At 45.7% G+C, this 229274-nt stretch carries 246 protein-coding genes, 8 tRNA genes, 8 pseudogenes and 1 riboswitch (2 of these 263 cut by a window edge); of the genes and pseudogenes, 88 read left to right on the top strand and 174 right to left on the bottom strand.

From position 1 onward, the window contains the following. The 3 genes from K7I13_RS12965 to K7I13_RS12955 all read right to left on the bottom strand — a co-directional run. Positions 1-311 carry the start of a cytidylate kinase family protein gene (locus K7I13_RS12965; protein WP_255946354.1) on the bottom strand. Its footprint begins 511 nt before the window's first position, so only the first 311 of its 822 coding nucleotides appear in the window; the start codon lies at positions 309-311; the stop codon falls past the left edge of the window. A gap of 431 nt (positions 312-742) precedes the next feature. Next, on the bottom strand, positions 743-1507 hold the full coding sequence (locus K7I13_RS12960; protein WP_255946353.1) for a LysM peptidoglycan-binding domain-containing protein: 765 nt from the start codon (positions 1505-1507) through the stop codon (positions 743-745). Between the two features lie 2 nt (positions 1508-1509). Beyond that, complete coding sequence (locus K7I13_RS12955; RefSeq protein WP_255946352.1) at positions 1510-2907, bottom strand: hypothetical protein; 1398 nt, start codon at positions 2905-2907, stop codon at positions 1510-1512. 105 nt (positions 2908-3012) lie between these two features. Between K7I13_RS12955 and K7I13_RS12950 the strand changes: the two genes are divergently transcribed. Further along, the gene (locus K7I13_RS12950) at positions 3013-3237 is read left to right on the top strand and encodes a YdbC family protein (RefSeq protein WP_255946351.1); all 225 of its coding nucleotides are present in this window, start codon (positions 3013-3015) and stop codon (positions 3235-3237) included. Positions 3238-3265: 28 nt separating this feature from the next. Here the strand turns inward: K7I13_RS12950 and rnhA are convergent, their stop codons facing one another. Continuing rightward, positions 3266-3766 (bottom strand): ribonuclease HI, encoded by a 501-nt coding sequence (gene rnhA, locus K7I13_RS12945; RefSeq protein ID WP_255946350.1) that lies wholly within the window; start codon positions 3764-3766, stop codon positions 3266-3268. 253 nt (positions 3767-4019) lie between these two features. On the opposite strand from rnhA, the gene groL reads away from it, so the two are divergent. From groL to K7I13_RS12920, 6 genes are all read left to right on the top strand, one after another. Further along, a complete protein-coding gene (gene groL / locus K7I13_RS12940) occupies positions 4020-5660 on the top strand; it encodes a chaperonin GroEL (protein ID WP_255946349.1) in 1641 nt (546 codons plus the stop codon). Positions 5661-5832: 172 nt separating this feature from the next. Next, positions 5833-8361 (top strand): tetratricopeptide repeat protein, encoded by a 2529-nt coding sequence (locus tag K7I13_RS12935; RefSeq protein WP_255946348.1) that lies wholly within the window; start codon positions 5833-5835, stop codon positions 8359-8361. 121 nt (positions 8362-8482) lie between these two features. After that, positions 8483-9148: a hypothetical protein gene (locus tag K7I13_RS12930; protein WP_255946347.1), complete on the top strand. Its 666-nt coding sequence runs from the start codon at positions 8483-8485 to the stop codon at positions 9146-9148. Positions 9149-9369: 221 nt separating this feature from the next. Next, positions 9370-10065, top strand: a complete 696-nt coding sequence (locus K7I13_RS12925) for a sensor histidine kinase (protein WP_255946345.1) — start codon at positions 9370-9372, stop codon at positions 10063-10065. Then, on the top strand, positions 10047-10196 hold the full coding sequence (locus K7I13_RS15750; protein WP_369413758.1) for an ATP-binding protein: 150 nt from the start codon (positions 10047-10049) through the stop codon (positions 10194-10196). Before K7I13_RS12925 ends, K7I13_RS15750 begins: the two co-directional genes overlap by 19 nt. Further along, entirely contained in the window at positions 10186-10881 is a 696-nt protein-coding gene (locus tag K7I13_RS12920; protein ID WP_255946343.1) for a response regulator transcription factor, read from the top strand. Before K7I13_RS15750 ends, K7I13_RS12920 begins: the two co-directional genes overlap by 11 nt. Before the next feature lie 3 nt (positions 10882-10884). Here K7I13_RS12920 and aat read toward each other — a convergent pair whose 3' ends face one another. The 3 genes and pseudogenes from aat to K7I13_RS12905 all read right to left on the bottom strand — a co-directional run bounded on the left by aat (position 10885) and on the right by K7I13_RS12905 (position 14519). Beyond that, entirely contained in the window at positions 10885-11655 is a 771-nt protein-coding gene (aat, locus tag K7I13_RS12915; RefSeq protein ID WP_255946341.1) for a leucyl/phenylalanyl-tRNA--protein transferase, read from the bottom strand. Between the two features lie 22 nt (positions 11656-11677). Then, positions 11678-14217 (bottom strand): annotated as a pseudogene (clpA, locus tag K7I13_RS12910) (ATP-dependent Clp protease ATP-binding subunit ClpA). Next, the gene (locus K7I13_RS12905) at positions 14214-14519 is read right to left on the bottom strand and encodes an ATP-dependent Clp protease adaptor ClpS (protein ID WP_255946339.1); all 306 of its coding nucleotides are present in this window, start codon (positions 14517-14519) and stop codon (positions 14214-14216) included. Before K7I13_RS12905 ends, clpA begins: the two are co-directional and overlap by 4 nt. Positions 14520-14602: 83 nt before the next feature. On the opposite strand from K7I13_RS12905, the gene K7I13_RS12900 reads away from it, so the two are divergent. From K7I13_RS12900 to K7I13_RS12875, 6 genes are all read left to right on the top strand, one after another. Continuing rightward, entirely contained in the window at positions 14603-15382 is a 780-nt protein-coding gene (locus K7I13_RS12900; RefSeq protein WP_255946337.1) for an exodeoxyribonuclease III, read from the top strand. Further along, complete coding sequence (locus tag K7I13_RS12895; protein ID WP_369413675.1) at positions 15372-16052, top strand: rhomboid family intramembrane serine protease; 681 nt, start codon at positions 15372-15374, stop codon at positions 16050-16052. Before K7I13_RS12900 ends, K7I13_RS12895 begins: the two co-directional genes overlap by 11 nt. 80 nt (positions 16053-16132) lie before the next feature. Next, positions 16133-16951, top strand: coding sequence for a phosphohydrolase (locus tag K7I13_RS12890; protein ID WP_255946335.1), 819 nt, complete (start codon positions 16133-16135; stop codon positions 16949-16951). A 66-nt stretch (positions 16952-17017) separates the two neighbouring features. Next, the gene (gene prfA / locus K7I13_RS12885; RefSeq protein WP_255946333.1) at positions 17018-18091 is read left to right on the top strand and encodes a peptide chain release factor 1; all 1074 of its coding nucleotides are present in this window, start codon (positions 17018-17020) and stop codon (positions 18089-18091) included. 42 nt (positions 18092-18133) lie between these two features. Beyond that, positions 18134-19051 (top strand): peptide chain release factor N(5)-glutamine methyltransferase, encoded by a 918-nt coding sequence (prmC, locus tag K7I13_RS12880; RefSeq protein ID WP_255946331.1) that lies wholly within the window; start codon positions 18134-18136, stop codon positions 19049-19051. Then, a complete protein-coding gene (locus K7I13_RS12875) occupies positions 19048-20832 on the top strand; it encodes a RelA/SpoT family protein (protein WP_255946329.1) in 1785 nt (594 codons plus the stop codon). The genes prmC and K7I13_RS12875 overlap by 4 nt, the downstream gene beginning before the upstream one ends. A gap of 182 nt (positions 20833-21014) precedes the next feature. Here K7I13_RS12875 and K7I13_RS12870 read toward each other — a convergent pair. Then, positions 21015-21086: transfer RNA gene (locus K7I13_RS12870), tRNA-Val, on the bottom strand. Positions 21087-21332: 246 nt separating this feature from the next. Then, entirely contained in the window at positions 21333-24755 is a 3423-nt protein-coding gene (gene flcA / locus K7I13_RS12865; RefSeq protein ID WP_255946327.1) for a periplasmic flagellar collar protein FlcA, read from the bottom strand. Between the two features lie 143 nt (positions 24756-24898). Between flcA and K7I13_RS12860 the strand changes: the two genes are divergently transcribed. Together K7I13_RS12860 and K7I13_RS12855 are read left to right on the top strand one after the other, a co-directional pair. Beyond that, a complete protein-coding gene (locus K7I13_RS12860) occupies positions 24899-25633 on the top strand; it encodes an early set domain-containing protein (RefSeq protein ID WP_255946325.1) in 735 nt (244 codons plus the stop codon). Between the two features lie 134 nt (positions 25634-25767). Continuing rightward, on the top strand, positions 25768-26367 hold the full coding sequence (locus tag K7I13_RS12855; RefSeq protein ID WP_255946323.1) for a nitroreductase family protein: 600 nt from the start codon (positions 25768-25770) through the stop codon (positions 26365-26367). A gap of 185 nt (positions 26368-26552) precedes the next feature. Here K7I13_RS12855 and K7I13_RS12850 read toward each other — a convergent pair whose 3' ends face one another. The 54 genes and pseudogenes from K7I13_RS12850 to K7I13_RS12590 form a co-directional block, all read right to left on the bottom strand. Further along, a complete protein-coding gene (locus K7I13_RS12850; RefSeq protein ID WP_255946321.1) occupies positions 26553-27191 on the bottom strand; it encodes a CBS and ACT domain-containing protein in 639 nt (212 codons plus the stop codon). Between the two features lie 167 nt (positions 27192-27358). Then, positions 27359-28063 carry an ABC transporter ATP-binding protein gene (locus tag K7I13_RS12845; RefSeq protein WP_255946319.1) on the bottom strand — a complete coding sequence of 235 codons (705 nt, stop codon included), beginning with the start codon at positions 28061-28063 and terminating at the stop codon, positions 27359-27361. After that, a complete protein-coding gene (locus K7I13_RS12840) occupies positions 28056-28892 on the bottom strand; it encodes an ABC transporter ATP-binding protein (RefSeq protein ID WP_255949332.1) in 837 nt (278 codons plus the stop codon). Before K7I13_RS12840 ends, K7I13_RS12845 begins: the two co-directional genes overlap by 8 nt. Then, positions 28885-29121, bottom strand: coding sequence for a hypothetical protein (locus K7I13_RS15745; RefSeq protein WP_369413674.1), 237 nt, complete (start codon positions 29119-29121; stop codon positions 28885-28887). The genes K7I13_RS12840 and K7I13_RS15745 overlap by 8 nt, the downstream gene beginning before the upstream one ends. After that, on the bottom strand, positions 29109-29885 hold the full coding sequence (locus K7I13_RS12835; protein ID WP_369413673.1) for a branched-chain amino acid ABC transporter permease: 777 nt from the start codon (positions 29883-29885) through the stop codon (positions 29109-29111). Before K7I13_RS12835 ends, K7I13_RS15745 begins: the two co-directional genes overlap by 13 nt. Next, positions 29882-30781, bottom strand: a complete 900-nt coding sequence (locus K7I13_RS12830; protein ID WP_255946318.1) for a branched-chain amino acid ABC transporter permease — start codon at positions 30779-30781, stop codon at positions 29882-29884. Before K7I13_RS12830 ends, K7I13_RS12835 begins: the two co-directional genes overlap by 4 nt. Positions 30782-30965: 184 nt before the next feature. Next, positions 30966-32111, bottom strand: coding sequence for an ABC transporter substrate-binding protein (locus K7I13_RS12825; RefSeq protein ID WP_255946316.1), 1146 nt, complete (start codon positions 32109-32111; stop codon positions 30966-30968). A gap of 272 nt (positions 32112-32383) precedes the next feature. Next, entirely contained in the window at positions 32384-32560 is a 177-nt protein-coding gene (locus tag K7I13_RS12820) for a hypothetical protein (RefSeq protein ID WP_255946314.1), read from the bottom strand. A 3-nt stretch (positions 32561-32563) separates the two neighbouring features. After that, a pseudogene (gene rplQ, locus K7I13_RS12815) lies at positions 32564-33066 on the bottom strand (50S ribosomal protein L17). Continuing rightward, complete coding sequence (locus K7I13_RS12810) at positions 33056-34111, bottom strand: DNA-directed RNA polymerase subunit alpha (protein WP_255946312.1); 1056 nt, start codon at positions 34109-34111, stop codon at positions 33056-33058. Before K7I13_RS12810 ends, rplQ begins: the two are co-directional and overlap by 11 nt. 11 nt (positions 34112-34122) lie before the next feature. Further along, positions 34123-34758: a 30S ribosomal protein S4 gene (rpsD, locus tag K7I13_RS12805; RefSeq protein ID WP_255946310.1), complete on the bottom strand. Its 636-nt coding sequence runs from the start codon at positions 34756-34758 to the stop codon at positions 34123-34125. 14 nt (positions 34759-34772) lie between these two features. Next, positions 34773-35096, bottom strand: a complete 324-nt coding sequence (gene rpsK / locus K7I13_RS12800) for a 30S ribosomal protein S11 (RefSeq protein WP_439647490.1) — start codon at positions 35094-35096, stop codon at positions 34773-34775. A gap of 81 nt (positions 35097-35177) precedes the next feature. Then, positions 35178-35543, bottom strand: coding sequence for a 30S ribosomal protein S13 (gene rpsM / locus K7I13_RS12795; protein ID WP_255946299.1), 366 nt, complete (start codon positions 35541-35543; stop codon positions 35178-35180). 14 nt (positions 35544-35557) lie between these two features. Continuing rightward, positions 35558-35671: a 50S ribosomal protein L36 gene (gene rpmJ / locus K7I13_RS12790; RefSeq protein WP_255946296.1), complete on the bottom strand. Its 114-nt coding sequence runs from the start codon at positions 35669-35671 to the stop codon at positions 35558-35560. Between the two features lie 128 nt (positions 35672-35799). Continuing rightward, positions 35800-37131 carry a preprotein translocase subunit SecY gene (gene secY / locus K7I13_RS12785; protein ID WP_255946294.1) on the bottom strand — a complete coding sequence of 444 codons (1332 nt, stop codon included), beginning with the start codon at positions 37129-37131 and terminating at the stop codon, positions 35800-35802. Between the two features lie 20 nt (positions 37132-37151). Beyond that, positions 37152-37598: a 50S ribosomal protein L15 gene (rplO, locus tag K7I13_RS12780; protein ID WP_255946292.1), complete on the bottom strand. Its 447-nt coding sequence runs from the start codon at positions 37596-37598 to the stop codon at positions 37152-37154. Continuing rightward, the gene (gene rpmD, locus K7I13_RS12775; protein ID WP_255946290.1) at positions 37598-37783 is read right to left on the bottom strand and encodes a 50S ribosomal protein L30; all 186 of its coding nucleotides are present in this window, start codon (positions 37781-37783) and stop codon (positions 37598-37600) included. The genes rplO and rpmD overlap by 1 nt, the downstream gene beginning before the upstream one ends. Positions 37784-37785: 2 nt before the next feature. After that, positions 37786-38301, bottom strand: a complete 516-nt coding sequence (rpsE, locus tag K7I13_RS12770) for a 30S ribosomal protein S5 (protein WP_255946288.1) — start codon at positions 38299-38301, stop codon at positions 37786-37788. 8 nt (positions 38302-38309) lie between these two features. Next, positions 38310-38672, bottom strand: coding sequence for a 50S ribosomal protein L18 (gene rplR / locus K7I13_RS12765; RefSeq protein ID WP_255946286.1), 363 nt, complete (start codon positions 38670-38672; stop codon positions 38310-38312). Between the two features lie 12 nt (positions 38673-38684). Next, positions 38685-39223: pseudogene (gene rplF / locus K7I13_RS12760) on the bottom strand (50S ribosomal protein L6). 12 nt (positions 39224-39235) lie between these two features. Next, positions 39236-39634 (bottom strand): 30S ribosomal protein S8, encoded by a 399-nt coding sequence (rpsH, locus tag K7I13_RS12755; protein WP_255946284.1) that lies wholly within the window; start codon positions 39632-39634, stop codon positions 39236-39238. Between the two features lie 14 nt (positions 39635-39648). Beyond that, positions 39649-39834 (bottom strand): type Z 30S ribosomal protein S14, encoded by a 186-nt coding sequence (locus tag K7I13_RS12750; protein ID WP_255946282.1) that lies wholly within the window; start codon positions 39832-39834, stop codon positions 39649-39651. 11 nt (positions 39835-39845) lie between these two features. Beyond that, positions 39846-40397, bottom strand: a complete 552-nt coding sequence (gene rplE, locus K7I13_RS12745) for a 50S ribosomal protein L5 (protein ID WP_255946280.1) — start codon at positions 40395-40397, stop codon at positions 39846-39848. After that, on the bottom strand, positions 40397-40711 hold the full coding sequence (gene rplX / locus K7I13_RS12740) for a 50S ribosomal protein L24 (RefSeq protein WP_255946278.1): 315 nt from the start codon (positions 40709-40711) through the stop codon (positions 40397-40399). Before rplX ends, rplE begins: the two co-directional genes overlap by 1 nt. A 12-nt stretch (positions 40712-40723) precedes the next feature. Continuing rightward, complete coding sequence (gene rplN, locus K7I13_RS12735) at positions 40724-41092, bottom strand: 50S ribosomal protein L14 (RefSeq protein WP_255946276.1); 369 nt, start codon at positions 41090-41092, stop codon at positions 40724-40726. A 16-nt stretch (positions 41093-41108) separates the two neighbouring features. Further along, complete coding sequence (rpsQ, locus tag K7I13_RS12730; protein WP_255946274.1) at positions 41109-41420, bottom strand: 30S ribosomal protein S17; 312 nt, start codon at positions 41418-41420, stop codon at positions 41109-41111. Then, the gene (rpmC, locus tag K7I13_RS12725) at positions 41392-41598 is read right to left on the bottom strand and encodes a 50S ribosomal protein L29 (RefSeq protein ID WP_255946272.1); all 207 of its coding nucleotides are present in this window, start codon (positions 41596-41598) and stop codon (positions 41392-41394) included. The genes rpsQ and rpmC overlap by 29 nt, the downstream gene beginning before the upstream one ends. Positions 41599-41610: 12 nt before the next feature. Beyond that, positions 41611-42030, bottom strand: a complete 420-nt coding sequence (rplP, locus tag K7I13_RS12720) for a 50S ribosomal protein L16 (protein ID WP_255946270.1) — start codon at positions 42028-42030, stop codon at positions 41611-41613. Positions 42031-42033: 3 nt separating this feature from the next. After that, positions 42034-42795 carry a 30S ribosomal protein S3 gene (gene rpsC / locus K7I13_RS12715; protein WP_255946268.1) on the bottom strand — a complete coding sequence of 254 codons (762 nt, stop codon included), beginning with the start codon at positions 42793-42795 and terminating at the stop codon, positions 42034-42036. A 2-nt stretch (positions 42796-42797) separates the two neighbouring features. Continuing rightward, positions 42798-43154: a 50S ribosomal protein L22 gene (rplV, locus tag K7I13_RS12710; protein ID WP_255946266.1), complete on the bottom strand. Its 357-nt coding sequence runs from the start codon at positions 43152-43154 to the stop codon at positions 42798-42800. A 13-nt stretch (positions 43155-43167) separates the two neighbouring features. After that, the gene (rpsS, locus tag K7I13_RS12705; RefSeq protein WP_255946264.1) at positions 43168-43446 is read right to left on the bottom strand and encodes a 30S ribosomal protein S19; all 279 of its coding nucleotides are present in this window, start codon (positions 43444-43446) and stop codon (positions 43168-43170) included. Between the two features lie 11 nt (positions 43447-43457). Beyond that, complete coding sequence (rplB, locus tag K7I13_RS12700; RefSeq protein WP_255946262.1) at positions 43458-44279, bottom strand: 50S ribosomal protein L2; 822 nt, start codon at positions 44277-44279, stop codon at positions 43458-43460. Positions 44280-44313: 34 nt separating this feature from the next. After that, positions 44314-44598: a 50S ribosomal protein L23 gene (locus tag K7I13_RS12695; RefSeq protein ID WP_255946260.1), complete on the bottom strand. Its 285-nt coding sequence runs from the start codon at positions 44596-44598 to the stop codon at positions 44314-44316. Next, positions 44598-45236 carry a 50S ribosomal protein L4 gene (rplD, locus tag K7I13_RS12690; protein WP_255946258.1) on the bottom strand — a complete coding sequence of 213 codons (639 nt, stop codon included), beginning with the start codon at positions 45234-45236 and terminating at the stop codon, positions 44598-44600. Before rplD ends, K7I13_RS12695 begins: the two co-directional genes overlap by 1 nt. Positions 45237-45251: 15 nt before the next feature. Beyond that, positions 45252-45878, bottom strand: a complete 627-nt coding sequence (gene rplC / locus K7I13_RS12685) for a 50S ribosomal protein L3 (protein ID WP_255946256.1) — start codon at positions 45876-45878, stop codon at positions 45252-45254. 92 nt (positions 45879-45970) lie between these two features. Continuing rightward, on the bottom strand, positions 45971-46279 hold the full coding sequence (gene rpsJ, locus K7I13_RS12680) for a 30S ribosomal protein S10 (protein ID WP_255949330.1): 309 nt from the start codon (positions 46277-46279) through the stop codon (positions 45971-45973). 82 nt (positions 46280-46361) lie between these two features. Beyond that, positions 46362-47552 (bottom strand): elongation factor Tu, encoded by a 1191-nt coding sequence (tuf, locus tag K7I13_RS12675; RefSeq protein WP_255946254.1) that lies wholly within the window; start codon positions 47550-47552, stop codon positions 46362-46364. 531 nt (positions 47553-48083) lie between these two features. Next, a complete protein-coding gene (rpsG, locus tag K7I13_RS12670) occupies positions 48084-48554 on the bottom strand; it encodes a 30S ribosomal protein S7 (RefSeq protein ID WP_255946252.1) in 471 nt (156 codons plus the stop codon). 11 nt (positions 48555-48565) lie between these two features. Further along, positions 48566-48940: a 30S ribosomal protein S12 gene (gene rpsL / locus K7I13_RS12665; protein ID WP_255946250.1), complete on the bottom strand. Its 375-nt coding sequence runs from the start codon at positions 48938-48940 to the stop codon at positions 48566-48568. A 208-nt stretch (positions 48941-49148) separates the two neighbouring features. Further along, entirely contained in the window at positions 49149-53378 is a 4230-nt protein-coding gene (rpoC, locus tag K7I13_RS12660; RefSeq protein ID WP_255946239.1) for a DNA-directed RNA polymerase subunit beta', read from the bottom strand. Between the two features lie 98 nt (positions 53379-53476). Beyond that, positions 53477-56974 (bottom strand): DNA-directed RNA polymerase subunit beta, encoded by a 3498-nt coding sequence (gene rpoB / locus K7I13_RS12655; protein ID WP_255946237.1) that lies wholly within the window; start codon positions 56972-56974, stop codon positions 53477-53479. Positions 56975-57108: 134 nt separating this feature from the next. Next, positions 57109-57492, bottom strand: coding sequence for a 50S ribosomal protein L7/L12 (rplL, locus tag K7I13_RS12650; RefSeq protein ID WP_255946235.1), 384 nt, complete (start codon positions 57490-57492; stop codon positions 57109-57111). A 144-nt stretch (positions 57493-57636) separates the two neighbouring features. Beyond that, positions 57637-58437 (bottom strand): 50S ribosomal protein L10, encoded by an 801-nt coding sequence (rplJ, locus tag K7I13_RS12645; RefSeq protein WP_255946234.1) that lies wholly within the window; start codon positions 58435-58437, stop codon positions 57637-57639. Positions 58438-58439: 2 nt separating this feature from the next. Continuing rightward, positions 58440-59120 (bottom strand): 50S ribosomal protein L1, encoded by a 681-nt coding sequence (gene rplA, locus K7I13_RS12640; protein WP_255946233.1) that lies wholly within the window; start codon positions 59118-59120, stop codon positions 58440-58442. Between the two features lies 1 nt (position 59121). After that, positions 59122-59553: a 50S ribosomal protein L11 gene (rplK, locus tag K7I13_RS12635; protein ID WP_255946232.1), complete on the bottom strand. Its 432-nt coding sequence runs from the start codon at positions 59551-59553 to the stop codon at positions 59122-59124. 124 nt (positions 59554-59677) lie between these two features. Beyond that, the gene (gene nusG / locus K7I13_RS12630; protein ID WP_255946230.1) at positions 59678-60235 is read right to left on the bottom strand and encodes a transcription termination/antitermination protein NusG; all 558 of its coding nucleotides are present in this window, start codon (positions 60233-60235) and stop codon (positions 59678-59680) included. A 9-nt stretch (positions 60236-60244) separates the two neighbouring features. Further along, positions 60245-60424 carry a preprotein translocase subunit SecE gene (gene secE / locus K7I13_RS12625; protein WP_255946228.1) on the bottom strand — a complete coding sequence of 60 codons (180 nt, stop codon included), beginning with the start codon at positions 60422-60424 and terminating at the stop codon, positions 60245-60247. A gap of 79 nt (positions 60425-60503) precedes the next feature. Further along, positions 60504-60576 (bottom strand) — tRNA-Trp (locus tag K7I13_RS12620). Between the two features lie 100 nt (positions 60577-60676). Beyond that, entirely contained in the window at positions 60677-60847 is a 171-nt protein-coding gene (gene rpmG / locus K7I13_RS12615) for a 50S ribosomal protein L33 (protein ID WP_255946206.1), read from the bottom strand. A 32-nt stretch (positions 60848-60879) separates the two neighbouring features. Continuing rightward, positions 60880-60952: transfer RNA gene (locus K7I13_RS12610), tRNA-Thr, on the bottom strand. 221 nt (positions 60953-61173) lie between these two features. Next, the gene (locus K7I13_RS12605) at positions 61174-62118 is read right to left on the bottom strand and encodes a helix-turn-helix transcriptional regulator (RefSeq protein WP_255946204.1); all 945 of its coding nucleotides are present in this window, start codon (positions 62116-62118) and stop codon (positions 61174-61176) included. 269 nt (positions 62119-62387) lie between these two features. Beyond that, a complete protein-coding gene (locus K7I13_RS15950) occupies positions 62388-62597 on the bottom strand; it encodes a methylated-DNA--[protein]-cysteine S-methyltransferase (protein ID WP_255946202.1) in 210 nt (69 codons plus the stop codon). After that, on the bottom strand, positions 62594-62926 hold the full coding sequence (locus K7I13_RS15945) for a methylated-DNA--[protein]-cysteine S-methyltransferase (RefSeq protein ID WP_255946200.1): 333 nt from the start codon (positions 62924-62926) through the stop codon (positions 62594-62596). Before K7I13_RS15945 ends, K7I13_RS15950 begins: the two co-directional genes overlap by 4 nt. A 30-nt stretch (positions 62927-62956) precedes the next feature. Beyond that, positions 62957-64417, bottom strand: coding sequence for an AlkA N-terminal domain-containing protein (locus K7I13_RS12590; RefSeq protein ID WP_255946198.1), 1461 nt, complete (start codon positions 64415-64417; stop codon positions 62957-62959). Positions 64418-64630: 213 nt separating this feature from the next. Between K7I13_RS12590 and K7I13_RS12585 the strand changes: the two genes are divergently transcribed. Beyond that, positions 64631-65017, top strand: a complete 387-nt coding sequence (locus K7I13_RS12585) for a VOC family protein (protein WP_255946196.1) — start codon at positions 64631-64633, stop codon at positions 65015-65017. A gap of 59 nt (positions 65018-65076) precedes the next feature. Here the strand turns inward: K7I13_RS12585 and K7I13_RS12580 are convergent, their stop codons facing one another. Both K7I13_RS12580 and K7I13_RS12575 read right to left on the bottom strand, forming a co-directional pair. After that, positions 65077-65859 carry a hypothetical protein gene (locus K7I13_RS12580; RefSeq protein ID WP_255946194.1) on the bottom strand — a complete coding sequence of 261 codons (783 nt, stop codon included), beginning with the start codon at positions 65857-65859 and terminating at the stop codon, positions 65077-65079. 154 nt (positions 65860-66013) lie between these two features. After that, positions 66014-66502, bottom strand: coding sequence for a hypothetical protein (locus K7I13_RS12575; RefSeq protein ID WP_255946192.1), 489 nt, complete (start codon positions 66500-66502; stop codon positions 66014-66016). A 163-nt stretch (positions 66503-66665) separates the two neighbouring features. Here K7I13_RS12575 and K7I13_RS12570 point away from each other — a divergent pair, with 163 nt between their 5' ends. The 10 genes from K7I13_RS12570 to K7I13_RS12525 all read left to right on the top strand — a co-directional run bounded on the left by K7I13_RS12570 (position 66666) and on the right by K7I13_RS12525 (position 74699). Further along, positions 66666-67205: a winged helix DNA-binding protein gene (locus K7I13_RS12570; RefSeq protein WP_255946190.1), complete on the top strand. Its 540-nt coding sequence runs from the start codon at positions 66666-66668 to the stop codon at positions 67203-67205. A 62-nt stretch (positions 67206-67267) separates the two neighbouring features. Further along, positions 67268-67885: a MarR family winged helix-turn-helix transcriptional regulator gene (locus K7I13_RS12565; RefSeq protein WP_255946188.1), complete on the top strand. Its 618-nt coding sequence runs from the start codon at positions 67268-67270 to the stop codon at positions 67883-67885. A 173-nt stretch (positions 67886-68058) separates the two neighbouring features. Further along, the gene (gene epsC, locus K7I13_RS12560; RefSeq protein ID WP_255946186.1) at positions 68059-68913 is read left to right on the top strand and encodes a serine O-acetyltransferase EpsC; all 855 of its coding nucleotides are present in this window, start codon (positions 68059-68061) and stop codon (positions 68911-68913) included. Next, entirely contained in the window at positions 68913-69293 is a 381-nt protein-coding gene (locus K7I13_RS12555) for a NusG domain II-containing protein (RefSeq protein WP_255946184.1), read from the top strand. The genes epsC and K7I13_RS12555 overlap by 1 nt, the downstream gene beginning before the upstream one ends. 64 nt (positions 69294-69357) lie before the next feature. Further along, on the top strand, positions 69358-69723 hold the full coding sequence (locus tag K7I13_RS12550) for a PilZ domain-containing protein (RefSeq protein WP_255946182.1): 366 nt from the start codon (positions 69358-69360) through the stop codon (positions 69721-69723). Continuing rightward, positions 69720-70673, top strand: a complete 954-nt coding sequence (locus K7I13_RS12545; RefSeq protein ID WP_255946180.1) for an SAM-dependent methyltransferase — start codon at positions 69720-69722, stop codon at positions 70671-70673. The genes K7I13_RS12550 and K7I13_RS12545 overlap by 4 nt, the downstream gene beginning before the upstream one ends. Positions 70674-70704: 31 nt before the next feature. Next, positions 70705-71298, top strand: coding sequence for an orotate phosphoribosyltransferase (gene pyrE / locus K7I13_RS12540; protein ID WP_255946178.1), 594 nt, complete (start codon positions 70705-70707; stop codon positions 71296-71298). A 55-nt stretch (positions 71299-71353) separates the two neighbouring features. Next, a complete protein-coding gene (locus K7I13_RS12535; protein WP_255946176.1) occupies positions 71354-72238 on the top strand; it encodes an alpha/beta hydrolase in 885 nt (294 codons plus the stop codon). Positions 72239-72293: 55 nt separating this feature from the next. After that, positions 72294-73538, top strand: coding sequence for a peptidase U32 family protein (locus K7I13_RS12530; RefSeq protein WP_255946174.1), 1245 nt, complete (start codon positions 72294-72296; stop codon positions 73536-73538). A 246-nt stretch (positions 73539-73784) separates the two neighbouring features. Next, positions 73785-74699 (top strand): HD-GYP domain-containing protein, encoded by a 915-nt coding sequence (locus K7I13_RS12525; protein ID WP_255946172.1) that lies wholly within the window; start codon positions 73785-73787, stop codon positions 74697-74699. Positions 74700-74770: 71 nt separating this feature from the next. Here K7I13_RS12525 and K7I13_RS12520 read toward each other — a convergent pair whose 3' ends face one another. Next, complete coding sequence (locus K7I13_RS12520; protein WP_255946170.1) at positions 74771-75742, bottom strand: hypothetical protein; 972 nt, start codon at positions 75740-75742, stop codon at positions 74771-74773. Between the two features lie 240 nt (positions 75743-75982). After that, a pseudogene (locus K7I13_RS12515) lies at positions 75983-76773 on the bottom strand (class I SAM-dependent methyltransferase). Positions 76774-77019: 246 nt separating this feature from the next. Here K7I13_RS12515 and K7I13_RS12510 point away from each other — a divergent pair. Continuing rightward, positions 77020-78378 carry an acetate kinase gene (locus K7I13_RS12510; RefSeq protein ID WP_255946168.1) on the top strand — a complete coding sequence of 453 codons (1359 nt, stop codon included), beginning with the start codon at positions 77020-77022 and terminating at the stop codon, positions 78376-78378. A gap of 15 nt (positions 78379-78393) precedes the next feature. After that, entirely contained in the window at positions 78394-79440 is a 1047-nt protein-coding gene (locus tag K7I13_RS12505; RefSeq protein ID WP_255946166.1) for a carbohydrate kinase family protein, read from the top strand. Position 79441: 1 nt separating this feature from the next. Here K7I13_RS12505 and K7I13_RS12500 read toward each other — a convergent pair whose 3' ends face one another. Next, positions 79442-79999, bottom strand: a complete 558-nt coding sequence (locus K7I13_RS12500) for a DJ-1 family glyoxalase III (protein ID WP_255946164.1) — start codon at positions 79997-79999, stop codon at positions 79442-79444. 66 nt (positions 80000-80065) lie between these two features. On the opposite strand from K7I13_RS12500, the gene K7I13_RS12495 reads away from it, so the two are divergent. The 5 genes from K7I13_RS12495 to K7I13_RS12475 all read left to right on the top strand — a co-directional run bounded on the left by K7I13_RS12495 (position 80066) and on the right by K7I13_RS12475 (position 85983). After that, complete coding sequence (locus K7I13_RS12495; protein WP_255946162.1) at positions 80066-80425, top strand: hypothetical protein; 360 nt, start codon at positions 80066-80068, stop codon at positions 80423-80425. Then, positions 80422-81273, top strand: a complete 852-nt coding sequence (locus K7I13_RS12490) for a histidinol-phosphatase (RefSeq protein WP_255946160.1) — start codon at positions 80422-80424, stop codon at positions 81271-81273. Before K7I13_RS12495 ends, K7I13_RS12490 begins: the two co-directional genes overlap by 4 nt. 358 nt (positions 81274-81631) lie before the next feature. Further along, on the top strand, positions 81632-82729 hold the full coding sequence (locus tag K7I13_RS12485; protein WP_255946158.1) for a hypothetical protein: 1098 nt from the start codon (positions 81632-81634) through the stop codon (positions 82727-82729). A 127-nt stretch (positions 82730-82856) separates the two neighbouring features. Further along, complete coding sequence (locus tag K7I13_RS12480; RefSeq protein ID WP_255946156.1) at positions 82857-83519, top strand: YkgJ family cysteine cluster protein; 663 nt, start codon at positions 82857-82859, stop codon at positions 83517-83519. 355 nt (positions 83520-83874) lie between these two features. Then, on the top strand, positions 83875-85983 hold the full coding sequence (locus K7I13_RS12475; protein WP_255946154.1) for a heavy metal translocating P-type ATPase: 2109 nt from the start codon (positions 83875-83877) through the stop codon (positions 85981-85983). Between the two features lie 54 nt (positions 85984-86037). Here the strand turns inward: K7I13_RS12475 and K7I13_RS12470 are convergent, their stop codons facing one another. Continuing rightward, positions 86038-86646: a TetR/AcrR family transcriptional regulator gene (locus K7I13_RS12470; protein WP_255946153.1), complete on the bottom strand. Its 609-nt coding sequence runs from the start codon at positions 86644-86646 to the stop codon at positions 86038-86040. Positions 86647-86841: 195 nt separating this feature from the next. Here K7I13_RS12470 and K7I13_RS12465 point away from each other — a divergent pair, with 195 nt between their 5' ends. From K7I13_RS12465 to K7I13_RS12450, 4 genes are all read left to right on the top strand, one after another. Continuing rightward, positions 86842-87894, top strand: coding sequence for a zinc-dependent alcohol dehydrogenase (locus tag K7I13_RS12465; RefSeq protein ID WP_255946152.1), 1053 nt, complete (start codon positions 86842-86844; stop codon positions 87892-87894). A 538-nt stretch (positions 87895-88432) separates the two neighbouring features. Beyond that, positions 88433-89620 carry an efflux RND transporter periplasmic adaptor subunit gene (locus tag K7I13_RS12460; protein ID WP_255946151.1) on the top strand — a complete coding sequence of 396 codons (1188 nt, stop codon included), beginning with the start codon at positions 88433-88435 and terminating at the stop codon, positions 89618-89620. A gap of 1 nt (position 89621) precedes the next feature. Next, positions 89622-91562, top strand: coding sequence for a MacB family efflux pump subunit (locus K7I13_RS12455; RefSeq protein WP_255946150.1), 1941 nt, complete (start codon positions 89622-89624; stop codon positions 91560-91562). A 1-nt stretch (position 91563) separates the two neighbouring features. Continuing rightward, entirely contained in the window at positions 91564-92970 is a 1407-nt protein-coding gene (locus tag K7I13_RS12450; protein ID WP_255946149.1) for an efflux transporter outer membrane subunit, read from the top strand. 52 nt (positions 92971-93022) lie between these two features. On the opposite strand, the gene K7I13_RS12445 is transcribed toward K7I13_RS12450, so the two are convergent. Next, complete coding sequence (locus tag K7I13_RS12445) at positions 93023-93610, bottom strand: hypothetical protein (protein ID WP_255946148.1); 588 nt, start codon at positions 93608-93610, stop codon at positions 93023-93025. A gap of 284 nt (positions 93611-93894) precedes the next feature. Here K7I13_RS12445 and K7I13_RS12440 point away from each other — a divergent pair, with 284 nt between their 5' ends. Next, a complete protein-coding gene (locus tag K7I13_RS12440; protein ID WP_255946147.1) occupies positions 93895-94608 on the top strand; it encodes a DUF2238 domain-containing protein in 714 nt (237 codons plus the stop codon). Between the two features lie 50 nt (positions 94609-94658). Here K7I13_RS12440 and K7I13_RS12435 read toward each other — a convergent pair whose 3' ends face one another. From K7I13_RS12435 to K7I13_RS12410, 6 genes are all read right to left on the bottom strand, one after another. Continuing rightward, a complete protein-coding gene (locus K7I13_RS12435) occupies positions 94659-95213 on the bottom strand; it encodes a flavodoxin (RefSeq protein ID WP_255946146.1) in 555 nt (184 codons plus the stop codon). A gap of 123 nt (positions 95214-95336) precedes the next feature. Beyond that, on the bottom strand, positions 95337-95981 hold the full coding sequence (locus K7I13_RS12430; RefSeq protein ID WP_255946145.1) for a DUF6064 family protein: 645 nt from the start codon (positions 95979-95981) through the stop codon (positions 95337-95339). A 32-nt stretch (positions 95982-96013) separates the two neighbouring features. After that, complete coding sequence (locus K7I13_RS12425) at positions 96014-96736, bottom strand: MBL fold metallo-hydrolase (RefSeq protein ID WP_255946144.1); 723 nt, start codon at positions 96734-96736, stop codon at positions 96014-96016. Between the two features lie 408 nt (positions 96737-97144). Beyond that, positions 97145-97705, bottom strand: coding sequence for a GNAT family N-acetyltransferase (locus K7I13_RS12420; RefSeq protein ID WP_255946142.1), 561 nt, complete (start codon positions 97703-97705; stop codon positions 97145-97147). Positions 97706-97797: 92 nt separating this feature from the next. After that, positions 97798-98724: a hypothetical protein gene (locus tag K7I13_RS12415; RefSeq protein WP_255946140.1), complete on the bottom strand. Its 927-nt coding sequence runs from the start codon at positions 98722-98724 to the stop codon at positions 97798-97800. Positions 98725-98895: 171 nt separating this feature from the next. Then, a complete protein-coding gene (locus K7I13_RS12410) occupies positions 98896-99666 on the bottom strand; it encodes a DNA alkylation repair protein (protein WP_255946137.1) in 771 nt (256 codons plus the stop codon). Between the two features lie 359 nt (positions 99667-100025). Between K7I13_RS12410 and K7I13_RS15940 the strand changes: the two genes are divergently transcribed. From K7I13_RS15940 to K7I13_RS12390, 3 genes are all read left to right on the top strand, one after another. Continuing rightward, a complete protein-coding gene (locus K7I13_RS15940; protein WP_439647442.1) occupies positions 100026-100889 on the top strand; it encodes a cytidine deaminase in 864 nt (287 codons plus the stop codon). 340 nt (positions 100890-101229) lie between these two features. Further along, positions 101230-102678 carry a YihY/virulence factor BrkB family protein gene (locus K7I13_RS12395; protein ID WP_255946135.1) on the top strand — a complete coding sequence of 483 codons (1449 nt, stop codon included), beginning with the start codon at positions 101230-101232 and terminating at the stop codon, positions 102676-102678. A gap of 65 nt (positions 102679-102743) precedes the next feature. After that, positions 102744-103772, top strand: coding sequence for a CsgG/HfaB family protein (locus K7I13_RS12390; RefSeq protein ID WP_255946132.1), 1029 nt, complete (start codon positions 102744-102746; stop codon positions 103770-103772). An 835-nt stretch (positions 103773-104607) separates the two neighbouring features. Here the strand turns inward: K7I13_RS12390 and K7I13_RS12385 are convergent. From K7I13_RS12385 to K7I13_RS12375, 3 genes are all read right to left on the bottom strand, one after another. Continuing rightward, entirely contained in the window at positions 104608-105426 is an 819-nt protein-coding gene (locus tag K7I13_RS12385) for a response regulator (protein ID WP_255946130.1), read from the bottom strand. A 1-nt stretch (position 105427) separates the two neighbouring features. Next, the gene (locus K7I13_RS12380; protein ID WP_255946128.1) at positions 105428-106750 is read right to left on the bottom strand and encodes a sensor histidine kinase; all 1323 of its coding nucleotides are present in this window, start codon (positions 106748-106750) and stop codon (positions 105428-105430) included. Between the two features lie 1016 nt (positions 106751-107766). Further along, positions 107767-107840 (bottom strand) — tRNA-Ile (locus tag K7I13_RS12375). 146 nt (positions 107841-107986) lie between these two features. Between K7I13_RS12375 and K7I13_RS12370 the strand changes: the two genes are divergently transcribed. From K7I13_RS12370 to K7I13_RS12350, 4 genes and pseudogenes are all read left to right on the top strand, one after another. Continuing rightward, entirely contained in the window at positions 107987-108445 is a 459-nt protein-coding gene (locus tag K7I13_RS12370; protein ID WP_255946126.1) for a peroxiredoxin, read from the top strand. Between the two features lie 167 nt (positions 108446-108612). Then, a complete protein-coding gene (rbr, locus tag K7I13_RS12365; protein ID WP_255946124.1) occupies positions 108613-109191 on the top strand; it encodes a rubrerythrin in 579 nt (192 codons plus the stop codon). Between the two features lie 130 nt (positions 109192-109321). After that, positions 109322-110004, top strand: a pseudogene (locus tag K7I13_RS15735) (DUF2461 domain-containing protein). A 42-nt stretch (positions 110005-110046) separates the two neighbouring features. Beyond that, positions 110047-110736 (top strand): aspartate/glutamate racemase family protein, encoded by a 690-nt coding sequence (locus K7I13_RS12350; RefSeq protein WP_255946118.1) that lies wholly within the window; start codon positions 110047-110049, stop codon positions 110734-110736. A gap of 159 nt (positions 110737-110895) precedes the next feature. Here the strand turns inward: K7I13_RS12350 and K7I13_RS12345 are convergent, their stop codons facing one another. Continuing rightward, entirely contained in the window at positions 110896-111750 is an 855-nt protein-coding gene (locus K7I13_RS12345; protein ID WP_255946116.1) for a mechanosensitive ion channel family protein, read from the bottom strand. A gap of 183 nt (positions 111751-111933) precedes the next feature. Here K7I13_RS12345 and K7I13_RS12340 point away from each other — a divergent pair, with 183 nt between their 5' ends. Further along, complete coding sequence (locus tag K7I13_RS12340) at positions 111934-112527, top strand: NAD(P)H-dependent oxidoreductase (protein WP_255946114.1); 594 nt, start codon at positions 111934-111936, stop codon at positions 112525-112527. Between the two features lie 206 nt (positions 112528-112733). On the opposite strand, the gene K7I13_RS12335 is transcribed toward K7I13_RS12340, so the two are convergent. The 3 genes from K7I13_RS12335 to K7I13_RS12325 are packed head-to-tail and all read right to left on the bottom strand — an operon-like array spanning position 112734 to position 115005. Beyond that, positions 112734-112946 (bottom strand): hypothetical protein, encoded by a 213-nt coding sequence (locus K7I13_RS12335; protein ID WP_255946113.1) that lies wholly within the window; start codon positions 112944-112946, stop codon positions 112734-112736. Continuing rightward, complete coding sequence (gene glgB, locus K7I13_RS12330) at positions 112913-114529, bottom strand: 1,4-alpha-glucan branching protein GlgB (RefSeq protein WP_255946111.1); 1617 nt, start codon at positions 114527-114529, stop codon at positions 112913-112915. The genes K7I13_RS12335 and glgB overlap by 34 nt, the downstream gene beginning before the upstream one ends. Beyond that, positions 114526-115005, bottom strand: a complete 480-nt coding sequence (locus K7I13_RS12325) for a MarR family winged helix-turn-helix transcriptional regulator (RefSeq protein ID WP_255946109.1) — start codon at positions 115003-115005, stop codon at positions 114526-114528. Before K7I13_RS12325 ends, glgB begins: the two co-directional genes overlap by 4 nt. Positions 115006-115073: 68 nt before the next feature. Between K7I13_RS12325 and K7I13_RS12320 the strand changes: the two genes are divergently transcribed. Continuing rightward, on the top strand, positions 115074-115766 hold the full coding sequence (locus tag K7I13_RS12320; RefSeq protein ID WP_255946107.1) for a hypothetical protein: 693 nt from the start codon (positions 115074-115076) through the stop codon (positions 115764-115766). 348 nt (positions 115767-116114) lie between these two features. Here the strand turns inward: K7I13_RS12320 and K7I13_RS12315 are convergent, their stop codons facing one another. Together K7I13_RS12315 and K7I13_RS12310 are read right to left on the bottom strand one after the other, a co-directional pair. After that, positions 116115-116564 carry a hypothetical protein gene (locus tag K7I13_RS12315; RefSeq protein ID WP_255946105.1) on the bottom strand — a complete coding sequence of 150 codons (450 nt, stop codon included), beginning with the start codon at positions 116562-116564 and terminating at the stop codon, positions 116115-116117. After that, positions 116561-117064, bottom strand: a complete 504-nt coding sequence (locus K7I13_RS12310) for a phage holin family protein (RefSeq protein WP_255946103.1) — start codon at positions 117062-117064, stop codon at positions 116561-116563. The genes K7I13_RS12315 and K7I13_RS12310 overlap by 4 nt, the downstream gene beginning before the upstream one ends. 178 nt (positions 117065-117242) lie before the next feature. Here K7I13_RS12310 and K7I13_RS12305 point away from each other — a divergent pair, with 178 nt between their 5' ends. Together K7I13_RS12305 and K7I13_RS12300 are read left to right on the top strand one after the other, a co-directional pair. Then, entirely contained in the window at positions 117243-117473 is a 231-nt protein-coding gene (locus K7I13_RS12305) for a hypothetical protein (RefSeq protein ID WP_255946101.1), read from the top strand. Between the two features lie 91 nt (positions 117474-117564). After that, positions 117565-117741 carry a hypothetical protein gene (locus K7I13_RS12300; protein ID WP_255946099.1) on the top strand — a complete coding sequence of 59 codons (177 nt, stop codon included), beginning with the start codon at positions 117565-117567 and terminating at the stop codon, positions 117739-117741. Positions 117742-117852: 111 nt separating this feature from the next. Here K7I13_RS12300 and K7I13_RS12295 read toward each other — a convergent pair whose 3' ends face one another. Next, entirely contained in the window at positions 117853-118176 is a 324-nt protein-coding gene (locus tag K7I13_RS12295) for a hypothetical protein (RefSeq protein ID WP_255946097.1), read from the bottom strand. 284 nt (positions 118177-118460) lie between these two features. Here K7I13_RS12295 and K7I13_RS12290 point away from each other — a divergent pair, with 284 nt between their 5' ends. Further along, positions 118461-119057, top strand: coding sequence for a hypothetical protein (locus K7I13_RS12290; protein WP_255946095.1), 597 nt, complete (start codon positions 118461-118463; stop codon positions 119055-119057). Beyond that, positions 119047-119487 (top strand): helix-turn-helix domain-containing protein, encoded by a 441-nt coding sequence (locus K7I13_RS12285; protein ID WP_255946093.1) that lies wholly within the window; start codon positions 119047-119049, stop codon positions 119485-119487. The genes K7I13_RS12290 and K7I13_RS12285 overlap by 11 nt, the downstream gene beginning before the upstream one ends. 93 nt (positions 119488-119580) lie before the next feature. On the opposite strand, the gene K7I13_RS12280 is transcribed toward K7I13_RS12285, so the two are convergent. From K7I13_RS12280 to K7I13_RS12125, 33 genes and pseudogenes are all read right to left on the bottom strand, one after another. Then, positions 119581-122040 (bottom strand): beta propeller repeat protein, encoded by a 2460-nt coding sequence (locus tag K7I13_RS12280; RefSeq protein WP_255946091.1) that lies wholly within the window; start codon positions 122038-122040, stop codon positions 119581-119583. 374 nt (positions 122041-122414) lie between these two features. Then, positions 122415-122678 (bottom strand): hypothetical protein, encoded by a 264-nt coding sequence (locus tag K7I13_RS12275; protein ID WP_255946089.1) that lies wholly within the window; start codon positions 122676-122678, stop codon positions 122415-122417. Positions 122679-122689: 11 nt separating this feature from the next. Further along, complete coding sequence (locus tag K7I13_RS12270) at positions 122690-124222, bottom strand: hypothetical protein (RefSeq protein ID WP_255946087.1); 1533 nt, start codon at positions 124220-124222, stop codon at positions 122690-122692. Beyond that, the gene (locus K7I13_RS12265; RefSeq protein WP_255946085.1) at positions 124222-125148 is read right to left on the bottom strand and encodes a phage tail family protein; all 927 of its coding nucleotides are present in this window, start codon (positions 125146-125148) and stop codon (positions 124222-124224) included. Before K7I13_RS12265 ends, K7I13_RS12270 begins: the two co-directional genes overlap by 1 nt. Before the next feature lie 299 nt (positions 125149-125447). Beyond that, a complete protein-coding gene (locus K7I13_RS12260; RefSeq protein WP_255946083.1) occupies positions 125448-126521 on the bottom strand; it encodes a phage tail tape measure protein in 1074 nt (357 codons plus the stop codon). Positions 126522-126756: 235 nt separating this feature from the next. After that, positions 126757-127122: a transposase gene (locus K7I13_RS12255; RefSeq protein ID WP_255946081.1), complete on the bottom strand. Its 366-nt coding sequence runs from the start codon at positions 127120-127122 to the stop codon at positions 126757-126759. Between the two features lie 54 nt (positions 127123-127176). Next, positions 127177-128118, bottom strand: a complete 942-nt coding sequence (locus K7I13_RS12250) for a phage tail tube protein (RefSeq protein ID WP_255946079.1) — start codon at positions 128116-128118, stop codon at positions 127177-127179. A gap of 26 nt (positions 128119-128144) precedes the next feature. Then, positions 128145-128582 carry a hypothetical protein gene (locus tag K7I13_RS12245; RefSeq protein ID WP_255946077.1) on the bottom strand — a complete coding sequence of 146 codons (438 nt, stop codon included), beginning with the start codon at positions 128580-128582 and terminating at the stop codon, positions 128145-128147. Next, entirely contained in the window at positions 128579-129064 is a 486-nt protein-coding gene (locus K7I13_RS12240) for a helix-turn-helix domain-containing protein (RefSeq protein ID WP_255946075.1), read from the bottom strand. Before K7I13_RS12240 ends, K7I13_RS12245 begins: the two co-directional genes overlap by 4 nt. After that, positions 129065-129592: a head-tail connector protein gene (locus K7I13_RS12235; protein WP_255946073.1), complete on the bottom strand. Its 528-nt coding sequence runs from the start codon at positions 129590-129592 to the stop codon at positions 129065-129067. Beyond that, a complete protein-coding gene (locus K7I13_RS12230) occupies positions 129582-129803 on the bottom strand; it encodes a hypothetical protein (RefSeq protein WP_255946071.1) in 222 nt (73 codons plus the stop codon). The genes K7I13_RS12235 and K7I13_RS12230 overlap by 11 nt, the downstream gene beginning before the upstream one ends. A gap of 61 nt (positions 129804-129864) precedes the next feature. Next, complete coding sequence (locus K7I13_RS12225) at positions 129865-130929, bottom strand: phage major capsid protein (RefSeq protein WP_255946069.1); 1065 nt, start codon at positions 130927-130929, stop codon at positions 129865-129867. 146 nt (positions 130930-131075) lie between these two features. After that, positions 131076-131678 carry an HK97 family phage prohead protease gene (locus K7I13_RS12220; protein ID WP_255946067.1) on the bottom strand — a complete coding sequence of 201 codons (603 nt, stop codon included), beginning with the start codon at positions 131676-131678 and terminating at the stop codon, positions 131076-131078. Beyond that, a pseudogene (locus K7I13_RS12215) lies at positions 131675-132690 on the bottom strand (phage portal protein). The gene K7I13_RS12220 and the pseudogene K7I13_RS12215 overlap by 4 nt, the downstream one beginning before the upstream one ends. 332 nt (positions 132691-133022) lie before the next feature. Next, positions 133023-134639 (bottom strand): terminase large subunit, encoded by a 1617-nt coding sequence (locus K7I13_RS12210; RefSeq protein ID WP_255946065.1) that lies wholly within the window; start codon positions 134637-134639, stop codon positions 133023-133025. Continuing rightward, positions 134640-135146, bottom strand: a complete 507-nt coding sequence (locus tag K7I13_RS12205; RefSeq protein WP_255946063.1) for a hypothetical protein — start codon at positions 135144-135146, stop codon at positions 134640-134642. It abuts the gene before it with no gap. 99 nt (positions 135147-135245) lie between these two features. Further along, positions 135246-135527 (bottom strand): HNH endonuclease, encoded by a 282-nt coding sequence (locus tag K7I13_RS15730; RefSeq protein WP_369413757.1) that lies wholly within the window; start codon positions 135525-135527, stop codon positions 135246-135248. A gap of 396 nt (positions 135528-135923) precedes the next feature. Beyond that, the gene (locus K7I13_RS12200) at positions 135924-136421 is read right to left on the bottom strand and encodes a DUF261 domain-containing protein (RefSeq protein ID WP_255946061.1); all 498 of its coding nucleotides are present in this window, start codon (positions 136419-136421) and stop codon (positions 135924-135926) included. Then, complete coding sequence (locus tag K7I13_RS12195) at positions 136418-136756, bottom strand: hypothetical protein (protein WP_255946059.1); 339 nt, start codon at positions 136754-136756, stop codon at positions 136418-136420. Before K7I13_RS12195 ends, K7I13_RS12200 begins: the two co-directional genes overlap by 4 nt. 1 nt (position 136757) lies before the next feature. Further along, positions 136758-137216, bottom strand: coding sequence for a hypothetical protein (locus K7I13_RS12190; protein ID WP_255946057.1), 459 nt, complete (start codon positions 137214-137216; stop codon positions 136758-136760). Further along, on the bottom strand, positions 137206-138252 hold the full coding sequence (locus tag K7I13_RS12185) for a hypothetical protein (protein ID WP_255946055.1): 1047 nt from the start codon (positions 138250-138252) through the stop codon (positions 137206-137208). The genes K7I13_RS12190 and K7I13_RS12185 overlap by 11 nt, the downstream gene beginning before the upstream one ends. A 20-nt stretch (positions 138253-138272) precedes the next feature. After that, positions 138273-138989, bottom strand: coding sequence for a hypothetical protein (locus K7I13_RS12180; protein WP_255946053.1), 717 nt, complete (start codon positions 138987-138989; stop codon positions 138273-138275). A 2-nt stretch (positions 138990-138991) separates the two neighbouring features. After that, on the bottom strand, positions 138992-139276 hold the full coding sequence (locus K7I13_RS12175) for a hypothetical protein (protein WP_255946051.1): 285 nt from the start codon (positions 139274-139276) through the stop codon (positions 138992-138994). A 48-nt stretch (positions 139277-139324) separates the two neighbouring features. Continuing rightward, positions 139325-139570 carry a hypothetical protein gene (locus tag K7I13_RS12170; RefSeq protein ID WP_255946049.1) on the bottom strand — a complete coding sequence of 82 codons (246 nt, stop codon included), beginning with the start codon at positions 139568-139570 and terminating at the stop codon, positions 139325-139327. Further along, complete coding sequence (locus K7I13_RS12165) at positions 139557-139994, bottom strand: recombination protein NinG (protein ID WP_255946047.1); 438 nt, start codon at positions 139992-139994, stop codon at positions 139557-139559. The genes K7I13_RS12170 and K7I13_RS12165 overlap by 14 nt, the downstream gene beginning before the upstream one ends. Then, entirely contained in the window at positions 139991-140185 is a 195-nt protein-coding gene (locus tag K7I13_RS12160) for a hypothetical protein (RefSeq protein WP_255946045.1), read from the bottom strand. Before K7I13_RS12160 ends, K7I13_RS12165 begins: the two co-directional genes overlap by 4 nt. Before the next feature lie 2 nt (positions 140186-140187). Beyond that, the gene (locus tag K7I13_RS12155) at positions 140188-140709 is read right to left on the bottom strand and encodes a phage replication initiation protein, NGO0469 family (protein WP_255946043.1); all 522 of its coding nucleotides are present in this window, start codon (positions 140707-140709) and stop codon (positions 140188-140190) included. Further along, on the bottom strand, positions 140706-141029 hold the full coding sequence (locus K7I13_RS12150) for a DUF4406 domain-containing protein (RefSeq protein WP_255946042.1): 324 nt from the start codon (positions 141027-141029) through the stop codon (positions 140706-140708). Before K7I13_RS12150 ends, K7I13_RS12155 begins: the two co-directional genes overlap by 4 nt. Before the next feature lie 361 nt (positions 141030-141390). Further along, positions 141391-142131: a hypothetical protein gene (locus tag K7I13_RS12145; protein ID WP_255946040.1), complete on the bottom strand. Its 741-nt coding sequence runs from the start codon at positions 142129-142131 to the stop codon at positions 141391-141393. Positions 142132-142140: 9 nt separating this feature from the next. Next, positions 142141-142482 carry a hypothetical protein gene (locus tag K7I13_RS12140; protein WP_255946038.1) on the bottom strand — a complete coding sequence of 114 codons (342 nt, stop codon included), beginning with the start codon at positions 142480-142482 and terminating at the stop codon, positions 142141-142143. Positions 142483-142571: 89 nt separating this feature from the next. Beyond that, positions 142572-142660 (bottom strand) — tRNA-OTHER (locus K7I13_RS12135). Between the two features lie 6 nt (positions 142661-142666). Next, the gene (locus K7I13_RS12130) at positions 142667-142897 is read right to left on the bottom strand and encodes a helix-turn-helix domain-containing protein (RefSeq protein WP_255946036.1); all 231 of its coding nucleotides are present in this window, start codon (positions 142895-142897) and stop codon (positions 142667-142669) included. Positions 142898-142953: 56 nt separating this feature from the next. Continuing rightward, positions 142954-143325, bottom strand: coding sequence for a hypothetical protein (locus K7I13_RS12125; RefSeq protein WP_255946034.1), 372 nt, complete (start codon positions 143323-143325; stop codon positions 142954-142956). A 211-nt stretch (positions 143326-143536) separates the two neighbouring features. Between K7I13_RS12125 and K7I13_RS12120 the strand changes: the two genes are divergently transcribed. Together K7I13_RS12120 and K7I13_RS12115 are read left to right on the top strand one after the other, a co-directional pair. Then, entirely contained in the window at positions 143537-143926 is a 390-nt protein-coding gene (locus K7I13_RS12120; RefSeq protein WP_255946032.1) for a helix-turn-helix domain-containing protein, read from the top strand. A 120-nt stretch (positions 143927-144046) separates the two neighbouring features. Then, complete coding sequence (locus K7I13_RS12115; RefSeq protein WP_255946030.1) at positions 144047-144433, top strand: hypothetical protein; 387 nt, start codon at positions 144047-144049, stop codon at positions 144431-144433. Here K7I13_RS12115 and K7I13_RS12110 read toward each other — a convergent pair. From K7I13_RS12110 to K7I13_RS12085, 6 genes are all read right to left on the bottom strand, one after another. Next, positions 144430-145554, bottom strand: a complete 1125-nt coding sequence (locus K7I13_RS12110) for a tyrosine-type recombinase/integrase (protein ID WP_255946028.1) — start codon at positions 145552-145554, stop codon at positions 144430-144432. The genes K7I13_RS12115 and K7I13_RS12110 overlap by 4 nt on opposite strands. A 258-nt stretch (positions 145555-145812) precedes the next feature. Then, positions 145813-145886, bottom strand: a tRNA-Arg gene (locus tag K7I13_RS12105). Positions 145887-145930: 44 nt separating this feature from the next. Next, positions 145931-147418, bottom strand: a complete 1488-nt coding sequence (locus tag K7I13_RS12100; protein ID WP_255946026.1) for an HAAS signaling domain-containing protein — start codon at positions 147416-147418, stop codon at positions 145931-145933. Further along, on the bottom strand, positions 147405-147731 hold the full coding sequence (locus tag K7I13_RS12095; protein ID WP_255946024.1) for a PadR family transcriptional regulator: 327 nt from the start codon (positions 147729-147731) through the stop codon (positions 147405-147407). Before K7I13_RS12095 ends, K7I13_RS12100 begins: the two co-directional genes overlap by 14 nt. 74 nt (positions 147732-147805) lie before the next feature. Then, on the bottom strand, positions 147806-148513 hold the full coding sequence (locus tag K7I13_RS12090; protein ID WP_255946022.1) for an energy transducer TonB: 708 nt from the start codon (positions 148511-148513) through the stop codon (positions 147806-147808). Continuing rightward, positions 148494-150497, bottom strand: coding sequence for a TonB-dependent receptor (locus K7I13_RS12085; protein WP_255946020.1), 2004 nt, complete (start codon positions 150495-150497; stop codon positions 148494-148496). Before K7I13_RS12085 ends, K7I13_RS12090 begins: the two co-directional genes overlap by 20 nt. 20 nt (positions 150498-150517) lie before the next feature. Further along, positions 150518-150827, bottom strand: a riboswitch (cobalamin riboswitch). 87 nt (positions 150828-150914) lie between these two features. Here K7I13_RS12085 and K7I13_RS12080 point away from each other — a divergent pair. Then, a complete protein-coding gene (locus K7I13_RS12080; protein ID WP_255946018.1) occupies positions 150915-152531 on the top strand; it encodes a Na+/H+ antiporter NhaC family protein in 1617 nt (538 codons plus the stop codon). 199 nt (positions 152532-152730) lie between these two features. Here the strand turns inward: K7I13_RS12080 and K7I13_RS12075 are convergent, their stop codons facing one another. From K7I13_RS12075 to K7I13_RS12060, 4 genes are all read right to left on the bottom strand, one after another. Then, positions 152731-153771, bottom strand: coding sequence for a PASTA domain-containing protein (locus K7I13_RS12075; RefSeq protein WP_255946017.1), 1041 nt, complete (start codon positions 153769-153771; stop codon positions 152731-152733). Positions 153772-154055: 284 nt separating this feature from the next. Then, positions 154056-155036: a methionyl-tRNA formyltransferase gene (fmt, locus tag K7I13_RS12070; RefSeq protein WP_255946016.1), complete on the bottom strand. Its 981-nt coding sequence runs from the start codon at positions 155034-155036 to the stop codon at positions 154056-154058. A 4-nt stretch (positions 155037-155040) separates the two neighbouring features. After that, on the bottom strand, positions 155041-155520 hold the full coding sequence (gene def / locus K7I13_RS12065) for a peptide deformylase (RefSeq protein ID WP_439647441.1): 480 nt from the start codon (positions 155518-155520) through the stop codon (positions 155041-155043). Positions 155521-155728: 208 nt separating this feature from the next. Continuing rightward, positions 155729-157015, bottom strand: a complete 1287-nt coding sequence (locus K7I13_RS12060) for an alpha/beta hydrolase (RefSeq protein ID WP_255946014.1) — start codon at positions 157013-157015, stop codon at positions 155729-155731. Positions 157016-157372: 357 nt separating this feature from the next. Here K7I13_RS12060 and K7I13_RS12055 point away from each other — a divergent pair, with 357 nt between their 5' ends. The 4 genes from K7I13_RS12055 (at position 157373) to proC (ending at position 161021) form a co-directional block, all read left to right on the top strand. Continuing rightward, the gene (locus tag K7I13_RS12055; protein WP_255946013.1) at positions 157373-157942 is read left to right on the top strand and encodes a hypothetical protein; all 570 of its coding nucleotides are present in this window, start codon (positions 157373-157375) and stop codon (positions 157940-157942) included. Between the two features lie 9 nt (positions 157943-157951). Continuing rightward, positions 157952-159268 carry a glutamate-5-semialdehyde dehydrogenase gene (locus K7I13_RS12050; protein ID WP_255946012.1) on the top strand — a complete coding sequence of 439 codons (1317 nt, stop codon included), beginning with the start codon at positions 157952-157954 and terminating at the stop codon, positions 159266-159268. Next, positions 159265-160056 carry a glutamate 5-kinase gene (gene proB, locus K7I13_RS12045; protein ID WP_255946011.1) on the top strand — a complete coding sequence of 264 codons (792 nt, stop codon included), beginning with the start codon at positions 159265-159267 and terminating at the stop codon, positions 160054-160056. Before K7I13_RS12050 ends, proB begins: the two co-directional genes overlap by 4 nt. Positions 160057-160211: 155 nt before the next feature. Then, the gene (gene proC / locus K7I13_RS12040) at positions 160212-161021 is read left to right on the top strand and encodes a pyrroline-5-carboxylate reductase (RefSeq protein ID WP_255946010.1); all 810 of its coding nucleotides are present in this window, start codon (positions 160212-160214) and stop codon (positions 161019-161021) included. A 33-nt stretch (positions 161022-161054) separates the two neighbouring features. Here proC and K7I13_RS12035 read toward each other — a convergent pair whose 3' ends face one another. Both K7I13_RS12035 and K7I13_RS12030 read right to left on the bottom strand, forming a co-directional pair. Continuing rightward, complete coding sequence (locus K7I13_RS12035; RefSeq protein WP_255946007.1) at positions 161055-161402, bottom strand: GNAT family N-acetyltransferase; 348 nt, start codon at positions 161400-161402, stop codon at positions 161055-161057. Next, complete coding sequence (locus tag K7I13_RS12030) at positions 161378-161947, bottom strand: hypothetical protein (protein ID WP_255946005.1); 570 nt, start codon at positions 161945-161947, stop codon at positions 161378-161380. The genes K7I13_RS12035 and K7I13_RS12030 overlap by 25 nt, the downstream gene beginning before the upstream one ends. Positions 161948-162324: 377 nt before the next feature. On the opposite strand from K7I13_RS12030, the gene K7I13_RS12025 reads away from it, so the two are divergent. Continuing rightward, on the top strand, positions 162325-162924 hold the full coding sequence (locus tag K7I13_RS12025; protein WP_255946003.1) for a heavy metal-binding domain-containing protein: 600 nt from the start codon (positions 162325-162327) through the stop codon (positions 162922-162924). Positions 162925-163110: 186 nt separating this feature from the next. On the opposite strand, the gene K7I13_RS12020 is transcribed toward K7I13_RS12025, so the two are convergent. From K7I13_RS12020 to K7I13_RS11995, 6 genes are all read right to left on the bottom strand, one after another. Then, a complete protein-coding gene (locus K7I13_RS12020; RefSeq protein WP_255946001.1) occupies positions 163111-164652 on the bottom strand; it encodes a glycoside hydrolase family 3 protein in 1542 nt (513 codons plus the stop codon). Between the two features lie 115 nt (positions 164653-164767). Beyond that, positions 164768-165730: a thioredoxin-disulfide reductase gene (gene trxB / locus K7I13_RS12015; protein WP_255945999.1), complete on the bottom strand. Its 963-nt coding sequence runs from the start codon at positions 165728-165730 to the stop codon at positions 164768-164770. A 29-nt stretch (positions 165731-165759) separates the two neighbouring features. Next, positions 165760-166212 (bottom strand): hypothetical protein, encoded by a 453-nt coding sequence (locus K7I13_RS12010; protein ID WP_255945997.1) that lies wholly within the window; start codon positions 166210-166212, stop codon positions 165760-165762. Positions 166213-166279: 67 nt separating this feature from the next. Next, on the bottom strand, positions 166280-168037 hold the full coding sequence (locus K7I13_RS12005; RefSeq protein ID WP_255945995.1) for a methyl-accepting chemotaxis protein: 1758 nt from the start codon (positions 168035-168037) through the stop codon (positions 166280-166282). Between the two features lie 347 nt (positions 168038-168384). Beyond that, positions 168385-168909: a hypothetical protein gene (locus K7I13_RS12000; protein ID WP_255945993.1), complete on the bottom strand. Its 525-nt coding sequence runs from the start codon at positions 168907-168909 to the stop codon at positions 168385-168387. Positions 168910-169203: 294 nt separating this feature from the next. Continuing rightward, the gene (locus tag K7I13_RS11995; protein WP_255945991.1) at positions 169204-169719 is read right to left on the bottom strand and encodes a hypothetical protein; all 516 of its coding nucleotides are present in this window, start codon (positions 169717-169719) and stop codon (positions 169204-169206) included. Between the two features lie 232 nt (positions 169720-169951). On the opposite strand from K7I13_RS11995, the gene K7I13_RS11990 reads away from it, so the two are divergent. The 7 genes from K7I13_RS11990 to K7I13_RS11960 all read left to right on the top strand — a co-directional run bounded on the left by K7I13_RS11990 (position 169952) and on the right by K7I13_RS11960 (position 177063). Beyond that, positions 169952-170023 (top strand) — tRNA-Cys (locus K7I13_RS11990). 307 nt (positions 170024-170330) lie between these two features. Then, on the top strand, positions 170331-172166 hold the full coding sequence (pyk, locus tag K7I13_RS11985; protein WP_255945989.1) for a pyruvate kinase: 1836 nt from the start codon (positions 170331-170333) through the stop codon (positions 172164-172166). A 205-nt stretch (positions 172167-172371) separates the two neighbouring features. Beyond that, a complete protein-coding gene (locus K7I13_RS11980) occupies positions 172372-173505 on the top strand; it encodes an aldo/keto reductase (RefSeq protein WP_255945986.1) in 1134 nt (377 codons plus the stop codon). 260 nt (positions 173506-173765) lie between these two features. After that, the gene (locus K7I13_RS11975; protein ID WP_255945984.1) at positions 173766-175061 is read left to right on the top strand and encodes an SPFH domain-containing protein; all 1296 of its coding nucleotides are present in this window, start codon (positions 173766-173768) and stop codon (positions 175059-175061) included. Between the two features lie 21 nt (positions 175062-175082). Beyond that, the gene (locus K7I13_RS11970; protein WP_255945982.1) at positions 175083-175796 is read left to right on the top strand and encodes a hypothetical protein; all 714 of its coding nucleotides are present in this window, start codon (positions 175083-175085) and stop codon (positions 175794-175796) included. Beyond that, positions 175786-176265: a PCI domain-containing protein gene (locus K7I13_RS11965; protein ID WP_255945980.1), complete on the top strand. Its 480-nt coding sequence runs from the start codon at positions 175786-175788 to the stop codon at positions 176263-176265. The genes K7I13_RS11970 and K7I13_RS11965 overlap by 11 nt, the downstream gene beginning before the upstream one ends. A 108-nt stretch (positions 176266-176373) precedes the next feature. Further along, positions 176374-177063 (top strand): C45 family peptidase, encoded by a 690-nt coding sequence (locus tag K7I13_RS11960; protein WP_255945978.1) that lies wholly within the window; start codon positions 176374-176376, stop codon positions 177061-177063. A 526-nt stretch (positions 177064-177589) separates the two neighbouring features. Here K7I13_RS11960 and K7I13_RS11955 read toward each other — a convergent pair. The 3 genes from K7I13_RS11955 to K7I13_RS11945 form a co-directional block, all read right to left on the bottom strand. Beyond that, positions 177590-178084, bottom strand: coding sequence for a hypothetical protein (locus K7I13_RS11955; RefSeq protein ID WP_255945976.1), 495 nt, complete (start codon positions 178082-178084; stop codon positions 177590-177592). A gap of 260 nt (positions 178085-178344) precedes the next feature. Continuing rightward, positions 178345-178953, bottom strand: a complete 609-nt coding sequence (locus K7I13_RS11950; RefSeq protein ID WP_255945974.1) for a P13 family porin — start codon at positions 178951-178953, stop codon at positions 178345-178347. Between the two features lie 56 nt (positions 178954-179009). Beyond that, the gene (locus K7I13_RS11945) at positions 179010-179411 is read right to left on the bottom strand and encodes a hypothetical protein (RefSeq protein ID WP_255945972.1); all 402 of its coding nucleotides are present in this window, start codon (positions 179409-179411) and stop codon (positions 179010-179012) included. A 105-nt stretch (positions 179412-179516) separates the two neighbouring features. On the opposite strand from K7I13_RS11945, the gene K7I13_RS11940 reads away from it, so the two are divergent. After that, positions 179517-179792 (top strand): helix-turn-helix domain-containing protein, encoded by a 276-nt coding sequence (locus K7I13_RS11940; RefSeq protein WP_255945970.1) that lies wholly within the window; start codon positions 179517-179519, stop codon positions 179790-179792. Positions 179793-179826: 34 nt separating this feature from the next. Here K7I13_RS11940 and K7I13_RS11935 read toward each other — a convergent pair whose 3' ends face one another. From K7I13_RS11935 to K7I13_RS11890, 10 genes are all read right to left on the bottom strand, one after another. Next, positions 179827-180729, bottom strand: coding sequence for a hypothetical protein (locus K7I13_RS11935; protein ID WP_255945968.1), 903 nt, complete (start codon positions 180727-180729; stop codon positions 179827-179829). Next, the gene (locus tag K7I13_RS11930; RefSeq protein WP_255945966.1) at positions 180722-181252 is read right to left on the bottom strand and encodes a hypothetical protein; all 531 of its coding nucleotides are present in this window, start codon (positions 181250-181252) and stop codon (positions 180722-180724) included. Before K7I13_RS11930 ends, K7I13_RS11935 begins: the two co-directional genes overlap by 8 nt. After that, positions 181245-181409: a hypothetical protein gene (locus tag K7I13_RS11925; protein ID WP_255945964.1), complete on the bottom strand. Its 165-nt coding sequence runs from the start codon at positions 181407-181409 to the stop codon at positions 181245-181247. Before K7I13_RS11925 ends, K7I13_RS11930 begins: the two co-directional genes overlap by 8 nt. Then, positions 181406-181615, bottom strand: a complete 210-nt coding sequence (locus K7I13_RS11920; RefSeq protein WP_255945962.1) for a helix-turn-helix transcriptional regulator — start codon at positions 181613-181615, stop codon at positions 181406-181408. The genes K7I13_RS11925 and K7I13_RS11920 overlap by 4 nt, the downstream gene beginning before the upstream one ends. Before the next feature lie 178 nt (positions 181616-181793). Next, positions 181794-182306 (bottom strand): hypothetical protein, encoded by a 513-nt coding sequence (locus K7I13_RS11915; RefSeq protein ID WP_255945960.1) that lies wholly within the window; start codon positions 182304-182306, stop codon positions 181794-181796. A gap of 1 nt (position 182307) precedes the next feature. Continuing rightward, positions 182308-182814 carry a hypothetical protein gene (locus tag K7I13_RS11910; RefSeq protein WP_255945958.1) on the bottom strand — a complete coding sequence of 169 codons (507 nt, stop codon included), beginning with the start codon at positions 182812-182814 and terminating at the stop codon, positions 182308-182310. 96 nt (positions 182815-182910) lie between these two features. Continuing rightward, on the bottom strand, positions 182911-184281 hold the full coding sequence (locus tag K7I13_RS11905) for a tyrosine-type recombinase/integrase (RefSeq protein ID WP_255945956.1): 1371 nt from the start codon (positions 184279-184281) through the stop codon (positions 182911-182913). A gap of 140 nt (positions 184282-184421) precedes the next feature. After that, positions 184422-184494: transfer RNA gene (locus K7I13_RS11900), tRNA-Thr, on the bottom strand. A gap of 58 nt (positions 184495-184552) precedes the next feature. Beyond that, positions 184553-185197: a Crp/Fnr family transcriptional regulator gene (locus K7I13_RS11895; protein ID WP_255945954.1), complete on the bottom strand. Its 645-nt coding sequence runs from the start codon at positions 185195-185197 to the stop codon at positions 184553-184555. A gap of 2 nt (positions 185198-185199) precedes the next feature. Further along, positions 185200-186159 (bottom strand): cyclic nucleotide-binding domain-containing protein, encoded by a 960-nt coding sequence (locus K7I13_RS11890; protein ID WP_255945952.1) that lies wholly within the window; start codon positions 186157-186159, stop codon positions 185200-185202. Between the two features lie 82 nt (positions 186160-186241). Between K7I13_RS11890 and K7I13_RS11885 the strand changes: the two genes are divergently transcribed. Continuing rightward, the gene (locus K7I13_RS11885; RefSeq protein WP_255945950.1) at positions 186242-187120 is read left to right on the top strand and encodes a PHP domain-containing protein; all 879 of its coding nucleotides are present in this window, start codon (positions 186242-186244) and stop codon (positions 187118-187120) included. 45 nt (positions 187121-187165) lie between these two features. On the opposite strand, the gene K7I13_RS11880 is transcribed toward K7I13_RS11885, so the two are convergent. From K7I13_RS11880 to K7I13_RS11860, 5 genes are all read right to left on the bottom strand, one after another. Then, positions 187166-188722, bottom strand: coding sequence for a YifB family Mg chelatase-like AAA ATPase (locus K7I13_RS11880; RefSeq protein WP_255945948.1), 1557 nt, complete (start codon positions 188720-188722; stop codon positions 187166-187168). 172 nt (positions 188723-188894) lie between these two features. Next, positions 188895-189245: a hypothetical protein gene (locus tag K7I13_RS11875; RefSeq protein ID WP_255945946.1), complete on the bottom strand. Its 351-nt coding sequence runs from the start codon at positions 189243-189245 to the stop codon at positions 188895-188897. A gap of 292 nt (positions 189246-189537) precedes the next feature. After that, the gene (locus tag K7I13_RS11870) at positions 189538-191421 is read right to left on the bottom strand and encodes an alpha-amylase family glycosyl hydrolase (RefSeq protein ID WP_255945944.1); all 1884 of its coding nucleotides are present in this window, start codon (positions 191419-191421) and stop codon (positions 189538-189540) included. 141 nt (positions 191422-191562) lie between these two features. Beyond that, positions 191563-191772 carry a hypothetical protein gene (locus K7I13_RS11865; RefSeq protein WP_255945942.1) on the bottom strand — a complete coding sequence of 70 codons (210 nt, stop codon included), beginning with the start codon at positions 191770-191772 and terminating at the stop codon, positions 191563-191565. Between the two features lie 444 nt (positions 191773-192216). Continuing rightward, entirely contained in the window at positions 192217-193287 is a 1071-nt protein-coding gene (locus tag K7I13_RS11860; protein WP_255945940.1) for a nucleotidyltransferase domain-containing protein, read from the bottom strand. A 237-nt stretch (positions 193288-193524) separates the two neighbouring features. Here K7I13_RS11860 and K7I13_RS11855 point away from each other — a divergent pair, with 237 nt between their 5' ends. The 3 genes from K7I13_RS11855 (at position 193525) to K7I13_RS11845 (ending at position 195199) form a co-directional block, all read left to right on the top strand. Beyond that, the gene (locus K7I13_RS11855) at positions 193525-194070 is read left to right on the top strand and encodes a GNAT family N-acetyltransferase (RefSeq protein WP_255945938.1); all 546 of its coding nucleotides are present in this window, start codon (positions 193525-193527) and stop codon (positions 194068-194070) included. A gap of 148 nt (positions 194071-194218) precedes the next feature. Next, positions 194219-194575 carry a cytochrome b5 domain-containing protein gene (locus K7I13_RS11850; protein WP_255945928.1) on the top strand — a complete coding sequence of 119 codons (357 nt, stop codon included), beginning with the start codon at positions 194219-194221 and terminating at the stop codon, positions 194573-194575. A 21-nt stretch (positions 194576-194596) separates the two neighbouring features. Next, positions 194597-195199, top strand: a complete 603-nt coding sequence (locus K7I13_RS11845; RefSeq protein ID WP_255945927.1) for a nitroreductase family protein — start codon at positions 194597-194599, stop codon at positions 195197-195199. 434 nt (positions 195200-195633) lie between these two features. Here K7I13_RS11845 and K7I13_RS11840 read toward each other — a convergent pair whose 3' ends face one another. After that, positions 195634-196254 (bottom strand): flavodoxin family protein, encoded by a 621-nt coding sequence (locus tag K7I13_RS11840; RefSeq protein WP_255945926.1) that lies wholly within the window; start codon positions 196252-196254, stop codon positions 195634-195636. Positions 196255-196622: 368 nt separating this feature from the next. Next, a complete protein-coding gene (locus tag K7I13_RS11835; protein ID WP_255945925.1) occupies positions 196623-197147 on the bottom strand; it encodes a nitroreductase family protein in 525 nt (174 codons plus the stop codon). Positions 197148-197461: 314 nt separating this feature from the next. On the opposite strand from K7I13_RS11835, the gene K7I13_RS11830 reads away from it, so the two are divergent. Both K7I13_RS11830 and K7I13_RS11825 read left to right on the top strand, forming a co-directional pair. After that, entirely contained in the window at positions 197462-198061 is a 600-nt protein-coding gene (locus K7I13_RS11830) for a sugar O-acetyltransferase (RefSeq protein WP_255945916.1), read from the top strand. Further along, the gene (locus tag K7I13_RS11825; RefSeq protein ID WP_255945914.1) at positions 198051-199064 is read left to right on the top strand and encodes a carbohydrate kinase family protein; all 1014 of its coding nucleotides are present in this window, start codon (positions 198051-198053) and stop codon (positions 199062-199064) included. The genes K7I13_RS11830 and K7I13_RS11825 overlap by 11 nt, the downstream gene beginning before the upstream one ends. Before the next feature lie 81 nt (positions 199065-199145). Here K7I13_RS11825 and K7I13_RS11820 read toward each other — a convergent pair whose 3' ends face one another. From K7I13_RS11820 to purE, 9 genes are all read right to left on the bottom strand, one after another. After that, positions 199146-199472, bottom strand: coding sequence for an alpha/beta hydrolase (locus K7I13_RS11820; RefSeq protein WP_255945912.1), 327 nt, complete (start codon positions 199470-199472; stop codon positions 199146-199148). Between the two features lie 451 nt (positions 199473-199923). After that, on the bottom strand, positions 199924-200760 hold the full coding sequence (locus K7I13_RS11815) for a DUF368 domain-containing protein (RefSeq protein WP_255945910.1): 837 nt from the start codon (positions 200758-200760) through the stop codon (positions 199924-199926). After that, the gene (purN, locus tag K7I13_RS11810; RefSeq protein ID WP_255945908.1) at positions 200757-201365 is read right to left on the bottom strand and encodes a phosphoribosylglycinamide formyltransferase; all 609 of its coding nucleotides are present in this window, start codon (positions 201363-201365) and stop codon (positions 200757-200759) included. Before purN ends, K7I13_RS11815 begins: the two co-directional genes overlap by 4 nt. Positions 201366-201435: 70 nt before the next feature. Then, positions 201436-201570, bottom strand: a complete 135-nt coding sequence (locus tag K7I13_RS16005) for a hypothetical protein (RefSeq protein ID WP_500789615.1) — start codon at positions 201568-201570, stop codon at positions 201436-201438. Next, positions 201516-202448 (bottom strand): phosphoribosylformylglycinamidine cyclo-ligase, encoded by a 933-nt coding sequence (gene purM, locus K7I13_RS11805; protein ID WP_500789614.1) that lies wholly within the window; start codon positions 202446-202448, stop codon positions 201516-201518. Before purM ends, K7I13_RS16005 begins: the two co-directional genes overlap by 55 nt. 84 nt (positions 202449-202532) lie before the next feature. Further along, on the bottom strand, positions 202533-203234 hold the full coding sequence (locus tag K7I13_RS16000) for an amidophosphoribosyltransferase (protein WP_369413672.1): 702 nt from the start codon (positions 203232-203234) through the stop codon (positions 202533-202535). A 119-nt stretch (positions 203235-203353) separates the two neighbouring features. Further along, positions 203354-203839, bottom strand: coding sequence for a hypothetical protein (locus K7I13_RS15995; protein ID WP_369413671.1), 486 nt, complete (start codon positions 203837-203839; stop codon positions 203354-203356). Between the two features lie 420 nt (positions 203840-204259). Then, positions 204260-205000: a phosphoribosylaminoimidazolesuccinocarboxamide synthase gene (gene purC / locus K7I13_RS11795; protein WP_369413670.1), complete on the bottom strand. Its 741-nt coding sequence runs from the start codon at positions 204998-205000 to the stop codon at positions 204260-204262. Positions 205001-205235: 235 nt separating this feature from the next. Next, positions 205236-205673, bottom strand: coding sequence for a 5-(carboxyamino)imidazole ribonucleotide mutase (gene purE / locus K7I13_RS11790; protein WP_500789613.1), 438 nt, complete (start codon positions 205671-205673; stop codon positions 205236-205238). Positions 205674-205962: 289 nt separating this feature from the next. Here purE and K7I13_RS11785 point away from each other — a divergent pair, with 289 nt between their 5' ends. From K7I13_RS11785 to K7I13_RS11775, 3 genes are all read left to right on the top strand, one after another. Continuing rightward, positions 205963-206613, top strand: a complete 651-nt coding sequence (locus tag K7I13_RS11785; protein ID WP_255945904.1) for a hypothetical protein — start codon at positions 205963-205965, stop codon at positions 206611-206613. A 169-nt stretch (positions 206614-206782) separates the two neighbouring features. Further along, entirely contained in the window at positions 206783-208054 is a 1272-nt protein-coding gene (locus K7I13_RS11780; protein WP_255945902.1) for a [Fe-Fe] hydrogenase large subunit C-terminal domain-containing protein, read from the top strand. Further along, positions 208027-208905: a methyl-accepting chemotaxis protein gene (locus tag K7I13_RS11775; protein ID WP_255945900.1), complete on the top strand. Its 879-nt coding sequence runs from the start codon at positions 208027-208029 to the stop codon at positions 208903-208905. The genes K7I13_RS11780 and K7I13_RS11775 overlap by 28 nt, the downstream gene beginning before the upstream one ends. A gap of 148 nt (positions 208906-209053) precedes the next feature. Here K7I13_RS11775 and K7I13_RS11770 read toward each other — a convergent pair whose 3' ends face one another. From K7I13_RS11770 to K7I13_RS11745, 6 genes are all read right to left on the bottom strand, one after another. Then, the gene (locus tag K7I13_RS11770) at positions 209054-210415 is read right to left on the bottom strand and encodes an MATE family efflux transporter (RefSeq protein WP_255945898.1); all 1362 of its coding nucleotides are present in this window, start codon (positions 210413-210415) and stop codon (positions 209054-209056) included. Between the two features lie 416 nt (positions 210416-210831). Beyond that, entirely contained in the window at positions 210832-211374 is a 543-nt protein-coding gene (locus tag K7I13_RS11765) for a GrpB family protein (RefSeq protein ID WP_255945896.1), read from the bottom strand. A gap of 13 nt (positions 211375-211387) precedes the next feature. Next, on the bottom strand, positions 211388-212206 hold the full coding sequence (locus K7I13_RS11760) for a GGDEF domain-containing protein (RefSeq protein WP_255945894.1): 819 nt from the start codon (positions 212204-212206) through the stop codon (positions 211388-211390). A 178-nt stretch (positions 212207-212384) separates the two neighbouring features. Next, the gene (locus K7I13_RS11755; RefSeq protein ID WP_255945892.1) at positions 212385-212588 is read right to left on the bottom strand and encodes a heavy-metal-associated domain-containing protein; all 204 of its coding nucleotides are present in this window, start codon (positions 212586-212588) and stop codon (positions 212385-212387) included. Further along, on the bottom strand, positions 212585-214909 hold the full coding sequence (locus K7I13_RS11750; protein ID WP_255945890.1) for a heavy metal translocating P-type ATPase: 2325 nt from the start codon (positions 214907-214909) through the stop codon (positions 212585-212587). Before K7I13_RS11750 ends, K7I13_RS11755 begins: the two co-directional genes overlap by 4 nt. 139 nt (positions 214910-215048) lie before the next feature. After that, a complete protein-coding gene (locus tag K7I13_RS11745) occupies positions 215049-215477 on the bottom strand; it encodes a GNAT family N-acetyltransferase (protein WP_439647440.1) in 429 nt (142 codons plus the stop codon). Between the two features lie 533 nt (positions 215478-216010). Between K7I13_RS11745 and K7I13_RS11740 the strand changes: the two genes are divergently transcribed. From K7I13_RS11740 to K7I13_RS15715, 5 genes and pseudogenes are all read left to right on the top strand, one after another. Next, complete coding sequence (locus K7I13_RS11740; RefSeq protein ID WP_255945888.1) at positions 216011-216688, top strand: PLDc N-terminal domain-containing protein; 678 nt, start codon at positions 216011-216013, stop codon at positions 216686-216688. Further along, on the top strand, positions 216616-217524 hold the full coding sequence (locus tag K7I13_RS11735; RefSeq protein WP_255945886.1) for a phospholipase D-like domain-containing protein: 909 nt from the start codon (positions 216616-216618) through the stop codon (positions 217522-217524). Before K7I13_RS11740 ends, K7I13_RS11735 begins: the two co-directional genes overlap by 73 nt. 113 nt (positions 217525-217637) lie before the next feature. Further along, the gene (locus tag K7I13_RS11730; protein WP_255945884.1) at positions 217638-219428 is read left to right on the top strand and encodes a diphosphate--fructose-6-phosphate 1-phosphotransferase; all 1791 of its coding nucleotides are present in this window, start codon (positions 217638-217640) and stop codon (positions 219426-219428) included. A 206-nt stretch (positions 219429-219634) separates the two neighbouring features. Beyond that, the gene (locus K7I13_RS11725) at positions 219635-220018 is read left to right on the top strand and encodes a bacteriohemerythrin (protein ID WP_439647439.1); all 384 of its coding nucleotides are present in this window, start codon (positions 219635-219637) and stop codon (positions 220016-220018) included. A 302-nt stretch (positions 220019-220320) separates the two neighbouring features. Continuing rightward, positions 220321-221987, top strand: a pseudogene (locus K7I13_RS15715) (amidohydrolase). A gap of 90 nt (positions 221988-222077) precedes the next feature. Here K7I13_RS15715 and K7I13_RS11710 read toward each other — a convergent pair. Both K7I13_RS11710 and K7I13_RS11705 read right to left on the bottom strand, forming a co-directional pair. Further along, positions 222078-222398, bottom strand: coding sequence for a PIN domain-containing protein (locus tag K7I13_RS11710; protein WP_255945878.1), 321 nt, complete (start codon positions 222396-222398; stop codon positions 222078-222080). A gap of 76 nt (positions 222399-222474) precedes the next feature. After that, entirely contained in the window at positions 222475-222669 is a 195-nt protein-coding gene (locus K7I13_RS11705) for a type II toxin-antitoxin system VapB family antitoxin (RefSeq protein ID WP_255945876.1), read from the bottom strand. A 391-nt stretch (positions 222670-223060) separates the two neighbouring features. Here K7I13_RS11705 and K7I13_RS11700 point away from each other — a divergent pair, with 391 nt between their 5' ends. From K7I13_RS11700 to K7I13_RS11675, 7 genes and pseudogenes are all read left to right on the top strand, one after another. Beyond that, complete coding sequence (locus K7I13_RS11700) at positions 223061-224176, top strand: DUF362 domain-containing protein (protein WP_255945874.1); 1116 nt, start codon at positions 223061-223063, stop codon at positions 224174-224176. Between the two features lie 76 nt (positions 224177-224252). Then, entirely contained in the window at positions 224253-224792 is a 540-nt protein-coding gene (locus K7I13_RS11695; protein ID WP_255945872.1) for a hypothetical protein, read from the top strand. Positions 224793-225045: 253 nt separating this feature from the next. After that, a complete protein-coding gene (locus K7I13_RS11690) occupies positions 225046-226719 on the top strand; it encodes an AMP-binding protein (RefSeq protein WP_439647438.1) in 1674 nt (557 codons plus the stop codon). Positions 226720-226983: 264 nt separating this feature from the next. Next, a complete protein-coding gene (locus K7I13_RS11685) occupies positions 226984-228129 on the top strand; it encodes a THUMP domain-containing class I SAM-dependent RNA methyltransferase (RefSeq protein ID WP_369413669.1) in 1146 nt (381 codons plus the stop codon). An 88-nt stretch (positions 228130-228217) separates the two neighbouring features. After that, positions 228218-228289: pseudogene (locus tag K7I13_RS15710) on the top strand (TetR/AcrR family transcriptional regulator); the annotation flags it as partial. Between the two features lie 24 nt (positions 228290-228313). Then, positions 228314-228775: a TetR/AcrR family transcriptional regulator gene (locus K7I13_RS11680; RefSeq protein WP_369413668.1), complete on the top strand. Its 462-nt coding sequence runs from the start codon at positions 228314-228316 to the stop codon at positions 228773-228775. Positions 228776-228905: 130 nt separating this feature from the next. Beyond that, positions 228906-229274, top strand: the beginning of a protein-coding gene (locus tag K7I13_RS11675; protein WP_255945870.1) for a methyl-accepting chemotaxis protein. 1725 nt of this gene lie beyond the right edge of the window; 369 of the gene's 2094 nt are visible here — the first part of the coding sequence; it begins with the start codon at positions 228906-228908; the stop codon falls past the right edge of the window.

Below are 229274 nucleotides of genomic sequence, written 5' to 3'. Positions count from 1 at the left end.
CAGCCCGGAATATCGCTCAGGATGGCATAACTGCCGCGGCCTATGCAGACACAGTTACCGTCTTTTACCCGTTCATAAATTGTTTCCCTGAGATAGTCAAAGTATTCATCTCTGTCACGCGCAAGGGACGCCCAGAAACCAGGCTTTCTTTCATCATATTTGCGGAGCTTTTCTTCCGTGATGCCGAATTTCAGCAAATCGGCTTCTATCATTTTCCGGTTAATAAAGGTATAGCCCATTTGCCGGGCCAGCTCGGACGCGGTTTCGTCGCCTAGAGCAGCTATCTGCCTTGAAATAGTAATTATTGCCATATATCATTCCTCCTGTTGAACAGCATTTCCTGACAGAAACATGCCGGGCCGGAGCATTTCAAAACCCGGACCGGTTTAAAAAATGTTCCGGATTGGAATATTATCCCTATATATAAGGATAAATCCTTATTCGGATTCTGTCAAAGCTGGTTTAAAATAAAATACCCCGCCGCAGAGCAGCGGAGTATTTTTCTCTCCCGTGGAATTGGTCTCGGGTTTAATACCATGAAATCTACAAAAACTAACGTTTTTATAGGTTGTTAAAAAACCACCGCAGAGCAGGGCCGCCCTTCGCTCTGGGGGATTCGCAGGTCGCGCAAGCGGCCGTTAAATCCATTACCTTACAGAACCAACCGCAGGCTGATTAAACCCTCGCCTCGAATAAAATACCCGGATCCTTTTCCGGGGTATTTTATCTGATCCTGCAGCTTTTATTGTTTCTGTTCGGGCAGGTTCTTTATCTGTTCTTTGAAAGGTTCATACTTTATGGAAGGATCATACAGGCCTTCGCGAATTTCACCGGCAATGCTCGGTATTGTTACGATCATTCCGGGCATTATAAGATTGGGATTTGAAGGACGTTTGAGGGAACTCCTGTTCGCCTTGTACAGCTCCTCCCACTTCATGGGATCGCCGTATACCGCCGGATTTGCCGCGATATTCCAGAAACAGTCCTTTGATTCATCCCAGGGGTCAACTTCGTATGTGGCGGGCAGCGGAATTATTTCCCGTACGACGGAAAGCGCAGCGACGGCGTTTTGGGCAGCCAGTTTCGCGGCGGCAAATTTCTCCATTGAATGGGAAAAGTCCCTGGCGGTCAGGTTCTGTTCGCCTTCGCTGAAGGACTGCTGGGCTGAAATAATGTATCCTTCGGCGGATTCAAGCGCGGAAGGAAAATAGGTTTCGGCCTTTTTGTCTTTTGCCCAGGTACGGCGTGTCCCCGCGCGGTATAGTTCTGTCTGCGCTTCAGCCCTGCTGAGCATGCTTTCAATGTACAGGGCCGAGAGTTCCGCATTTCTTTCAGCTTCATTTGCATATGCAACGGCCGCATCATAATCGCCGTCATCATAGGCAATTTGAGCCTGGCGGGTCAGGGCCCGGCTCCGGCGCTGGTATTCATTATTATCATATGATACTGCAAAAAGGACGGCCGCTCCAAGCAAACCAAAAATTAATATAGAAAAGATCTTTTTCATTTTCATTCCTCCACCGAAGCAGTATTTTCAGCAGAAATATCTGCACCTTCATATTGATACCAGTCATCGTCGTAATCTTCTACTTCATAATCGTCAAAATAAAACGCGTCATCATCTTCCAGTTCGGTTGATTCAACATAACCGTCCCCGTCTGATGCTTCTGAATCATCATATTCGTCTCCAGCCCAGAAATCCTGGTCATCGTCCCCGGAATAGACGGAATACTCATCCGGATCATCTTCTATTGTTATGATAATAACGGTTTCTTCTTCAGGATCGGCAGGAATATCTTCATCATCCGAGAAGCCTTCAGCGTCATCCGGAAGCGGGGCAATTTCATCGGCGTGATGGGCAAGTTCTGAAGTCTCTTCCTGGCGGGTCCGGGCGGCTTCAATCGCCATATCAGCCTGGTTCCGTTTCAGGATAACTTCCTCATACAGTTCGCTGAACGCGACCATTGAAGCAGAATAGGAAGCGTACGCGGATTCCCAGTCACCTGCCGCTGCATAAGAATCAGCCTGCTGGTACAGCCACAGGGCAGTATCATAGGCGTCAGGCATGGCCCGGTGGGCCCTGATTGAGTCGCACAGCGCGCGGATTTCATTTGTTTTTTCTATAACATCCTCTGACAGAATCTGGAAACCGCCGTTCAGGACCTGGCGGTACAGCTTTACGCTTTCACCAACCGAGGCGAGGGCAACATCATCAGAAATACCGTAGTTCAAAAATACTTCATCGTATTTTTCTCCGGCGAGCTGGAAGGTGTCAGGATCATAAATGTCGAAACCGTTCTGCACTATTTTTTGCTTCAGATTTATTATTTCAATGCCGTCAAGGAGGATCTGATAGCGCATAATTGCAGTATTTCCTGCTGCAGCTGCAGCTGCAGTATCTTCACTTTCCAGAAGCGCCGCAAATTCAGCGGCGGCATCTTCGGCGGCGGCAAACTGTTCAGGATAGTAACTGTTTGCCCCGGCCGCGAGGGCTTTTTCACGGAGGGTCTGGAGTTTTGCGTCAAGGGCGGCAAGATTATCCGCATAGGCCAATTCTTTTATCTGTTTGTACAGTCCGATTGCGTTTATAAAGGAAGCCTGGGCCACATCATAATCGGTTCCATAGGCGTCCATACCGTCATTAAAAGACTGTTCAGCCTGATCCCATAAATCGGGACGGTATGAATCCACTCCCATTTCAATACATTCAGCCCGGAGAGCCTCGGCCTGCTCCTTCAGAGCGGTCAGGTCTTCATCAATGGCGGGAGGTACTTCTTCCTCAACAACGATCTCTTCAACAGGCTGGGGTTCTTCCTCAACCGCAGCAGGGGTGCTTTTACAGGCAGCAAACATGAAAATAAAAACTATACTGCAAAGGATTACAATCTTTCTTTTTTTCGCTTTCATCAGGAACCTCCCCAATTATATGTAATATACTACACGCAATCGCTTTTTGTTACAAGTTTTTTTCTGATTTATGGTATAATTTCTTTATTCAGCAGGAGGAAGTATATGTCTGATGAATTCAGTTATGAAATAGTCAAAAATTTCGGCAGTTTGTCGGAGTCAAAAAGCGGATGGAAAATGGAAGTCAATTCCGTTTCATGGGGAGGCCGTCCCGCAAAATATGACATACGGAGCTGGTCTCCGGATCATAAAAAGATGGGCAAGGGACTCACCCTGACGCAGGAGGAACTGATCATGCTCAGAAACCTTCTTAACGAAATGGAAATCTGAAAATCAGCTGACCGGGCCGGAAAACGGTTCAGTTTTCTGAGAATTTCTTTATTTCTTTTTGAGTTAGTTCGTCACACAATTCATTATAATATATGCCGGCATGGCCTTTTACCCATTCCCAGGACAGGTCAAGTTTTGACGAAAGTGCGTCAAGGATTTCCCACAGGTCTCTGTTCTTTACGGGCTGTTTGGCCGCTGTTTTCCAGCTGTTTTTTTTCCAGGTGCGGATCCATTCGGTTATGCCTTTCTGGACATACTGGGAATCCGTGTAAACGGTTATTTTCCGGCCGGCAAAGCCGGCTGAATCCGATACTGTTTCGAGGGCTTTGATAACCGCATTCAATTCCATCCGGTTATTTGTTGTCAGTTTTTCTCCGCCCGAACAGATGACTTCCTTTTTTTCACCAGCTTCCGTTTCGTCCACGATAACAAAGCCCCAGCCGCCGGGTCCAGGATTGCCGGAACAGCCGCCGTCAGTATATATTCTGATATGCCGTTGAACAGATCCGTTGGTTTTAGTATCATTCATATTGTTTCCTTGTTCCTGCCGCGGCAGGTATGCTGAAAAGAAGCCCGGCACTGTCAGACAGTATAGCGGTTTTGAAACAGATGAATCAAGAAACAGGGCAGGAATAAAAATGCCTGAACAGAATGCAGATACTTGCCGTTTCCTGTCATTTTCGATATTTTATTACATAAACATAAAAATTTTGCAGCTTGTATATGTGCTGCGAGTTATTGTATTACAATACCATAACAGGTAGAAAATAAGGAGAATTAAAATGGCGAAACAGTTAATGTTTAACGAAGATGCACGCAAAAAGCTGCTTTCCGGTGTTGAACAGATTTCACAGGCAGTGAAAGTAACGCTTGGGCCAAAGGGCCGGAATGTTCTTATCGACAAGAAATTCGGCGCACCGATTGTGACAAAAGACGGTGTTTCCGTTGCAAAAGAAATTGAACTTGAAGATCCCTATGAAAATATGGGAGCCCAGCTTCTTAAGGAAGTTGCAACAAAAACAAATGATGTTGCCGGTGACGGTACTACAACAGCAACCGTTCTTGCCTATGCAATGGTAAAAGAAGGCTTAAAAGCAGTCGCAGCAGGAATGACTCCTATCGAACTGAAAAGGGGTATTGATAAGGCTGTGGTTATTGCTGTCGATGAAATCAAGAAGGTTTCAAAAGAAATCAAGGGTTCCGATGAAGTCGCTCATGTCGCTTCAGTTTCGGCAAACAATGACGAAGAAATCGGAAAAATCATTGCGGACGCAATTGAAAAAGTCGGTAAAGACGGTGTTATCACTGTGGAAGAAGCTAAAACCATGGATACTACAACCGACTATGTTGAAGGTATGCAGTTCGACCGCGGTTATATTTCGTCCTATTTTGTGACGGACAGGGACCGGATGGAGACCGTATTTGAGAATCCCTATCTTCTCATTCACGATAAAAAAATATCCAATATGAAAGATATGCTTCCTCTCCTTGAAAAAATCGCCCAGTCGGGCCGTCCTCTTCTTATTATTTCGGAAGATGTTGACGGAGAAGCCCTCGCGACTCTGGTTGTAAACAGTCTCCGGGGTACGCTTAAAACCTGTGCGGTCAAGGCGCCCGGGTTCGGCGATAGAAGAAAGGCCATGCTTGAAGATATCGCAATTCTTACCGGCGGCGAGGTTATTTCCGAAGAACTCGGTCTCAAGCTGGAAAATACCGATATTTCCCAGCTGGGCCAGGCAAAAAGCGTCAAGATTGATAAGGACAATACGACTATCATTGACGGCGCCGGAAAATCAAAGGAAATCAAAGACCGCGTGGCACAGATCAAGGCGCAGATCGATGAATCTTCCTCTGATTATGACAAGGAAAAACTGAAAGAACGTCTGGCAAAACTCGCGGGCGGCGTCGCGGTTATCAATATCGGCGCGGTTACCGAAGTTGAAATGAAAGAAAAGAAACACAGAGTTGAAGACGCCCTGTCCGCGACCCGCGCAGGTCTGGAAGAAGGGATTGTTCCCGGAGGCGGGGTGGCGCTGATTCAGGCTTCCGCCGCCCTTGATAAGGCGGACACATCCGCTCTTACGGAAAGCGAAGTGTTCGGTTTCAAGATCGTTAAACGGGCCCTTGAAGAGCCAATCCGCCAGATTGCGGAAAACGCAGATATAGACGGAGCGGTTATTGCCGAGCGCGCAAAAAATGAAAAGAAAGGCATCGGATTTGACGCCGCGAAACAGGAATGGGTGGATATGATGAAGGTTGGGATCAGTGATCCGGCAAAGGTTACCCGTTCCGCGCTGCAGAACGCGGCCTCTGTTGCGAGCCTGCTTCTTACGACGGAATGCGCCATTACCGATATACCTGAAAAGAACCCGCCTGCGGCTCCTGCCGGCGGCGACATGGGCGGTATGGGCGGAATGTATTAATTCCCCTCCGGTATCTGCCGCAGAAAATGCGGCGGTATACAGATGAGTAAAACTGAAAGGCTGTCCGGAAAAACCGGACAGCCTTTTTATTTATATATTCCGGCTTACAGAAGCGGCGTTATTTTCCTTACTTCCGTAGACATACATTTTTTTTTGAGGTATTTTTTTATATATGTTTTCATTTCTGAAACGGCTTTTCAATACAAAAAAAACAGAGAATACTGACCCCGACGCGCTTGCCGAAGAACTGTGGCAGACGGATTTTCAAAAAGAAGGCCAGATACGGTTTAATACGGAATTTCATGAATCTTACAGTTCAGAAATAACCGGGCAGGGACTTTCTCTCTCCATGAAGAAAAAAAACCTGTTTGCCTGGACAATGAATCCTGTATACCGTTACCGGGATTTTGTACTGGAAGCGCTGCTGCAATTTCCCGACGGCACCGGGACAAATACGGAAAGCGGCGAAAAAAATAAGGCGGGAAGTTCCGCGGCGGGATTTCTTTTCAGATATCTGAATGGAGGCACTTTTTACAGCGTGCTTGTTTCGGATACCGGACTTCTCCGGTTTGATGCGGTAATAAACAGCACTCCCTTTCCTGTTCTCGGCTGGACGGAAATGATCCCGCAAAACGCCCCGGAAACTGCTGACGAGCAGAACGCGGCGGCCCTGCCCTATACACAAAAGAATGTTTTTTCACTCCGGATAATCGCGCAGGGAACCAGTTTTACCTTTATTCTTAATGACAACTGGCTTGCCGAGTGTATGGACGATACTATCCAGGCCCCGGGCAATATTGCATTTGCGGGTCAGAACTGGAATGAGGATGACTCAAAAACGGTTATTCTGAATGCCATAGCCATTGAATCGCGGCCAATAGAAGTGGAAACCCAGTATACCCGCTGGAACCAGTTTTTGAGGATTCCTGATGAGGCCCGTATAAATCTGGCGCAGACGTGGTATGCAATGGGCAGATATGTTCCGGCTATTCTGGAATTAAAAAAAACAAATATAAACGGCTCCGCTAATCCTGAACTATTTTTACTGCTTGGCCAGATTTACCTCGCCCAGAGACTCTATCCCGAAGCGGAAAATGCTGTAAAAAAAGCCCTGGAACTCGAACCGGCGAATATCCAGGCCGCCGCCGAACTCGGCGGGATTTATTATATGCAGCACCGGATTAAAGACCTCGAAACCCTGATGGGGACACTTTCTTCTGAAGATAAAAACGGCAATATTTTTCTTTCCAATCTGCAGGGACACCTATACTCGGAAAACGGAGATCATGAAAAGGCCGCGAATGCCTACAATACAGCATCCTTGCTTAACCCTGATCAGGGGCTTTTTTCCTACAATGCAGGAAGAGAATTGATGGCTGACGGGTTTCCTGAAAAGGCGAAGCAGCCGCTTTTAAATGCGGCCCGTATTTTCCTGAAAAATGAAGAATATACTGATCTTGAAGAAACCGTCAGGCTTCTTGATGAAATGTACCCGGATGATGCGGAGATTTCAGGGATACATGGAAAATACCTGTATGCAGTGGGAAAAACGGAAGAAGCCCTGCGTTATCTGAAAACGGCGATAGACGGAAACACGGCCGATTCCGCGGTATGGTATTTATACGGAATGGTTTTGTCAGGGCAAAAAAAAAAGAAAGAAGCTATAGAGTCCCTGGAAAAAGCGGCGGAACTCGAACCTGACTGCGGCTTGTATTACTTCCGTCTGGCGGAAACCCTTTTCTCCGACGGTCAGGACTGCACGGATGCATTAACCCGGGCGCTGGAAACAGATTCCGGCAACGGCTGGGTATTTAACCTCGCCGCGCAAAAATCCCTTACAGCAGGGGATTTCGCGAAAGCTGAAGAGCACATTCTCAAAGCAAGGGATCTGCTTCCGGAAGAAAATCCTGTTCTCATTAATTATGCGGAAATCAGGCGGAAAATGGGAAAACTGGAAGAAATTCTGCATTTTCTTGATACTGATGATGCGGAATTGCTTCACGCGGGGGCCAATTTGCTTGTTGCGGACGGCAGATATGAAGAAGCGCACAGTTGGTATCAGAGAGCATTAAAGCTCAATCCTTCCGATACAGAACTTGTAACTGATTATGCGGCGAATTGTATAGAACAGGACCTTTTTAATGAGGCTGATGATATGCTGGGAAAAGCCTTTGAGATAGAACGGACGCCCCGTTTATATAAACTTATCAGCTATCTTGCCGGGCGAAAAGGAGAATTTACCCGATCCGAGGTTTCCCTGATTCAGGGGCTGAATGAATTTCCGGACAATCCGGAGCTGTTTTATGAATTGAGCGGCGTATATCTCGCAACGGGACGAACCGAAAAAGCCGCGGAAATTCCCGGAAAGCTCAGAAAGCTTCAGGCAGGAGATTTGGCGGATAAACTTGAAAAGGAAATACGCGAACAGACAGTAAATACAATCCGCTGCTCGGAATGCGGTCGGAGCTGGGATACGCCGAAAAATATTCCTCCTCAGGGAATTCTGCATATCACTGCACAGCCGCCGGACGATTTACCGGCAGGGACCTGCCCGAAGTGCGGAAAAAATTACTGTATCGGATGCGCAAAGGAAAATCTGGGTGAAGATGGCCGGTTTTACTGCAGAAAATGCAATAAACCGCTCAAACTCATAAGCCAGGATATTATCTGGCTGCTTAACCAGTGGCAACAGAAAAAATAGCGTTTTTCATGTTTTTTTTCAAAAAATTGTATTCAGTCTTTATTATTACACAGATGTAAAATTCCGCTTCCACAAAAAAACCAAGTTTCATTTATCTTCAATTTGGGATAGAATATAAGGTATGAAACATAAGAGATTCTTATTTTCATGGATACTCATCCTCAGCATGATACCCTTACTGGCCATTCTTGCATGGAACCAGTTTAACTGGCTGCAGGAACTGAATAACAGGGAAAAATACAGAATTCAGGAAAGCATGTATGATTCCGCAAGAAATCTGTCAAAGCGGGTACGGAATGAAATAATGATTTTTCCTTCACTTGTGCATACCAAAATAAACGAGAATATAACACTGACAAATATCCTGTTTGAACGTTACCAATTCTGGAAATATTACGCCATTAATCCCCAAATGATAAAAAACATTTATATCATTGAAAATGAGGGACAGGTGGTGCATGAATGGAATGATGACAGCCTTGATATAGTCACGGACAGTCAAATACTGAAAGAAATAAACCGTTCCCATACAACACAGGAATTCCTGGAATCTTTTCCGGACTCCTGCAATACGGAAATCAGAATTTACATTCCGCTTGACTATAAACAAAGTAATATTTCAGTATTGTATGTTATAGACCGTTCCATCGTTTTACAGGATGTTATCCCGACGCTGGCCCAGGAAAATCTCGAGTCCGTTGATTTATATGATTACAGGATCATAAACAACCAGGATAACTCGCTGATTTATACAACAATGACAAATTACCGGGAAGATTATTTTTAATCCCCGATGTCGAGATATGCCTCGCCAGTCAAAATATATATGCGGAAACAGCCCCTTCGCCGGTCCGCGCAAGCAGCGGATACAGGTCCGCGTATTATTCCAGCGCGGATGAATATAATGATATTCTGCCCTTCTTTTCAGAGGAAATTCAGACCCATATTTTCGGAAATATATCAATCCAGATCATCCACAAAAATCGTTCGCTGGCGGATATGTCAAGTATGGCCACAGTCCGCAATGCCGTAATAAGCTTCAGTATTCTGATTATATTAATAATCGGGATGGTAACTCTGGTTGAGGTTACCCGCCGTTCGCGCCAGCTTGTAACAAGCCAGATGGAATTCATTGCAACAATAACCCATGAGCTGAAGACACCGCTTGCCGTAATTTCGAGCGCAGCGCAGAATTTAACGGACGGACTTGTCAAGGATAAACTGAAAGCCGAGCAGTACGGTCAAATGATAAAAAAAGAAGCGACCAGACTGAGTATCACCATTGAACACTATTTATTGTATTCAAACACAAATACCGCGTCCAGAATCCGGCCTGAAGTCTGCAGTATTGCGGAATTAATCCAGGCAGCGCTTAAATTCACCGAAGAAGAGCGCGAAGAACTTGAATTTTCAACGGAAATTATCCTGCCGAAGGACCCGGTTTTTGTCTATGGCGACAAAATAGCCCTTGAATCCGTTTTTCAGAATATTGCACAAAACGCTGTCCGGCATGCCGCGCAGGGAAAGTATTTAGGAATTTTTGTTTCTGTAGAATTTGCCGGAAAAAGAAAAAAATCAAACCATGTGGTAATAAAATTCCGGGACAGGGGTTCCGGAATTTCCCCGCAGGAGCAGAAAAGCATCTTTGAACCCTTTGTACGCGGGAAAAAGCGGTTTTCAATCAAATCCCCGGTAATGGAATAGGATTAAACCTGGTAAAACGAATTGTTGCCCTGCATAATGGATCTATAAGACTTGAAAGCAAAATCGACACCGGAAGCACTTTTATTATTATATTACCATTATATAGGGGAGAAGAATTGTATGGCGACTAAGATATTAATGATAGAAGATGAACCCGGATTGATAGTGACTGTTGGGGACCGGCTGGAAGCGGAAGGATATATATTTGAATCAAGCACAAATGGAATAGACGGCGAGGAGAAAGCCCTCACGGGAAACTATGATCTCATAATACTTGATGTTATGCTTCCGGGAAAGGATGGTTTTTATATTTGCAAATCCATCCGTTCGTCGGGACTTTTAGTTCCGATTCTCATGCTTACGGCGCTTGGTCAGGTCGCAGACAAGGTTCTCGGGCTTAAAATGGGGGCCGACGATTATCTGGCGAAACCTTTTGACATGTCGGAGCTTCTGGCCCGTATCGAGGCCCTCCTGCGCAGAGCGGAGGCCTCGGCCCAGGCTATAGACACCTACCAGAAAAAACCGGGCAGCAATTTATCCATTGATCTAAAGAGAGGATTCATAATAACGGATGATAAAGAATATTCCCTTTCCGCCCAGGAAATCAAGCTGCTCGATTACTTTTACCGGCATGAAGATACTATTATTTCACGGGAAGAACTTTTGAATACTGTCTGGGGCTATGATTCGGATATAACAACAAGGACCATTGACGTTCATGTTGCCAGGCTCAGACAGAAAATGGGAGATGTAAAGGATGTGTCAAAGTATATACATACTATTCGAGGAATCGGATATAAATTTACCAGACCGTAACCGTTATGCGTTCTGCAGCATACCGGATGGCCAGAGTCCGCGCTTTTCCAAAATATTACCGGGATTAATTTCTGTCCTGTCAGGGGAAAAACCCAGCGCTTCGTTCAGTTTTCGGAGATACGCATAACGGGAAATATTTACCCCGCCGAACCGCGCTATATGGTCCGTATAAACCTGTGAATCAATAAATTTTCCCTGCATGTGTGAAAAAAAATAACCGGCAAAAATCGCGAATGCGGCTTTTGAGGCTCCGTCTATGCGGGTAAACATTGATTCCCCGAAAAAAGCCTGTCCGATATGTACACCGAAAAAACCGCCCGCGAGTTCATTGCCTTTCCAGGCTTCCACAGAATGCGCAAGGCCTTCTCTGTGCAGCCGTATATATGCCTCGATTATATCATCTGTTATCCAGGTGCTGTCCTGGTCCGGCCGCGAAATCGATGAACAGAAGGTTATCACCCGCTCGAAAGCGGTATCAACCCGTATTTCGAACGGATACCGCTTGATTTCGCGGGCAAGCCGCGAGGGTATATGAAACGTTTCCGGTAAAATTACAAAACGGGGATCAGGGGAGTGCCAGAGCAATGGATCATCGTCATTAAACCACGGGAAAATTCCCTGTGTGTATGCGGAAACCAGCATGCCCGGCGAAAGATTCCCACCGACAGCAACAACAGTACTGTCGGTATCCTCCGGTTCGGGAAAGCGGAAAAAGGTATCAATTTCAAGAAAAGGAAAATCCGGCGTCTGCCGTTTTTTTTCCCCGTCAGTCATAATGGAATATCCGTCCCTGTAATTATACGGCGGCAGGTTCTGCAACCAGAAGAATATTATTCTGTGCCTGCTCATCATACCGGACATGGACCGTTCCGCCTTCAGACAAACTGCCGAAAAGGACCATATCAACAAGGGCTGTGGTTATTGTTTCCTCGATTATCCGCGAAGAATTTCTTGCTCCGAATTCCGGGGAATAGCCCGCTTCAGCCAAATGGGAAACTACTTTGTCGTCCACATCAAGGATGACCTTTTTTTCTGCCAGTTGGATCCGGACAGCGTCAAGCTCTTTTCGTACAATGGATTCCATTATCTGCTTTGAAAGATGCTCAAAACGGACAACGGCATCAAGCCTGTTGCGGAATTCGGGAGTAAAAATTCTTTCAATTGCCTCATGTATGGCGGCCCCCGTTACTTCCTGTTCGCCGAATCCGATCATTGGTTTTCCTATATCTCTGGCTCCGGCATTGCTGGTCATAATTAAAATGATATTCCTGAAATCAGCCTTTCTGCCCTGATTATCAGTAAGTGTCGCGTAATCCATAATCTGGAGAAGAATGTTGAATATATCAGGATGGGCCTTTTCAATTTCATCGAGCAGAAGAACAGCATGGGGCTGCTTCCGCACTGCGTCTGTAAGAAGTCCTCCTTCGTCAAATCCGACATAGCCCGGGGGAGAACCGATAAGTCTGCTTACCGTGTGCTTTTCCTGATATTCACTCATATCAAAACGGAACAAGGTGACGCCGAGCTCTTCCGCCAGTTTGCGGGCAAGTTCCGTCTTTCCGACACCGGTAGGACCGACAAAGAGAAAATTCGCGACGGGTTTTCCCGGTGAACGGAACCCGGCCCGGGACCGTTTAACAGCTTTGACAACAGCCGCAACAGCTTCATCCTGTCCAAAAATGGAAGCATGGAGGTCTGGCTCCAGCATTCTCAGCCGGTCTGTTTCCCCTGTTGTTATTGTCCGCTCCGGTATATGCGCAATTTTTGCCACAACAGATTCAATAAGGGCCCTGTCCACTATAAGGGGCAGCTGCTCAGGACTGACCGAAGCAGGTGTCTCGGTTTTCTGCCCATCCTCCGGGGTTTTTTCCTGTAAACCTCCGGAATTCCGAATAGCCGCAGAGGAAGAGGCCATTCTTGCCCGGGCGCCGGCTTCGTCAATAATATCAATAGCCTTATCCGGTAACCGCCGTTCGGTTATATACAATGCGGAAAGTTTGACAGCAAGATTGATTGCCTCGTCAGTATATGTCACGCCATGAAATTCTTCATACCGTTTTTTCAGGCCCTGCAGGATTTCGACTGATTCCGGCTCCGAGGGTTCTTCAATATCAATTTTCTGGAAACGCCTGGACAGGGCGTGGTCTTTTTCAAAATATTTATTGTATTCCTCATAGGTTGTGGAACCGATACAGCGGATTTTTCCTGAAGTTAATATAGGCTTCAGTAAATTTGAGGCGTCAAGGGCGCCTTCATTGGAAGCTCCGGCTCCTATTATCGTATGGATTTCATCAATAAAAAGAATTGTTTTATCTTTTTGAGCAATTCATCGATTATTCGGCGGATCCGCTCCTCAAAATCACCGCGGAATTTTGTCCCTGCAACCAGAGACCCCATATCGAGGCTGAAAATTTCATAATCATATAAGAGCGGGGGGACGGTCCTGGAAACAATCATTTGCGCCAGTCCTTCAGTTATTGCAGTTTTACCTACACCAGCATCGCCGACATGGACAGGGTTATTTTTCATTCTCCTGCACAAAACCTGAATTGTCCGCTCCAGTTCATCTTTCCGTCCGACCAGAGGTTCCAGCTTACCCTCGCGCGCAAGTTCCGTCAGATTAACAGCATAACGGCCGAGCATGCTTTTCCGGCTTTTCTGGGGGTCATTGCCGGAAAAAGACTCCGACTCGTCCCTTTTTTTCCGGTTCTTACTGTCAGAGGCTTTTTCCCGGTCCGTCTCTGAAAAGATGCGGGATATTTCCGAGATAGGATCAGCCATCTCGGAGTAGAGTTCCTGTTCATAACTTTCTGCCCCGAGATCATCAGAAAACATATTCTCATCGAGAAAGTATTCAATACTTTCTTCAGAAAGTTCTTCATATGGTTTATCGGGATCGTCATCCGGAATTTTACCGTGACTTATAATTTCCAGAAGCATAAGCCTGTCGAGGCCGCTTTTGCGCATATAATATGAACAATAGTTATAATGCTGGTCCAGCAGGCTTACCAGAATATCCGAAATTTCCAGAACAGGCTTTTCAGCGCTTTCACAGTGGATTATTGCCTGCTGGAATATATTCTGGAACCCCACGGTCTGAACCGGTTCGCGTGCCTCTGCCAGCACAGGGACTCTTTTCTTGAGATAATCATTTATGTTGTCGTAAATATATGCAATATCAGCGCCGCACATTGATAAAATCTTAAGCACGGGAGGGTGGTTCAGCGCAGCAAGCAGGATATGTTCAGGAGTCACATATCTGTGGTTTCTGTGTTTAGCGTCATCCCATGCCTGGTCAAGCACTTCTTTGACTATATTGCTTATTTCAATTTTCATATTTGCTCCATAATGCACCTGAGCGGGAAGCCGTTCTGCCGTGAAATATCGTGAACTTCCAGACAGCAGGTTGCTGCAATATCATAGGTATATACTCCTACAATGCCGCGGCCCTTATTGTGAACATTTTCCATAATTTTATGCGCATCATCACTGGTTTTATGAAAAACAGATATAAGAACCGATACTACGAAATCTTTGGTTGTATAATCATCGTTTAAGAGAATCACACGAAATTGGGGAGGTTCCTGGATTTCTTCCGAGACAACTGATTTACTTCCAATTTCATTTTTAAACTCCATACATATATATTAATAACGCAAAATTGATAAGGAAACAACTATTTTGTCTTGAAATACATTGTTCTGCGTGTCATTATAATCTCATGAAAACAATAGTCTCCTGGAATGTAAATGGCGTCCGGGCAATTGAAAAAAAGGGCTTTCTTGACTGGCTTGCTGCCGAAAATCCCGACATACTCTGCCTCCAGGAAACAAAAGCACACAAGGGACAATTGAATCTTCTGCTGACCGAACCGGTTTTTCCGGACGGCACCGGATATTTTTCATGGTGGAATTCCGCAAAAAAACCGGGATATTCCGGAACGGCCCTGTACAGCAAAACAGAACCGCTCAATATTATTGATTTCGGCTACCCGGAATTTGATGATGAAGGCAGGACCGTGATCGCTGAATTTCCCGATGCAACGGTTATTTCAGCCTATTTTCCGAATTCCCAGGAAGCCGGGGCCCGGCTCGGCTATAAACTTGATTTCTGCGCGGCGATACTGGAAACATGCAACAGACTGACCAAAGCCGGTAAAAATATCATTCTCTGCGGGGACTATAATATCGCCCACAAACCAATAGACCTTGCCAACCCGAAAAGCAATGAAAAGAACCCCGGGTATCTCCCGGAAGAACGCGCCTGGATGGATACTTTCATAAACTCGGGATATACGGATACTTTCCGGCATTTTTGCCCTGACGCCGGTCATTACAGCTGGTGGAGCTACCGTTTTAACGCAAGAGAGAAAAATATCGGGTGGCGTATTGATTATATATCTGTAAACAACTCTTTTATTTCCAAAGTTACAGAATCAAGCATCCTGAAAGATGTATACGGTTCCGACCATTGTCCGGTAAAACTGATATATGAAAATTAAATATAATGCTCCGACATCCCTCACCTATGCCTTCGTCTGCGTACTGGTTTTACTGATTAATCAGTATTTTTACAGGGACCTTATCCGTATCTTTTTTACTGCGCCGACAACCCTGACCTTCGATATAACCAATCCGCTGTTCTATCTGCGCCTTTTTACCCATATCGCGGGTCACGCCGACTGGAACCACCTTGTCGGGAATATGGCTTATATTCTCCTGCTGGGCCCGATGCTGGAAGAAACATACGGCTCCTTTACTATGCTGTTAATGATTATCGTCACAGGTTTTGTCACCGGGGTCCTGAATGCCTGTTTTTTCATTCAACCCCTTCTGGGCGCCTCCGGAGTTGTGTTTATGATGATTCTTCTGGCTTCATTCACCAATCACGGAAAAGATGAAATCCCCCTCACCTTTATCCTGATAGTAGCCCTCTATCTGGGGCGGGAAATCATCTCAATAGTAAAAGACGATAATATTTCACAATTCGCGCATATTGCCGGCGGTTTTTGCGGCAGCCTGTTCGGATTTTTCAGTCCCGAAAGAGCTTCATCCGCAAAAAAGAACCCGCCAAGAAAAAAGCCTCCGATCAAAAGCGAAACAGCCCGGAAAAACACGCTCCCGCCGGGAAAAACTGCCGCGGCGCCCCAGAAGAAAAATGAATCAGGCTGAACACCGGGAGAAAGTTTTTTTCACACTTTTCTCGACAGAGTGTGTACCAAAATATATCTATTTGTCATATATTAATAGATATGAAACATTCAGTAAAATCACCAAAAGAACTTTCTCTCGAAAAAAAGATTCTTGCCCATATTGAAAACGAAAAAACAGCGCACCGCGCCGCGGAACTGCTTATACATGACAGCGAGGTTAATGCCCTCCAGGACTATGCAAATACGGTCAGTATTGTGCGGCTGGGATATAATGATCACGGCCCTGTCCATATGAGGACGGTGGCGCTTAACGCAATCCATATGATGTTTCTCCTGAGGGAAGCGGGAATAGAGGCCTCTCTGGAACACGAAAACGCGGGTACTTTTGAAGACAGCCTTACCGCTGTAATTTTTGCGTCGTTTCTGCATGACGTCGGCATGACTGTCGGGAGGCAGGATCATGAATTTTTCAGTTCAATTCTCGCCTTTCCCATAATTGACCGCCTGCTCGGGCAGGTATATCCCGACAATATATCCCAGCGGTGCGTTGTACGTTCTCTCACCCTGGAAGGCATTATCGGACATATGGGGGGGCATAAAATACATTCACTTGAAGCGGGGATCATTCTCGTAGCCGACGGCTGCGATATGAAAAAAGGCAGGGCAAGGATACCAATGACTTTGAGTACGGAACCGAAGGTTGGGGATATCCACAAGTATTCCGCGAATTCCATAGAGGCCGTTACAATCATGAAGGGAGCTGAAAAACCGCTCCGCATAGAAATACTGATGAGCAGTGATGTCGGCTTTTTTCAGATTGAAGAAGTCCTGATACCCAAAATAGACGCGAGTCCCGCCAGGAAATATATTGAACTGCTCGCCGGGACCCAGACCGCGGAACTGAAACAATATCTTTGACCTGCGCCAATACATCGCACCGATATGATTGAAGAGGGCGGCCAAATCTGATATTATATTCTTATTATGCAACAACGTCTTGAAAGTCTGAAAACCCGCTTTGCCGAAGTTGAAACGGAAATACAAAACCCTGAACTCATACGCAACGCAAAACAATATAAAGATGTTATGCGTGAACACTCCTATCTTTCAGACCTTATGGAAGAATACGCAGTGTATCTGCAGATTGAAAAAGAAATAACCGAAACGCAGCAGCTTGTCCGCGAAGCCGATGACCCTGAAATACGGGAAATGGCAAAGGAAGAACTGCGCGAGCTTGAAAACAGATTTGAGTCAAGCAGAGACAAATTGAAACTTCTTCTTATTCCCCCTGACCCGCTTGAAGAAAAAAATATTATTATGGAAATCAGGGGCGGGACCGGAGGTGAAGAAGCCGCCCTCTTTGCCGCTGATTTATTCAGAATGTATACCCGCTATGCGGAAACAAAAGGATGGAAATATGAAATTCTCTCTTCAAGTGAAACCGGGCTGGGCGGCTTGAAAGAAATAACATTTTCCATTTCCGGAAAATACGTGTACGGCAGCCTGCGGTATGAATCAGGAGTTCACCGCGTGCAGCGGGTTCCCGAAACGGAAGGATCCGGACGCATCCATACCAGCGCGGTAACCGTCGCGGTACTCCCCGAAGCTGAAGAAACGGAAATAAATATCCAGCAGGAAGATCTCCGCATTGATGTAATGAGGGCAGGCGGTCCCGGCGGACAATGCGTTAATACAACCGATTCAGCAGTCCGTATCACTCACCTTCCTACCGGCCTTGTAGTTATCTGTCAGGACGAAAAAAGCCAGATAAAAAACAAGGCAAAGGCTATGCGTGTTTTACGGACCCGGCTTTTTGAGCTTGAAGATAACAAAAAGAATGCCGAACGCGCGGCAGACAGAAAAAACCAGGTCGGATCAGGAGACCGTTCCGAGCGGATCAGAACCTATAACTTTCCCCAAAACCGCCTGACCGATCACCGCATCAATCTTACATTATATAAGCTTGATCTGATCATGCAGGGAGATCTGGATGAGGTAATAGAGGCCCTTTGTATTTCTGCAAGAGAAGCGCAGCTGAAAGGGCAAAAGGAAATATAATAACGGTTTACCCGGCATAGGGCATTCCGGATAAAGTTGATTATGAAAAGGGATTCAGAAACAACTATCGGCGGCCTGATAAAAAAAGGCTCACATATAATAGGGAAAACAAAACCGGAAACGGCCTTGCTGGATGCATGCCTGCTGCTCGGAACGCTACTTTCCCGTGACAAAGCCTATCTTCTGTCACACCGGGAGGAAACCGTTCCGGTGGATGCTATAGAGCTGTTTTATTCCGCCGTCAGACGGCGACAAAACGGCGAACCTGTCGCTTATATCACAGGCAAAAAGGATTTCTGGAGGTATTCCTTCCGTGTTACTCCCGCGGTTTTAATTCCCAAACCCGACACCGAAATTCTGCTGGAACGGGCCCTGTGCATTATAAATGAACAAAAAGCAAAAATTGAAAACAATAACCCAGGATTCAAAAACGGATTTCAGGTCCTTGATGTATGTACCGGCTCCGGCTGCATAGCGGTTTCTCTGAAAGCTGAATTACCGGATATCAGAGTCACCGCAACCGATATTTCCGGTGAGGCCCTTTTAATAGCGGCGCAGAATGCGGAAGAAATACTCGGTTCAGGTCATACAGTCAGATTTATCCAGGGAGACCTCCGGCCCGGACTTCCTGCCGCAGAGGGAAAATCCGGGGAAAAATATATGCTGGTTGTTTCAAACCCGCCGTATGTGCCAACCGAAACCGCGGCAAGCCTTTTAGCAGACGGACGGAATGAACCGCTTCTTGCGCTTGACGGCGGAGCGGAAGGGCTTGACCTCATCCGCCCGCTTATTGACAATGCAATATCCGTTCTCGAAAAAAAAGGACGAATTCTTGTTGAAACAGGAGAATATAACGCTGATGCCGCCGCAGACTATTTGCAGGCAAAAGGATTTATTGAAATAGCTATTCATAAGGATTTAAGCGGCCAAAACCGCGTTATAGAAGGACTGCTATTGTGAGTGACAGACTGGAGCAATTCCTTTCAGAATATATGTATTTCTCGGAAGAAGAAGCCGGAAGAATCCGCTCCGTATGGAATTATGTGTCACAGCTTAAAAAAAATGTTGCAAGGGCCTGCGGGGAAGACTTTATGGACCACCCGCTCAGGGTCGCACGAATCCTTGCCGATCTCAGCCTTGACGGTGACAGCATTGCCTGCGCCCTTCTGCACGGGTCTACAGACAGCCTCAATCTTACTGCTGCAATAGTTGAGGAAAAATTCGGGAAAAATATTGCCCGGCTGGCGGAGGGGACTTCACGGATATCGGCAATGAAGCTGCAGAATAAAACACTTCATCAGGCTGAAATAATCAGAAAAATGTTTTTCGCAATGATCGGAGACATTCGGGTAATGCTTATCAGACTTGCTGACCGGCTGGATAAAATGAGGAATCTGAAAAATTTTCCAGAAGATCAGCAGAAAATTATCGCCCTTGAAACTATTGATATATGGGCCCCGCTTGCAAACCGGCTGGGAACACGCTCAATAAAAGAAGAGATGGAAGATCTGTGTCTTAAGTATTTGTATCCTGATGCCTATACCCAGATTAAATCTTTTGTTGCGGCAAAAAAAGATGAACGGGAAATTTTTCTCGGAAAGGCGGAAAAAGCCATTTACAGCGCCGCATATAAAGCAAACATTGACATAACTATTTCTTCCCGGGCAAAACATTTCTGGTCTATTTACCAGAAAATGAAAAAGAGAAATAAATCCATTGATGAAATTTTTGATTCCCTTGCCATCCGGATTCTCTGCCCATCCGTTAACGATTGTTATACCATGCTCGGCCTGGTGCATACTATCTGGAAACCGCTTGAGGGCCGTTTTAAGGATTATATTGCAATGCCGAAAACGAATGGCTATCAGAGTCTTCATACAACCGTAATGTGCTATGAAGGGAATCCCCTGGAAATACAAATCCGTACCAGAGAAATGCACCAGATAGCGGAAAATGGTATTGCCAGTCACTGGCTTTATAAAAAGGCTCCGAACAATACAATAAAGGTTGATGAACATCTTTCAATAATCAGCAAATTCAAAGAGCTGTCCGAAAAGAATTTTAATGACGATGAATTTCTTGCTGAAATAAAATCGGATATTCTTGGTGAATCGATTTATGTTTTTACACCGAAAGGTGATATAAAAGAAATGCCCGCGGGTTCAACCGCTATCGATTTTGCCTATAGTATACACTCCGCAATCGGAGAAAAAATTGTCGCGGCAAAAGCGGACGGCTCTATCATCCCTCTTTCCCAACCGCTTAAAAATACACAGGTTGTGGAAATTATAACACATCCGAATGCGCGTCCAACCAGAAATCAATATGCTATCGTAAAAACGGCAAAAGCAAGACAAAAAATACGGGCCTGGCTTCAGGAAAATGATCCGGACAGTGAATTTGAAAAAAAGGAATCTGCGCCTCCCGTACAAACAGGAAAGCAGCAGACAAAGGAAATACAGGAAACCCCTGAACCGGGAAAAGAATTGCCTGTAACTGATACGGCTGTTCTTAAAATCCGCATAGGCGATACAACCAATTTTATGATAAAATTCGCAAAATGCTGCAACCCTCTTCCGCCAAAACCAATCACCGGCTATGTTTCACGCGGGAGGGGAATAATTATTCATAGCACGGACTGCCGTAATCTTGAAAATATTCCTGATATTGCACACCGCCATATTTCAGTGGAATGGGAAATACCTCCGGCGGAAGTAAAGCAGCATAAAAGAAAAACATAAAACAGGATTTGAACTTGTGACTTCTGCCGTGTGAAGCGCGATCGGACGTTATATCAAAAACATTTGCTAATTAAAAAAAACTGCTTATTGGACGATACAAGATTTGAACTTGTGACTTCTACCGTGTGAAGTGCGATCGGACGTTATATCAAAACATTTGCTAATTAAAAAAAACTGCTTACTGGACGATACAAGATTTGAACTTGTGACTTCTACCGTGTGAAGGTAGCACTCTACCACTGAGTTAATCGTCCAATAAGCAGACTTATTCTGTTAACTTCCGATCGCCGCACTCTACCACTGAGTTAATCGTCCGACAGACAATCCTAACATGTTGCATAGAGACCAGTTTTTTGCCTCTTATCATTCTGTATCCAAGAGAGTGAACCGACCGTATATAACCATTTCAATATTAGATTATACAATACAGTCGCAAGCGGTTCAATATTTTTTTTCTCTTTTTATAAAAATATATGCCGGTGCAAATACTCAGTCAGAAATTATTCATCCTCACGTTGCTGCAAAACAGGTTCATTCTCCATCACCTTTGGTATATTCGCATCTATCTCAGGAACAAACTGGGGTGTCGGTTTCAGCATATATTCCATATTGACATAGGCAGGGGATACCCTTTCGGCCCGGACAAGAGTGTCAGGATTACGTGAAAGAGCATCAGAGGCCCGGATGGCATCGGATAGGAGAGCAAAGGATCTTGCATTTTTAACAGAATCGCCTGTTCTCAAAGCCTGCAGGTGGAGAGTAACACCAAGGTTGTTGGCCGTATCCCTATACATCTGAACAAATTCATTATGGTCTGGCCGGACCTGCGGAAAAACAATTCCCTTGCGGAGACGTTCCGCTTCGAGCATTTCCATCAGACGTTCATAATATCCCTGGGCCGCATACAGATCCCCACGCTTAAAAAGCGTATTGCCCAAAGAGTATAAAAGGTTTTTATCCCCAGGTTCCCTGGCATATGCGCGCATAAAAGATGTCAGGGCCTTTTCATAATCCATTTTCTGATACTGTATGTATCCAATCCTGTATCGGATCGATGGGGTATCTTCAAGCTCCGCAATTGCCTTTTCATAACTTTGCAGGGCATTATCCAGATTGTTCGAGATAAAATAGTCGGTGTCACCAAAGTCAGCATACAAACGCCCGACCAGAGGGTCCTGTTTTACCGTTCTGTTAGCCCGGGCATTTTCATACAGCGTGATTCCCTGTGCATACAAATCCCGGGCGACATTGTAATTTTTTTCCTGGGCCCGCAATTCCCCAAGCAGACGGTATGCATTAATGCGTGTCAGCATGCGCTTCGGCGACATTCCGCGGGCATCTTCAAAAAGCTGAAGCGCTGTCGTAAGAGAGGAAGCTGCGAGATTATTCCGGTAATTATAAATCCAGAACAGGGCCATATTATAATGGGCTTCGGGAATTGTCCGTCCCTGCTGCAATGCGCGTTCCAGCAGTGTTCTCAGGTCTGTAATCTGTGTTCGAAGGGTTTCGGAATCTCCGGCCTTCGGCATATATCTTTTTTCAACGAGATATCCGCTTAATTCAACAAGATCTTCAGCGCCGAGTTTTGCCCGCTTACCCATAAAATGGTCTTTGAGAGGAAGAACTTCCGCGAGATTATCGGTCCGGATAAAATACCTCATCATGCGGGCAAGATAAACATCCCTTGAACCGTATAATTCGACAAGAGACGCGTAAGCCCGGCGGGCATCCTCATATTTTTCAGGGACTTCTTCCGCCCAGTCAAGATAGACATCACCCAACAGAAGAAGGCCGTCTTTGTCATTGACATGATTATCAAGGACCCGCCGTTTCAAGACCAGTTCGGCCTTTTCAAAATTGCGCAAATCAGTCCGCAGCATTTCCGCATATTCCAGGCCTGCCGCTTTATCATTTTTAAAACGGTTTAAAAGACGTTCATACATTAACTCTGCCGAAATATACTGTTTTTTATCCCTGAAAGCCCGGGCATACCGGAAATACCAGCGTTTTTTGTCCCACCGCTGTACGCCCTTATCAAAAAGTGTAAAGGCCTGCGTATAGCGTCCGTCTTCGATTGCCGCATAGCCCTGCTTGTAATAATTTTCAGCAACAATAGGATTATAAATGAATTTCCAGGAAAGATAAAAAACACAGCCTGATAAGACCGCAATTATTGTAAACAGAATGCTGATCGGAAGAATCTTATTCAGGAAAATATACTTGAATGAACTTTTCTCAAGCTCATATTCTTCCACGCTCTTCTTTTCAAAATCTTTCGGAATCGGGATGGAACGCTCAAGAATGTTTTCAAGCTTGCGGGCTATTTTCCGTATGGGAGTTCCATTCAGAATTTCATGGACGAGTTCCATTTTCTGAATTTCCGTACCCAAATCGCCGGTTATAAATTCCTCAACCGCAATACGGAGATTAAGGGGATAGGAGTTCTGTATTTCAAGGAACCGGTCAAAATCTTCTTCCGAAATTTTGAGCGGGATTTCCTTTTTCTGGCTTTTCCTTCCGCCCAATATACTGGACGTCAAATCGGAAATGCCCGATTTTTTACCGCCGTCGGATTTTGACTGGCCTTCTTCTATACTTGCCCTGATAAAATCATCATCAAGGCTGAAACCGTCAAAGCCGTCAAAGTCGCCTGAAGGGGAACCGGCGGGTGCGTCTGAAACGGAGAAATCGCCAAAATCATCGAGGTCGGGAATCTCCGTTCCTGAAGAAGGGGCGGCGGGAATATCAATATCATCGACGCTGCCGAGCGTATCAAACCCACTCAGGAGGTCTGACGCATCCATACCGGGAGGACTGTCTGAAGCAAAATCCGATGTTGGCAAAAAATCATCTGAAGCCGGTTGATCCGGAGACGAAGAAAAATCAAAATCAGGCATGTCATCTTCAATCTCAAGATTGGGAAAATCGTCCCCGAATGACAGGCCTTCATCGGCGGGAGCAGCATCGCCTGACGGCGTTACGCCGGTATCTTCTTCTGTCCGGAAAAAATCATCAGGAAGATCGCCGAATTCTTCGCTGGAAAAACCGGAGGAAGCATCAGGTACATCAGGTATTTCAAATGAAAAATCACTGTCAGTGCCGGAATCAACCTGAATGGCATCAGATTCTCCCCCTTCCCGGCTGCTTTCTATGTCATCCGCAAAGCCGGAGAGTAAATCATCGGGAACAGAAAAACTGTCGGAAGTATCAGGACCGGCGTCCTCATCTGCGGGAATCTCATCCGGAGAATCCCCCGCAATCTCCGGAGAAAAGCCGGAATCATCAAAATCAAAAGGAACGCCAAAATCATCATCATTTGCCGCCGGAGTCTGAACAGTTTCGCCCGGTGTTTCCGCAGGGGATGATACATCATCACCCGGAACCCCATCCAGAGGAAGTGAATCAAGTATGGAATCTATGCCTGAAAGATCCGGAGAAGCAGGGTCTTCTTCCGGGAGCATCGGTCCGGCATCCGCATCGGAAATCGCATCGAGATCTATTGAATCAAAATCAGAAAACCCTGAGTCATTAGCGACGGCAGGCTCCTTCTTGGCTCCGGCTTCCGGAGAGCTCTCTTCCGGAATTGCCGTATCAGAGGGAACGGCAGATTCTTCATCAGTATCGGGAAAGGGGTCTATATCAAAATGAAAATCAATATCTTCAGGAAAGCCGGACTTTTCATCATCCGGAAGGTCCTGTTCGGAAGCCTCTGAATCAGCCTCCGGTTCGTCCTGGACGGACGGCGGTTCCGAAGCATCAAGAGAGGCAAGCAAATCATCAACATTAAGGCTGGATACTGCGTCAGTATCCGAGGGCAAAGGATATTCTTCAAAGTGTTCTTTTCGTTCAGCCGTAATTCTGCGTTCATCACCGAGAGTTGTGAGTTCTGTCCGCAAATGTTCAAGCTCTTTTCTTCCTGGCATGATTACTGTTAATCCCCACCCCGCCTATTATATAGTAGATAATCGGATACAAAAACACTTCACTTTAGCATAGCTTTTAATACAAAATTATAACCCTTATATTAAGATTTTGAAGGATTTTCCGACAATTGTAAAGGAGTATTATGAAGCGAAAACTGTTATTTTTATTTGTCTTTACCTGTATTTTTCTCATTCAGGCAGCCGGAGCCGAAATAAACGCGATAACATATCAGGAGCTTGTTGCCTCAATTTCCAGAGTACAGGAACCGTTAATATCTGATAAACATGTCATTTTTACGGCAAGAGGCGATGCCAGATATGTAGGAATTGCCTTTGAACATGAGGATTACCGGTTTATCCATTCCTTTCAGCGGATAATACGGAGGGATTTATACGGAAAGCCCCAGGTCGACGACCAGGGCAGGCCGCTGGAAACCGTTCTTTTTTATATTGCGGAGATTCCTCCTGAAATGAAAGAACTGACATACCGGATGGTTGTAGACGGCTTGTGGACAACCGACCCCCAGAATCCGCATACAAAATATGATTACATTAACGGAATGAATGTATCGATTTTACCCGTGGAATATTATGAAATTTTTCAGACATCCCAGAGGGACAGTAATCTGGTAAAATTTACCTACGAAGGAAATCCGGGTGCGGTAATCAGGCTGGCCGGAACATTCAATAACTGGGATCCTTTTATGTATGAGTTAACGGAAATATCACCGGGGCGATATGAAATCTCCCTGCCGCTGCCTAAAGGGACCTGGTATTATGCGTATTTTGAAGGAACAACCCAGCGTCCCGATTCGACAAATTCGAATCATGTATATACCAAAGACGGCCGCGTAGCGTCTGTTCTCGTCGTTAAATGACGGCTGTTGCCGCGTTCAGATTAAAGGCTATCCGCACAGAATAACATTGCTTCCAGTGAAATTTGTCTGTATCTTTAAACTCTGGGACTATATCAGAGTTCGGAAGAATAAAGAAATTTCAGGAGGCTGTTTCCATGTCAGACGCATTAATCGGACCGATAAAAAAAAGGCGCAGTATATACACTATCGGCAAGCGCAAGGTCATATCCGAAGAAAAAATCGAAAAAATTGTTTCAACGCTGATCCAGTACGTGCCTTCAGCTTACAATTCCCAGAGCAGCAGAGTCGTTCTGCTTTTTGGCGGGGAAAGTTCCAAATTCTGGAATATTACAAAAGAAACCCTGCGTAAAATTGTTCCCGCGGATTCCTTTGAAAAGACAGAAAAAAAACTCGCCGGTTTTGACAGCGGGTACGGCACAATTCTTTTTTTTGAAGACCAGAAAACGGTAAATGATTTAATGACCAACTTTCCCCTTTTCAAGGACAACTTTCCGCTCTGGTCCTGTCAATCGGTAGGAATGCTCCAGTTTGCTGTCTGGACAGCGCTTGAAGCGGAAGGGTTAGGCGCATCCCTGCAGCATTACAATCCGCTGGTAGATGACGCGGTAAAAAAGGAATGGAAGCTGCCTGAGGACTGGAGACTGTTTGCGGAAATGCCGTTCGGCTCCGTTGAAGGACCGGCCGGCCCGAAAGACTTCCTGCCGATCGAAACCAGATTCAAGGTATTCCGGTAAGGGAGCCTCCGCGAAGGTTCATTCGCAAGGAAATGTATTATACTGTCCGGTTTCAGCAGCCTGCGGCCGGGCCTGTAATGGATTGATTTACTGGCCGCTTGCGCGGGCTGCGAATACCAAGCGTTTAAATGTTATTCGTTATCCGGGCTGCGGCAAGCCGCGGGGTATGAAACCGGACCCTTGAATCAGCGGATATCTTCTATTTCCAGGGCAAGAGGCTGGACTGCGGCAAGCAGCGCTTCCTTTGACATATTGGCGACCTTTACTATGCACATCTTATTGGTCACATCCTTTCCGTCAAAGGCCACAATAGCTACTATATTCCCTCCCCTGGACGCAATGGCCTGGGTTATTTTCTGGAGTTCCCCGGGCCGTTCTTTCAGCAAAACGGTAAGGCGAACACCTTCCTGACGCGCCCCGAAAAGATTGATAAAGAGTTTATATAAATCGCCGTCAGTAACAATACCGACGAGAGCGTCCCCTCTCATCACAGGAAGGGCGCTTATGTTATTGTCAACCATAATGCGCGCAGCCTCTTCAATAACAACATCCTCATTAATGGTTATGACTTTGCGCTGCATCACTTTTTCAACTTTGAGTTTTGAAAGGAGATAACTCATTTCATACATATCAAGCGTTGTCGCAACTGAAGGGCTTGCGTTTACCAGGTCCCGCTCAGTGACAATACCGACCAGGCGGTTGTTTTTATCGAGTACGGGGAACCGGCCCAGTTTTTCCTTTTTCATCAGGGCCCGGGCATCCTGAACCGACATATCAGGATGAATATACAGAGGATTTTTTGTCATTACATATGAAACATCCATTTGCTCCTCCTTCCGTCTTTACTTTATAGTATAACATACAAGCCGGGAACTGCAAATAAAAACCGGCTGAAAATAATTCTTCTGCGAAAAAACGGACAACCGGTTTATCCCGCCGGAAGTCAGTCTGTTTGCTAAAGCTGTCTAGCGGCTTTACCTTTCATATGAAATTATCCGCCAAGATAGGCTTCCCTGACAGCATCGTCTTTGAGCAGCTCATGTGAGTCACCCGACTTAATAATCATGCCGGTTTCCAGTATATAGGCGCGGGACGCAAGACCAAGCGCCTTGAAAGCGTTTTGCTCAACCAGAAGAACCGTAGTACCGGCCTCATTTATTGTTTTTATAATATGGAAAATTTCATCAACCAGAATCGGAGCCAGTCCCATCGAAGGTTCATCAAGTAATAACAATTTCGGAGAAGCCATAAGCGCCCGGCCGATGGCAAGCATTTGCTGCTCTCCGCCGGACAGTGTTCCCGCAATCTGCTTTGACCTTTCCCTCAGCCTGGGAAAAAGGGAAAAGACATATTCAATATCGGAGGAAATTTTCTGCCTGTCTTTGCGGGTATAGGCTCCCATATCAAGGTTTTCACGGACAGTCAGATTGGCAAAAATCCGGCGGCCTTCCGGGACCTGCACCAATCCTGACCGGACAATAGCATCAGGAGGAAGGCCGGTAATATCAGTTTCACAAAAGGTTATTTTCCCTTTTGCTTTCTTTATAATGTTGGAAATGGCATGCAGAGTAGTTGTCTTTCCCGCTCCGTTTGAACCGATAAGCGTTATTACTTCTCCCTCGTTAACTTCAAAGGAAATACCCCGAAGGGCGTTGATTGCGCCGTAAAACACTTCCATATTTTCAACTTTAAGCATCTATCAGCGCCTCCTCTCCAAGATAGGCCTTGATAACCGCAGGGTTTTTCTGTATTTCATGGGGAAGCCCGGCGGCAATTATCCGGCCATAGTCAAGGACAATAAGACGTTCACACACGCCCATAACAAGTTTCATATCATGTTCGATAAGCAAAATAGTCAGATTGAATTTTTTCCGGATAAACTTAATATGTTCCATAAGTTCCTGCGTTTCCTGCGGATTCATACCAGCCGCCGGCTCATCCAGCAGCAGCAGCAGGGGATTTGTGGCAAGAGCCCGGGCAATTTCCAGTTTACGCTGTTCCCCGTAAGGGAGATTTTTTGCAAGCTCGGAAGACTTGGATTCAATATGAAATAATTCCAGAAAAGACCCTGCCCTGTCATGCAGCTCGCCTTCACTCCTGTAAAAATGGGGAGTCCGGAAAACGACTTCTAGGGGATTGGCGGAATACTGATTATGCATGGCTATCAGTACATTTTCTTCAACAGTCAGGTTTCCGAAAAGACGTATATTCTGAAACGTTCTGGCAATGCCGGTTTTAGACAAATAATGGGGCTTTTTCCCCTGAATAAAGTTTTCCTTTCCATGCCGGTCCGTAAAACTGATTACGCCCTCTGTCGGCTTATAAATACCTGAAAGCATGTTAAAAACAGTTGTTTTTCCCGCTCCGTTCGGACCGATCAGACCGACAAGCTCCCCGTGCTTCAATTCACTGGAAAAATTGCTGACCGCCCGGAGTCCGCCGAAAACGATTGAAATGTCATCCGCTTTGAGCAGGGTATCGGAAACTCTTGCGGCCCTGCCCGCCTCCTGGTTCATTTTATGCATCACTTTTTTTCCTTTTCAAATGGAACTTTTTTGCAAACTCTACGGCCTTTTCCCAGCACCGTACAAATGAAAGCTCTTTCATCCCCAGAATACCCTGGGGCCTGAAGAGCATAAACAGGATGAGGATTATAGGATAAATCAGCAGACGGTAATCTTTCAGGAAACGGAGGAATTCCTGCAGGGATGTTAAAACAAAGGCCGCCAGTACCGAACCGGTTATACTGCCCATTCCCCCAGAACTACATAAATCAGGTAATCAACACTCCGGTTAAAAGAAGAAAGATCGGGTTTTACGAAGCCTATAAAAGCGGCGTACAGGCCGCCGGCAATACCCGCGACAAAGGCAGCAATCACAAATCCGGTCATTTTATATTTGAAAACACTTATTCCGTTTGAAGCGGCGGCAATTTCATCTTCCCTCACAGATTTTATCGCGCGGCCATAGGATGAACGCAGGAAATTCTGGAGCAATACAACGGTAATCACCAGCGAACCGCAAATCACGAGCCAGGCGAGATCCGGCAAAAAAGCCAGGCTGGTAGTAAACCGGATGCCATTCGCTCCCTTGGTAATTGATTTCAGATTGACAAAAAGCACCCGCAATATCTCCCCGAAACCAAGCGTGACAATCGCAAGATAATCTCCCGTCAGTTTCAGTGTCGGAAAGCCGACCAAAAAACCAATGCCGGCCGCAAATATCCCGCCGATAATAATGGCCGCAGGAAGAGGCAGCTGGGCTGTCTGCGCAAACCAGATACAGGTGTAAGCGCCGGTCGCCATAAATCCCGCCTGTCCGAGCGAAAGCTGTCCGGTGATACCGCAGATAATATTAACGCTGATTGCCATAATAGCGTTTATGGCGGAAAGCGTCAGTATCTGGGCAATATAGGCGTCAATCAGGTTAATCCGCATAAGGAACGCAGGCACAAACAGTACAAATACCGAAACTGCAAGCAATACAATGAAATCTCTTATACGTTTGTTTTTTATCATACCTTAACCCTGCTGTTTTTGCCCATTATCCCCGTCGGTTTGACCAGTAAAATCACTATCAGTATCGAGAATGAAATTGCGTCCGCATACTGGGAAGAAATAAACCCTTTCGTCAGTGTTTCGGCGACACCGAGAACATACCCGCCGATCATTGCGCCGGGGACTGAACCGATTCCGCCGAGAACGGCAGCAACAAAGGCCTTTAATCCGGGCATGGAACCCATTGTCGGTTCAATCTGGGGATAGGCTGTTGCATACAGGATCCCGCCCGCGGCCGCAAGAACAGAACCCAGCGCAAAGGTGAACATGATAATCTTGTTTACCGAAATACCCATAAGACTCGCCGCATGCTGGTCGAACGAAACCGCGCGCATGGCCTTTCCCATTTTTGTCCGGCTGATAATATAATTAAGAATCAGCATCAGCACAATTGAAGTGATTATGACTATTAATTGAATATTTGAAACGCTGAAAATACCGAAAGGTATGGTTTTTGTCTGCATTGTAGGATAGGGGCGGGGATTCGGCCCCACAAAGGGGAGTACCCTCGCAAGATTTTGAAGAAAAAGGGAAACAGCAATAGCGGTTATGAGTGAATTAAGCCGGGGAGCGCTTCTCAGGGGCCGGTAGGCGAATCTTTCAATTACAATACCGACGATACCGCATACAAGCATTGAAGCCAGAAACGCGAGCGCAAGCGACCAGGGAGTAGGTGTCAGTGCGCTCAGGACATAAAAACCGGTATAGGCGCCGACCATTAAAATATCTCCGTGCGCAAAATTTATCAGCTTAACAATTCCATAAACCATGGTATATCCGAGCGCAATCAGCGCATAAACGCTTCCCAGTGAAATACCGTTTATCAGCTGTTCAATAAAAATTTTCAGTGTATCCATTATATGAAACTCCCAAACCTATAGCGGACGGAATTCCGCACCGACATAGTTAAACCATTAACAGCAATATAGTTGATATTAAAGAAGAATAGCACGGAAAAGCAGAAAAAGTATAGCAGGAATTTAAAAAAAAGCCGCCCGGTGTATTCCGGGCGGCAAAAACAACAGAATAACCCTGCATTAATCAGGGATTAACGGTTGCCTCATAAACAGGAACAAGCACCCCGTCTTTTTTCACAATTTTAAGCATTACCGCAGATTTGGTCGGATTGCGGTTTTCATCAAAGGAAAGATTTCCGGTCACATATTCTCCTGAGGTATTTTGCAGGGCGTCACGGACTTTAACGGAATCTTCAGAATCAGCTGCAATCATTGCATCCTTGAGAACATACATAGCGTCATAGGCAAGAGCCGCAAAGGAAGTCGGTTCTACCGAGTATTTTGCCGTGTATTTCTGCACAAAATCGATAACCAGCGGGTCTGTCGAGTCCGCGGCATAGTGGTTGGAATAATATCCGTTCAGAACCTCATCCCCTGCGTTTCCCTGAATTCCGTCCCATCCGTCGGGACCGACAATCGGAGTATTAATACCCTGTGCGCGGAGCTGCTTTGCAATCAGAGCCACCGTATTATAATAATCCGGCAGATATACTACATCAGGGTTCGCATTTTTGATTTTTACAAGCTGGGCGTTAAAATCTTTATCCCCTGTGTTATAGGATTCTTCCGCGACAATAGTCCCGCCGCCGGCGACAAAAGCTTTCTTGAAGTTTTCATACAGGCCGACAGAATAGTCGTTGCCATTGTCATACAGAATAGCAGCCCGTTTTGCATCGAGGTTCTCTACGGAAAATTTACCCGCGACGCTTCCCTGGAAGGGGTCAATAAAACAGACACGGAAAATAAAATCACCGGCGTCCGTAACGGAAGGAGCGGTCGCGGCCGGCGCTATTACTACTACTTTCTGGGCCTGGGCCAGAGCGGTAAAGGCCTGTGTACAGCCTGATGTAAGCGAACCTATAATAAAGTGAACCTTATCCTTTGTTGTAAGTTTTTTATAGGCATTGACGGATTTCTCGGGATTTCCCTCATCATCCTCGGCAATTACTACAACACGCTTGCCGTTAATCTCGCCTGCGGCGTTGATTTCTTCAACGGCAAGGTCAACCCCGCGCTGGGCATCAATTCCGTATATAGCCACACCGCCGGAAAGAGGATAAATACCGCCGATTTTAATTACGCTGTCATCTTCTTTTGCACAGCCGGCAAAAGCAAATACAACGGCCAGAACGGCAGCAACAGCCAGAGCACACTTCACTGTCTTTTTCATACAAACTCCTATAAAAGTCAAGCGGAAGCTTGCGCGCAGGTAACAGCGCGAACCGCAGTCAGAAAAACAACGTTTTTAAACTGCGAATGATAAAATCTCATGAGAGACTTTTACCATTCCTCCTCGTTTTATAACGCAAAATCGGGAATATTTTCCCGATTTTGTATACTATACCATAATAGAAAAAAAGTTGTCTATAAAAAAGGAACGTATTCACGGACTTTATAAACCATTTGTTAATAAAAAAACCGTCCCAAGGGACGGTTTTGCAATCAGGCGGTTTTGCCGTTTTTAATGGAAGCCTTGCAGACCTTGCAGATTTTCACTTTTTCGCCGTTGATTTCCTGTTCATACAAGACTTTTACGCCGTCTTTTTTGCAGACAGGACAGGTCCCACGGCCCCTGTTATACGTACCGGCAATTCCCTTGCCGCGATGAGCTTTTGACATATGCTATACCTCCGATTCCGCAGTTTCAGGCGCTTTTGTTTTTTTGGCCGGAGCTTTTTTGGGTTCTGCGGCCTTTTTTGCCGGAGCGGCTTTTTTCGGAGCCGCAGCTTTCTTCTGTTTCTTTTCGGCTTTTTCGTCTCCGGATTTAAGCGTATAATCCACCAGCTCAAGAATCGCCACTTCAGCTGCGTCCCCTTCCCGGAAACCCAGTTTCAGGACACGGGTATAGCCGCCGTTCCGCTCTTTCATGCGCGGACCGATATCGGTAAAAAGTTTTGCGAGAACAGCCTTATCCTGAATCATTTTCGCTGCTTCGCGGCGATTATGAACAGTATCATTTTTGCACGTGTAATAAGTTTTTCCGCAGTCCTGCGAACTTCAAGCGCCTTTGGCTGGGTTGTGGTAACACGCTCATATTTAAAGAGTGAAGTTACCATATTCCTGTGCATCGCGCGCCTGTGGGCCGCATTTCGTGAAAGCGGATTAAAGCCGTTTTTATGCTTCATCTGTTTCTTCCTTCTGCTTGGGCAGCTTGATTGAATTCTTGAGGTGACTGTAATCGGTCATACCCAAACCAAGATTCCATTCAAGCAGTTTTTCCCTGATTTCCTGAAGACTTTTTTTACCGAAATTTCTTGTTTTGGCAATATCATCTTCTGTTTTTCTGGTTAATTCACCAATTGTCCGGATATTTGCATTTTTCAGACAGTTCGATGAACGGACGGAAAGTTCCAGTTCCTCAACAGGAGTATTGAGAAGCTGACGGACTCTTTCATCTTCTTCATCAAAATCATCTTCTTTGCCGATTTCATTTTCATTGAAATTTACAAAAATTGAAAAATGATCCTTTATTATTTTTGCCGCTTCTGCAAGCGCATTTTCCGGGGAAATGGTCCCGTCGGTCCATATTTCCAGTATAAGCTTGTCATAGTCGTTTCGCTGCCCGACACGGCAGGGCTCGATTGTATATTTTACCCTGACAACAGGACTGTAAATAACATCAAGCGGAATCGTACCGACTACTTCAATATACCGTTCATTTACCTCCGCAGGCATATAGCCGCGGCCGAAATCAACCTGGACTTCAATTTCAATATGACCGCCTTCCATCATAGTGAACAAATGGAAAGGCTCGCTCAATACTTCAAGCTGGTCCCCGCGGGCAAACATATCGCTTGTTACGCTGACAGGTCCTTTGAATTCATACAGGAAAGTGTCCTGCTCTTTTTCTTCCGGAAGACGGAGTCTGACCTGTTTCAGGTTGTTCAGAATTTCAAGTGTGTCTTCAACAATATTCGGGACTGTTTCAAATTCGCTGGAAATATCATGCGGAATTCCATCTGCATTATATGATATAATTTTTACCGCTGAAATCGCGTATCCCTGAATGGATGACAAGAGTACGCGGCGCAGAGTATTTCCAACAGTTGTACCAAACCCGGTTTCGAAAGGATACGCTACGAATTTTCCGTAATTGGAAGTCAACTCGTTCTGTTCATAAGATAATCCTTTCGGTTTTTTAAATCCCTTAAGCAGATTTTTTCGGGCCATTTGAACTCCTCTTACTTGGAATAGAGCTCAACGACGAGCTGTTCCTTTATATCAGCAAGGTCTGTTACATCATTTCGGTGGGGCACTGAAATAAAGGTGCCTTTCAAGGCGTCGACATCAACGCTGATCCAGGGATAATGTCCTGACTTCGCGACTTCCTTCAACGCGTCCTTAATGATATTCATCTTTTTGCTGCTTTCCTTTATCTCGATTTCATCTCCGGCCTTTACCAGATAACTCGGGATATTGACTGTCCGGCCATTTACCAGCACATGTCCGTGCTGTACAATCTGCCGTGACTGATTCCGGTTTACCGCGAAATGCATTCTGAAAATCACATTGTCGAGCCGTCTTTCAAGCAGACCGACCAGGTTCTCACCTGTAATGCCGGGCATTCTGAGCGCCCTTTCAAAGAAAAGGCGGAACTGTTTTTCAAGCATTCCATAGGTTCTCTTGAGCCGCTGTTTTTCGCGGAGCTGGATTCCATAGTCGGAACGCTTGCCGGTCCTTGCCTTGGGATCGCGTCCGGGCATTGTCCGTTTCTTGTTTATAGCACATTTATCGGATTTGCAGCGGTCGCCTTTCAGGAACAGCTTTTTCTGCTCCGCACGGCAAAGTCTGCAAAGGGGTCCTGTATATCTAGCCATCTGTTTCTCCTTTATTAGATACGCCGTGTCTTGCGCGGACGGCAGCCGTTATGGGGAATCGGTGTAACATCATTGATGGATTTTACCTTTAATCCGAGTGTCCCCAGAGAGCGGATAGCAGATTCCCGGCCTACGCCCGGACCCTTGACATATACATGCACTTCCCGAAGCCCGTATGTCAGGGCCTTCTGTACAGCGGTTTCCGCAACAGTCTGCGCTGCAAACGGGGTTGATTTTTTCGCACCGTTAAATCCCAACCCGCCGGAAGACGCCCAGGAAAGAGCATTTCCCTTAAGATCGGTGATAGTTACAATCGTATTATTAAACGTTGCCTGAATGTATACATTTCCTTCATATACACTCTTTTTCTCTTTTCTCTTTTTACAGTTGCCACGTTATTAGTCCCTCCAATCTACAGTTTACTTCTTCTTGCCGGCAACGGTTTTCTTTTTACCCTTGCGTGTGCGAGAATTTGTCCGGGTACGCTGACCGCGTACGGGGAGACCTTTCCTGTGACGGAGCCCCCGGTAACAGCCAATATCCATGAGCCGTTTAATATTCAACCCGATTTCTGTTCTGAGGCGTCCCTCAACCTTGTACTCATTCTCAATCAGGTTTCTGATTAAAGCGAGTTCCTCCTGGTTAAGGTCGTTTATCATACGCATTGGATCGATTTTTGTCTTCACACAAATTTCATCTGCCGAAGAGCGTCCGATTCCATAGATATAGGTCAATGCAATATTGACATGCTTGTTAGGGAGGTCGACTCCCGCAATTCGAGCCATTCGCTATTCCTCCATCAGCCCTGACGTTGTTTATGTTTGGGATTTACGCAAATAATCCTGACGATTCCCCGTCTTTTGATTACCTTGCATTTATCACATATAGGCTTTACGCTGGTTCTTACCTTCATATTGTCCCCCTGGACTGGCTTAAAACAGTTATGTTTCAAGCCTCCTTTTGCTGAGGATTTCAAGATAAACACTTAAAATCCCCAAATATACCGGAAAGATGTACTATACATCTTTCATTAAACTTTTTCTACAGGTTCCGTGATCTGAGTCTTCCCTTTTTGACAAGCCCTTCATGATGATGCATTTTGAGCTGGGCTTCGATCTGACTCATAGTATCAAGATCAACACCAACAAGAATCAGGAGTGAAGTTCCGCCCATCAGCATGGAAATTGACGGTGGAAATCCGAAGACCCTCTGAATAATTGTCGGAAGGACTGCTATTACCGCAAGATACAGAGAACCGGGTAAAATCAGCCTGTTTAATATTCTCTGCATATATTCTTCCATCTTGTCTGTCCGGATACCGGGAATCGAGCCGCCCGCTTCCCGGATCTGTTTTGCAATTTCGGCAGGGTTCAATGTTACCTGGGTATAGAAATACGCAAAGAAAACAATCAGAAGAACATAGAAAACATTATACCATATTCCATCCGGGCGCAGAAAATTGGCAAGACTCTGAAGCCATCCAACATTTGGCCCGATACTGCTCGCGATCTGTAATGGGAATGTTAAGAAAGACGAAGCAAATATAACCGGAATAACGCCGGATGGGTTTATCTTGAACGGAATATAGGTATTCTGGCCGGAATACATTTTTCTGCCCACGACCCTTTTGGCGTAATGGACAGGTATTTTCCGCTGCCCCTGCTGCTCATAGACAACAAGCGCAATAATTCCCAAAAACATAACAAAAGCCACAATAACGAAGACAAAGTTGAGTTCGTCATTGCGGACCATTTTTATCAGTTCATAAACGGCGCTGGGGAGCCGCGCGACAATACCGGCAAAAATCAGCATGGAAATACCATTACCGATTCCCCTGTTTGTGATCTGCTCACCAAGCCAGATAGTCACCATTGTTCCCGTAGTAACGGTCAGCATGGCAATCAGTTTGAACGAAAGGCCGTTATTTACAATAATATTGTACTGAACCTGGTTCTGAAGGCTTGTTGCATAAACGGTAACCGCATAGGACTGGATAAGTGCAACTACAACTGTCGCCATTCTTGTCCACACCTGGATCTTTTTCCGTCCGCCGTCCTCTTCCGCTATCTTTTTAAGACCGGGAAAGATAATGAGCGCGAGCTGCATTAAAATCTGGGTCGATATATAGGGCATAACCCCAAGCATAAACACGGAAAAGTTGGAAAACGCACCGCCGGCAAAAAAGTCCATATAGTTGACGAATGCATTTCCTCCTCCCTGAGATTTGAAGAAGGAGGTCAACCCGTGCGGATCAATGCCCGGAATAGTGAGAACCGAACCAAGACGGAAAACTACAAGTATTATAATAGTAAAGAATATCCGGGCGCGGAGATCCTTTATTCTGAACATATTTACTAATGCATTACTTCCCATGTTTTTTCATCTGCTCCTGATTATTCAGCGGCAACGGTTCCGCCGGCCTTTTCGATCTTCTCCTTCGCCGAAGCAGAAACCTTATCAACATTTACCGTAAGCTTTTTTGTAAGAGTTCCGTCTCCAAGGATTTTCACAAGCGCCGAAGATTTCTTGAGCAGACCTTTTGAAATGAGAGAGGTCCGGTCAACTGTTTCCCCGTCTGCAAAACGGGTTTCGATAACAGAGAGATTGAAAACCTCATAATCCTTGCGGAATCTGGCGTTTGAAAAACCTCTTTTGGCTATACGCCTGTACAGAGGCATCTGTCCGCCTTCAAATCCAACGTATACCTTTCCGCCGGAACGTGACTGCTGGCCCTTGTCACCGCGGCCTGCGGTAGTTCCGTGCCCGGAAGATGAACCCCGGCCTACTATTCGCTTCTTTTTATTGGCTCCTTCCGGAGCGTGTAAATTGAAATCAGACATTACTTGGTCTCCTCGACTTCAACAAGATGAGAAACGGTTTTTACCATTCCCAAAATCGGATCTGTTGCATCATGCTCCACAGTTGAATTGATCTTTTTCAGACCAAGGGAACGGACTGTTGCAACAACTCTCGGTTTCTGACCAATTGTGCTGCGCACAAGTTTAACGGTTATTTTTTTTGCCATTTTTATCCCCATAAATCTTTGAGGGTTTTGCCTCTGTTTTTCGCAACAGTTTTACCGTCCATCAGCTGTTTAACAGCCTCAAATGTTGCTCTGACAACATTTATGGAACTGCTTGAGCCAAGAGATTTGGAAAGAACATCGGTCGCGCCGGCCGCTTCAAGAACCGCGCGGACAGGACCGCCGGCAATAAGTCCGGTACCGGAACAGGCGGGTTTCAGCAATACTGAAGAACTTTTATAGTCAGCCTGTATTTCATGGGGAAGCGTCCCGTTTTTAAGAGGAACATACACCATATTGCGTTTTGCTTTTTCAATACTTTTACGGATAGCTTCGGATACATCGTTTGCTTTTCCGAAACCATAACCTACCCGGCCCTTCTGGTCGCCGACTACAGTAAGAGCCGAGAAGGAAAAACGGCGTCCGCCTTTTACGACCTTCGCAGTACGGTTCAACTTTACCAGTTTCTCAACATATTCTTTCTGCTGGTTTTCTTTATTAAAATCTTTCTGGTGTTCCATAGATTCTCCTAGAAAGTGATCCCGGCGCTGCGGGCACCGTCTGCAATAGCTTTTATTACACCATGATACAGGTATCCGTTCCGGTCAAAAACAACACTTTCAATTTTCTTTTCTTTGAGACGGCGGCCTATTTCCTCTCCGATTTTTGTGCCGGAGGCAATATTTGCCTTTAAGCCTGAAAAATCCTTTTCAAGTGTGGAAGCAGTGGCAAGCGTCATGCCCTTATCGTCGTCTATTACCTGAACGTACAGATTACTGTTACTGCGGGTCACTGTCATGCGGGGACGCGCAGCGGTGCCATGAATACGTTTGCGGATGTGAATTTTTCTCTTAATTCTTTTTCTGTCTTTTTCGTTAAGTTTTCTGAGCATATTACATCATCCTTATTTAACGCCGGACTTACCGACTTTCCGCTTGATAACTTCAGTTTCATAACGTATACCCTTCCCCTTATAAGGTTCAGGCTTACGAAGTTTTCGAATCTGGGCTGCAAATTCCCCTACCTGGTCTTTGCGGACGCCGGTAATACTTACCTTCCCCTGGTTATCGGCGGTAACGGTAAGTCCTTCGGGGATCGCCGCAATAAAATCAGTTGAATAGCCAAGACTGAGAATAAGCATTCTGTCCTGGACCTCGGCACGGTATCCGACACCATTTATAACAAGGTTTTTGTGAAACCCTCGCTTACACCGACAACCATGTTATTTAACAGGTTGCGGTATAAACCATGGCAGGAACGGGCTTTTTTTGTATCATCCTTACGGGTGACAATAGCCTGAGCGCCGTCAACTTTTATTTCAACTATAGGGTCATAGTTCTGTGTGAGTTTTCCCTTGGGTCCTTCAACCGAAAAAGAATCCGCACCGACAGTAACTTTTACCGAAGAGGGAATAGCAACAGGGAGTTTACCGATTCTTGACATATTTAACTCCTGTTACCAGATCTTGCAGATCAGCTCGCCGCCGACCTGTTTTTCCCGGGCTTTTCTGCCTGTGGTGACACCCAGAGAAGTTGAAACAATAAGGGTTCCGTATCCGTTAAAAACACGGGGAAGTTCCTTATATCCGGCATATACCCTCCGGCCCGGAGTTGAAACCTTTTCAATCCCGTGAATTACCGAAGAATTTTTATCATCATATTTTAAGAAAACCCTGATACAGTTAAGACCATCCTGATTAATTTTCTTGAAGTTTTTGATATAACCTTCAGTCTTCATAATCTTGATGATTTCTAGCTTGAGTTTGGAGGCGGAAATGTCCACTTTTTCATGGCGGGCCATTGCCGCATTCCGGACCTTGGTCAGCATATCTGCTACGGGATCTGAAACGCTCATGTATTTTCTCCCTCCTACCAGCTGGACTTTGTAACGCCTGGAATCAGACCTTCACTGGCTAATTTCCGGAAACATATACGACACATCTGATATTTCCGGAGATATCCTCTCGGCCGCCCGCAAATTCTGCACCTGTTGTATTTCCTGGTGGAATACTTCGGTGTGGCTTTCGCCTTGTTAATCATCGCTGTTGTAGCCATGAATTCCTCACTTACTTTCTAAAGGGCATACCAAACTTGGTCAAAAGAAGCTTCGCTTCCTGATCAGTTTTGGCAGTTGTGATCACATTGATATTCAATCCGGCGATTCTTTCTATTTTGTCAAAATCAATTTCCGGGAAAATTATCTGCTCAGTGATACCCATCGAATAATTTCCGTGTCCGTCAAATCCATTCGGATTAATGCCACGGAAATCCTTGACGCGCGGCAGCGCAACGTTTACAAACCGGTCAAGAAATTCATACATTCTTGAACCGCGGAGCGTAACCACAACGCCTACCTCATTACCCTGACGAAGTTTGAAATTCGCAATACTCTTTCTTGCCTTTGTTTTTACAGCTTTCTGTCCGGTAATTAAACCGAGATCTGTCACTGCGGCATCAAGGAGTTTCTTGTTTGCGAGAGCCTCGCCAATTCCCATACTCAGCACAATTTTGCTGACTTTTGGGGTCTGCATTACAGACTTATAACCGCACTCTTTGAACATTTCAGGCGCGATTTTTTCTTGATAGACTTTCTTAAGCCGAGGTACGTAATTACTCATTACAGTGTTTCCCCACATTTCCGGCAGACGCGTGTTTTCTTGTCGCCGTCAATTTTATATCCAATTCTGGTTGGTCCGCATTTTTTGCAGACAATCATTACATTTGAAAGATGGATCGGTGCTTCAATTTCAATTATGCCGCCCCTGTCCTGCTGACTTCTTTTTTTCTTTGTCTTCTTGACAATATTTGCACCGGCAACGATAACTCTGTCCTTATCCCGGAGAATACGGACAATCGCTCCGCGTTTGCCCTTGTCTTTGCCAGCAATAATTTCTACTGTATCGTCCTTCCGGATTTTGAATTTCTTGTTCATTACCCAATCTCCTTACAGAACTTCCGGAGCAAGTGATACGATTTTCATATAATCCATATCGCGGAGCTCACGGGCAACAGGGCCAAAAATACGTTTTCCCTTCGGGTTCTTGTTCGCATCGATAATAACGCAGGCGTTATCATCAAAGCGGATATAAGTCCCGTCAGGACGGCGATATTCCTTGGAAACCCGCACAATAACGGCTCTTTCCACGGAACCCTTTTTTATCGTAGATGTCGGGAGCGCATCCTTGACAGCTACAACAATAATATCTCCAATTCCGGCATATCTGCGGTGTGATCCGCCGATTACCTTAATACACTCGACGAGTTTGGCACCGGAATTATCTGCAACATTCAGTCTTGACTGCATTTGAACCATAACGATACTCTCCGATTTACCTTGCCCGACTTACGATTTCTACAAGCCTCCAGCATTTTTCCTTACTGATGGGCCGAGATTCAACAATACGAACCGTGTCACCGATATGGGCATCATTTTTTTCATCATGTGCCTTGTACTTTTTACTGCGTGAAACATATTTTTTGTACAATCTGTGAAGTTTCTTGGTACTGACTTTGACAACAATGGTTTTATCCATTTTGTCACTGGTCACAATACCAACAAACTCGCGGTTCCCGGTTTTTTTCACAACTGCCTGATCTTCCACGGGCCTGCTCCTACTTGTTTGCCTGTCCGGCAATTTCATGCTGCCGGATATACGTATTGAGAGCCGCTATCTGGCGGCGCAGCGTACGCTTCTGAAGCGGATTTTCAACATGACCAATTACCAACTGGAAACGAACATCCATATATTTTTTGGTAAGTTCAGCCCGCTTTGATACAAGTTCGGCGTAAGACATATTCCTGAGTTCTTTCTTTTTCATCTTATACCTCCCTTAAAAATCTTCTCGTTTTTCCGCAAATTTTGTTTTGAACGGCAATTTGCTTCCGGCCAGTATCATAGCCTGTTCGGCGAGGGTCCGTTCAATTCCGGCCAGTTCAAACAAAATCGTTCCGGGTTTTACAACCGCTACCCAGTATTCAGGAGCGCCCTTTCCCTTACCCATGCGGGTTTCAGCGGGCTTCTTTGAATAGGGTTTGTCAGGAAATACCCGTATCCAGATTTTCCCGCCTCGCTTTACCTTACGGTTAAGGGCAACACGGGCGGCTTCAAGCTGCCGGTTAGTAAGCCAGAAGGGTTCAAGTGAAACAAGCGCATACTGGCCAAAATCAATTTCATTTCCTCTGGTCGCATTACCCTTGATTCTTCCACGCTGAACCTTCCGGTGTTTAATTCTTTTAGGGCTAAGAGCCATAGCTTAACTCCTTCCGGTGGGTGCACGCTGAGTGCGTTCGGGACGATCGTTCTGATCAGCATATTCGCTGCGATCACCCCGGTCACGTCGCTGTTTTCTGAGAAGTGCACCGGCATCCTCTTTTTGCTCATGACTGTACATCATTCCATTATAAACCCATACCTTTACACCGATTTTTCCATATGTAGTATGAGCTTCCGTAAATCCATAATCAATATCAGCACGAAGCGTATGCAGAGGAACACGGCCCTCCTTATGCTCTTCGGTACGGGACATTTCAGCTCCTCCGAGACGGCCTGAAACCCGGATTTTGATTCCCTGCGCGCCTGCTTTCATTGCCGCCGCGGAAGCCTGTTTCAGGGCCTTTCTGAAAGAACCGCGGTTTGCAAGCTGGCGGGCAACATTCTGTGCAACCAGGGAAGCATTGGTTTCGGACCGCTTGATTTCCTTAATCTTAATCTGGACTTTCTTTGAAAGCTGTTTTTGAATCATGGCGCCGATCTGTTCGATATTGGCACCTTTTACACCGATAATCACACCTGGCCTAGCCGTATGAATAACAATAGTTATTCTCTGCGGGTGCCGGATAATCTCGATTTCCGCAATATCTGCGTTTTTGCATTCAGGTAAATCCTGAACCATCTTGCGGATTCTCAGATCTTCATGAAGCAGGTTCGCATATTCGCGAGGATCTGCATACCAGCGTGATGACCATGTCTTATTAATTCCCAGACGTAAACCAATAGGATTAACTTTCTGTCCCACTTTTATTCCCCCGCCTTTTCGTCAATTATTACGGTAATGTGACACATTCTTTTCAGAAGCATATCAGCACGACCGCGTCCGCGGCACCACAGTCTTTTGAGACGGGGGCCTTCATCTATGCGAATTTCTTTAACGAAAAGCATATCTTCATCAAGTTTCTTATTCTGACTCAGCGCGTTGGAAGCCGCTGATTTTACGGTTTTCTTAATCAGCTTGGCGCCCTTATGGGGCATATTATCCAGTATGGACATTGCCTCTGCATAAGCCTTCCGGCGTATAACATCTGCCACAGGACGGACCTTCGTCGGCGACGCTATCAGAAATTTCGAAGTGGCTATATATCCGTTTTTTTCAGCCATTGCATCCACCTATTTATTTACCTGTTTTTTTGTCCGAACCAGCGTGACCGCGGAATATCCGGGTCGGAGCGAATTCGCCAAGCTTATGACCAACAAGATTTTCAGTTATATAAACCGGAACCCAGCTTTTGCCATTATAAACAGAGATGGTATTACCTACCATTTCAGGAATAATAGTTGAACAACGGGAATATGACTTTATCATCCTCCGGTCACTCGACTTATTCATCTCGATTACTTTCTTGTAAAGGCTCTTTTCAATAAAAGGACCCTTTTTAACAGATCTTGACACGGTTATTCTCCCTACTTACGTCTCGAAACAATAAAGTTACTGGAGACTTTCCGTTTTTTACGGGTCTTGTAGCCGCGGCACGGCTGTCCCCAGGGGGTAACAGGATTACGCCCCTTACCGGCGCCCTCACCACCACCAAGCGGATGATCAACAGGGTTCATAGCCATACCACGGACTGAAGGTCTGATACCTCTCCAGCGTGACCGGCCGGCCTTTCCCAGGCTGGTGTTCATATGATCACCGTTACCGACTTCGCCAATGGTGGCATAGCATTTTTTATGGACCATGCGCATTTCACCGGAAGGCAGCTTAAGTGTCACATAATCACCGTCTTTTGCTGCAACAAGAGCCTTCGTCCCTGCCGAACGGGCCATCTGCCCGCCCTTTCCGATGGTCAGCTCAATATTATGCACGGTAAAGCCTACCGGAATAATCTCGAGCGGAAGCGCATTAGCTACCGTAGGCGGCGCATTTTCACCGCTCATTATTTTCTGGCCTACAACCAAACCCTTCGGAGCGAGAATATATCGTTTGTCTCCATCTGCATAGAAAACAAGCGCAATATTGGCACTTCGGTTCGGATCATATTCAATAGTTTTTACTGTTCCGGGGATCCCGTATTTATTCCGTCTGAAATCAATTTCGCGGTACCTTTGTTTATGACCGCCACCCTGATGCCGGACAGAAATACGGCCGTCTGAACCGCGTCCGCCATGAGATTTCTTACCGCTTGTCAGATTCTTTTCTGGCTTGTCAGCGGTTATCTCATCCTTCCGCAGGTCAATACGTCCTCGCGTTCCCGGAGTAATAGGTTTATATACTTTAAGAGCCATTTTGTTCCCCTTACCTTAACGCGGACCGAAGGCGCTATACGCCTTCGAAAACCTTAATTGTCTCGCCGGGAGCAAGCTTTACGATTGCTTTTTTCCAGCTGGAAGTCAGACCGGGACGGTTTCTCGTCCTTTTAACTTTCCCGTATACATTAATAACCGTACAATTGATAACCTTTACATTGAAAAGAGCGTGTACGGCATTCTTTATCTGAATTTTGTTTGCGGAGGGATGTACTTTGAAAACATACTTTCCCTGCGAACGCAGTTCATTTGTTTTTTCAGTCAGGATCGGTGCAATGAGAATACTTTCAGCTGTCATTACTCGGCCCCCTCTTCTGAATTATAAAAACCGGCAAGATTCTTTGCCGCTGTTTCAAGAATTATCACCCGGCGTCCATAAAAAAGGTCATGGGCGCGGAGTCTGTTGAAAGAAAGGAAGTGCAATGACGGAATATTCCTTCCCGCCTGCTTGATTTTGGCATCGTCATCCTTAAGAATAAGAACAGTGCGTTCATCCTTCGCAAAATTGTTCAGGATTTTCACAAGGTCCTTTGTCCTGCCGCTTTCAACCGTAAAATCTTCAATTACAGTAAGCCGGTCGGTCTGGGCCTTCAGGCTGAGAATCGACTTCATCGCAAGTCGTTTTGCCTTTTTTGGCATTGCATAACTGTAATCACGGGGTTTCGGTCCGAACATCGTTCCTCCGCCCACAGTAATCGGCGACTTTTTGTCACCTCGGCGGGCACGTCCCGTTCCCTTCTGTTTGTATGGCTTGGCATTGGAACCATGCACTTCAGAACGGTCTTTCGTACATGCAGTTCCAACCCGCATATTTGCTAATTCATTGTTGATGGCGTAATAGATTACATCCTCATTAACCGGAAGACCAAACACCTGATCATCGAGATTAATTGTCCTCAGTTCCTTGCCATCGACCGAATAGACTTTCTTTTCCATTGTCTTCTCCTGCCGTTACATCTCTTTTTTGACTGCGGACCTGATGATCAGCGTACAGTTCTTTTTGCCGGGAACTGCCCCGCGCACCATCACAACTTTTAACTCAGGATCAATTTTTTGAATTCTGAGATTCTGCACTGTCACACGGTCACGGCCCATACGGCCGGGCATTTTTGTGTTCTTCAGCGACTGCCCCGGGGTTGTACACTGTCCGGTTGATCCGGGTTCGCGGTGAAATTTTGAACCATGGGAAGCTCGTCCGCCATGGAAACCCCAACGCTTCATAACACCCTGGAAACCCTTACCCTTTGATGTAGCAACTACATCAAGGAACCTGGTGGATTCGAAAATCTCCACGCCTACCTGGTCGCCCACGGCTACTTCCTGTTCGAAATCACGAAATTCTTTAAGGTGCCGTTTCGGAACCATCTTTTCCGGAAACTGGCCGGCATAAGGTTTCGCAACATGGTCTTCTTTCAGATCATCAAGACCCAGGACCACTGCGTTATATCCGAAGCTTTCTTCTTTTTTCAGCGACACAACCGTATTCGGCTCAACGTGAATCACGGTTACCGGAATCAGATTCCCGCCTTCGTCAAAGACTTGCGTCATGCCGACTTTTCTTGCTATAAGACCTACCATTTCTGTCTAACTCCCCGGGAAACCATGTACTGAAAACACGCTTTCCCATGACACGATATCCCCTGATCCGGAGGACCGTCTGTCAAATAAAATTACTGTTTAATTTCAACATCCACACCGGCGGGAAGTTCAAGTTTCATCAAAGAATCCATTACTTCAGCCGTTGGCTCGATAATGTCAATAAGACGCTTATGAGTACGCATTTCAAACTGCTCGCGCGACTTCTTGTTAACATGAGGAGAACGGAGAACCGTCACCTTGTTGATCCGAGTCGGAAGAGGTATCGGGCCTAAAACCTTGGCCCCCGCCTTCTGAACAGTCTGAACAATTGCCTTTGAACTCTGGTCTATCAGCTCAATATCGAATCCGCGAAGTTTAACGCGAATTTTTTCCTTAGCCATTTTTCCTCCAGGCAGAGACAATGCGGAGCCGCATAAAACGGCTCCACATATCGGCATTCCGACGCTGTCTCCTGCTCAACTTCTATTCAATAACCTCAGTTACCTGTCCGGAAGCAACGGTACGGCCGCCCTCACGGATAGCAAACTTAAGTCCTTTTTCCATAGCAATCGGGTGAATAAGTTCACCGATTATTTTGGTATTGTCACCAGGCTTAACCATGTCAACGCCATCGGGCAGATTGATTGTTCCGGTAATATCTGTTGTCCGGAAGTAAAACTGCGGGCGATAGCCGGAGAAGAACGGGCTGTGACGTCCGCCTTCTTCTTTTGAAAGAACATAAATCTGTCCTTCAAATTTTGTATGAGGGGTAATTGAACCCGGTTTTGCAAGAACCTGGCCGCGTTCAACTTCCTTCTTGTCAACACCGCGGAGCAGCAGGCCGACGTTGTCACCGGCGATACCCTGATCGAGCAGCTTGTTGAACATTTCAATACCGGTTACAACAGTCTTCTTGGTCGGGCGGATACCTACGATTTCAATTTCCTCGTTCAGGTTGATAATACCGCGCTCGATACGGCCGGTAACTACGGTACCGCGGCCCGAGATGGTAAAGATATCTTCGATCGGCATAAGGAAGGGCTTGTCAGCAGCACGTTCCGGATCCTTGAAATAGCCGTCCATGGCTTCAAGCAGATCGTCGATACATTTTATTTCTTCCGCGCTTGCCCCTTCAGCCATGGCTTTGAAAGCGGAACCCTTGATAATCGGGGTTTCATCTCCGGGGAAGCCGTTTGTTGTAAGAACATCCTTTACTTCTTCTTCAACAAGTTCAATAAGTTCCGGGTCATCTACCAGATCAGTCTTGTTAAGGAATACAATAATAGAAGGAACACCTACCTGACGCGCAAGAATAATGTGCTCGCGTGTCTGGGGCATAACGGAATCAGGTGCAGAAACAACGAGAATCGCTCCGTCCATCTGTGCCGCACCGGTAATCATGTTCTTGATATAGTCTGCGTGACCGGGGCAGTCAATATGGGCATAATGCCGCTTGTCTGACTGATATTCGAGGTGACGGGTATTAATAGTGATACCGCGTTCTTTTTCTTCCGGAGCATTGTCAATTTCATCATAATTGAGCGCCTTATCACCGAATTTTTTTGCACAATGCATAGTGATTGCTGCGGAAAGAGTGGTCTTACCATGGTCAACGTGACCAATGGTACCAACATTCATGTGGGGTTTTGTCCTTTCGAACTTTTCCTTTGCCATTTGATCCTCCTGAAAGATATAGGCAAGTAATCAAAATAATTCTCGCATTATAAGTAAATAGCAGTACTTATGCAAGTCCTGCCTGCATACGCGGGCATAGTTCAAGCAGTTATCAAAAATAAGAGATTGTGATAAATCAGATTGGGTCACAACACCGCTGAGCGGCAATGTATTTTACATACGAAGACTATCCATAGGGTATCGGATAGTTGACCGGGAACCACCTGATCATCATCAAACACTTCATCTGATGACTGGTTTGGTATCCTGAGAAACGCAGCTGCCGGAATGACAGCTTCGGTCACACTTTCAGGGCCTTTTTGTTTATCAAAAACCAACGTTTTCTGAAAAACAGCGCCAAAAGCCGCGTAATCCTTCCGGTCAGACAGAATCTGACGGTTTTACGGTTACACATGGACTCTCAAAGAACACCGAAATACCGATTAACCGCCGGTATTTCAATATCGTCTTGTTTATACACGTTTTTTAAAGACGTGTCAAGCTGTGCGGCGAAACGGTTTTCCGCCGGAATTACCACCTGTAATGGGCAAAGGCCTTGTTGGCGTCCGCCATTTTATGGGTATCTTCTTTTTTCTTAAAAGCCGTTCCAGTACTGTTGTAAGCGTCGATCAATTCGGCCGCAAGACGTTCAGACATTTCATGACCGCTGCGCGCGCGGGCCGCCTTGATTATCCACCGCATGCCAAGAGCTTCCCGGCGGGATTCGCGGATTTCAATCGGGACCTGATAGGTTGCGCCGCCGACCCGGCGGGACTTAACTTCTATCATCGGCTTTACATTATTCAGGGCCTTCAGAAAAACTTCCAGAGGTTCCTTGTCCGTCTTTTCCTTTATTTTGTCCATCGCATCATAAATAATACGGATGCCGGTGGCTTTTTTTCCATCGATCATCATACGGGCTACAAATTTTGAAACCACTGCGCTGTTATATTTGCTGTCTGGAAGAACCGGACGGTCGATTGCTTTGTTTTTTCTACCCATTTTTCAAATCCTTACGCTTTCGGCCGTTTAGCGCCGTATTTTGACCGGCTGCGTTTCCGGTCTGCCACACCAAGAGTATCCTTGGTCCCGCGGATAATATGATAGCGGACACCAGGAAGGTCCTTAACACGACCGCCGCGGATTAAAACCACGGAGTGTTCCTGCAGGTTATGTCCGATACCGGGAATATATGCCGTCACTTCTATACCATTACTCAGGCGAACACGGGCAACTTTCCGGAGCGCCGAATTCGGTTTTTTCGGCGTAACGGTCATAACACGGGTACAGACACCGCGCCGTTGAGGGCAGGACTGAAGCGCAGGGCTTTTTGTACGGTTTTCGATCGTCTTACGGCCCTGCTTGATAAGCTGATTTATTGTAGGCATTTGCCTTTTCTCCTATTTTATACCGGCCAGCACTGCCGGGATTAACCAATAACTTTTAAAACCGATACGGTTTTGAAAAAACTGACGTTGTACATTCCGAAAAAACGTGCAGACTATAACTATATAATTTTGCCCCGTTTTGTGTCAACAGTCTCCGGAAACTTTTGCCGAATCCCTGCGGTTTCAGCCGCAGGATCCGGCCTCCGTTTTAATCATTTTCGTCCATTTCAAAATCGGCGTCATCTTCGACTACTTCCGATTCCTTTTCAAGCTTGCGTCTTTCAAGAATTTCACTCATCTGGACGTCAAGGTCGGCGTTATCCTTGTCAAACAGTTTAACATTCCGGTACTGCCGTATGCCGGTACCCGCAGGAATAAGATGTCCGATAATAACATTTTCCTTGAGGCCGCGGAGATGGTCCGTTGCGCCTGAAATGGCGGCATTGGTCAGAACTCTCGTGGTTTCCTGGAATGAGGAAGCGGAAATAAAGGAATCGACATTCAGTGAAGCCTTTGTAATTCCCTGGAACATCGGCCGCGCAATCGCCGGCTGACCTCCTTCACTTATTACGTGGTCATTTTCCTCATGGAATTTATATTTATCAACCTGCTGCCCGAATATGAAACGGGTATCGCCGACAGCTACAATTTCCACTTTGCGGAGCATCTGGCGGACAATAACACCAATGTGTTTGTCACTGATTGATACACCCTGAAGGCGATATACCTGCTGTATTTCATCCATAAGATAATTCTGGAGCGCATTTTCACCGGAAATCGCAAGAATGTCATGGGGGTTCAGCGAACCGTCACAGAGCTGTTCGCCGGCCTCAACGGTATCGCCATCGCGTACAAGAAGCCGCTTGCTCATAGGGACGAGGTGTTTGAATTCCTTTCCATACTGATCCTTTACAATAAGAACCCTTTTGCCTTTCAGAATACCCTTGAACGATACGGTTCCGGTAATCTGCGCCAGAACGGCGGGGACTTTCGGCTTCCGGGCCTCGAAAAGTTCGGAAACCCTGGGAAGACCTCCGGTTATATCCTTTGTCTTTGCCGACTCTTTGAGCATTTTCGCAATGGTAGTACCGGCCTTCACGACGGCGCCGTCTTCAACCAGCAGATATGCTCCTCCCGGAAGATAATACGAACCTATGGTATTTCCGGACTCGTCAGTGATCAGGACCCTCGGCTGTTTGGTATCGAGCTGGAATTCGCTTATCCGTTTTTCTATCTTTCCGGTTTCTTCATCCAACTCTTCATTCAGGGTAGATCCCGGGATAATATCTTCATAGTGAACATATCCGTCATATTCCGAGACAATCGGCTCCGAGAAGGGGTCAAAAGTTGCTATCGTCTGCTGGGACGCTACATAATCGCGTTCTTTTACCACAACCTCGGAACCGTTTCTGATTTCGATTTTCTGGTCCTGACTGACCAGATATATCTTTTTACCCTGTACGACAACGTAGGCTATATCGGAAGACTTGACCTCTTCTCCGGCATGAACGAACAAAGGATCGCCCTTCAGAATCCGCTGACCGTCTTCGACCAGAAGTTTGTCTTTATCGGCGAGGTCATATTCACGGACAACCTTGTTTACAATAGCCCATCCCTTGCGGGTAAAGAGTTTATTTCCATTTCCGAGTACAACATGTGTTCCGGAGATTTCCTTTACAACGACAGGGTATTTCAGAAGGATTCTGTTTTCTTCACTTATCTTTGTCGCCGTTCCTCCGACGTGGAAGGTACGCATGGTAAGCTGGGTTCCCGGCTGACCAATTGACTGGGCAGCAATAATTCCTACGGCTTCTCCGATTTCCACGATTTTATTATGGGCCAGATTGCGGCCATAACATTTTACGCAGACGCCATGCTCGGATTCACAGGTAAGAACAGTCCGGAGCTTTACCGATTCGACCCCGGCGGCTTCTATTTCTTCCGCGATTTCGTCAGTAATGAATTCATTTACATCTATGATTACATCATGGGTAATGGGGTGCATAACCCGTTCAAGGGTATAGCGGCCCGCTACGCGGTCCCGCAGCGATTCGATGATTTCATCGCCTTCTTTGACGGCTGAATATTCAATACCATTTATGGTACCGCAGTCATCCTCGTTGACCACTACATCCTGCGCAATGTCAATAAGGCGGCGGGTAAGATATCCGGCTTCCGCTGTTTTCAGAGCAGTATCGGCAAGACCCTTGCGCGCGCCGTTTGTTGAAACAAAAAATTCAATAACGGTAAGACCTTCTTTGAAGTTTGAGCGGATAGGCAATTCGATAATATCACCGTTCGGTTTTGCCATAAGACCGCGCATACCGGCGAGCTGTCTGATCTGGTTGCGGCTTCCGCGGGCACCCGAAGTAGCCATCATATAAATGGTATTGAATCCGTCTTTGTCCGCCTCAAGTGTTTTCATCATGATGGCGGTGAGGTCTTCATTTGTTTTGGACCAGACTTCGACAACACGGTTGTACCGCTCGTCCTGGGTTATATGCCCCTGCTGATACTGTTTCTGTATAGCTTCTACTTCTTTATTCGCCTTTTCGATCATTTCCGATTTTTCAGGCGGAACAAGAATATCATCCATACTCAGGGTTGCACCGAAGAAAGTTGCGTACTTGTAGCCGATGGCCTTGAGCTTATCAAGCATCTGGACCGTGAGCCAAGGACCTTTTTCCTTATGAATGTTTTCAATCAGTTTCCGGATCTGCTTGTCATCAAGGGTTACATTGATGAATTCAACTCCTTCCGGCATTTCTTCATTAAAAGCCAGCCGGCCGGGCGTTGTTTCGAGCAGTTCGCCGCGATAATGAACCTTGATAAGGGACTGCCAGGCGACAGAACCGGACTCAGCGGCCATCATAACTTCGTCAACATTAGTAAACCGGTGACCGGTTCCCTTTCCGTTTGGCCTAACCTGGGTCAGATAATACAGCCCAAGGACCATGTCCTGTGAAGGATATACGATTGTTTTGCCGTTCGCGGGGTCAAGAAGGTTTCTGCTCGAAAGCATGAGCGTCCAGCATTCCATCTGCGCGGCCTGCGTCAGCGGCACATGAACAGCCATCTGGTCGCCGTCGAAGTCGGCGTTGAAAGCCTTACATACGAGCGGATGCAGACGGATAGCCTTTCCTTCAACAAGGACAGGTTCAAAAGCCTGGATACCAAGCCGGTGAAGGGTCGGCGCGCGGTTCAGCATAACAGGATGCTCGCGGACAACCTCATCGAGGATTGCAAAGACTTCCGGGGATTCCTGTTCAACAAGCAGCTTCGCTTTCTTTATGTTATAGACAACATCCTTGTCTACGAGTTTCTTCATTATAAAAGGTTTGAAAAGCTCCATGGCCATTTTTGTCGGGAGTCCGCACTGCCAGAGTTTCAGCTCGGGACCGACGACAATAACGGAACGGCCTGAATAATCGACGCGCTTGCCGAGAAGATTCTGGCGGAACCGGCCCTGCTTTCCCTTGAGCATATCGGAGATGGATTTCAGGGGGCGGTTTGAAGCGCCCTTTATAACACGTTTCCGTTTTGAATTGTCAAACAGCGCGTCAACAGCTTCCTGGAGCATCCTTTTTTCATTGCGGATAATAATATCAGGAGCGTTCAGGCTCATAAGCCGTTTCAGGCGGTTATTGCGGTTAATAACCCGCCGGTACAGATCGTTCAGATCGGATGTTGCGAACCGTCCGCCGTCGAGCTGAACCATTGGTCGGAGTTCAGGGGGAATAACGGGAATAACATCCAGAATCATCCATGCCGGTTTATTGGTTGATGAACGGAAATTTTCCACAATCTCAATCCGCTTGAGAAGCCGCTTATCGCTTTTTGCGCCCTTTTCAATCATTTTGGCGCGGAGTTCCGCAGCCAGCTCATCAAGGTTCAGATTTTCGAGAAGGGTTTTTATAGCTTCAGCGCCCATACCTGCGGTAAAGGAAGCGCCGTAACGCTCCTGGGCTTCGTGATATTCTTCTTCAGTTAAAAGCTGGTTTTTCTTTAAGTCAGTGTCGCCCGGTTCAATAACAATGTGTTTTTCATAATAAAGGATTGAGCGGAGCGCAGCGACCTGGAGATCAAGCAAAAGGCCCATGCGGCTCGGCACTGACCGGTAATACCAAATATGGGAAACAGGAGCTGCTAATTCAATATGGCCCATGCGTTCGCGGCGGACCTTAAAATGAGTAACTTCAACACCGCAGCGGTCGCATATAACACCCTTGTAACGGATTGATTTGAATTTACCGCAATAGCATTCCCACTCCTTTGTGGTACCGAAAATCCGTTCACAAAAAAGGCCGTCCTTTTCAGGGCGGAGAGTACGATAATTAATGGTTTCAGGTTTCTTTACCTCGCCGTATGACCATGCGCGGATGGTTTCCGGAGAAGCAAGTTTTATCATCAGACTGTCAAAATCCTGGATATCTCTCATTTCGGTTCCTTATAAAAAGCTTGAAAATGTCTTTCAAACCAGTCTTTAAACATACGCTGTATGCCGTCCGACGGACATACAGCTGCGTTATTATTCAGTTAAAAATTTGAACCGGCCTTTGCGATCAGTTCCTCGTCCCGCTCGGTCAGCGGTATCTGTTTGCCCTTCGCATCATAAATGGTGAAGTCGAGGGCCAAGCCCCGGAGTTCCTGCACAAGAACGTTAAAGGATTCCGGCACACCGGCAGCAGTCGAAGGTTCTCCCTTTACAATCGATTCATAAATCTTTGAACGTCCGTTCATGTCATCAGATTTGATTGTCAAAAGCTCCTGCAGCGTATTTGCAGCGCCATAGGCTTCGAGCGCCCAGACTTCCATTTCACCGAGACGCTGACCGCCGAACTGGGCTTTACCGCCGAGAGGCTGCTGGGTAACCAGCGAATAAGGCCCTGTTGAACGGGCGTGCATTTTATCGTCAACAAGATGATGCAGTTTCATAAAGTAAATAATACCGACGAATACCGGATTATCAAAAGGAACGCCGGTACGTCCGTCCCGGAGAATAACCTTCGAATTTGCAGGGAACCCGGCTTCCTTCAGTTTTTCCTCAATCTGCTCGTTTGAAGGCGACTGGAAAACAGGAGATTCATACCATTCATTCAGATATTGTCCGGCAAGACCAAGTTCGGATTCCATTATCTGCCCGATATTCATACGCGAGGGAACACCCAGCGGATTCAGACAGATATCGAGGGGAGTCCCGTCTTCCATGTACGGCATGTCTTCTTCCGGAAGGATACGGGCAACTATACCCTTATTCCCATGGCGTCCGGCCATTTTATCACCTTCGCGGAGCTTGCGTTTAGTCGCGATCAGAACCTTTACAACCTCGTCAACGCCGGGGTTCAGGTCATCACCTTCAGAACGTTTCAGCCGCTGGACATCAATAATTGTCCCTTCAACGCCATGCGGAACACGGAGAGAAGAGTCGCGGACTTCGCGCGCTTTTTCACCGAAAATGGAATTAAGCAGTTTGAATTCAGGAGTCGTTTCCGTTTCACTTTTCGGGGTTACTTTTCCGACAAGTATATCACCTGACCTGACCTTCGCGCCGATGCGTATAATGCCTTCACCGTCAAGGTTATCAAGGCTTTTTTCGCTGGTATTCGGAATATCCCTGGTCAGTTTTTCAGGACCGAGTTTTGTTTCCCGGACTTCAGTGAAAAACTCTTTTATATGGATGGAAGTAAACATATCATCCTTAACGACCCGCTGGGATATAAGAATCGCGTCTTCATAATTGTAGCCGTTCCACGGGACAAAACCGACAAGAATATTCCTTCCAAGCGCGAGTTCACCGTGCCAGGTCGCAGGACCATCGGCGAGGGGCTGGCCCTTTTCAATTTTCTGACCGGGGATTACCGTAGGACGCTGGTGATAACAGGTATCCTGGTTTGTCCGCTGGTATTTAAGCAGATGATATTCATCGCGGGCTTTCTGGTCTTCAGTGGGAATGATAATAATTTTTTCCGCTGAAACAAATTCAATGGTCCCGCTTCTTCTGGCCTTGATAAAAACGCCTGAATCGTATGCGCACTTTCCTTCCATACCGGTGCCGACCCGGGGAGGTTCGGGGAAAACAAGAGGAACAGCCTGGCGCTGCATATTGGAACCCATAAGCGCGCGGTTTGCGTCATCATGCTCAAGGAAAGGAATAAGGGACGCCGAAACCGAAATAATCTGTTTCGGGGAAACATCCATATACTGGACTTCCTGGGGCGAACGGGTTATGTAATCACCGTGGCGCCGGCAGGATATCTGGTCCGTCTTAATTTTTCCATCGCTTCCGACAGCTGTCGAAGCCTGGGCAATATAATACTTGTCCTCATCCATTGCGGAAAGATATTCGACCGTATTTGTCGCTTTTCCATTGGCGATTTTCACATAAGGCGTTTCAAGAAAACCGTAATCATTAACCCTGGTATAATTCGCAAGCGAAACGATCAGACCGATGTTCGGCCCTTCAGGAGTTTCAATAGGACACATTCGTCCGTAATGGGTATAATGAACGTCACGCACTTCAAATGAAGCCCGGTCTCTGCTCAAACCGCCGGGACCGAGGGCGTTCAGGCGTCGTTTGTGGGTCAGCTCCGCGAGCGGATTAACCTGGTCCATAAACTGTGAAAGCTGGCTTGAACCGAAAAACTCCTTGATTGCAGCGACTATCGGTTTTATCGAAATAAGATCCTGCGGTTTTATCGTTTCAGTTTCTTTCAGGCTCATCCGTTCTTTCGCTATACGTTCCATGCGGGAAAAAGCCGTTTTAAGGGTATTGGTCATAAGTTCGCCGACCGAGCGGACGCGGCGGTTACCAAGATGATCAATATCATCAATTGATTCATCGCCGACATACACCTTTATGAGATATTTCATGGTGGAAATAATATCTTCCTTAACCAGGGTGAACTCAGAGACCGGCTGCTCATAATCAAATTTCTTGTTCAGTTTATACCGGCCGACCCGTCCCAGATCATACCGCCTTGAGGAAAAGAACATTGAATTGAGGTCCTTTTCCGCAGCCTCAATAGTAATAGGCTCACCCGGCATGAGAACGGAATAAACGGCGATCAGGGAATCTTCCCGTGTGGGCTCATCATTATCGCTGTCCTTGTTCGAGAAGCGGATTTCTTCCCGGTCAAAACAGTTGATGATCATGGGAGAATTCAGGGAACCTTCCGCCTCGAAGTCAATTACATCGACTTCGGCAATTTTATTGAGAATCAGTTCATCAATATTATGCGGGTGGAGTTTTTCTCCTGCCCGGTACAGTTTTTTCTTTTCGCCGCTTTCATCCGTTACATATACGGCGGAAGCAAAGATTTTTCCGACCAGTTCATCGTGATTGCTTCTGTCTTCCAGAACTTTCAGGGTTTTTATCTGGTAAAAACAGCGGATTATCTCTTCCCTGGTTTCAAATCCGAGAGCCCGCAGAAAAAGCGTTCCAAGAATTCTTTTTTTTCGGTCTATCTTTGCGTAAATCAGCTCTTTTTTCTGATCTATTTCAAATTCCAGCCAGCTTCCGCGGTACGGAATAATTCTGCTGGAATAAATTCCCTTTTCATGTGAGAAAATAACACCCGGTGAACGGTGAATCTGCGATACAACAACGCGTTCCGCTCCGTTAATGATAAATGTACCCCGGTCTGTCATGAGCGGAATATCGCCCATGTATATATCTTTCTGCCTGATTTCACCGGTTTGCTGGAAAATCAGGTTAATCCGGGCCTTCAGAGGGACCGAGTAGGTCAAACCCTTTTGCTTGCATTCAAATTCGGAAAATTTTATATTTCCTTCATCAAGTTCATAAAACTCATACTCAAGGAGCATGTCTCCATTCGGGCTTTCAATCGGAAAGGTTGAGCGGAAAACATCTTCAAGGCCGATTTCTTCAGAAGAATCTGCAATGTGTGTCTTGTCGCGCTGGAGAAATTTCTCATATGATGAAAGCTGAATATCAATGAGGTCAGGCAATTCCATAAAATTACGGATATTTTTGCCGATATACTGACGGTTGATCGCCTCGTTTCTTGCGAACATCCTCACACCCCCTAAAACAATAAAAACATAGTCTAAAACTACAAAAATATTCCTGAAATCAGGAACCCCGCGAGAAAATTATAACATTTTTCAAAATAGTCCGGCTGCCGCTACAGCAGCCGGATACTGCATGCTTACGCAATCTTAACTACACCGCCTGCCGCAGTGATGGTTTCCTTGATCTTGTCGGCTTCTTCCTTGGAAACTCCTTCCTTGAGGACTTTCGGGGCGCCTTCGACAAGGTCTTTCGCTTCCTTAAGGCCAAGGCCGGTCACTGTCCGGACTTCCTTAATTACAGCGATTTTCTTGGATGCATCAATGCTTTCGAGCGAAACGGTAAATTCTGTCTGCTCTTCAGCTGCAGCAGCTCCGGGAGCTGCTCCGCCGGCAACAACGGCTACGGGAGCCGCTGCGGTTACGCCGAATTTTTCTTCCATTGCCTTAATAAGCTCGGATACTTCAAGAACGGTCATTCCTGCAATCGCGTCAAGAATCTGTTCATTTGTTAAAGCTGCCATATTATCTTCTCCTTAAATCAGGTATTTTTCAGTTCATACGAACTTTTTTGCGGCCATTTGGCCGGGATCGGGCATACACCCGTAAAAACATGGCCAGGACGACAGCTGAAGAAGCCTGAGCCATGATACGTACAGATACAAATCCTACTTTTCTTCTTCCTCAGATGCGGGAGCCTCAGCAGGCGCTTCGGCATCTGCCGGAGCTTCCGGCGCGGCGGCCTCGGGAGCAGAAGTTTCCGCCGGTTCAGCGGCTGCAGTCTCGGCAGGGGCCGGCTCTTCGTTTGCAGGAGCGGCTTCAGCCTTGACAGGCTCTTCTTTCGCTGTTTCGGGAGAGGCTTCTTCCTTTGCCGGAGCAGGTTCAGCCTTGACAGGCTCTTCTTTTGCTGCGGCCTCTTTTGCAGGGGCAGGTTCAGAAACAGGCGCAGAAGCCTTTTCCGTTCCGCCTGCGGCTTTCTGGTCAGCAACTGCCTGAAGAGTCCTTGCCAGTTTCGAAGTAGTGGCGTTCATTGCCGACATAAGCATGGCAATAAGATCTTTCTTGCCGGGCAGCTTCGAGAAAGCCTCGATCTTCGCCGCGTCATAGACTTCCCCGTCAATAAGCGCGCCCTTGATAATAAGAGCGGGAGCTTCCTTGGAAAAATCAAAAAGGATTTTCGCCACGGCATTTGCTTCTTCACTAGTAAGGGCAATAGCCGTAGGACCTACGAGGTAATTGCTTACATCGCTTTTTTCAAGGTCCTTGAATGCGATCCGGGCATAATTATTCTTCACGACCCGGTATGAACACCCTTTTTCACGGAGCTGTCCCCGCAGATTCGTTATCTGCTCGACAGTCAGTCCGCGGTATTCGGTAAAAATATAATCGGAAACAGCGTCAAGCTGACCCTTTATTTCGGAAATTGCAGCGGTTTTTACAGGCTGCACTTTTTTTGCTTTTATCGCCATAATTATTCTCCCGCCTTATATGAAACCCAGACGCCGGGTCCCATTGTCGAACTGACGGACACGGACTGGACAAAGTCGGCTTTTGCATCTGTCGGTTTTTTGCGCATCATTTCCGATAAAAAAGTGTTGATGTTTTCAACGATTTTTTCGGAATCCATCGAAGCCTTTCCGACCGCAAGATGTATAACGCCGGTTTTATCCGCGCGGAATTCCACACGGCCCTTCTTAAGTTCATTTATTGCAAAGGCAATGTCATTGGTTACGGTACCTGTTTTCGGGTTAGGCATAAGTCCTTTCCGTCCGAGCACCATACCAAGCCGGCCGACATCCTTCATCATGTCCGGGGTTGCGACAGCAATATCAAAATCAACCCAGCCGCCTTTTACCTTTTCAATATACTCGTCAGCGCCCGCGTAGGCGGCGCCCGCGTCGAGGGCTTCCTTTACCCTGTCTTCTTTACAGAAAACCAGAACTTTCTTTTCCCCGCGGAACTGGTGGGGAAGCACAACAGTATCCCTGACAGACTGACTTTTTGAAAGCTTCAGATTGACATGAACTTCAACGGTTTCGTCAAATTTTGCATATTTGATCTCTTTTACAAGATCAATAGCCTTCATGAGTTCATAAATCTGTGCGGAATCATATTTTTTCAGTGACTCGCGATATTTTTTTCCGTGTTTCATATTACCGCTCCACCTCTACGCCCATACTGCGCGCAGTACCGGCAACGATTTTTTTTGCCGCTTCTATGTCGTTTGCAGTAATGTCAGGCATTTTTGTTTTTGCGATTTCCTCAAGCTTTGCCTTTGAGAGGACCGCTACCTTCTGGGTTACGGAATTCGCCGAACCTTTCTGAAGATTACACGCTTTTTTGATAAGAACAGCGGCCGGAGGAGTTTTCAGAATGAATGAAAAACTCTTATCGGAATAGACACTGATTACAACCGGTATGATAAGACCCGGCTCCATGTTTTTTGTGCGGTCGTTAAACTGCTGCACAAACTGGGGCGCACTAACTCCATGTGGTCCAAGAGCAGGTCCGACAGGCGGAGCAGGCGTAGCCTTTCCCGCAGGACACTGCAATTTTATCAGGGCAGTGACTTTTTTCTTTGCCATAAAATTCTCCTGTGTGGTGATAACGGAGTCCCCCGGACAACGTCCGGAAACCGGATATCCGGTTTACACTCCTCCCATATTTCAAAAGAATGTCCCGTTTACGGGAATTCTTCCGATTCCAGTATTAAATTTTTTCTACCTGTAAAAGATCAACTTCGACCGGGGTCGCGCGGCCGAAAATTCCAACCATGACGCGGAGTTTGTTCCGTTCAAGATTTACTTCTTCAATTGTTCCCGTAAATGAATCAAAGGGACCGTCGATGATTTTAACCTGCTCGCCAACAGCAAAGGTCTGTTTGACCCTTGGGGCCTTTTCACCCTTGATTTCCCCTGCTTTCTGCAGAATAGCCTTTGCTTCATCAGGACTTATCGGCTGGGGCCGGGCATTGCTTGGCGTTCCGACAAAGCCGGTAACACCGTTTATTTTGCGTATCGCTGAACAGGTGGACTTCCAGCCTATATCAGGCAAGTCCATTTCAATCAGAATATAACCGGGAAGGAATTTCTTTGTTATATTTCTCTTTTTCCCGTCCTTGATTTCAACAACTTCCTCAACGGGAATCTTTATATCCGTGACAACATCTGCCGATATTTCACCGTTTTCAATAAGAGAACGTATTGTTTTTTCTATTTTGTTTTCATAACCTGAATAGGTATGAAGTATATACCAGCCTTTTGCCATCAAATTTGCCTAAAAAATGCGGTTTAATGCGGCTACAAGAACATAGTCTATGAAGCCCAGTAAAATAGCCACGACAACCGTAGAGATCAGGACTACTTTTACGGAAGAAAAAACATCATCCCGTGTCGGCCAGACAACCTTACGAAGCTCGGCAACACATTCCTTACAAAACTGGACTATTTTCGACATGCCAGTCTCCATATATTGATTGATTACAGAAACAATCCGTTTCTGCACAAAAGCGGAAAATTCCGGCCTTTGCCTGATACAGGCCAGGAAGGACTCGAACCCTCAACATTCGGTTTTGGAGACCGACGCTCTACCATTGGAGCTACTGACCTGAGAAACCTTATTTCTCTCCGTGAAAGGAATAAGGCTTCTCCTGGAGTTTTGTACAAACAAAACTCCAAAATACTGTTTTCCCGCCAAAATCCGGGGAATTTACTTTATCTTTGTTTCCTTGTGCAGGGTATGTTTGCGGTCAAAAGGACAATATTTGTTCAACTCGAGTTTTCCCTGCATGTTTTTGCGGTTTTTACTGGTTGTATAATTCTTTCGCTTGCATTCGCTGCACTGTAAGGCAATTAATTCAACGGCGGTCTTTTTTGCCATAATATTTCTCCTAATGTAAATAGATGCCTGAAAGCTCCCGAACAGAATCGAACTGTTGACCTCAACCTTACCATGGTTGCGCTCTGCCAACTGAGCTACAGGAGCAAAACTTCAGCCCAGAGACCCGAAGACGTCTATCCAAATTAACAAAGGATCACAGATTTGTCAAGGGGAAAGAGAAAATTCAGCATATAAGATATAATAACCTGTGTCCAAAACAGAGAGCAGGGCTCCTTTACCTGATGCCGTATCCGGGATCAAAAGGCAGGGATCCGCGTGGAATACCGTCCGGGGACGCATACAGCCGGTACATGTCCCCGGTTTTTTTATTTTTTAATTACGGGCTGTATTCTTTTTTCAAAACTTTCAGGATCAAAATAAAAATATGAAATCCTTCCGGTTTCTGTATCCGGCTTGTATGCCGTTTTTGAAAAATCAAAGGAGTCCATTGCTTTCCGGAGTTTTTCGCCGACAGTTTCGGTTTCTTCATCATAATTGAACGGACCATGTTCAAAAACAATATACTCCGTTTCGGGAATATCGATGAGAAGCATATTATCAGGGACCGGCCCGCTATAGGTTGCCGGAAGGCGGACACCATAAGCTTCGGGTGTTTTTCCGTTTTCTTCATATATACGGGCCATTATCTGCCCGCTGTATTTTCCGGGATCGTTAGCATTCCCATCTAGTTTTTCCTTTATACTGTCCAGCAATCCGCAGATTGTATGACAGTCCTGTCCGGGAATATTTTCCTGTTTTTCCCAGAAATCAAAATAGCCGCTGCTTTCATAGTTTTTGATGTGCAAAAACCTGTGCGCCGGCATTGAGACAAAATAAACCTTGACTTCTTCTGTTGACTTGACCATACCGATTTCTCCTATTCCAAAGATATAACGGTCAAAGGTATTGATTTTTGTACGCAGGACCACCGGCTGGGGGTTTTTCCTGTATTGTTTAGGGGTAATTCCGTAGGCTGATTTGAACGCCCGGGTAAACGCTTCATGGCTTGCAAAACCGTATTTTACCGCAATGTCAAGAAAACTTGTATTTGTGTCCCTTACCTCAAAGAGGGCGAACGCAAGTTTCCGGAGCCTTATGTAATCACGCAGAACCATACCGGAAAGTTCCTTGAATCTCCTTGTAGTATGAAACCCGGAATATCCGAGTTTTTTTGAAAGAGACTGGAGGGTCAGGCTTTCATCATCAGAATTCCGTATTCCCCGGTCAATCTCATCAACCACAATTTGAACCATCCTGTGCCATTCGTACATTATTTCCTCTTCCCGCCTGTTTAATATAGAAGATAACGGATAGTTTTCATTCAAATTTGATTTCATTTGCTTTTTATTGTTTTACGGCGTTTATTATTATATCCGGCATATTCGATATAAAATGACATTATTCAGGCTATTTCCGGAGGTAGGCAGTATTCACCGCCATCTCAGGGCATAGTATACCACATCTTTTTTCCGGCGTAACAAAAGGGTAAACCAGCCGGCATTATCTCTGTGCATCTATTGGTCCTTCAGAAGTATAAAGCTCAAAGAGCAGTGCCTTTTGAAGGTTTATATAACCGGGCTATATCCACGCCTTCGAGTTCAAGCAGTTTGATTTTTTTGTCCAATCCGCCGGCATAGCCGGTTAAACTCCCGTTCGATCCCACCACCCGGTGGCAGGGAATAATTATCGAGATGGGATTGTGGCCTACTGCGCCGCCGACGGCCTGGCTGGACATACTTGTCCGGTTCATTTTTTGGCCATGCTCTTTGCAATATCGCCATAGGTAGTAACTTCACCATAGGGGATATCGCAAAGAATATTCCACACATTCCTGCGGAATTCCCCGCCATTGGGCGCCAGAGGTAAATCGACAATACCCGGATTTTTGCCCGCAAAGTATCTGTCAAGCCATTTTTTTACTGAAGAAAATACGGATAGGTCATCTTTTTCTTCCATCTTTTCTGTTACGGTATCACCAAAATACTTTTGTCCTTCGATCCACAGGCCCGCGAGGCTTTTGCCGTCACTTCCAAGCATAATCAAGCCTATGGGGGATGAATAATGGGTTGAATAAAACATAATAACTCCTTAACTACTGTATACGTCTTCCTACAAAGAATTCCACAGATTAACAGTTGCATAACTGCGCCAGGGACGCCATGCTTCCGCGATCTTTATTATCTCTCCGGGTGTATGCGGCGCCAATGCTTTTTTTACCCCATAATCCGTGTGGGGAAACGCGTCGGGCCACGCCATTGCGCGCATGGCGATATACTGGGCTGTCCAGTCGCCAATACCCGGAATAGCCAGCAATTTTTTTATTTCCTCTTCAGGCCGGATACAGTGGCCAAAATCCACATCTTCCTTATATAAGGCCTCGGCAAGTTTCAGGATTGTGTTTGCCCGAACCCCGGTAATGCCTAAAGGTCCGAGATGATCCCCTATCGGGCCGTCCAGTGAAACAATATCATCCGGAGACGGAAAAATATGGGTCAGTCCCTCTATTCCGGTTTGGATGGGGGTCCCGTAAGTACCGGCAAGCCGGGCGGCTAATGTCCGGGCGCCTTTTACGGTGATCTGCTGGCCCAGCACTGCCCGGACAGCCATTTCGAAGGCATCAAAACAGCCGGGGAGCCGGGTTCCGGGAACACAAAGCCCCGGACGAATATTATTCATTGACGAGAGGGTCTCATAGACAACATCAGGTTCGCAGTACAAGTCAAACAGGTGGCGGATCCGGGCCAGCACCAGGGGAAGTACGGGTAAAAGATTGGAATCCATAGTAACAGTCAGAATATTCTTTTCAGGCCGGTGGCCGACCCGCACCCAGCCATACAGATGCCGCTGTTTTCCGGTAATCAGATGCACAGTGCGCATATATTCCCCGTCCCGGACTATTTCCACACCGGGAATAGCCCGCAGGGCCAGAAAATCAAGCATTTGCTGCCACCGGTATGGAGGGCGGTACCCCATTGATACGGATATGTTACAGTCCTGTTTCTTTTCAGCCCCGGTTTGCCGCCTGAGAGCGGTAGGAGCAAGACGGTACTGTTTTTTAAAAAGATCATTAAAGCGGCGCAGGCTGCCGAAACCGGCGGCCATGGCAACTTCCGTTATTAAGAGATCAGTATCGGTAAGCAAATTTTTAGCAAGGAGGAGTCTGCAGGTTTGCAGATACTGAACCGGAGAGACGCCGAATTTCTCCGAAAATACTCTGCGCAAATGACGGTCCGTATAACCAAGCCTGTCGGCTAATTCTTCGATACTTAGTTCACTTTCACAGTCTTCCTCTATCATTCTTGCCGCATGGTGGGCGATGGAGTCGGCCGCATCCACCGGCGCAGTACCCGGAGCAAGTTCAGGCCGGCACAGGAGACAGGGACGGAAACCCGCCTGTTCCGCCGCAGCAGCGGTTGTATAAAAAGTACAATTATCAGCCTTGGGTAGTTTTGCCCGGCATATTGGGCGGCAATAGATTCCCGTTGAAGAGACTCCTACAAAAATACGTCCGTCAAAACGGTTATCTTTTGATTTAAATGCCGCGTACCATACCTGATTCTCACTATCCATATCTGTGAATCTCCTGTTTATCTAATTATACCATTTTTTCAAAAAAACTCGCTGTTTTCGGACATATATATCCGCAGAGAGTAAAACAGCTCTTTTGATGAAAGTTCCGGCTTTTGTCCGGAAAATATGGTTATATTTGATGTCAGGCTGTTGCATTTTTTCCTGCTGAAATATGCAATAACTATATTTTCCGCAATATAAGGAGAGTCGGATATGGTAGTACCTTTTCTTAATTATCATGGACAATGTGAAGAAGCTATCGGGTTTTATGAAAAAATATTCACCATAACGAATAAAAAAGTACAGAAATTCGGCGATATGCCCGGCGTTCCGGAAAACATGAAAAACTATATTTTACATGCTGAACTGGAATTGAACGGACAGCCTTTCTGGTTCGGAGACTCTCCGGGGGAGGTCACCGAAGGAACAATGATAACTATTTCGGTTACATATCAGGACCCTGAAAAAGTTACCGAAGTGTTCAATACATTACTCGAAGGCGGAAGCGTTCTGATAGAGCTGTCCCCAAAACCATATAGCCCCATGCACGGGTGCGTAAAGGACAAATTCGGAATCGGATGGCAGATATTGGCGAGGTAAATATAGTCAGATAATCTGGATTATTTGACTATTTCCGGGGGCAGGATTTTCTGCCGGTGTTATTCAAACCGCCTTTCAAGATCACAGCCGACAAAAAAGTAAAACAGTTCCGAACCCTCCCAGCCGAAGCGTTCTTCAGCGGTTATAATTACGGCGCGGTTTTCAAAGGGGCTGATAAAATAACCGCATAAATACAGCGAAAGGGCATCGGTTTCCTCAACCTCTGCCACGGTTTTCATTTTTCCTCCGGTTTCTACCGTGATAGTATAACTCCGGATAAAATCATAAAACTGGGGCTCTTCTTCATATACAATTGAAGCGGTACAGTAATAAATCCGGTCATTAAACTGTATCGGGAGTTTGTAATAATCATTTATGTAATGCCTGATAATACCATGTTTGTTAAAGGCTTCCTCGATTTCCTGTTTCCGCAGGTCATAGGTGAAATACAAAAACGAAGTATCCTGCTTTTCATCAGTAAATGAAGCGAACAGGAAGGACGGCTCATTGACATCCTCATAATAAATGGAATCCATCTGCAAAATCCACAGGGGCTTGTCCTCGATCAGATCAAAAACTATATATGAAACTACGATACCTCCCCTGCCTTCAATAAACCGCTCAACCGAATATGCGACAGTCCCGGATTCGGACCAGCCCCATATCCGGACTTCGGGAAATCCGTAAATTCTTTTATAGGGCTGGGAATAACCGTAGACCGAACCCTCCGGAACCGAATACTGAAAGAGGTCTGAAGAAGGAGGGAGCCGGAAATCCTGGGCAGACGTTGCGGACAGGCAAACACTTATGAGAAGGGCAATCAGCGGTAATTTTGTTTTCATTTCTTCTCCGAAAAGGCGGAATTTTCCGGTCACCGGAAACAGGACCCGGCACATATTTCTCCCAGTTTAGCATTTAAATGTACAAAAAAAAACAGCAAAATATGTCAGGGCTATTCTTTTTTGCTGAAACCGGAAAAAGGGGCTCCGGTATGGATTAACAGCAGCTTCCTGTAATCAGCTGCCTGAATAAAAAGCCCGCTGCCTGTGTGGTTATTTTTTTATCCCTGGCCAGGACCAAATAAAAAGCGGCTGCGCAAAGTCCGGCGGCAAGGGGCAGCAGAATAAACCACGGGAACGCATACACAAAGTGTATTATTATAGCAGCGAATCCTATAAAAAAAAGAATACGCAGGAGACTGTCAAACTGGGTCATCCAGGTTACAGTGTAGCGGACTCGCCGGAAGGAAAGAAAGTCTTCAACCCGGCCTTTTACTTCTATATGTTTTCTGTAATTCGATATATAGGAAACCAGGTAAAAATTGCAGTCCTGGACATGCCCGTCAAAAAGAATTATATCGCCGAGATTCCCTGTAAAAAACATCGAAAAATTGTCTGTAAGAGCATTATGGGACAGAATCATTCTTTCTATATTTCCGGAAAGCTCTTCAGCGGACACAATTGTATCAAATTGCATGGTTTGCATATTCTCTCCTGCCGGAAGTATACAGCAGAAATAAGAATAAAGGAAAAATAAATTTTTAAAAAAAGCAAGGTACCTTGATAAATATATTGACAAATTATCAAGGTACCTGTATATTTTACCAAGGTACCTTGATAATTTTATGTATTGTAAGGAGGGAATCAGAATGGATAAACAGGAACAGACTCTGGAAATTCAGTTTGGCAGATTTGCCCTGCTGCAAAAAGAACTCGGCAGGATAGCTGGACTGGCAAATCATCTGCCGGAAATGGCGGGGCAGGCGCTTTTTTATCTGACTCTTGAACCGGAAATCAGTGTACAGGATTTCTCATACCTTATGGATATGCGGGGTCAGGAGCTTGATAAGCTATTATATGAAATGAAAGACTGGGGTTTTATAAACCTCACGCAGAATAAAGATGACAGGCAAAAGGTTATTATCCGGCTTACGGAGGCCGGCGTCAGCGCCGCGGTCGGGTGTTCAGTCCGGCAGAACCTGTTTACCTGTCTGGATAAAACAGAACAGGATGAAATGAAAAAATATCTGAACCGTCTTGTTTCATGGACTGGTCCTTTCCCCGGGGACGGTAATCCGGACACAGCTGAACATGAGGAGGAAAAAGCCGGACGCTACGCCGGTTATTCCGGGGGCGGATTTCCGTTCAGTCTTTTTGAAACATTTATGCCTGCCGCCCTCGGGTTGTAGCGGTATGAATACGCTGCCGGAATAATCCGGCCTACTAAATTCAGTTAAGGAGAAACTTTATTATGGATGAAATGAATAATGATTTAACAGAACTTTTTTTCCGGTTTGAAGCTCTGCTTCACCGGTATCAAATGTATAATTTCCGGAATTTCGGCCCCTTCAGCAATCCCCACCGGGGACAGGGACGGGTCCTGGCAATCCTGAAAATGCAGCCGGAAATCAGCCAGAAAGATTTGGGATACCTGCTTGATATGCGGAATCAGTCTCTGGGCGAACTTCTGACAAAACTGGAGCGCAGCGGTTATATAAAGCGGACCCCGTCAGAAACGGACCGCAGAATTATGAATATTTCGCTGACCCCGGATGGCGCAAAGGCCGCGGAAGAGACCGAAGAAAACCAGCCGGGCATCAATAATCCCTTTGAATGCCTCGATGAGCAGGAGCGGGAAAAACTCGGCGGATACCTGGAGCGGCTGATTGCCGAACTCGAAAAGTATCTGTCTGAAAACGGTGGGGAAGACTGTGGCGTTGACGGCCCCATGAGCGGACGCTTCGGACACGGACATTTTCACGGCGGACCGGGTTTTGGACCCGAGGGCCGGGATCGGAACGGCGATCCCCGGCAGGGAGGCCATGGACATGACAGGCGCGGGCCCGGAAGGAGGGATTTCCGGCGCTGAAAATATTCCCGCTTTTTTCAGGCAATGGTTTTTACGGGCATAATATCCCGCAAACCCTATAGTCAAAAAAAGCCGCAGGGACTATAGTATGAGAACCGGGGCTTTTCTGAGGACAAAGTCCCGGCATTCATATAAAAAGATTTCAATTTTACCTTTGAATGAGGCAGGATAGTATGAATAATATTGATGAGCGGGTAAAAAGGATTCTCGACAGCTATGAACAGTTCGGAGGGGTAAATCTTACCGACTCACAGAATTTTCCGAACCGGGAGGCTGTTGTTTCGGCCCTGCTTGATATTGAAAATCTTATTTTTCCGGGATACCGGGAAGATCTGATTTTAAATAGCGACAGTATAGAATCCCTCACCGGCGAACGGCTGAACCGTATTGTGAGGGTTTTAACCGGGGAAGTAGTCAAGGCAATAAAATATACCTGCCTGCATAATAACAGGGACGGCTCGGGCTGCTACAAATATGCCGAAGAAATTGTCCTTATGCTCATTGATGAGATGCCTGAAATACGGCGGCTTGCCTGTGCGGACGCCAACGCCGCACTGAGCGGCGATCCTGCCGCTCAAAGTATAGAAGAAGTTATTCTTTCCTATCCCGGGCTGGAAGCCCTGATTGTACACCGGGTAGCCCATTTTCTGTATTCAAAAGGCGTTCCCGTTATTCCCCGGATCATGAGTGAATATATCCACGGCAAGACTGGGATTGATATTCACCCCGGAGCCCAGATCGGTGAAGAATGCTGCATTGACCATGGAACCGGGGTGGTTATCGGCGAAACCTGTATTATAGGACGGCAGGTGAAAATCTATCAGGGCGTCACACTGGGAGCGCTCAGCGTTAAAAAACAGATGCTGGGTAAAAAACGGCACCCGACTATTGAAGATAATGTCACCATATATGCAGGCGCGACCATTCTGGGAGGCGGAACAGTCATCGGAAAGGACAGTATTATAGGCGGCAATACATGGATAACATCTTCCGTACCTCCTGAAAGCAGAATTTATACTACGGCATAATGAAAAACCGGAAGGGTATTACAATTTCCGACATACTGATACTTATTGCCGGACTTTTTGTCTTTGTTCTGTCCCTTTCGTTGCTGAATTCAGATACCGGCGGGGAACGGCGGATTGTTATTGAATCGCCGGAGGGAACCTGGCTGTACGGAATGGAAGCAGACAGGACTATTTCCATTCCGGGAAAGCTGGGCCCCTCTGTTATACGGATTTCGGAAGATTCAGCAGCCATTATTTATTCGCCCTGCCCCAATCAAACCTGTATAACCGCCGGGGCGATCAGCAAAACAGGCAGCTGGGCGGCCTGCCTGCCTAACCGGGTTATGCTGAAAATTGAAGGCGGACCGGAAGAAGAGACCATTGACGCCATGGGATATTAGAATTTACATAAATAAAACACGGCTGCCTTGACAAATAGGGGAAAAAAGATAATGCTTTCATTCTATGGGAATAGAACACAGACGTACACGCCGTTTTCACGATTTTGTACGCATAAAAGTTGATAAATTAAACAAACTGCCCGGTTTTTTGGAAAACATAAGCGAGGGCGGCTGCAGGGTGCATTTTTCCAATAATTTTCCTGTTGATATGAATGAAGAATATACGCTGACTATTTTACCTGCTCCACATACGGGTTTTTCGGACTTCTCGTTGACTGTAAAACCGGAATGGGTCAGAAAAAACGCGAATTCGGTTGACATAGGTTTTTCAGTACTCCATTCGCCCGGATTCCGGCAGTATATCAAATATGTTCACGCCATCGCGGCCTGCGAAATTGAAGAAGAAGAAACACAGGAAATTCTGTATTGAACTATCTTCCCGGAACAGCCTGGCTGGCTGTTCACGGTTTCCGGCAAAATCTTTCCAATGAATTATCCCTTAATTCCGGTTTCTCATTAAAGAAAGTACAGGAATACGGAGATATTGTATATTGCGAAATTCCCGGCATACAGACTTTCTGGCACCGGACCGTTCTCGAAAAACCCTTTACCGTACAATTTTCCTCTATCAGCGAGGCGGCAGGACTGCTGCGCTCGGTTCAGAGGAACTGGGCGTATTATCCGCTGAACTGCTTCCGCAGGGGGGAATTGATCAGGGAAAAATTGCCGTACATTAATGAAAAACCCCGGAAATTTCCATATCATGTACCGGACGCCCCAATGGGACTCTGGACCCTCCTTGATGAACACACGATCTTTGCCTCGGCGGAAACATCGAGTCCTTTTCCCGGAGGGGAAATTTATTTTGAAGAAGACCATGTTAATCCGCCCAGCAGGGCTTATCTGAAAATGTATGAGGCGCTGGCCTGGGTGCAGTATCTGGCGGGAGAAGGTTCTCTGCCGGGGCCGGGAAGCAGCTGCATTGACGCAGGAGCCAGCCCCGGAGGATGGACCTGGGTACTCAACAAGCTCGGGGCCGGAGTTACGGCAATTGACAGGGCCGAACTTGCGCCGGAGCTGATGGCAAAAAAAGAAATTTCATTTATAAAGCATGATGCCTTTACCCTGAAACCGGAAGACCTCGGTCCCCGGGACTGGATATGTTCAGACGTTATCTGCTACCCTCCCCGGCTCCTCGAATGGATCCAAAAATGGATTGAGTCCGGCCTGTGCGGCAATTTTATCTGTACTTTAAAAATGCAGGGAGCGGCCGATCACAGTACAACAAGGGAATTCGCCGCGATTCCGGGAAGCAGAGTTGTACATCTTACTGCAAATAAAAATGAACTTACCTTCATCAGGCTTGCGGCCCTGATATAAAAAAGCTATACTGGCCCGCGAGGAGAATTGTATGTCCGATGTTGTTTCTATTCTTGAAGAATGCGGAGCCCTGCTTACCGGGCATTTTTTATTATCATCAGGGAAACATTCCTCCCAGTACTTCCAGTGCGCCCGTCTTTTACAGTTTCCGGACCGGGCGGCGGAAGTTATCAGCAGTATCACAGAAAAAATCAGCGCCGATAAAAATATTTCACAGGCCGATTCAGTTATAGGTCCGGCAATGGGCGGTATCATAGTTGCCTATGAACTCGGGCGACAGCTCGGAAAGCCTGCGTTTTTCACGGAACGGGACGATGAGGGAAAAATGACGCTCCGGCGCGGATTTGAAATTGCGCCCGGAGAAAAAATTATCATTGCCGAAGATGTGGTTACTACCGGAAAATCGGCGCTCGAAACCGCCGAACGGATAAAAGACATGGGCGGAGAAGTTGTTGCTTCTGTCTGTATCGTTGACCGCCGGCCGGAATCAGCGGAAAATCCCTTTCCCTGGCCGCTGTTTTCTGCAGTCCGCATCCCAGCCGTTTTGTTCGATCCGGATGATTGTCCGCTCTGCCGGGAAGGAAAATTACCTCCGGTAAAACCGGGTTCCCGGAAAGTATTCTGAAAAGGAAATCTCTTTTTTTTGCCCGGCCAGGCACAGCTTCTGTTCACAGCGGGGCATGGTATGCTATACTGCCGCTGTTATGTCCAATTATGATGTGAAATCATTTCAGCAGGCAGTTAAGCTGTTTAAAAAAGCTGTATATAATCATAAAACCCAGATAAAGCAGATACGGAAAAATTATGATGATCTTCTGGGAACAGCTGTTTTACCGAATAATATTGACCGCCAGGAAGTTGAAATAGCAAATATCCGGGCCGACTTGCTTGTTCCCGAACTCGCGATAGGCAGGAAAACCATTTTATATGCTCACGGCGGCGGGTTCATATCCGGATCACGGTATTCGGCGCGGAATTTATGCGCCTCAATTGCCCATGAAACCGGATGCAGGCTCCTGCTGCCTGAATACCGGCTTTCACCGGAGTATCCTTATCCCAACGCGCTGGAAGATTTATACCGCTCGTATAACTGGCTTTTAAAACAGGATATACCGGGAAATGAAATTTATTTTGCAGGGGACGGGGCCGGAGCAAATCTTGTGCTTGCCCTGACCCATTATCTTCATGGAAAAAACGTAACGCTTCCGGGCGGAATAATTGTATTAAGCCCCTGGACTGATATCGCCTGTTCCGGCGCCTCCTTTGTTTCGCGTAAAAATCCCGATCCGGTTTTTACCCGGGATATCATGCATTCCCAGGCCCTTCAGTATACTTATGAAAGTAATTTTTCAAATCCCCATGTTTCACCGCTCAGGGGAGACCTCTCCTATTTCCCGCCTATCTTTATCCAGTGCGGATCAATGGAAATCGTTGCTGAAGACGCAAAACAGCTTGCGCAAAAAGCCGCCGAAGCGGGAATCCCCGTTTCGCTTGATATTTGCGACGGCATGTGGCATCTTTTTCAGGCCTTTGACGCGATTACCCCGAAGCCCAGAAGGCGGTAAAAAAAATAGGCGGATGGATACGCGGCGGAATGGAACAGTGACAGGGCGGACTTCAATGGAATTGGTATCACCGGCGGGAAATGCGGAAAAACTCCAGTACGCGTGGGAGTACGGAGCCGATGCCGCCTATATCGGATTAAAAAACTTTTCCCTTCGCGTAAAGGCCGATAATTTTCACGGCCGGGAACATGAATATATAACACGGATCAAAGCAGACTATGCCGCCGCCGGAAAGCCGAAAAAATTATTCTGCGCCCTGAATATCACCTTTCATAATGATGATATTGCCAAGTTTCTTTCCGAAGCCGACTATTTCAGGAATTATCCCTTTGACGCCTTTATTATTCAGGATATGGGGATGGTCCGGATACTGCAAAAGGAATTTCCTTCCGTTCCGCTGCACCTAAGTACGCAGGCAAACTGTGTTAATTCGAAAGCGGCAAAAATGTACCTCGATATGGGATTTAAACGGATTGTCCTCGGACGTGAAGCGGGCCTTGCGGAAATAGCGGAAATCAAACAGGCTGTGCCGGAAATGGAGCTGGAATGTTTTGTACACGGCGCAATGTGCATTGCCTATTCGGGGCGCTGTCTGATGAGTGCGTACCTTACCGGCAGGAGCGCGAACAAGGGGTTCTGCAGTCACACCTGCCGCTGGGACTGGCAGCTTCTTTCCGGAGAAAAAGAAACGGTTGTTGAAGAAAGGGAGCGCCCCGGAGAATTTTTTCCGGTTGTCGAAGAAGACGGGTATACGTCCCTGTTTTCTTCAAAAGATCTGTGCATGATCGACCATCTCACGGAAATGAAAAAAGCGGGGGTCGATGCGCTGAAAATAGAGGGAAGAATGAAAAGTTTATACTACACTGCCGTTGTTACCCGCGCTTACCGGAAAAAACTGGACGCCCTCGAAGGTCTTATTCCGGAAACCGAGGCCGCCCCCTACGCCGATGATCTCGAAAATGTTGCCCACCGGGAATTCTCCAGCGGGTTTTATTTTGATAAAAACAACGCGAACAAAACCACCAGGGGAAAAAGTTCCTCGCCCTATCTGCTGGCGGGAATTATCGGAAAGGAATTCCCGGGAAAAGGGTATGAATTTATCGCGATGAACAAGATTGACAGGGGCATGCGTCTTGAATACATCGGACCGGACCTTTGCGCGGAAGCTGATACCGCCTATATCCTGATTGATCCGGATACGGGGGCCGAACTTGACTGGGTCAGCCACGGACATCCCTGTATTATCCGCACGGAAAAACCGGTGCGGGAACGCTTTATTGTACGCTGCCTGAAGGAATAAGCGGAAGTCAAATTATTTGCAGCTCCTGGACCGCACCCGTTCGGCTTCAGAACACAAAAACCGCAGCATACCTTTTTTTGAAACATTCTCCTTTCTGCATTTCACCCTTTTCCGCGAAACAGCCCCCATATACAGAAGCCGCTCACAGCTTTTTCATTACCGGATTGCTGACACACTTCCATTGTGCCTGAATGATATCAGTGATACACTATTATTCCTTATTTTGTTCAGTTTGGAGATTAAAATATGGTATTCAGAATTTTCAGCCTTATTTTTATTCTTGTCGGCGCTGTTATTATGGTGCTGACAACAATCCGCTATCACAGGTTTATCCGCGCGACGAAGGAAACAACATACCGGTACAAAAAATCAAACTATAAGCTGCAGATACTCGCGGAAATCATTATGATTGTTTTTATTTTCGGATTCGCAGTAGGCGCTGCGGATATTTTTCTGCGGGAAGTGGAACCCATCTATGTTTTTGTCACCTTTATATTTTTTCTCGGGGCCGGTTACATATCTTTTATGGTGAATAATGAAATAATGCTGGCCGAGTCGATGCAGGCTAAAACACTGGAGGTAACGCACGCCTTCGTCAATTCAATCGAGATAAAGGACCAGTATACCCAGGGCCATTCAAGGCATGTGTACCATATTGTCAAAAATTTTTATGAGGCGCTCCCTCTGTCCCTCAGGCGGAAAATCAACGCCCCAAAACTTTTTGACGCGGCCCTTTTGCACGATATAGGAAAGATAGGCATAGCGGATGAAATCCTCAATAAAAAGGGAAAGCTGGATGATACCGAATGGGAAATTATGAAAACCCATCCAAAGATGGGAAGAAAAATGCTCAACGAAACCTGTTTTCAGGAAATAGGCGAATGGGTCCTTTACCACCACGAACGGATAGACGGAAACGGATATTACGGACTCCGGGGAGAAGATATCCCGGTCGAATCAAAAATTATTGCCATTGCCGATACCTTTTCGGCGCTTTCCACGGACCGGAATTACCGGCCTAAAACTGATTACAGCCACGCTATCGAAATAATCCGGAGCGTTGCCGGCAGCCAGCTTGACGCCGGACTCGTTGATATTTTCTGCACGGTGCCGGAAGAAAATCTTATATTTCCGGCGGCGTACCTGCCGCGGGAAGAATAATATAAAACAGGTTTAAAAACAAAAAAATCCGGCGGCATGCCGGATTTTTTTGTTTTCGATACAATACTAGATCATATCCTGAAATACAGCCTGATCTGGAGACTGACAGTGTTCAATGCGTTATAGTTCATCCCATACAGTGGAATGGCATAGGTCAGCTTGAATTCCAGCGGCAAGGCGATCTTGGTCAGCATAAATGCTATGTTCGGACTGAGTTTCAACAGACTGGCGTCTGTAACATCGTCTATTCCAACTGTGTCATATTTCTTATCAGCAAACATAGTATAGTTAAGAGGAAGCCCGATGCCAAGGGTACCGGCGTCAAACGCCATTTCGAAATGGGGTTCCAGTTCAAAGGTCAAATCAAAACCATATTCAGTATCAAGATCACCAAGGTGATAGATAATATTGTCAGCCTTTCCTTTTACAGGATAATAGATAAATTCGCTGTATAGATTGATAAAGAACATGGGATGGATGATAAAGTCGAAATAGAAACGGCCGCCGAAAGCAAATACATGCTTGTCCGCATTCTGAATGGTAACATCATCTCCTTTCATCAAATTTTCATACTGGTCATCAAAATCTGTACCGGGCAGAGGAATCTTGATACCGGGAGCAATAGCAAGCCGGAACATTGAAGACTTGACAGGGGCTTTTTCACCGATAATCTGTATTTTCGCGCCAAGGAAAAGATCATACACTCCATTGATATTGATTTTTTGATCCGTAGCAAGCGGATTAACCACCGTATCAACATCAGACCAGATAGTCCATCCGGGGGCCCACTGGAGAGCGGCGGTCAGCCAGTCCAGAATTCCATATTCCAGCGCGAAACCGAGATTGAACACTTTGACAGCGCCTTCATCATCACCGAATTTATCCAATTCGCCGTCATCATCATACGCACCATTCACAAAGGAAAAAGACGGCGCGACGTAAAAACGTCCGACCCGCGCGGGCATGGTTTTTGCGTCATCCGCGAAGACCATCCAGGTGCAGCACATTGCCAGAAGCATTCCAATAGAAAGTATCCTTTTCATTTAATCCTCCTTATTAATACTACCGCATATACATACGGTACGCATAATATATAACCGGTATATTACAGATACAACTGATTTGTCAACTTAAAAACACCCACAATTCCCCTGTTTTTATAAAAAAAACGCAAAAAAAGAGACATTTATATGTTACCTTATTAAGTGTACTGTGTTTTCAGGCGAAAAGCAAATTTTCGCAATAAATAACAGCGGATATACATTTCCGGCAGCCGGTTTTTCCTATTTTCTCGCGACCAGGACCATGGTCCTGGCTTTTTCATTATAGGGCGAAAAACTGAAATCGCCGTAGATTTCGACCGAACTGAACCCGGACACGAGCATGAGCCGTTTGAGTTCTATCGCCGAATACAGCCTCTGGTCATATACATGATTGATCCTGTTTCCGGTCTCGTCTATAAGAACCCAGCGCTGCCGGATCGCCTCCCAGGCTCCGACAACCGAATATTCCGTAAGGACGGTAAAACCGCCGCGTTCAAACCACTCGCCTTCAGTAAAATCCCGGACAGCTATTTCGCGGCCCGTCATTTCAAGAATAAACCAGCCCCCTCTTTCAGAGAAACCGCTATATTCTTCAGTATCTGCATATCTTCTTCTATTGTATCGCAGTAGCCGAAACTGGTGTACAGGCAGACCGCAGCGTCAAAGGTTTCAGGGCGGACAAATTTGCGCAGATCGGCCTGGATAAGCTCTATTTCCACATTTTCATCCTGGGCTGACTCAAGCGCGGCATTCAGGAAGGGACGGATCAGATCGACTCCGGTTACCTGGGCGCCTCGGACCGCAAGTTCGAGGGAAATCCGGCCGGGACCGCAGCCCGCGTCCAGAATGCGGGGAGCGGGAGCAGACGGTTCTTCCGGACCGGAATCCCGGAGTTCAGCCGGAGCTCCTATTATATGAAGAATTTCTTCCGCAATGCCCGGGGCCTCGGCCCAGCACTGGGGATGAAAGAGAATGGGTGCGTATTGGGCCCAGAATGATTCATTTTCAAACCAGCTTTGTTTTTTTTTCATAACGCCTCGCCTCCTCTCCGGCAGAAACAATTTTTCGGAAAATCCGCCTTGCAAGTATACCATAATCGAAGTAGACTTGTATAATAGGAAATAGTATAAACCATCCGGTTTTATGCTGTTTTTCCAGTTTTTATACTCTCTGCCGGCTGATTCTGAAGTTTTCAGAACAGGGAGGCAGCATTTCCGTTTTATCCTTCAGCAGGGAACGGACAGGTATTTTTTATATTCATTTTTCAGGGGTCAGATATGGTTGTTCTTACACTTAATTGCGGCAGTTCTTCGGTCAAATATCAGGTTTTTGACTGGGAAAGCAAGGATGTTCTTGCGTCAGGTATTGTGGAACGGGTTACCCAGCCGGGAAGTTCCATCACGCATAACGCCATGAATAAGCCTGAATATGTGAAAAAGCAGGAATGCCCGAACCATACCGTGGCGGTCGAGCTTATTATCAGTACCCTTACGGATCCCGGCATCGGAGTTATTTCCGATATGAATATAATCAAAACGGTCGGACACCGGGTTCTGCACGGGGGAACCAAATTCACAAAATCGGTAATTGTCACGCCTGAAATTATTGAAACCTTCCGCGAGGTCCAGGACCTCGGACCGCTCCATAATCCGGCCAATATTATGGGAATTGAGGCTGCCCAGAAAGTCCTCCCCAATGTCCCTCACTGCGCCATTATGGATACCGCCTGGCACCAGACCATGCCCGATACCAGTTATCTGTACGCGGTACCCTATGAATGGTTCGAGAATTATGATGTCCGCCGTTACGGCTTTCACGGAACCAGTTTTCTGTATACGGCAAAACGGACTTCCGTTATTCTGGGCAAGGAACCCAAAGATACTAACGTGATTATTGCTCACATCGGGAACGGCGCTTCGATGTGCTGCGTAAAAAACGGCGTGTGTTTTGATACATCAATGGGTCTTACTCCGCTGGAAGGTCTGGTGATGGGGACCCGTTCCGGCGACTGTGATCCTGCCCTTTCTTTTTATATGATGCGGAAAACCGGAATGAGCGTACAGGATATTGATACCGCTCTTAACAAGAAATCAGGACTTCTCGGACTGACGGGACAGTATACGGACCGGCGGGACGTTATCAACGCAAAGGAAAGCGGCGACAGACGCGCAGAACTCGCGTTTAAAATAGAAACATACCGGCTGCGGAAATATATCGGTTCCTATATCGCCGCCATGGGTTCGACCCCGGACGCGCTGGTATTTACAGCAGGGGTCGGGGAATTCTCGAATCCTGTACGCGAGGAAACCTGCAAAGGTCTCGAGCATCTCGGAATAAAACTTGATCCTGAAAAAAATCTGCTCGCAAGGACGCGGAACGCTGAAACCTGCATAAGCACCGATGATTCGAAAATAAAAATACTGGTTGTACCGACTGATGAAGAACTGGTCATGACGGAGGATGCTTACGCTCTTATGAAGGGGACCTATGATGTCCATACAAACTTTACCTATTCGTTCCAGTCGCCGGACTATGTAAACAAGGGACGGATTGAAGGGCTTAAGCGCGATCTGGAAAAGAACCCAGCTCTGGCCGATATTATCGTAAAAATACCCGGTTCGGCAAAAGCAAACTAACAGCGGTTTCTCCCGATGGATATACTGGGAATCGGCAGTCTGCTTCTTGATGGGTTTCTTTTTCTTGAGGATGGGCAGGAATGTGCCGCGGAACTTTCATTCGGGAAAACCGAACATGTTTCGCCGGGAGAAATGGATATCCTGTTACAGAAACTGCCCGAACCCGTATACACAGCGGGCGGAACTGTCGCAAACGCGCTCAAGGCCGCTTCCCTCCTCGGAGCTGAAACCGTACTGACCGGCTGCCTCGGCGGAAACGGCGCGGACTTTGATGAATGGGGAAGGCGCTTCGAATCGGATATCGGCTCTTACGGCATACATTTTATCCCGGAAAAAAGGGAAGACCCAACCGGACGATGCCTGGTTATATATGCTCCCGGAAAAGAAAAAACCATTATCTGCGCGCCTTCCGCGGCGCCCCGTCTCAGCCCCGGACAAATACGTCCCGAACAGGTTTCCGCCGCCGGAATAGTTCTGATTGACGGATTTGTGCTGCAAAACAGGCCTTTGGCCGACAGGATATCCGGACTTTGCCGGCAGTATAAAACAGTGCTGGCCATTGATATGGCGGCAGTCTTCATAGCTGAACAATACGCGCAGGAAATTCTCCGGCTCATCCGTGAAAACAGGTGTATTATCTTTATGAATGAAGCCGAATCTACGGCCTTTGCAAAGGCCGTATCTGAAACCCGAAAGGCAGGGAATAACAGTTTTTTTCCGGAGAAGGATATTCCGGATACAGTCTTCCGGGAGCTGGGCCGGACCGGGGAGAATTTCCCGCTCATAATAAGCAAAAAGGGCGAAAAAGGGGCCCGGGCCTGGCAGTCCGGCAGCTCCTGTCAGGCAGGAACGGACCCGGAAAAGGCCCCGCTTGATGACACCGGAGCGGGAGATGTTTTCTGCGGGACTTTTCTGTCCGCGTTTCTCCGCGGAATGAATCCGGCGGAAATGCTTGCCTTGTCGAACAGGGCGGCCCGTTCAGTCCTTACGGTACCCGGAAGCAGCCTGGACCGGGACTTTTTTTCCAACTTGAAAAACAGCCTGGACGGAAAAAATCCCTGACTTACCGGGCAAAAATCCTGTACGCAATTTCCGCCGACTTTTCCATATCAAACAGATAGGCAATAAGAGCCAGCGCAAATTCCTCAGCGCAGCCCGCGGCCCGGGCAGTAATCAGATTGCTGTCGGTAATTACCCGGTCTTCGCGGGGAACAAGGCCGAGAGCGTCTCCGCTTCCGGGAAAGCCTGTCCACGTTTTGCCGGCTAAAAGGCCCCAGGAACCGAGGGCGACCGCGGGTGCAGCGCAGATTGCGCCGACGCCTTTTCTCTCGAGCATCATCCTGCTGACAAAATCCCTCAATTCTTTTGATGCCGCAAGATTTTCACTTCCCCGGCCGCCGCCCGGCAATACAGCGAGATCGGGAAGGGAAGAACCGGCCGCCTTCAGGTACTCTTCTATTGTCAGATCGCACACTATTTCTATTTCATGGGACCCCATAACAGTCCGTCCCGATACACCGGCCAATGTAACCTGCGCGCCCGCGCGGCGAAGATAATCAATCGGGGTAACAGCCTCAACTTCCTCAAAGCCTTCCGCGAGAAATACTACTGCCTTTTTCATCTTTGTCTCCTTTCTGTACAGACTCTCTATATAAAGTATATAATAAAACAAGCGCGGAGGGAAAATATGCGGCAGGATTTATCAGAATTTCCGGTATTTGATCACATCTGCTTTTCGGAAATAACCGGAACGGCCGGTTCAGCATCGGCTTTTTTGAGGGAATTTCTTGACCTGACGTCAAGCCATATTACTCTTCTCCGGGAAGAGCTGCAGAACGGCAGGACTGAAGCCGCGGTACAGATTGCCCGGATGATACAGGAAAACGCCCGCGGGGTTTGCGCGGTCAGGCTTGAAAAGGCCGCGCACATAATTGAAACGGAATCAGAAAGTATGGAACCGGAAGAACGGGAACAACTGATTCAGCTTCTGGCGGAAGAATTCAGCCGGCTCCCGGATGCCTTTGAAAAAGAAGGATACAGATTATGAGAAAGCACAGTTATCATATTCATACTGTTTTTTGCGACGGAAAAAGTACACCGGAAGAAATGGTAAAGGCCGCCCTTGACGGGAACATGGAATGTATAGGATTCAGCGCTCACGCCGCCTGGCCTTTTGCTACAGAATGGCACCTGCCGCCGGCCCGCTATCAGGAATATATTGATGAAATAAGCAGGCTGAAAACTCTGTACGGGCAGCGGATACATATCCTGTGCGGCTTTGAGGCCGATTATCTGCCTGATTATACATTCCCCGACAGGGCAATCTACAGGCAGTTTAACCCGGAGTATCTTATCGGGTCGGTCCACTACATTACAGCAGATAAACAGCATCAGCCGGCCCCTGTTTTTTCGGTCGACGCGCCGGCAGCTGAAGTGGCAAAAGGCCTCGCGGAAGTTTTTAAGAATAATGGAAAGAAGGCTGTCCAGAAATACTGGGACACGGTAAGAAATATGGTTTCATCCTGTGACTTTGACATTATCGGACACCTGGACGTTCACCGCAAACGGAACGGCGAACTCCGTTTTTTTGATGAAAGCGAACCGTGGTACCGCCGGGAACTGAAGGAAACGGTAAAGGTTATTGCCCGCTCGGGAAAAGTCGTGGAGATAAACACGGGAGGCATCGCGCGGAAAGCCATAGATGATGTCTATCCCTCCGCGGAACTGCTTTCCCTGCTGCATGCCCGGGATGTACCGCTCACAGTCTCATCGGACGCGCACAGGACAGGCGATATTCTGTGCGCCTATGAAAGGGCATATGACGCCGCGCGCAGGGCGGGATACACAAAAATCGCGCTTCTCACCTCATCCGGCTGGACTGAAGACAATCTGTAACCGGGGAAGCCTTTGAACGGAATCGCCCGGTGAAATCAGGCATACTGCCTGACAGCAGTAACTGAAAAAACAGCCAAAACAGTATCAATATTTTTCCCGGATAAAAACATACCTCATTGCAATACCGGAATGTACAGTTTAACAAGTTTTTATACTTTATTTACGTTTAATTTATATTCAAAGAATATGCTGTACTTATAAACGCAAAGGAAAAGAACGGATAACAATCATGGTTTTTCCGCTGCTGTGTATAGCCTAACAAATATATCAGCTGATTGTAACCAGCCGGACTGCATGCTTCCGAAGGATCCCGGGAATGCATTAGCCTTTGCAAAAAAGCTTTAAGGAGAATCACGCTATGATTGAAAAAGACTGGAAAGTAACACTTGAAGATGAAGCAAGAGGAATAACCATGGACGCGGGAAGTTCCGCGTTTCTCGACTGGCTTTGTTCCTTTTCCGCAATCGGGGATGACGGTAAACAGTACTGGTTCGGCTGTTCACCGCTCATACTGAAACTGGAAAATATTGATTTATTCACATATGAATTCAGCGCCGAACCGGGTGAAATCGTTCAGGACCCGTATTCCGTATATAAGGTTGCGCAGTTTCCTCCGGTAACCGCAACACATGTATTCAAATTTCCGGGCGGCACGCATAAGGTCCGTAAAACGGATGATCAGGTTATTGTCGATATAGGATGCCTGCATGTCGAATGCAATAAAGACAATTCGTGGCATTATGTAATTGATGATCAGGAACGGAGCTTTAAGGCTGATTTTATTCACAAGCCTATTTGCGGCGGCCCTCTCTGGTACGGCAGGGAAAAGCCGTCATATCTGACCCAGCATAGCATTACATATGGATATAACTGGACAGGACAGGTTGAAGGGACGATTACCCATAACGGCAAATCTGTCCATATGAAAGGCGCGGGGATACGTGAACGGTATGTGGCAACCGATTCTTCATCAGCCGAAATCGGAGGATGGGAAGACTGGGGATGGTTTCATTTTGATGAAGTCTTCGGCAGCATGTACGATATGAGGCTGGGCATGAAAGATTTTGCTATTAATCTGGTGGAGGAACAGATTTATATTCCGTCAGGAAGCTTCAGCATCGAACACCATGACTGGGCGTATTATCCGCAGTTCGGAGGATTTATTCCCGGGAAATACAGAATCAAATTCGAAACTGAAGAAGGCGTGCTTGATATGACGGCCCATGTTGCGACCGCAACTCTCTGGGGAGTTACCAGTAAAGTTCCTGACAACCCGGTCGCTACGCTTGACTGGGAACGGGTGGAAGGAACCTTCACCTATAAAGATGGAAGGGTAAAAAAACTGACCAATGGTTTTGGCGGTATGTCTATCCGTCAGTGGAGGCAGTACCCCAGCCTTATTCCGCCGATTAAAAATGAACACCTTATTGAAAAGGACCGCTTTGCTACATTGTAACCGGAATTTGAAACAGCAATAAAAAAGGGCGGAGGATTCTGATCCGCCGTCCTTTTTTATTTGCAGGCATATATATTTTTCCATTTGACAATCTGCAAAAAAATATATAAACTGTGGTTCTTCAATCATGGATTCATTAATTAATTCTATCCCTTCACTGCTGGAGGGAACATCCCTTGCGGACCCTTTAAGCGGTCTGCTGCATATATACCGGAGAATTGACGAGGCCCAGCAGCGCTGGATAGAGGCGAGTCCATTCCGGTGTCCTTCTGCCTGCGGCGAATGCTGTAAAACTTTTGAGCCATCAATCCTGGAAATAGAAGCCCTGTTTCTCGCTTCATGGATCGTACGCGAACATTCCGCATCTCAGTCATACTATGCTGCGGACAGAGCAGGCTGCGTGTATCATAATCCTTCCGGGACATATCAATGTACAGTGTATCCTGCAAGGCCGCTTATCTGCCGCCTGTTTGCCTTCTCCGGTGACCGGGGAAAGAAGAATACTATCAGATATAAACCGTGCAAATGTATGAAGCATGTTGAACACCGCACAATGGAAGAAGACGAACTGTACCAGCGGTATGGTACGATTCCGCCGGCAATGGCGGACCTTGCCCGCGAAGCGGACTGTCTGCTTCCTGATTCAGCCGGTATCACGGTGCCTCTGCGTGAAGCGCTTCCTTCTGCAATGAACAAAATCCGTTTTCTCCTGCATCTTAATGGGCACAGCTTTCCGGACTCCTCGCATAATCCTGATGACGACGCCCCTCCCTTTCCCCGGGCTTCATAAATCAGTTCACGGATATTCGGGCCATGGGCTGAATACCGGCAGGATGAAATATACTCCATCAGTATTTATTGCGGGAAAGAATACCAAAAAAACCATCCGGATATACTATCATTGATCCGGACCGCGGATTATCATACATTTAAACAAAAAACACACTTTACTCCAAACCAATAAGATTCCTTTATTCGTGGCGAGGGTTCAATCAGCCTGCGGCTGGTTCTGTAAGGTATGTAACGGCCTCTCCCGCGACCTGCGAATACCCCAGACCGAAGGTCTGCCCTGCTCTGCGGCGAGGTATTTTATTGAAGCCGGCCCGAAAATTCATTACCTTTTTATGGAGAGAAGGAAAATATACATGCAGCATAAACAGAAAAATAATCATGAGCATCACGGCGGTACTACGGCATCCATGGAAGGAATGAACCGCAGTACCATGGAAAACCATACAGGTCACAAAGAGATGGACCAGGGGAACTCCGGTCACGCGGAACATATGGGGCACATGGAACACATGACGGACCTGAAGCGGAAATTTTTTGTTTGCCTGATCCTGACGGTTCCGGTATTACTCTTTTCTCCCATGATGGGGATCCAGCTGCCTTTTCAGTTTACTTTTCCTGGCAGCGAGTGGGTTGTCCTGGGCCTGTCAACAATCCTGTTTTTCTACGGCGGGATGCCTTTCTTCATGGGCGCAAAACAGGAACTAAAAGAACGGAGTCCTGCAATGATGACGCTTATTACACTAGGCATCAGTGCGTCGTATATCTATAGCCTCTACGCTTTTGTAATGAACACCTTTTTTCACGGTCCCCATCTGATGGATTTTTTCTGGGAACTGGCGACCCTGATCGTAATCATGCTTTTGGGGCACTGGATAGAAATGAAAGCTGTGGCAGGCGCAGGAGACGCGCTGAAAAAAATGGCGGAACTGCTGCCGGCACAGGCCTCGGTTCTGCAGCCGGACGGCAGTTATGCCGTCATTCCCCTCAGGGACCTGTCAGTCGGACAGACAGTGCTTATAAAAGCCGGCGAGAAGGTTCCCTCGGACGGTACTGTCCTGAATGGAAGCAGCAGTATTAATGAATCCATGGTCACCGGAGAAGCCAGGGAAGTTCCGAAAAAGGCGGGCGACAAGGTTATCGGAGGGTCCTTGAACGGATCCGGCAGTCTGACCATTACCGTAACAGGTACCGGCGAATCGGGATACCTCGCCAGGGTAATGCAGCTCGTGGGCAGCGCCCGGCAGGAAAAATCCAGGGCGGAAACCATGTCGGACAGAGTCGCCCGCTGGCTGTTTTATGTAGCCGTGGGAGCGGGGCTCGCCTCACTAATCATCTGGTATGCGGTTACGCGGGATATCAGCACCTCCATTACCCGGATGGTGACGGTCCTGGTTATTGCCTGCCCCCATGCTTTGGGGCTCGCCATCCCCCTGGTGGTCGCGCGATCCACTTCGCTGGGAGCGCGGAGCGGCCTCCTGATACGGAACAGAAAAGCCCTGGAAACCGCGCCGAAGGTTAACGTCGTTTTAATGGATAAGACAGGGACCCTGACCGAAGGAAACTTCCGGGTGAGCGCAGTCCGTTCCTTCGACCGGAAGCTGGGAGAAAACGATATTGTATCCGCGGCCGCCGCCCTGGAGACCGCGTCCTCGCATCCGCTGGCGGCGAGTATCATGAAGGAAGCTGCGGAAAGACAGCTTAAGCCGGCTGCGGCGAAGGATGTAAAGGTCCTTGCAGGAGAAGGCTTAACAGGGTGTCTTGAAGACGGGCGCGAAGCAGCTATTGTCAGCGCCGCGTATCTGGATAAACATTCTATTCCCTACTCAAAATCAGAGTACGCGGAATTGTCCGGGAATGGTTACTCGGTGAGTTTTCTGCTGCTTGACGGAAAACCGGCCGGGTTGATTGCCCAGGGAGATGAGATAAAAGCCGGAGCGAAGCCTCTGCTGGAAGGCCTCGCAGCGCGCCATATTATTCCGGTCATGCTTACCGGCGATAATCAGGCGGCGGCGGAAAAGACAGCGGGCTTGCTTGGACTGAAAGATTACCGTGCGGACATGCTGCCGGAGAATAAGGAAACGGCAGTCCGGGAGTATCATGAACAGGGAAAAGTTACCATGATGGTGGGAGACGGCATTAACGATGCGCCGAGTCTTGCCAGGGCCGATGTGGGAGTGGCCATAGGTGCGGGAACGGACATCGCAGTCAATTCCGCGGATGTGGTGCTGGTTAAAAGCGATCCTGAGGATATCCTTGCATTCCTGACCCTTGCAAAAAAAACCACCCGCAAAATGGTCCAGAATTTATGGTGGGGTGCCGGATATAATATCATTGCCATTCCGCTGGCGGCGGGAGTCCTGGCTCCGGTCGGGTTTATTCTGAGCCCGGCCGCAGGAGCGGTACTGATGAGTCTTTCGACCATTATAGTGGCGGTCAACGCAATTCTGCTCAAGGTAAAATAAACCTGTCCGGTCCGTCCGCTGTGAATGGACCGGGCAGTTTCCGCCACTGCAATATCATTCCCCATCCATCATTACGACCAGACCCGGGACGTTCCGGTAGCGTATATCCAGCGGAGAGGCAATGCCATTCAGAATATGTATAAAAGCATCAGCGGGAACAGGCATATCATTTTTAAACCAGTCCAGAAAAGCCCGGATCGCGCCGGACACCTGATAGCAAAGCTTGCAGCGGCATATAAGATACTCGTCAGGCGGCAGTACCATTTTAAAATGTTCGATTAATGATTCGGGCAGAATATGCACTTTTGAGGCGATGCGGCTTTCAATCTCCGGATCCGCGATAATCTTCCGTAAAGCCTTATAGTTTTCCTTAATGAAGGACTGGTGAAACGTCAGGGAAATACCGCTTTGAAACCTTTTGTTTTTCCGGCCCGGTTTGATTAACTCCGTTGTACAGGAGTTGTCAAAATACTCAAAAAAGACGTCGTCCTTGTCATTATAATACCGGTAAAAGGTAGTGCGTGCTATGCCCGCTTTTTCACAGATATCGGAAATGGATATTTTCGCGTAGGGTTTTTTATCCATGAGCGAGAGAAGAGCCTCAAAAATCCATCCCTTTGTGCGTCTGATCTGCCGGTCATCTCTATTTGTTTTTTGTTCCATATCAACCTTCCCGCTACAAACAGTCATTAATGTCCCGGACACTACATTTTTCCCATTATGTCCGTTTTGTCCGGATGCGGGCCAAAATTTCTTGACCATCACATATCTATAATACTACATTTGTAGTATATAATGCAAGTGATTTATATCATTCAAATGATCTTAATCATACAGCTGTTTTTCAGGAGGCATATTATGAAAGCGCTGATTTACCGGGATGTAAAAAAAATAGAAATGCATGAAATACCGGTACCGGACTGCGGGCCGGATGATGTTATCGTGCGGAATATCCGTTCCGGTATCTGCGGTTCCGATGTCGCCGGGTATTTGTACGGGACCATGAGTTCAGGCATATTTCCGGGGAGGGAATTCGGCCACGAGATGGTCGGTTACGTGGATAAGGTTGGAAAAAATGTGAGAGACATTGCGGAGGGAAGCCGTGTTTTTGTGAACCCGAACACAACGGTGAGGGACCCATGGGACAGCGATATGGCCGGGGCCTTTTCCCAATATGTCCGGGTTCTTAACGCCTGCCTTGATTATAATATTTTTCCGCTGCCTGATTCGCTTTCCTTTGATAATGCCGTACTGATTGAACCTTTTTCCGTGGGGACTCACGGAAAGAACCGCCCGGGAATAAAACCCGGGGACAATGTCCTTATATACGGAGCGGGAACTATCGGACTATGCGCACTGAACGCCTTAATAGCCCAGGGAAACAAAAATGTCGCTGTCGCGGACCTGAGCGATAAAAGACTCGCGCTGGCGGAAAGTATGGGAGCTATTCCCTGCAATCCCCGGAGAGAGAGTATACAGCAATACCTGGTGAAATATTTCGGAGAAGTACAAAGCAATACGCCGGTTATAACTATGAACGGACCATCAATAACTTTGAGTCCGGGCAGGGCCCTCAACATTGACGCGGTGATCGACTGCGCGGGCGCGCCGAATATTGCCGCCGATTTTCTGAATATGGCAAAACCCGGAGCTGTTCTCAGCTGTATCGCGGTACAGAAAAAGGACGTGCCGCTCAATTTCCGGCAGATTATGAGTACAGAAGCCGTAATTATGGGTTCCCGCGGATATAACAACACCGACATTCAGGAAGTAATCAGCAATCTTGCCATGAATAATACCCGGGTCACCGACATCATTAGCCATACGTTCAGGCTGTCTGAATTTGAAACGGCTTTTGAAACCGCCGCGGATCCCGACACCGCAATTAAAGTTGTATTTGATATGGAGTAAGCGGGGCTGAATTTGTCAAAGCAGTTGTGAACTCTGAAAAGGCGGCGATTCCTGAATCAGAATCCTCTCCGCTCTCCGGATCAAATTCTCCCGCATGACCGGACTTTCTTTTTTTACCCGTTCGGGTGGCGCCGGATATTTCTCCATCCAGTAAGTTACTATAAGACGTAAAGTAAACAGCATATATATAAAAAATAAAAATATGTTATTTTTTATATTTTTCCCGTTTGCCGGACAATTTCTTTAATGAAAGTATTATATTCTAATCAGGAAGGAGCAAAATGAGCCGCACAAATGCTCATGATATTGGAAACCTTACGGAAACAGAAAGCAAAGGCGGAAGCTGTTATCGCGGAAATATAGCGTCTCCCAAATCTTTTGCATTGCATATATATAGTTCGGAAAAAAATCAAAAAGAAGTGTATTTCTCATAAAAAGTGAACGGCTGATTATTCAATCGCTCCGGCGGGAAAGGGTTTGTTTATGAAAATGCGAGAGACCATAAAAAACATAATTTTCAAAAGGATGATCTGACGCTATGAAATTTTTTAAAACCCATAAAAAGCTTGTTATAATAGGGCTGATAGTGATCATCGCGGTTGTCCTGTTTTTCCTGATTTTTAATCACTATAAAAGCAAAAACAAAATAACATATATCACCGAAACGGTAAAACGGCAAAGCATTCAAAAAATCGTGAATGCGAGCGGTGAAGTCAGGGCTATTGATCTGGTAACCGTGGGCGCGCAGGCTTCCGGAAAAATAGAAAAACTGTATGTCGCGGTCGGGCAGGAAGTCCAGGAAGGCGATCTGATTGCTGAAATCGATTCGACAACACAGCAGAACGAGGTCGACAGCAACAAATCAAAAGTCACCAGTTATCAGATACAGCTTGACGCATCGAAAACATCTCTCGCAATCGCGGAACGACAGTACAAACGTCTGCAGGCGCTGAGAAAAGAAAACGCGGCGTCCACTGAAGAACTGGAAAACGCCCAGAGTGCCTATGAAACGGCGCGCTCAAATGTCAGCCAGATACAAAGCGCGCTGGAAGAAGCCAATATATCCCTGAGTACAGCGGAAACAAATCTGGGATACACAAAGATAACCGCGCCCTTCAGCGGAATGATTGTTTCCATTCCGGTAAAACAGGGGCAGACCGTAAACGCTGCCATGAGTACGCCTACTATTGTCCAGATTGCCGATTTGAGCAATATGGAAATCCTGATTGAAATTTCCGAAGGCGATATCAGCAACATCCAGCCAGACCTGAAGGTCACCTATTCAATCCTTGCCGATCTCGGCACTGTTCATGAAACAACACTGAAATCCATTGACCCCGGACTGACGCTGCTCTCGAATGGCGAATATACGGGAGTCGTGGGATCAAGCGAAGCGATCTATTATTACGGCAGGCTGAATGTTCCGAATGAAGACGGCAAGCTGAGGATCGGTATGACCACGCAAAACGTGATTTACGTGTCCCATGCTGATAACGCACTCACTGTTTCATCAATAGCGATTAAAGAAAACGGAAACAATAAGTATGTTGAAGTCCTGACAAAGAACGGTGTGGAACAGAGAAATATCGAAACCGGAATATCCGACGGCCTGAATGTGGAAGTCAGGAGCGGCCTCAATGAAGGAGACACGGTTGTCACGGCCCAGATGTCCGCATCAGAAATAGCGAGCAGCGCCTCAAGCTCGGGCGGGCGGAGAGGTTTCTAGCATGAACATTATTGAATTAACAAAGATCAATAAATTTTTCGGTAAGGGTGATAACCGGGTCCATATTCTGAAAGATATTGATCTGTCTGTTGAAAAGGGTGATTTTGTAGCCATCGTCGGGCAGTCAGGCTCGGGGAAGTCTACGCTGATGAACATTATCGGCTGTCTGGATGTGCCGACTTCAGGATCATATAAAATAAGCGGTACCGAGGCGGAAAAAATGGACAAGGATGAGCTTGCGGAACTGCGGTGCAGAACCTTCGGGTTTATTTTTCAAAGATATAATCTGCTGCCGACACTGAAGGCCCATGAAAACGCCGCCCTGCCCGCTATTTATCTGGGGCTTAACGCCGAAGACAGAAATAAAAGGGCCGAAGAACTTCTGAAAAGTCTGGACCTTGGCGACAGAATGAATAATAAACCGAACGAACTCTCGGGCGGACAGCAGCAAAGAGTCAGTATTGCCCGGGCCCTGATGAACGGAGGAGAAATAATCCTCGCGGACGAACCGACCGGAGCGCTCGATTCCAAAAGCGGCGAGAATGTGATGGCGGTCATCAAAAATTTGCACAAACAGGGACATACTATTATCCTGGTCACTCATGACAGCAAAATCGCCGCGCAGGCAAGCAGGCAAATTGAAATCAAGGATGGGCAGATAATATCGGACGTACGGAAGACATCAGATATCCATGAAATGAAAAACAAGGTCGAAGGAATCAAGCGAAGCAAAAAAGATGTGATCAAATACCGGTTCATTGAATCGTTCAATATGTCCATTCATGCCATCATTGCAAATAAAATGAGGTCTCTCCTGACCATGCTCGGGATTATTATCGGCATTGCCTCTGTTGTGTCGGTGGTTGCCCTTGGAAATTCTTCCCAGGAAAAAATCATGGAGCAGATCAGTTCCATGGGAACGAACACAATTCAAATTATGCCCGGGACCGGGTTCGGCGATATGCGTTCGGGAAAAGTCAAAACACTGAAAGTCAGTGATTCGGACTATCTGGGGAAGCTGAGCTTTATTGACAGTTCAACTCCTAATGTGTCGGCAAGCGGTGTTTTGCTTTACGAGAATAATTCCCTGACGGCCCAGTTAACCGGCGTCGGCGCGGAGTATTTTGATGTGGAAGGAAAAAAAATCGCTATGGGGCGTATCTTTACGCAGGAAGAAGCGGATAACATAGCGTCGGTTGTGGTAATCGATGACAATACCCGGAAACAGGTTTTTTCAAATACCCCGAACCCGATAGGTTCAATTATCATGTTCAATAAAAAGCCACTTGAAATAATCGGGGTTCTGGAAAAAGAAAACAGCGCAGGCCCGATGGGTGATTCCATTACACTCCGGACGCCTTATACTACAGCCATGTATAAAATTAACGGATCGAGCGATATCAATTCCATTACGGTAAAGGTATCCGACAGCGTCAATTCCCAGGTAGCGGAAGAAGGTATTGAAATGGTCCTGACCGCACTGCACGGGAAAAAAGACTTTTTTATGATTAACAGCGACAGCATAAAGCAGACTATTGAAAGTACGACGAACATAATGAAACTGCTCATCGCCAGCATTGCGGTGATCTCTTTGATTGTAGGCGGGATTGGCGTAATGAATATCATGCTGGTTTCGGTAACAGAACGGACCAGGGAAATCGGCATCCGTATGGCAATCGGCGCGAAACAGCTGGATATTCTCCAGCAGTTTCTGATCGAAGCCATTCTGATCTGTATCGTAGGCGGTATCCTGGGAGTGGTATTGGCCCTGCTTATCGGCCTTGGTTTTAATACATTCTCGAAAACATTCGGGATGGACTTTTCGGCAGCTTCAGTCATTCTGGCCATGGTTTCTTCTACCGGCATCGGAATTATTTTTGGATTTGTGCCGGCAAGAAATGCCTCTAATCTTAATCCAATCGACGCCTTAGCGAGTGAGTAATATGAAAAAATACCCGGCTGTAAAACTAATTATTCTTTGCTGTTTTCTCGTTCTGACGGGGTGCGTTTCAAGTAAATATCAGCAGCAGCATTTAACCGATATCCTTGAGTATACGGAAGAAATACAGGAAAAGTATGTCTCGGATGAAGAATGGTGGAAACAGTATGATAATGAAGAGATTAACCGTCTGATTGAAATCGCGCTGGAAAGAAATCCGGATTATCTGAAAGCAGCCGTCAATATCAATAAGCAGCTCTACAATTTGAGTCTGACCACATCAGACTTTTTCCCGACATTTGACAGCAGCCTGAAGGCTTCCTCCCAAAGGGCAATCTATAAAGATGATAATTTTGCCAATACCTTTTCCGGAGAAGTGGGATTAAGTTATGAAATTGACCTTTACGGAAAAATCAGAAACGCCAGATCAGCCCAGGAATTTGAACTTAAAGCCACGGTTATGGATCAGGCTACGGCCAAACTGAGCCTTATTAACAGTGTCATTGATTTATTCTTTAACCTTGAATACCTGGAAAACGCGATCGCGCTGACAAATGAAAATATAAATTCATATACGGAAATAGAAGAGATTATCGGAAACCAGTACCGCATTGGAGCGACGGACGGGCTGGAATTGCTTCAGGCCGAACAGAACCTGCTGTCCGGACAGAAAAGTCTGCTGGACCTCGAAACGCAGTTCAGGGAAATGGAACAAAGCCTCAGAAATATTCTGAATATAAAACCTGATGAAGATCTGGGGATAGTGTATTCCAGTCTTCTTGATCAAAAGAATCTGGGCGTCAACGTTGATGTTCCCTTATCGGTTCTGGCGAACCGGCCCGATCTCATCGCCAGCCAGTACCGGCTGGAAGAAGCATTTAAAACCCTGAAGGCTGGAGAAAGAGAGTGGTATCCAAGCATCTCGTTAAGCGGAGCTATCAATACGTCTTCGGGCAAAGCCCTGACAACATTTAAATTCCCGTACATACTCGGCAGCGTTTCCGTGTCCCTGCCCTTCCTTGACTGGAACAGGGTCAGAAACAATATCAGAATTTCAGAGGCCGATTACCAGATTGCGCTGATTGATTTTAATGATACGCTCAATCAGGCTTTGAATGAGGTTGCGTATTATTATTTTGCCTACCAGAAATCGATTGAAATTTTTGACAAGTCGCAGGAGATCAGCGATACTGCCGAAAAAATCGCGGACTATTATGACCGGCGTTATACTGCCGGAAAAGCCGGATTTAAAGACCTGCTCGAAGCGATTAACAGCAAGAATTCATCGAAAATGGATCTTATCCAGCAAAAATATCAGATAATCAAATATGAAAACTATATCTATAAAGCGATGGCCGGAAGATATACTGTTTCGGAGAACGCACAGGATCAGGCTGTTAGCCAACAGTAATGTCTCTGTATCAGGCGGCCATTTTTTATTGCCCGGCATGAAAGATTCGTAATTATTGCTTTACAGCTCCGATAACCATGCCTGCGGAAATACCGGCCATGACCAAAGCGGCCATCAGGAGCGGGAGTATGCCGTCAATATATCCGGCCCGATTGTCAAGCCGGTAATAAAGCACATAGCAGACGATGCAGAAGATACACATCACACCGGTTACAATGGACAAAACAAGGGACATTGGCAGGGAGAACCTCCCCGCGCCATACAGGGCATTGACCTCGGCCAGCGCCAGCATGACCCAGCCCACAATTAAAAGCAGTTCTGTTGTTATCGGACGTTTGAAAAGCAGCAGGGTAACAGCCAGCAAAACAAGATAGGCGGCTGCGCCGCCCCACAGAAGATATTTTACCGGGAACAGCGCCGCGCGTACAGGTTCCGCCCGGATGCCCCTGACTATCAAAATAACTCCCGCCAGTCCCGTTATGCAGGCAGGGATCAGCAGCCAACCTGATCTCATTCCTTTGATGGGTCCAACAGGCTTAGAGGCCAGAAGCCACCATACAAGATAAAAGACGCAGCAGAGAACAAACAGTATATTCCCCGCGAAAATCTGTTTTGAGCCGGCACCAAAATCTGCGCGCATAAAATCAGTCTCCCTGCTTTACCATTGCTGCGATGTCAGCATGTTTTCTGATTAAAATATATACATTTTTCTCCATAAAATAAAAGAAAAACGCAAATACACTGAATCTGCTGATAATATGCAGTGTTCTATGAAAAACACCACTGATAAAAAAGTTTCCCTTCCTGCTGTGGCTTTTCTACTGATTATTTTCCAAAAAACAGGCGGGAGTGCATAGCAATTCTATCCCGTCATGGGTATATTTACATTATACCAGTCAAAATTATCCGCAGGAGTGATGTATTATGCAAAAAAAGAAAGTATCCATAAGCAAGATCGTATCGGTCTTTGTTTTCCTGTCGCTGCTGTTTTCCGTCGTTTTTATCATTATCAGGATTCACTTCGCCCCCGGGGAAGCGCCGCCGGATGACCCGCAGGTTAAGGTAAAGAGCGATTACTCGCTCATGCTGATCCAGTGTGTGCTTGGCGTGATAGTCTGGACCCTTCCCTCTCTTTTCCGGCGCAGGTTCAATATTGTGCTTCCCAACAGCTTTCTCATGATGTACTTTATTTTTCTCTACTGCGCCATCTATCTGGGCGAGGTGAGAAATTTTTACTTTGTGGTACCCCAGTGGGATACCATACTGCACGCATTCAGCGGAGCCATGCTGGGAGCCCTGGGGTTCTCGGTCGTCCTTTTATTGAATGACACAAAAAAAGCTCTCATCCATTTGAGTCCCCTGTTCGTTTCCATTTTTGCCTTTTGCTTTGCCGTTACGCTGGGCGTGTTCTGGGAAATCTACGAATTCACATTTGATGGACTGTTGGGCCTGAATATGCAGAAATTCATGCTGGAGGACAAAACCCCGCTACTCGGCAGAATGGCGCTGATGGATACCATGAAGGATCTTATTGTGGACGTCGTCGGAGCCTTTGCCATCTCACTGCTTGGATTTCTCATGATGAGGAAGAAGCCCTCATGGCTTTTAAACTTTGATATCAAAAAACAGACGGAATAAACAGGCCGTAACACCAGGCGGCCCGGGAGGAGAATACCGACCATTCTTCCTTAGTCCAGAATGTTGATCCGCCGGAGCCAGGCAGCCGCATCGTTCCGGGTCCCGCTGGCGTTGCCTGACGAAGTATGAAATCCTTCCAGGACCGCTGCTCCGGGAACCAGCCGCCGGATATCAGTTACGCTGCGGCTTATGCCGCTGCCGCCGCTGGTGCAAAAAGGAACGATGGTCTTGCCGGTAAAATCATAGCTTTCAAGGAACGTTACCAGTACCATGGGAATAGTACCGCCCCAGATCGGATAGCCAAGAAAGACCACATCATACGTGTCCATATTTGCTATCCCGGTCCGAAGGGGAACGCGGACTTCGCGGTCCCTTTCAAGACGATAGCGGGCGACAGTATCGCTATAGCTTGCCGGATAGGGTTCCGCCGGTTCAAGTTTAATCTTATCGCCTCCCACAAGACTGTGAACATGATTGGCCAGAGTTTCGGTATTTCCTGACTTGGAAAAATAAACCACCAGCTTTTTTTCCTGACCGGCGGATTGGGAAAATACGGGACAGGCCAGCAGCAGGGAAACAGCCGTAAGAACAAAATATTTTTCCATTATGAACTCCTTATAAATATGGATTGAATAATAGAAATATAAGTCCAGGAACCTGCTCTATGGCAATAGTTTTGCTGGTTACTTCATAAAAAAATCACAATTATATCCCGCGGATGTTCACGGTCATACGTTTTTTATCAGCTTCGATATATCACTCGTGTTTTTCCCGGAAAAATATCTGTTCCTGATTTCCCGGTAAGTGAGATAAACGCCATATATACCGCAGACCAGCAGAATAATATCTTCATATGCTTTAAAGAAAATAGATTTGATACCGGTCAAACCCCAGAGGGTTAGTAGCAGCAATAACACTATATTTTTTCTTCTGTATCCCGAATACACAGCAAGGCTGAGACTTATGACAGGACAGGGCATGATGTATGTTACCATTTCGGGAAATCTGTTCCCCAGAGCGAAAGATATAGCAGGATATAACGCAATAAGGACCAACAGAATAAACCGGGCAGTATTCGGTTTTGCAAGCGTATCCCTGCGGTTTTTTATACTCTCAAACAGAAACAGAAAACCGCAGCATAAATAGAGGGGCAAAGCAAAATACTTCTGGATAGGTTGTGTCCCGAATATTCCAAAAAAAACAATGCTGATAAATAAATTCACTAACCCCAATACGAATTTACCCGACCATTGTATTTTTCCGTTATATGAAAGTATCAGCGCGAAGATGAGTACACAGACGAAAACAATCTGTGGTATGGCTGTATGTGTATTGTATTCGCCGATAATTTTCCAGAATACATCTGCGTTCATTTCTGTCCTTCCCTATATTCTGCCCATTATGATTATTTTATGTGCATGGGGACAAGCTCCCTGTCATCCAGATAATGCCGGTATTTCCGCAAGTCCCGCGGAGGAAAAGGATTCCCGTGGGCGGGGATAATTCGCTTCGGATTCAGTCCCAGCATTTTATCCCAGGATAGCTGAAACTCACGTTTGCTGTCGATCCAGATTGTATGACGGGCAACGCTGATGACAGCATTCATTGCGGCGTCTCCGCAGAAGAGATCCCCTGTTTCAGTCATCAATAGTCCCATGGAATCAGCTGTATGTCCGGGAAGAAAAACAATACGGACAGGCAGTCCCAGTCTTTCAAATAGCTGGTCTTCCTCATTTTGAATATACAGAGCCTGTTTGCCGGGATTAAAACCCGGAAACCTGAAATCTTTTTTGAATACCCCGAATAACGATGCCAGCCTGCTGGAATAGCCTGCGCCCTCCTTTACCAGGTTCTCGCCTGCTTTCAGAACAGGGAGTCCGGCGGGATGGAGAACAAGACGGGCGTCACAGCGATCCATGAGGTCGGACAGAAAGCCGGCGTGGTCGTCATGGACGTGGGTGAGGAATATATATTTCAGTTCGGCGAGCGGAGCCAGCTTTTCAAAGGAGGAAACAAATTTATCACAGCCTCCCGGATAACCGGTATCGATGGCAATCCATCCGGTTTCTGTTTCAAGCAGATAATTCCGCAGCATATAGTTCCCAATTTCATGTACCCTGATCTCCATAGTGTTGTCTCCTTTTTCAGTTTTCAAGCTCAGACAAAAAAACTCAAATATGGTATTAACCATACTTGAGTTCACTATGCAAGAAAAATTAAAACTCAATGTATAGTTTTATACCATACATGAGTCTCGTTTTTTAAGGCAAGCCAGGTAACAATACCAGTGTGTTGACTTGCCGCACGCCTGCGCGTGCTAACTACTCCCTCACGGGTTAATCATTTACTTTCTATAAAGTAGCATAGAAATACTATACCCGTCAACGAAACATCAAATTTGAAAAAACCTGATAGCTTACCGGCGGCTTTACCAGTTTACTGTTCCGCAAGGCCGAAGCCTCGCAATCCCTCAATAGTATTCTTCGTCAGTCCTGTTTCCTAATCGCTTCGATCAGCCCGCTGCCATAAGGGTTTATCAAATACAATCTTTCGCTTTTTTGCATACCCAGGGAGTAAAAAAAAGACTTAATGGAATTCCCAGATATCTTTTGATTGTGTCCGTAAATTCCCCAGGACTCATCACACGGCCGTTAATCAGTATTTCATATAACTTACCATTTTGTTTGAACATATAACCGGATTCTTTGAATCCATTAGTGGTATAAAATTTCTTCCGCTTAATCCGCGACTCCCTATTCGCCGCATTTCCTTCGACCGCCTCTATGTTCAGAAAAATACGGTATCCGGGATACTTATTTTTTATTCCGGTTATGCCCCTGCCTCTGTACCCTTTTGAATGCAGGCCCGGGTCAATGGCGAGATAAAAAATGAACAGTATATCGTGATTAAAAATCAGATAGATAAATCCGATGCGTATGTGACCGTCAAAAATATTAAGGAATGCCGCATTTACAGATGCTCTTTTTTCGAAAGGATACCAAAAGGGAACCTGCTCTTCCCGGGGAAATGCCGCACTATATAACTGTTTGACGGCAGCGTAGTCCGTTTTTTTTATATCAGTAAATTCAATTTTCATATACATTCATTCAGCAGTTTGTCCGGGCTGTATCAAGACAGCAAGGGATTTGGTTTTCATCCCGGACTGGCGGCGACTGGGCCCAAGTTTTTTTATTCCCCAAATAGAAGAAGTCTGTCCAACCCAATACCGCTGATTAAGCAGCGTTCCTTTTTGCTGCCGAGCATTTGATACATCCAGTCAACAAACCCGCCGTCGCCGATTTCAATTTTCTCCTTTCCTGTTTCCATGTATATCTTGAAGTTGATGCCCTGGTAATATTTGTTGTCAATATCATCATAGTCAAAAGAAAGAGGCGTATCAGGAAACATGGTTTGCACAGCTTCGGTCATTTTACCGAAAAAGCCGTCGCCGTCTTTGTATCCGCTCCGTTTCCGCAGAACGATTGATAGCCTTGCCCTGAATTGTTCCCGGAGCAGCGCCCGGTAAAAAAACAAATGCTTTTCCAGCAGTTCTTTTTCGCTGGAGTAGGAACCTGTATCCTTACCCGACGATACCATACAAAAAAGGCCGAAGTGAGCAAAGAAGCCTTCTCCGGAAAACGCCTGGGCCCGGACAACCCGGGCAGTCGCCGCGTAATGCAATGGAGTGATATTTGCTGCCGCCCTGCTTTTCAGTTTATCCGCGATAATGATGGCAAGCATATTCGAAGGATCGGACAGCATTTCCGTACCGCGCAGGGAGCTGATCACATTGTACTGGTCCACGCATCCAAAAACGCTGCAGCTGCCCAGAGGCGCGGACGGAGAAAGCAGAATTGTCCGGATATCCATTTTCTGCGCCTCGGTTAAGAGCAGTGTTTCCAGAGTGTGAACTGTAAGCGGATCGGCGTCGCCGGCGACAGAAAACCGGTTGGACCGATAGGCTTTTAGTATATCAGCAGGAGTACACAAGCCTGTGTGTCGTTCAAAAAGTTCCAGCAGCAGAGAGTTCAGATCTGCCTTTGGAAGAGAAAGAAGTTTATCCAGTATTTCCGGGTCGCCAGTTTGTTCTAAAACCCTGTTCAGGATTGTTCCCATAGATGCCGCCTCATTCTACCGTATGTTTTGTGTTATTATTCATTACTATACCCAGCTAAAACAAATATAGTAAAGGGCGGAAAACCGAAGGCAGCGGCAAAATGAGAAGTAATAGTTTTTAAAAACAGCCGTCCCGCAAAATTCATACAGGATTTAAATATCATTCCTGTCTTATGGGTTATGATTTTTTTCCGGCGCTTTTTTCTTTTTCCGCAGGCTTCGGCTGCCGTGGTGAATAATCCACAGGGTTGCTTCTGAAGTGCCATCGGTCATCCAGGCATCGACAATAAACCGGGCCTTTTCGCTATCGTATTTATACAGATCATTCAGGTTATTGGCTACCGTCAGTCTGATATACTTATCCTCATCATGCCGCAGGTTACCGAGTATCTCCGTATATGCGTCAAATTGTTCAACAGCCGAGGTCATCTTCTTTGCCCAGGGCAGGCTGATACGCATACATTCGCTGGACAGCCGCCGGACAAACACGCTTTTGTCCTGGCTCCACTTTTTCAGAACTGTCATGCTTTTTTGGGGATAGGCCCTGATTAAGGGACGCATGGCGAATTCCCCGGTATATCTTTTTGTGAGTTCCTTGATAAACGCAGCCGATGCATCATAATGCTCGGGGTGATCCGCGCAATGCTCTTCTACATATCTGCCGATAGGCGCCAGCCACATTCCGTCCGAATACATATTTCCAAGTGATGACAGCTCAGGCCCCAGCAATTCCCTGAATAGTCTGATGGTTTCAGGATACTCCGGCAGGTAGCGGTCAAATACCTCTACGATAGCCTGCATCCTCTGCGTATACTCCTTGCCCTCCACAGAACCGGCAATATCCTCAATAAACCCTTTTTTGTCCAGGGCAGTGTATTTTTCCGAAATCCTGTCCGCCAGCATCCCGGCATAGTCGCGGCTGTAATAATCCTTGATTTTCATAGACATTATCCTTTTTCATAATTGATATTACCATATAAAACATGACAGGTTATGTCATGTTTTATATGATCGTTTTTTTTCTGAAGATGCCGGTCCTGGAAAGCAGCCATTCCTTATAGGAAAAAGTATTTTTTCCGTCCTAAAGCCGGGGAACGGTTTTGGCGGCAGAGTAATCTGTTTCCCTACTGTGAAAGTTAATTACAGGATATCCACAGTTTTTTTTATAAATTCTTTTTTCCCGTGAATATTGGGGTATAATTGAGTTGTCCGATAACTGTCCGGAACACAGGGCTTAGCCGGCAATCGGACAACTCATGGTTTCCCTGTCCAGGAAAATTCATACATTGCGGCGGTGTTTTTTGGAAAAGATTGATTTGGACAGACTCTTTGAAATAGCCAGAGAAGCGGCGGAAGCGGCCTACGCCCCGTATTCCCGCTTCCGGATGGGAGCCGCGGTTCTGGCGGAAGACGGTACCATTTACACAGGCTGTAATATTGAAAATAGAACCTACGGCCTGAGCGTTTGCGCGGAAAAAGTGGCCCTTCTCAAGGCAGTCAGCGAAGGACGACGGTCTCTCCTGGCCCTGGCCATTGCCGCCCTTGACTCACCCATTCCTGTTGGTCCGTGCGGGGCCTGCCGTCATTTATACAGCGAGTTCATGTCTCCCGACGCGATAATCCGCTTTGGAGGTTCAGATCATGAACGGATGGATATGTCCCTGGGAAACCTGCTGCCCTATGACTCTTTCAAGCCTGAAGTCGCGGATTTGACAATCCCTCCTCTTGCCCAACAATGCGGTAAAGAGAAGTATAAAAAACATAATGATATTTATTACCACCTCCGTCAGGCATGGAAGGCGGAAATGGATAAGGATCATGTTACCGCCCAAAAGGAATATCATAACAGCGCAAAGGCATTCAAGCAGGCCAGCGCCGAAGCTGAAATTGAAGAATCAGAAAAACAGTATTTAGAGTTTATCGAACAAAGGCTGGGGTTAAGAGGCATCAACGCTGAAAACCATGTTAATCTGACACCCCGGGAACAGGAGGTATTAGTTATGCTGCTTTCCGGCAGAGTACCCAAGCAAATCGCCGGTAAGCTGAACATCAGTTATGAAACAACCCGCTTCCATATAAAGAATCTGTACCGGAAACTGAATATTCAAAGCAGGGCTGAACTTTTTGACATGTATTATTCAGACCTGGGCAAAGAAAAGCCATAGAGATATCAGGTTTCTCTGCAAGTCCGCCGCCCACCCAAAAAACAAGTATCACACAATTTTGGGATTCAAAAATGCCAAGGACTCCCCAACCCACCCAATTTTGCAAGTTGTTAATACTATTTTCTCCATATACTATTAAAGTACCATTGAAAACTCCGGCCGGATTTTCAGGGGAGCCTCGGAGAAACCCGCTCGTTTATTAAATCATAAAGATTCAAAATTCAGCGATTTTCTCCGGGAGATAAAAATTGCAAAAAAGTGACGTTTTCAGAGATGTCTTTACACTACATTCGGGAAAGACAGACGAAAAGAATGAGTACGTGCATTGCAAGGAGTTATTATGTCATGGGAAAGCCAAAGAAAACGCGATGAAAGGCAGCAGGCAAAATTTTTGGGCGGTATTGCTTCAGTAGGAGTTATAGCGATAGTCGCGGGACTTGTTGCCATGCTAGTCCTCATTGCCGCGGCAGGATTCCGGGGCGCCTTTATCCTGCTCAAGACCTTCTGGCTGTATCCGCTGGTAGTTCTGGCGGCCATTATTGTGTTTGCCCTTATTAATAAAATCCTGCGTGTCCCCATATTGAATAAAATACTGGGTCTCGTAGCGGCGGTGGCGATATGTTTTTTCGGCTTTAAGGGCGTCACCTCGTATTATGGAAACAGCAATATGTATTTCGCTTCAATCTATTCCGCCGATTTTATTCAGGCCCTGTCTGACGGGAAAGCACCGGCCCTGTATGGAAAACGGAATAAAAAAGGTGAAGTCCTTGCGCAATTAACGGTAAATCAGAAAGTAACAGTGAATGGAATATCCTTTAATCTGCAGGAATACAATATTACCACCGCGAACGGTGTAACCGGCTGGGTGGAGCGGGCCGCTTTCCCCGAGGACGCTGCAGACATGCTTGCCATTAACATTGGACTGGATGGAATCGACAGCGAGGAGATCGCGGCGGACCGCCAGACGGAACGGCTAATGGAAAAATATCTTGCGGTAAAACGTGAAAGCATTAGGATGGGTGTGCCTGTTAACTATTTTGCCATTTCCGACGCAAGCCTGCGCCGTTCCATCAGTGTTAACACGAAAACGCCGGCGCAGATTGTGGACCGTAAAGCCTTCAAGAAAGAAGGCGCAGCCCTTGCCGACGCCGGGGTGAACGTCATCCTGGAAAATATTATGTACGCCGATGACTGCACCCTTGTCTACCTCAGCGTTACAGATACCCGTTATTGGGCCCTGGCCGGGGGACCCGGCGCGCTTAATACGACCGCGTGGCAGAAAGCCCTGGTAGTAAAGGACCTGGACTCCGGTGAAGAATGGCACCTGATGCAGGGAGATTACAGCAGATCCTTCAACTATGACAAAGTTTCAAACGGCTATAGATCAAGCGTGGTCTTCTTTTTCCCGCCCTTTAAGTCGCGGAATTTTTCATTAACTCACGGCGGCGTGTCCCCCTTCCCGACAGCTCGAAGAAAACAGGCTACGGAGGATTACTGGGGCTCATCTCAAGCCTCACAGGACAGGACCGGGCGTCAGATTTCTATATTGACTACAATTTTCCGCAGGTGCGGGTACGGTAAAAGCAACAGGAGTATTGATATGGGATTTTTCAGCGACATAAAAGAGGCTTTCATAGACGGCTATGAAGAAACGGCGAACCGCAAACCGAACCCGAAGGAAGAAAGCAGCGCCGATGAGACGCCGAAGAAAAAAGGATTATTCCAGGAAATAAAGGATGCCTTCAAGGAAGGCCATGATTCAACAGCTGGAAAACAAGATGATCAATAAGGGCTGTTCCTGAATGTCAGATTTTGGAACAGGCGCAATGGTAATAAGTAATATTATGGCACACTATGCACTTAAAGAAAAATAATACTAAAGACAGACCCCATGTTTTTTCCGCTTTGGGGATATGCGGTCCCAGACTTTGGGCTGCCGCGATTCTTGTGATTTGCCTGTCAGCGGGCTGCAGTTCATCCCCGGAAACCGTTGTCCCTGACGGACTGGATTCAGCAATCCTTGAAGGGACTGCTTACCTTAATCAAAATATTCCGGAAGGAACCAAACTGGCAATAATCGCCGTCAAGTCCGATTATCCGGCTCTTTCTGAATATGTCATTGATACCCTTACGGAAAACATAGTCAACGGCCGCTCATTTACGGTTGTTGAACGTAATCAGCTTGATGTTATACGTACGGAGTTACACTTTCAGATGTCAGGGGATGTGGATGACAACTCGGCCCAGGCAATAGGGCAGATGGCGGGCGCGCAGACAATAGTTGTGGGGGCGGTATCTGCCTTGGGTAATAAATGGCGGTTGTCGCTCCGAGCGCTGACCGTGGAAAAGGCGGAAGTACAGGGACTGTTCAGCAAAAACATTCCTGACACCGGCATTATGGAAGCGCTCACATCAGGCGCGGATACAGCAAAAGGCAGACCCGCTGACGGCGATACGGCGGGTCAGGCTCAAAATACATTACGTCCTTTACAATCCGTCACCACAACATCACAGACCTCCAAACTGCAAAATGGAATGTATACACTTATGCCCCGTCCCCGGGGAAGGCTGAATGGCGTCTGGGAGGATATTTATATTTCCCGGATTGAAGTAGATAATGAGTATATAACTATTTTTTTTGAAAACAAGGAAACCGCGGGAGACGGTTATGGGCGAATCGGTTCGGTTAATTGGGATGCGGGCTATGCTACATTAATCGATCTCGACAGGCCAAGTGTTTATAAAAAAAATACAGGCCGGACCGGAAAAAATAATGGGTATATTGTATCCTGTGTATTTCAGCGGATCGACGGCAAGCGGCTGCGGATGGAAAACAGACAGGGGATTATTTTCACAGAGATAACACTCGGCAACCCTGATTAGAAACGCTGAGTCGGTACGCACTGTCAGACAGCGCTAATCACTGATAATTTATCAAACCGGAAGTTTTGGGGTTCTGCCGTGTGCCCTCCTTTGGGTCGAAACTGGTACGCCGGAAGAAAAACACACCATTCACCGTGATAAAGTTTCTGTTCAGTCGGCATTTTTTTTCCGAAGCGGAACCTCTCGGCCAGATGCGGTCACTGACATACGCAGGGTTATCAGCCGCACAATCAGAGATGGTCATGGTTTCTGAAAAAAGGCGGAAAGATATCCGGCGAGACATCTTTCCGCACTTTTTCCAGTGATAGCATTACTGGCAGCCATTCCCGGAACACCGGATCAGTCAATGATACGGTGTTCCAAAACCGGTCAACTATCTCAGGTTCTATTGAACAATATTATTGGAAGACATAACTGTAACATTACCTTTTCTGCCGGCTGTGAAAAATTTATTCCCGTCAAAAAGCTGGAGTATACATTGTTGCCAGTTCCGAATAGGGATATCGTAGTGGCGGTCCAGTCCATCCCGTCAAGGGAACAGGCCATTTGGCGCCCGGCGCGCCCGCGATAAACATTCCTCCGCCGTAGGATACAGTGTAGGGGTAATTAGTACCAGTGAATGGGGAGGTGGTCACCTCAGCCCAGGTTTCTCCATCCTCGGAATATCTGATTTTAGTGTTTTTTCCGTTTACAAGAACGAATTTCCCTATGGTATGACGTAATCAAAACGGCGATCATTAACAGCAGGGGATAAGCATTTTTTTATAAAAAACGACTGATTTTGAATACCAGTCCGAAAACCGGCGTCAAAAACTGTAAAAACCAATGGTTAAAATTATATACCTGAAAGTTCTTCTTTCTTCGGCATAAGGCCTGTCAGAATTCCTGTGGTTGACTCACCCCAACTGTATTCAGCCATATATTCTCCGCAGAAAGTGTTCAGGGCTCTGACATCGCCGTTCAAAAAATCAATATAATCACTTGTATACATATTGGTATCAATGGATATCTGGCCCCAGTAACGGCGTACCAGTCCGTCAACGCCCGCATCACTGAGAATCTGCTCCAGACGGATCATGATTTTCCGTATCTGCTGCTGCAGTGAACGGGTATATCCCCGGTTTTCCCAGAGTACTGCGGCGATTTCCTTTTTTGTCACACTGGAACCGTTTTTATGCACCAGGTAAGCCAGGAGTTCCTTTGATTTTGACCGCGTCATGGGAAGGAGTTTTCCATGTACATACACCTCAAAATTTCCGAAACAGTGCATCCGTACGGGCGTTCTCTCAGAGTCATCTACGGGATACCTCAAATTCCGGAGTTCCCGTTCTATTTCATCCTTTCCGGCAGGCTTGAGTATATAACCGGAGGCGTGCATGGAAAAAGCGTTGCCCATATAATCACCGTAGGCGGTGACAAAAATAATATTGGTCTTATTGTTCAAAGCTTTCAGATGCAGCGCCAAATCCAGCCCGGACATTTCGCTCAGTTCAACATCGAGAAGCGCCACATCAACGGAATTTTCCGCCGCGCAGGACAGGGCATCCTCGGCGTTATCGAAACAGGAAAGGCTGTGCTCCGGAAAGAGATTTTCTACGGTATTCCTGAGTTCTCCAAGAATGTATTCTTCATCATCTACAATAAGTATATGCATATCATTTCCTTTTCCATTTTATCGCAGGCAGATCTCTTGAATTTCTGAATTCCGGTATACTCAAAACAGCGGTTGTCCCCTGCCCAGGCGCGCTGCTGATATCAAGTGAACCGCCGCACATAAGCTGGAGCCGGCTGCGCACGTTCTCAATACCGATATGGCTGCGCCCATCCGCCTTTTTGATTTCGGTAGGATCAAATCCCTGCCCATTGTCTGAAACCGTTACCTGCCAGGCTTCGTCAGTCGCCGATGTGCGGATAGTTACTGTTCCTCCCTGCCGTTGCTTTGCGGCGCCGTAGCGGACCGCGTTTTCCACTATGGGCTGGAGCGCAAGGGACGGAATATCAAAATCCGTTAGGGTTATATCATAAATAATTTCCAGTTTCTTACCGAAACGTTTTTTCTCCAGGGACAGATAGGTTTTTACATGATCCATTTCATCGAGAAAAGGAATCGGGCCGGGCCGGGAAAGGGACTCAAGGTTATGCCTGAGATAACTGCTGAAATCAATAATAGTTTCCTTTGCGGTTTTCGGATCAATATCACAAAGCGCGCCAATAGTATGCAGGGAGTTGAATAGAAAGTGGGGCTGGATCTGACTGAGCATGATTGCAACCTGATTTTCCATAAGTTTAAGCTCCTTGTCCTTAAGCTCTTTATCCCGCTGCGTCTGAATGTTTACAAAGATAATCAGCAGGGCAAGGACGATGGACGCCTGTCCAAGCATCAGATTGAGATTAAGATAATTTATTACAAGCGCAATAGTCGGAACCGTTACATAGGTCATAAAAATTACGGTATTTTTTCTCCCCAGAGTTTTCCTGTGATGCAGTACAACGATAATAATCATCAGGAAAAGTACCGCGCTTCCTGCATATACTATCCAGACATGCGGCCCCCACCGGAAAACATTCTGTTCAGTGATGGAATAAAGCATTCCGTTGAACTGCGTTATTATGAGAATAACATGAAAAAGAATTACCACCACGGCGGCGGCAAATCTTATAATTCTGATTAATTTCTTTTCCCCGGGAATACTGGCCGAAATATAGAGAAGCAGCACCGCTACATCAATGACCCCAAGACTGTAAACCAGAAAGTTTGACGATTTCATCACAACATTGAAAAATATTCCAGGGTAACCGTCAAACGCCCAGGAAACCGCGTCGCAAAGCTGCACAGCCGTATGCAGGCACAAAACCAGCAAAAACAGCCGGCCCGGCACAGTATTCTTATCAGTACTGCTAAGCTGGCATACTATCAATATGATTAAAACAGCGGCGCTGAATAATTCCAGCACCACATTGGTTAATGTATATTCCATGATATTCTCCCCGGATTATTTCCGGAATTAGTCAGGCCAAGGCCACAATTATTATGTACTTTGAATAATAAATCGTGATGTAATCAAGAAGTATGTCAATTAATATAAAATGTGACAATAAAATGAGGTGTCCGGATTCCGGAAGTCAATAAAATAGGCATCTAAGATGAATGTATGTGGTCAGGACGCTTCTGGTATCCCCTCACAAAGTCAGTTTTGAGTTATTAATTCAACTTTCCGCTTATTGTAGGTTTTGGTAATCCGGCGTATACCGGTTAGATACTTTGTAAAAGTAATATACCAAATCCTGCTCTGTTCCTGCTGATCGGATAAAAAAGGCACAAGGAAAAAATCCTGCTTTCTCATCACTTCAGACTGAAAAACAAGAGGTTTTCAGCCTTACGCTTTTGATATAGTGGAGGAAAACACGTTTTTTGTGGAGGCAGTGAGGAGAGACTTGTTTTCGCGGCTCTTGTTTTGCTCTAAGCCGTTAATTGTAACGGATTATCTATAGGCCCGCCCGGACTTGAGTCAGGAACCTACGGATTTTGAGCAATGGCTGAATCTGACCGCCTTATTCTCCGGCGCACCATAGTGCGGTATAGTATTTATTTTTTTGCATTACATAAGGAAGCGGACAAGGCTTTTCTTACGCTTTATCGTGCTTCAAAAAGTCTTTGCAGATCATAAAATGCTGTTCCGGTTCACTTGATGATCTTAACTATTCCCACGAACCATTCCGTGTTCTTCTCATACAATCCCTCCCAAAAGGATTGCTATTTTATTCAGCCGGGATATTATTTTCTATATAATTGTAAATCACCGGAGATGGGAAAAGTTTCTAAAGCCCGGAATGACACGTACCAGATGTTATTACGCCTGGTTAAATAAAAAAGACGCATATTCACTCCTTGGCACACTGGAGGAAAACACGCCTTTTGTGGTGGTAGTGTGGCGAAACTGAGTTTCGCGACCTGTACTTTGCTCTAACTCGTTACACCGTAACGAAATATCTATGGGCCCACCTGGACTTGAACCAGGGACCGACGGATTATGAGTCCGCAGCTCTAACCAACTGAGCTATAGGCCCGAAAAGACTGATAAAAAATATAGCGTAAAAAACAGGGAAGGTCAAGCAACATTGTAAAAATATGAAGTATCTGTCCGCAAAACTATCACGGACAGATAATTTTTGAGTATCTTTATTATATAAATATAGTAACGGGAGGCACATCATTGCTCAAAATTGGAGATATGGCGCCTGATTTTATACTGAAAAACGAAAACAACGAGGAAATACAGCTATCGCTTTTGCGCGGAAAAAAAGTCGTTCTTAACTTTTACCCAAAATATGATTTTCATTGCTCTGCCATGGAAGCCTGTTCTGTCCGGGACGCGTATGACGATATATTAAAACTGGGCGCGGTAGTAATCGGGATCAGCCCCGCAAGCGGAACATTTCATGATAAGATAATACTTAAATACGGCCTGCCATTTTATATGCTTGCCGATCCTGAAATGACAGTCATAAAGCAGTATGAGTCATGGACAAAAAAATCCGTGTTCGGAAAAATTCATGATGAAATAATCAGGACTACCTGGATTATAGATGAGGAAGGCCGGATTACGCATTTTTTTCTTCAGGTATCGCCGAAAAACCACGCAAAGGAAATTCTCACCGCTCTTTCCGCCTGATTTCCGGAAAATAATTGACAAGAGAAAAGGTAACACATAGAATAAAAGGAGAAAAAAGCATACATCGTTTCTCTTACAGCCTTTGTAAATCCGTTCACGCAGGACATATGTATAAGCAGCCTGTTTCCCGCGGGGACGAAAAAATAAGTACAACACAGGAGGATAAAATGAAATCGTTAAAAGGAACCCAGACAGAAAAAAACATTGTGGCCGCCTTTATAGGGGAATCACAGGCCCGGAATAAGTATACATACTGGGCCAGCAAGGCTAAAGATGAAGGATATGTTCAGGTCCAGCTTATATTTCTTGAAACAGCTGACCAGGAAAAAGAACACGCGAAACGCCTGTTCAAATTTCTTGAAGGCGGAGAAGTAACCGTTGAAACAACTTCCGATGCGGGTATTATCAGCACGAGTACACTGGAAAATCTCAAACAGGCGGCTCATGGCGAAAACCATGAATGGCAGCACATGTATCCCGATTACGCAAAGGTCGCCCGTGAAGAAGGATTTACCGCAATTGCCGAAGTAATGGAAAATATTGCCATTGCCGAAAAACAGCACGCAAAAAGATATGAAGCTTTTATCAAGCACCTTGAAGATAAGGATATGTGGGTACAGGAAACCCCGACTACCTGGCGCTGTCTGAACTGCGGATTTATTTATGTAGGCAAGGAAGCGCCTAAAGCCTGTCCGGCCTGCGCCCATCCGCAGGGATATTTTGAAAGACTGGCGGAAAACTGGTAATCATACTGCGGATTTCTATTCCGGCTTTATGTAACTTTTAAAAGAAAACGGTATCGCGCATACCGTTTTCTTTTTCTGCATGCCGATAGAAGCTGCGGATTCTTTTTGCGGGTCATAAACAGGAAAAATTATGGAAACGAAAAGCATACTGGAATTTCTCACGGAATTGTCGGAAAACAATTCTATTGACTGGATGCACGCCAATAAGGCCGGGTATGAAGCCGCCAAAAATGAATTCAAAAGCCTGCTACTGACTCTGATAAATAAAATCTGCGAATTTGACGATTCGGTTCGGGAACTTGATCCGGGGACGCTGATTTTCAGGCTAAACCGGGATACCCGTTTCAGTCATGATAAATCTCCGTACAATCCTTCATTCCGCGCGCATATATCGAAGGCAGGCAAAATGCCCATACCGGCAGGTTATTACCTGAACATCACACCGGGAAATATTTTTTAGGCGGAGGCCTTTTTGTTCCCCAGTTCCCCGACGCGGTAAGCATGGTACGGAATTATCTCGTGAATAATACAGACGAATTTCTGAAAATAATAAACAAACCAGCCTTCACTGAAAACTTCACCGTCTCGGGCGAAAAACTGAAAACGGTTCCCCGAAGATATGACAAAGACCATCCTCTGGCTGAATATCTGAAACACAAGTCATGGGATATTGAATATCCGATCAGCGATTCACAGTTCACTGATGCGGAACAGTTTATCAGGACAGCAGCGGAAAAATTCAAACTGATGAAACCCTTTAATGAATACCTCAACGACGCGCTTATAGACTTTACAATGCCGGCGAGAAAATAGCACAGGCAATAAATATCTGCGGTTTTTGATATGGAGTACAATATGAAAACAATCGGGTTAATCGGAGGTATGAGCTGGGAATCTTCAGCGCAGTACTATTCATTCATAAACCGGAAAATCAATTCGGAACTTGGAAACAGCAGTTCGGCAAAATGCCTTATGTATTCTTTTAATTTTCAGGATATTGAAGAAAAGCAGCATGCCGGAAAATGGGATGAACTCAAAACCCTGCTGTATGATACCGCGGAAAAGCTGCACGCCGCCGGGGCAGATTTTATCGTACTGTGTACAAACACAATGCATAAGGTTATGGACAATTTTGAGGCTGATACTGGAATCCCCTTTTTACATATTGGAGATGCCGCCGGAAAAGCGCTGAAGAAGGACGGCATAAAAAAAACGGGACTTCTCGGAACGCGGTTTACCATGGAAGAAGACTTTTACAGGAAACGGCTTGATGAAAAATACAGCATCAGGACTGTTATCCCGGAAAATGCCGACAGGGAAACGGTCCACCGTATTATTTATGAAGAACTGGTCAGAGGTATTATCAGCGATACGTCCAGAAATGAGCTTTCCGGAATTATGGAAAAACTGATAGAAGCCGGGGCCGAAGGGATTATCCTGGGCTGTACAGAAATAGGACTGCTTGTAAAAGAAGCTGATTTCAAACTCTATGATTCAATGATTATCCACGCTGATGAAGCGGTCCGCGCCGCGCTGCGGGATTGATGATATTTCAGCGCCCTTTTATCGCTCTCACTCAATTCACACGCCAACTTCAAACATGACGGATTTTTAAGTGTATAGCTGCTATACACTTAAAAAAACGAATACGCCTTATTTATAAAAAGTATGTGTAAAGAAAGCAGCCGCACAGATAATGATTTATTAACTATGACCATTTTCACCGGCAGCGCTGTCCACATGTACATCAAGCTGAGGGAATGCGATTGAAATGCCTTCCTCTTTGAAAGTCCGGTGTACTTCCATAATAATTGCATTCTTTACATTAGTATAATCATCTTTTTTGAACCAGACCGCAAGGATAACATTAACTGCCGAGTCCGCAAAACTGTCCATCATAACAAGAGGCGGAGGGTCCTGGAGAACAAGAGGGACCTTTTTTGTAAGCCCCAGCAAAGTTTCCGTCACCTGCTGCAAATCCGAATCATAGGCGACTCCAACCGGTATCTGCAGCCGCCTCAGATGATGGAATGTGCTGTCTACAACATTTGCCTTGATAATACTTTCATTCGGAATCCTCACCATTTGGTTATCCAGCGTTACCAGCTTTACCGAAAGAAGATTAATAGAGTGAACAGTGCCGGAAATATCATCGATTGAGATAAAATCGCCTATTTTCAGAGAATGCTCAGCAAGAATAAAAAAGCCGCTTATAATATTCGACATTGAGGTCTGGGCGGCGAAGCCAATGGCGACCCCGAGAATACCGGCCGCTCCGAGAATGGCGTTAATATTAATGCCCAGAATTTTCAGAATATACAGCGTTATGAAAATATTGAAAACATAGCGGACCGCCTTATCAATAAGTTCGAGTTTTTCCTGCTTTATTTTTTTTCTCGCGAATTTGTTTATATAATACTTCGCGATACGGTACACAAGATAGAAAACAACAATTGCGATCAGAGTCTCACCCAGTTTCAGCAGTCTTTCCTGAGTAAAGATCGTGGAAAAATTGAATTGGGAAAAAAATGAATCCTTTGCCGAAGTCTGTTCTGCCATATGTAAAATATAATCAGACCGACGCCTTGTTTCAAGTACAAATGACGCGAGGCTAAAAACAAAAACCGGGAACGGGACGGTGCGTTTATCCACCGTTTCCCACCAGAACAACCTGCCGGTGGAAATAGAAAAAAATATCGAACAGCATGGATACAATTATATTGACCACCCTGAGTAATAAATATGATATTAGCTTTATGGGGAAAATCAATGAATATTCTTGTAATAAACGGACATCCTGACAGGGAAAGTTTTGTTTCGGCGCTTTTTAAAAAATACGCCGACGGTATTGATAAAAAGAAACACGCTGTTGAACTTCTGGATTTGTCATCCATGAAATTTGATCCCGTGCTGCGTTTCGGTTACAGGAAAAGGATGGAACCTGATGAAGAAATCGAACATTCCCAGAAATTAATACAGTGGGCGGATCATTTTGTCTTTTTTTTCCCTATATGGTTTGGGATGATTCCCAGTTTGTTAAAAGGCTGGTTTGAGCGGACCCTGACGCCGGGGATTGCGTATAACATGAAGGGATATAAGGTTATAAAGCATTTGAAAGGCAAAACGGCCCATCTGGTATTTACGTGTCAGAGTCCCGTAATATACCAGCGAATAACAGGAAATCTGGAACTGAAAATGGTAAAAAGATTATTATGGTTCAGCGGAATAAAAACGGTAAAGGTTGACAGGCTCGGCAATACCGTTGGAAAATATGCAAAACCTGAAAGGAGGAGCAAATTCCTGAAGCGTATCGGTGAACGCGCCGCTGAAATATAATCGGGTAACTGCAACCGCGAAAAGAATTCCCTGAAAAGCAATTTAGTCATCATAAGTGTTTAGCTGCTATACACTTTAATTCAACATAACATCTTGAAAAATAATATACTGCTTCGGTTTCCGTCTCCGGAAACTAACGGCCCGCATATGCGGGCCTTGAAATACCATTCCGGCAAAGTAAAAAATTTGTTCAGAATCTGACTGAATCAATTTGCAAGTTCAAAAATGATTCCTGAATAACCGGGCAAATCAAGATGCACTGTATTTTTCTCATCTGTTTTGAATGACGCCTCATCGCGGGGAATATTGCCGCTGAACATTTCCCAGTTACTGTGCAGAAGCGGCTTTACGGTAAAAGGTTCGGTCAGCTTGACAGCAAATCCGTTCAGGTCATCCTTGGAAAAATTAAAGGCAGCCATAATCTTTTTTCTTTTCCGGTTCGCTGGAAAACATAAACACAGGTTCCCTCATAATTGCAGTCCGCCCATTTGAAATGGGACGGATCATAGTCGCCTTCATAAAAAGCGTCATTGGTTAAATATAATTGATTCAGGGAAATAAGGAATTTATGAAAGGAATCATGAATGGGATATTTTAAAAGATTCCAGTCCTGCTCCCTCTTTTCATCCCATTCGCGGAGCTGCCCGATTTCATTCCCCATAAAATTAAGTTTTTTGCCGGGATGGGTAATCATGTAGGCATATAAGGCCCGGGCCTGTTTAAACTTATCTTCATACTCCCCATTCATTTTATTTACTATAGTACCTTTCCCGTGAACAACCTCATCATGTGAAAACGGAAGAAGATAACGCTCGTTGTAAAAATACATCATGGAAAAAGTGAGCTTATTGTACAACTCCGCCCTTTCCTCAGGGACCTTGCTGAAATAAGCCAGCGTATCGTTCATCCAGCCGAGGTCCCATTTATAATCAAAGTCAAGCCCGCCCCGGGCAGCAGGTTCCGTAATTTTCGGATAGCTGGTTGAGTCCTCAGCAATCAGAATTGCGCCCCGGTGCCTGCTGTGGAGTTCCTCATTCATTTTCCTGATAAAATCAACGGTAATCAAATTAACACCCCGGGAGGGGTCGCCCTGCCAGTAAATCATCCGGCTGACAGCATCGACCCGGATACCGTCAAAATGATATTCCGTTAGCCAGTAGTTCGCGGCTGACTGCAGAAAGCTCCTTACGTCTCCCCGCGAATGAATAAAGTTGTGACTGCCCCACTCGCTTTTTCCCACATCATTATGCGGATATTCATACAGCGCGGTACCGTCAAAATTCGCAAGCCCGTAATCATCCAGCGCAAAATGGACAGGAACAAAATCCATGATAACACCTATACCAGCCTGGTGACATTTATCTACAAGCTCCATCAAATCCCGGGCCGAACCATACCGCGAAGTCGGACTGAAAAAACCGGTATTCTGGTATCCCCAGGATTCGTCCGCGGGATGCTCACTGAGCGGCATAAACTCTATATAGTTGAAATTATTTTCCTTGACATATTCTATCAGTGAATCGGCGACGCCGCTGTATGTATACCATCCGTTTTTATCGGAAGTATTCGTCCGCCAGGAACCAAGATGAACTTCATAAATATTAAGGGGTTTGTCATAATGATTTTCCCTTTTGTCCATCCATTCGGAATCATGAAAGTCATAACCCGATAAATCGGTTATAATCGAAGAGTGAGCTGGCCTGAGCTCCATTCCGAAGCCATAAGGATCACTGTGATCGATAAAACTGCCGTCTCGTTTATACACCCTGATTTTATACTTCATGCCGATTTCCGCCTGGGCGACCCGGCATGAATAAATACCGGTTTGATATTCCTGCTCCATCGGAATATCCGACCAGCCGCTGAAATCGCCGATAACGGCAACTCCCGCAGCGTTGGGAGCGTATGTTCTGAAAACTATACCGCCTTCCTCAGCCGGATGCGCCCCAAAAAAACGGTATGCGTCAAATACTTTTCCTGCATAAAAATCCTGTCTGTTCATAGCATCCCTCCGGATATATCTGAATACGAGCCTGGTTCTGCTTTTCTTTTTCCGGTATGCTCCGGAATATCATTTATTCGGCTCAGAATGCGGACCAGTTCTTCCGAATCCTTTTTTCCAAGCTTTTTTGCCAGCGAACTCAGGGCAGCCTTCAGTTTTCTTCGTTTTTCCTTTATATATGTATTTCCCTCGTCAGTCAGCGCAACAAGAATTTTACGCCGGTCTCCGGGAGCCATTGTCCGTGATATGTATTTCTTTTTTTCAAGACTGTTAAGGGCCGCAGCAATCCTGGCGCTTGAAAGTTTAAGGGCCGAACTCAGCTCACCGGGAAGGACATAGTCCCGGCGGCTCATGGAAATATAGTCAAGAATTTTCAGCTCGCCTCTGGTAAATTCAATAAATATGGCTGCGGAATCGGAATTATAAATTCCGGAGAGGTTGAAACGCATAAGCGAAATAAACTGTGAGTATTCCATATTCTTTCACTTTCTCTAGCAGTATAAAATACTAATACTGTTAGTAATAATAATAGCACGATTCATACATGTCAAGTTTTAAAGCAGTCATGCGCATACCGGGGCTTTTAAAAAGAAAAATGGTATTTGATTTTGATAACTTTACGAAACCCGGGACCGATGTTACACTGAAACAGCAATCTGATTTAAGAGGTATGAGGTACATGAAAAAAACAGTCATATATATTTTTATGATATTCTGTCTATTATGCTGTTTTTCCGGATGCAAAAATGCGGAAAAGAAAAACAGAACTCAGGAAGAAATTGTTCCCTCCGATGATTTATGGGGAAGCATGCCCGCCGGAAGTACTGTGGACGGCTATATTGAAAAATGGGGAATTCCATCGGAAGATTTTCATGACGGTTCTGAAAAAACATTTGTGTACTATAATATCGGATTTGAAGGGTATATCGTCTCCCTTTTCGCGGAATTTTCAGGAGACAGCCTGACCAGCAGGCGGTATGAAATATACAAAGGAATTCTGGAACAGCCCTTTGCAAACAGGATGATAAACGCTTATACGGATATGCAGAACAAACTTTCCGATAGATACGGGCTGCCGGACAGCAGGCAGGATATTGTCCGTTTTGCTGATGAAGACCTGGGTTTTCTTGAAAGCCTGTATACCACTGTCTGGGAGCGCCCCGCTGGGATTGTGACCCTGAGGTTTGTAAATAACAGGGAAGAAGGTCCTGCCGAACTTCTGGCGGAATTCCGCTGAAAAGCAATTGCGGCTTTTTCCCCGAATAAACCGGAAAAAGCCGGGCCGGATAGGCTGTTCAAATAATTCTTGTCCAGTTTTTGTCCAGTCGGGACATTTTTATTATCGGAAGGAATGCTTTAAAAATTAAGTCCTTACAATGTAAGGACTTGAAATTGACCCGTAGACGATTCGAACGTCCGACCTGCTGCTTAGGAGGCAGCAAGAACCCCTTTTTCTAATTCTTTATAATACAAGTATTTCTATATATTATAAAGATTTAACACTGTTTTCTATAGGCCAAAAATACCAATAAAAACAGCAAATCAAATAATTATTGCACGATTCTTGCACGATGTTTCTATAGGCTTACTTTCTTATCCACAAGAAAATGAATAGCCCTGCGAGAAATACGCCAAGTATAGCTATAAAGATAGCCGTATTTCGTTGCTTTTCGGTGTTCGTTGTTTTGATTTTTTCTTTCGCGTTTTCGTCTTTTAATTCAGAAATCGCCGTTTCCCTCTCCGTTAGTAGGGTCAAGTTTTTGATCTCGTATTCGTCGAAGGATGTCTGTAATTTGTTGTATAGTTCCCGCTCCGTCCGCAATTGCGCGTTCAAGGTTTGCGCTTCCTGCTTCAATACGTTCGCCTGTGATTGCCAGGTCTGCCGCTCCGCTTCCAATTTCTCGGCCAAGCTCTCGATACTCTGCAGCTGCGTTTCCGAGATCCGGTACTGTTCCTCCGTATGTACTACACCCAGCAAACAGGATAAAAACAAGCCCGATAAAAAAATAATAATCAGCGCCCTTTTTTCGCTCATGCTTCTTTTCCCTCGCCTTTTTTTTCATCTTCTGCCTTTTCTCCCTTGTCTGTTTTGCTGATATACTTAAAAAACTTTAGGAATGGTTTCGGCATGGGCATTTCACAATCAGCAAAATTCCGCATTATACTAAGCCCCTCGGTTCCGATAAGATAGACGCTAACAAGTAAGCCAAAATACCGAAAATTATCAATATTCAAAATGCCGGTATGATTAAGCGCCAAAACAACCGCGTCCATAAGCTGCGCAAAAACCACACAAAACAAATATAAAACTTTCCGGATTAAGCCTTTAATTGCAATATCAACGGAAAATGGCCGTTCATTAATTATAGCGGCGATAATACCCGTGACATAATCAATAAGCATTAAAATCACAAGGACGGGGAAAAGATATGTAAATCCGCCGGAAACATACGCCCATACTGAAAGGGCAAGACTTAAAAGCCCTTGTGTATTTTTCCCGGCTAGGGATTGTTCAAGCGATTCTGTGAGATCCAAGCGGCCCCCATTAAAACCCTTCTCTTGACAGACGGACTTCTGCCGAAACTAGATAATCAGTCTGGAATATGTCGTATTCTCTGTATAATAAATCGTAATACAAGTGAACGATTTTGTCAAATAAAATCGTTCACTTAACCATCGTTTTTATTTATTAATTTTTACCGATAATAAAAGAATGGAAGAAATAAATCTAAAAGACGTCGTGACCGTTCAAATGATTGCCGCGGTGGTTGATATGGATCCCGATGTCGTGCGTATGCGTATACGCAGGAGAGACATAAAAGAGGTTGGACGTTTTGGCCGGGTTCCGGTCTATAAAAGAGAAGTGATACCGATAATTGCAAAAGATATGCCGCGGGGCCGGCCGAAGAAAAAAAGATTGACGCCCCGGAATAACCAGGTATAAAATATATTGTCCTTTGGCAGAAATGCCTAAAAAGCCCGGGAAGCGTTGCTTCAGGGCTTTTTCTCATAGTATTATTAACAGGAGATATGATATGGATACTTCTTTCAGCCCGGCACAAAAAGCCCTCATTGAAAAGGGCCGGAAAGATTTTTATGTAATGGAACTTTGTAAGCATGAATATTTAGCTGACGCGGGCGAACATCCCCCGGAAAATTGGGAACCTACTGACAAAGAAGTGTTTGCGGTAATTGATAGACTTTGGATATAGCGTCGGGCAGATGCCGCAGATTGTCGTTTACTTATTAATCAAAATATTGCTAATCTGTCGATATTTTTTATTAACAATTCAGCAAGGTTCCCGCGCTTTTGTTTACCTGTGTCAGCCCTTATTCACCAGCCCCATGATATATTCGCGCAGCCCCTGCCCGCTTTCTTCTGCCTTCTTCTTAATCAACTCCCATTCGTGATCGTAAAACTTTATAGCCCTGGGCCGCGCCTTTTCTTCTTCTTTTAATGTCGGGCGGCCCGCTCCCCGGCGGGTGCCGCCCCAAGGTGTATCGCTCATAGTATCTTGTCCAGTGCCAAAAAGAGAGTGGAAAGTATAAAAAAGATTAAGGCTATCGTCTTCAGCCCTTCCTTCGTAATTTTCATCTTGATTTCCTCCAAAAAATATAGTATTTTTAAAGGGTGAGGTTTCCCTCACCCAAGCACCCTACTTTTTAAGTAGGCCAATAAGAGTGGCTAAAGCCGCTATCAGACCGGATATTGCAGTTATCCATTCTGTAGCTGTCGGCTTTTTGCCGCTCTTTTTTTTACGTTTCACATTTGCATCACCTCCTTTCCCTTAATCTTGATTTAAGGATATACCTTTTATCAAGATATGTCAAGAGGTTTTTTCAAAAAAAGCAATAAATCGCCCTTTTTGATAACTTTCTTCTTGACATATAGTACCATTGGTACTATACTATAATCAAGAGGTACCGAGAAATGAACGAATTGAAAGATACGGGAAGAATTACTGATTATCTGGAAAAGACACTTAAAAGCTGGAATTTCGATGTGCGCAGGTCATTTTCCGGGATGTCTGATTCCGAATATATTGAAATCTGTTTTGAAGAAAAAGACAATATAAAAATTCGCATTTCCGGTCATGACCTCCCGCCTTCCTATGATAATCTTCACGGCTTGCATAATTTTGATATTTGTACGAAAGCTGAACGCATGGGAAATGCCGGAACGGCACAAACATACGTCACGTTTTTAAACGCGTTGGCGGCCCATTTTAACAGGCCGCTTCCTGCCCATGTTGTGAGAGTGATAGAAGAAAATAAAAAAGAGTCCGAACGGCTGGCAGGTATAAGAGAAGCGCAGGCGCGGAAGGTAGAAGCTGAATATCAGGAGAAAGAAAACAATCTGGAAAAAATGGCAAAATGGGCCGCCGAAAACCGACCGGAACAATTTGCTAAAATCGCCGACTATTACACCAGGGCCGATACAGTAACAGGAGACAAAAGACAAAAGCTGCGCCGCAGAGCACGGGAACTTGAAAAACAACTTATAGGGGAAATGAACAATGGAAAATGACACAGTATCTGCGAATTTCTGGCAAGCGGATACAGAAAAAATGATATGCAAAAATATCCGGAACGGGATGATTGTGCAATTTTCTGTTGATGACGAAGACAGCCTAGAAGGAAAACTAACGTCAGTTCCGGAAATGACAAATGAAGAAATCCTGTCAGCGGTAGACCCCGCTGTATCTGCGGCCCATCTTATGAACGAATGCGGGGAGGTTTTCAGGGCCGCACTTATTAATTCCCCGAACTGGTTCAGCGTGCGCCACCTCAAGGCAAAATATGAATTAACCGGTGAAAAAATAGCAGAACTGCTAAAGGTAAGCCCGGTTACTGTTCGCCGCTGGCTAATGAGCCCGAATATACAAGAATCACGAAAAATACCTTATGCCGCGTGGGAGTTATTACGGCTGAAAATTGGCGAAACAACACTAGAATAAAAAAAAGGGGCTTTTCTGCCCATTCTCGATGTTACTGTTCCACCTTTACAACCACAGCCGTTAAACTCGTATATTCTTTGAAAAGTCAGTTTTTTATATAACGGTCAAAGTCGCCTGCATCCGCATGGTAATATTCGCGGTCGAGAGCTGATACCGGCCGCTCCCCCAGTTGTACATTGCGCCGGAAGATGAATCCCCTATATTATAGGTTATTTTTAAATATTGGTTCGTATATACTCGGACATGCGCGATACGGGTATTTGCGCCTATTTCGTTTGAGGTTGTAGATAACAAGCCTACGCCCACCAGCGAATTTATCGGACATATTCGTATATCAATTTTTAAGCCATCCGGCAGCTTTAGAAGATAGTCCCCGCTTCCTGCAGAACCGGCGCCGGTCTGTTTGTAATTATAGGCAAGAGACAATTCTTTTCCGACAAGTTTTTTCCTGGCATTATCTTCAGAAACAGTTCCTTTCGTCGGGTTTGTTGTTTCGCCTTCTATCGTCATATCAAATTTTAGCCATTCCCCGGAATAATTGGAAATGTCCTGGTATTTTGCTTCGTAGATAATATAATCATACCCGACAGTCGGCTGACCGGAAAGAAAGGCTATTGTCTTTTTGAATAACCGGGACCGAGCCACGCAGTAAATATCTCGATCCATTGTATTTCCGACAACATTCCGGTTGAAATCCAAAAGATCAAACGCATATTCCCATTGATTTTTTGCCAGAATATCCGTTGTAAATACTATCCCGCTTACTGTAGCGGAATTGCTTGTCGTGGCACAATAGACGCCATCATTTCCGGAAAAAAATCTGTAGGTAAGTCCCGCTTGCGGGGTCACGTCCACAAGGTCGCTTCCGTTTGTGGTATAAAAACAGCCATCACCCCCGCACGCAATAAGAAATTTGCCATCATAAAAATTGACTGAAAAAATAACTTTATCAATCGTTTTAAGATAGGTAAAATTCTTTCCGTCTGTACATATCCATATACGGCCATTAGTCGCGAACGCAAGGAAAATGCTATTTCCGCCGCATAAAAACTTTGCAGCGGAAGCGCCGCCGTTGTCTCCGTCCTGGCTCCAGGATAAAACATTATTTTCGTCTGCATAGCCGACAAGGTTTGACCCTGACGTTGCTGTCGGCAAGCAGATAAAGCGGCCGGCCGCATGAGTAACCTTATCAATAAAAACCGAAGCAGGAAGCCCTAAAACTTCGGACCAGGTACCGCCTTCATCCTGGCTGATTCTAAGCGTTCCCCCTGAAGGAAGGGCGATAACAATAATTCCGTTTCCATAGGCTATATCAAAAACCGTCAACGCGCTTCCGTTTCTGGTTAGCGGATTAAAATATACCCCGTCGTTTGTAAAATGGGCCTGGGCGGTGGTTCCGGTATTAAAAATAATAAGCATACTGCCCGTTTCAATATATGAATACGGGTTTAATCCGGTAATCGGTTCTGCCGGGTCGCTTCCCGGGTTTGACAGGAGCTCTTCCCATTTATACACGTTGCCCGCGTAAAAACCCCGCGACGCATACATAGCCCCGGAAGCAATCACATTGAAGGCGTCCTGTATGCGTTCGGTTTTAAAGTGCGTTATCCAGGATTCAATCGCGGCGGTTTTTGTTGCAAGCTCCATTATTAAAAACTGGTAATTCAGATCGTACGGATCCCGGGGGTTTAATCCCATAGAAATTAACAGGTCGCCAGCCTTCGGAACCGCGCGAATGGCCGACGCAACAGATTTTTGAAAAACATAATATTGCCCGAGATAAACATTTGCAACCTGAATTTCCGTGTCCGGGTTATTATGAGCCAATGCCAGCGCATCAACTGCGGAGGCCATAACCTTGTTTGTATCTCTCGTTTCTTCCCACGCGCTGCCGGTCCATTCATATAAAGTCCCTATTGTATGGCCCGCTCCGGTCGTCGCGCTGCATAAATAATAATCATTTATATTTGCGGTCGCCTGTGTAATTACTCCGTCTGTTATAACCGTAACAATGGGGGAATCGTTTGCTGTTGCGTAACCGGTAAATAAATATTTCGGCGTTCTTATGGCTATCGCGTTTAGTTCATTCTCGGCGTCAAGCTGCCAGTTATATTCATTATAATTTTTCGGGATTTCTTCCGCCCGGTATAATGCTTCTATCTGTAAATCAGTTCCCAGGTAGGAAAAAATGTACGCATTGTCCAGCGTCCCCTTCAAATATGTAGGAGACGCAAACAGGCGAACGCCAATTAAATAGCTATTTGCAAGCGAAGGATATACAATTCCCGCGCTGGTATTTGTATATATTAATTCTGCATCGCGGTAAACTTTTATTACTGCGTTATCCCAATCAATGAGAATGTCTATTGCAATTTTATTCCCAGTGAAAAAGTCATTGATATAAAAATAGGAAAAAGCGGTACCGGCTGCGTTGGTGTTTAAAACCACGGCAAGAATATTGTTTATACTTCTCCGTATCATTAAATAATTATTTTCTATGCCTGTTGCATACATCTGCCCTGCAATAAATATTTCCTGCAACCCGGTCGCCACTCCATCTTCCTGGTATTCCGCATGAAACCAAAACTGCCGGGGCATAGTAAAAAGTTTTCGCGCTCTTAAATACGCATTTATACCATTGAAATATAGTCCATTTCCGGAATCTGCTGCTATTGGTATGGCCCGAAAGTTGTCAGAATGATTACCATTCCCGGATTCATCAATAACCGGGGTTTCGTATAAGCCATCTCCGATGTATAGCCAATCGAGATAACAGGTGACTCCTGCGGTTATAGCCGGGTCTATTCTTATATTCCGTACCGTTCTCGTTGCATCTGATGTAAGTTTAACAAAAAAGCGTCCGCCGCCTAAATTTTTTATTGAGGAAGTCAGATTATCATAACTGCCATCTGTATAAAAAAGCGCAACTAATTCAAGCAGGTAATCCCTGATAGTTTAAAAATAAGGCTTTGTCCTTTTATTGCATCTCCCAGATTATACCGGAGTAATTTCGGGTCAGTGCTTGTCGTGATCGTTTTTAATTTTCCGTTATCGACTGATATAGTCGCTCCGTCAGCCGCCCAGCCGTCAACTCCAGATAAAAAATTGCTTTTGTAAGTTACACCCGCTTCATCATCCGGAATCTCCGGAACGCTGTCAAAAGAATATTGCACCGTTGGTTTTTTCGGCAAATTAAACGCGGTTACGTCCGTATATTGCGCCGGGTCAGTCCATTCCCCTGCAGGGTCCCTGCTGCGTTTTTCCGTCCGGTAGATTGCCAGACAATTTCTGTCCCTGATAATGTCGATAAATCATTTGACCAGCCGGTCGGAGTGTCGCCAGTCGGCCGGTCCGGTCTGGTGTCTGCCCGCGTATAGATAACTTCAAAATAATCCCCGGTGTCGCCGGTCGGTCCTTTCTCGCCAGAATCGTTCCAGTCAACTGTCGTTTCTGTTTCCGGAACATCTGCCGGAACAAATTCGGCCACGGCCTCAATTACATAATTAATCGGTTTATTAAGTTGATACGTTTTTGAAATTATGCGGCCGGTAATTTCTCCCATGCCATATTCTGAAACCGTAACAAAACTTCCAAGCGGGAAATTTGTCTTGCTCTGTAGAGAAAAAGAAAAATCCGCATATTTATAATAATTTGCAATATTCTGTATAAGCAGATTTATTTTTGCTTTATCGTTCAAATATAAAATGTCAAATTCATATAATTTATTACCGGTCTGTACGACACTTTTATTTGTCGCGGTCTGGACATACGCATTTCCGTATATTTCCATTTTGGTAACATACCGGACAATGTCGGTCATGTTATATATAGACAGCTTTGCGCGAGTCCCCTCATTCTCAAGGGATTTTCTCATGACGTTATCGTATATAATTTCATCGGTTATACTGGTAACGTATTTGACATCTCCGAAGGTAGAATCATATTCAAGGTAATTATATTCCGTCCCGAATATATAGGATCGCGGTTCAACCGGGATTTGCGCCTGGTGTGCTGCATCCGCGCCCTGGGTATCCCTGAATAGTAAAATATTTTCTTTGTATTCAATCTTACCCCAGCTTCCTTGTATGTTTGTAAATTTTTCTTCCGTGCAGGTCTGGGATACTTTTTTTAAATTCGTTTCCCCGTCAAAAACCTGCGTGATCGTTTCGGGCGGCTGGTCAAAAATGGTATAGGTTATAAACGCGCCGTTATTATCAAAATCGAATGTGTACCCGTGTTCATAAAGAAGCTGTGTTATTATTTCGCTTATATCGTCCCCGTCTTGCGCAGTAAAAACAGTTACTATGTCCGTTATATCAAGTTCTGCAATATCGGTAAATCCGATAGTTGTCAAAAGCAGCGTTATAATTTCCGTTACCGTTTTGTTTAATAAAAAAATACTGCTGGTCAGTTCTTTTCTTACTAAAAATGAAGGGCTGACCAGTTCAACGGAAATCGGCTGGTTTCGCTGTGTCTTTTCAAACGAGAAGTTTTTCCGAAGATACCCGGTAAAATAATTACTGTCATCATCATTTTTTATTTCAACTTTTACGTCGTCATTCGCGTATATTTTTAGTTTGTTTGAAAAATCAATATCAAAAGGAATGCGCAGCCGAGCCGAATTATCGGCCGGCGCGAGTTCATTATAATACACCTCCGTATACTGGAATTTGTCTGTGATAAATTCCTTTTCTTCTGTGTAGCCATTCGGAAAATAAAATACTGCTTTCATCATTAATACCCCAGGGCATCGGCTGCGCGGATCTCGTCGCGGATTGCTAAGGCTATCGCCCGCGCATCGCCATTTACAAAAGAATTTTCATAATAAATATTAATAATAACGTCTTTTGCCGCCGTGTAATTTGCCGATTTTGCGGTATAGTCAGTCCCGTTATCAACGGAAACGTCTCCAAGTGCATACTCGTTTTGTGTTGCGCTTTCTATTTCCTGCAGCTTAACGTCGTCATAATCAGTTTTTCCAACTGTCTTTAGGTCCTTAAACGGCCGGTATCCAAAAATATTTATTTTTTTCAGGACATTGACCACGCTGTTATATATGTCGACTATGAAATTTCCGACACTGGTTAAGATACGCAGGACAAAATTCAAAAGAGGCATCAAAATTTTATTATAAATAAAGGTAATTCCGTCCGCCAAGGTATTAAGCGCAAATGTCACAATTGTTATAGCAGGACCCAAAATGGAGAAGATAGAAACCAAGTGCATGAGCATATCAAGGAACGGCTTGAATACGTTTATAATATTCAAAACGACATTAATTATAGGGGTCAGTAATTCGATTAAATATACCAAAACGGGGGAAAGCACACTACCGATAATATCGCCGACAGTTTCAAGTAAAATTACAAAAGGCGCGAAAAGCTGATTCACTAGCGGTGTCAATATCGTTGCAACGCGATCAAAAATAGTCCCCAGAAAATTAAACACTTTCCCGAAATTCTCTATACTCATAAAACTACGGGCAATCTCTGAAAATACTGTCGAGATAATACTTGCACCAGAAAAAGACGTATTTACTAATTGGCCTATTTGTCCCAGACTTTTTATTGCCTCAAGGAAATTTTCTTTTATTGTATCTAGAATGGACAGCGCGCCGGTGTCTGCTGTTTTCTGTGTGTCGCCTTCCTGATTTAGTGTCACTTTTGGCGTGTATGAGCGGATAGTTTTAGAAACGCTTGCCGAGAATTTCGCAAAATCTTCACTAAACGCCCCGGACAGGACCGCCCCGTTTTCTTTTATTGCCTCGATATACTCGTTAAAGGCATTTTTTGAAACACTTCCTACTTTTTTGAATTCACTTATTATTTTATTAAAATCAATCTTATCCTCCGGCCGCTCCGGAAGTGATAGTTCAATTTTTTCCTTTAACTCAATTTCCTTGACTAACTGGTCCCCGCCGAAAAACCCGCTTACTTTATTTATTAAACCGATAACGGCGTTTACTTTATCAAAAGAAAATTAAGGACCGATACAAATGCGTTTTGTATCGCGTTTACTACTTTCAGCCAGGTCGTTTCTATTCCCCACGCAACATTTTTTAACCCCACGGAAAGCGGTTCCCATATCGCGGAACCTATTGCCTTTATTAGCTGCGCAATCGTTTCAAAAGAAACTTTAAACGCTGCAATTAAAATATTCCCGACGTTCTGCCCGTATGTTTTCCAGAAATCAATTGAAAAAATGGTTTTCATAACCGAGCCGATCAACTCGAATGCTTTTTTTGCAATGGTCGGCAGGTTCACAAAAAAACCGGTTACAAGATCAAGATTTTCGTCCAGCCACGCATTAATATTTTCAAGGTAGGGCTGTATTTTTTCTATTGTCTCAACTTTTATGTTTGCGAACACTTCCCCGAGTTTCTTTTTTATGTCGTCGAGTTGATTATTAAATTTTTGCAGCTTCCCTTCAAAAGTATTATTTGCGAGATTATCCGCATATCCTTCGTATATCTTGTTTATTTCAGAAACGACGGCGCCATTCCGCATTTGTTCTTTTGTGAGTTTATCAAGCCCTGGGATCAGTTTTGTAATTTCGGATGATTGGCCCTGCAGGGACTTTATAAGATTTTTTATGTTTGATTCAAGGGACCCGAAACCGGCGCTTGATAAATTTGTCGCTGCAAGTAATACCTCTTTTATTTTTTCTTCGCTTAACTGTAAGCCTGATAAAAAAGCGGCCTGGTCCTGTATTGCCTCCCCGCCGAAAACGCCCTGTATTTGATTAGAATATTTTACAATACGCTTCAGTGCGCCGTCTGTCAGATTTGCGTTTTTCTGAATTGAAGCGTTGAGCTTTGTTAATGATTTTTCCGATGTGCTGAATAATTGCAGGGATTCAGCCGAAAGTTTTTTTATTTGCGTAAATAATGCGCTGAATATTTTTGCGGCGGTAAACCCGGCTAAAATATTATTAATCGACTGTACCGATTTTCCAAAACTTTTTAAATCTTTTTGAGCGTCTTTAATGCCTTTTGAATCGTTTTTGCCTGATATTTTATAAGTTACTGTTGCCATTAAAAACGCTGTTCCTTTTTCAGCTTTTCAAGAAATAGACTTTGCATATACCGCATAACGTCCATTGTTTTTACCGGCTGATCGAAGGCCGAACAGTTAAACGGTAAATGCAGGAAATTCCCATATCGTGCATCGCGGATAATCAAGAACACATCAAAGAACGGTTTCCATTTGATATACAGATTTTTTGTTTCTTCCTGCTCATACGGATTGCTGCCGTAAAACAAAAGATTTGCTACTTGTCTGATTTCCCATTGTTCTTGCCGCGTTGTGCTAAAGGGAGAGACTGCACCCACGTTTCAAGAATTTTAATAAGCAATGACCCAGAATCCTTTATAGCTCCGTATACCTCCGGGGCGGTCGCCTTTTCGCCGTTTTTTGTAAATGATGAATCGACAATACAAGAGGGAAGTATCTCTTCAAGAAATTCGAAAAGCCCGGTCGTATCCTGGCTTTCGCCTTCCTCAAATTTTTGTATGCCGCACATTTCTTTTACTGATAATTCGCGCAATACAATAAAATCCCCTGTGTCCCCTTCGGACCCTTCAAGTTCAATGCGTGTTTTAAAAATGTAGTGTTCACTTACCTTGTCAAGTTCCATATAAAAAAAGACTCCTTTAATATTTGTTAGGGTATGCGTTTACCAGTTCAATTGTTATGAGTTCGTCCCCCCGTCCTCTACTGCTTTCATGTTCATTGTCTGCTTGAGCGTTTCGCTCCCTGAAACATTCGCCGTCGCGTCTGACATCTGGTTGTGGGGGATAGTGATAGTGAGGCTGTACGGAACGCCATCTTCGACAACCTCGTCAGAGGTAAATGCGAGTACCAGCGCAAAAACATCATCCGTTTTATAATAGTTTTTCCGGGTTGCTTCCGCCGGAGACGCATACAGCACTTCGAGTTCCGTGGTAATGTCACGGGCGCCGCATTCCGGTTCCTTAAAATAAAGGCCGGTCGATGTCGTTTGAACCGTTGTATCAAGATTATTGTTATAATCAAATTTTATACTGGTAACGTCTGCAATCTCCGCGCCGTTCAGGTATACTTTGCCATGCCGGAATTTAAATGCCCGAAGACTTGACGGGACAAGCGTTGTCGATACGGTCCATTCAATTTCATCTTTACCGACAATAGTAATATCAATTTTTAAATAATCTTCCTGGACCGCGCTAAAGGAAATAGTGTTTGCCTTGCAGCCGGTATATGCAAATTTTTCAATAATTCGGTTCAGCATTGCGGTAAAGGACGGCAAGTGATCTGTTTCCTGTGTCCCTATTGCGTGAAAGGTATGCTTCTTTGCGGTCCCGTCCTCGTCGCCGACGTCAACGACATCTTCCTCAACTCCGAGCAAATGCAAAAGCCAGAACCCGAGATCATCCGGCCGGGCAATCGTTGAAATAGATCCTTCCGCCTTTACGGACATTGTTTCAACTTTTCCCGTGGCCTTTCCGCCGGTTAAAAGCCCCTCGTCAATTTTATTATATATTGGCTTCAGGGATTCCGACGCGACTTTAATCTGTCGGGTCATTGCGCTTACGGGGACCGCATACTGTGTTTCGTTTGCGACTTGGACTATTAAGCTGTTACCGGTTACCATAGTTTTACACCTCTCTATATATAGCGTTAAATTTCTGTCGTTAGCGTGATTTCAAATTCAACTATTTTCAAAGAATGCTGTCCTTCGACATATTGGTAAAATTGGATGTTTTCAATTTCCCCGTCGTCAGTCAGGCCGCCGAATGATGTCCCTGACGCCTCAAACATATTGTATAAGGCAGAGGCATATTGTAATAATTTTGTGCGTAGATTTTCTTTGCTGTCATTCCGCACTGATATATATATTTTTAAATTCCCTGTCTCCTCGTTCGATTCATTTGTCAGCGTTTCATACAGATAATTAACGAAGTTAAACCAGACAACCACATTTTTTTTATATTTATCAAAGTCAATAAAATCGTTTACATAGTCATCCGGCGGGGAAAGTCCTGCCGGTAAAAACTCCGGAAGGTGTGTTTTTACATATTCCACAACGGACGATTCTTTATTTAGAAAATCGATCATGCTTTTGCCTCCGGCGCCGAGCGGTCGGCAAACAGTTTTTTAAGTGCATCCTGTAACACTTCATCCATGAGGGCGTTAGCCTTCCCTGTTGAAAAAATAAACTCAATAACCGGCCACAGAAATTCTTGTTTCGGAATTATTACAGATTGAACTTTTACCCATGTTTCATTTATTTTGAATGTCAGATAGTTCCCGTTCTTTGCGGTTATTGTTTCGCCCATTTCGTGCGTGCTGGCGTATATACTCCCGGACCGTATTATTGCGGTAAAGTCCGGTTTTGTTTTAAATGAAAGCGATTTTGATAAATCTCCGGACCGGCGCTGTAAAACTAAACCGGTCACGTTCTTTTTTGCTTCTTTTTTTATTGTTCCCGCGACGCGCCCCATCATGCGGCGGGCAATTTTTTTCATTGAAAGCCCGGTGTTTTTAAGTTGTTCCTGGAATCGAGCTTCATCAATGGTTATTTTATAAAACTGGAACATTTACAGAACCTTATAATCTGAAATCTGGATCAGATAGTCGTCATATTTTCGCGTCTGAATAAAAGTCCTGCTTCCTGAATCGCCGAATGTCTTTGACGTGATCCCGATATTGTTATCGCTTTCAGTTTGCAGTAACGCCGCAATGCGCAAAACAGTCATAATAATAAGCCCCGGAATTTCCTCCTGTTTGAAACCGGCGGTATAAATAACTTTTATATTTTTATATCCTTTTGAAAAAAGAATAGCCTCTGTCAGTGTTGCAAGAATTTCCCCGGCAATAGTAAAGTTTTCCGGATCCTGTTCCGCCCCATTTATATAAACATGAGATAATACGGAAACAGGTTTTGCGCGCAACAAAACCTGTGTGTCATCGTTTCCGTCAATATATGTTGTGTATTCTTTTTCCAGCACGGGAAAGCCCAGGTAGTTAATAACTATATCTTCCGCAGCCTGTAAGTATACAAGCTGCATCGATTCATCATCATATACGCCGGTGTATTCCTGAAGCTGCGAAAGATTAGTCAGCAAGTTCCGCCTCGCCGTTCTTTTTCAGCTTATCGAAAAATGTTTTTTCGATAGAATACGTGCGGCCGGAATAAAAGCAGCCTTCTTTTCCGGTATACGTTTTTTTGAAAAGGGCTTTTACTTTCCCCGCGGACTTTGTCGCGCCGGCCGCTGTCCCTTCAGGGGTAACAGTCTCGGGCAACGTATCTTCCGGGGTCTTCTTTTCTTTTGCCATGTATTTTTCTCCTTAATTGAAAATGTCCGGGAAGGGCAGCCTCCCCGGATCTGTAAAAAAATCAGACCGTAACCAGCCCGAAGAAATTATCAGCTATGATCGCCTTACCATTAAACCACATTGACGCTTCAAAATAGGTGTTTGTGTCGCCTACCTGCTTTTTCGGCTCAATGAGTATTTCACTTGCCACGCCGACGCCATAGTATTTAAGATCGCCAGCGACAGCAACGACGCTTCCGGCCGTGATTGAGTTCGGCGCGTCGCTTGTCAGTATGACCTTTATCCCTTCCACGGTTTTACTGCGGATCAGTTCTTCTTTGTAGAGATCCGCGACGCCGGTTGTCGGGTCGGCCATAATTCCGGTATAAATATTCTGGTTTAGAATAATAACGCCTTCGCCTTTTTTGTCCTGGATTGTAAGGGCAAGTTTTACGATGTCGGCCATCAACGGCGTTCCCGCCGCTCCGCAAGCAATCTGATTTCCTGCGGGAATTGCAGGGAAAAGCCCCGCCATATTCCGTCCGAGTCCGTCGCCGATCAATAGGCCTTCGTGCATGGCATCTGCAAAAGCATCCGCGAAAATTTCAGGAAGTTCCGCTTCAAGGTTTGCCTGCCCGAGCATGAGCGTTTCCGCCGATACCTGCAACAGCGATACATACGCATAAGGGGTTATTGTACTCGCGCTCAATACCGCGTTGGTATCTTTCGGAATGTTCGTTGCGCCCTCTGCGTAGTTCCCGGGCTTTGCTACGGTTGGGTTCCATACCGGAATGTTTGTTGACGCGTTCGGGCCATAGAAATACCGGACCAGATCAAGGACCGGCGTTTTCTTTTTGATTATCTTAACCAGTTCTTTTATCTGGTTAATTGATCCGGTCCCGTTTAAGGTTATTGCCCTTTTTTCAATCATGGCGGAAGCAATGTCACGCCAGGACGTCACGCCCTCTGTCCTTGGCGTAGTAATAAGGGCGATCTGCTGGTCGATCACAGTGCGTTCAGTCCGCAGCCTTTCGAGTTCTTCCTTTGCGTATGCGGCGGTTATGCTTCGTTTCTGGATTCCGTCTTTTAACCCTTTCATACGGGCCATAATTTCGGCCCGCTTCGCTTTGAGTTCTTCGAGATTCATAGACTGTTATTCTCCCTGTATTTCTTTTTCAAGTTCTTCCTCTAGCAGAAGTTCTTCCTCAAGTTCTTTGAGAGTGTCTTCCTCGCGAGTGTCCGCGCCCTCGTCGTCGCTTGACGGCTCCGCGTCAACGGCTCCAATAAAATCCTTCAGGGTTGTAATTGCATCGCCGACGATCTTTTTTCATCGTCAGTGAGTTCCGCGCTGTCCTTTGCTAAAATTGGTTCAAGGACCGAAAGGTCAATATTGCGTTTTGCCATAATAACCGCCCTTTTTAATGTATGTGCTTCTGTTTCCGGATACGCCGGAAAGGTAACGCCGAATGACACTTCATGTAATTGCACTTCCCGTAAGATTTGTTCCCCCGGTTTTGTGTCAACCTTAATCGGGGTAAATGCGAAAGACATAGTAGTCACGTCGCCGCGTCCGATTGTTATCAGGGCATCCCGTCCGTATGTTGTGTCGGGAACCTTTGCTATACAGACAAGCCCCGTTTCGGTTGACTCAAGCGTCAATGTTCCGCTTCTGGTATTTCCCATAACCTTAGACGGATCATGGTTATACAAGGCCATAACGCGGGCATTATCAGCCATTGTTTTATTGAATGCGGTCGGCGCAATCCGTTCGATAAACCCGCCGAGATCAACCGACGGGGAATTATACGGGATAGTCCCGGTAATATAGTTTTCGCCTTCCTTTTCTTCTGCGCGTATATCTACATTACGGAATGTTAAAACCTGTTTGCCTTTCATTTTTTGTCGTCTCCTATTCCGGGGGAATCCTGGTTTTCCAGTTCGTCCATTTTTGTTTTAGCACTTGCCATGAACGCGTTAATATTTTCAGGCGTTACGGGCATCAAGTTTGATTGTACAAAAGTTACATCCCCGCCGGGTATAGGCGGAAGGTTTTCCTTTCTGCGCACTTCGTTAAGCAAAAGCATTCCGTTTGTGATCTGCTTTGCGTATGCGTCAACGCGGCCCGATAGGGACGTTTTCAAAAGTCCGTTATAATCAAATTCAAAATACACGCGGTCGCGTTCCGGATAGGAAAGAAGTAAATTAATCCGCTGTTCAAAATCGGTTGCCATTGGTTTGATTGCGTTTTCAATAAAATTATGTACAGGGATTCAATATCCCCGTATTTGTTGTCTCCATCGATAAAGGAAAGCGGGACGCCGAAAACCTTAGAAATTTCTTTTTCCTGGAAGTTTCGATTTTCCGCAAGCTGGGAAGCGCGGTTATCGGTCACGCCGGAATCGAGCGTGTCAAAAGCGATGTTGTTTGTTTTAACAATCGGCCGGCCCGCGTTGGAAATGCCTCCGTATTCGTTGACATATTTTTTCCGGATCGCTTCAAGTTCCTCGTCGGTTGCATTCGGGAAGGCTTTTGAAATATCGATAATAGGCCGCTTCCCGAGTGAGTTATTAAAATAGCTGTTTACATACTGATCCATTTCGCTGGTAGTATTAAAAACCGTTGCGCATTCGTCAAAAATACCTTTCCCGGTCAACCCGTTGTATCCATACCGGGACGGAATATGTAAAACTTGCCTGCTGGTATATTCAACGCCGTTGAATGAAAATATTTTCTGGTTATAGATATTCCGTTTGACATAAACGGCCTTAGGATTCATCCGGAACAGTGATACAATTTTACCTTCAGGGTTCCGGGATATAAGCCAGTACACATTTCCGCTGGAAAGATAATCACTAGCGCTTGTGTACATAAAAAGAAACCGGGTTTCGTCAAGGTTTGGCTGATTCAGTAAGATTTCAAGATAATGATTGTATTCTTTCTGTTTTGTGACTCTGTTGTATACATCCCTCCGAGACAGGCAAACGCGCTGCAGATACGGTCAACACAAAAAAAGGTTGTCGCGTCCTTCCCCGCAATAAACGAAAGGGAAGAATAAGTCCCAAAATCAAAAGGGATCGGGCGGGCATTTTTATTTCTTTTAAAAAAGTTAGCTATATGTTTTAAAGGATTCATTCGGCGCCTTTATATATATAGCGTCTGTTTTTCGCCTGTTTTGTTAAAATGAAGCAAGAATTTTTTCAAGGGTCGGGCGCGGTCTTTTCAGATCATCTTCTATCGCCTTCAGCCTGGTATATGCCATAAGCGAAGAAATAACCCCGTCGATTCTTTTTTTGACGTTTTGTTTTCTTTCAGCGGCTTATAATTTTCGTTCGCATCCGGACGGATAACAGCGTTTCCGATCATCCATTCCATAACCGGGTTATTATCAATTATGTTTCCGTCACGGATTGCTTTTTCAAAATCTTTCGTCGGTTGTGATAAAGACCGTAAGGACTGGTCCATATCAATAAAATCTATGTGAGGCAGTTTTTCTTCAAGTAATTCCGTAAGCTGTCCCGCTTTCCATCGGTCGTATGCAATTTCGCGTATGTCATAGGTTTTCGCGTCATTGAGAAGGTCCGCGTATATATAGCTATAGTCAATCGTACTTCCGGGAATGACTGTTACATATCCCTCATTAATCCATTCCAAAATATTTATATTCTCGCTTGTATATCGTTCGTAAATGGTTTCTTCCGGAATATAAAATGTATGCAGCGCAGTATATTTTGTCCCATATAAAAAATAAAGTGTTTTTGCAGTAAAGTCATTTACAGATGAAAGGTCAAAAGCCGCACAGCATGAAGCCCCGGACAGTTCCGCGCTATCGATTTTCTTTGTGTAATTCTTTCGCCATTTTTCGAGCGGTATCCATGATACTGTTCCATTCGTCCATATCCCGCAGGTTTTACTTTTAAAATCCGGCTGGTGTGACGGGGTTAATAGCGCATCTTTCAGGTCGGCTTCAAGGGTTTCAGGTGTAAGGATTTCACCGAGTGACGGGTTCGCCTTTATAAAATTGGCGGGATCTTTCCAGTCGTCCCCCTCGTCATACGCGTATATTATCCCAAAATAGGTATCATCTGTTATTGTGCCTTTTAAAATTTCTTTGCATTTCTTATTTTCCGCGTAGCAGGGCGAAGCAATATTGTTCCCGGCGGACGTGATTATCAATACCAGATTGTTTTTCCGCGCACGGCCGCCATACCTGAACGCCGTTACTATTTTGTCCGTATCGTATGCGTGAAATTCATCTATTACCGACATGCTGTTTTTATATGAATCAATACCGCCGCTTTCCGACGAAAAAAAGGCGATACGTGAATATTTGTATGTTATCGCCTTAACGGTCGAGTTAACCGCCTCATTTAAAGCCCGGTCCTCTTTTATAATATTCAAAAGTTCGTTGTATGCTTTTTCGCTTTGGTCGCCATCTTTTGTTACAAAATAGGATTCCGCGCTGTCTGTTGTTAAAAAGTCATACAATACAGGCGGAAAAAGAAGGGATGTTGTTTTACTGTTCTTTCTTGCGATCTCATTATAACCCTGCCGGAACCGCCGCTTTTCCGGATCCGATTTATGCCGCCATCCGTAAAGCTGATAATAAATAAACTTCATCCAGGGAAGCAACTGAAGCCGTTTGTCCTCTTTCTGTATATCCGGAATAACAAGCGACTCCGCAAAGTCGATAATCTCGTCGGCGGCCGCCGCATCGAACATATACGGGAAAGCAGGGTCCGCAACTCGCTTCAGGTCATTAAAATAACGCTTTATCGCAAGCTGTACCCATATACAGGATTTAATTCTTTTTTTGAGTATATCATTACAGTATTTCCGTACCGTCTGCGCGTGGCCCATTTAGCATTTTTTCCCTTTCACCAGTCGTTCAATCAACGGCGGTTCCCCGGTCCGTTTTTGTGCAGCCGCGATTTCGTAAGCCTCAAGCGTCAGTTTATTCCGTGCGTGGGGAGAAATAAAATATTTTGCAGCAAGGCTGCTGAATTGTGCCGTCAGTTTTGCTGCAAGGTAATTTAAAGTATTGTACCGCTCAAAATCTTCTTTTTTCGCAATCGACTTTATATCGGTTATATGTTTCCGTACCCGGCGGAGTTCCTGCAGTATAATATACATATTTTCAATTTCCGGAAGATCGGAGATATGCAAAATCTGCAAGGAAATCAGCATGTCGGTATGAGAGGAAAAAGCGGCCCGGACGTATTTGTCAGTAAGTGATTCCGGAACAGTAACGCTGCTGGCAAAAGTGATAAGCTGCGGAAGTTTGTCGTCAATATTTTTTTCGTGCCGGTCCGCGCGATATGTCCCGGTAAGTTTAAGCTGCGCGGTCGGCTTCCGCGGCCGGCCCACTCACGCGCCCCCTTTCTGGAAATCGTTTTTTTTGACATACATCAGAAAAAACAGCGCGGGGTGATTAACGGTTTTCAAGTTCATTTTTTTATTTACCCCCTACCGGTCTTTATTCTTCCGCTCAATAATTTCTTGCGCGGTTTTAATTCTCTGACAAGCCTTGCATAAAACCTGTAGATTATCTTTATTGAAAAATAAAGCTTCATTTCCGCGCGGGTTTTCTATATGGTCAACCGTCAGCGTGTCGTTTCTTTTACACCAGGCGCAAAAAGGATTCTCTGCAATTACTTCCGCCCGCAGCCCGCGCCATCTCCGCGTATTATATAAAGCGGTATTGCTACGCGTGGCCCCCTCGAAGGGCTTGCGCGGGGGTGGCTTCATGTGTGAATGATTCGTGCAATATCCTTTCTGCTCAAGCAATCGCTGGCACCCGGGCGCCTTACATATATATTTCCTCATAGAATAAATTCCGCGAGCCGTTTAATAAATCGCTCATGCTGCATATTTTTTTTGTTGAATAAAACGCGCTGGCGCCCTAAGTATGCGTAGGCGGTTATATTGGTTATTCGTTTCCCTGGATGTTTCAGAAATTGATCAATAACTTCCGTTGCCGCATCGTGTGCCTTTTCCTCTATGTCCTGTAAATATATTTGTTTATCCCGGGCATATTTGAACAAATAGGCCATTTCCATTTCCAGCACGATTTTATACATTTCTCCGAGTATATTATTATCGGGGCTCTGCAGGTACTGGTCCTGTAACTCGTTAAACCTTGTTTTATGATCTGGTTTGCTCAATGTACGCATATACCACCGTGTATAAAATCTTTGTAGGAATCACCGGCGGACTATACGGATCTTCAATTACTGCGTCGTTATCATTAACAACACGGAAATGTGTCGTTAATTCCGGATCAGTTTTACTTATAAAGTTTATTTTTTGAATACCTGCGTCAAATCTCCTGTATTTATCGCTGTTAAGGACCCATCCGTACCAGGTAGTTATTCCATTCTTTTTGGTCGCAACCTCAATATATTTCCCTTTGTCTCCGAGTCTGTACAAGGCTTCGTTAATAATTGCCGCACTGTCTTTTACGTCATCGTTTCCGTCGATCCATCCCAGCCCCTTAGCGTAATACCACATATCATTTATGGTGTTGTAATGGAGCGCCGTCCCTGTTTTAAGTTCCGCAACCAGACAGGCGGACCGGAAAAAACAACCGACTTTCCGAATGGCGGGAAGGAATCTTTTATCGTTTTGTTTTATATAGGTCATATACCTAGCCCCCAGTCATCAGGCGGACAACCCGCTTCAGTGGCTATTATGATGTCAGCGAGCGGATACTCGCGCTGGTCCATTTTTGCCCTAAAATATGTCCCGCAATCCCATGTATCTGCTTTTGATTTTCTCCAGTATACCGCTGCATTATCAGCCCATGTTTTCCCTGTACGCTCTTTGTATTGTTCGGGGGTTTCGTATTCGGACAGTTCAACCATACCACCTTGAAAATAGCATTGTTCGTTCGGGCAGCGATTCACAAATTCGCCGTAATGTTTTTCCACGCATTCTTCATCATAAATAGTTCCACAGTCTTTGCAGTAATATTTCATTTTACGCTCCTTTTTTTTCTGGCGTTTTAAGTACACGTATTTTTTCAGAAAGGTTTTTTATTATTCCGTCTATGTCAACCGAAAGCGCCCCGGCTTTTCTTTCTTCATAGTCTTTTTTATATTCGTTTATGTCCTGCCCCGGATAGAAACCACATTCCGCACATGTTCCAAGACGGGGATACATTTTCCCGCATACCACACATTTAATATGCGAAGCCGCGGCGCCCTCCCGGGTAATAAGTGTCTTTTTCGCATTGGCGGCAATTATTGCATCTGTAACCGCTTTTACATCCGGGAAGCCCCAGGTATCAGGCCGGGACCGCAATACCTCACGGTATATTAATTCAATGGCCGAGTCTGAATACTCACCAATTTCAGCAACAACAGCCTCAAGAACTGCTTCTTTTTTACACGCGCCGAAATAATCGCAGAACTGTTTTATGCACTCTTTAACTGTCACCTGCGCCTCCTAGAACCCGGTCTATAACCGCGTCGGTGTCTATATGCGTATTACCTGACTGTTTCGCTTTTTTGTAACGCTCAATGTCAAAGCGATCCGGTAACCATGATTCAATCCCCCGGCAAATACTCTTAAAACTCACGGACGAATTCTGATACCATGAGTCCGGAAGCTCCAGTACCGCCTTAACGTTTCGCAATGCCTGCAATACTTCGTCAGAGTGCAGCCGCATATTCTTGATAAGCTCGTACCCTTTGTAAAAATCCTGCATCATAAATGATATTTCGTCCCTCGCCATTATTACCCGTCTTTGCGGCATTGATTTCATGATTTCAAAGCATTGTTTCACGTACTCGTTTGATACGGGATTACGGATTCCGGTTATGTCTTGCCCGGTATCAAAAAAATCTTTATTTTGCGCATAACACACATCATTTAAATTTTCCGTTTCAAGCATTTGGTTACTTGCTTTAAGCATTTGTCCGTCGTCACCGCACGTACGGTTCGCCGGTGGTACGGTTTCGATACCTACGGGTAATTCCTCGCTGGCGTCAGCCGTAGGTATGGTTTCAATACCTACGGTCAGCCCCGGAAGATCAAGCTGCAGATCATTGTCAATTTCTTCCTTCGGCGCCGGTTCATCTTCTGAAATAAAACAGCCCTGCATTTTTTCAGAAAGGGCTTGTGTATTGATTAAAAAGCGCAAACGGATAACGGTATACCCGAATTGTCCGGCGGAATCTTTTACCTGGACATATTCAATAAGACCGTGAGTAGCAAGAAAAGCCTTTGCTTTTTTTACCCTATTTTCTCCCCAGCACAGTCCATTTGCCAGGTAGATATTGTTTGCTTTTATCTGATTGGTTTCCTGTAGGCGGGCGGTAAAAATAAGATGTTCGTATAAATCCTTTGCGTCCCGCCCCTCTTTTCCGTTTGCCATAAAAAATTTATACAGCCCGACAGTGATCGGGATAATATCGGAATTCTTGTCAATCCGAATCTTTGTTATTTCTGTTTCTGCTGCAAATTGTTTCATACTCCCGCCATTCCCCCAGATTAAAATAAATTCGGTTGTTTATTTCTTTCATCTTCCGCAACGGAAGCCCTGTACGCGTAATTTTTATCTGTATATTTTTTGAATCTGTCCTCTTGCCGGGCAAAGTAATCCGCGTCTTTTTCGCAGCCGATGAATTCCCCTATGCCGATGTTATAGGCTGCTATCCGGTTACTGCCGGATCCCAGATGTGAGTCAAAAACTTTTACTTTCCCCGGTTCTTTTATTTTGAGATACTTTTTATATATCCAGTCATAGAGCGCAACCGGCTTTTGTGTCGGGTGAATTCTTTTTTCCGGGTTTTTCATGTCTTCCTGAAAAAGTCCAAGCCATTGAAACCGGAACATCCGGGAAGCGGTCCCCCCGGAATCGAACGCGTGTTCAGCATCAGAGAATACAGAATCGCCGTTTTTCTTGTCCCAGGTAATCATTCCACACGTCGCCGGTAATAAATCAGAGTAGTATTGATACCCCCATAAAACAACACGCTTTGCAACGCGGAATAATTCAGTAATATATTCAGGCGGCATCCGCTCATTATCCCAAGCCTTGTTATCCGCATTCTGACTGAAGGTTTTATTCATAAAGCCGGTTCTTACTTGGTTTGCTTTTATTCCGTATTGCGGATCACAGATAGCATAATCAAAATACTTATCAGGTACCGTTTTCATATAGTCGAGACAGTCAGTTAAATATATCGTGCTGATTATGTCTTTCACCGTCAGTTAATTATTCCTGCACGGATTAACTGGCGTTTCAGTTCAGCCTTTGACATATCAAGTTCTTTCCGAAGGCTATCTATATCCCACTTCAGCCAGTCAAACAGTTTTTGATTTGCCTCGCGTTTTGATTTTAGCGATGATACAGACACCCATTCTTTCCGGTTTCCTGACTTCGTGACCTTTGCATACAATACCCCGTTGTCAAGTTTTACCTCTTGATCGTATTCGGGTACTTTTGCAAGTCCTATTTCATACACCGGGGAACACATTCCAGCTATACGCATAATTACTCCTTTGGCAGTTCGCTTTCCCCGCTTACGCGGGGACGCTCCTTACTCCTTTTGCTGTTTTTCTTCCAGGAGTTCGTCAAGTACGGACTTCAGATTTTGCAACATATGTTCAGGAATAAGAATTTCGCAATCAACGCATGCGCAACACAGCGCCCGCTCCTCGTTGTCATAATAAAATTCCTGAATCACCTCGTCTTTGCTGTCGGTATTAAAATACCGCTCAAACCGTCCCGGCCTTCCATTTTCCCAGTCCTTGAATTCACCATTCAACAAATCAATCTTTTTCATACCATCCCCCTAGTTCTTTTAGTTTATTCCGGTATACTCTCGATAGTTCCCGGTAATCAAAATCAGTAAGAATTACTGCTTTTCTCTTTTGCTGTTCTTTCATTTCCCACCACTCAATACCGTACTTTTCTACAAGGACCCGTTTGAATGCCTGTTTTTCCCCGTCACCCCCACAGTTGCAACGGGGACATTGTGCATATACCAGTTGTTCGTCAAAAAGGATTCCGGCAGTTCTTCCGGGTATTGCATGCCCCGCGTGCATTGCGGAAACGTGGTGTACTTTCCCGCAGGTAATACACCTTGCATGGGTCCGTGTCCCGGTTGTTTTCAGTGCGTCGCGTATCCGGATAAATTTGCTGAACCACTTCCCCGCGGTCGCCTTTGGACCGGTCGGGCTTTTCGCTTTCCGGAATCGGTAACTCAAAATAAAGATCCTTGTTTCTTTGCAGCTTCGCGTTCTTCACGATCCGCAATAGCCCCGTCAACTTCTTTTTCCAGGTTCTTCGCCTTTTGTAAATCACTCGGGGAGTGTGTGCGAAAATAAAGTTTTTGTGCAGCTCGCATTTCAACTACAAGCCGGATAAAATCACCCAGCGTTTTTATTTCCCGTGCCATAATTAAAACGGTATTTCGTCCGGGTTAATATCTTCCGGGGCTTCTATGATCTGGTTATCTACGGCCCGTTTGATCCAGTCCGGAATAAACCCTTCAGGTAACGCAGAATCAAACGAAAAATCTTTCGAGGTCCGTTCAATCTTGATAATTTCAAAATTTGTTTTTTCGATACCCGGACCTGTTCTTTTCTTCTCCGCGATAGTCAGATAACAAAATTTCCCGCATATTTTTTTTGTGTCGAAGGTTTCAACGTCTTTATCTTCAAACGGTACGCCGCGCCAGGTCTCAAGCAAGATCCGAAGATTTGCTTTTTTGTTCATACTCGCAGTTACTTTTTTCGTAATGTAAAACGGTTCTCCTGTTTTTTTTCTGGCGTTCAATTCAAACAGCAAAACACATTCCCGTTTTGGTTTGGCCTCGTGCGGGTTCGGCTGTAATCCAAGATCGTATACGTCATACAGCCGGGCGGCGATTCTTCCCGTCGGCATTTCCTCGAATTCTGTGTGTTTGGTTGTAACTATCATTTTTCCTCCTGATTTGTTTTATAGTGCTGTATCCACCATTCAATCGGCATAGCGATCATGCCGACAGTTGCCGCAAGATTGTATTCAACCTTCGACCCTTTTGATTCCATCCAATTATCAATAAGGGCAACGGCGTCACACTGTAACATTCCCTGCAGTACGGTTTTCATTGCCTCGCCCCAGCCGGGCGTGGTTGTAAATGATACAAGAGAGGGATCGAATACTTCAAAACCGGCGTCCGTAAGCGCAACACGGGCGCGGGTAAAGATTTCTTTATAGTTTTGGTTCCCTGTTATTTTCCCCGAAAGATATAGTTTCATTTCCGTTTATTCCTTTTATGTTTTACGTAGGGCTTTTCTTCAAAAAGTTGTAAGTGTGGATTTCTCTTTATTGTTTCTGATAAGGTGTTATAAAAAACTATCGTTGATATTTCAGCAAACAAGATACGCTTCCTTATTTTCGGGTCCTTGTTTTGTACAAGCCGGAACGCGAGCGCGAGCCGTTCTATTGATATTCTTTGCGGCGTCATTCATTTCCTCTTTACAATAAGATTTCCGGGGCAAACACTTGCCCCGGAAAAGGAAAAATAGTATCTGGTCCCTATTGTTTGCCGGGAAAGGCTGATTTATTACCGCCAACGGCGGCATAATCTATTCCGCGGGGGGAGTGTGCAGAATAGCGTTATGAAATAACAAGCATCTCGTCCGTATTTATCCTGAAGTATTCCGCTATACGGAACGTTGCGTCATTTCTCCAGGCCCCGCCGTCAGCTTCAAACAGTGCAATTTTCGGGATGTCGTTTTCGTCCTGCCGGATACGCAAGAGGTAGCGGCCCTGTACCTGTTTGATTTCCCGAAAGGTACGATACGGGGCAAGGTTCACAAAAGGCTTTGTGCTTTCTTCTCCCTTCAACGCCCCGGAGGATCCGCGCTTTACCGTTACCGTCTGTGATATGCCGTCGTCAGACCCTTCGAGCGATGTCCCGCCGGTGAGCTTTGACGCCATTTGCACAATGTATGCAAAGTCGTCTCCTTCCTGCTGCTGGAAACCCGCGAGAAACTTGATAATGAATTCTTCCTGGCTCATGAACCGTCCGAAGGGAAATTCTTCAAGGTTCGGATCAAGGCGGCTTTCATAAATACGTTCCCGGACTCTGTTTTCTCCGAAAAGTACGGAGTCTAAGGAAACCCTATCAACATCAAGCACGTTGATAAAATACTTTTCGAGTTCAAGGTTGTCGGGGTTCCGTTCCAGATAATCAACGATTCCGCGTAACGTATGGCAACGCAACGTATCTGCAGTCGGTGTGTTCATTACCGGATACAGGTTCTGGGCGGAATATACTTTTTCTCCGACAGTTACCGTGTAGGCCTGTTTTACAAGGTCTTCGATTTTTTCAATCGTTTCTTTTCCTGCTTCCATGTTTACTCCTTAATTTGATTTTGCTAACCGAAGCGGTTGTTCTTCGGATATACCCGGTAATTCAGGCCCCGGATCATCTTCAAGGGCGCACGTTTTTCCCTCTGCGTCCGTATCAAAAAATAGAAAGGACTCCGACGGGACACCGGGCGCAAGTGTTGACGTTACGGAAAGTTTTGTTTCCGCTGTTTTCCTTGTTTTGTCCGGTGTTATAGATAATTCAATTTTGATTTTGCGGGTCGCTTTTGGCTTGGTGTTTATATCCGCGATGTTCTCAAGGACCTTTTGCAATTCATTTTCAAAAAGTTCCGGTATCGCTCCTTTCTGAAAATCTGATAAAGTAATCTGTTTCATGATTCCCCCGTAATAATTAAAATTGGCGTTTCCCCCGTGGCCTTTGGGGATTAGAGCCGAACGCCGCGGCTCATTCCTAAAAAGGGTTATAGCAGGAGAAGGATTTGAACCTTCAATACAGCGAGCAGCCTTTCAGCTCCCGGGTACGCTGTGCGTCTACCATTTCCGCCATCCTGCCAAGTTACTATATGCCTACAGCGGATTTTCCCGCCGGGATATATACACGATCAAGATATTCGTCTATGTCCGAAGGATCAAAACGCGCCCATCCCCCAATGAGATAATGAGGAAATGGACAGACGCCTTCCTTTACCCACTGACGAATTGTTTCGTCAGAAACGCCGATCTTTTCGGCAGCTTTCGGCGGCGTAAGCAGTTTTCCTTTTGGTTTATGGCTTTTTTCTTGTTCTTTCATGCGCTCCCTCGGATACCAAAATCAAAAAATACAAGGCTGGCGACCCAGCCAAGTAATCAAGCGGCCTTTTCAAACTTCAGAATAGTTTCAACCATCCGGCCCCTTGCTGCCGCATTTTTCAAATTGTGTCGGAGTTCCTCGGCGAGATTTTCCGGGATAATAGATAATCCGTATTCAATCAGGCGGTTTTCAGTTTCTAAGAAATCATTCCATGCCGCTTCGCGGTTATGTATAAGCGTCTCATTTTTTGCGATAAAGTCGGAATTTGCTTTTGAGAACAAGGAATCATCTTCGATGTCTGCAATTTCGCTAGCGTCATAGCCCAGCCCTAAAGTATCTACGTATTTTTTTTCTGCCCTGACTACTTCTTTTTCTGCTGCGTTGTAACTTGCTTTTGCTGCTCTGTATTCATCAAAAATAGTTTCCATGTGTTCCCCCAAAAAATAAAAAAAGCGACAGCCTTAAATGGCGGCCCGCCGGTGAGTCCGCACCGGCAAACATCCAAAAGCTGACGCTTTTTTTATCCCGCGGACTCGGGTAAAATACGCACTTGCGTATTAATATACTCAAGATACTACTCTTTTGCGTATTTGTCAATACGCAATTGTTAAATTCTTTTTTTTTGCCGATATTATTTTTATGGAAAGTTATATAGACATCGACGCGATGGTCGAAAGATTAGATAGTATTCTTTTAGCAAGAGGCTTATCCAGGAGATCCCTTTCCGAAATAGATGTTTCACAGCAAGCAGTGTCAGGCTGGGCCGGTTCCAGAAAGTCAAAACCGTCTTTAGAATCTATTTCAAGAATATGCAAATTCCTTGATATTTCTCTTGACTATTTTGTTTATGGAGATGAAAAAAAAGCAAAAAAAATCTTTTCTGTTCGCGCGGAAAAGATTGCCAGAATATATGATAGTCTCCCTGAAGAGGGAAAAGTTATAATAGATATTGCGACGGAAGGCGCAGCTAAACGATACCCCGCTCAACCTCAAGAACAAGGCGATATATCAAGTTCAACGGCAGGATAAAATATTTGAATTAAAAATGTATTCTGTTGTTGAGGGCTGCCGCGTCTTTGCGCAAAAAAACATTGATAAATTCCCTTCCTGAAGTTACACTGTATGTATCTTTATGTAAGGATATATGCAATGAAAAAACTTTTCTTATTACTCTTTTTCTCTTTTATCTTTTTTGCCTGTGAAACGGAATATGAATTACCAGAAACAAGAACAGAAATTGACGTTGAAATAAAAAACAAGAATATAGAAACGGCCTTAGTCGATTTTTATGTTATTGATATACAAGATTCGGCCTTTGTAACAATATACGATAGACAATTAGATCAAATAGGAATACACGAGATTCTCGCCGGGGAAACAGGCTTATTTCGCCTTCTCGATTTAAAAGCCGGAAGGGAATACCAGGTTTTTACCGTAGATTATTACGGTAACGCTTGGATGTTTAAATTCGTTAACGAACATATCGAAAAAATTACCTTGACGTATGAAGGGAACAAGGGGACGGCGCAATATTAATTAGCGGACTCTTTCACGTCCTCCGTTACTGCGTTAATTTCCTTTGCTATATTATTTATTGATCCTTGCGCGGTATGAAGATACCCTTTTGTCGTTTTGAGATCAGAATGTCCGAGAAGGTCCTGTATATACCGAAGCGGCACGCCCTTTTCTTCCAAAAGTGAGGCCAGGGAATGCCGCGACGAATGCGGAGAAATATTCCGCCCCTCTGTTTTTATCCCGGCAGCTTGCAGCCATATTTTCATATTTTCAGAAATCCAATTACCGGTAGGTTGGCTTCCGTCTTTCCTGGTAAAAACAAATTCGTGTTTTCCGTTTTCTTCCCATAAATCCCGGATAGCCTGTTGTAAGACTTCAGGAAAAGGCGCCTGTCTTTTCTTATGGTGTTTCGGATCATCTAGTATCCGATCCTTGCTGTCGTAATCTTTCCATGCAAATTCAATATTTATTTTCGGGGTCTGCCAGTCAAGGTTTTCCGGCTTCAGCCCCCATATTTCCCCACGCCGCAGACCGGCCCAAAACATGGCCGCGCAGACAGCTCGTTCAAGGGTTGTCTTTAAAATCCCAGGCATAAAAAGCAAGGCAATTTCTTTTTCAGTAAGCGGATCCCGGCCGGCGCCTTCCGCTGGTTTTGGTTTCTTGATTGAAAGGAAGGGATTTACCCAGCGCGGCGCCATTGTTTGGTATTCGTTGAATGTCATCCGGACAAAGCTAAACACCGTTTCAAAAGCCCGCGTTCCGGCTGTTTTGCGATCCGCTGTTTTTTCCTTTCGATCAGGGCATCGGGAATCATATATATCATGATTTGCTATGCGGTTTAATAAGGCGAGAACGTCCGGCTGCTCAATATCAGCCATTTTTATTTTTAGAAACGGATCCCCTGCCAGGTGGTTTTTATAAATAGAATTATAGCCCCGGATCGTTTTCGGCGAATAGGGCCGATTCTCGCTTATAAGCCGGGCCGCACGCGGGCTAGTCTCAACTGACAGAAATTTTTTAATCCACTCATCAGCGGTTATTTTATCAGTAGATATTTCCGGGGCCGTTTCTTTCCGGAGAAAGTCTATCAATGCGTCGGCCCCGTGTTCGGCAATTGTTTTATTTTTAGGGCGCCGATACATCGCCAGTTCATCCGGAAAATGAATAAAACTTTTCCGCTTCCAAAAACTGCATACACTCCGGGGCATGCCGGAGGCAACTGTTAAAGTTAGAAGAAATGTATCAGAATCCTTTCGTTTTTGGATAACAAATTTCTTTGGAATACGTGGCATATAAAATCCTTTAAATAATTCTTGCACGATTCTTGCACGATTGCAATATTTTTATTATCGGAAGGAATGCCGTTAAAATTAAGTCCTTATATAATATAGATTTATTTCTGACCCGTAGACGATTCGAACGTCCGACCTGCTGCTTAGGAGGCAGCCGCTCTATCCAACTGAGCTAACGGATCACAGGTATACCCACTATATACTTCCGCCGGGATTTTTTCAAGCTCTAATCAACCGGAAGCATTTTTATGGTTTCTTTTAATATACCCGAAAAAGAAACCTTTATGGATCCGAGCGCGCTTGAGAGTTTTATTATCCGGCCGGCATTTTTGTTGCCCGTTATTCCATTCCCGCTTCCGCTGAAATTCAGATCGCCTATTTTCAATTCGCCGAGTCCCCTGCTGAAATCAAACCGGTAGTCTGTTTCCGAACCGGGCAGTTCCAGGGAAATAGCGCCTATTCCGCTTTTCAGTTCGGACTGCCTGGAAAGGTTGCCCTGAAACTGTATTTCACCGACGCCTGATTCAAATTCCGAATAAACAAAATCGGTTTCCCTGAGATTTATGCTGCCGGCCCCGCTTTTTACTTTGGCAATGTCAGCGGAAAGCCGGCTTCCTTCTATCAGACCGGCCCCGCTCTGAAGGAAAATTTCAGTTGCATGTATGTCTGAAATGTATACGACCCCGGCTCCTATGGAAATATCGCAGCCTTCCAGAGTTACGCCTTCCGGAAGGATTATTTCCAGGGTGGGAGGATTTTCCTTGCCGTATTTCCTGAAAGGAAAAAAGGCCTTTGTGTCTGTCACTTTAAACGTATTTCCGCTGGCTGAAATAGCAAGATTGTTATCTCCAAATCCGGAGTATGTATATCCGGGTGCCGCGCCGGTACGGATTGTTACGCTGGCTACCGATACCTTAATACTCATATATTTGAGTTTCTCGGGTAATGTACCGTTTTCCATAAAAAAACCATCCTCGGAAATTATTCCGCCATCTTTTTCCGAACCAGGCCGGGAGGTAAATATCCGGTCTCTATAAAACCCGAAAAGATGCCTTTCTCCGCCAAGACTCAGACCGATAGCCATTAATATACTGCCTATACAAAGCAGCGCAAATCCTCTCAGGAGCCTTCTTCCGTATTTTTTACCTTGCATATTTACCCCCTTCTCTCTGTTGAAGACCCAGTTCACAAACCGCTCCAGAAGAGAAAGGATAGCCCCGACCACTACAAAAATAATTTTTCCCAAGCCCCACAGGAAAAAAGCGGCGCCGAAAAGAATAAGCGCTGTTGTCGGCGCCGTAAACAGACCGAAGATACCATACAGAAAGGAAGCGATCCCTCCTATCACCATTGATATGGCGGTAACACCGACAACCACAATAACAATAAGTACCGCGATTACCACTATAATAAGCGCTATAATAACAGGAAAGGCGACAGGGGTTGCGAACAGAGCGAGAAGCACCATCCATAACGCTGAAAAGCCTTTTTTGGGGTTATACGGCGCGGCCTTGGCCTCCTTTACCGCGTGGTCGGCAAGGATCCGTGAAGCAAGGGCTGCGGGACTGCCAAACTCGCGGATAACATCCTGTTCATGCTCAGGCCCGGCTTCATCGAAGTATTCTTCATAATACGCCAGCGCCTCCTCAAGTTCTCCGGGAGGAAGCCTTTCAAGGCGGTTCCTCAATTCATCCATAAATTCACTTCGTGTCATAATCAGACTCTCCGTTAAAAATAATTTCGATCCTGGTTTTATAGTCTTTCCATTCATTCATATGAAGAACATGCTGGTGCCTTCCCTCATCTGTAATCCTGTAGTACCGGCGGTTACGGCCCTGAAAAGGCTGGTCATAGGTTACAAGCCAGCCGTTTTTCTGAAGCCGCTTGAGGACCGGATAAAGGGTTGATTCGGAAATGGGCATAACCTTCTTTACCTCCTGGGTAAGGCGGTAACCGTATTCATCTCCGCGGGATAAAATTGCCAGAACACAGGCGTCCAGCAAACCCGAATTAATTGAAAAAAGCATATCCCTTTAATTACCCTCATATAATATCATAATTCTTGTTATATTATACATCGTATAATATCATATGTCAATAACTATTTGAGAAAATATGTAATTTTTATGACATCCCGGTATTCTTTACCCGGACGTAATGGCGAAGGAAACAGGGATTCGACCAGCTGTATCGCGTGGGCGTCAAGAAGAGCGGAGCCGGAAGATTCCGACACGGAGACACGGCAGGTTTCTCCGCCCGGACTGACGGAAACAAGGAGAAAAACGGTCCCTTCAATATTCCTGCGGCGGGCGCGTTCAGGATAATTCAGTCTGGTACGTATGGCGGCGTCAAGCCACATGAAAAACTCGTTTTTTCCGGCGTCATGGGCACCAATGGAAATGCCGTTCTCTGTTGAGGATTCGGAATTGTGCTGAAATCCGGGACCGGATGGGTTTTCCGGAATATCGCTGGAATCGCCGGAAAAATCATATGAAGAATCAAATCCAGGTTCTTCCGCCGGGCTTTGAGCGGAGAGATTCCAGGACATGGAGGACTCAAGCGGCAAATCCCGCGCGGGTTCTGTCTTATACACCGGATTCTTTGCGTTACCAGGAGAGACACCTTCAGGCGGACTGTTGGAAAGTGTAATTGAAACAGCGGAATATACGGAAGCAAGGGAGTCATGCTTCCGGAGCAGATCAGCGGGAAGAAGATATGAGAAAAGCAGACCGCCGGTGAACAATACGAGCGTACATACAGCGGCGGTCAGGAGTCGTTTTCTGTCGGAATTAATAGGCAAATGAAACACTTAATGTAAAGGATCTCCTGCTGCCCGGATAATATGCGACGGCCGCGGGCATTGAATTATAATCGGTCGCACAGTATTCGGCATACTTTGTATCAAGAATGTTATCGATACGCAGGGAAAGTGCAAGTCTCTTTGTCATAAAATCAGGTGAAAAAGACATATACATTCCCCATAACAGATACGGGTCTATTTTTTCATCGATATTGCTCCAGGAATCCTTGTAGTATCTGGTTCCGGTATAGGAAATATCCGAAGAAAGGGTGAAGCCGAGCGGCAGCCTGAGCAGGACCTGCATATTTCCGGTAAAGGCAGGGACCATGGGGATTTCATAATCGGTATAAGAACCGTCAACAACAACCGCATTAACATAGCCGGCGCCGCCGCTCACTTCTACCTGATTTAAAGGCGCGAAATGTATTTTTATATCACCACCGATCCGCCTTGTTTCATCCAGATTCACATTACTGGAAGCATAGACTATTTCGTCGGATATACTCATGTAATATACATTCAGCCCAACGGATAAAAACGGGTTTACAATATATTTAAATCCGGCGCCCGCATTCCATCCATGTTCCGGCCGGAGATCAGCGTTAAACCTGTCAATTCCATAGCCGGTAAGTTCAGCTTTTTCATCGACAAACGGGATACGGAAAAGTGTGCTGTATGTGATGTATACCGAACAGTTTCTCAGGAAACGGTAAGTCAGGGAAATATCATAGACAAAAGAATGGTAAAAATCCGATTCGTCAATCTCGTCTCCGTATATAGGGTTCCAGAACGCGTCCTGGCCGATAACAGGCTTGTCTTTGTAGGCGTTGACCGCCGAAAAGGAATAGCGGACGCCTGCCCCCAGAATAAGGTTAAAAGGAAGGGGTACCGCGGCGGAAATAAAGGGAGCCAGTGTGAACTGTGAAATTGAAAATTCAAATGAAGAATTGGTGCGGCCGGGATCGGCGAAAGACTCTGCCGTCAGGATGGCTCCTTCAAAATCGAGTCCCCCGCTGAGCCTCATGGAACCTGTTTTTATCTCACGGCTGTATTCCGCCTTTGGTTTAATATCAAAAAGATGGTATACCCTGTCCGAAAAAGAAAACCAGCTGACCATATCAGCGCTGGTTTTCTTTAATGTATAACTTGCGGGGATGTCGATTTGGACAGTATCAAAAAGATAAAATGCCGCGGTTACCTGCCCTGTCAGGCCGGTCTCCTTTCCGGCATCATCCTGATTGACCGCCATCGAAGGATTATTTTCATACTGATCCGCGGTAAGGGGGCCTGGCATCTGGTATTGCTGGTTATAATAACTGAAGGAAGGCCTTATCGTACATATATCAGCTATATCAAAAAACCCGTTTGCGCCTGCGTATATATTTGTTGTTTCGGTCCGTTCCCTGCTGCCTGCAGTATGAAATACATCAGCTGATATGAAAAAACCGGCTGTATCCGTGCCGTAACCGCCGCCCAGCTGCAGCCTGTGGGAATCAAAACTGCCCATGGAAACGAGGGCCGAAGCGGCCGCCCCGCCGGTATTTTCTTTGGTTGTAATATATATTACTCCGCCGACAGCGCCGCTGCCGTATATAACTCCGGCCGGGCCGTCGAGGATTTCAATCCGGTCGATGGAAGAAACCGGAATGGCAAGCCAGTTCAAACCATTCATATCGGGGTTGTTGAGTTTTCTCCCGTCAACATAGACTGAAACACGTCCGAATGAATTTTCGCTGAAACCCCTCATTGAAACCTGCGCGGATGATTCCACTCCCGAATATGAGTGAAAGGTAAGGCCGCCGAGGTCCCGTAATACCTGGACCATACTGGTTTTCCCGGATTCTTTTATTTGCTGTGAAGTAATAACGGTCACACCTGCGGGGACTTCTATGATTTCTTCCTCGGTCCTGTTTGCCGTTACTACATACGAAGGGATGGTTTCCGCTGCAAGCATGGAGCAGCAGAAAAGAAAGAGAATAAAAAAACGTTGCATGGAGACCTCCTCGGGTTCCGGGCTTTTAAATTACCGAAAAGCGTCTCCTGGCTTGCAGATATAAAACAAAAAAGTAAAACTGGATACTATTCTGTTTTTGCGAAAAAAAACTCCGAAACATAAAAACTTTTCAATTTTCAGGTTTCCGGAAGTTTTACACGCGCCCTTCTCGGAATGGATCTGATATATCAAACCCCTGGTATCCAATGGGTAACTGTGCGCGTTCATCACTGCTTACAGTGGCGGGACCGCTGCGGATTCTCACCGCATTCCGTTTTTTCCGGTTTCTACCATTATTCATATAGCCGGAACCAGGTCAAGCGGAAACAATTCAAAAAAAATGTTGAGCGAAACGGAAAGCTCGATTAGAATAAATAGTTGAAGATATGCCAAATATTAAAAGGAGATGTTTATTTTATGGAACATTTTGGAGCCTGGGGGCTTATCCCTCCATTACTGACAATTGCTTTGGCGCTTATAACAAAAGATGTTATTATTTCACTTTTTCTGGGGATCCTTTCCGGCGCGTTAATCGTCGCGGGAGGAAATCCGGCGCTTGCCCTGATGAATACAACAGACATGCTGGCGGATTCACTCAATGACGGGTGGAACATCAGAATTTTCCTGTTCTGTGCGCTTTTGGGCGGCCTTGTGGGAATGCTGTCCCGTACGGGAGCGAGCCACGCCCTCGGAACCTGGGCTTCGAACCACTTGAAAACAAGAAAAACATCGCAGCTTATGGCATGGTTTTTGGGGCTGCTCATTTTTATCGATGACTATTTTAACTCACTGGCAGTCGGAACGATCATGCGGCCCATTACCGACAAACAGAAAATTTCCCGGGCGAAACTCGCGTATATCCTCGACTCGACCGCGGCGCCGGTCTGTATAATCGCGCCGATTTCAAGCTGGGTTGTAACGGTTATGTCGGTTGTCAAAGGCTCCGAAGGCTTTGGAAGTCTGGGGATTTCCGAATTCTCGTTTTTTATCCGCTCCATACCCTATAATCTTTACGCTCTCCTCACCCTTGTTATGGTCCTGATTCTCATCCTGTCGGGAAGAGATTTCGGCCCGATGGCGGCTTCGGAAAAGATGGCAAAAGAACAGGGTCTTTTGTGGAATGAAAAGAAATTCGGCCCCCCTTCGGGCGAGGTCGAACACATTGAAAACAGCAGGGCAAAACCCTTTGATATGCTCTTCCCCATCATTGTACTCATAATTACGGCGGTTGTGTTTTTCCCCGTTACAACCTGGATGGGAGCCGTCGACGGAGAAACAATAACTTCTTTCGGACAGGCTGTTTCATCAATGTCCCTTGCCACGGCCTTTAACGACACAGACGCGTCAGTCGCCCTCTTTTACGCAGTCATCTTTACCATAGTTATCACCTACATATATTATATGTGCCGAAGACTGCTGAATATAAAAACCGCGGCGGCCTCACTGAAAGACGGAATCAGTTCAATGGTACCGGCACTGATTATTCTGACCATGGCCTGGACCATAGGCGGCATAATTAAATATACTCCGGACGAAGGCGGTCTCGGCCTCGCAAATTTCCTTTCGGAAACGGTGGTCAACGGGGGCTTCCCCATATGGCTTCTTCCCTGTATCGCGTTTATTCTTTCAGCGCTTATTTCATTCTCAACAGGAACAAGCTGGGGAACCTTTACTATTATGATCCCTATCGTAATGCCTATTGCGGTCGCTCTGGCCGGGGCAAAAGGTCTTGAAGGCGCTCCGCTTTTAAACGCCGCTATGATCAGTGTTGCCGCTGTTTTAAGCGGGGCGGTATTCGGCGACCATTCCTCGCCCATTTCCGATACCACCATACTGTCCTCAACCGGCGCCGGCTGTCCCCATCTTGAACATGTGACAACCCAGATGCCGTATGCGGTTTTTGTGGCTATCTGCAGTCTGGTCGGATTTATTGCCGGCGGACTGGCCCTGAACACCTTTATAGGATGGGCCGGAACGCTTGTAGTGTTTGCGGCGGGAATGATCTTCCTTCCCAGACTTATAAGCCAGAAGTAAAGCCCGGGGCTTCCCGGCAGCAGGGACGGTTCCGCATGGAACCGTCTTTTTTTAGGGAAAAATTTCCCGCCAAAGTACTATAACAGAGACAGTTATATATCTGTTATGGTATTATATATAAACCATTACTATATCAGACATAATTTCATATATAAAAAATGGCCCGGTTATCTGCCGGGCCGTAAAAAACTATTTGCGTTTAATCCATCATTTCATCTTCAACTGCAGGAGCCCGGACCTCAAAGGTACTGATCTCCCTGTTCAGTATGGTCAGTGCAAGGACAGTACCGCTGGGAACAACATAGGGAATTGTTAAAATCCCTCCGGGATGTTTGAGCGAAACAAGTTCGGCGCGGTCCCCGTTCGGAGAAATTGCATCCAGCCGGATCGTAAAGGGATAGGGATAATCAGGAAGGGTTTCCGTGAATATGCCGTATACATTTCCGTCTGTCGCGGTGACCGGGAATGCTATAACAACGGAAACTCGGGAAAAGGTATTGACAAGAGAATCGCCCGCCGGTATCTGAGACACAATGGTACCCGCGAGTTCATTTCCTTCCGGGTTCCGGGAAGAAAAATCAAAGACAATATCGGAATCTTTTATAACGGACAGGGTCCGCCGGACTGTAAGACCGGTTAAATCGGGAACTCTGGTTTTATTGTTCTCAGGACCGCGGCTCACCACCATATCCATCTGCATCGGACCCGTAATCGGAGTGTCCGGCGGAGGATTCTGCTCAAGAATAGTTCCGGCGGGTTCCGTGCTGAATTGATACAGAACAGGCTCCTTAATAGTAAGAAGCGGCACTGACATGGAGGTAAAAAGGGCCTGCAGGTGCATTTTAACATCATCAATATTCTGGCCGGTAAAATTTTCGACACGGTCAATAATAATGCCCCTGCTGACAACAAGATTTATCCGCCGCCCAGCCTTAACTATGGACCCGGCGGAAGGACTCTGTTCGAGAATAATCCCCTTATCTTCAGGCTGGTCAGAATAGCGGAGCTGTATCCTCGGATACAATTCCTTTGCCTGCATTTCAAGCATAGCGACGGACAGGTCTTTTCCGGTAACCGCCGGGACCATAACCTGTTCGCTGCTTTTAAGGGAAATAAAGAAAATAATTACACAGGCAGCCGCAGTGACAAGAAACATGACCAGGCCGCACAGGAATATTGTTTTGGAATTATTCTCAAGCTTCCGCGAAAGATCATCCATATCCGGTTTTAAAAAACTCATTGTATGATTCCTTTGAACTTACCTTTATACACCTTTAAGTTTAGTTTCTGATATAACGAATTTGTTAATTCGTTATATCAGAAACACTTAGAATCGGAAATAGTCAAATAATTTTAATTATTTGACTATATATCTGTGGAAAAAACAATATTATATTCCGTGGTTACAGTTTTTGACGAAACAGGCCTATGCGCCTGAAAAACCATAGTCTGCAAACCCTTCAGGAATTATAACAAACAATTCTGAACGTATCAATCAGCGTTTACCGGCAGGCATGTACGGTTTTATACGGAGGAACCACTTCCAAGGATGGTATTTTCAAAATTACGGGTGCCATTCATAAATGATTTCCAGTCATTGTTCTTTTTCCCGCGCCATTGAAGCTGCTCAACAGCAAGAATTCCGCCGCCGGTTTGAATAAGAATACCGTCATTCGGGTCTGTTCCCAGAACAAACCCCGGAACGGCTGTTTTGTCCGGCCCGGCATTTTTCCTGTATACATGGGCTCTGTGAATGAGCAGGATATTTTCACCGGCAGGAGTAAAAGTCCCCGGCCATGGATAAAAGGCCCTGATCCGGGCATCCAGTTTTTCTGCGGTATCGGTCCATCGAAGAAGACCGTCTTCCTTTTTCAGGGGAGGCGCATAGGTTGCGAGGGAGCTGTCCTGCGGCTCCGGGTTCAGGGTCCCCGATTCGCAGAGACGGAGCGCCTCAGACAGTAAATCGGCGCCCTCGCGGGCCGCAGTATCCAGAAGGCTGCCGGCAGTTTCAGTACCATTCAGGGATATTTTTTTCTGCAGAATAATATCTCCCGCGTCCATTTCAAGGCCCATTTTCTGGATTGTGATACCGGTTTCCTTGTCGCCTGCAAGAATCGCAGCCTGGATAGGAGTAGCCCCCCTCCACCTGGGCAGGAGGGACGGGTGAATATTCAGGGCACCAAGGCTGAAAAGGGCAAGGGTTTTGGGTCCGAACATTTTTCCGTACGCAAAACAGGCCAGAATATCGGGCTTTGCCGCAGCTATTGCGTCAAGAACAGGACCTGCTACCCTGTCAGGGGTTAAAACAGGCGTCCCGGCAGGAATAAGCCCGGCCTGCCTGAGTTCTTCGGCGGCCTGCGCCACCGGCGTGGGAACAAGTCTTTTTGAACGGCCGGCCGGAGCCGCTGGGTTCGTTAAAACTCCCACAATAATATGGGAACGGGCCGCCGACTGCAGCGCGGGAACGGCACAGTCCGGGCTTCCGGCAAAAAGAACTCTCAGCATATCGTTATGCGTCCTTTTTCGCCGCTTTCTTTATGAATTTCTGTTCGATTTTTGCCTTTTTTTCCTTATCAATGCGGTCAATGAACAGGATACCCTCAAGATGATCATATTCATGCTGGATAATTCTGGCCAGATATCCGCCGGCTTCCAGAGTAAAACGGCGGCCTTTTTCATTTCTCGCCTGAATTGTAATAGATTCGGGGCGGATCACATCTTCATATATTTTGGGGATGCTGAGGCAGCCCTCTTCAAAAACCACCTGCTTTTGCGAGGTTGCTATTATCTGGGGATTGATGAAGGCCCGCCTCACACCGTCGTCAGCCTTCACGATAAAAATCCTCAGACCAAGCCCCACCTGGGGAGCCGCGAGACCGACTCCCTTCTCTTTTTCCATGGCTTCAAACATATCGTTAACCAGTTTCGCTGTTTCTTCCGTGATTTCAGCTACCGGTTCTGCTTTTTTCCTGAGCTCTTCATTTCCCAAATGCAATATCTTCATATATTATAAGGTACCGTTTTGATATTTCATGGTCAATATTCGGAAAAGTCCGGTATAGTCAAATAATTTGAATTCTTTGACTATTTCCGGTTGTATGTGTTTCTGCCGTAAAGAATTAACCAATTTTTTACATCAGAAACTTACATTAAAGAACTATACGTAAAACTCCCGTAACATTTTTCCGGCGGGAATTTTATGTTCCGGACACGAGCCAGAGAAACGCCTGGGGGAAATATTGGGCCCAGGCCGATTCATTATGGGGTTTGCTCCGGTCCAGCAGGGTTTTAATTTTTCCTTCGGGATAACCGTGCTCAGTCAGTTCCCGTCTGAGGAATTCAACATACCGGGCAATGGCGGTTTCGTCACCCGCTGTCCCCCGCTCGGAAGGAAGCGCGGAACCGCCTGAATATATGAATAATTTCGGCAGCGAAGCCGGCTTTGAAAAATCCTTTGAGTCAATGTAGGCGATAACTTCGTCATCAGGGTAAACAGCCAGGGCAGGTGAAAAAACCAGCGCGTATCCGTACGTTTCGGGGTATTCCATGGCCATATAAAAGGACATGATACCTCCCATGCTGCTGCCTCCGACCCCTGTATCAGTCCGTCCGGGTTTGGTGTTGTAGTGTCCGTCAATATAGGGTTTCAGAGTATCCGTTATAAAGGCTGCATATTCAGGGCCGGCAGGAGCTGAAATAAAACCGCTCCCCATCGGGGACCGTTTGAAAGGCGGTGAAAGCTCGTTGCTCCGCAGTCCGCCGCCGTTGTCTATTCCGACTACAATACATCCCCCGTAGGTTCCGTTTTTCATCATTTCCGTAATCGATTCGTCAATTTTCCATTCCCCCGCAAAAGAAGTATAGGAATCAAAAAGGTTCTGACCGTCATGCATATACAAAACAGGGAGCGATTTTGAGGAATCGGTCCCGGAATATCCGTCCGGCAGCCATACCCTGATTGTGCGTTCCCGTTTGTCGGAAAACTGGGGCATTTCAAGCGTAAAAATTTCCAGGGTCCCGGACGTCACCGTTGATTTATCCGTTTTTCCCTTGAACAGGGCGACCGTATCTTTTATAACATTTTTGCTTTTCTTTACCGTATATATCCGGTTGCCGATTTCTCCGCCGGAGGCGCTGCCTTCCACATGATCCCAGGAATTTTTCATGCCGGAAAGCTGAAGGGTCCACTTGTATTCAATTTTTTTACCGGGTTCCGCTTCAATTGTTTTAACGAGCCGGTAAACCGTTTCTCCCGTTTTTTCGGCGACCCAGGCCTGGTCCTGCGGGTTCCACCCGTTAACAGTACCCGCAAGGGTAATTTCAGCGCCGTCAGGAAGCTGTTCAGGAACGGTTACGGTGAAATCGAGAGTGATCATGCCCGGTTCCGAATTTTCCTGCTGTGAAGCACAGGACAAAAACAGCAGGGCAACCACAAAAACAAAACAGACCGGTAATTTTACAGCGTTTTTCAGTCGTAACAGCATATATACTCCTTTACCTTACATTTCTGATATAGTCAGATAGTTTAAATTATTTGACCATATATCTCATTGTATTGCTTTTATAATAGCATGTTTTTATGGTGTGTTATACATCATACATTGCTTTTTACCGCTCTTTTTCTTTTTGCTTTCACTTTTACCGTGAATTCCGGCTTTACGCGGAATTTGTGCCGGCCGGACATATTCAGACCGCCAGAAAGGCGTTTTCTATTTTATTGTGCCGTAAAGAAATAAAACGTATTTTCATATTTCCGTCCCGAAACCGTTCGTTTTCAGAAGATTCCGCCTATATATCAAACCTTGCCTTGACAAAAAAAGCATAAAAGTACATTTTTAGTTATGCAAAATTTCATCTTTGAAAATGACGTATCAATGCCTCTTGCCGTCCGGAACGCGGTTTCGGAAGCGCTCCCTCTGTTTATTGAGACAACAGATGATTCTGTTCTGGCGGATACGGCCATGCAGATCTCCGCAGCCTTTGGGGATGAGGATGATTTCAGAGCGATAATGACAGAAAAAAATACGGCCCGGGATGAAGCTGAAAAAAACCTTGTTTCCAGCTTTCAGAAAAATATCCAATTGCTTGTGCAAAAAACCTGGGTTGAAAAATCGGATATTGCAATGAAAGAAGAAGTCCTGTACCGCATAGACGCCTTATGTAAAAATCTGGCTTCTTACGACTATCATACTTCGCTTTCGGAATTTCTGCCGATTCTTCATGATGTGGTATATCTTCTTTTCGGCACGATCGCACGGACAGATTCATTTCTGGAATATGCCGTACGCATAGATCCGTATTTCGGTTTTTTCTGGTATTATATTAATTCCCTTCCTGCCCATAACGAATGGTCCGAAGAAAAATGCCGGGCGGCCGTCATGCTCGGACTGTGTTTTTTGTCCAACTTCTAGGAGTCTTCTATGGATCTTGATGCCGTTTGCAAAACATTACGCATGGCGGCGGCAGAACTTGCCCAGTGTACGGCGGAGCAGAAAAACATAGCCCTGCTGGGTGTCGCCGGTGCGATAGATAAGGCCCGCAGCGAAATTATCACGGCAAATAAAAAAGATGTTGAACTGGCCAGAAGCGGGGGCATGACCGAGGCAATGATTGTCAGGCTTGCCGTGACGGAAAAAACGCTCGATGAGATCATCGAATCCCTCCACACTCTTGCCGCACAGACAGACCCTATAGGCCAGGTAGTAGCCGGATGGACCGTACCGAACGGTATGCAAATACGGCAGGTACGCGTTCCCTTGGGGGTTGCCGCTGTTATCTATGAATCCAGGCCCAATGTAACGGTAGACGCTTTTGCCCTGGCATATAAGAGTTCGAACGCCGTACTTTTGAGGGGCAGTTCTTCCGCCCTTGAATCAAACAGGGTAATCGTCGCGGCCATACGCAAGGGCCTTGCGGAAGCAGGCGGGGTGGAGAACGCGATAGCGCTTTCCGAGCCCGGAACCGGAGAAAATTCCCATGCCGATGTTGACTGGATATTAAACGCCGCCGGAAAAATTGATGTCGCCCTTCCCCGGGGAGGCGCGGCCCTTATCAAGAGAGTTGTTGAAACAGCCCGGATTCCCGTTATTGAGACAGGGGCCGGAGTCTGCCATACATATATCGATTCTTCGGCAAATGATGAAATGGCTGTTTCGATTACCGAAAATGCAAAAATACAGAAACCTGCCGCCTGTAATGCGGTTGAATGCGTTCTGGTTCACCGGGACCGGATGGAATCCGTTCTTCCGCTCCTGCGGGAAGCCTTTATAAAGTATGAGGCAAAAACAGGCCGGAAAGGCGGGGTTGAACTCCGGTGTGATAACCGCGCCTATGCTTTTTTTAAGGAAGAAGCGGGAAAATCGGGGGCCGGTCTGGCGGAGAATATTATTCAGGCAGCGGATTCCGACTGGGGATATGAATTTCTGGATTACATCCTGGCGGTAAAAATTGTTGACTCCGCTGAAGAGGCCATCGAGTATATCAATGCGCATAATACAAAGCACTCTGAAACAATTGTCACAAATGACAGAACAGCGGCTCGGCTTTTTCAGGCAGGGATAGACGCCGCCTGCGTATATGTTAACGCTTCAACCCGGTTTACTGACGGCGGGCAGTTCGGCATGGGCGCGGAAATCGGGATAAGCACCCAGAAGCTCCATGCCCGCGGCCCTATGGGACTGACAGCCCTGACAACAATAAAATATTATATCGAAGGCGAAGGACAGGTACGTCCATGATACCCACATTAATTAATGATTCCCGGAAAATTGTGATCAAAATAGGATCAAATACGCTCGCGAAAGAGGACGGGACTATCAACCGTGATTTTATGTCAGGCTTTGCCGCGCAGTGCGCCGGCCTGATCAAAAAGGGGAAACAGATTGTTCTTGTCTCGTCAGGAGCCCAGGTGGCGGGTCTTTCCACACTTGACCGCTGGGTGAGAAAACGGGACATTCATTACCGGCAGGCCCTGTGCGCAATCGGGCAGGTGGAACTGATGAACAGCTGGCGGACCGCGTTTTCCGAGTCTAATCTCCGGATCGGACAGCTTCTGCTGACAAAGGACGATTTCCTCGACGGTCACAGGACACTGAATATCAGAAACACGCTTTTTACGCTTGTCGATGAAGGGGTTGTTCCCATTATTAATGAAAACGATTCCGTGGCCTTTGACGAAATCAGAATAGGCGATAATGATAATCTAAGCGCGCTGACCGCGATCCTGTGGGACGCCGACCTGCTTATCCTGTTCAGTGATGTAGACGGGGTCTTTGATAAAAATCCGAAGGAATTCAGGGACGCGAAACTGATAGAAAAGGTAACGGATATGTCTGAACTCCGTAATTCCATTTCAATCGGTACGGCAAATGCCTTTGGGTCGGGCGGAATAAATACAAAGCTGGAAGCCGGAGAAAAGGTGGCGGCGTATGGGATCCCCATGATTCTCGCCAATGGCGCCCATCAGGATGTGCTGGAGGCACTGGCAAACGGGAGCCAGTCAGGAACAGTTTTTCTTCTCAGCTGAATAAATACGGGTCCGGCTGGGCAGCGCATAATTATAGTCAAATAATTTAAATATTTGACTATTTCCGATTCTAAGTGTTTCTGATATAAAGAATTTGCTAATTCTTTATACCAGAAACATAACTTAAAGGTGTACAACCAATAGGAGTTATCCGCATGAAAAAGAAAAAAGCCGGCTGCATAGGAATGGGTGTAATGGGTTCGGCCCTGATGGAATCGATTATCAGGGTCGCAGGCGCTGAAGAAATGATTGTTTTTGATTCCGATAAGGATAAGGCCCGGGACTTTGCCGAACGGACAGGCTGTACGCTTGCCGGCTCCGGCGCGGAAGTCGCCTCTTCCGCAGATTATGTATTTCTCGCTGTCAAACCCCAGTTTCTGAATCCTGTGCTTGCCGAGATTTCGGGACATCTGGATACTGAAACCGTCCTGGTGTCCATGGCGGCGGGAATCAAAATTGATCATATAAAGAAACGGGTTGACAGGCACCCGAAAGTAATCAGAATAATGCCCAACATGCCGGCTGCCGTAAACATGGCAATGATCGCGATCGCGCCCGATGCGGCGGTCCCGGACGAAACCATAGAAGAACTTGAAAGACTGCTTTCCGCGGCGGGACTGACAGAACGGACCGCTGAATCCCTTATGGATGCGTTTACCGCCGTTTCCGGTTCAGGGCCTGCCTATGGCTTTATATTTATCGAAGCGCTTGCGGACGCGGGAGTCAGAATGGGAATTCCCCGCGCACAGGCTATCCGGTACGCGGCCCAAACCCTGAAAGGAGCGGCCGAAATGGTTATCAGAACAGATGAACATCCCGGAGAACTGAAAGACAGGGTCTGCTCTCCCGGTGGTACTACCATAGCCGCTGTGACAAAACTCGAAGAAAAGAATTTCCGCTCGGCGGTTATTGAATCGGCCCTCGCGGCCTGGGAACGTTCAAAAGAATTGGGAAAATCAGAATAAACGAGTGCGTAATCCGAAAGAAAAAAACACATCCTAAAAATAGGAAATCCTGAAACCGGCGTCAGTTTTAAAACCGATCTTTTCATAGACCTTTTTTGCCGCCGGATTGAGAACTTTAACAAAAAGAACTACCTTTCTGCCCAGTACAAGCCTTTTCCTCACAAGATGTGAAACAAGGGCCGTCGCGAGGCCTTGCCCGCGGTACTGGGGGAGAGTATATACGCCGCCAAGCTGGTCCCAGAAAAGCCCCAGGGCATTTGTTCCCGCCTTGGCAAGGGGACAGCCTCCGCTGTACAGAAGGTAAATATGCTGGACCTTCAGGGCTTCCGACAGATTTTTCAGACAGGCGTCCCGGTTCAGGCTTGTGCCGGGAAGAAGCACCTCTTCCTTTTCATATCCCCCTGAAGCGGCAGCAGCAGTTCCGCATCGGCGGAGGTGCATTGACGGATCCCCGGAGAATATCCGTCAATAATTATGGAACTCGGAGAAAAAAAACATAGCTCGTCCAGATCCGTAATTGTCATAAGCTGATAATTAACCGCATAGCTTATATTCCTGTTAACAAGCTGTTCAAGAAAAGAGGTATGACCAGTATCTCCCATAATACAGTAAATTCTGTGTTTTGAGCACAGCCTGCCGATTTCCTTCCGGTAAGATTCAATATCAGTATTTTTTTTGAAAACATGAAGCAGCATTCCGGTCCTGGTCAGGTAAAGGACCCCGTCATATTCGTTCTGCTTTCCTTTTCCGCCAAGCAGAAAAAAGAACCTGTACTGCCCTTCGGGAAAAACGGCCCTTCCGTTTTCCGACAGCTGACTCATTAGTGTTACGCATTGATGTTCAAGGGGAACAAGAAAATTGACCGCGTCCTGGAAATTTTCCGCAGTTACGGGGCGGAGAAGTTTAAATTCGGAAAACAGACCCAATATATGCCTCCGGCATCTGCAATAATATCTGCTGATCAGAACGGCAGACGGTCCGGCTGCCTGCCGGACCAGCCTTCACCATAAATCAAATATACATCATATTTTCATATTTGTCAGATACTGCATTTCCGGACTTTATCTTGACTTTTGTACAAAAGACACGTACAGTCAGAAATATATTCAGAATGAATAGACTTTTGAACAAATCCGGAATATGTCCGGAAAAAGGCAGCGCTTGATAAAAGCACATTCTCCATTTAAATTCCGGCTGTAATAAACGCCCGGAATTTATTGCACAACAATCCGTAATTTTTCCGGATTAAATCTCGGGTGGGTTCCAAAGGCCATCACGAAAGTATTTTAGTTGGAGCAGAAAAATGAAAAACAGAATGGGCTTCTTTTTATCAGTGCTGGTTGTTTTGTGTATGGTGTTTGTCATGTCCTGTATGACAACAGAAAGCGTTTCTTCGGAAAGCACAAATATCCATAATCCCGCGATGGGGTTTGCCGACCTGGAAAGGACGGACTATACAACTGTGGGAAAGGTATCGGGAAGCGGAACAGTGAGTGTTAATAAAGACGGCACTGTAACCGGAGATACGTATAAGTACGGCTATCTGGGTTATATGGGAATGGCCGGCTCGCTCAGGCAGGACGCGGGACTTTTCTCGGGATTTGGCTCAGTGTCGACCACTGTTGCCTCTCCAAGCGAACCTGTTGATATTGCACGGTCAAACGCGATGTATGTAATGATAGAAAACGCAAAGGCACAGAACGCCGATGCGATAATTTTTGTCAATCAGACCGTGAAAAATATAACAAGAGGATCCACCGTTGAAATAACAGTGGAAATCCAGGGTACCGCAATAAAATACCCCGCCGCAGAGCAGCGGAGTATTTTTCTCTCCCGTGGAATTGGTCTCGGGTTTAATACCATGGAACCTATAAAAACTAAAGTTTGCATAAAATTTTTATAAAAATTGTCGCAACGCAGTATTAAACCCTCGCCACGAATAAAAATAAACTGATAACATACATCTTTAATTTAAGTTATTTGACAATATTCCGCACCGCCATGCCCCGGATTTCCGGGGCGTGTATAAATACTATAACCTTATACTATATCAATATAGTATAAGGTTATAGTATAAAAAATTTCCCGCCTAATACATATCTTTAAGAGGCATTGTCCCGTCAGGTTTGAAATCACCGGCCAGGGCTCCAAACGCAGCAATAAAAGACCAGGGCGAATAACTGTATACGGCAAGCGCATTTTGTACCCAGGGAACCTCATTCAGGAGTACAGGTGACAGTATCGAGACAACAATAATATTCGTTTTGCTGTTTTCCATTTCCTTCAGAATTGAAAGGTTGTCCCTGTTCGCAAGACAGAAGATAAGCGTATCATACCGCCGGGCAAGCGCGGGAAGGCTATTATTTATTCCCGCGGTATCGGCTTCCGGAAAACGCTGTTTTCCGAGGGAACGGAAAGATGAAAAAGATCCCGCGATGAGAATGGATTGGCCGGAAACGGGGATTGCAGGATTTTCCCTGACGGTAGTTACCGAGCGGACTGCCTGCGACAGGAAAAAAGACTCACCTTCCCTGTCAGGAATACGTTCCTCAATTTTATCCATATCAGGATAGATTGAATTTTTTCCATCCTTAAAATATTCAAGTTTGGCGAGGATAATCCGCCGGGCGGACCCGGCAACCTGGTCCCGAAACCCGGAGGACTGTTTCATTCTGGTCAGATTTCCTGTCCAGAGGGTATCCTGGAAACCCGGCGTTGTTGATGACTCGATAATATTGTTCCCGGCTTCAATGGCCATTTGGACAGCGCGTGAGACGCTTCCCGCATACTCGGTCGCGCCGTTCATCATCATATCATCGGTAATGATGAGGCCTTCAAAACCCATTTCCTCCCTGAGAAGGGTTTGGAGCAGATAGGGAGAAAAGGTTGCCGGTTTGCCGTCGCCGCCAATATTCGGAAAACTGAGATGCCCGCTCATTATCGCAGGGACCCCTGAATCAATAAGATATCTGAAAGGCACAAGTTCCCGGGAACGGAGTGTTTCCGGATCAATATCAATAACAGGCAGTTTCCCGTGACTGTCTGAATGGGTATGTCCGTGTCCGGGAAAGTGTTTTGCCGTAGTCAGAACCCCGGCGGCAAGGCTTCCCTGTGAAAAGGCCATGCCCAGTATCCCCGCGGCGCGGGCGTCTTCCCCGAAAGAACGGGGGCCAATTATCGTAGAATCATGATCCGTATATAAGTCGACTGTAGGCGCGAAATTGAGATTGATTCCGACCGCCCTCAGTTCCCTGGCTATATAATAGCCTGAATACCAGGCGTCGGACGGCAGGCCTGACGCGCCTATGGCAAGATTCCCGGGGGTCTCGCTTGTAAGGCCCTTGATATGACGGATCCAGCCGCCTTCCTGATCGGTCGCAACAAAGAGAGGAATACGGAACCTGCCGGTTTCGGCCTTCCGCTGGAGAAGCGTAACGGATTCAGCGACCTTTCTGGTATTATCAGTATTCCAGCCGAAAATCTTTATGCTTCCCAGGGAGCGCTCTTCGACCCATCTGATAACTTCCCTGCTCGGGTCGGTTCCCGCCCAGCCGAACATCAGCATCTGGGCAAGGAGTTCCTCATCCGTCATCGCGGAAACAATGCGGTCAGCCAGTTCCTCATGGGGCATATTATCCCAGAAGTCAGGGAGCTGTTTCCGGGACTGAGCTGACGCCGGGTAAAGTGAAAAAAATAAAACCAGGACAATAATACACAGCCTGTGTATTCCGGGGAACTTCAATTTATCAGGTTCCCCGGATGTGGATGTCGATATACTCAGCCGCACTCCGGGCAGCTATTGCCCCGTCAGCCGCGGCAGTTACAAGCTGCCTGAAGGGTTTTGCGCGCAGGTCGCCGGCCGCGAACAGTCCGGGAATGGAAGTCTGCATGTTTTCGTCGGTAATTAAATATCCGGCTTCATCCTTTCTGGCGAGGGCGGCGAGTTCCGTGCGGGGGTCCATTCCGATGGAAATAAACACGGCGTCGCAGGCGACTTCCTCCGCAGCTCCCGTATGCACATTTTCAACGGTTATGGATGTCAGTTTTTCATGGCCGTTCTCATTTTTTGAACCATTGATTGCGGTCACAACTGAATTAAACCTCACATGGATATGAGGGTTTTTCAGGGTCCTCTCCGCTAATGCCCGCTGGGCGCGGAAAGTATGCTTTCTGTGTATGATGGTTACCCTGTCAGTCAGATGGGCAAGAAATCCCGCCTCATCACAGGCAGCGTCGCCGCCGCCTATTATGACAATATGCTTATTCCTGAAAAGGGGGCCGTCGCAATTTGCGCAGTATGAAACACCTTTCCCGTAAAATTCAAATTCTCCCGGAATACCAAGTTGGCGGTGCGCCGCGCCGGTTGCCAGAACAACTGTCTTTGCTTCGAGGGTCTGGATGCTGTCATCCGATTTTTCGACCGAGACCGAAAACAAATGCTTTTTCTTTCCCAGTCCGGTAACCTTCCCTGAAAGGAATTTCGATCCGAACTGAACGGCCTGCAGCTTCATTTTTTCGGCAAAAGTAAACCCGTCTATGGGTTCGGGGAATCCGGGGTAATTTTCAAGAAGGGGAATAAGGGTAGCCTGTCCGCCCTCCATCTTTTCTTCAATTACAAGCGCATTCAGATTTGATCTGCATGCATATTGTGCGGTTACCAGACCGGCTGTACCCGCCCCTATAATAATCAAATCATATATCTCATCCATAAGATACAGTGTATGAATTGTTCAGCCTTTCAGTCAAGCCAATACACCCGGTCAGGGGCTTTTTCGATCAGGTAGATACGTGTATATCTGCCGGAATTTTCGACGCGGACATCATCAGGGAAATAGGTACTGTGGAGAAACCATACTACATCGAGCATGTCGGGAAAAGAGTTTGACGCGCTGTACCGGTAGTACAATTCGGCGTCCTCAAGGAGTTCCTTTTTTGACTCGTCATTGGTCGCCTCGGGATCAATCGCGGCCCGGAGCTGGCTGCGCAGGCCGCCGTACCACGCATGGGTCACGGCCAGCAAATTCAGTTTTTTGGTCTCATCCATCCGGTACAGTTCGTAAATTCCTGAAACGGAAGGGACCTGCAGTGTAATTTCATATTTATCAGCCTTTTTCAGTGCCGACCAGTTTAGCGTATAAAAGGCTTCCGTATTTTTTATTTTTACGGTTATAGTTGGTTCGGTCTTATACATTTTCAATCCTTTTGGCTGAGGCCCTGACTTCTGAACAGGAGATCAAACCGGAATCAGAATAATTGCATTACCCGTTGGTTTTGGCCGATATTGAACGCGCCTCCTCCAGTGATTCCGCAATATGCTGGCTTGCCTGACGTATGCCCTGCACACTTTCGTTTACCTCTTCCGAGGCGGACTGAAGTCCTTTTATCTCGGATGAAATTTCCCCGCTGCCCTTATGGATTTCAGCTGAGCCGTCTCTGACCTGTTCAGTCATATCCTGAATTGTTTTCAGGGCGCGCAGGATCTGGGTCCCGCCGGCGGCCTGCTCTTCTATAGCATTGTTGACGACGGCAAAGGAATTGCTCATGTTATTTACTTCATTGAACATTTCAGTCATTGTGTCGGTAGTCTCTTTTGAAGCTTCCAGAATATTTTCGATGCCTTCCTGCATCCGCGTGATTTCAACGGCAATTGCCGTTGATTCTTCGGCGGAGGATTCCGCCAGTTTCCTGATTTCATCCGCGACAACCGCGAAACCTTTTCCGGCGTCGCCGGCGTGAGCAGCTTCAATCGCCGCGTTCATCGCGAGAATATTTGTCTGCCCCGCAATATTCGATATGGCCGTATTCGCGTCCTGTAAAGCCGCCGACTGCTGCGATATACGTTTGACTTCCTCCATAAGCATTTCCAGTTTTCTCTGCCCGTTGTCGGAAGATGCGGTCAACCGGTCGGTGGTTTTATGAACTTCCCCGACTACATTCCGGATTGACGCTATATTCGCAATCATTTGTTCTATTGATGCCGACGATTCGGTGATATTTACAGCCTGAGTCTGGACGGCCTTATTCAGGGACTCAATATTCCTGATTATCTGCCCGACAGAATTCGTTGTATGCTGCACGGATTCGAGCTGGAACGCGGCTTTGTTCTGTACGGAATCCATATTATTTGAAATGAGTTCCAGATCATCTGAAGATTTTTCAATCGCGACGTCAAGCGTTTTACTGATATTTTTTGTCTGCTCAAGGTTCCCGTTAAGGGTATCAAGAGTCTGACGGAAATTGTCCCTGATTTTAATAAGGGCATTCTGGATTGCCCCTATTTCATCCTCTCTGGTAACCGACATTTCCGCGGCAAAATCCATATCGGCCAGGTCGCCGGCCATCCGGAGAGCCTGGTTGATTGGAGTCAGCAGGGATTTGGAAAGGACGAGGGCCAGGATAACGGCAAGCAAAACGGCAAACCCGAGGGAAAACAGAAAAGAGACCAGCGCACTGCGGTACAGTCCGTCCAGGAATGAAACTTCGTAATCCAGGGCCAATAAGGCGACGACCCTGTTGTTCCGGATTACGGGCAGATATCCTCCGATAAAAGTACCCCATTCATCAGTATAGGGTTTTTTCATGATCTGCATTTTCCCGGTATTGTATGCGATATCCATTTCATCCGGCTGGTCTTCGAGTTCATACACGGAAAGAAACAGTTCTTCAAACATTTCCTCAATGAGGAATTCCGCATCGAAAATAAACCTGTATCCTTCCGGGACTTTCTGGAGGAGATAGATATAGCCCAGATTATATGCCTGCGCAATGTTCTGCAGATTCCGGATGAATTCCCGGTATTCCGGAGTCATTTCCTGCGCGGCCCCGATCAGATAATCAATATCGCCTATAAAAGGATAATTATTATCAATCATCTCGGCGGTGCTTTTCAGGGTATTAGAATAAGTATATTGTATGTAATTTGAATACTGGATATACATGCCTGCCCCGGCGCCTGCCGAAGCAACAATACATAAACCGATAAAAAAAAGGAAAAACCTTGTACGCAAGCTTTTCATGAGGAATCCTCCGGAATACCGCCTGACATGCATTACGGGCAATGACACGGCGATATGCCTTATAATATACATTTTCACGCTGAAAATACAAGGAGAAAAATTAGGGGCGGCTTTGTTTTTATAATGTAACAAATAAAAACCGTTTTATTTTTGAGGCGGCTGTCAATTACGGATTACCAAAAGCAGCATTATTTCCGGATGTAAGAATACCCATTAAGAAAGCTGATCAGTCTTTTTTTAGTCTTTCTCATATGCTGTACCAGACCTCCCTGTTTATTCAGAATATATAAAAGAGCTTTTTTACTCCGGAAATTCCAGCAGCCTGGGTATCCCGTATAAGCATGATTTTATATTAACAAAATATAATAGGGAATTTCTTCAATTAATAAAACCATAGTGTTTTTTGGTATCTGAAAATACGCATCAGTATAATAATAAAACACGGAAACTTCATACGCGGTATTCCCTGTCACATAATATGCGGTAAAGGACAAACAGTCCTGATAATCATCTTTACAGTTTTCCGGTGTGCTAACAAGGCCAAACCAGTTAAGATTGGCGGGAATTTCCGTATAACATTCCTGTGCAAGTGTATTGAAATCTTCCAGTGAGGCGCCTGTCCATCCTATTTTCACTTTCGCATATGAAGAAGCGGTTGTTTCCGGTGTCACAAAAACATAATCTACAGTCAGACCGGGCAGGTCCAGTGTCGAAGATGTCAGCCCGACGCAGCCCCATTCTGTCTCAGCAGGCAATGATGTACGTCCCAAAGGGTTTTTGTCACCATTCGTTCCGGTATCACAGGCTGTGAAAAACACCAGGACTATGACCAGGCACAGCAGGGCGCCCGGAAATTTGTTCACTTTGTTCATAAAAACCTCACTTTTGCTACATTATACGGATATTTTGCGGATACTCATGACCATTCACCACATATCCATAGCGGTTACAGTATATACTGCAATTATCTTTTTTAAAAGAAAAATACAATATCTTCAAAATGGGGCTTCCTTTATTATCCGGCGGAGGAGAAGAAAAATCTGGAAATGACTGTATTAATAGACGGTAGATATTCTTACAGTGACCGTGAAACAGGTCAGTTTTGGGGAAATCTTTATTAATAATAACCGCCGGCCTGGTTACAGCCGGACCGGAACAGAATATCCCTAAAAATCGGGATATTCGATAATGTGAAGCGCAAGCGTTCCGTTCACTATCCCGGTAAGTTCGTAATAATCATCATAAAAGTAGCGGATAAAGATCTGGTACGCAGTCGCTGAAGTCTTGTAGTAGGCCTCAAACTCCCAGAAATGGGAACTGTCCCGTTTAAGGCTTTCCAATGCAGACACTTTCCCGAACCAGTTAAGATTGGCGGGAATCTTTGTAAAACACTCTCCGGCAAGCGCATTGAAATCATCCAGGCTCGCGCCGGACCATATAAGGTCAATACCTTTTTCGTCAGCGCCGGTGGATTTCGCCCTGATAGTACTCGAGGCAAGCGTCAGATTGGGCAGCTTCAGTGTTGAAGCGGTCAATTCAACATAACCCCATTCGGTTCCCGTCGGCAGTACCGCCGGAGTACGGGATTCTTCAGCGCCTTTTCCGGTGGCGCAGGCGGCAAAAAGCACAAAACACGGTATCAGGCACAGTAAAACGGCCGGCAACTTACTCGCTTTGTTCATAAAACCCCCACTTTTGCTGCATCGATCAGACATACGACAGGAAATAGTGTATCTTTCTCCCGGCATATATCTAATATAAGAAAATTATATAGCACCATGGCCAAATTTTCCAAATAAAAAACTTTTTTTTTCAAGGACAGGAGGTTTTTCTGAAACATTTCATAATTTTCAGATTGTTTTTCTCCGGGTTATGGACAAATCTCTTATAATCCGTTATCTTTTAGAAGTAATCGGCGCCGTACCCAAGCGGTAAGGGAGAGGTCTGCAAAACCTTTATGCATCAGTTCGATTCTGATCGGCGCCTGTCATAAAACGTTCCCTGTCCGGGAACGTTTTTTTTATTCAGGGCAGAGCCTAATCCTTCGTACTCTGACAGAGATATTTTATTCCGGACTGCATAAAGACTGAAAATCTGAAAAAAAAGTTCCGGTTTTTATAATTATGCTTTATATTTATGTAAGGCGGCTCAAAATGCTGTATTTATCCTGGCTGCATTTGTGAGGTCTAGTCAAATAATTTAAATTATTTGACTATTTCCGATTGTACGTGTTTCTGATATAAAGAATCAGTTAATCCTTTATACCAGAAACGTAAAGTAAAGGTGTATAAAGATGATCCGGAGAAAAACAAAGATAGTCTGTTCAATGGGGCCTACTGCCGAAAATATTGATATTGTATGCGACCTTCTCAGGGCAGGAATGAATGTCGCCCGCTTTAATTTTTCCCATGGGAATCAGGTTTACCACCGTAAAAATATGGAAACCGTCAAAAGGGCTTCGCAGATTACAGGTATTCCGTGTGCGCTTCTGCTTGATACAAAGGGCCCGGAAATACGGACCGGTCTTGTTCCGGATGACGGAGTAATCGAAGTCCACAAGGATGAAACCTTTATTTTTACTGTAGATGACGGCCCGACGCTTGCCGCGAAAGCGGACATCCCGGGACGAATCTCCCTGAGCTGGAAAAAGCTTCCCGAAGAAATAAAGCCCGACAACCGTATTCTGATTGCCGACGGCCTTATCGGCTTTCTTGTCCTTGAAACTGACGGGAAAACGGAAATAACCTGCAGGGCTCTGAATACGGCAAAAATGGGAAGCAGGAAAAATGTCAATGTTATCGGGGTTCATCCTGATATTCCCATTCTGAGCGAGCAGGATAAAAAGGACATAGAATTCGGCATTGAAATGGGGATAGACTATATTGCGGCAAGCTTTGTCAGCTCGCCCGCCGACGTGATTGCCATCCTGAGGTTTATCGAGCCGTTCAATTCAAAAGTCAGGCTTATTGCAAAAATAGAAAACGAGGAAGGGCTGGATAATATTGAAGACATTGTAGCGGTTTCGGCGGGAATAATGGTTGCGCGCGGAGATATGGGTGTCCAGCTTGAAACGGAACGTATCCCGCTCGCGCAGAAAAGAATCATCCAGACCTGCAATCTTGCCGGCAAACCGGTTATAACGGCTACCCAAATGCTCGACTCAATGATTGTCAACCCTACCCCGACAAGGGCCGAATTAACGGATGTTGCAAACGCAATCTTTGACGGTACGGACGCCGTCATGCTTTCCGGGGAAACCGCGAACGGGGCGTATCCTGTCGAATCCGTCAAAATGATGACGAAAATAGCGCTCACTGTCGAAGCCTCTCCCGAGTATAAAAAGAAAATGAGGGATTTTCATTCGCTGGACCATAATAACAGTGATGTAGCTGAAATAATTACCCACGCGGCATACCGGACCGCTACCGAAATTGCGGCTGCGGCAATTATTACACCTACCCTTTCCGGAAATACGGCCCGGCTTCTGAGCACTTTCCGGCCTGAACAGCCGATAATTGCGGCTACGCCCCACGAAATCGTACAGCGCCAGCTCTTGCTCAATTGGGGTGTTGTGCCTCTGCTGGTCAAGATGGCCGAGGATTCCGAAGAGATGACGCAGAATACCATCAGGGCCTCACTCGATGCGGGTTTTCTGGAACCCCTGGATAAAATTGTTATGGTAGCCGGCATGCCTCTGAGCAGCCCGATTATGGTAAACAGTATCAGGGTTCTGATTGTCGGCAATGTTCTGGCCCGGGGTGTAAACGGCGGAGGAGTTCTTCCCCAGCCGAAGGACGCTGACGATACGACGAAGAAGAAAAATCTGTGCAGGGTTACCGGCCGGGTGGTACGCGCCGAGTCGGCCTACGAAGCTTTTTCAGTACTCAAGAAAAAAGGCGGAGAAATACTGGTCACCCGTAATTTTGATATGGATTTTATTCCCCTGCTCAGGGTAGTTGACGGTCTGGTAATTGAAAACCCGACGGATATAAATGAAGAAACGCTGACTTCGGCAAATCCGAATTTAATATGGATTTCCCAGGTCCCCGGCGCGATGCGGATACTGGAACAGGGACTTACCGTTACACTGGACAGCGGGGAAAAACTGATATACGACGGAACATTCTAAACCCGGAAAAGGCCCGGGACAATGCAAGAAACAGTTGCTGACCGGGCAAAAAGATAGTAAGCCGGCGGCACATAAGCAGAATCCACACGGGAACCTAAGCAGGGTTTCCGTACACTGAAACAAGAATGTGTATGGATTCCGGTTTTTATGTGTATTCCCGGTATACACATACTTTTCTTTTTTCATACACATAAGGAGAATTGATATGGAAAAACGTCATTTTAAATCTATCAAAGAAGACCTGTCATTGCTCGGGTTCGGGTGTATGCGTCTCCCGGTAACGGATAAATCAGGACAGGACATTGACCGGGCCGCCGCTGAAAAAATGATTGACAGGGCAATTGAAAACGGTGTGAATTATTTTGATACCGCGTGGACATACCATAACGGAATGAGTGAAATATTTATTGGAGAAGCTTTAAAAAAATACCCGCGTGAAAAATTTTTTCTCGCAACCAAAATGCCTACATGGAACGCGGTCCAGTCGACCGCAGATGCTGAAAGAATTTTCAGTGAGCAGTTAAAAAAATGCGGCGTTGACTATTTTGACTTTTATCTGGCGCACGCCCTGACTGCCGAACATTTTGCAAACTTTGAAAAATACGAAGTTTATGAACTGCTTGATAGAAAAAAGAAGGAAGGAAAAATCCGCCATCTGGGATTTTCTTTCCATGATACGCCGGATGTGCTCCGGGATATTATTTCATCCCATACATGGGACTTTGTACAGCTTCAGATAAATTACTTTGACTGGGAGACTAACGGGGCAAAAGAGCAGTATGAAATAGCGGAGAAAAACAGTCTTCCGGTAATTGTAATGGAACCGGTACGGGGAGGATCACTTGCGTCACTGAATGAAAAAGCGTCGGCAATACTCAGAGAGGCCGATCCCGGTAAAAGTGCCGCGTCCTGGGCGGTCCGCTTTGCGGCTTCACTTCCCAATGTCCTGACAGTCCTCAGCGGGATGAGTACTATGGAGCAGGTTGATGATAATCTGAAAACGATGAATGACTTCCGTCCTCTTAACGGGGATGAATACGAAACTATCAAAATAGCCCTTTCGGCATTCCGCACTGCGGACATGGTTCCCTGTACGGGATGCAGATATTGCATGGATTGTCCATTCGGAGTTGATATTCCCGGTAATTTTTCCATCTTCAATGAATTCTGCGGCAGCAGAAATCGCGAGGCCTTTGATACGGCCATGAAAAATCTTGGGGAATCGGCGCAGCCGGACAAGTGTACCCGGTGCGGAACCTGCGTTGAACTCTGTCCGCAGAAAATCAATATCCCGGATGAGCTTGAGAAAATTTCCTCTCTCGTTCACGGAGGCCGGTAAAACAGTGCCGTCTTGTGTCTGGGAAAATGGCAGCAGCTTAAGACTTCTTTCGGTCTGCGAACAGGAATTTGATGGACAATACTCGCCGGCAGTTACAGACGTATCTGCCGCGGGTCAGATTTGTTTACAAAAAAATACCGGAAAGTAATGTAATTTTTTTACTATTTTTGATTTTCATGCTATAATTTTGAAAAGTTACGCATGTTCAAACATTTATCGCAGTAGTATCCAAATTTATTAAGGTTTAAGGCAGAAATATCATGGCAATAGTAGATGTTGTAAAGTATAATGGTCCGGCGGATACATTTGTCTGGAAATACCCGAGTGTAGATCTGGGAACATGGACCCAACTAATTGTAAATGAATCACAGGAAGCTGTTTTTTTCAAGGGAGGCAGAGCTCTCGATGTTTTCGGTCCCGGTCGGCACACTCTGGACACCGCCAATCTTCCCCTGCTTAACAAGATCATCAATCTCCCTTTCGGGGGAAAATCACCTTTTACAGCTGAAATCTGGTATATCAATAAACTCAATGTTCTCGATATAAAATGGGGAACGCCAACTCCCATTCAGATTCAGGATCCCAAATACAAGGTCATGGTACCGGTCCGGTCATTCGGTCATTTCGGTATCAGAATTGAAAACTCAAAGCAGTTCATGGTAAAACTTGTCGGGACCATGCCGGCCTTTAAACAACAGGATATCGTAAACCATTTCAGGGGTCTATATATCACGAAGGTAAAAGACAGCATTTCCGGCTATCTGGTACATAAAAATGTTTCTATTCTGGAAATCAATGCATATCTGGTTGAATTATCCAATTATATAAAACAGAAAATTGAACCTTTCTTTGCAGAATATGGCATACAAGTGGTCAACTTCTATGTTAATGATATAAATGTACCTGAAGATGATGAGGCAGTTAAAACTCTGAAAAAAGCACTGGCTAAACGGGCAGAAATGGATATCATCGGATACAATTACCAGCAGGAACGCTCTTTTGATTCCCTGGAAGGTGCGGCAAAAAACCAGGGTTCGTTTGGATCCGGATTTATGGGCGCGGGGATTGGCTTGGGTATGGGCGCAGCCGCGGGAAGAAGTTTCGGGATGATGATGCAGGATGTGGGAAAAGTTGTACAGACAACAGGGACTACGCTGTGTCCAAAATGCCATACCAGCGTTAATCAGGATTCTCTTTTTTGCTTTACGTGCGGACATAAACTGAAGGAAATGCATACACAGCGCAACACCAAAATCACATGCAGCAAATGCAGTTTTGCATACAAGCCGGATGTAAAATTCTGTCCCGAATGCGGCGATAAATATAACCCCTGCCCGAAATGCGGAGCGGATTTAAATGAGGGGACAAAAAAATGTACTTCCTGCGGGGCTGAAATGTCCGAACCCTGCCAGAAATGCGGACATATTTCTGAAAATTCAAAAACAAAATTCTGTCCCGAGTGCGGAACAACAATGGAAAAAAAATGTCCTGCCTGCGATATATCCATTACAGGCAGTCCCAAATTCTGTCCCGAATGCGGACAAAAACTTACATAATACAAAACCAGAGGTATCAGTATGATAAAACGTACAAATATTACAGCAATTATCGGTAGTATCTGTGTCTTGCTAACACTGCTGATCTTCTTTTTAGTACCTGCTTATGAAAGAACGCTCATTAACTGGCTAGGACTTTCGTTTATACTGCTTGCCGAAGCCGTTTGTACATGCGGAATTATTGTATTGGACAGGGCGGCGACTTCATCCGGTGGGATAATGCTTCGTTCTGGAGGGATATCCGTACTTCTATTATACGCGGCGGCTTCTATTTTCATTTCAATCCTGTTCCAGTTATTATTCAGAGACAGTATCCGTCTTTTTATTATACTGCAGGCAGTAATAATAGCGATCGCAGGAATTCTGTTTTTGATTATCCTCACGGCAGGTTTAAATACGGCGGCAAGGAATGAAAAAGTCTTGAATACAGTATCGGAAATGCAGTCGCTTGCTGACAGAATAGCATTCCTAAAAAATAATGAAAAAAATACGGCTTACAAGCCCCGGCTTGAAAAACTGTATGAATCGATACTGTATACCGACAGCACGCTGCCGATAACAAATGACGGTAAAATTGCGGGTAAATGTACTGAACTTGAACAGGTTTTTGCCGGGGCGGGAGATGGAGAGGAATCAAAAATTGACAGTCTTATATATGAAATACAGTTATTGATAAACCAAAAAGTTGCGGAATCAAAAGCGGCAAAGAGAGGGATATTTAGTTATGGAATTTAACGAAGAAACAAAAATACTCATTGAAACGAAAAAGAAAATAGGCAGAAGAAGAAAAATAATAGGCGTAATACTTATGGTTTCCGGGGGAGTCCTTTTGGCGGTCTGGGTCGGAATATTACTATTAGTTGTGGGTATTTTTTTGTTTGGGGCAGGATGTGGAGAAGACATTTTTATCAAAACCTTTAAAACGTATTATGAAATCTTCTCTGGCAATCAGACATATTCAATTTCCCAATTGGCGGAGGAAACGAAATCATCGGAAAAATCCGTAAAGTCAAATCTCAACAATTTAATCCGGGATCAATATTTTCCCGGGGCATATATTGATGAAAAAAATAATCTTCTGGTACTTCGCAAGGAAATGTTTCCTGAGAACAGTACATCTCAAACGGCCTCATGCAGGGCTTGCGGAGCCCCGGTTGAAACCGGCGGTCCGGAATGTGCATTCTGCGGTACCCCGTTTAAATAATTCTCTACTGCGAGCATGGCGCATTACTTTGTCCGGCAAAATAAAAATTAGGGACGGATTGATCGTAATGCTGAAATAACTGATAACAATATTTGTACAGGAAAAAACATGTGCACCAGTTTTATTGACAGAAGAAATGACATAATAACAGCGATGAATTTTGATAACAACGGCATGATATTTAGTTTAAACCTGAAAAATCCGCAAATTTTTATGGTTTGTATAAAAGATGAAAATAACGGCAGAAACTATCCGTCCTTTGGCGTGAACAGCAATGGCACATTTATAAATTCCCTATTAGTTGATTCGAACGGGAAAGGTTTGTATAAAAGGGGAAAAAATACTGTTAACGCCGTAAAGCTTGTTCAAAATATACTTACCGGAAATATGGGAGGTATGAATGATTTGGGCAGGTATATTGAAAGCGTTGAAATTGTGAATGTTCCAAATATCAGCGTCCACTGCATGATCACTGATAAAAATGGAAATGCGTATGTAATTGAACCCGGGCGGGGGAATATATATAGTCCGTTTAATGAATCACCGTATTTTATAATGACAAACTTTTCCCTTATTGATAACAGAACAGATAATTCCTGCTGCAGATACTCCGAAACAGAAAAATTACTGCAAAAAGAAAAGAGTCCGGATGTAAACAGCGCATTAAGGATACTTGAAAGAGTAAAGCAGGAAGAAGAATGGAAAACGGAATTTTCAATGGTATATTCACAAAAAGAAAACAAGGTGTATTATTGCTACAATGCCGATTTTAAAAATATACTGGAATATAAATTCTGATATAGGTCTGCCCTGAAAACCGGACCGGAACCACATCCGTTCGGCGCCCGCTCCGTTTCGATTCCCCTTCAGCACGAAAAAAAAGAACCATCTCTAAAGAGATGGTTCCTGTTGAGCAGCCAAGAAAGGGAATCGCCTTACGTTCGGGAACTTTCCTGTTCCCTCTCTCCAGGCCGCCTCCTCGGGCTGACGCGCCCATCCATGGGCGCTTTTCCTCACATCCGTTCGGCGCCCGCTCCGTTTCGATTCCCCTTCAGCACGAAAAAAAAGAACCATCTCTAAAGAGATGGTTCCTGTTGAGCAGCCAAGAAAGGGAATCGAACCCTTGACCTGCACATTACGAGTGTAATAAATACAGGAAGATTTAGCCGTATTATGTGTTATATGAGCATATTATATTCATATAATGTAGTGCTGTAAAGTAGATTATGAAATATTCAAAAACATTAAAAGTTACCGTAGCATATCAGGGTTTCTCACAATTTAATGTCACAATTGAACGAACTAATTCTTGCTTTTGTGGTTATTATTTATATGCACCACAACCTTTACACGTTGGCGCTGTATTTGGATTTCTTTCATCACATTTTTTACATAGCCAATAATCACCATAATTCACAATGTTTGGGTTTGAATTTACAGATGCAGTATTGCTAGAATTTGATCCTGAGGAACTTCCTTTATTACCTTTTAAATCTATCAAAGAAGACCTGTCATTGCTCGGGTTCGGGTGTATGCGCCTCCCGGTAACGGATAAATCAGGACAGGTTAACGATTCAAGAATATCTCCGTTATTGAGAAGAATAAAAGGAACTACTAGAGCTACATTAATCAAAAAATGCCCTATTATTCCAATAATAATTGAACCGATGATTACACCAATTCCTGTGCCTCGTGTATCCCGAGAAGTAGCCAATACAATACCCCAAATAAGTAGGCCGACTGCACCGATCCAATTTAAGACAAGAAGAATATTTCTATAAGTCTCCATTCTTTGTCTTATTTCTTTGTTATTTCCCATATACTATCCCCTTTACGTTTAAAGTCCGTTTGACTATTATTTTTTAAGATTTTCAGATAATTCAAAATCATTCATAGATATAGACGGCCTCCAGTTTATTGATTGTCAATCTAAATTGCAGAAATACGCTTTCTATATATTATAATGACATAAGATATACTTTATTTTACTATACAGATAGCTCACCTAAAGGATGTCAATACCCCTATACAAAAAAATGCTAAAAACTCATGTAAATGAGACTCTATTTGACATTATTTTTAGTATTTAAATTGCAAAGAAAAACATACTTCGGAGGCACCTGTTTCAAAATTCATACGGGGAGAAATGTTATACGCCATTGAATATCCAGAATATCCCAAAGAATCTTTTAACTTATTATTATAGGATTTTGCAAATCTGAAAGGTCTTATACATTCAAAGATTCTGATTCCAACTAAAGTTACCAACCCTACGGATGCAAGTATCACCCCTTTTGTAGTCATCGAAGCATTAGACCAACCAACTGATCCAACTGAATAATAAGTATTCCTGTCAATATATCCAAAATAAAATGTTGTCGCTCCTGCAAGTTCCCCAATCAACCCAATAAGACCGCCTGTAATGTCTCCTTGAAAAAAGGAACCCAGCCCGGCACCTAGAAAAAAATTACCAACAAAATACCATCCTGTTGATTTCTTATAGGTATTATATAAAACATGCCGTTGGGAATCGGTAAGATTTACTGACTCTTCTTTAATAAGATCAAAATTCTTAAAAAGATTATCATCAAGCATGATTGATATATTCCATAAAGAACTATCTGCATCCTGGCCTATCACCGGAAGTAAGACTAATGAAAAAATGCAAAAAAAAATAAATCGTCTCATTGTTCTGTTACTCCTTAAATAAATTAGGAAACTACATATATAATTGACCCAAAGTTTTAATTCAAAGGGTCACCATAAATATGGACATTGCCGACTTTTCCGTCTGGGAGGTTGTCTATTCTTTCTTCTAAGTCATATAAGTAATCTTCTTCTCCGTACTCTCTTGCCGATAAATAAACAAGACAAAAACCATATATAGAATCTGATCTGAATTTAACATGTATTTCTGGAACAAAGGGTGCTTCCACATAAAAAGATTCACGCCAATAATAATCAACTGTTTCACGGGGGTTATAAACTATCTTCTCTATCTTATCTTTATCACGATATCTGATAGATTCAACTTCTCCTCCAGAGCAAAAGACACTATAACTTACGGAATATTCAGTTTTACCCAGCATTTCACAACCAGATAACATCAAAATAAATCCTAATACAACAAATAAATTTCTTTTCATTTGTCACTCCATTTTGATCTATTTAATGAAAAACGCCCCTCTATAGACAATATTATATCGCCATAGAACATTGAGTCAAGCTCTATAGACACTTATTCTTTTTCTATGGAAGAAAAAAAACAATTACTATTTGTGATAGACCGGATAAGGAAGCTCCGGGGCGAAAAGGGAATGTCACAAATGGAACTGTCAAACAGAGCAAACCTTTCACAAAGTTTCCTTGCCAGCATAGAAGCCGGAAAGAAGCAGCCTTCTGTATTAACTATCATAAAAATAGCAAACGCCCTTGAAGTAAGTCCAAAACTATTTTTCCAGGAATCAGAAACCAAGACAAAACAGCAGATAAAAGATGAAATTGCAAATTTACTCGAATTACTATAACAAAGAAGGGCCGGTATTATCCGGCCCTTTTTACTTAATGACAATTTATCACAGAATATCTGACCAGATTATCCAGTTCCGCCGTTAAATCATCAGGCAGGCTGTCCATTATTAAGCCCCGGATATAGAGCCGCGAACGGGTTGTGTCAGATTTGGAAAAAACACCGATATCCTGTAGTAAGGTAATAACACTGAAAACAGCATCAGTGCCGCTCTTTTCCAGAGCGTATCGTGATAGCTCTTTTTTCAAATCACTCACTTTCCCAATATCGTATAAATTAAACCCCGCATATATCCCTTTTGGAATCCTGAAATAAAAACCCTGCCAGAGCCGTATTAACCGGCAATAAATATCAGTTGAAACCAGGTCATAAGGCGTTAATGGCCTGTTAAATATTCTTTTCACGCCTCTGGCATATTTTAGTTCAAGGCGTATCATGTGAGACTTACCGAACACTGAAGGAATAGGCTGTTTCCTATGCAACATTTCAGAACGTTTATCATACGCCTTGAAAGTCCTTGATTTTGTCCGGTAATCAACGGTTTCGAGTTTATTCCGTCCTATGGCATGACGGCAAAAACGTGTAACATATCCAAAAGTTGTTAGATAATCATTTACGGGATGTGTAACCGGAAATGTATTACCAATTTCAAACTGTACAAGGGTAGACTTGTGTAAGTCAAATCCGGTATCATGCTCTAAAGTATCTATGGCTTCAGAGATGCCTGTCCGGCTCAATGGTACGGCGTTCTGACCACATAAATACTTAGGGAGGCTGCCGGTCAAGAAAATAGTATTGTCCGGCAGCTTTCTTATTTTCAGGTTTTTAATATTTCCCTGTATTATTTCACAGCTTCCTTTCGGGATTATATGCTCATTTTCAAGATTTACAGGGATTCTGCCATCAGGAATTACACAGCTAATCAAATCAATCATGGCGCCCCCCTGTAAAACCGGTATCATTTTTTGCATCCAAATGTACATTATTATCAGATAATGCAAGCCGGATGCCTTTTGTTTTATAGGTTTCGCTCAGAGTCCTATCCATAATTCCAAACCCTTTGTAAACCCATATATCAAGGATTCCATTTTCATATTTGGCTATTATTGCGTCCTGAAAATGTACGGGTTTTCCCTTATTGTCCCTTTTTGGCAGTCCGTTTTTTTCCGGCACAGGATTACAATTACCGTAATAGAATCCGTTCTCACCGGGGATAGGATGCAGATCAGTAATATGGTTACTCTGTCTGCCCGGCATTTTATTCCCGCTCAAGGCAAGATCAGCCTTTATCCCTTTTTTTGCAACATATATAAACCCTTCAGGGTTATTGCTGTTTTTCTGGATAAGTTCTTCAGGGGGATTTTCACCTTCCATACATACCAAGCGGTGTATTTGCCGTGTACCTGCCCTATGCTCATATTTCAGGTGAACATCTGCAAAAATGATATCATTAGTCATGCAAATTCACCTCTCTTGTATTTTCAGTAGCCGAATAGGTAATAGCCGTTATCCGTCCACAATGGATAGTAAGAATGACCGATACGGTTCCGTACTTAATTTCAGAAGTTTTTTCAGATAATCTTTTGGTTATCTGGGCGCTTAATACTGGTTTCATTTATTGCCCCCGTTATTTAAAGGTTTATTACCTTCAATTTGAGAATCAATAAATGCCTGTAAATCTGTTTTACGGAAACGGACACAGCGTCCGAACCGGATTTTCGGTACAGACAATCTGTCAAAGGTGGTTAAACAGACTTGCAAGTAACCTGCCGCCTGTTTTCGTGTGAGAAGGTTATCTCCACTTAATTTTTCTTGGATCATAATCTTTCCTCCCTACTTCCAAAAAATTGTTACAAACCGTTTATATAACGGAGTGCATAGTTGAAAGTGTATATCCTTCTTTTGGAGGAGTATTCATACATTTAGTAAATAAAGGTTGGAATTTTTGTTGAAATTTATTCTTGTCCAGATGTAATTATATATTTTTTTCAAACATCAGTTAATCTTCATAAAATAGGTCTATTTTTTTCATATTGTCACCACTAACTTTGCTATAGTCATTACGGAGAGTTGGATAATACAGCGCATTACCTTTACTTGTTACATTTTCAGAGATATGTCTCCATTTCGTATATTCACCTGTTTTAAAAAAATATGAAATACCCGTTTGGCTACATTGAAAATCTATTTTCTCATTTTCTATTTCTTCAATAAATCCTTTTTCGATTGCCTTTATCATGGCTTTATAACATTTTTCGTTCAGCAAATTTTTCCATGTAGGTAACCGTGCTAATAGTTTTTTTTCATTTTGTTGATTTTCAAGTTCCCCTATATTTTCTTCAAGAGAATTTTTAACCAAATTCGCATACTGAACAACTTTTTTTAATTCTTCTCCTTCATCAGAAACATACTTTGGTAAATACGGAGAACTATGAATTAAGATTTCATCAAGCAAGCCTTCAGTTTGCATTTTTTTAATTTCTTTAAAAACAAAATGATGAAGCTTATACATTTCATGAATTTCGTTCTGCTCTTTTTAATTCTTTCCAAATCCTCGACTTGCTCCTCTTCATTAAAAAATTATCGCGTTCAGTAAAAACGATTTTCTTCTCTCGCTCAAGAATGTTTGGAACATAATCCTCATTTACAATACGAGAATCTTGATATCTTTCTATGAAAAAGATTACAGAATCACAACAAATATGCCAATAATCCTCAATTTGCTTTATTCGATTGGAATTACTTTCTATTTCATTTAACAGCGAAGAAAGATCATTTCTCCCGACTATTAATTGTAGTGTACTGAGTCTGAATAAAGGCAAATCAAGTGAAAAGAAACCAGTAGTATTAATTAAGATAAATGTCGTAAGATGCATTTGTAGCATTGTTACATCTTTTAGAACTCTTTTCATTTTTGTTATTTTATCAGTAAGAGTTATTACCGGATTTTCTAAAAGCTCTTTACAATAATCTAAGGCGGAAATATTTCTTTTTGAAATTATTGATTCAAAATAAATCATTTTTAAACACCTCCGATAGTGTTTTTCCGAAAAAAAATAAAGGGTTGCTGTCAGGCGTTCGGAAATCGCTTTTCAGCCGGGGTAATTAGTCCCGGCCTATACAGCCCCTGTTTTTATATTTAAATATGGTTTTGAAGAATAGTCAAGAATTTCCGGGTGACAGAATTTCCGGTTCGTATTAATAGGGAGGCACAATATCCCGAATGCTTCAATCTGGGCCTGCTGTAACTGGTTTTTGTCTCCCGGCAGTCTGTGATCTGAATAATGTTCCAGCATGGGAACAGTCTTGTGTCCGGTCTGTCCTCTTAAAACTTTTTCGTTCACTTTTTCTCTCATGTAGGTAGTAAAATAATGCCGCCAGCTATGAAAATCTATCTGCTTTGCTTCCGTTTCACTCATGCCTATTGCCTGTAATGCCTGCCGCAGGGCCTTCAGCCACATTGTCGCCTCAATAGGCTTATGTGCCTTTTTCGGTGAAAAAAAGATATACCCGTCAATTCCTTCATTCCACGGATTAAGTTCTGCAAGCTGCACAAGTCCTTGCATTATACTGGGGAAAGGCAGTTCAACTATCCTATGTTCCTTGTTTTTTGTTACTTTTAATCCATCCGCCAGGTTCCATGAATGCTGAACATTCAGACAGTCAGCCCGCATATCCCTGATCCTCAAGCCCTGTATTTCTCCGGCCCGTAAACCGGTAACCATTGCCAGCATATTGGCCAGTTTTGCCCGTTCATCATGCCACTGCATAGAAAAAACAGCTCTGGCAATTTCCGGCGTCAGAATATTCCGTTCCTGACTCATTCCGGCAAACCATGTTAAGCCGTTGGTTATATCATGTTCAATCAGTTCTTTTTCATAAGCCCATTTCAGAGCTATGGTTCCGGCCCTGATAATCCCGTTTTTACCGGAAGCCGATAAGTCAGATTCTTCAAAACCTGCCATAAATTCATTAATAGAGGTTTTTGTTAGGCTTCCAAGCAAATATCCCCTGAAATGAGGCACCCAGTAATTTTTTACAGCTCCATACTGCCTTGCAACATACCGCCGGTGAATAGAATGGTTTTTTCTCAGCTTTTCCTTGACGTATGGTGATTTATCAAATGTCCAGAAATCAAGCATAAACTGTTCCAGTTCAATATCCTGCTTTGAACCGGTAATAACTGCTGATTTTATAAGACCTTTCTTTTTAAGAATTTTAATCAAACTTTCAGCATCGTCAGAAGAAAAATCTGTATTTTTGACAGATTCAAAAACAGTCATTTTTTCAATATTAATCGTCTTATCTTTTTGGGGGATTCCATTCACATACCAGTCATAGGCTGTTTTTACCGCCTCTGATTTTACTTTCTGCCTTGTACTGATTTTTGTTGAATAGCGTCCGGTTTTTTCATTCTTAAAAGCTACATAATAATAAGACCGGTCTGAAGGCTTTGTAATGGAAAAAGGAAGAGATGATGTTTTCATGTTCTAATCCTGTATTATTGTGAATTAAACCTGGAAATATCACAGTTTTATGTCACAATTTTATCTAACACATAAAATTAGAACGCCCGCTGTCGGGTAGTTTTTAGTATAAATCGTTACAACGTAGTGATTTATATTTCAGCCAAGAAAGGGAATCGAACCCTTGACCTGCACATTACGAGTGTGCTGCTCTGCCGTCTGAGCTATCTTGGCAGTATTTACTGTATCGCAATAGTATCAGAAAGAAGGGACGGGGTCAATTATACACCGGTTACATATTTTTATTGCGGCGCGTATTAACAAAACGCTGCATGTCGGTAATATTTTTTACGATAATCCTGTTTTCGTAAACAATGATTCTTCCCATATCGACAAAGCGGTTTATTTCATCCTGCACATTTTCCAGAGGCAAACCTGCCCAGCGGGCGACTTCATCCATTGTTGTGCTAAACGTACGCATTTCAGTTGAGCGGTCAATATTCGGCTGGGTTTCATCAAGCATGAGAAAAACATCGCCGACTCTTGCCTGTTTGTCGGGGATAGTAAGAATCATTAACCGTCTTTTTTGCGCAAAAATACGTTTCACAAAGGTTTTTAACAGCTTCATCGCAATGGCGGGATTGCCCATCATCAGCACTTCAAAATTGGCTTTATTGAATTCAAGGGCTTTCACATCATCATAAGCTATCGCGGTCGCGGAACGCGGAGAATTTTCAAGGATCGCCATTTCGCCGAATATTTCCGAAGGCTGAAGAATATCCAGATTTTTTTCAAATCCGTTCACAATCTTGACGAGCTGGACCCGTCCGCTTTGTATGAGATAAAAACTGTCACCCGGTTCATATTCAGAAAAAATGACGGAACCTTTCGGAAAAATTTTCGCAAAACGTGAAAAGGCCGCAAAAACGTCACTCATAATTAACCTCCGACAGATTCCAGCAGGCTCTGTATTTCCTGAGCAAGCTGGGGAGTTGCCAGCGCGCGCGCCTTTGTGTAAAAGGCCTTTGCTTTGTCATTCTGATCCAGTTCCTGATAGCACTTACCCATATACATAAGAGCCTCCGACAGGAGAATCGACTTGGGGTAATTACTGACAAACTGTGTTAACAGCTGGATACAGCGCGCATATTCCCTCAATTCAAACAAACATTTTCCCGCGCCCACATAGGCTTTTGCAGTCTGCGGGGTATCTCCCAGTTCAATGATTGAATGATACTGTTTATAGGCTTCGTCCCATTTACCCTGGCCGATAAGCCCCTGGGCAAGCGTCATACTCAGATTCGGATCAACTGAAGATGGACCGGTATCCGACGGGGAAAAGGAGGGTTTCTGGGCCTGCTGTGACGGCTGCGGTGTGATACTCATCTGGGCCATCTGCTTCATATCCTGAACATGCTTGCCGCCGGGATACAGCCGGAGATATCTGACCGCAACCTGTGAAGCTGCCTGATACTGGCGTGATTTATAAAAGCAGGACGCTACCGAAAACATTCCGTCATCACAATCAGTCTGTTCCTCGCTGTGCAGAATGGATTCAATCTGGTGGTGAATTTGCCTGAGCTGGGTTGAAAATACCTTGAGCATTTTCATTATAATTCTGGTATTTGTCATGGCGAACGCCTCAAATTCGGCGGTGGAAAAGGCCAGACAGATTGAGTCCGCAATAACCAGCACACTTTCCTCTCTGGGAAAGTGGCCGAGCGCCGATTTTACGCCGAAAAATTCACCCTCTTTAATATAATCGGTAATCTGTTTACCGGTTTCAACATCGGTCGAATTCAGGGCTATGTGTCCCTTTTGCAAAAGGAATACACGGTCATCTATATCGCCCGCAAAGTAAATGACAGAATTAGATTTATATTGAATCGCTTTCGGCATGACTACCTCTCAATTCCCGCATTCCATATAGTATACCATATAAACTGGCATTTAGTCTATTTTTTGCTATCATCCTTATTATATGATTGATTTACACACACATTCAAGCGCTTCGGACGGATCCTATTCACCCGGTGACCTGGTCCGTTATGCACTTGAACAGGGAATCAGCGTTCTGGCCCTGACTGATCATGACACTATTGCCGGTAACGAGGAAGCAAAAAAGGCCGCCGAAGGGACCGGGCTGACCTTTGTACCGGGAGTTGAACTCAATATAAACTGGAAGCCGGGAGAGTGCCATCTGCTTGGTCTGGGCCTGCAAACCATTTCACCTGATTTCATGGAAATACTCGACCGTCTGAATAATGAACGGAAAGCCAGAAATACCGAAATTGTAAAGCGGATGCAGGAAGCCGGAATAGATGTTGATCTTGAACGGGTTGAGGAAATCGCGGGGGGAGGAACAGTCGGAAGGCCACATTTTGCCGAGTTTCTTGTAAAAGCAAAAGTGGTTAAAACCCGTCAGGCGGCATTTGACCGTTTTCTGGCCAAGGACAGACCTTTTTACTTCAGCAGAAAGAGCATTTCACTAGAAGAAGGTATTTCAGCAATCACCGGAGCGGGCGGAATACCTGTTCTGGCCCATCCTCTTTCTCTGTATGTTTCCTGGAGCCGGCTCGAAGGAATTATTGCCGATTTCAGGGATAAGGGACTCGCCGGAATAGAGGCCTGGCATCCGGCCGCCAGAGTGGCCGAATGTGAACGGCTCGAAAAACTGGCGAAATCGCTCGGAATGTGTGTTACTGCAGGCAGTGATTTTCATGGAATGGCCCGGCCGGACAGAAAAATCGGAAAAACTGCCGGAGGCAGGACTATTTCCGATACATATTTTACGGACCAGCTGTTTCCCCTGCTTGAGGCACAGAAGCAGAAAACGCTTACAGAAAATCAGGAGCCATAGGTCCCCATTGCCTGAGCGAAAAGGCTTCATTTAAATGCATCTCGGTTATTTTTCTGATTTTTCCATATCGGCAATGGTTCTGGCTACTTTAAGAATGCCATGACTGCCCCTCCCGGAATAACATTCCTTTTTTATCCTTTCAGTAAAATACAGCTGTACGTCCGGCTGAAGCCGGCAAAAACGGCCTATTTCATGGGGAGAAAACGCAGCGTTCAGCCAGCCGTTACCGTTTTCAGTATTTTTGTCCGCCCGGTTCCGTTCCCACTGAAGCCGGCGGGCGCGTTCAATTCCTTCCCTCAATGTATCCGTTGATACTGACGGAAATCCCGCAAGACTGTCAGCCTGCGGAACGGGAACCTGTATTCTGAGATCAACCCGGTCGAGAAGCGGGGCCGTCAGCCTTTTCCAGTACCGCTGTATTATATCAGGCGAGCAAATGCAGACCCTCCCCGGAGCGGCAAAGTTGCCGCAGGGGCAGGGATTAATGGCCATAATGAGCTGAAAAGCCGCCGGATATAAACAGGATTTACCTGCCCTGCTTACCGTTACAAAACCTGTTTCAACAGGAGTCCGGAGCGCCTGAAGGACCGAGGCCTTGAACTGGACAGCCTCATCGAGAAAAAGGACGCCGCCGTGGGCAAGCGAAATTTCTCCGGGGCCGCACCCCTTTCCTCCTCCGACCATTCCTTCCAGACTGGCGCCGGGATGGGGCTGGCGAAACGGAGGAATCTTAATCAGCATATTACCGGGCAGGCAGTCCTGGTCTGCGTCGGAAAAAAGTGTTTCCTGCCTCAGAGTGCCGGCAATACTGTGGATTCTGGTAACAGCGAGAGCTGTCTTATAGTCCATCTCAGGAAGAAGCAGGGGAAAATGCTGTATAGCGAGTGTTTTTCCGCTGCCGGGAGGCCCATAAGCAAGCAGATGGTGCCCCCCTGCCGCCGCAATCTGGAGGGCCCGCACAAGCTGCGCCTGTCCTCTGATTTCCTCAAATCCGGAAAAATGAGGTCCGGCATCTGTCCATTTGACGCAAAAATCTTTTTCTCTTTTTCCGGGAGAATTTTCGTACACGTTCTGCCGGAGATTGTCCGGGCCGGAAAACCCATTCATGGCAGCGACAGCTTCTCCCAGCGTTTTAACGCCCGCGATCCGGACGCCCCCGCATATAAAAGCCTCAGCCGCGTTATCGGCCGGAACAATATACCGGGATATGCCGCGGCGCGCCCCCAGCGTAACCGCAGCAAGAACGCCTTTCACCGGCCGGACTTTTCCGGAAAGTTCAAGTTCGCCAAGGACCATAATTGCACTCCTGTCAGCGGGAAGCGCCGGACCTTCCGCCGCGCTCAGAACGGACAGGGCTATGGGAAGATCAAAGGAACTTCCTTCTTTTTTAAGGTCTGCCGGACTTAGATTGATTAAAACCCGTTCCCTGGGAAAAGCAAGCCCGGAATTTATAATTGCCGCGCGCATGCGTTCCCGGGCCTCTTTGACCGCTCCGTCCGGAAGCCCGACGATATCTATCGCGGGAATGCCCCGCCGCAGATCGGTTTCAACTTTTACAATTTCACCCTCATAACCGAATAAAGCAAAACTGGTTATTTCCATGGGAATTCTTATATAGCGGGTTCAGGAAATCTGCCAAATATTCCGGCCAATTCCAGGACAGGATGCGACAACAAAGCCAGGCTTTTGAAAAGCCCGGCGCTATTGAGAGACAATTAATATAGTTATAGGAAAAAGAATAAGAAAGACGCTTTTTCGCAGTTACGGAGGCGGATTATTCGTAATAAAACGCAGGTCCGTCTTCCCAGACTACAATAATCAGGGAAACCTCTGTCAGATCGATTTCTTCCAGATAATATTCATCGTAGTCTTCATCAATACACAAGATATCCCAGTACCTTGAAGTATGCTGATCACCGAAGGTTATGAGCATATCTTCCTCATCGAAGAGTATGTCGTCTTCAAGAATATCGTCGCCCCAGTCATCAGATTCAACAGGAGAGACATATACTTCATAAATATCGACTCCCGTACCATTAATCAGCGTGAAATCAAGATCAAGGGCAAAAACAGAGCCAAAACACAGAAACATAACGGCAACAATAACAGTCATTTTTTTCTTCATATTACACCACTCCTCCATAGTTATACTCATGTAAGTTGCGTTTCTGATATAAAGAATTGACTGATTTTTTATATCAGAAACACGTATAATCGGAAATAGTCAAATAATGCGGGATTATTTGACTATATAACTGTACATCATAATTCAGGAAAAAGACAGTTTTTTATTCATGGCGGGGCGTTAAAACCTGTTTGTCCCGCTTCCGCTGTTTTACACACAGGTTTGTGTAAAAACCGTTCCGCTTTACACATTACATTGTGTAAAAACTCTGTTTCACATTCCCGGACGTATATTATTCAAGCGGATTGGATGAATACCACGCCGAATTATAGTACCACCATTCACCGGAAGAAACGGACAAATCAGCCGTCTGGTTTCCCTTTCCGGAGCCGCCGTTATTGAAAATTATATTGGTGGAAAGGGCATTCGGAATAGTATACCCGTACCAGTTGTTTCCTTCTGGCGCCATAGGATCGCCGGGCCAGGGACTTGAGGCTTTAGCGCCGGCAGTCCCCCAGGTATAGGTCCGGAGGTCTGTCCAGTTTTCCGGAGCGTAAAAATGAACGGTAATCCCCATGGGCGGAGGAGTATTCCCGCCGCCGGCCGAACCGGGACCCAGCCGGATAATGACTGTATCCATCGCGGCAACGGTACAGGATGTATCGGTTTTGCGGGACCCGGCCGTGCTGAAAACAAAATCCGCGTTTTTCAGATCATAATTAAAGGGCTGGGGGGTGTCCGTGAGATTATGGGCCACGAGCCAGGTCTCACCTTCATACGCTCTTTTAAAAACATACAGACTGTTATTAAAATAAACGTCAGAAAAATTTCCCCGTGACAGAATATGGTTTTCGGATTTCAGTTTTGTCCAGAATGAATAATGCTGGAGCATTGAATCCCTGTCCGCGAGCTGGGCGGCATGGTCTTTCAGAGCGGTATTATACGCGTCCCATTGTACGTTAAAATATTTGGTCTGATACTTTTGTTTTCCCCTTCCCCATTTATAGGGCTGGAACTCATATATTTTTTCACCGCTCATGCCCAGCTCATCTCCGCTGTAAATCCATGTTATTCCGGGCAGGGTAAAAACGATATTTGCCGCCAGCTTTGCCTTTTTTTCATCATTTCCGAGAAGCGATAGTATTCTGGGCAGATCATGATTGGAAAGAAAAACGGAATCCACATAATCAGGGTTAACGGTTTTGAATTTCGCATCGCCATAAGAATAAAAACTGTTCAGGGGCGAAGAAGTGTTTCTGTTTACCGCCTCAATAATTTTTGTCCGCATAATAAAATTGAAATTGGAATCCATGCCTTCATAATAGGGGGCTATATAATCGGGATTATCATCCCATAATTCGCACAGCAGAAAAAAGCCGGGGCTGATCTGTTTTATTTCGCGGTAAAAGCGTTTGAAAAACTCCAGATTCTGCACAGCCGGATTTTCGCCTTCATCAGGATCGGTAAAAACATGCTTGGCGGCGTCTATACGGAAACCGTCTACGCCAAGGGAAATCCAGTATTTTGCAATATCCATCATAAGCTGAAACGTTTCTTCATTATCATAATTCAGATCAGGTACGTTCAGTCCGAAGTAGGCGTAATAATATTCGGAAAAGGTATTGTTGGAATCAACCGGACCAAACTGATTGGGTTGCCAGTACCGGCCCTGCGCATCGGAACCGGCAAAGCGGTACAGTTTTCTGTAAGGGGAATTTTTATTTGAGGCTGCCTCGGTAAACCATTTGTTCAAGTCTGAAGTATGGTTTATTACAAGATCCAGAATGACATATATGCCTCTCTCATGAGCCGCTTTAATAAGCTCATGATAAATTTTCAGATTCCCGAAATTACTGTTGATGGAAAAAAAGTCATCAATTGCGTAGAGCGAGCTGCTGCTCTTCTGGACCGGATTCAGCCACAGGCACGAAATATGCAGGGTATCTTTCAGAAAATCAAGATTATCTATTATTCCCTGAATATCGCCGCTTGAAGCTCCGTCGTTCGAGGAATCCCCATCGGCAAAAATAGGCACAAATATCTGGTATCCGATTGAGGCATTTTCCATCAATCCGGGCAGGCCCTCAGCCTGAATATCCGCGTTGGGAACAGGTACGGCAACATTCAGCGCCGGATTGACTGCCCGGCAGGAAACAAAAAAAGAAACAGCGCACATAATCCGAAAACAGTTTTTACTTTCATTGCCTTATCCTTGGTTATACTCTTTAATGTAAGTTTCTGGTGTAAAGAATTAACTAATTACACCGGAAACACTTTCAACCGGAAATAGTCAAGTAATTTAAATTATTTGACTATATTACTGATCCTGCCCGACGGCAGGATTTATATTCTTCTTTTCCAGTTTCTCTATTTTTTCATGCAGGGCCTGTATAGTCTGCTGAAGGGTATCATGTTTCTGGTGGAGCTTTTTTACGCTTGTATGAACCGCGGCCCCGGTCCCCGCGGCAATTGACGCTCCGAGCGCGCTCAGAACATTTGTATAATTGCCCATAATCAGCTGGGTCATATTGCTCGGCGCATAACTGTGCAAAAAGGGAACAAGAGCGCAGATAAGGGCAAAAATAAAAAGGTATCCGAAAAGGAAAACATAAATAAAAATGGAAATCCGGCTTGAGAGAATCGCAGGGATTTTTCCAGAATAACGTCGATTTTTTTCATTATATACTCCTTTAATGTAAGTTTCTGACGTAAAAAAAAACTATTTTTTTTTACGTCAGAAACACTTCCATAATAAAAGGGACTTCCAAAAACTGAAGTTTTGGAAGTCTTCCTTAGATTTAACGTGAAGCCGGAATTTTAATTTTTGCAGTTCAATGAATTAAAATTCCGGCTTCGAGGAATCTCAAAAAACCGACCGGGTCTTTTGAGATTTCCTGAAATCGGTATTTGCGGAAAATACCAGAAGGGTTTCCGCATACAAAAGACTGTATAACTAAATGTCCTTTTTTATCTATGTTTCAGTCTCTTTCGTTTTCATGAATTCGTTTACGAAATCATCAATAGTTTGAAAAGAATTAATCTGAATATTATTTTTACGCAAAAAATCCACCAGTATTTTTTCGTGGATTCTGCACGCCGCTTCGGCGGCGGAAAAATCTCCGCCCATAACTATCTGAAGCAAATCGGGAAAAGTACCCTTATCAAAATATCTGCCGAAAAAAGCTTCCGTTTCGCCGTCTATCATCGCGGCCGCGAAAAAAGCTTTTTCATAGATTTTTTCCTCGCAGGCACACAGCAGTTTGTTATATGTCGACTTGAATTCTTCATAAAAGCCCGCGAGCCAGGAAATATCGGGAGCTGATTCCATGCCCGAATATTCTTTTTCCCATATCCTTTCAGTATCCGCTATCATTGTACGGAGTATTTCAATTGCCTCGTTTTCGTCCCGGGCCCTGCTGAAGCGGGAATATTTTTCAAAAAAATCAGCGGGTTTTTCAGGAAACAGAGGCAGTTCGTCTTCGATCTTTTTTATCCCCTTTCTGGGATAAGTCCCATTCATGATGGCCAGGGCAAACAGCAGATTTTCGGCAATATGCATTCCGAGCAAGGCGGCCCCGGTATCACGTTCCTGTAAATCAAAATGAATGATCTTCGATTTTTCAATACTTTCTTTTGCCCGGGTCCGAACAAGCTCCCTGTTTTTCAGATTTTGCCTTGTCTTTTCCTTTATTCCCTCAACCCGTTTTATATCGCTGTCATCGGCGGCAAAAAGGATTTTTCCGTCCATTAATATGGATATGGTCTGTTCCTCGAGGGCAGCTATCCGTTCCAGCCTTTCCCATGAAACGGGCCATAAATCATAGCCGACGCCGTCAATAATAAACTGGAATCCGAGTTCATACCCTTTTTCGGTTTTAGGCACAAAGAAAAAATCTATATCAGACTGTTTTTCATATCCCCCGGTAACATAGGAACCGTAGCAGATAAACAGGGCTATATCTTCAGGGTAGAATTTTTCGATCTTCTCGGTAATAGTCTGCAGAATAACCGAGGTTTGAATAAAGTCATTATCTATACGCATCGCAGTTTCTCCTTTATTTGCATATACCCGCACTTTAAATTATAATTCATATTTCCAATAAAAGAAACTTTTATTCGTGGCGGGGGTTCAATCAGCCTGCGGCTGGTTCTGTAAGGTATGTAACGGCAGCGTCCGCGACCTGCGAATACCTCGCCGGTTTTGCGGCGTTTTTTATAAAAAACCTATACAAACTAAAGTTTGTATAGGTTCCATGGTATTAAACCCGAGACCAGATCTATGGGAGAACGAAATAGTCCGCTGCTCTGCGGCGGCCTGTTTTATTTTGAAAAGGAGACAGGGATGATACGGCCGGTACAAATACAGGATGCCCGGGAATTGTGCGAAATATATAATTATTATATTGAAAACTCACCGGTTACTTTTGAGGAAGTTCCGGTTTCCGAGGAAGAAATGAAAATGCGGATAAAAAGTATTACGGAAAAATATCCCTGGCTTGTATGGGAACAGCGGGAAGGGATTACAGGATACGCCTATCTCAACTTATGGAAAGAACGGTCGGCGTACCGTTTTTCAGCGGAAGATACGGTTTATCTGAAGACGGACTGCGAGGGCAAAGGTATCGGCAGCGCGCTGCTTTCCGGATTGATAAATCAAACCGCCCAAACCGGTATTCACGCTATTGTTGCGGGCATTACGCTTCCGAACGAAAAAAGCGTGGGACTTCATGAAAAAATGGGCTTCAGAAAAATTGCCCATTTCAGTGAAATAGGAAAAAAATTTGGAGAGTGGCTCGATGTCGGCTATTGGGAGTTGATACTCTGACTTTCCGCCGGGAAAAGGAAACGGCAGGCGGGCAGGAACGGCAATATTGTCTCACGGGCAGACAGGGTAGTATATTGTAAAAGGTGATAAAAAGAATTTGCGGACTGCGTTTCTTTTTATCAAAAAAACCATCTCAAAAGGAGAAATTATGAAAACATCTTTTCGCGTTTTAGTGCTTTTACTGGCATTCACGGCTGTAGCCTTCGCAGGCTGCAAGGAAGAAAAAAAGACCGATCCGCAGGCAGCGCCGGCGCAGCTGTCACAATCGCCCGGGCTGGAACTGACTGTGGAACAGCTTTCCCAATATAACGGGCAGGACGGCAGACCCGCCTATGTTGCGGTAGACGGAATTATCTATGATGTCACGGCAGTGCCAAAGTGGGCGGGCGGAAAACATATGGGCAATACGGCAGGGCAGGACCTGACGGAGGTTATAAAAACAAAATCACCTCACGGAACTTCCGTTCTTTCAAAGCTTCCTGTTGTCGGCAAGCTTATCCAATAGCATTTTACAAGGATGGTAATTATGAAAAAAAGCGTAACATGTATTACGGCTACGCTTCTCGTCCTTTTCGTTTTTTCCGGCTGCAGCAAAGAGACAGCCGGATCAAAGTCCTCACCGGCTGATGATTTCGGGATCAATAATGACGCCATAACAAACATGCTGTTCAATTATGCCGCGAGGTCTTTTGTTCAGGGGGAAATAAGCGAAAATGATCTTTCATTGATTCTTGACTGCGGTGTACAGGCTCCCAGCGCGCGGAACGGACAGCCCTGGCACTTCACTGTACTGCGGGACAATGCTATCGCGAACAGGATAATTCCGGATATTCCGGACGGGAATATTCTGATTATTGTTTCGGGAAAAGGAAACTCCTCTTCGGTTTTCTTTGACTGCGCACTCGCAACGGAGAACATGTATCTCGCTGCCCAGGCCCTGGGTTTGGGATCACGGATATATACCGGTCCGATCAGCGCAATAAACGCAAATTTCAAAGACACCCTTGAAATACCCGCGGGGTTCGATGCTATTTCACTTGTGAGAATCGGGCATATCGAATCTAATCAGGACGGGATGAGTACCGCGTCTCCCCGACTTGAAGCGGAATCAATTATTAATTATAAATAAAATACTCCGCCGCAGGGCAGACCTTCGGTCTGGGGTATTCGCAGGTCGCGGAAGCGGCCGTTAAATCAGTACCTTACAGAACCAGCCGCAGGCTGATTAAACCCTCGCCCCGAATAAATCCATTCCTTATATTCTGTCCGGAAAACATCCGCTTTCCGGACAGAATTTCTCCCGGCGCAGCCGCATGGAGGAAAATCCTGACAACAAGTGTATAGCACCTATACACTGTGATGTTCAAACAGACCGGAATTACCGGTCATACACATAAAAACCGGTTTTTATACACCTTCCGTTTTCCAATTTATATTACGGATAAAAATTGTCCGGCTTCTTCCGGCCGGAGACAATCATGCCGGCCGCGACGACGCAAAACTGAACATACAGAAAACGGAAGTTTTCCGGGATGAAAATATTCGGAACGCCGGATACAGCACTTATCTGATAAAGTTGGTTCGCGCGGGAGGCTCCGGTTCCGGAGGACGAACACCCGCCGCTTTTCCTGCTTCAATTGATTTGAGAAGCCAGGCCATGTTGTTTCCCAGAGTCCGCATTATCTGCAATCCTTCAAGATCCTGCTTTACTTCTTCAGGACTGTTGCCGTGAACCATGTTCCAATATTGTGAAGAAACCACCGGCATATTGCTGATGGTAAAATACTTATTGATCTGATCAAAGGCCGCTGTTGCGCCGCCCCTGCGGCAGCTTACTATTCCGGCAGCCGGCTTGAGGACCAGCAGATGCCGGCCCGCATAAAACAGCCGGTCCATAAAAGAAGTCAGCGCGCCTGATAAGGCCGCAAAATGGACAGGGGATCCGAAGATAAAGCCGTCGAATTCGGGAAGGCGTTCCATTATGGCATTTACATCATCTTCCATAATGCAGCGTCCTGTTTTATTACAGGAACCGCAGCCAAGACAGCCTCTTACCGGCTTTGCCCCAATATGTATGATTTCCGTTTCAATATCCTGACGGTTCAGGGCGTCTGCTATTTCCGACAAAGCAGTGAAGGTACAGCCCTTCTCTCTCGGGCTGCCGTTTATCATCAGCACTTTCATATATTACCCCCTGGCCCGCTCTATTATGGCCCTCATTTTTCCCCGAAAAATCAGGGTTATTTATAGTATACAGCGAATTGCCGGAAAGGGCAATTTTAGGGATGCCCGGAAAGTACAGTAAAACGGGAACCCCAGGCGCAGCCCGTATTTCCTTTCCGGAATATTTGAACATTTTCAGAAGAGCAGCCTGAAACTGATTGTATCAAAAGGCGGATGTCACTTTATATACATCAGACAACAAGATAAAGTGTATAGTTGCTATACACTTTATTTTAGAGAATTGCATCAAAACGGGAATCCCCGGATGACGGTGCAGACAGTCCGGCCGGACTGCGTGGAACCTCATACGCACCTTGTTTTTTGCAGGCTTATATGCGGTTAAGTGAAATGGTTATCTTCAGTTCTTTTTCCGACATGTCCGGGCTTTCGGGAAAGCCCAGCACAAGTCCCGAAACCGGCTTGAAGCCTTCAGGAATTGCCAGCGCTTTCATCAGTGATATATCCGAACTGACCGCGGGGCCCGCGCCCCAGATATATACGCTTCCGAGGCCCTGATCGGTCGCCGCTATCAGCATATTATCGATCAGGCATGACGCGTTCGCGTATTCAATACCGGCGACAGGCATGCTTTCCCGGGACGAAATAATAATTAAGACAGGAGCGCCGTACAGGGGACTTCCGCCCCTGTTCATTATCTTTTTGACAGCTTCGGAAATACGGCCCAGCATTTCCGTGTTCTGTATAACTGTCAGATGGAGGGAATCATACATGCCCATGCCGACCGGCGCGGCGCAGCCCGCGGCAAGTATTGTATTGAGGACCTCTTCCGGGACCGGGTCCGGCTTGTATGAGCGGACTGATTTTCTTCTTGCAATAGCTTTCAGGGTTTCCATTATCATTTCTCCTTTGGCAATATCACTTTTATTTTAAAATACTGATACCGGACCGCGAAGTAAAGCCGAATATTTGCCGCGCAGCAATCCTTCAGTCACTAAAACTTTACATAATAAACGTATTACAAATTTGTTTTCGATGAGACGCGGGTTGCCTGAATGCGTTTGTCTCCGCTGTTTTTACTGAAAAACCCTTTTACACCGGAAACTTAAATTAAGGGACTATGTAAATCTGCATTATTCAAAATTTACCGGTTGCGGTTTTATCAGGGATATCGGTATAATCGGTATATGTTATTTTCAGGAAGGACTATATGACGGAAAAGGAAAAGATGCTTGCGGGGCTGGTCTATAAATCGTTTGATGAGGAACTTTCCGGAGAACGGATCAAGGCAAAAAAACTGGTTCATGAACTGAATAAACTTGAGCCCGACGAATATGAAAAACGCAGGGAACTGTTTTTACTGCTTTTGGGAAAAACAGACGGAGATTTCTGGATAGAAACTCCCTTCCGCTGTGATTACGGATATAATATTTCAATCGGAAAAAACTTTTACGCGAACTTCAACTGTACTATTCTCGACTGTGCGCCCATTGTTATCGGTGATAATGTCATGTTCGCTCCGAATGTCGGATTGTTCGCCGCAGGCCATCCGGTTCACCATGAACCGAGAAACGCCGGAATTGAATACGGTAAACCGATAACCATCGGGAACAACGTGTGGCTGTGTGCAGGCGTTATTGTAAATCCGGGAGTTGAAATCGGAGCGGACACTGTTATCGCGTCAGGCAGTGTTGTTACAAAAAATATCCCCGGAGGAGTAGTCGCGGGAGGAAATCCGTGCCGGGTTCTGCGTTCCATTACCGGAGAAGATAAGAATTATTTTTTCCGCAGGGAACCTATTGAAACCTGAATATTATGGCGGAGAAAAATCTGATGAAAAAAAACCTGCTCTTACCGCGCTGGGTGAACTGCTTATTGACTTTACCCCTGTTCAGACAGGCTATGCAAATCCCTGCTTCGAGCAGAACCCGGGAGGTGCTCCGGCGAATGTTCTCGCGGCGTTTTCAAAACTGGGAGGGCAGTCCTCCTTCATCGGCGCAGTAGGAAAGGATAGTTTCGGGAATTTTCTCGAACAAACGCTTGTTTCGCTCGGTGTAGATATATCAGGTCTCGTGAAAGTATCCGGAGCGGATACGACCCTGGCCTTCGTCCATCTCAGTAAGTCCGGTGACAGATCATTCAGTTTTTACCGGCGTCCCGGAGCAGACACCTGTCTGACCAGGGAAGATATTTCTGCCGGACTTCTTGTAAATTGTGACATCTTCCATTTCGGTTCATTGTCTCTTACCGGTGAGCCGGCCCGTTCGGCGACCCTGTTTGCAGCCGAGGAAGCAAAAAAGCTGAATAAAATTATTTCTTTTGATCCGAACTGGAGGGAACCCCTGTGGCCGGACAGAGAATCAGCAATCAGTCAAATGAAGGCCGGCGTAAAACTGGCTGATGTGATTAAGGTTTCGAATGAAGAAGCTCTGATGATTACCGGTGAGGATAGCATTGAAACTGCCGCGGAATATCTTCTGGCTGAAGGTCCTGCGCTTGTTATCGTAACCATGGGACCGGAAGGATGCTTTTTCTGCCATAAAAACGGGCGGGGCCATGTTCCTGCTTTTGAGGTCACTGTCGCCGATACCACGGGAGCGGGCGACGCTTTCTGGGGGGCGTTTCTGTTTAAACTGGGAGAAAAGTACTCAGCGGATACACTTTCGCAAATATCTGCGGGAGAATTGAAAAAGATATGCGGCTTTGGAAACGCCGCGGGAGCGCTGGCCGCAAGCCGGCGCGGCGCGATTCCCTCCCTCGGAACCTCTGAAGAAATTCTCGCGCTGTACAGCACAGGAAGTTTTTATGAATGAACATATTTTCGGAATATGAAACCGGCTGAAAGCCCATCGTGAAAATGATGATGAAAAACACAGGACACAGACCGCAGATATTTATCTGATAACCTGCCTGATCCACTTTTCGAGATAATGTATCTGCTCGGGAGTATGGAAATAATGCTCTCCCTTGTCCATAACAGTTACATCACAATTATATTTTCCGGAGAATGAATCAAGAATACTTCTTTCCGTCAAATTATCATTTTCTCCGTACAATATGAAAGTTTTACTGTCCCATTTTTTTAGCGGATGATTTCTGACATACTGATAATAATCCCAGGACAGCGTTTCGCCAAAATCAGTTTCAATATTTCCTTTTTCCCTCAGTTGTTCGCTGGAAACATTTGCCCATTTCATCATATTCCGGATTAAGCGTTCCATATCAAGAATCGGGGAAAGAAAAAGACACTCAGTGAATCTGATATCCTGGTACGCAATCAGACTGAAATAGGCGCCAAGACTGCATGCATAAAGCGAAAAACTTTTATATGTATTCCTGAAATACGAATATATAATTTCCAGATCATGTACTCCGTTCTGAAGGTTGTATTGACAGGGTTCATTCTTACGCTCGCCGTGTTCGGGCAGATCAAAACTTATTACCTGATACCCGTGTTGTACCGCAATACGCGCAAAATTTTCAGCCTCTTCCTTTTTGAGTACCTTCCGTGGACCGATATATATAATTTATCAGAACTGGCTCCATACAGAATCGCCGGTATGTTTTCTATTTGTATTTTCTCTTTTTTCACAAACAGTATCCCATATAAAAAAATAATTACGCGCGGAATACCGGGCCTTCTGTATGCGCTATATGTTACGCGGACAATTTTTATTTTATTTCTTTTTTTTCAAGAAAATAAGACAGAAAGAATCCCACTATAACAAGGATGATGCACAGCAGAATATTTGTACCCTGCGGAATGCCGGGAAAGGCCAGCACCAGCGACCCGATAGTAAAACCGAGAACAATAAAGGTCATCGTACCGGTAAAACGGCGGTACAGCCAATGTACCAGACGCGCGAAAAGAATAACGGTAATAAGTATTCCGGCAACTATCTGCAGTCCTATCAGAATATTCAGTTCTCCGACCGCTTCGAGGAGCGGAATATATAATCCGATCGCAATAAAAATAAAGGAAGCGCTGATTCCGGGAATGAGCGAACCGATCGCAATTATGCCTCCTGCTATAACCCATATGCCGGGAATGGAAAGCGCGCGGGAAACCGATTCAGCAGATTCGGCTGACTTTACAAACAGATCGGCATACCGGAACCGGATGAAGGCAAGGACAAGCATAATGCCCATGGCAATGGAAAAGGATATAATCTGGGCGGCGCCGATCCCGTCCTTTTTTGCTTCCCGGTACAGTCCAGGAAGTGTCCCCAGAATAAATCCTGAAAAAAGAAACACAAATACAGTCGCGTAGTCGGAAAAAAAACGTTCAAGGACAAAGGCAAGCAGAACAAAACCGGCAAGCCCGCCGAGGCACAGGGACCAGTGCGTACGCAGAAAGTTTTTTATCTCTCTGACAGGATGCGCAAGTACTCCGGTAATTTCTTCATACAGCCCGAAAACCACTGCCATCGCTGCCCCGGAAATTCCGGGTAAAATCCCCGCTGCGCCGATCAGAATGCCCTGCAGAAATTCGAACAGGAGCCGGTTCATTTGCGCAGCCTCTTCGCCAGCAGGCGGGTTCCTTCCACAATTGCGGAATGTTCTTCATGTGAAATCCGTTCCGCGAGAGTCTGCGCCGTATCACCGGGAAAAACGGGGACCTTCTTCTGCAAAAGAACAGGGCCTGTGTCGCAGCCGGCGTCAACAAGATGTACGGTACAGCCCGATTCCGTTTCGTCCGCGGCCAGAACGGCCTCGTGTACATGATGGCCCCACATCCCTTTTCCGCCGTACCTGGGGAGCAGCGCGGGATGCAGATTGATAATCCGGCCGGAATACTCGGAAATAATATCTCCATTTAGGATAGTGAGAAAACCGGCAAGCACCAGCGCGTCAATATCATATCGCCGCGCAAGTTCAAGAATACGGTCGGAAATAATTCTGCGGGTTTCGGACCGGGGGATTCCGGACGGAGATAAAACCAGTTCACAGGGAAGTTTATGTTTTTCAGCCCGCTCGATCGCATAAATATCTTTTCTGTCAGCAATAACCAAAGCGATTTCATATTTTTCTTCAGGAGGAAAATCACCGGCTTCATTATCGATCAGGGCCTGAAGGTTCGTTCCGCCGCCGGAAACAAGAACCGCTATACGCATACACTACTCCGCCATTGCACCGCTCAGCAGATTGCAGGATAGGACCCGCCGTCCGCGAAGGGTATATTCATCAATAAAAATATATATCTTCTGTTCCTGTTCCGACATATCCGATTTCATATGCCGGAAAACCGGAATCATTCAAAAACTTCATCGCAGTCTGAACATCGTCTTTGCTGACAGCCAGTATAAATCCAATGCCCATATTAAACGTATTGAACATCCGGTCAGGGTCAGCCCCCGACGGACCAGTTCAGCGAAAATCGCGGGAACCGGCCAGCTTTCCTTTTTTATAAAGGAAGCGAGCTTTTGCTCTTCACCGGCACGGGCATACATCCGCGGAATATTTTCATAAAAGCCTCCTCCGGTAATATGCACCATCCCGTGAATGGAAATGTTCTGCAGCAGGCCAAGTACGGGTTTTACATAAATCCGCGTAGGGATCAGGAGTTCTTCGCCGATAGGAATACCATTAAACGGCTCTGACAAATCAGGCACCAGTTTTCTCACAAGGCTGAATCCGTTTGAATGGACTCCGCTTGAAGCAAGACCGATAAGCGCGTCGCCTTCCCTTATTTTCGAACCGTCAATGATCGCCGCTTTTTCCGCGACACCGACAGCGAACCCCGCTATATCATATTTTCCTTCATCATAGAAACCGGGCATTTCCGCGGTTTCACCGCCGAGCAATGCGGCACCGGCCTGAAGACAGCCTTCGGAAACGCCCCGGACAAGGTCGCCCGCAACAGAGGCGTCAAGTTTGCCGCAGGCAATATAGTCAAGGAAAAAAAGAGGCTTCGCTCCCTGGCATAAAATGTCATTTACGCACATGGCGACACAGTCAATTCCCACCGTATCATAGCGGTTCATTTGAAAAGCTATATCCAGTTTGGTCCCTACCCCGTCGGTCCCGGATACAAGCACCGGTTCCCTGTATCCTTCAGGCAGCTGAAACATTCCGGAAAAACTCCCGAGTCCGCTCAGGACGCCGGGAATGGCTGTCCGTTTTGCGCTTTCCTTATAGTTTTGCACGGCCCGGTATCCTTCCTCAACATCAACACCAGCCTGACGGTAATCTATCATTTTGAACCCCTTATCATGCGGAACAGAAAACACAGGGAAACAGTTCCCCGGTTATTGTATACTCCTTGAAGTTACATTATCTGACTACAAAGACCTCTTTCCTACTTCGCCGATCATTGATATAGGATATTCTCCAAGAAAACATCCCTGACAGTATCTGCAATTTGTTGAATTCGACGCCACCGTGCTTCCGTTTTTAGAGGCATGCTGATGGGAATGCAGTTCCCTGGTCTGATCATCTTCATATTCGCAGGACTGGAGGGCTTCTATCATGCCTTCCATTGAAATAAAGGCCAGCGAATCGGCCCCTACCGAAGCACATATCTCATCACTATCATGTTTTGATGAAATGAGGTCGGCGCGCGCGGGCGTGTCTATGCCGAAATAACAGGGATAACGGACAGGAGGAGACGAAATACGGAAATGCACTTCCTTCGCGCCTGCCTTCCGCAGAATCTGTATAAGCCGGCGGATAGTTGTACCCCTGACAATGGAGTCATCAATAATTATTACCCGCTTGCCGTGTACATCGCTTTTCAGGGCATTCAGCTTCACAAATACCATTTGCTCCCGCTCTTCCTGACTGGGCGCGATAAAGGTCCTTCCGATGTATTTGTTTTTGACAATTCCCATTGCATAGGGAATTCCTGAGGCTTTTGAATAACCCATGGCCGCGCCCAGCCCGGAATCCGGAACACCGATAACAACATCGGCAACAACTCCCGATTCCCTTGCAAGAACCTCGCCCATTTTTATCCTGGCTTCCTGTACGCCGATCCCGTCCATAATTGAATCCGGCCGGGCAAAATATACATACTCGAAAATACAGGTCTTTTTTGCCGTTTTTTCACCGAACTTAAAGGAGAGAACGCCGTCATCATTAATGATAACAATTTCGCCCGGCGCTATATCGCGGACAAGTTCCCCGCCGATCGCATCAATCGCGCAGGATTCACTGGAAAGAATCCAGCCGTTCGGAACCTTGCCCAGGCACAGGGGCGGATCCCGTTGGGATCGCGGATTCCTATCAGTGTTTTTTCAGTCATAACACAGAGCGCGAAAGAGCCTTTAATAAGCTGAATGGTATCGGTGATCGCCCGGTCCAGCCCTTTTTTATAATTTTTTGCTATCAGCTTTATGATAACTTCGGAATCGCTGCTCGAAGTAAAGGTCGAGCCCGTTTCCTCCAGAAACTCCTTCATAGGTTCCGCATTGACCAGGCTGCCGTTATGGGAGACGGCCAGAGTCCCGAGCTTTGAGCGCGAAACAAAGGGCTGGGCATTATCAATGCTTGCCTTGCCTGAAGTAGAATACAGCACGTGGCCTATTGCGATATGTCCTTTCAGCGCGGTAAGGTTTTCCTTGTTGAACACATCACCTACAAGGCCCATGTCCTTATGATGCTCAATGTTCTCCCCATCCGATACCGCTATGCCGGTACTTTCCTGTCCCCTGTGCTGCAGAGACTGGAGAGCGTAGTAGGCCAGTTTCGAGGCGCTGTCATCATGATCAGAGAGATAAATCCCTATAACCCGCAGGATTCTTTGAGCTTATCGTCCTCCGCGGTAAAATTATTCATCATACACCACTTTATTTTGTGCAAATACCGGAAATTCCGGTGTTACACAGGATAAACGGTGTCCGGCCAGTCAAGCAGGAGAGGACACCGCAGCCTGTCAAAAATTATCATGGAATAACAGTGTAACAAAACAGTTATTCCGCCAAGCCGTTTTATACCCAAAACGTTTACCGAAAATGAATCAATCCGGTTTCAGAACCGAAAAGATTCTGAAACCGGCCCAGCAAAAAAATTATTTTGAAATACGGTTAAAAATTTCGATATACGCTTCTTTTATATTGCCAAGGTCCCGCCGGAAGCGGTCCTTGTCGAGTTTTTCATTTGTTTTAGCGTCCCAGAACCGGCAGGTGTCCGGGGAGATTTCATCAGCAAGAATAATCTTACCGTCAGAAGTTTTTCCGAATTCAAGTTTGAAATCAATAAGCCGGATACCCCGCTGCGCAAAAAATTCGGACAGGATTTTGTTTATTTTTTCCGTCTGCGCGTAAATTTCCTTCAATTCCTTCCATGTTGCGGCCCCGATTGCGACCGCGTGGTAATCATTTATCAGGGGATCGCCGAGGGCATCGTCCTTATAGGAAATTTCAAAGATGGTTGTTTTAAGTTCCGAACCTTCGGGAACCGCCAGACGCTTGGAAAAACTGCCGGCGGCGACATTTCTGACAATGACTTCCAGGGGAATAATGGATACTTTTTTACAGAGCATCTCCCTGTCGGAAAGCTTTGCTACAAAATGGGATTTAACGCCCTTTTTTGCCAAAAGTTCGAACAAGCCGGACGCAATATTATTGTTCAGAACGCCCTTTGATTCTATCTGGCCTTTTTTTTCTCCGTTAAAGGCCGTGGCGTCGTCCTTATAATCAATAATTACAAGATCGGGATAATTAGTCGCAAATATTTTCTTTGCCTTACCCTCATACAGCTGGTCACCCTTTACCAGCCCCTTGATCACAGCTTCCGTTTTTTTATCCATAGTAAAAACCTCTTTTTTAAACCGCGCGGCGGCTTAAGTTGAAACCTTGCTCCAGTATAATTGCTTTACCTGTTTTATTCCACTGACCGTTGAGCTTCTTTCAAAACTCGGTTAGTTTTAAAAGAAGCTTTTCAAAGAAAAATCTATTTCGTTATATCTGATAGAAATCGATTTTTTTGCTACGTCTAAGGTCGCAATTTCAAAAGTTTCTCAGTTTTGAAATTGCCTCCGTTTTCTATGCCAGGACAAAAGGTCCCATATTGGCCCGCACATCATCCTGCAGTTTCTGCCGGAAGTCCAGAAGTTTTTCCCTGAGTCCGGGATATTTAACCGCGAGAATTTCGACGGCGAGATAGGCCGCGTTCGCGGCATTATTCATGCCGACCGCGGCAACCGGTATCTGCTTGGGCATCTGTACGACGGACAGAAGGGAATCGAAACCGGCGACCGAACCGCCGTCAATCGGAACGCCTATTACCGGCAGGACCGTAAGGGATGCCACAACTCCGGGCAGCGCGGCTGAGAGACCCGCACCCGCGATAAAAACCTCTGTCCCATTTTTTTCAGCCGCCCGGACGGTTTCCGCAAGCAGTTCCCCCGCGCGGTGCGCCGATATAACATAGGATTCATTTTCCACGCCGAATTCAGTAAGCACGGCAGCAGCTTTTTTCATTATATCTGTATCTGATTTTGATCCGAAAAAAATTGTGACTTTCATAAGTGAATATATCATAAATACGGATAAGCTTTCAAGATACCTTTCCCGGGCGGCATTTCCCGGATTTTCCGCATATAAGGTTTTCCGCCCGGAAAATCAGGTTTCAAGGGCCGGAATAATGCGGGTTTCCGGGGGTTTCAGCGTAAATAAATAATTTTTTGTTATATATACGGGTTCTTGTATCTTTTCACCGGGGGAATTGTTACATTGATAAATAATTCCACAGAAAAATTGAGGGTGGTAAATGAACAACGAACAGCTTTCCTTAGGTAACTTGCAAAAAGTGGATGTTTTGAGTCTTGAACATTTTCAACAGACTATTCCTGACTGGGACACGGCAAAAAACAGGATTTTTCCTTTTTTCGAGCCGGTTGATACTGAAGCTGCTTCAAGGGGAGATATCGTTCCCCTGAACTTTGCCTCACCGCTTTCACAGCTGATGTCAAGTTCGCTGAAAATGAGCCTGGCCCTTTTTTACGGCGGTTCGGTCATTCCCCTGTCCCAGGCCCTGATCCAGGAATGGTCCATAAACCTCGCCACCATCCGCCTTGCGATGGATACCAACATGGCAAAGCTGGCTTCCTCAGGACGCTTTCAGTCCCACACGAGAGGAGATATTTCTTATTACAGCGTCCATTCCGGGATTTCCCCGCTTAATTCGATTTTACCCTTTTACACGCCTTTCCAGGAAACCTGCGCCGCTCTTTTCGGCTCTCCCTTTTATTTTACAGTGCCGGAAAGAAGAACCGTCATTCTCTTTGACCGGGAAGGCATAATGCATTATCAGAAACTTTTCAAGGATGATATCTATCTGACCTATGAAACCTCGACACACCCGCTCTCCACCGAGATTTTTGAAGTGTCCGAGTCGGGAGTTTTACCGGTTTTCAGATAAACACAGGCTTTTTATACACTGTAAATGAATCTTTTCATGGACTTGTTTGAAAAAACATGTATATACTGGTATAGTAATTATACACCTCTTTTTGCTGCACTTTATTGAGAAAATCTCCGAAATTATGTATATATGTTGTATAACAATCTCTATGACAAAGGAATAATTTATGGGAACAAAAGCCGAATCGACTTCTCTCATTCCGGTTATTAATATTGATTCAGAAAAATGCGTCAACTGTCACACCTGCATATCGGTCTGTCCGGTTAAATACTGTATAGACGGTTCCGGAGAGAAAGTAACGATAAATCATGATCTGTGCATAGGCTGCGGGAACTGCATTGAAGCCTGCACGCACGATGCCAGATCCATCCTTGATGATACCGAAGAATTTCTTGACGCCCTGGCCCAAAAAGAACCCCTTATCGCTATTGCGGCCCCGGCAATTGTCGCGAGCTTTCCCGGACAGTATAAACGGCTGCTGGGCTGGCTGAAAAAACAGGGGGTTGAGGCCTGTTTTGACGTAAGTTTCGGCGCCGAACTGACCATAAAGTCCTATCTTGAATATATAAAACAGATTGACCCGAAAATGGTCATCTCCCAGCCCTGTCCGGCAATTGTTACATATATCGAACTGTACCAGCCGGAGCTTCTCCCCTATCTTATCCCCATGGACAGCCCGATGCTGCATACCATAAAGATGATAAAGGCCTTCTATCCGCAGTACAGCAAACATCGGATTGTGGCCCTGTCGCCCTGTGTGGCCAAACGCAGGGAATTTTCGGAAACCGGCGTCGACGTTCTTAACGTGACCTATAAATCACTCGATTCGCTGCTGAAGCTGAGAAATGTTAACCTTGCCTCGGAGCCCGAAGCTGAATTCGATAATCCCGAAGCCGAACGCGCCGCCCTGTTTTCCATTCCGGGCGGCCTCATGCGGACGGCGATGAGGGACCTTCCCGGCATTGATTCACGGACCCGCAAAATAGAAGGAACGGACATTATTTACAAATACTTTGAGGGCCTGCCGAAGTCTGTCAAGGAAAATATAAATCCGCTCCTTATCGACTGCCTGAACTGCGAGCTTGGCTGCAACGGAGGCCCCGGAACCCTGAAAGAAGGTAAATCGGCCGATGAGCTTGAGTATCCCGTTGAAAAGGTCAGTCTGGAACATGAAAAACATTACGGAGGCGCCAAAATGTCCCGGGAAAAAGCCCATAAAAAAATGGGAAAGGTCCTTTCCGAATACTGGAGGCCGAATCTGTACCGCAGGAATTATGTCAACAGATCAGGGAATTATATGCTGAAACAGCCTACGGACAGCCAGATTTCCCAGATATACCAGACAATGCTGAAAACAAAAAAGAGGATGAACTTGACTGCGCGTCCTGCGGATACCGAAGCTGCCGGGGTATGGCGGTTGCCATTTTTAACGGACTGAACAGAAAGGAACACTGTCACGTATATACGGAGCATGTGCTTGAACAGGAGCAGAATGTCATTATAGATTCCTCTCTCCAGCTCGGAAATTCCATCAATTCAGCCGCCGGTCTTGTTTCTTCCGTCCAGAACGATCTGAAGGAACTGCAGGCCCAGAGCGAGGCCCAGTTCGCCGCGGTCAGCCAGTCGGCGGCTTCAGTGGAAGAGATTATAGCGTCCCTTTCCAATGCCTCCCGTATTGCTTCGAGCAAGCGCGTTCAGATTGACAGGCTCGCCCAAACCGCCGCCACGGGTGAACGGGAAATGACCAATGTTATGTCAGCCATGGAAACCATGTCAAAAGATGTTTCAAATATCGGCGGAATGCTTTCCATTATTCATGATGTCGCGGCCAAAACAAACCTGCTCGCGATGAACGCTTCGATAGAAGCCGCCCACGCGGGTTCTGCGGGAAGGAGTTTTGCTGTAGTCGCCCAGGAAATCCGGAAGCTCGCCGAAACCACCGATAAAAACGCGGGAAGTATTACGGGTTCACTCGATATGCTGGTCAAGCAGATAAAGGCATCCGGAGACAAAACAATTCAGACAGGAGGAGACATAAAGGCAATGTCCGAAGATGTTTCCGAAATGGCAAATGAAATGTCCGCGCTTATAAATTCCCTTGATGAAATTTCCCTGGGAGGCTCGGAAGTTGCGGAGGCCATTTCCTATCTGAGGGAAATATCGTCAAAGGTCAAGGATTTTTACGATTCCATGTTTACAGGCGTTACACATATCTTCAGCAAGATAAATGAAATAGAAAAAATCTCGAACAATACCCGCACTACAATTGAAGCCTTTGCCAAGGAATAGATCAAAATGAATTATCGGCGAAAGCGGAGGGAGACCGGCCGCTTTTGCCGGCTATTCAGACAAATGGTTCGTTAGTTTAAATACTTGAACGATACCCCTGTTTTCTTTGTCATTTTTCAACGGCAAAGAAAACAGGGACGGATATAGTCTAAACCTGCCAAACCATTTTGGCGGAAACTGCTTTCTCCTTGTTCAGGTTTTTTGTGTAATAAGCCATCAGGGTAACCACACCAATCGCTACCAGCAGTTCAGTCAGGGGCATGGCGAACCACATGGCGTCGCCGCCAAATACCATCGGCAGAACAAAAATAAGGACACCGCTTACAATGAAGCCCCGGGATATGGACACAGCGAAGGAGGCTCCCGGTTTGAGAAGGCTCTGGAAATAGTATGCGGAAAAAACGTTAAGCGGCATCAGAATAAAGGACAGGCAGTAGCGCCGGATAATGACCGGCGCAATGGCGAGTACGCTTTCTGTCGGCGTCATAAACAGGCGGATAAACCCGTTGGGGAAAGCAAGCGTCACTGCGGTCCATGCAATACTGAAAAAGGCCACTGTCCGCAGGGCGTATTTCAGGGTTTCCCTAATACGCTCCCACTGTTTCGCGCCGTAATTGATGGACAATATCGGCTGAGCCGCCTGTCCCACACTGTAGGCGCAGCACTGGACTATCGTACTGATATTGACAATAATGCCGTACACCGAGAGCGCGTCCGTACCGGCATAACGGAGGATTTGCCGGTTGAACAGCATGGTCAGAATCCCCATTGCTATGTCGACAAAGAAGGTAGAAAAGCCGGTTACAGCAATGAGCCGGGACTTCCGGATAAGGCTGTTTGGTTTTACGAGCTTTAGCGTATTCTTTTTGCTTTTGAAGTGGGTCAGCATAATGAGCAGAGAAACCGTGCCGCCAATCGCGGTGGCCAGGCCTGCTCCGAAGATTCCCATGTCCAATGTGAATGTAAAGAAAACGTCGCCAATGGCGTTCAGAATGCCAGTGGTAAGCACCGCCGCGGTAGCAAGGCCCGGGTTATTGTCGTTTCGCAAAAAGGCGGCCAGCATCTGGTTGAAGATGAAAACCGGCACAACGTATTTCAGGGGTTTCAGATAATCCAGCGCGAGGGGAAGCAGGGTCTCTTCCGCGCCGAACAGCATGAGCAGTTCTTTATCAAAGAACATGACCAGCAGCCAGCTTATCATGGCCAGAATAGAAGTACCGATGAGCGCAGTGGTAAAAAGCGAATTGGCGGTGCCGTCATTTTTTGACGCGTTACCTTTGACCGAGCTGTACAGGACCGATCCGCCGATGCCGGTCAGCAAACCGAGGCTATAGATGATGTTCCATACGGGGGCTACTATTGCCAGAGCCGCGGTGCCGTTCGGCCCTTCATACTGGCCCACAACGACCATGTCCACAATGCTGTAGATTGAGCTGATCAGGGCGCTGCCAAACGCGGCGGACAGATATTTGAAGTAGAGCGGCCGTATTTTTTTTTGCAGCAATTCCATGTAAAAATCCTCCTTTAAACATAAAAAAAGCCGGACAAGGTACAGGAATTTCACCTGTCACCTTATCCGGCTTATCATTTCATTGAATGATTTGCCTCCGAGTGAGCAAAATGTAATATAGTTTATGTTTGCCGGAAAGTCAATAATTTATTCTGAATACAGCTGCCAAAATATCATTTTATATACCCTGTCTGAAACGGTTTTGAATCTTTTTTCAAAGAGTTCCAAAGGAAATTGCCGGCTCCTCCGGCACTCACTGTTTCCGCATAACCGCTGTTACGGGATAAAAACCTACACATACCATTGTGTAGGTTTTTACACAATGGTATGTGTAAAAACCACGCAAAGCCGAACAAATACGGGCCGGGTAATACAACGCGGGTCATCCCGGTATGGCAGGTATTGCGAACGTCTGTCTAATACTCATACTTCTTTTCGCGCAGGGCAAGCTGCTCTATTTTTTCAAAAAAGTCAGGGTATTGGGCCGCCTTCAGATCGGCGTATTTCTTTTTGTCATCATTTCCGCATTCTTCTATTATTTTCTTTTTTATCATGTAATACTCGGCAAAGGCGTCAGGATGGACGCTGAGATAATCGCGGAACAGAATATGGCGCCGCAGTTCAGGACTGTCCGCCGGGCAGACATAGAGGTTATGGGCTATCCTATCGAGGACTTCATGGCATACTGTTCCGCCTCTGCGGAAAGCTTCCCGGCCGCTTATGCCGAGATCGCCTTCGTGAAGGTAGCCGAGCGATTCCAGTTCTTTTTTTATTACCGGAAAATCACTTGTGGCTTTTATAATGATATCAATATCAATGACAGGCTTTGCGCACATGTTTTTGACGGCGGTACTGCCGACATGTTCAATTCCGGTATACGCACCCGTATTTTCTTCAAGAACTTCTTTTATTTCCCTGAACCGGCAGGGCCAGTCAGGATTATAGTCGGTAATTACCATGCCGGACAGGGGATCATTTTTTCATGGATTCGGCGCTGATAATAGTGTTTTTCCCCTCCAGCTTTGCCTTGTACAGCGCCTGGTCGGCGGCTTTTATGAGATTTTCTATATCAAGCGCGCACCCGGGAAAGGTGGCGGTCCCGGCTGAAAATGTAATATGGTTTTTGTCAAAAACAGGACTTTCGCTTGATGTTTTCTGAATCCGGGAAGCAAGGCTGGTCACCCCGTCCGAGCCGGTTTCGGGGAGAATAATGAGAAACTCCTCTCCGCCGTATCTGCAGACAATGTCTTCCTCCCGCACGCAGTTTTTCATTATCAGGGACAGCTCCTTGAGGACAATATCTCCGAACTGGTGTCCGCGGGTATCGTTTATTTTTTTGAAATCGTCTATGTCAAGGATGCATACGGACAGCTCTTTATTGTGTCTGCTGCAGCGGAAAAATTCCTTTTTCAGGATCAGGTCCATATATCTGCGGTTAAAAGTTTCCGTCAGGCTGTCAATCATGGCAAGCTGTTCGGTTTGTTTGAAAACGTGAATTTCAATAAGCATCGGAGAGGTCATGATATGGTTAATGTTGGTAAAGTAATCGACAAGTGCGAGATGTATTCCTATATCCCTGCCGAGGGCGTTTTTCAGGTCCTGGGCATTTGCCGCTATCATTTTGCAGTGTTCGATCGCATCTTCCTCTGTAAATTCCAGATGTACAAAAGATTCGAGAAGCTGGGCAAAGGAAATTTCCGGCGAAAAAACAAGGTGCTGGTTATAATAAGGCTCGCCTTCTATCAGCTGGTACATTTCCGCGCGCAATTTGGCCAATTCTCTTTCCGTCATATCCGGTTCCTTTTAAATAAGCAAAAAAGGCGTATGCAGCGATTATGGGCATACCCATGATAAAACAGTCCCTGCATTTAAAAGTATAAGTTCTTTTAGGGGGGTTGTCGAGTAAACTTGGGAGCTTTTTTTAAAATTTCCGCGCAGAACGGAAAAAACATGCGGCCGATGCAGGTCCTTATTCGGCCAGGGTGAATCCCGCTTCGGATATTGCGGAAGCCAGTTCCGCAGAAGCTATATCCCGCCCGGATGTTATGGACGCGGAGCCGGAATCGAGGTTAACCGAAACCTTGGTAACACCTGGTATATTTTTCAGGGCATTTTCCACACGCTTAACACAGTGGCCGCAGCTCATTCCGCTGACCTGTATTGTCTTTGTCATTTGAGACTCCTTTTTTTGAAAAAATTAAGCCGCAGCGCATTCAGCACTACCGATATTGAACTGAGACTCATTGCCGCCGCGGCAAACATGGGATTCAGTGTCCATCCGAAAAACGGGAAAAAAACACCGGCCGCAAGGGGAATGCCGAGAGAATTATAAATGAGGGCCCAGAAGAGGTTCTGTTTAATGTTTCTTATTACCGCTTTTCCGAGCTGGAGCGCGGTAACAGCATCACGGAGATCACTCCGGACAAGAATTATGTCGGCGGAACCGATGGCAATATCGGTCCCGGCGCCTATTGCGATGCCAATATCCGCCGAAGCCAGGGCAGGCGCGTCATTTATTCCATCGCCGATCATGGCGGTCTTTTTCCCGTCTGCGCGTATCCGCATAACTTCTTTTGCCTTATCTTCGGGGAGCAGGTTTGCGAACACACGGTCTATTCCCGTTTCCCTGCGGATTGCTTCGGCTGTACGTTCGTTGTCGCCGGTCAGCATAACAACTTCAATATTCATTTTGTGCAGGTCCGAAACCGCTTCCGCGCTTCCTTCCTTTATGGGGTCCGCTACGGCGATTATGCCTATAAGAGCGCCCTTATCGCCGGATTTTTCCGCAGGTTTTCCGGCAAAGAAAGCTGTCTTTCCCGAATCGTTCAAATCATGTATCGCGGCGGCAAAGGCCGCGGTGTCTATTCCGCGCTGTTCCATAAACTGTATGTTGCCGGCGATATATACGGTTCCATTAACCGTACCCTCTATGCCAAGTCCCGGGTTTGCCTTAAAACCGGTAACCGGAAACAGCTCCAGCTTTTCTTTTTCCGCCGCCGAGATAATAGCTGAGGCCAGGGGGTGTTCGGAGGCCTTTTCAACTGACGCGGCAATTGCCAGGAGATCAGAACGGGAGACGCCTTCCGCCGGAAGGACATCCGTTACTTCGGGCTTCCCGGCGGTAATGGTTCCCGTTTTATCAAGTATAACGGTATTGACGGAATGGGCCGTTTCAAGAGCTTCAGCGTTTTTTATAAGGATGCCGTTCTGGGCCCCTTTGCCGGTACCGACCATAATCGCGGTGGGGGTCGCGAGGCCGAGCGCACAGGGGCAGGAAATGACCAGGACTGAAACGGCGGTTGAAAGTATAAAGGAAACGGATTCGCCCCGGATAAGCCAGAACAGGGCGGCCCCGAGAGCGATGAGTATAACGGCAGGAACAAAATAGCTGCTGATCCGGTCGGCCATCCGGGAAATGGGGGCCTTTGAAGCGGAGGCTTCTTCGACAAGGCTGATAATCCTTGCTATGGTCGTATCGTCGCCTACCCGGTCAGCCCGGAAAGTAAAACTCCCGGTCAGATTTGTCGTGGCGCTCCAGACCTGACTTCCGGTCAGTTTTTCAGCGGGCATGCTTTCGCCTGTTATCGCCGACTCATCAATAGAAGAACTCCCTTCTATAATTGTGCCGTCAACAGGAATCTGCTGTCCGGGCCTGATTATAATGGTGTCTCCGATCCGGATCTGTCCGACAGGGACCTGTATTTCTTTTCCGTCTTTCAGGATCATGGCGCTTTGCGGCCTGAGTTTTACCAGTTTTGTTATAGCATCGGAAGTTTTATTTTTTGCCCTGGACTCGAGAGTTTTCCCCAGTGTAATCAGGGACAGGATCACCGCGGCGGATTCAAAATACAGATCCATTGCGTACCGGTTAACCATTTCAGGATCATTATGTCCGAGACCGTAACCTATGGCGAATATTGCGGCTATTCCGTATACGGTTGCCGCGGCTGAACCAATCGCTATGAGAGAGTCCATATTCGGAACAGCGCGGAAAAGATTCTTAAAGCCTTTTATAAAGTAAACTCTGTTCACATACAAAACAGGAAGCAGGAGAAGAAACTGGGAAAAAGCAAAAATGAGGGAATTTTCCGTGCCATGAAATATCGGCGGGAGCGGCCAGCCGGACATATGCCCCATCGCTATATAAAAAAGAGGCAGCGTAAAGGCAAAAGAAACAATGAGTCTTGTTTTCATCTGCTTTACTTCGGTATTAGCAGCGCTCGGGGATTGTTTTTCATCCGCGGATTCCTTTCCGGCGGCGGAAGTATTTGTATTCCCGGAAGTCTGCAGAGAAGCTCCATACCCCGCTTTTTCCACTGCGGAAATAATTCCGGCGGCATCAAGCAGTGAATCGTTATATTGAACAGTCATGCTGTTTGTCAGTAAATTGACGGAAACCTGCTCGACACCTTCCAGTTTTGCAACTGATTTTTCAACAAAAGAGGAACAGGCTGAACAAGTCATTCCGGTTACAGCAAATTTCTGGTTTTCCATTGTTATCCCTATCTTACTTTCATGGTACGGCCTGTGCGGTTAAAGGTCAAGCCCCATTTATACCAAACCATGTATAAGGCTTTTTTGAAAAGACACCGCCCGGCAAAAGCCCGGGTTATGATGCATTTGGACTGCCGGTCTATATCCGTATATTTTCGTTCCATTCTTCATACAGAAGGCCGTATTTCAGTTCATCATAAATTATATTGCCCCTGGGACGGCTTCGGCGTATGGTGCCTTCTTTTTTCATTCCAAGCTTTTTCATAACTTTTTCCGAAGCCTTGTTTTCGAGCTGACAGCGCGCGTTTATTTTTTTAACATGATGGGTATTAAAGCAGAGTGAAACAAGTTTTGCGGCGGCCTCTGTCGCATAGCCCGCGCCCCAATTCTCGTCAATGAGAAAATATTCTATTTCAGCGGCAAACGGTTTTTGATGATAAAATTCAAGTTCATAACCGGCAAATCCGATCAGGTTCTGCTTGTCTTCCCTGCTGAAAACAAGGAAGGGATACATGACAGGATTGTTTCCGGAACTTTCAGCAAGGATGGTGTCAAAATACTCCCGCATTTCTTTTTCTGTTTGTATTATATCCCGGTAAAAAACTTCATGATTTTTTCATCGGTAAAAATCCGTGCCGCAGGGGAATAATCAGACGGCTCCATTTTCCGGAGCAAAAGCCTTTGCGTGTAATACATACATATCCTTTTAATCAGAAATCCGGTTTTTTGTTCTTCAGTATACCATATATTCTGCCGCCCGAAAAACCGGCGGGATAAAAAACCTGCTATAATAAAATATACAGCGCGCGGGCCATCAGGAAAAGCCTCAGGAGGGGTTTGCCGCGGAAAACGGCCGGGGGATGTGCGGGGAAACCTGCCGGTACGTATGCCGGCAACGATTACACTCTTCCGTTTTACCCCCCTATCTTTTTCACGAAGCAATAGCTATATTATAAATATGTAAGAATTCCGGAATTTTCCGGAGCAGGTCTTTTTCCGGTCCGGCGAAATTTTTCAAAAGCGGGCCGGTTTCGGCAAATCCAAAAATGTTGTTGTTTTTGTTTCAAATCGGGGTATTATTATATAAATGAGGGGCGTCACATGAATATAGCCGGGATCCTTTTAATAGCTGGTTATTTTCTCAATTTTGTATTCATTATCTTCATTTTATTTTTTGAGCAGGGTGACTCCGCCCGGCGGTTCAGCTGGCTTATGGCGATTGCCTTTATTCCTATCGCCGGAATATTCCTTTATATACTTTTTTCGGGGAATTTCTTTACCCGGAATAAACGCATGGTTGACGCTATCAATCAGGTAAACGGCTATTACAGCACGATCCTGCCCACACAAAAGGAAGAAATTTTTGCGGCATTCAAAACCGATGACGGCAAATACTTCAAGGATTGGGCATCCCTTATCCGCCTGAATCTGCTGTACGGAAAAAGCCCGCTCAAGGAAGATAACACCGTATTCTTTTTCAAATCCGGGGAAGAAAAATATCAGGCCCTGTTTGCCGAACTTGAAAAAGCGCAAAAAACAATTTTTCTTTCATATTTTATTATCAAAAAAGATGTGACCGGAAAACGGCTGATTGAAATCCTGACAAAGAAGGCGGAGGAAGGCGTCAAAATACGGTTGCTGTACGATCATGTAGGATCCCTGTTTACTTCCAGGACTCTCTTTACCCCCTTAAAAAGGCGGGAGGAATGGTCCATACTTTTTATCCGGTTTCTCTCATCAATCCTTTTTCAATCAATTACAGAAACCACCGCAAAATAGTAGTAATAGATCATTGCATCGGTTATTTCGGTGGAATAAATATCGGCGATGAATACGCAAACGCAGACCAAAAACAGAAATACCGGCACTGGCGGGACACCCATATCAGAGTTACCGGTCCTACAGTGCAGTTTCTTGAAAAACAATTTCTGGTCGACTGGTATACATCTTCCACAAAGAACCAGAAACTTCTGGAGGAAATAGGCAGCGATACTACAAAGCAGCAGCTGGAGTGCTATAATACGGATAATAATGCTTCGTATCTTCCGCTCCGGACCAAAACAGAGAACGTCCCTGTCCAGCTTATTTCAGCCGGGCCGGACGAGCCGAAAGACGATGTGATACGGGACGCGCTTGTCCACACAATTTCCCGCGCAAAAAAGTCGGTCTATATTGAATCACCCTATTTTACACCGGACACGGTATTTTTCAGCACGTTAAAAATTGCCGCTCTTTCAGGCGTCGATGTTCAGGTGGTAATTCCGGGCGATTGGGACAAATGGTATGTAAAAAAAGCGGCCATGCCCTATATCAGGGACCTGCAGGCCTATGGTGTAAAATTCTGGTTTTATCCCGGATTCATACACGCAAAAATGTTTATCGTTGACGAAACAATTGTAACGATAGGTTCCACAAATGTCGACAACAGAAGTTTTTCCCTGCATTTTGAACTTAACGCTTTTTTCTATTCAAAGGAATTCTGCCGAAAATGTGTCGATATGTTTTTTGACGACAGAAATATTTCCGAACCTGTTACCGCAGACTATTTCAAATATGTTTCAATTTTCCGGTACGCGTCATGGAATTTCTGCAAACTGTTCGCGCCCCTGATGTAAACGTCAAACCGGCCTGTTCTTCCGGTATGGTAATCTTGATTCACTGTGGCGATTACGTTATCATGTTTGTATATTAATTTGTAATATGTCAATTATACATTCAGGAGACAGCTATGACCCTATCAGCTCTGCAGGCCGCCCGGTATACATATCAGCCGAAAATGCCTGCCATTCTTTCGGAAAAACTTGCGAACATTAAAATTGAAGAGGGAAAACCGACCCAGTCGATTGCCAACCAGGACGAACTGAAAAAAATCTTTAAGAACACGTACGGGAAACCTTCGGTAACTTTTGTGAAGGGAAAAAATCCTTCGGTAAACAAGCTGCTGCGGGTAGGCGTTATTCTTTCCGGCGGTCAGGCTCCCGGAGGACATAACGTTATCGCGGGATTATTTGACGGAATAAAAAAAGGAAACGCGGCTTCGAAGCTGTATGGTTTTCTCGGCGGGCCTTCCGGACTTGTCGAAGGAAAATATGTTGAAATAACAAATAAGTTAATTGATGCGTACCGCAATACTGGCGGATTTGACATAATAGGATCAGGCCGTACAAAAATCGAAACACCGCAGCAAATTGCGGCTTCTGTCGAAACGGCTAAAAAAATGAAACTCGATGCCGTTGTAATTATCGGCGGAGACGATTCAAACACAAACGCGGCCCTTCTGGCCGAGCATTTTGTCGCGGGCAATCTGAAAACCCAGGTTATCGGTATCCCGAAAACAATCGACGGGGACCTGAAAAATAATGTGATTGAAACATCCTTTGGTTTCGATACGGCAACAAAAACATATTCCGAGCTTATCGGTAATATCGAACGCGACGCAAACAGCGCAAAAAAATACTGGCACTTTATAAAAGTCATGGGCCGGTCCGCAAGTCACATCGCGCTTGAATGCGCGCTCCAGACACAGCCGAACATCTGTCTGATCTCCGAAGAAATTGAAGCTAAGAAAATGACGCTCCGGCAGATAACCGATTACATCGCGGATATCATTGCCCGGCGCGCCGCTAATAATGAAAATTTCGGCGTTATTATTATTCCTGAAGGGCTGGTGGAATTTGTTCCTGAAATGAAAAAACTGATAGCCGAACTTAATGATCTTATGGCGGTCAAGGCGGCTGAATTTAACAAGCTGGCGGATTTTAACGCCCAGTCAGCCTGGCTCGGAAAAAATCTTTCGAAGCCGGCAGCGGCGGCATTCAATACTCTGCCCGCGGACATAGCAAAGCAGTTTCTGATGGACCGCGACCCCCACGGAAATGTGCAGGTTTCCCGGATTGAAACGGAAAAACTGCTCATCACACTGGTAGACGCAAAACTGAAAGCAATGAAAAAAGGCGGAAAATATAAAGGGTCTTTCAGCGCTTATAACCACTTTTTCGGCTATGAGGGACGCTGCGCATTTCCGTCAAACTTTGATTCCGACTACTGTTACGCGCTGGGGTTCAGCGCATTTATCCTCATTGTAAACGGCCTTACCGGATATCTTTCTTCCGTACGTAACCTGACGGCGCCCGCAAAAGAATGGATCGCGGGAGGGATACCGCTCACTATGATGATGAATATGGAACAGCGCCACGGTTCCCAGAAACCGGTAATCCGGAAAGCTCTGGTTGAACTTGACGGAAAGCCTTTTAAAACCTTTGAGAAAAAGAGAGAGGAATGGGCCGTTAAAACCAGCTATACTGTTCCCGGAGCCATCCAGTATTACGGCCCGGACGAAGTATGTAATCAGCCGACCAAAACCCTGATTATCGAAAGGGGAATGCCAAAGGCTGCGGTTCCGAAAAAAGCGCCCGCGAAAGACGCGCCCGGAAAACAGACCGCCGCAAAAAAAGCCCCGGCAAAAACAGCGGCTAAGCCCGCGGCGCCCAAAAACAGCGCGGCCAAGACAAAAAAATAATTTTTTCACTCCTGAGAAGAGGCGGCGGGATTTGAAGAAGGCTTCATTTCCGCCGCCTTTTTTTTATTTCATACGCCGCCCTGAAAGCCGCCGCAAAAAATAATTGTAACACCGCAGGCCATATACGAAAAAACTTTCTCTTGCCCCGGAACAATATGTGGTATACAATATGAAACATGGACAATGTATTTGTTTGGGATGATGCTTTGGCAACAGGCTTTAATGATGTGGATCTTCAGCATAAGAAACTGATTCTTATTATTGAAGATATTCATAAAACAATAGAATCTCCGCCGGATGAGTACGTGCTCAGGATTTCAAAGGATCTGAAAAAGCTGACCGACTATACGCTGTATCACTTTGGGGAAGAAGAAGAACTGATGAAGCAGTATCACTACCCCGACTATGAAGCACACAAAAAACAGCACGAAGCCTTTATATCAGAGGTCCAAAACCAGATCAAGACACTTTCCGATACCGACCGCCAAAAACGCATGCATTTTTACCTCTTCCTCGGAAAATGGCTGATAAACCATATTGCGGGTTCCGATCAGGCCTGGGCCGAGTATATCAAGACCCAGAAACCATAACCGGAAGAACTTGACAGTATTTCCGGCAGCCAGCACTCCTGAAATCACAGCCGGAATATTGAACAGTTCCTTTCGGTATCCCGGCGGCCTTTTGCTTCTTTCCATAAAAAATTACAGAATGTTTTTATCAGGCGGTTTATGTTATATGGATATAAACAGAAATATCCGCTTACGGCAGAACAGAATATGCTGCTAACCGGTCTTCTGTCCGGTTTCCATGCGTGCATGCTGGGCTCTGCTGAAAAATTTGTTTATTTTAAAAATGGTATATATATTTTTGCTTCAGGAATCAAGGAGGAGAAATGAAAAAAAACATACTGTTCTGTGGGTTGGTACTAGCTGCGGTCTGCCTTTGCGGGTGTAAAAACTCAGACACCGGTGTTTCAATTTATTACAACGGCGATATACTCACAATGTCAGAACCTTTGTATGCGGAAGCGGTCAGGGTCGAAAACGGTGTTATTACCAGTGTCGGGACTTCGGCAGAATTATTGAAGACGAAAAACAAAAATGTCCGGCTGGTCGATCTGAAGGGAAAAACCCTTATGCCCGGATTCATAGACGCCCACAGCCATCTTATCCAGTTTGCCCAAAGCCTTTCTTCCGTTGACTTAAGCAGCGCGAAAAACTTTGATGATATTGTACAGTTGATAAAAAAATATATAGATGAAATAAAACCCGAACCGGGAACCGTTATAACCGGCTCGGGTTATGACCATAATTTTCTTGATGAAAAAAAACATCCGGATAAAACAGTCCTGGACAAGGCCTCAACAGATTACCCGATTATTATTGCTCATGCGTCCGGTCATATGGGCGTGGTCAATTCAAAAGCCCTGGAACTGATGGGAATCAACAAGGATACTCCTGATGTAGAGGGCGGAATAATTGCCCGCGATGATACCGGAAACCCTACGGGATATCTGGAAGAAAAAGCATTTATGAATTATTCCATGGCGGCTGTCAAACCGCCCGCGATGGATGAAATGATTAAACTGGTGGACAAGGCCTCGGATATTTATCTGAGCTACGGAACAACCACAGTCCAGGAAGCGTTAATGGGCGACATGGAATTCGGCGTCCTTAACACTATGGCTGGACAGAACAGGCTCAAGGTTGATGTAATCGGTTTTGTGGATTTAAAGAACGCCAAGCATATCGCAGATGAAAACAAAAATCTGATCGGTTCCTATACAAACCGATTTAAAATAGGCGGATATAAAATTTTTCTGGACGGTTCCCCCAGGGGAAAACGGCCTGGCTTACAAAACCTTATGAAAACAGCGGCGATTACCGGGGCTATCCAATTTACACGGATGAAGAAGTAGTTCATTTTGTCGGGACAGCCCTGCAGGAAAAAATGCAGATGCAGGCGCACTGCAACGGAGATGCCGCGTCAGACCAGCTTATCAATTCTTTTAAAAAGGTTCTTGCCGAAACCGGCCAGGCCGATACATACCGCTCTGTAATGATCCATTGCCAAACAGCGCGGAGGGACCAGTATACAGAGATGGCGGCAATAAATATGATTCCTTCCATTTTTGTTTCCCATGTATATTATTGGGGAGACGTTCATCTGAAAAATCTCGGCTGGGACAGGGCGTCGGAAATCAGCGCGTCCCGGTCCGCCCTGGATAACAGCCTGCCTTTTACCTATCATGAGGACGCGCCGGTCATCCGGCCGAACAACCTCGAAAGCGTCTGGTGCGGGGTAAACAGAATAACCAGAAGCGGAGTCCAGCTGGGCGAATATCAGAAAATTGATATACTGAACGCGTTAAAAGCAGTTACCGTGAACGCCGCCTACCAGAACAATGAAGAATCCAGCAAGGGGACTATCGAAAAAGGAAAGAAGGCAGACTTTGTCATCCTGTCCGGCAATCCCCTGAAAACGGACCCAATGAACATCAGGGATATAGAAGTGCTGGAAACCATAAAAGATGATGTTGTCCTGTATACCAAAGAATGATTAAGGCCGCCTCTCCGGCGAGGCGGCGCTGTTCACTTATATCAGAATAGAATAATAACTTCTGTTACATTCATTTATGAATAGCATTTACTATTTGAACAGTTTCAGTTTTCCGGCCGAAGCGATATCAAGAAAATCACGGTTCCTGTGAAACAGATACATGTCATCAAGGATAGCATAGGCTGCTGTCAGGCATGTCAGGGGATTCTTAATGATGATGTTCTTTTTTCTCAGCGTCCGGTAAAGTCCGGCGGCGCAGTCTGAAGCTTCCATTGTTCCTGCCTGCGCCGTTGGAAAACTCATCAGAATATTTTTAATTTCTCCGAATACAGTGTCATCGCGGATACCCTGAAGTATTTCCTGATAAATGCCCGGACAGATATATAAATCATAATTTTTTTCTATAAGCATTTGCAACCTGCCGGATTCTTCCGATTTTTTAGCGTTAAAAAATCGGCCCATATCGAGGTGTCAACCAGAATTTTTTTCACCGCTTTGTCCTTTTTTCCGACGGGGCGCCTTCCCAGATATTTTTGCCTTTAAAGTTAAGCATTTCCTTTCTGGTGCTTGCCCGGACATATTCCTCCAGGGCCATATTAACTACCGCCTTTTTTGTATTAAGCCCGCTGATACTCATTGCCTCTTTCAGAATCTTTTCATCAAGATCAATATTTGTTCTCACAACATGCCCCCATACACATTTTTGGTAATTATTATACACAAACAACCCGCTGTCAATCTTTTTTCCGGATCCCGGCAAGGTACAGGACGCTCTTTTTATATGCCGGTACAATCCGGTTTTATATTTATACAGAAGGTATACACCTGAAAAACGGTTTTTATGTGTATAGTATGAAAATCACTTATACACATAAAAACACAAAAATATACACATCGAATAATCTGCATACACATAAATTGTACATTTTATACACCAACAAAAGATATACGGAAAACGGGGAAATTCAAAACCGCCGGATGGACGGCGGAGAGACAACAGGATATTCAGTAAAAAGAACTGGAGCTGCAGTCTGATATGTGCTATACTTGAATTCTGGCAAAAGGAGGAAGGAATGGCAGGATCAAAGGTGTACTGGACAGATATGAGGACAACGCCGGAGGTTAACATTCTGGCAAAGCTGGAAAGGCTTTTGCGCATGGCGGGACTTGTTTCGCTTGATCTGAAGGGCAAATATACTGCGTTTAAAATCCATTTGGGCGAACCGGGAAATCTTGCCTATATCAGGCCTCCCTATGTCGGAACAATTACGGGCCTCGTACGTGAAATGGGTGGACTGCCTTTTCTGACGGATTCCAACACCCTGTATTCCGGGCGGCGTCACAATGCCTATGATCATATCAGGGCCGCTCTCGAAAACGGGTTTTCGCGCGACTCGACCGGCTGCGACATTATTATTGCGGACGGACTGAAGGGAAACGATTTTGTGGAAATGACTGTCACCGGAGGAAGCCACTGCACTACGGCAATGATCGGAAGCGCTGTGGCCGAAGCGGACGCCGTAATTTCAATTAACCATTTCAAGGGCCATGAGCTTACCGGCTTCGGCGGCGCCCTGAAAAATCTCGGAATGGGATGCGCAAGCCGCGGAGGGAAACGTTTTCTGCATGAGGTTTCCCATCCGGTCATTGACCGGGACGCCTGTACGGGCTGCGGTTCCTGTGTCAAAAACTGTCAGTCCATGGCTATATGTCTCGATGCAAAACACAAGGCCGTGATCGATCATTCCCTGTGTGTCGGCTGCAGCCAGTGTGTCGCAGTATGCAGGTTTAATGCGGCCCGGAATATGCCGGGCTCCGCAAGTAAAATTTGCAGCGAACGGATTGCCGAGTATGCGGAAGCGATCCTGCATGAGCGGCCTTCCTTTCATATTAATTTTGTTATGAACGTTTCGCCAAACTGTGACTGCTGGACCAGCAATGACGCGCCCATTGTTCCCGATATTGGAATCTTTGCAGGGCTGGATCCTGTCGCGCTTGACCAGGCCTGCGTGGATGCGGTAAACGCGGCGCCGGCTCTTAACGGCACCGCGCTGACCGACAAGGGTTTTGCCGGCGGCGCCGGTGAAAAATTCGGACACATACATCCGGATACCGACTGGTCGGCCTGTCTCGATCATGCTGAACAGCTCGGGATCGGTACGAGAAAATATGAGCTGATTAAGGAATGATCAGAATAATGCCGGACGCTTGGAAGGCCTTAAGACAGGGTAATCAGCTGCGTTCCGGTTCAGAGAGGATATGTTCATGAAAAAAGTCGGCATACTATTTGCAATAGTAATTGCGGTAATAGCACTGATCGGAATAGTGCTTGTAAAGCAGGCAGAGACCCCGTCAGACACATCTGACGGACTTATAATGGGAATGACCCGGAACGAAATCGAAGGCATTCTCGGGGAAGAAATCCTGCCGCAGGGAGACGGAGACAGTTATTTTCTTCGCCAGAACAATCAGCTCATGGTTTTTTATATAGATGATGAGACCGGTTTATACGGATATTATTTAGCTATCAGAGCGGCGGGCGCGGACGCCGCGACCCAGAAAAAAATTGACAGTGAGTTTGAGAATCTGCTTAAGGAAAATGATAAGGTGTACGGAAGCCATGCGTTTGATGAAAAAAATAATCTGTACTACTGGACAAGAAATGACAACACCCTTCCTGCCGAATATGCTGAAATACAAATCAAATTTGAGAGAAGCGGAGGCGAAACCTCATTTTATATGTTCTTCTTCGGAGAAACTATTCCCAAGTCCGGGCCGATGAATAACACTGTTCATTACAGATAAATAAAAATCCGGGCCGGCTGACTGAAAAATACCTGCCTAGACCTCCATTATATTATGACACATTTTTTTTGCTCCGGTTGCAGAATCCCGTAATATTTGACTTTGTTAAATTGTAACAGATTTAAACTTTGACGCATTGACAAAAAATGTCATAACATTTAATCAATATATAGCGAATTATCAGAATAAAAAATACAGTTATTCTGTATTTGGCATTATGAAAAGATGTATTAGAAATACTGCAGGGGAAACAATGATGCAAGTTTATGATTTTATTGGACATGACTATAATTCTTATGAGGAGATGAAGGAACAGTTCAAGATCCGGATTCCCGAGAACTTTAACTTCGCCTACGATATAGTGGACCGGTACGCGGCCGAAGAACCGGACCGGCAGGCGCTTGTCTGGTGCGATGACTCCGGCGCCTCCAGGGTTTTTACCTTTGCGGCGCTTTCGGAAGCCGTAAACAGAACTGCCAATTATCTGCGTTCTTTCGGCGTAAAAAAAGGAGACTCGGTTATGCTGATTCTCCGGCGCCGGTATGAATTCTGGTTTTTTATTCTCGCGCTTCATAAAATAGGAGCGGTCGCCGTTCCGGCTACCAATATGCTTTTACGGAAAGACCTTGAATACAGGAATAACGCGGCAGGAATTTCAATGATTGTTTCAATTGATGATCCTGTTCTGCAGGAACAGATTGAAGCTTCCCTGCCCGCTTCTCCTACGGTAAAAACGCTGGTAACCGTCGGCAGGGACCGCCCGGGATGGCAGTCCTTTCATTCGGTATTTGATACGCTCTCAGACGAATTTACCCGGCCCGAAGGAAAAGACTCCGCGGGCAATAAGGATATTATGCTTTTGTACTTCACTTCGGGAACTTCAGGCGAGCCGAAAATGGTACAGCATGATTTTACCTATCCGCTGGGCCATATAGTTACGGCAAAGTACTGGCAGAATGTCAGGGACGGCGGACTGCACTTGACTATAGCCGAAACCGGATGGGCAAAGGCGGTCTGGGGGAAAATTTACGGACAGTGGATTTCCGGCTGCGCGGTTTTTGCCTATGACATGGATTCCTTTGTTCCCGGGAAACTGCTTGAAAAAATTTCCGAATTCGGGGTCACTTCATTCTGCGCCCCTCCGACTGTGTACCGGTATCTCATAAAACAGGACCTGACAAAATATGATTTGTCAAAACTTGAATACTGTACCACCGCGGGAGAAGCCCTGAACCCCGAAGTATATAATAAATTCTTTGAAATGACCGGGCTCAGCCTGCGCGAAGGCTACGGACAGACCGAACTGACCCTGACCATCGGGAACTTTCCCTGGATGGACCCAAAACCGGGTTCAATGGGAAAGCCTGCCCCCGGATATGATATTGATATTATCCGTCCTGACGGAACTTCCTGTGACACGGATGAGGTCGGCGAAATTGTTATCCGGCTCGAAAAGGGAAAACCATTCGGAATGTTCGCGGGATATTACCATGATCCCGCCCTTACCGAAGAAGCGTTCGAAGGAGGTCTGTATCATACCGGAGATACCGCGAGCCGGGACAAGGAAGGCTTCTTCTGGTTTGTTGGCAGAAATGATGATCTTATAAAAAGTTCCGGATACAGAATCAGCCCGTTTGAAGTTGAGAGTACTATTCTGACGCACCCTTCGGTGCTTGAGTGCGCTGTTACCGGGATCGCCGATAAAAACCGCAACCAGATTGTCAAAGCCACTATTGTTCTTGTACAGGGTTATGCGCCCAGCAGGGAACTGCGCAGGGAAATACAGCAGCATGTAAAAGAGGCAACGGCTTCATACAAGTATCCCCGTGTAGTTGAATTTGTGGACGAACTTCCAAAGACTATCAGCGGGAAAATCAGGCGGGTCGCCATCCGCGAAAGCGACAGCAGAAACAAGACGGAAGTCTAGTCTGCACGGCTAATATTTAAATTCCAGGGAGCATATCATCCGGAACTGTTTCAGCATGGTTCTTCTTGACACCGGATGATAGACTTCCTGTTTTTATACCCGGTATGGTCTGTTACGGCCCCTGACAGGGTAAACTGCGTCCCGGGAACCGGAAAATTTGCCTGGACTCCGGTCAAATTTTCCGGTTCTTCAAAAAAAACTCTTTTGTCCATGATTACAGAAAAGTCAACTTTACATTTTCCGTTTAAATGTTATAATCAGAATATGATTACGCTTGCGGCGCCCTGCGCGATCGGGGCTGAAAAAGTTCTGGCCAATGAATTACGGCACCTCGCTTTTACTCCTGTAGGACAGGCCCCGGGACGCGTAACCTTTTCGCCTGAGAAATCATCGGACGGAAGCGTCTTTTCGGAAATGTACCGCGCAAATCTCTGCCTCCGTACAGCCGACCGGGTGTACCTTCAGCTCGCGTCTTTTCATTGTGAAACCTTTGACGAACTTTTTGAAGGCGTCAAATCAATTCCCTGGCAGGATTACTTCAAAAAGGATGTCAGGGTAATTGTTGACAAGGTCAGGATACATTCAAGCAAATTATCATCGGAGCATTCCGTGCAGGGAGTTGCGCATAAGGCCATATATGACAGGCTCGGGGCCGCGTGGCGGATGAGCATTCTGCCCGAAACCGGCGACGAGATGTCAGTACGTATATATATAGAAAATAATACCGCGGTCATTCTGCTTGACCTTTCGGGAAAACCGCTTCACAGGCGGGGATACCGCACCGCGGGCGGAGAAGCGCCCATACGGGAAACCCTGGCGGCCTCATTGCTCCAGCTCATGAACTGGAGGAGAAAACAGCCTCTCCATGATCTTTTTTGCGGATCAGGCACAATTCCGATCGAAGCCGTTCTGTTTGCCCACAATATCGCGCCCGGACTGGGGAGGTCCTTTTCCCTTGAAAATCTGGCGATTTCGGATACTGACAGCATACAGAAAGCCATCCGGGCGGAACGGACCGCAGCCGCGGAAGCCATACGAACAGACTGTATCGTACGCGTTACAGGCAGCGATATTGCGGAAACCGTTCTGGTTTCAGCCCGCGCCAACGCGGAACGGGCCTGCGCCATCGCGGGCCGGGCGCTTCAGGACGCAGGCAGGGATGACCGCATTCCCCGCCCCGATTTTGCCAGGGCCTCTTTTGAAGAGCTCGCGGCCCCCTACACGGAAGGAGTGATTATTTCGAATCCGCCTTACGGGGAAAGGCTGGGCGACAAGGAAGAGGCTCTAAAACTGTATGAATCAATGAGGATTATTTCCGTTAATTTTCCCGGCTGGGACCTCGGTTTTATTACCAGCAATGAAGAATTCGAAACTTTTTTTGGAAAAAAGCGGCTAAAAAGCGGAAACTGAAAAGCGGAAATATCGACACCTGTTTTTACAGATATCAGGAGAGGACATAAATGGCTATTATAGTTGAACATGAAAAAGACGCAGTGAAATTCTTGAAAAAGCGCTTGATATCTTTATTGAAGAAGGATACGAGGACGCCACCTTTCAGAAAATCGCGGACCGCTGCGGGATTACCCGGACAATATTGTATTTATATTTCAAGAACAAACGGGAAATTTTTATCTGGAGCATCAAGCAGCTGACAGAAGGTATTGAAAAAGATCTCAAGGACCTGATTTCTTCAAAGAAAATGCCATATACCGAGTGCCTCGAAACAGTCATGTTCACTATCCTGGACCGCTGTGCGGACAACCAGCGCCTGTTCAATGTTGTTCTTACCTATCTGCTCCGCCTGCAGAAAACAGGCAAAGACCCCGAATCCCGGGTAAAACGCAGAACCATCAGGGTCCGGCATCTGCTTTCCCAGATAATTATCGCGGGCAAAAACGCGGGCGAATTTCTGGTGAAAACAAATGTCAGGAACGCCAATGAATTATTATACGGACTGATTGAGTCCGCAATTTTCCGCATTGCCATTCTGGACCGCAACGATGTCAGCGATGTTAAACGGGCCGTAACTCTTGCGATTCAGGGGTTTTCGGCTTAAAAACGCTGTTTCTTTGATACATTTCAGTATTGATTTATATGATACCTTGCGTTAGCATATAACAACGGTCTGTTATACCATTTCTCAGTAACAGAACGGCCTCATAAAATATATAGTGAAAGGAAGGGATATGAAACGACAAATTTCTCTCAGATTGCGTGTTGCAGCAGCAATTGGCGGCATGATATTGATTCTGCTGGTATCAGTTTTTATCAGTGCAGGGCTTCAGGTCCGCAAGTCGGTTCATGATCTGGTTGTTTCGTCAAATTTGCAGATCGCGGAAGCAAGGGCGGATGAAATTGACGCCATAATAGAAATGTACCAGCAGCAGCTGAGGATACTTTCAATCCAGGATACAATTGTATACGGCACAGACAGGGAAGCCGAAGAATTCGCCCATTCGATGATAGGAGAAGTGGGCAGCGATATTGTAAATGTATATATCGCCTGGCCGGACGGAAGAGGGACCTCAGGTGTCGGCACATATATTAATGTCGGA

The organism is Brucepastera parasyntrophica (assembly GCF_022376835.1).
GTDB classification, from domain to species: Bacteria; Spirochaetota; Spirochaetia; order Treponematales; family Treponemataceae; genus Brucepastera; species Brucepastera parasyntrophica.
Note: the sequence above shows the minus strand (reverse complement) of the source record. Positions and strands in the feature narration are given on the sequence as shown.

Bases quoted from the DNA above. Each gene is read 5' to 3' on its own strand.
- K7I13_RS11860 (WP_255945940.1), bottom strand. From the start codon at position 193,287: ATGCGTATAGATAATGACTTTATTCAAACCTCGGTTATTCTGCAGACT.
- K7I13_RS12080 (WP_255946018.1), top strand. From the start codon at position 150,915: ATGGAACATTTTGGAGCCTGGGGGCTTATCCCTCCATTACTGACAATT.
- K7I13_RS12145 (WP_255946040.1), bottom strand. From the start codon at position 142,131: ATGGAAGCAGGAAAAGAAACGATTGAAAAAATCGAAGACCTTGTAAAA.
- K7I13_RS11835 (WP_255945925.1), bottom strand. From the start codon at position 197,147: ATGGAAACCCTGAAAGCTATTGCAAGAAGAAAATCAGTCCGCTCATAC.
- rplB (WP_255946262.1), bottom strand. From the start codon at position 44,279: ATGGCTCTTAAAGTATATAAACCTATTACTCCGGGAACGCGAGGACGT.
- K7I13_RS12430 (WP_255946145.1), bottom strand. From the start codon at position 95,981: ATGAACGCAGATGTATTCTGGAAAATTATCGGCGAATACAATACACAT.
- K7I13_RS11870 (WP_255945944.1), bottom strand. From the start codon at position 191,421: ATGTGCGCTGTTTCTTTTTTTGTTTCCTGCCGGGCAGTCAATCCGGCG.
- K7I13_RS12590 (WP_255946198.1), bottom strand. From the start codon at position 64,417: ATGGATAGTGAGAATCAGGTATGGTACGCGGCATTTAAATCAAAAGAT.
- K7I13_RS12340 (WP_255946114.1), top strand. From the start codon at position 111,934: ATGATATTAGCTTTATGGGGAAAATCAATGAATATTCTTGTAATAAAC.
- K7I13_RS12895 (WP_369413675.1), top strand. From the start codon at position 15,372: ATGAAAATTAAATATAATGCTCCGACATCCCTCACCTATGCCTTCGTC.
- rpmJ (WP_255946296.1), bottom strand. From the start codon at position 35,671: ATGAAGGTAAGAACCAGCGTAAAGCCTATATGTGATAAATGCAAGGTA.
- K7I13_RS12230 (WP_255946071.1), bottom strand. From the start codon at position 129,803: ATGGCAAAAGAAAAGAAGACCCCGGAAGATACGTTGCCCGAGACTGTT.
- K7I13_RS12565 (WP_255946188.1), top strand. From the start codon at position 67,268: ATGGATGAAATGAATAATGATTTAACAGAACTTTTTTTCCGGTTTGAA.
- K7I13_RS11780 (WP_255945902.1), top strand. From the start codon at position 206,783: ATGGGAACAAAAGCCGAATCGACTTCTCTCATTCCGGTTATTAATATT.
- K7I13_RS12490 (WP_255946160.1), top strand. From the start codon at position 80,422: ATGAGAAAGCACAGTTATCATATTCATACTGTTTTTTGCGACGGAAAA.
- purN (WP_255945908.1), bottom strand. From the start codon at position 201,365: ATGCGTATAGCGGTTCTTGTTTCCGGCGGCGGAACGAACCTTCAGGCC.
- K7I13_RS12920 (WP_255946343.1), top strand. From the start codon at position 10,186: ATGGCGACTAAGATATTAATGATAGAAGATGAACCCGGATTGATAGTG.
- K7I13_RS15950 (WP_255946202.1), bottom strand. From the start codon at position 62,597: ATGAACCGGACAAGTATGTCCAGCCAGGCCGTCGGCGGCGCAGTAGGC.
- pyk (WP_255945989.1), top strand. From the start codon at position 170,331: ATGATCCGGAGAAAAACAAAGATAGTCTGTTCAATGGGGCCTACTGCC.
- rpoC (WP_255946239.1), bottom strand. From the start codon at position 53,378: ATGAGAGATATCCAGGATTTTGACAGTCTGATGATAAAACTTGCTTCT.
- K7I13_RS12825 (WP_255946316.1), bottom strand. From the start codon at position 32,111: ATGAAAAAGACAGTGAAGTGTGCTCTGGCTGTTGCTGCCGTTCTGGCC.
- secY (WP_255946294.1), bottom strand. From the start codon at position 37,131: ATGGGAAGTAATGCATTAGTAAATATGTTCAGAATAAAGGATCTCCGC.
- K7I13_RS12155 (WP_255946043.1), bottom strand. From the start codon at position 140,709: ATGATAGTTACAACCAAACACACAGAATTCGAGGAAATGCCGACGGGA.
- K7I13_RS12840 (WP_255949332.1), bottom strand. From the start codon at position 28,892: ATGCATAAAATGAACCAGGAGGCGGGCAGGGCCGCAAGAGTTTCCGAT.
- K7I13_RS12890 (WP_255946335.1), top strand. From the start codon at position 16,133: ATGAAACATTCAGTAAAATCACCAAAAGAACTTTCTCTCGAAAAAAAG.
- K7I13_RS12350 (WP_255946118.1), top strand. From the start codon at position 110,047: ATGAAAACAATCGGGTTAATCGGAGGTATGAGCTGGGAATCTTCAGCG.
- K7I13_RS12955 (WP_255946352.1), bottom strand. From the start codon at position 2,907: ATGAAAGCGAAAAAAAGAAAGATTGTAATCCTTTGCAGTATAGTTTTT.
- K7I13_RS11770 (WP_255945898.1), bottom strand. From the start codon at position 210,415: ATGGAATTGCTGCAAAAAAAAATACGGCCGCTCTACTTCAAATATCTG.
- rplP (WP_255946270.1), bottom strand. From the start codon at position 42,030: ATGGCTCTTAGCCCTAAAAGAATTAAACACCGGAAGGTTCAGCGTGGA.
- K7I13_RS12025 (WP_255946003.1), top strand. From the start codon at position 162,325: ATGAAAAACAGAATGGGCTTCTTTTTATCAGTGCTGGTTGTTTTGTGT.
- K7I13_RS11880 (WP_255945948.1), bottom strand. From the start codon at position 188,722: ATGGAAATAACCAGTTTTGCTTTATTCGGTTATGAGGGTGAAATTGTA.
- K7I13_RS12535 (WP_255946176.1), top strand. From the start codon at position 71,354: ATGGTATGCTATACTGCCGCTGTTATGTCCAATTATGATGTGAAATCA.
- pyrE (WP_255946178.1), top strand. From the start codon at position 70,705: ATGTCCGATGTTGTTTCTATTCTTGAAGAATGCGGAGCCCTGCTTACC.
- K7I13_RS12055 (WP_255946013.1), top strand. From the start codon at position 157,373: ATGCAAAATTTCATCTTTGAAAATGACGTATCAATGCCTCTTGCCGTC.
- K7I13_RS12935 (WP_255946348.1), top strand. From the start codon at position 5,833: ATGTTTTCATTTCTGAAACGGCTTTTCAATACAAAAAAAACAGAGAAT.
- K7I13_RS11955 (WP_255945976.1), bottom strand. From the start codon at position 178,084: ATGGGAAATAACAAAGAAATAAGACAAAGAATGGAGACTTATAGAAAT.
- K7I13_RS11885 (WP_255945950.1), top strand. From the start codon at position 186,242: ATGATTGATTTACACACACATTCAAGCGCTTCGGACGGATCCTATTCA.
- K7I13_RS11745 (WP_439647440.1), bottom strand. From the start codon at position 215,477: ATGCGGGAGTATTTTGACACCATCCTTGCTGAAAGTTCCGGAAACAAT.
- K7I13_RS12555 (WP_255946184.1), top strand. From the start codon at position 68,913: ATGAAAAACCGGAAGGGTATTACAATTTCCGACATACTGATACTTATT.
- K7I13_RS12075 (WP_255946017.1), bottom strand. From the start codon at position 153,771: ATGAGTTTTTTAAAACCGGATATGGATGATCTTTCGCGGAAGCTTGAG.
- rplE (WP_255946280.1), bottom strand. From the start codon at position 40,397: ATGAGTAATTACGTACCTCGGCTTAAGAAAGTCTATCAAGAAAAAATC.
- K7I13_RS12845 (WP_255946319.1), bottom strand. From the start codon at position 28,063: ATGCTTAAAGTTGAAAATATGGAAGTGTTTTACGGCGCAATCAACGCC.
- glgB (WP_255946111.1), bottom strand. From the start codon at position 114,529: ATGAACAGACAGGATTTTTATGCAGGAAAAGTATTTGACGCATACCGT.
- K7I13_RS12835 (WP_369413673.1), bottom strand. From the start codon at position 29,885: ATGATAAAAAACAAACGTATAAGAGATTTCATTGTATTGCTTGCAGTT.
- purE (WP_500789613.1), bottom strand. From the start codon at position 205,673: ATGAAAAAAGCTGCTGCCGTGCTTACTGAATTCGGCGTGGAAAATGAA.
- K7I13_RS11905 (WP_255945956.1), bottom strand. From the start codon at position 184,281: ATGAAAACATCATCTCTTCCTTTTTCCATTACAAAGCCTTCAGACCGG.
- K7I13_RS12695 (WP_255946260.1), bottom strand. From the start codon at position 44,598: ATGACAGCTGAAAGTATTCTCATTGCACCGATCCTGACTGAAAAAACA.
- K7I13_RS11765 (WP_255945896.1), bottom strand. From the start codon at position 211,374: ATGGTAATTACCGACTATAATCCTGACTGGCCCTGCCGGTTCAGGGAA.
- K7I13_RS12010 (WP_255945997.1), bottom strand. From the start codon at position 166,212: ATGTATAAGACCGAACCAACTATAACCGTAAAAATAAAAAATACGGAA.
- rpsJ (WP_255949330.1), bottom strand. From the start codon at position 46,279: ATGGCTAAGGAAAAAATTCGCGTTAAACTTCGCGGATTCGATATTGAG.
- K7I13_RS12415 (WP_255946140.1), bottom strand. From the start codon at position 98,724: ATGGGAACAATCCTGAACAGGGTTTTAGAACAAACTGGCGACCCGGAA.
- rplC (WP_255946256.1), bottom strand. From the start codon at position 45,878: ATGGTAGGTCTTATAGCAAGAAAAGTCGGCATGACGCAAGTCTTTGAC.
- K7I13_RS12290 (WP_255946095.1), top strand. From the start codon at position 118,461: ATGAACGAATTGAAAGATACGGGAAGAATTACTGATTATCTGGAAAAG.
- K7I13_RS12220 (WP_255946067.1), bottom strand. From the start codon at position 131,678: ATGAAAGGCAAACAGGTTTTAACATTCCGTAATGTAGATATACGCGCA.
- rplJ (WP_255946234.1), bottom strand. From the start codon at position 58,437: ATGGCGATAAAAGCAAAAAAAGTGCAGCCTGTAAAAACCGCTGCAATT.
- K7I13_RS12050 (WP_255946012.1), top strand. From the start codon at position 157,952: ATGGATCTTGATGCCGTTTGCAAAACATTACGCATGGCGGCGGCAGAA.
- K7I13_RS12150 (WP_255946042.1), bottom strand. From the start codon at position 141,029: ATGAAACTATATCTTTCGGGGAAAATAACAGGGAACCAAAACTATAAA.
- K7I13_RS11925 (WP_255945964.1), bottom strand. From the start codon at position 181,409: ATGAAACCAGTATTAAGCGCCCAGATAACCAAAAGATTATCTGAAAAA.
- K7I13_RS12170 (WP_255946049.1), bottom strand. From the start codon at position 139,570: ATGAAAAAGATTGATTTGTTGAATGGTGAATTCAAGGACTGGGAAAAT.
- rplA (WP_255946233.1), bottom strand. From the start codon at position 59,120: ATGAAACACGGAAAAAAATATCGCGAGTCACTGAAAAAATATGATTCC.
- K7I13_RS11735 (WP_255945886.1), top strand. From the start codon at position 216,616: ATGGTCCATACTTTTTATCCGGTTTCTCTCATCAATCCTTTTTCAATC.
- K7I13_RS12345 (WP_255946116.1), bottom strand. From the start codon at position 111,750: ATGGCAGAACAGACTTCGGCAAAGGATTCATTTTTTTCCCAATTCAAT.
- K7I13_RS12250 (WP_255946079.1), bottom strand. From the start codon at position 128,118: ATGGTAACCGGTAACAGCTTAATAGTCCAAGTCGCAAACGAAACACAG.
- rplR (WP_255946286.1), bottom strand. From the start codon at position 38,672: ATGCTCAGAAAACTTAACGAAAAAGACAGAAAAAGAATTAAGAGAAAA.
- rpmG (WP_255946206.1), bottom strand. From the start codon at position 60,847: ATGGCAAAAAAGACCGCCGTTGAATTAATTGCCTTACAGTGCAGCGAA.
- K7I13_RS11695 (WP_255945872.1), top strand. From the start codon at position 224,253: ATGAAAAAAGTCGGCATACTATTTGCAATAGTAATTGCGGTAATAGCA.
- rpmC (WP_255946272.1), bottom strand. From the start codon at position 41,598: ATGAAAAAGAAAGAACTCAGGAATATGTCTTACGCCGAACTTGTATCA.
- flcA (WP_255946327.1), bottom strand. From the start codon at position 24,755: ATGCCAGGAAGAAAAGAGCTTGAACATTTGCGGACAGAACTCACAACT.
- K7I13_RS12185 (WP_255946055.1), bottom strand. From the start codon at position 138,252: ATGAAACAATTTGCAGCAGAAACAGAAATAACAAAGATTCGGATTGAC.
- K7I13_RS12200 (WP_255946061.1), bottom strand. From the start codon at position 136,421: ATGACCTATATAAAACAAAACGATAAAAGATTCCTTCCCGCCATTCGG.
- K7I13_RS11855 (WP_255945938.1), top strand. From the start codon at position 193,525: ATGGGAGAACGAAATAGTCCGCTGCTCTGCGGCGGCCTGTTTTATTTT.
- K7I13_RS12005 (WP_255945995.1), bottom strand. From the start codon at position 168,037: ATGAAAAGCTTGCGTACAAGGTTTTTCCTTTTTTTTATCGGTTTATGT.
- prmC (WP_255946331.1), top strand. From the start codon at position 18,134: ATGAAAAGGGATTCAGAAACAACTATCGGCGGCCTGATAAAAAAAGGC.
- K7I13_RS11750 (WP_255945890.1), bottom strand. From the start codon at position 214,909: ATGGAAAACCAGAAATTTGCTGTAACCGGAATGACTTGTTCAGCCTGT.
- K7I13_RS12750 (WP_255946282.1), bottom strand. From the start codon at position 39,834: ATGGCTACAACAGCGATGATTAACAAGGCGAAAGCCACACCGAAGTAT.
- K7I13_RS12810 (WP_255946312.1), bottom strand. From the start codon at position 34,111: ATGGCCCGAAAAAATCTGCTTAAGGGATTTAAAAAACCGAAAGGATTA.
- K7I13_RS12000 (WP_255945993.1), bottom strand. From the start codon at position 168,909: ATGAACAAAGTGAACAAATTTCCGGGCGCCCTGCTGTGCCTGGTCATA.
- K7I13_RS12470 (WP_255946153.1), bottom strand. From the start codon at position 86,646: ATGGAACAAAAAACAAATAGAGATGACCGGCAGATCAGACGCACAAAG.
- K7I13_RS12820 (WP_255946314.1), bottom strand. From the start codon at position 32,560: ATGTCAAAAGCTCATCGCGGCAAGGGAATTGCCGGTACGTATAACAGG.
- rnhA (WP_255946350.1), bottom strand. From the start codon at position 3,766: ATGAATGATACTAAAACCAACGGATCTGTTCAACGGCATATCAGAATA.
- K7I13_RS12475 (WP_255946154.1), top strand. From the start codon at position 83,875: ATGCAGCATAAACAGAAAAATAATCATGAGCATCACGGCGGTACTACG.
- K7I13_RS12505 (WP_255946166.1), top strand. From the start codon at position 78,394: ATGGATATACTGGGAATCGGCAGTCTGCTTCTTGATGGGTTTCTTTTT.
- K7I13_RS11845 (WP_255945927.1), top strand. From the start codon at position 194,597: ATGAAAAAAAGCGTAACATGTATTACGGCTACGCTTCTCGTCCTTTTC.
- purM (WP_500789614.1), bottom strand. From the start codon at position 202,448: ATGATAGATTACCGTCAGGCTGGTGTTGATGTTGAGGAAGGATACCGG.
- rpsQ (WP_255946274.1), bottom strand. From the start codon at position 41,420: ATGAAATTGCCGGACAGGCAAACAAGTAGGAGCAGGCCCGTGGAAGAT.
- rpsG (WP_255946252.1), bottom strand. From the start codon at position 48,554: ATGGGTAGAAAAAACAAAGCAATCGACCGTCCGGTTCTTCCAGACAGC.
- K7I13_RS12395 (WP_255946135.1), top strand. From the start codon at position 101,230: ATGTCATGGGAAAGCCAAAGAAAACGCGATGAAAGGCAGCAGGCAAAA.
- K7I13_RS12130 (WP_255946036.1), bottom strand. From the start codon at position 142,897: ATGAAAGAACAAGAAAAAAGCCATAAACCAAAAGGAAAACTGCTTACG.
- rpsH (WP_255946284.1), bottom strand. From the start codon at position 39,634: ATGAGCGTTTCAGATCCCGTAGCAGATATGCTGACCAAGGTCCGGAAT.
- K7I13_RS11910 (WP_255945958.1), bottom strand. From the start codon at position 182,814: ATGATTTATTTTGAATCAATAATTTCAAAAAGAAATATTTCCGCCTTA.
- K7I13_RS11995 (WP_255945991.1), bottom strand. From the start codon at position 169,719: ATGAACAAAGCGAGTAAGTTGCCGGCCGTTTTACTGTGCCTGATACCG.
- K7I13_RS12445 (WP_255946148.1), bottom strand. From the start codon at position 93,610: ATGCGCGCAGATTTTGGTGCCGGCTCAAAACAGATTTTCGCGGGGAAT.
- K7I13_RS11915 (WP_255945960.1), bottom strand. From the start codon at position 182,306: ATGTATAAGCTTCATCATTTTGTTTTTAAAGAAATTAAAAAAATGCAA.
- K7I13_RS15945 (WP_255946200.1), bottom strand. From the start codon at position 62,926: ATGTTTTATTCAACCCATTATTCATCCCCCATAGGCTTGATTATGCTT.
- K7I13_RS12435 (WP_255946146.1), bottom strand. From the start codon at position 95,213: ATGGAAAAATATTTTGTTCTTACGGCTGTTTCCCTGCTGCTGGCCTGT.
- rplV (WP_255946266.1), bottom strand. From the start codon at position 43,154: ATGGCTGAAAAAAACGGATATATAGCCACTTCGAAATTTCTGATAGCG.
- K7I13_RS12905 (WP_255946339.1), bottom strand. From the start codon at position 14,519: ATGGAGTTTAAAAATGAAATTGGAAGTAAATCAGTTGTCTCGGAAGAA.
- K7I13_RS12255 (WP_255946081.1), bottom strand. From the start codon at position 127,122: ATGGAACTTGACAAGGTAAGTGAACACTACATTTTTAAAACACGCATT.
- K7I13_RS11965 (WP_255945980.1), top strand. From the start codon at position 175,786: ATGGAATTTAACGAAGAAACAAAAATACTCATTGAAACGAAAAAGAAA.
- K7I13_RS12300 (WP_255946099.1), top strand. From the start codon at position 117,565: ATGGATACTTCTTTCAGCCCGGCACAAAAAGCCCTCATTGAAAAGGGC.
- K7I13_RS12095 (WP_255946024.1), bottom strand. From the start codon at position 147,731: ATGCTTTTTTCAATTAATTCGGGTTTGCTGGACGCCTGTGTTCTGGCA.
- K7I13_RS12085 (WP_255946020.1), bottom strand. From the start codon at position 150,497: ATGCAACGTTTTTTTATTCTCTTTCTTTTCTGCTGCTCCATGCTTGCA.
- K7I13_RS12285 (WP_255946093.1), top strand. From the start codon at position 119,047: ATGGAAAATGACACAGTATCTGCGAATTTCTGGCAAGCGGATACAGAA.
- K7I13_RS12175 (WP_255946051.1), bottom strand. From the start codon at position 139,276: ATGCGTATAGCTGGAATGTGTTCCCCGGTGTATGAAATAGGACTTGCA.
- K7I13_RS12335 (WP_255946113.1), bottom strand. From the start codon at position 112,946: ATGGCTGCCTTTAATTTTTCCAAGGATGACCTGAACGGATTTGCTGTC.
- K7I13_RS11700 (WP_255945874.1), top strand. From the start codon at position 223,061: ATGGCAGGATCAAAGGTGTACTGGACAGATATGAGGACAACGCCGGAG.
- rplL (WP_255946235.1), bottom strand. From the start codon at position 57,492: ATGGCAGCTTTAACAAATGAACAGATTCTTGACGCGATTGCAGGAATG.
- K7I13_RS11950 (WP_255945974.1), bottom strand. From the start codon at position 178,953: ATGAGACGATTTATTTTTTTTTGCATTTTTTCATTAGTCTTACTTCCG.
- rpmD (WP_255946290.1), bottom strand. From the start codon at position 37,783: ATGGCAAAAAAAATAACCGTTAAACTTGTGCGCAGCACAATTGGTCAG.
- K7I13_RS12495 (WP_255946162.1), top strand. From the start codon at position 80,066: ATGCGGCAGGATTTATCAGAATTTCCGGTATTTGATCACATCTGCTTT.
- K7I13_RS15745 (WP_369413674.1), bottom strand. From the start codon at position 29,121: ATGGGCAGTATAACCGGTTCGGTACTGGCGGCCTTTGTTTTAACATCC.
- K7I13_RS12240 (WP_255946075.1), bottom strand. From the start codon at position 129,064: ATGTTCCAGTTTTATAAAATAACCATTGATGAAGCTCGATTCCAGGAA.
- aat (WP_255946341.1), bottom strand. From the start codon at position 11,655: ATGACTGACGGGGAAAAAAAACGGCAGACGCCGGATTTTCCTTTTCTT.
- K7I13_RS12195 (WP_255946059.1), bottom strand. From the start codon at position 136,756: ATGAAATATTACTGCAAAGACTGTGGAACTATTTATGATGAAGAATGC.
- K7I13_RS11775 (WP_255945900.1), top strand. From the start codon at position 208,027: ATGGCGGTTGCCATTTTTAACGGACTGAACAGAAAGGAACACTGTCAC.
- K7I13_RS11850 (WP_255945928.1), top strand. From the start codon at position 194,219: ATGAAAACATCTTTTCGCGTTTTAGTGCTTTTACTGGCATTCACGGCT.
- K7I13_RS11690 (WP_439647438.1), top strand. From the start codon at position 225,046: ATGATGCAAGTTTATGATTTTATTGGACATGACTATAATTCTTATGAG.
- K7I13_RS12500 (WP_255946164.1), bottom strand. From the start codon at position 79,999: ATGAAAAAGGCAGTAGTATTTCTCGCGGAAGGCTTTGAGGAAGTTGAG.
- K7I13_RS12315 (WP_255946105.1), bottom strand. From the start codon at position 116,564: ATGAGCGAAAAAAGGGCGCTGATTATTATTTTTTTATCGGGCTTGTTT.
- K7I13_RS16005 (WP_500789615.1), bottom strand. From the start codon at position 201,570: ATGGGCATTGGATTTATACTGGCTGTCAGCAAAGACGATGTTCAGACT.
- K7I13_RS11840 (WP_255945926.1), bottom strand. From the start codon at position 196,254: ATGAAAGTGCTGATGATAAACGGCAGCCCGAGAGAGAAGGGCTGTACC.
- K7I13_RS12385 (WP_255946130.1), bottom strand. From the start codon at position 105,426: ATGCATATACTTATTGTAGATGATGAAGAATACATTCTTGGAGAACTC.
- K7I13_RS12530 (WP_255946174.1), top strand. From the start codon at position 72,294: ATGGAATTGGTATCACCGGCGGGAAATGCGGAAAAACTCCAGTACGCG.
- K7I13_RS12390 (WP_255946132.1), top strand. From the start codon at position 102,744: ATGCACTTAAAGAAAAATAATACTAAAGACAGACCCCATGTTTTTTCC.
- K7I13_RS11960 (WP_255945978.1), top strand. From the start codon at position 176,374: ATGTGCACCAGTTTTATTGACAGAAGAAATGACATAATAACAGCGATG.
- K7I13_RS12455 (WP_255946150.1), top strand. From the start codon at position 89,622: ATGAACATTATTGAATTAACAAAGATCAATAAATTTTTCGGTAAGGGT.
- K7I13_RS11895 (WP_255945954.1), bottom strand. From the start codon at position 185,197: ATGAGTGACGTTTTTGCGGCCTTTTCACGTTTTGCGAAAATTTTTCCG.
- K7I13_RS11930 (WP_255945966.1), bottom strand. From the start codon at position 181,252: ATGACTAATGATATCATTTTTGCAGATGTTCACCTGAAATATGAGCAT.
- rplN (WP_255946276.1), bottom strand. From the start codon at position 41,092: ATGGTTCAAATGCAGTCAAGACTGAATGTTGCAGATAATTCCGGTGCC.
- K7I13_RS12260 (WP_255946083.1), bottom strand. From the start codon at position 126,521: ATGGCAACAGTAACTTATAAAATATCAGGCAAAAACGATTCAAAAGGC.
- rpsE (WP_255946288.1), bottom strand. From the start codon at position 38,301: ATGGAACACCAGAAAGATTTTAATAAAGAAAACCAGCAGAAAGAATAT.
- rpsM (WP_255946299.1), bottom strand. From the start codon at position 35,543: ATGGCTCGAATTGCGGGAGTCGACCTCCCTAACAAGCATGTCAATATT.
- prfA (WP_255946333.1), top strand. From the start codon at position 17,018: ATGCAACAACGTCTTGAAAGTCTGAAAACCCGCTTTGCCGAAGTTGAA.
- proB (WP_255946011.1), top strand. From the start codon at position 159,265: ATGATACCCACATTAATTAATGATTCCCGGAAAATTGTGATCAAAATA.
- K7I13_RS12305 (WP_255946101.1), top strand. From the start codon at position 117,243: ATGGAAGAAATAAATCTAAAAGACGTCGTGACCGTTCAAATGATTGCC.
- K7I13_RS12950 (WP_255946351.1), top strand. From the start codon at position 3,013: ATGTCTGATGAATTCAGTTATGAAATAGTCAAAAATTTCGGCAGTTTG.
- groL (WP_255946349.1), top strand. From the start codon at position 4,020: ATGGCGAAACAGTTAATGTTTAACGAAGATGCACGCAAAAAGCTGCTT.
- K7I13_RS12020 (WP_255946001.1), bottom strand. From the start codon at position 164,652: ATGCCCCATGAGGAACTGGCTGACCGCATTGTTTCCGCGATGACGGAT.
- K7I13_RS12060 (WP_255946014.1), bottom strand. From the start codon at position 157,015: ATGCTGTTACGACTGAAAAACGCTGTAAAATTACCGGTCTGTTTTGTT.
- K7I13_RS11815 (WP_255945910.1), bottom strand. From the start codon at position 200,760: ATGAACCGGCTCCTGTTCGAATTTCTGCAGGGCATTCTGATCGGCGCA.
- K7I13_RS12855 (WP_255946323.1), top strand. From the start codon at position 25,768: ATGTCAGACGCATTAATCGGACCGATAAAAAAAAGGCGCAGTATATAC.
- rpsD (WP_255946310.1), bottom strand. From the start codon at position 34,758: ATGGCTAGATATACAGGACCCCTTTGCAGACTTTGCCGTGCGGAGCAG.
- K7I13_RS12485 (WP_255946158.1), top strand. From the start codon at position 81,632: ATGATTGAAAAAGACTGGAAAGTAACACTTGAAGATGAAGCAAGAGGA.
- K7I13_RS12520 (WP_255946170.1), bottom strand. From the start codon at position 75,742: ATGAAAAGGATACTTTCTATTGGAATGCTTCTGGCAATGTGCTGCACC.
- K7I13_RS11975 (WP_255945984.1), top strand. From the start codon at position 173,766: ATGGCAATAGTAGATGTTGTAAAGTATAATGGTCCGGCGGATACATTT.
- K7I13_RS12210 (WP_255946065.1), bottom strand. From the start codon at position 134,639: ATGGGCCACGCGCAGACGGTACGGAAATACTGTAATGATATACTCAAA.
- K7I13_RS15995 (WP_369413671.1), bottom strand. From the start codon at position 203,839: ATGGGCCTTGTAGGTGATGTGTTCAACAAGGAAAACCTTACCGCGCTG.
- K7I13_RS11890 (WP_255945952.1), bottom strand. From the start codon at position 186,159: ATGCCGAAAGCGATTCAATATAAATCTAATTCTGTCATTTACTTTGCG.
- K7I13_RS12270 (WP_255946087.1), bottom strand. From the start codon at position 124,222: ATGATGAAAGCAGTATTTTATTTTCCGAATGGCTACACAGAAGAAAAG.
- K7I13_RS11755 (WP_255945892.1), bottom strand. From the start codon at position 212,588: ATGACAAAGACAATACAGGTCAGCGGAATGAGCTGCGGCCACTGTGTT.
- K7I13_RS11740 (WP_255945888.1), top strand. From the start codon at position 216,011: ATGAATATAGCCGGGATCCTTTTAATAGCTGGTTATTTTCTCAATTTT.
- K7I13_RS12115 (WP_255946030.1), top strand. From the start codon at position 144,047: ATGAAAAAACTTTTCTTATTACTCTTTTTCTCTTTTATCTTTTTTGCC.
- K7I13_RS11730 (WP_255945884.1), top strand. From the start codon at position 217,638: ATGACCCTATCAGCTCTGCAGGCCGCCCGGTATACATATCAGCCGAAA.
- K7I13_RS12245 (WP_255946077.1), bottom strand. From the start codon at position 128,582: ATGATCGATTTTCTAAATAAAGAATCGTCCGTTGTGGAATATGTAAAA.
- K7I13_RS11940 (WP_255945970.1), top strand. From the start codon at position 179,517: ATGGAAGAAAAAAAACAATTACTATTTGTGATAGACCGGATAAGGAAG.
- K7I13_RS11920 (WP_255945962.1), bottom strand. From the start codon at position 181,615: ATGATCCAAGAAAAATTAAGTGGAGATAACCTTCTCACACGAAAACAG.
- rpoB (WP_255946237.1), bottom strand. From the start codon at position 56,974: ATGTTCGCAAGAAACGAGGCGATCAACCGTCAGTATATCGGCAAAAAT.
- proC (WP_255946010.1), top strand. From the start codon at position 160,212: ATGAAAAAGAAAAAAGCCGGCTGCATAGGAATGGGTGTAATGGGTTCG.
- K7I13_RS12110 (WP_255946028.1), bottom strand. From the start codon at position 145,554: ATGTATCGGCGCCCTAAAAATAAAACAATTGCCGAACACGGGGCCGAC.
- K7I13_RS16000 (WP_369413672.1), bottom strand. From the start codon at position 203,234: ATGGACGGGATCGGCGTACAGGAAGCCAGGATAAAAATGGGCGAGGTT.
- K7I13_RS11980 (WP_255945986.1), top strand. From the start codon at position 172,372: ATGGAAAAACGTCATTTTAAATCTATCAAAGAAGACCTGTCATTGCTC.
- K7I13_RS12860 (WP_255946325.1), top strand. From the start codon at position 24,899: ATGAAGCGAAAACTGTTATTTTTATTTGTCTTTACCTGTATTTTTCTC.
- K7I13_RS12460 (WP_255946151.1), top strand. From the start codon at position 88,433: ATGAAATTTTTTAAAACCCATAAAAAGCTTGTTATAATAGGGCTGATA.
- rpsL (WP_255946250.1), bottom strand. From the start codon at position 48,940: ATGCCTACAATAAATCAGCTTATCAAGCAGGGCCGTAAGACGATCGAA.
- K7I13_RS12575 (WP_255946192.1), bottom strand. From the start codon at position 66,502: ATGCAAACCATGCAATTTGATACAATTGTGTCCGCTGAAGAGCTTTCC.
- K7I13_RS12570 (WP_255946190.1), top strand. From the start codon at position 66,666: ATGGATAAACAGGAACAGACTCTGGAAATTCAGTTTGGCAGATTTGCC.
- K7I13_RS12225 (WP_255946069.1), bottom strand. From the start codon at position 130,929: ATGAATCTCGAAGAACTCAAAGCGAAGCGGGCCGAAATTATGGCCCGT.
- K7I13_RS11970 (WP_255945982.1), top strand. From the start codon at position 175,083: ATGATAAAACGTACAAATATTACAGCAATTATCGGTAGTATCTGTGTC.
- K7I13_RS12585 (WP_255946196.1), top strand. From the start codon at position 64,631: ATGGTAGTACCTTTTCTTAATTATCATGGACAATGTGAAGAAGCTATC.
- K7I13_RS12925 (WP_255946345.1), top strand. From the start codon at position 9,370: ATGGCCACAGTCCGCAATGCCGTAATAAGCTTCAGTATTCTGATTATA.
- K7I13_RS11935 (WP_255945968.1), bottom strand. From the start codon at position 180,729: ATGATTGATTTGATTAGCTGTGTAATTCCTGATGGCAGAATCCCTGTA.
- K7I13_RS11685 (WP_369413669.1), top strand. From the start codon at position 226,984: ATGATTACGCTTGCGGCGCCCTGCGCGATCGGGGCTGAAAAAGTTCTG.
- rbr (WP_255946124.1), top strand. From the start codon at position 108,613: ATGAAATCGTTAAAAGGAACCCAGACAGAAAAAAACATTGTGGCCGCC.
- secE (WP_255946228.1), bottom strand. From the start codon at position 60,424: ATGTCGAAAATAGTCCAGTTTTGTAAGGAATGTGTTGCCGAGCTTCGT.
- K7I13_RS12420 (WP_255946142.1), bottom strand. From the start codon at position 97,705: ATGAAAATTGAATTTACTGATATAAAAAAAACGGACTACGCTGCCGTC.
- K7I13_RS12160 (WP_255946045.1), bottom strand. From the start codon at position 140,185: ATGGCACGGGAAATAAAAACGCTGGGTGATTTTATCCGGCTTGTAGTT.
- K7I13_RS11945 (WP_255945972.1), bottom strand. From the start codon at position 179,411: ATGAAAAGAAATTTATTTGTTGTATTAGGATTTATTTTGATGTTATCT.
- trxB (WP_255945999.1), bottom strand. From the start codon at position 165,730: ATGGATGAGATATATGATTTGATTATTATAGGGGCGGGTACAGCCGGT.
- K7I13_RS12380 (WP_255946128.1), bottom strand. From the start codon at position 106,750: ATGGAATATACATTAACCAATGTGGTGCTGGAATTATTCAGCGCCGCT.
- epsC (WP_255946186.1), top strand. From the start codon at position 68,059: ATGAATAATATTGATGAGCGGGTAAAAAGGATTCTCGACAGCTATGAA.
- K7I13_RS12850 (WP_255946321.1), bottom strand. From the start codon at position 27,191: ATGGATGTTTCATATGTAATGACAAAAAATCCTCTGTATATTCATCCT.
- K7I13_RS12550 (WP_255946182.1), top strand. From the start codon at position 69,358: ATGGGAATAGAACACAGACGTACACGCCGTTTTCACGATTTTGTACGC.
- K7I13_RS12605 (WP_255946204.1), bottom strand. From the start codon at position 62,118: ATGTACGAATGGCACAGGATGGTTCAAATTGTGGTTGATGAGATTGAC.
- fmt (WP_255946016.1), bottom strand. From the start codon at position 155,036: ATGCTGAGAGTTCTTTTTGCCGGAAGCCCGGACTGTGCCGTTCCCGCG.
- K7I13_RS12325 (WP_255946109.1), bottom strand. From the start codon at position 115,005: ATGGAATACTCACAGTTTATTTCGCTTATGCGTTTCAACCTCTCCGGA.
- tuf (WP_255946254.1), bottom strand. From the start codon at position 47,552: ATGGCAAAGGAAAAGTTCGAAAGGACAAAACCCCACATGAATGTTGGT.
- K7I13_RS12100 (WP_255946026.1), bottom strand. From the start codon at position 147,418: ATGACACGAAGTGAATTTATGGATGAATTGAGGAACCGCCTTGAAAGG.
- K7I13_RS12525 (WP_255946172.1), top strand. From the start codon at position 73,785: ATGGTATTCAGAATTTTCAGCCTTATTTTTATTCTTGTCGGCGCTGTT.
- K7I13_RS11830 (WP_255945916.1), top strand. From the start codon at position 197,462: ATGACGGAAAAGGAAAAGATGCTTGCGGGGCTGGTCTATAAATCGTTT.
- rplX (WP_255946278.1), bottom strand. From the start codon at position 40,711: ATGAACAAGAAATTCAAAATCCGGAAGGACGATACAGTAGAAATTATT.
- K7I13_RS12120 (WP_255946032.1), top strand. From the start codon at position 143,537: ATGGAAAGTTATATAGACATCGACGCGATGGTCGAAAGATTAGATAGT.
- K7I13_RS12125 (WP_255946034.1), bottom strand. From the start codon at position 143,325: ATGGAAACTATTTTTGATGAATACAGAGCAGCAAAAGCAAGTTACAAC.
- K7I13_RS11710 (WP_255945878.1), bottom strand. From the start codon at position 222,398: ATGCTTATAGAAAAAAATTATGATTTATATATCTGTCCGGGCATTTAT.
- nusG (WP_255946230.1), bottom strand. From the start codon at position 60,235: ATGGCAAAAGGCTGGTATATACTTCATACCTATTCAGGTTATGAAAAC.
- K7I13_RS12510 (WP_255946168.1), top strand. From the start codon at position 77,020: ATGGTTGTTCTTACACTTAATTGCGGCAGTTCTTCGGTCAAATATCAG.
- K7I13_RS11875 (WP_255945946.1), bottom strand. From the start codon at position 189,245: ATGAAGAAAAAAATGACTGTTATTGTTGCCGTTATGTTTCTGTGTTTT.
- rplD (WP_255946258.1), bottom strand. From the start codon at position 45,236: ATGGAAAAGAAAGTCTATTCGGTCGATGGCAAGGAACTGAGGACAATT.
- K7I13_RS12960 (WP_255946353.1), bottom strand. From the start codon at position 1,507: ATGAAAAAGATCTTTTCTATATTAATTTTTGGTTTGCTTGGAGCGGCC.
- K7I13_RS12930 (WP_255946347.1), top strand. From the start codon at position 8,483: ATGAAACATAAGAGATTCTTATTTTCATGGATACTCATCCTCAGCATG.
- K7I13_RS12580 (WP_255946194.1), bottom strand. From the start codon at position 65,859: ATGAAAACAAAATTACCGCTGATTGCCCTTCTCATAAGTGTTTGCCTG.
- K7I13_RS12465 (WP_255946152.1), top strand. From the start codon at position 86,842: ATGAAAGCGCTGATTTACCGGGATGTAAAAAAAATAGAAATGCATGAA.
- K7I13_RS12410 (WP_255946137.1), bottom strand. From the start codon at position 99,666: ATGAAAATCAAGGATTATTACAGCCGCGACTATGCCGGGATGCTGGCG.
- K7I13_RS12320 (WP_255946107.1), top strand. From the start codon at position 115,074: ATGTCAAGTTTTAAAGCAGTCATGCGCATACCGGGGCTTTTAAAAAGA.
- K7I13_RS11785 (WP_255945904.1), top strand. From the start codon at position 205,963: ATGAACAACGAACAGCTTTCCTTAGGTAACTTGCAAAAAGTGGATGTT.
- K7I13_RS12425 (WP_255946144.1), bottom strand. From the start codon at position 96,736: ATGGAGATCAGGGTACATGAAATTGGGAACTATATGCTGCGGAATTAT.
- K7I13_RS12480 (WP_255946156.1), top strand. From the start codon at position 82,857: ATGGATTCATTAATTAATTCTATCCCTTCACTGCTGGAGGGAACATCC.
- rplO (WP_255946292.1), bottom strand. From the start codon at position 37,598: ATGTCTGATTTCAATTTACACGCTCCGGAAGGAGCCAATAAAAAGAAG.
- K7I13_RS12900 (WP_255946337.1), top strand. From the start codon at position 14,603: ATGAAAACAATAGTCTCCTGGAATGTAAATGGCGTCCGGGCAATTGAA.
- K7I13_RS11760 (WP_255945894.1), bottom strand. From the start codon at position 212,206: ATGACGGAAAGAGAATTGGCCAAATTGCGCGCGGAAATGTACCAGCTG.
- K7I13_RS12140 (WP_255946038.1), bottom strand. From the start codon at position 142,482: ATGAAACAGATTACTTTATCAGATTTTCAGAAAGGAGCGATACCGGAA.
- K7I13_RS12450 (WP_255946149.1), top strand. From the start codon at position 91,564: ATGAAAAAATACCCGGCTGTAAAACTAATTATTCTTTGCTGTTTTCTC.
- K7I13_RS12440 (WP_255946147.1), top strand. From the start codon at position 93,895: ATGCAAAAAAAGAAAGTATCCATAAGCAAGATCGTATCGGTCTTTGTT.
- K7I13_RS11820 (WP_255945912.1), bottom strand. From the start codon at position 199,472: ATGGAACGCTTAATCCGGAATATGATGAAATGGGCAAATGTTTCCAGC.
- rplK (WP_255946232.1), bottom strand. From the start codon at position 59,553: ATGGCAAAGAAAAAAGTCACTGCCCTGATAAAATTGCAGTGTCCTGCG.
- purC (WP_369413670.1), bottom strand. From the start codon at position 205,000: ATGGATAAAAAAACGGAAGCTGTGATCAAGGGGCTGGTAAAGGGTGAC.
- K7I13_RS15730 (WP_369413757.1), bottom strand. From the start codon at position 135,527: ATGAAGCCACCCCCGCGCAAGCCCTTCGAGGGGGCCACGCGTAGCAAT.
- K7I13_RS12830 (WP_255946318.1), bottom strand. From the start codon at position 30,781: ATGGATACACTGAAAATTTTTATTGAACAGCTGATAAACGGTATTTCA.
- K7I13_RS11865 (WP_255945942.1), bottom strand. From the start codon at position 191,772: ATGACCCAGCTGATTATGGGCAATTATACAAATGTTCTGAGCGCGCTC.